223 protein-coding genes and 1 other RNA gene (1 of these 224 cut by a window edge) are annotated in these 204,206 nt (G+C 76.1%); 119 read left to right on the top strand and 105 right to left on the bottom strand.

Features of this window, described 5'->3' with window-relative positions; all coding sequences use genetic code 11:
* The 4 genes from ACFO3M_RS03815 to ACFO3M_RS03800 all read right to left on the bottom strand — a co-directional run.
* On the bottom strand, window positions 1-196 hold a 196-nt coding region (locus tag ACFO3M_RS03815), incomplete at its 3' end, for a hypothetical protein (protein ID WP_387986551.1).
* A 204-nt stretch (window positions 197-400) separates the two neighbouring features.
* Window positions 401-1,510, bottom strand: coding sequence for a DNA recombination protein RmuC (locus ACFO3M_RS03810; protein ID WP_387986549.1), 1,110 nt, complete (start codon window positions 1,508-1,510; stop codon window positions 401-403).
* 116 nt (window positions 1,511-1,626) lie between these two features.
* Window positions 1,627-2,163, bottom strand: coding sequence for a methylated-DNA--[protein]-cysteine S-methyltransferase (locus ACFO3M_RS03805; protein ID WP_387986547.1), 537 nt, complete (start codon window positions 2,161-2,163; stop codon window positions 1,627-1,629).
* On the bottom strand, window positions 2,160-3,644 hold the full coding sequence (locus ACFO3M_RS03800) for an AlkA N-terminal domain-containing protein (protein WP_387986544.1): 1,485 nt from the start codon (window positions 3,642-3,644) through the stop codon (window positions 2,160-2,162). Before ACFO3M_RS03800 ends, ACFO3M_RS03805 begins: the two co-directional genes overlap by 4 nt.
* A 102-nt stretch (window positions 3,645-3,746) precedes the next feature.
* Here ACFO3M_RS03800 and ACFO3M_RS03795 point away from each other — a divergent pair, with 102 nt between their 5' ends.
* The 5 genes from ACFO3M_RS03795 (at window position 3,747) to ACFO3M_RS03775 (ending at window position 8,033) form a co-directional block, all read left to right on the top strand.
* Window positions 3,747-4,346, top strand: coding sequence for a hypothetical protein (locus ACFO3M_RS03795; RefSeq protein WP_387986542.1), 600 nt, complete (start codon window positions 3,747-3,749; stop codon window positions 4,344-4,346).
* A 90-nt stretch (window positions 4,347-4,436) separates the two neighbouring features.
* Window positions 4,437-5,342 carry an ABC transporter ATP-binding protein gene (locus ACFO3M_RS03790; protein ID WP_387986540.1) on the top strand — a complete coding sequence of 302 codons (906 nt, stop codon included), beginning with the start codon at window positions 4,437-4,439 and terminating at the stop codon, window positions 5,340-5,342.
* Entirely contained in the window at window positions 5,339-6,169 is an 831-nt protein-coding gene (locus ACFO3M_RS03785) for an ABC transporter permease (RefSeq protein WP_387986537.1), read from the top strand. Before ACFO3M_RS03790 ends, ACFO3M_RS03785 begins: the two co-directional genes overlap by 4 nt.
* Window positions 6,166-7,401, top strand: coding sequence for a sensor histidine kinase (locus tag ACFO3M_RS03780; RefSeq protein WP_387986534.1), 1,236 nt, complete (start codon window positions 6,166-6,168; stop codon window positions 7,399-7,401). Before ACFO3M_RS03785 ends, ACFO3M_RS03780 begins: the two co-directional genes overlap by 4 nt.
* The gene (locus ACFO3M_RS03775) at window positions 7,398-8,033 is read left to right on the top strand and encodes a response regulator (protein ID WP_387986532.1); all 636 of its coding nucleotides are present in this window, start codon (window positions 7,398-7,400) and stop codon (window positions 8,031-8,033) included. The genes ACFO3M_RS03780 and ACFO3M_RS03775 overlap by 4 nt, the downstream gene beginning before the upstream one ends.
* Window positions 8,034-8,040: 7 nt before the next feature.
* Here the strand turns inward: ACFO3M_RS03775 and ACFO3M_RS03770 are convergent, their stop codons facing one another.
* Window positions 8,041-8,994 carry an ArsR/SmtB family transcription factor gene (locus tag ACFO3M_RS03770; protein WP_387986529.1) on the bottom strand — a complete coding sequence of 318 codons (954 nt, stop codon included), beginning with the start codon at window positions 8,992-8,994 and terminating at the stop codon, window positions 8,041-8,043.
* Window positions 8,995-9,051: 57 nt separating this feature from the next.
* Between ACFO3M_RS03770 and ACFO3M_RS03765 the strand changes: the two genes are divergently transcribed.
* The 3 genes from ACFO3M_RS03765 to ACFO3M_RS03755 all read left to right on the top strand — a co-directional run bounded on the left by ACFO3M_RS03765 (window position 9,052) and on the right by ACFO3M_RS03755 (window position 12,994).
* On the top strand, window positions 9,052-10,251 hold the full coding sequence (locus tag ACFO3M_RS03765; RefSeq protein WP_387986527.1) for an MFS transporter: 1,200 nt from the start codon (window positions 9,052-9,054) through the stop codon (window positions 10,249-10,251).
* Window positions 10,252-10,311: 60 nt separating this feature from the next.
* On the top strand, window positions 10,312-11,487 hold the full coding sequence (locus tag ACFO3M_RS03760) for an HNH endonuclease signature motif containing protein (RefSeq protein WP_387986524.1): 1,176 nt from the start codon (window positions 10,312-10,314) through the stop codon (window positions 11,485-11,487).
* A 109-nt stretch (window positions 11,488-11,596) separates the two neighbouring features.
* Window positions 11,597-12,994 carry a TonB-dependent receptor gene (locus ACFO3M_RS03755; RefSeq protein WP_387986522.1) on the top strand — a complete coding sequence of 466 codons (1,398 nt, stop codon included), beginning with the start codon at window positions 11,597-11,599 and terminating at the stop codon, window positions 12,992-12,994.
* Window positions 12,995-13,001: 7 nt separating this feature from the next.
* Here the strand turns inward: ACFO3M_RS03755 and ACFO3M_RS03750 are convergent, their stop codons facing one another.
* Window positions 13,002-14,042 (bottom strand): alpha/beta fold hydrolase, encoded by a 1,041-nt coding sequence (locus ACFO3M_RS03750; protein WP_387986519.1) that lies wholly within the window; start codon window positions 14,040-14,042, stop codon window positions 13,002-13,004.
* Window positions 14,043-14,078: 36 nt separating this feature from the next.
* Window positions 14,079-15,641 carry a flavin-containing monooxygenase gene (locus ACFO3M_RS03745; RefSeq protein WP_387986516.1) on the bottom strand — a complete coding sequence of 521 codons (1,563 nt, stop codon included), beginning with the start codon at window positions 15,639-15,641 and terminating at the stop codon, window positions 14,079-14,081.
* Window positions 15,642-15,752: 111 nt separating this feature from the next.
* On the opposite strand from ACFO3M_RS03745, the gene ychF reads away from it, so the two are divergent.
* Window positions 15,753-16,826, top strand: coding sequence for a redox-regulated ATPase YchF (gene ychF / locus ACFO3M_RS03740; RefSeq protein WP_387986513.1), 1,074 nt, complete (start codon window positions 15,753-15,755; stop codon window positions 16,824-16,826).
* A 148-nt stretch (window positions 16,827-16,974) separates the two neighbouring features.
* Window positions 16,975-18,336 carry an ammonium transporter gene (locus ACFO3M_RS03735; protein ID WP_387986510.1) on the top strand — a complete coding sequence of 454 codons (1,362 nt, stop codon included), beginning with the start codon at window positions 16,975-16,977 and terminating at the stop codon, window positions 18,334-18,336.
* Between the two features lie 71 nt (window positions 18,337-18,407).
* On the opposite strand, the gene ACFO3M_RS03730 is transcribed toward ACFO3M_RS03735, so the two are convergent.
* The gene (locus ACFO3M_RS03730) at window positions 18,408-19,022 is read right to left on the bottom strand and encodes a helix-turn-helix domain-containing protein (protein WP_387986507.1); all 615 of its coding nucleotides are present in this window, start codon (window positions 19,020-19,022) and stop codon (window positions 18,408-18,410) included.
* Window positions 19,023-19,154: 132 nt separating this feature from the next.
* On the opposite strand from ACFO3M_RS03730, the gene ACFO3M_RS03725 reads away from it, so the two are divergent.
* The 9 genes from ACFO3M_RS03725 to ACFO3M_RS03685 all read left to right on the top strand — a co-directional run bounded on the left by ACFO3M_RS03725 (window position 19,155) and on the right by ACFO3M_RS03685 (window position 27,587).
* Entirely contained in the window at window positions 19,155-19,511 is a 357-nt protein-coding gene (locus ACFO3M_RS03725; protein ID WP_387986505.1) for a cupin domain-containing protein, read from the top strand.
* 57 nt (window positions 19,512-19,568) lie between these two features.
* On the top strand, window positions 19,569-20,030 hold the full coding sequence (locus ACFO3M_RS03720; protein ID WP_387986502.1) for a dimethylamine monooxygenase subunit DmmA family protein: 462 nt from the start codon (window positions 19,569-19,571) through the stop codon (window positions 20,028-20,030).
* On the top strand, window positions 20,027-21,007 hold the full coding sequence (locus ACFO3M_RS03715; protein ID WP_387986499.1) for a PDR/VanB family oxidoreductase: 981 nt from the start codon (window positions 20,027-20,029) through the stop codon (window positions 21,005-21,007). The genes ACFO3M_RS03720 and ACFO3M_RS03715 overlap by 4 nt, the downstream gene beginning before the upstream one ends.
* Window positions 21,004-21,975, top strand: coding sequence for a heme-dependent oxidative N-demethylase family protein (locus ACFO3M_RS03710; RefSeq protein WP_387986496.1), 972 nt, complete (start codon window positions 21,004-21,006; stop codon window positions 21,973-21,975). The genes ACFO3M_RS03715 and ACFO3M_RS03710 overlap by 4 nt, the downstream gene beginning before the upstream one ends.
* 198 nt (window positions 21,976-22,173) lie before the next feature.
* Window positions 22,174-23,532, top strand: coding sequence for a type III glutamate--ammonia ligase (gene glnT, locus ACFO3M_RS03705; RefSeq protein ID WP_387986493.1), 1,359 nt, complete (start codon window positions 22,174-22,176; stop codon window positions 23,530-23,532).
* Between the two features lie 32 nt (window positions 23,533-23,564).
* Window positions 23,565-24,458 carry a class II glutamine amidotransferase domain-containing protein gene (locus tag ACFO3M_RS03700; RefSeq protein WP_387986491.1) on the top strand — a complete coding sequence of 298 codons (894 nt, stop codon included), beginning with the start codon at window positions 23,565-23,567 and terminating at the stop codon, window positions 24,456-24,458.
* Window positions 24,446-25,165 carry a GltB/FmdC/FwdC-like GXGXG domain-containing protein gene (locus ACFO3M_RS03695; protein WP_387986488.1) on the top strand — a complete coding sequence of 240 codons (720 nt, stop codon included), beginning with the start codon at window positions 24,446-24,448 and terminating at the stop codon, window positions 25,163-25,165. The genes ACFO3M_RS03700 and ACFO3M_RS03695 overlap by 13 nt, the downstream gene beginning before the upstream one ends.
* Before the next feature lie 11 nt (window positions 25,166-25,176).
* The gene (locus ACFO3M_RS03690) at window positions 25,177-26,481 is read left to right on the top strand and encodes an FMN-binding glutamate synthase family protein (RefSeq protein WP_387986485.1); all 1,305 of its coding nucleotides are present in this window, start codon (window positions 25,177-25,179) and stop codon (window positions 26,479-26,481) included.
* Window positions 26,478-27,587: an FAD-dependent oxidoreductase gene (locus ACFO3M_RS03685; protein WP_387986483.1), complete on the top strand. Its 1,110-nt coding sequence runs from the start codon at window positions 26,478-26,480 to the stop codon at window positions 27,585-27,587. Before ACFO3M_RS03690 ends, ACFO3M_RS03685 begins: the two co-directional genes overlap by 4 nt.
* A 771-nt stretch (window positions 27,588-28,358) precedes the next feature.
* Here ACFO3M_RS03685 and ACFO3M_RS03680 read toward each other — a convergent pair.
* The 4 genes from ACFO3M_RS03680 to ACFO3M_RS03665 all read right to left on the bottom strand — a co-directional run bounded on the left by ACFO3M_RS03680 (window position 28,359) and on the right by ACFO3M_RS03665 (window position 31,479).
* Window positions 28,359-29,228 carry an RNA polymerase sigma-70 factor gene (locus tag ACFO3M_RS03680; protein WP_387986481.1) on the bottom strand — a complete coding sequence of 290 codons (870 nt, stop codon included), beginning with the start codon at window positions 29,226-29,228 and terminating at the stop codon, window positions 28,359-28,361.
* Window positions 29,225-29,818 carry a carboxymuconolactone decarboxylase family protein gene (locus ACFO3M_RS03675; RefSeq protein ID WP_387986479.1) on the bottom strand — a complete coding sequence of 198 codons (594 nt, stop codon included), beginning with the start codon at window positions 29,816-29,818 and terminating at the stop codon, window positions 29,225-29,227. The genes ACFO3M_RS03680 and ACFO3M_RS03675 overlap by 4 nt, the downstream gene beginning before the upstream one ends.
* A gap of 94 nt (window positions 29,819-29,912) precedes the next feature.
* Window positions 29,913-30,404: a hypothetical protein gene (locus ACFO3M_RS03670; RefSeq protein ID WP_387986476.1), complete on the bottom strand. Its 492-nt coding sequence runs from the start codon at window positions 30,402-30,404 to the stop codon at window positions 29,913-29,915.
* A 76-nt stretch (window positions 30,405-30,480) separates the two neighbouring features.
* Entirely contained in the window at window positions 30,481-31,479 is a 999-nt protein-coding gene (locus ACFO3M_RS03665) for an LLM class flavin-dependent oxidoreductase (protein WP_387986473.1), read from the bottom strand.
* A 111-nt stretch (window positions 31,480-31,590) separates the two neighbouring features.
* Here ACFO3M_RS03665 and ACFO3M_RS03660 point away from each other — a divergent pair, with 111 nt between their 5' ends.
* From ACFO3M_RS03660 to ACFO3M_RS03650, 3 genes are all read left to right on the top strand, one after another.
* Entirely contained in the window at window positions 31,591-34,443 is a 2,853-nt protein-coding gene (locus tag ACFO3M_RS03660) for an AfsR/SARP family transcriptional regulator (RefSeq protein WP_387986471.1), read from the top strand.
* 99 nt (window positions 34,444-34,542) lie between these two features.
* On the top strand, window positions 34,543-35,376 hold the full coding sequence (locus tag ACFO3M_RS03655; RefSeq protein ID WP_387986468.1) for a class I SAM-dependent methyltransferase: 834 nt from the start codon (window positions 34,543-34,545) through the stop codon (window positions 35,374-35,376).
* Between the two features lie 61 nt (window positions 35,377-35,437).
* Window positions 35,438-36,493: a DUF2855 family protein gene (locus ACFO3M_RS03650; RefSeq protein WP_387986466.1), complete on the top strand. Its 1,056-nt coding sequence runs from the start codon at window positions 35,438-35,440 to the stop codon at window positions 36,491-36,493.
* A gap of 22 nt (window positions 36,494-36,515) precedes the next feature.
* Here ACFO3M_RS03650 and ACFO3M_RS03645 read toward each other — a convergent pair whose 3' ends face one another.
* From ACFO3M_RS03645 to ACFO3M_RS03625, 5 genes are all read right to left on the bottom strand, one after another.
* Window positions 36,516-36,842: a hypothetical protein gene (locus ACFO3M_RS03645; RefSeq protein ID WP_387986463.1), complete on the bottom strand. Its 327-nt coding sequence runs from the start codon at window positions 36,840-36,842 to the stop codon at window positions 36,516-36,518.
* Window positions 36,839-37,147 carry a hypothetical protein gene (locus tag ACFO3M_RS03640; RefSeq protein WP_387986462.1) on the bottom strand — a complete coding sequence of 103 codons (309 nt, stop codon included), beginning with the start codon at window positions 37,145-37,147 and terminating at the stop codon, window positions 36,839-36,841. Before ACFO3M_RS03640 ends, ACFO3M_RS03645 begins: the two co-directional genes overlap by 4 nt.
* Before the next feature lie 203 nt (window positions 37,148-37,350).
* On the bottom strand, window positions 37,351-37,797 hold the full coding sequence (locus ACFO3M_RS03635) for a YdeI/OmpD-associated family protein (RefSeq protein WP_387986459.1): 447 nt from the start codon (window positions 37,795-37,797) through the stop codon (window positions 37,351-37,353).
* A gap of 42 nt (window positions 37,798-37,839) precedes the next feature.
* Entirely contained in the window at window positions 37,840-38,343 is a 504-nt protein-coding gene (locus ACFO3M_RS03630; RefSeq protein WP_387986457.1) for an inorganic diphosphatase, read from the bottom strand.
* A gap of 68 nt (window positions 38,344-38,411) precedes the next feature.
* Window positions 38,412-38,624, bottom strand: a complete 213-nt coding sequence (locus ACFO3M_RS03625; protein ID WP_387986454.1) for a response regulator transcription factor — start codon at window positions 38,622-38,624, stop codon at window positions 38,412-38,414.
* A 54-nt stretch (window positions 38,625-38,678) separates the two neighbouring features.
* Here ACFO3M_RS03625 and ACFO3M_RS03620 point away from each other — a divergent pair, with 54 nt between their 5' ends.
* Entirely contained in the window at window positions 38,679-39,539 is an 861-nt protein-coding gene (locus ACFO3M_RS03620) for an SRPBCC family protein (protein ID WP_387986452.1), read from the top strand.
* On the opposite strand, the gene ACFO3M_RS03615 is transcribed toward ACFO3M_RS03620, so the two are convergent.
* From ACFO3M_RS03615 to ACFO3M_RS03585, 7 genes are all read right to left on the bottom strand, one after another.
* Entirely contained in the window at window positions 39,540-40,649 is a 1,110-nt protein-coding gene (locus tag ACFO3M_RS03615) for a winged helix DNA-binding domain-containing protein (protein ID WP_387986450.1), read from the bottom strand.
* 31 nt (window positions 40,650-40,680) lie between these two features.
* The gene (locus ACFO3M_RS03610; protein WP_387986448.1) at window positions 40,681-41,016 is read right to left on the bottom strand and encodes a hypothetical protein; all 336 of its coding nucleotides are present in this window, start codon (window positions 41,014-41,016) and stop codon (window positions 40,681-40,683) included.
* Between the two features lie 61 nt (window positions 41,017-41,077).
* Window positions 41,078-41,485 (bottom strand): dihydroxyacetone kinase phosphoryl donor subunit DhaM, encoded by a 408-nt coding sequence (gene dhaM, locus ACFO3M_RS03605; protein ID WP_387986445.1) that lies wholly within the window; start codon window positions 41,483-41,485, stop codon window positions 41,078-41,080.
* Window positions 41,482-42,114 (bottom strand): dihydroxyacetone kinase subunit DhaL, encoded by a 633-nt coding sequence (gene dhaL / locus ACFO3M_RS03600; protein WP_387986443.1) that lies wholly within the window; start codon window positions 42,112-42,114, stop codon window positions 41,482-41,484. The genes dhaM and dhaL overlap by 4 nt, the downstream gene beginning before the upstream one ends.
* 2 nt (window positions 42,115-42,116) lie before the next feature.
* Window positions 42,117-43,115: a dihydroxyacetone kinase subunit DhaK gene (gene dhaK / locus ACFO3M_RS03595; protein ID WP_387986441.1), complete on the bottom strand. Its 999-nt coding sequence runs from the start codon at window positions 43,113-43,115 to the stop codon at window positions 42,117-42,119.
* Between the two features lie 131 nt (window positions 43,116-43,246).
* Window positions 43,247-44,560, bottom strand: a complete 1,314-nt coding sequence (locus ACFO3M_RS03590; RefSeq protein WP_387986439.1) for a PRC-barrel domain-containing protein — start codon at window positions 44,558-44,560, stop codon at window positions 43,247-43,249.
* A 125-nt stretch (window positions 44,561-44,685) separates the two neighbouring features.
* The gene (locus ACFO3M_RS03585) at window positions 44,686-45,525 is read right to left on the bottom strand and encodes an alpha/beta hydrolase (RefSeq protein WP_387986437.1); all 840 of its coding nucleotides are present in this window, start codon (window positions 45,523-45,525) and stop codon (window positions 44,686-44,688) included.
* A 225-nt stretch (window positions 45,526-45,750) separates the two neighbouring features.
* Here ACFO3M_RS03585 and ACFO3M_RS03580 point away from each other — a divergent pair, with 225 nt between their 5' ends.
* On the top strand, window positions 45,751-46,716 hold the full coding sequence (locus ACFO3M_RS03580; protein WP_387986434.1) for a helix-turn-helix domain-containing protein: 966 nt from the start codon (window positions 45,751-45,753) through the stop codon (window positions 46,714-46,716).
* A 61-nt stretch (window positions 46,717-46,777) separates the two neighbouring features.
* On the opposite strand, the gene ACFO3M_RS03575 is transcribed toward ACFO3M_RS03580, so the two are convergent.
* The 8 genes from ACFO3M_RS03575 to ACFO3M_RS03540 form a co-directional block, all read right to left on the bottom strand.
* Complete coding sequence (locus ACFO3M_RS03575; protein WP_387986432.1) at window positions 46,778-47,170, bottom strand: DUF1761 domain-containing protein; 393 nt, start codon at window positions 47,168-47,170, stop codon at window positions 46,778-46,780.
* A complete protein-coding gene (locus ACFO3M_RS03570; RefSeq protein WP_387986429.1) occupies window positions 47,167-47,361 on the bottom strand; it encodes a DUF1905 domain-containing protein in 195 nt (64 codons plus the stop codon). Before ACFO3M_RS03570 ends, ACFO3M_RS03575 begins: the two co-directional genes overlap by 4 nt.
* Window positions 47,362-47,420: 59 nt before the next feature.
* Window positions 47,421-48,062 carry an SDR family NAD(P)-dependent oxidoreductase gene (locus ACFO3M_RS03565; protein ID WP_387986426.1) on the bottom strand — a complete coding sequence of 214 codons (642 nt, stop codon included), beginning with the start codon at window positions 48,060-48,062 and terminating at the stop codon, window positions 47,421-47,423.
* Entirely contained in the window at window positions 48,059-50,002 is a 1,944-nt protein-coding gene (gene nhaA, locus ACFO3M_RS03560) for a Na+/H+ antiporter NhaA (RefSeq protein WP_387986423.1), read from the bottom strand. The genes ACFO3M_RS03565 and nhaA overlap by 4 nt, the downstream gene beginning before the upstream one ends.
* Entirely contained in the window at window positions 49,999-50,820 is an 822-nt protein-coding gene (locus ACFO3M_RS03555) for an SDR family oxidoreductase (protein WP_387986420.1), read from the bottom strand. Before ACFO3M_RS03555 ends, nhaA begins: the two co-directional genes overlap by 4 nt.
* A 104-nt stretch (window positions 50,821-50,924) precedes the next feature.
* The gene (locus ACFO3M_RS03550) at window positions 50,925-51,749 is read right to left on the bottom strand and encodes a VOC family protein (protein ID WP_387986417.1); all 825 of its coding nucleotides are present in this window, start codon (window positions 51,747-51,749) and stop codon (window positions 50,925-50,927) included.
* Window positions 51,746-52,150 (bottom strand): SRPBCC family protein, encoded by a 405-nt coding sequence (locus tag ACFO3M_RS03545; RefSeq protein ID WP_387986414.1) that lies wholly within the window; start codon window positions 52,148-52,150, stop codon window positions 51,746-51,748. Before ACFO3M_RS03545 ends, ACFO3M_RS03550 begins: the two co-directional genes overlap by 4 nt.
* A 78-nt stretch (window positions 52,151-52,228) precedes the next feature.
* Window positions 52,229-52,483, bottom strand: a complete 255-nt coding sequence (locus ACFO3M_RS03540; RefSeq protein WP_387986411.1) for a glutaredoxin family protein — start codon at window positions 52,481-52,483, stop codon at window positions 52,229-52,231.
* A 266-nt stretch (window positions 52,484-52,749) separates the two neighbouring features.
* Here ACFO3M_RS03540 and ACFO3M_RS03535 point away from each other — a divergent pair, with 266 nt between their 5' ends.
* Complete coding sequence (locus ACFO3M_RS03535; RefSeq protein ID WP_387986409.1) at window positions 52,750-53,028, top strand: DUF1905 domain-containing protein; 279 nt, start codon at window positions 52,750-52,752, stop codon at window positions 53,026-53,028.
* A gap of 79 nt (window positions 53,029-53,107) precedes the next feature.
* Here ACFO3M_RS03535 and ACFO3M_RS03530 read toward each other — a convergent pair whose 3' ends face one another.
* The 9 genes from ACFO3M_RS03530 to ACFO3M_RS03490 are packed head-to-tail and all read right to left on the bottom strand — an operon-like array spanning window position 53,108 to window position 62,443.
* A complete protein-coding gene (locus ACFO3M_RS03530) occupies window positions 53,108-53,830 on the bottom strand; it encodes a PIG-L deacetylase family protein (RefSeq protein WP_387986406.1) in 723 nt (240 codons plus the stop codon).
* 10 nt (window positions 53,831-53,840) lie between these two features.
* On the bottom strand, window positions 53,841-55,049 hold the full coding sequence (locus ACFO3M_RS03525; RefSeq protein WP_387986404.1) for a glycosyltransferase family 4 protein: 1,209 nt from the start codon (window positions 55,047-55,049) through the stop codon (window positions 53,841-53,843).
* Window positions 55,046-55,879 carry a sugar phosphate isomerase/epimerase family protein gene (locus ACFO3M_RS03520; RefSeq protein WP_387986401.1) on the bottom strand — a complete coding sequence of 278 codons (834 nt, stop codon included), beginning with the start codon at window positions 55,877-55,879 and terminating at the stop codon, window positions 55,046-55,048. Before ACFO3M_RS03520 ends, ACFO3M_RS03525 begins: the two co-directional genes overlap by 4 nt.
* Entirely contained in the window at window positions 55,876-57,354 is a 1,479-nt protein-coding gene (locus ACFO3M_RS03515) for a YcaO-like family protein (RefSeq protein ID WP_387986398.1), read from the bottom strand. Before ACFO3M_RS03515 ends, ACFO3M_RS03520 begins: the two co-directional genes overlap by 4 nt.
* Window positions 57,351-58,325 (bottom strand): MBL fold metallo-hydrolase, encoded by a 975-nt coding sequence (locus ACFO3M_RS03510; RefSeq protein ID WP_387986395.1) that lies wholly within the window; start codon window positions 58,323-58,325, stop codon window positions 57,351-57,353. The genes ACFO3M_RS03515 and ACFO3M_RS03510 overlap by 4 nt, the downstream gene beginning before the upstream one ends.
* Complete coding sequence (locus tag ACFO3M_RS03505) at window positions 58,322-59,326, bottom strand: Gfo/Idh/MocA family protein (RefSeq protein ID WP_387986393.1); 1,005 nt, start codon at window positions 59,324-59,326, stop codon at window positions 58,322-58,324. Before ACFO3M_RS03505 ends, ACFO3M_RS03510 begins: the two co-directional genes overlap by 4 nt.
* Entirely contained in the window at window positions 59,323-60,345 is a 1,023-nt protein-coding gene (locus ACFO3M_RS03500) for a class I SAM-dependent methyltransferase (protein WP_387986391.1), read from the bottom strand. The genes ACFO3M_RS03505 and ACFO3M_RS03500 overlap by 4 nt, the downstream gene beginning before the upstream one ends.
* Window positions 60,342-61,256 carry a hypothetical protein gene (locus ACFO3M_RS03495; RefSeq protein ID WP_387986389.1) on the bottom strand — a complete coding sequence of 305 codons (915 nt, stop codon included), beginning with the start codon at window positions 61,254-61,256 and terminating at the stop codon, window positions 60,342-60,344. The genes ACFO3M_RS03500 and ACFO3M_RS03495 overlap by 4 nt, the downstream gene beginning before the upstream one ends.
* Window positions 61,253-62,443 (bottom strand): inositol-3-phosphate synthase, encoded by a 1,191-nt coding sequence (locus tag ACFO3M_RS03490; RefSeq protein ID WP_387986387.1) that lies wholly within the window; start codon window positions 62,441-62,443, stop codon window positions 61,253-61,255. Before ACFO3M_RS03490 ends, ACFO3M_RS03495 begins: the two co-directional genes overlap by 4 nt.
* 208 nt (window positions 62,444-62,651) lie before the next feature.
* Between ACFO3M_RS03490 and ACFO3M_RS03485 the strand changes: the two genes are divergently transcribed.
* The 3 genes from ACFO3M_RS03485 to ACFO3M_RS03475 are packed head-to-tail and all read left to right on the top strand — an operon-like array spanning window position 62,652 to window position 64,417.
* A complete protein-coding gene (locus ACFO3M_RS03485; protein ID WP_387986385.1) occupies window positions 62,652-63,272 on the top strand; it encodes an LURP-one-related family protein in 621 nt (206 codons plus the stop codon).
* Window positions 63,269-64,054 carry a glycoside hydrolase family 16 protein gene (locus ACFO3M_RS03480; RefSeq protein ID WP_387986384.1) on the top strand — a complete coding sequence of 262 codons (786 nt, stop codon included), beginning with the start codon at window positions 63,269-63,271 and terminating at the stop codon, window positions 64,052-64,054. Before ACFO3M_RS03485 ends, ACFO3M_RS03480 begins: the two co-directional genes overlap by 4 nt.
* A gap of 33 nt (window positions 64,055-64,087) precedes the next feature.
* The gene (locus ACFO3M_RS03475; RefSeq protein ID WP_387986381.1) at window positions 64,088-64,417 is read left to right on the top strand and encodes a DUF6204 family protein; all 330 of its coding nucleotides are present in this window, start codon (window positions 64,088-64,090) and stop codon (window positions 64,415-64,417) included.
* A gap of 1 nt (window position 64,418) precedes the next feature.
* On the opposite strand, the gene ACFO3M_RS03470 is transcribed toward ACFO3M_RS03475, so the two are convergent.
* The 5 genes from ACFO3M_RS03470 to ACFO3M_RS03450 form a co-directional block, all read right to left on the bottom strand.
* Complete coding sequence (locus ACFO3M_RS03470) at window positions 64,419-64,970, bottom strand: PaaI family thioesterase (RefSeq protein ID WP_387986379.1); 552 nt, start codon at window positions 64,968-64,970, stop codon at window positions 64,419-64,421.
* Window positions 64,960-65,466, bottom strand: a complete 507-nt coding sequence (locus ACFO3M_RS03465) for a winged helix-turn-helix transcriptional regulator (RefSeq protein WP_387986375.1) — start codon at window positions 65,464-65,466, stop codon at window positions 64,960-64,962. Before ACFO3M_RS03465 ends, ACFO3M_RS03470 begins: the two co-directional genes overlap by 11 nt.
* A 113-nt stretch (window positions 65,467-65,579) precedes the next feature.
* Window positions 65,580-66,353 (bottom strand): succinate dehydrogenase/fumarate reductase iron-sulfur subunit, encoded by a 774-nt coding sequence (locus ACFO3M_RS03460; RefSeq protein WP_387986373.1) that lies wholly within the window; start codon window positions 66,351-66,353, stop codon window positions 65,580-65,582.
* Window positions 66,353-68,299 (bottom strand): fumarate reductase/succinate dehydrogenase flavoprotein subunit, encoded by a 1,947-nt coding sequence (locus tag ACFO3M_RS03455; RefSeq protein WP_387986370.1) that lies wholly within the window; start codon window positions 68,297-68,299, stop codon window positions 66,353-66,355. The genes ACFO3M_RS03460 and ACFO3M_RS03455 overlap by 1 nt, the downstream gene beginning before the upstream one ends.
* An 11-nt stretch (window positions 68,300-68,310) precedes the next feature.
* The gene (locus tag ACFO3M_RS03450; protein WP_387986368.1) at window positions 68,311-69,015 is read right to left on the bottom strand and encodes a succinate dehydrogenase cytochrome b subunit; all 705 of its coding nucleotides are present in this window, start codon (window positions 69,013-69,015) and stop codon (window positions 68,311-68,313) included.
* Window positions 69,016-69,171: 156 nt separating this feature from the next.
* Here ACFO3M_RS03450 and ACFO3M_RS03445 point away from each other — a divergent pair, with 156 nt between their 5' ends.
* Together ACFO3M_RS03445 and ACFO3M_RS03440 are read left to right on the top strand one after the other, a co-directional pair.
* Window positions 69,172-69,780 carry a sulfite oxidase-like oxidoreductase gene (locus tag ACFO3M_RS03445; protein ID WP_387986365.1) on the top strand — a complete coding sequence of 203 codons (609 nt, stop codon included), beginning with the start codon at window positions 69,172-69,174 and terminating at the stop codon, window positions 69,778-69,780.
* Window positions 69,773-70,555 (top strand): FAD-binding oxidoreductase, encoded by a 783-nt coding sequence (locus tag ACFO3M_RS03440; protein ID WP_387986362.1) that lies wholly within the window; start codon window positions 69,773-69,775, stop codon window positions 70,553-70,555. Before ACFO3M_RS03445 ends, ACFO3M_RS03440 begins: the two co-directional genes overlap by 8 nt.
* A 12-nt stretch (window positions 70,556-70,567) precedes the next feature.
* On the opposite strand, the gene ACFO3M_RS03435 is transcribed toward ACFO3M_RS03440, so the two are convergent.
* Complete coding sequence (locus tag ACFO3M_RS03435; RefSeq protein WP_387986359.1) at window positions 70,568-70,720, bottom strand: hypothetical protein; 153 nt, start codon at window positions 70,718-70,720, stop codon at window positions 70,568-70,570.
* Window positions 70,721-70,801: 81 nt separating this feature from the next.
* Here ACFO3M_RS03435 and ACFO3M_RS03430 point away from each other — a divergent pair, with 81 nt between their 5' ends.
* Window positions 70,802-71,332, top strand: coding sequence for a GNAT family N-acetyltransferase (locus ACFO3M_RS03430; RefSeq protein ID WP_387986356.1), 531 nt, complete (start codon window positions 70,802-70,804; stop codon window positions 71,330-71,332).
* On the opposite strand, the gene ACFO3M_RS03425 is transcribed toward ACFO3M_RS03430, so the two are convergent.
* The gene (locus tag ACFO3M_RS03425; protein WP_387986353.1) at window positions 71,317-72,036 is read right to left on the bottom strand and encodes a monooxygenase; all 720 of its coding nucleotides are present in this window, start codon (window positions 72,034-72,036) and stop codon (window positions 71,317-71,319) included. The two genes, ACFO3M_RS03430 and ACFO3M_RS03425, sit on opposite strands and share 16 nt — an antisense overlap.
* Window positions 72,037-72,059: 23 nt before the next feature.
* Between ACFO3M_RS03425 and ACFO3M_RS03420 the strand changes: the two genes are divergently transcribed.
* The 4 genes from ACFO3M_RS03420 to ACFO3M_RS03405 all read left to right on the top strand — a co-directional run bounded on the left by ACFO3M_RS03420 (window position 72,060) and on the right by ACFO3M_RS03405 (window position 74,982).
* A complete protein-coding gene (locus tag ACFO3M_RS03420) occupies window positions 72,060-72,878 on the top strand; it encodes a formate/nitrite transporter family protein (RefSeq protein ID WP_387986351.1) in 819 nt (272 codons plus the stop codon).
* Window positions 72,879-72,918: 40 nt separating this feature from the next.
* Window positions 72,919-73,821, top strand: coding sequence for an ABC transporter ATP-binding protein (locus tag ACFO3M_RS03415; RefSeq protein WP_387986348.1), 903 nt, complete (start codon window positions 72,919-72,921; stop codon window positions 73,819-73,821).
* Entirely contained in the window at window positions 73,818-74,561 is a 744-nt protein-coding gene (locus ACFO3M_RS03410) for an ABC transporter permease (RefSeq protein WP_387986345.1), read from the top strand. Before ACFO3M_RS03415 ends, ACFO3M_RS03410 begins: the two co-directional genes overlap by 4 nt.
* Window positions 74,562-74,634: 73 nt before the next feature.
* Window positions 74,635-74,982 (top strand): iron chaperone, encoded by a 348-nt coding sequence (locus tag ACFO3M_RS03405; protein ID WP_387986342.1) that lies wholly within the window; start codon window positions 74,635-74,637, stop codon window positions 74,980-74,982.
* On the opposite strand, the gene ACFO3M_RS03400 is transcribed toward ACFO3M_RS03405, so the two are convergent.
* Genes ACFO3M_RS03400 through ACFO3M_RS03390 form a run of 3 tightly spaced genes read right to left on the bottom strand, consistent with a single transcriptional unit; the run spans window position 74,979 to window position 78,958 of the window.
* Window positions 74,979-76,133 carry a serine hydrolase domain-containing protein gene (locus ACFO3M_RS03400; protein WP_387986339.1) on the bottom strand — a complete coding sequence of 385 codons (1,155 nt, stop codon included), beginning with the start codon at window positions 76,131-76,133 and terminating at the stop codon, window positions 74,979-74,981. The two genes, ACFO3M_RS03405 and ACFO3M_RS03400, sit on opposite strands and share 4 nt — an antisense overlap.
* A gap of 29 nt (window positions 76,134-76,162) precedes the next feature.
* Window positions 76,163-76,711, bottom strand: coding sequence for a DUF1990 family protein (locus tag ACFO3M_RS03395; protein WP_387986336.1), 549 nt, complete (start codon window positions 76,709-76,711; stop codon window positions 76,163-76,165).
* A gap of 54 nt (window positions 76,712-76,765) precedes the next feature.
* Window positions 76,766-78,958, bottom strand: coding sequence for an MMPL family transporter (locus tag ACFO3M_RS03390; protein ID WP_387986333.1), 2,193 nt, complete (start codon window positions 78,956-78,958; stop codon window positions 76,766-76,768).
* A gap of 501 nt (window positions 78,959-79,459) precedes the next feature.
* Here ACFO3M_RS03390 and ACFO3M_RS03385 point away from each other — a divergent pair.
* A complete protein-coding gene (locus tag ACFO3M_RS03385) occupies window positions 79,460-80,317 on the top strand; it encodes a HipA family kinase (protein WP_387986331.1) in 858 nt (285 codons plus the stop codon).
* Window positions 80,314-80,706 (top strand): DUF3037 domain-containing protein, encoded by a 393-nt coding sequence (locus ACFO3M_RS03380; RefSeq protein WP_387986328.1) that lies wholly within the window; start codon window positions 80,314-80,316, stop codon window positions 80,704-80,706. The genes ACFO3M_RS03385 and ACFO3M_RS03380 overlap by 4 nt, the downstream gene beginning before the upstream one ends.
* Window positions 80,707-80,740: 34 nt before the next feature.
* Here ACFO3M_RS03380 and ACFO3M_RS03375 read toward each other — a convergent pair whose 3' ends face one another.
* The 5 genes from ACFO3M_RS03375 to ACFO3M_RS03355 all read right to left on the bottom strand — a co-directional run bounded on the left by ACFO3M_RS03375 (window position 80,741) and on the right by ACFO3M_RS03355 (window position 84,325).
* Window positions 80,741-81,034, bottom strand: coding sequence for a 4a-hydroxytetrahydrobiopterin dehydratase (locus ACFO3M_RS03375; protein ID WP_387986325.1), 294 nt, complete (start codon window positions 81,032-81,034; stop codon window positions 80,741-80,743).
* A gap of 12 nt (window positions 81,035-81,046) precedes the next feature.
* Entirely contained in the window at window positions 81,047-81,757 is a 711-nt protein-coding gene (locus ACFO3M_RS03370) for a phosphoadenylyl-sulfate reductase (RefSeq protein WP_387986322.1), read from the bottom strand.
* Window positions 81,754-81,927, bottom strand: coding sequence for a hypothetical protein (locus ACFO3M_RS03365; protein ID WP_387986319.1), 174 nt, complete (start codon window positions 81,925-81,927; stop codon window positions 81,754-81,756). The genes ACFO3M_RS03370 and ACFO3M_RS03365 overlap by 4 nt, the downstream gene beginning before the upstream one ends.
* Window positions 81,924-83,597 (bottom strand): nitrite/sulfite reductase, encoded by a 1,674-nt coding sequence (locus ACFO3M_RS03360; protein WP_387986317.1) that lies wholly within the window; start codon window positions 83,595-83,597, stop codon window positions 81,924-81,926. The genes ACFO3M_RS03365 and ACFO3M_RS03360 overlap by 4 nt, the downstream gene beginning before the upstream one ends.
* A gap of 257 nt (window positions 83,598-83,854) precedes the next feature.
* Window positions 83,855-84,325 carry an RrF2 family transcriptional regulator gene (locus tag ACFO3M_RS03355; RefSeq protein WP_387986314.1) on the bottom strand — a complete coding sequence of 157 codons (471 nt, stop codon included), beginning with the start codon at window positions 84,323-84,325 and terminating at the stop codon, window positions 83,855-83,857.
* Between the two features lie 70 nt (window positions 84,326-84,395).
* On the opposite strand from ACFO3M_RS03355, the gene ACFO3M_RS03350 reads away from it, so the two are divergent.
* Window positions 84,396-85,157 carry a (deoxy)nucleoside triphosphate pyrophosphohydrolase gene (locus tag ACFO3M_RS03350; RefSeq protein WP_387986311.1) on the top strand — a complete coding sequence of 254 codons (762 nt, stop codon included), beginning with the start codon at window positions 84,396-84,398 and terminating at the stop codon, window positions 85,155-85,157.
* Window positions 85,158-85,213: 56 nt separating this feature from the next.
* Here ACFO3M_RS03350 and ACFO3M_RS03345 read toward each other — a convergent pair whose 3' ends face one another.
* On the bottom strand, window positions 85,214-85,387 hold the full coding sequence (locus tag ACFO3M_RS03345) for a CsbD family protein (RefSeq protein ID WP_387986309.1): 174 nt from the start codon (window positions 85,385-85,387) through the stop codon (window positions 85,214-85,216).
* Between the two features lie 367 nt (window positions 85,388-85,754).
* On the opposite strand from ACFO3M_RS03345, the gene ACFO3M_RS03340 reads away from it, so the two are divergent.
* The 7 genes from ACFO3M_RS03340 to ACFO3M_RS03310 all read left to right on the top strand — a co-directional run bounded on the left by ACFO3M_RS03340 (window position 85,755) and on the right by ACFO3M_RS03310 (window position 93,009).
* The gene (locus tag ACFO3M_RS03340; RefSeq protein ID WP_387986306.1) at window positions 85,755-87,419 is read left to right on the top strand and encodes a peptide ABC transporter substrate-binding protein; all 1,665 of its coding nucleotides are present in this window, start codon (window positions 85,755-85,757) and stop codon (window positions 87,417-87,419) included.
* Between the two features lie 144 nt (window positions 87,420-87,563).
* Complete coding sequence (locus ACFO3M_RS03335) at window positions 87,564-88,487, top strand: ABC transporter permease (protein ID WP_387986303.1); 924 nt, start codon at window positions 87,564-87,566, stop codon at window positions 88,485-88,487.
* A complete protein-coding gene (locus ACFO3M_RS03330; protein ID WP_387986301.1) occupies window positions 88,480-89,451 on the top strand; it encodes an ABC transporter permease in 972 nt (323 codons plus the stop codon). The genes ACFO3M_RS03335 and ACFO3M_RS03330 overlap by 8 nt, the downstream gene beginning before the upstream one ends.
* Window positions 89,448-90,509, top strand: coding sequence for an ABC transporter ATP-binding protein (locus ACFO3M_RS03325; protein ID WP_387986298.1), 1,062 nt, complete (start codon window positions 89,448-89,450; stop codon window positions 90,507-90,509). The genes ACFO3M_RS03330 and ACFO3M_RS03325 overlap by 4 nt, the downstream gene beginning before the upstream one ends.
* Window positions 90,493-91,629 (top strand): ABC transporter ATP-binding protein, encoded by a 1,137-nt coding sequence (locus ACFO3M_RS03320; RefSeq protein ID WP_458166767.1) that lies wholly within the window; start codon window positions 90,493-90,495, stop codon window positions 91,627-91,629. Before ACFO3M_RS03325 ends, ACFO3M_RS03320 begins: the two co-directional genes overlap by 17 nt.
* Before the next feature lie 91 nt (window positions 91,630-91,720).
* Window positions 91,721-92,617, top strand: coding sequence for an N-acetyl-1-D-myo-inositol-2-amino-2-deoxy-alpha-D-glucopyranoside deacetylase (gene mshB, locus ACFO3M_RS03315; RefSeq protein ID WP_387986296.1), 897 nt, complete (start codon window positions 91,721-91,723; stop codon window positions 92,615-92,617).
* On the top strand, window positions 92,614-93,009 hold the full coding sequence (locus ACFO3M_RS03310; RefSeq protein WP_387986293.1) for a hypothetical protein: 396 nt from the start codon (window positions 92,614-92,616) through the stop codon (window positions 93,007-93,009). The genes mshB and ACFO3M_RS03310 overlap by 4 nt, the downstream gene beginning before the upstream one ends.
* A 41-nt stretch (window positions 93,010-93,050) precedes the next feature.
* Here ACFO3M_RS03310 and ACFO3M_RS03305 read toward each other — a convergent pair whose 3' ends face one another.
* Window positions 93,051-93,800, bottom strand: coding sequence for a GNAT family N-acetyltransferase (locus ACFO3M_RS03305; protein WP_387986290.1), 750 nt, complete (start codon window positions 93,798-93,800; stop codon window positions 93,051-93,053).
* Between the two features lie 159 nt (window positions 93,801-93,959).
* On the opposite strand from ACFO3M_RS03305, the gene fdxA reads away from it, so the two are divergent.
* From fdxA to ACFO3M_RS03290, 3 genes are all read left to right on the top strand, one after another.
* The gene (gene fdxA / locus ACFO3M_RS03300) at window positions 93,960-94,286 is read left to right on the top strand and encodes a ferredoxin (protein ID WP_012947287.1); all 327 of its coding nucleotides are present in this window, start codon (window positions 93,960-93,962) and stop codon (window positions 94,284-94,286) included.
* Window positions 94,283-95,419 (top strand): succinyldiaminopimelate transaminase, encoded by a 1,137-nt coding sequence (gene dapC / locus ACFO3M_RS03295; protein ID WP_387986560.1) that lies wholly within the window; start codon window positions 94,283-94,285, stop codon window positions 95,417-95,419. The genes fdxA and dapC overlap by 4 nt, the downstream gene beginning before the upstream one ends.
* Before the next feature lie 109 nt (window positions 95,420-95,528).
* A complete protein-coding gene (locus ACFO3M_RS03290) occupies window positions 95,529-95,693 on the top strand; it encodes a hypothetical protein (protein ID WP_387986287.1) in 165 nt (54 codons plus the stop codon).
* Window position 95,694: 1 nt separating this feature from the next.
* Here ACFO3M_RS03290 and ACFO3M_RS03285 read toward each other — a convergent pair whose 3' ends face one another.
* Window positions 95,695-96,378 carry a hypothetical protein gene (locus ACFO3M_RS03285; RefSeq protein WP_387986284.1) on the bottom strand — a complete coding sequence of 228 codons (684 nt, stop codon included), beginning with the start codon at window positions 96,376-96,378 and terminating at the stop codon, window positions 95,695-95,697.
* A gap of 134 nt (window positions 96,379-96,512) precedes the next feature.
* Between ACFO3M_RS03285 and ACFO3M_RS03280 the strand changes: the two genes are divergently transcribed.
* The gene (locus tag ACFO3M_RS03280) at window positions 96,513-97,619 is read left to right on the top strand and encodes an alpha/beta fold hydrolase (protein WP_387986281.1); all 1,107 of its coding nucleotides are present in this window, start codon (window positions 96,513-96,515) and stop codon (window positions 97,617-97,619) included.
* Between the two features lie 55 nt (window positions 97,620-97,674).
* On the opposite strand, the gene dapD is transcribed toward ACFO3M_RS03280, so the two are convergent.
* A complete protein-coding gene (gene dapD, locus ACFO3M_RS03275; RefSeq protein ID WP_387986279.1) occupies window positions 97,675-98,649 on the bottom strand; it encodes a 2,3,4,5-tetrahydropyridine-2,6-dicarboxylate N-succinyltransferase in 975 nt (324 codons plus the stop codon).
* 53 nt (window positions 98,650-98,702) lie between these two features.
* On the opposite strand from dapD, the gene dapE reads away from it, so the two are divergent.
* The 4 genes from dapE to ACFO3M_RS03255 are packed head-to-tail and all read left to right on the top strand — an operon-like array spanning window position 98,703 to window position 101,508.
* Window positions 98,703-99,809, top strand: a complete 1,107-nt coding sequence (dapE, locus tag ACFO3M_RS03270) for a succinyl-diaminopimelate desuccinylase (RefSeq protein ID WP_387986276.1) — start codon at window positions 98,703-98,705, stop codon at window positions 99,807-99,809.
* A complete protein-coding gene (locus tag ACFO3M_RS03265; RefSeq protein WP_387986273.1) occupies window positions 99,806-100,648 on the top strand; it encodes an LOG family protein in 843 nt (280 codons plus the stop codon). The genes dapE and ACFO3M_RS03265 overlap by 4 nt, the downstream gene beginning before the upstream one ends.
* A gap of 7 nt (window positions 100,649-100,655) precedes the next feature.
* Window positions 100,656-101,051 (top strand): DivIVA domain-containing protein, encoded by a 396-nt coding sequence (locus tag ACFO3M_RS03260; protein WP_387986270.1) that lies wholly within the window; start codon window positions 100,656-100,658, stop codon window positions 101,049-101,051.
* A complete protein-coding gene (locus ACFO3M_RS03255) occupies window positions 101,044-101,508 on the top strand; it encodes an SRPBCC family protein (RefSeq protein WP_387986267.1) in 465 nt (154 codons plus the stop codon). Before ACFO3M_RS03260 ends, ACFO3M_RS03255 begins: the two co-directional genes overlap by 8 nt.
* On the opposite strand, the gene ACFO3M_RS03250 is transcribed toward ACFO3M_RS03255, so the two are convergent.
* Entirely contained in the window at window positions 101,496-102,221 is a 726-nt protein-coding gene (locus ACFO3M_RS03250) for a cytochrome c oxidase assembly protein (RefSeq protein ID WP_387986265.1), read from the bottom strand. The two genes, ACFO3M_RS03255 and ACFO3M_RS03250, sit on opposite strands and share 13 nt — an antisense overlap.
* Window positions 102,218-102,685: a DUF2243 domain-containing protein gene (locus ACFO3M_RS03245; protein ID WP_387986262.1), complete on the bottom strand. Its 468-nt coding sequence runs from the start codon at window positions 102,683-102,685 to the stop codon at window positions 102,218-102,220. Before ACFO3M_RS03245 ends, ACFO3M_RS03250 begins: the two co-directional genes overlap by 4 nt.
* A 105-nt stretch (window positions 102,686-102,790) precedes the next feature.
* Between ACFO3M_RS03245 and ACFO3M_RS03240 the strand changes: the two genes are divergently transcribed.
* Entirely contained in the window at window positions 102,791-103,600 is an 810-nt protein-coding gene (locus ACFO3M_RS03240) for a MerR family transcriptional regulator (protein ID WP_387986259.1), read from the top strand.
* Between the two features lies 1 nt (window position 103,601).
* On the opposite strand, the gene ACFO3M_RS03235 is transcribed toward ACFO3M_RS03240, so the two are convergent.
* Together ACFO3M_RS03235 and ACFO3M_RS03230 are read right to left on the bottom strand one after the other, a co-directional pair.
* Entirely contained in the window at window positions 103,602-104,231 is a 630-nt protein-coding gene (locus ACFO3M_RS03235) for a LysE family translocator (protein ID WP_387986256.1), read from the bottom strand.
* A 59-nt stretch (window positions 104,232-104,290) separates the two neighbouring features.
* On the bottom strand, window positions 104,291-104,995 hold the full coding sequence (locus ACFO3M_RS03230) for a TetR/AcrR family transcriptional regulator C-terminal domain-containing protein (RefSeq protein ID WP_387986253.1): 705 nt from the start codon (window positions 104,993-104,995) through the stop codon (window positions 104,291-104,293).
* A 36-nt stretch (window positions 104,996-105,031) separates the two neighbouring features.
* On the opposite strand from ACFO3M_RS03230, the gene ACFO3M_RS03225 reads away from it, so the two are divergent.
* Complete coding sequence (locus tag ACFO3M_RS03225) at window positions 105,032-106,057, top strand: ATP-binding cassette domain-containing protein (protein WP_387986251.1); 1,026 nt, start codon at window positions 105,032-105,034, stop codon at window positions 106,055-106,057.
* A complete protein-coding gene (locus ACFO3M_RS03220; protein WP_387986249.1) occupies window positions 106,054-106,902 on the top strand; it encodes an ABC transporter permease in 849 nt (282 codons plus the stop codon). Before ACFO3M_RS03225 ends, ACFO3M_RS03220 begins: the two co-directional genes overlap by 4 nt.
* Window positions 106,903-106,972: 70 nt before the next feature.
* On the opposite strand, the gene ACFO3M_RS03215 is transcribed toward ACFO3M_RS03220, so the two are convergent.
* Window positions 106,973-107,308: a hypothetical protein gene (locus ACFO3M_RS03215; RefSeq protein WP_387986247.1), complete on the bottom strand. Its 336-nt coding sequence runs from the start codon at window positions 107,306-107,308 to the stop codon at window positions 106,973-106,975.
* A 71-nt stretch (window positions 107,309-107,379) separates the two neighbouring features.
* Between ACFO3M_RS03215 and ACFO3M_RS03210 the strand changes: the two genes are divergently transcribed.
* Window positions 107,380-108,276, top strand: coding sequence for a DMT family transporter (locus ACFO3M_RS03210; protein WP_387986245.1), 897 nt, complete (start codon window positions 107,380-107,382; stop codon window positions 108,274-108,276).
* A 69-nt stretch (window positions 108,277-108,345) separates the two neighbouring features.
* Here ACFO3M_RS03210 and ACFO3M_RS03205 read toward each other — a convergent pair whose 3' ends face one another.
* A complete protein-coding gene (locus ACFO3M_RS03205; protein ID WP_387986243.1) occupies window positions 108,346-109,521 on the bottom strand; it encodes an HNH endonuclease signature motif containing protein in 1,176 nt (391 codons plus the stop codon).
* Window positions 109,522-109,638: 117 nt separating this feature from the next.
* On the opposite strand from ACFO3M_RS03205, the gene ACFO3M_RS03200 reads away from it, so the two are divergent.
* The 5 genes from ACFO3M_RS03200 to ACFO3M_RS03180 all read left to right on the top strand — a co-directional run bounded on the left by ACFO3M_RS03200 (window position 109,639) and on the right by ACFO3M_RS03180 (window position 114,259).
* Entirely contained in the window at window positions 109,639-110,292 is a 654-nt protein-coding gene (locus ACFO3M_RS03200) for a DNA-3-methyladenine glycosylase I (protein ID WP_387986240.1), read from the top strand.
* A gap of 75 nt (window positions 110,293-110,367) precedes the next feature.
* Window positions 110,368-110,535, top strand: coding sequence for a DUF3117 domain-containing protein (locus ACFO3M_RS03195; RefSeq protein WP_012947303.1), 168 nt, complete (start codon window positions 110,368-110,370; stop codon window positions 110,533-110,535).
* An 89-nt stretch (window positions 110,536-110,624) separates the two neighbouring features.
* A complete protein-coding gene (locus ACFO3M_RS03190) occupies window positions 110,625-112,151 on the top strand; it encodes a leucyl aminopeptidase family protein (protein WP_387986235.1) in 1,527 nt (508 codons plus the stop codon).
* A 7-nt stretch (window positions 112,152-112,158) separates the two neighbouring features.
* Complete coding sequence (locus tag ACFO3M_RS03185; protein ID WP_387986233.1) at window positions 112,159-113,622, top strand: hypothetical protein; 1,464 nt, start codon at window positions 112,159-112,161, stop codon at window positions 113,620-113,622.
* The gene (locus ACFO3M_RS03180) at window positions 113,606-114,259 is read left to right on the top strand and encodes a DUF4232 domain-containing protein (RefSeq protein WP_387986230.1); all 654 of its coding nucleotides are present in this window, start codon (window positions 113,606-113,608) and stop codon (window positions 114,257-114,259) included. The genes ACFO3M_RS03185 and ACFO3M_RS03180 overlap by 17 nt, the downstream gene beginning before the upstream one ends.
* Window positions 114,260-114,263: 4 nt before the next feature.
* Here ACFO3M_RS03180 and ACFO3M_RS03175 read toward each other — a convergent pair whose 3' ends face one another.
* Complete coding sequence (locus ACFO3M_RS03175) at window positions 114,264-114,773, bottom strand: DinB family protein (RefSeq protein ID WP_387986227.1); 510 nt, start codon at window positions 114,771-114,773, stop codon at window positions 114,264-114,266.
* A 27-nt stretch (window positions 114,774-114,800) separates the two neighbouring features.
* Complete coding sequence (locus tag ACFO3M_RS03170) at window positions 114,801-116,303, bottom strand: phytoene desaturase family protein (protein ID WP_387986224.1); 1,503 nt, start codon at window positions 116,301-116,303, stop codon at window positions 114,801-114,803.
* A gap of 127 nt (window positions 116,304-116,430) precedes the next feature.
* Here ACFO3M_RS03170 and ACFO3M_RS03165 point away from each other — a divergent pair, with 127 nt between their 5' ends.
* Window positions 116,431-116,808 carry a hypothetical protein gene (locus ACFO3M_RS03165; protein WP_387986221.1) on the top strand — a complete coding sequence of 126 codons (378 nt, stop codon included), beginning with the start codon at window positions 116,431-116,433 and terminating at the stop codon, window positions 116,806-116,808.
* Between the two features lie 85 nt (window positions 116,809-116,893).
* Window positions 116,894-117,577 carry a DUF6766 family protein gene (locus tag ACFO3M_RS03160; protein ID WP_387986219.1) on the top strand — a complete coding sequence of 228 codons (684 nt, stop codon included), beginning with the start codon at window positions 116,894-116,896 and terminating at the stop codon, window positions 117,575-117,577.
* A 7-nt stretch (window positions 117,578-117,584) separates the two neighbouring features.
* Here ACFO3M_RS03160 and ACFO3M_RS03155 read toward each other — a convergent pair whose 3' ends face one another.
* From ACFO3M_RS03155 to glgA, 6 genes are all read right to left on the bottom strand, one after another.
* Window positions 117,585-118,559 carry an MsnO8 family LLM class oxidoreductase gene (locus tag ACFO3M_RS03155; RefSeq protein WP_387986216.1) on the bottom strand — a complete coding sequence of 325 codons (975 nt, stop codon included), beginning with the start codon at window positions 118,557-118,559 and terminating at the stop codon, window positions 117,585-117,587.
* The gene (locus ACFO3M_RS03150) at window positions 118,559-119,659 is read right to left on the bottom strand and encodes a spore photoproduct lyase family protein (RefSeq protein ID WP_387986214.1); all 1,101 of its coding nucleotides are present in this window, start codon (window positions 119,657-119,659) and stop codon (window positions 118,559-118,561) included. Before ACFO3M_RS03150 ends, ACFO3M_RS03155 begins: the two co-directional genes overlap by 1 nt.
* 70 nt (window positions 119,660-119,729) lie before the next feature.
* On the bottom strand, window positions 119,730-120,464 hold the full coding sequence (locus ACFO3M_RS03145; protein ID WP_387986211.1) for a GAF domain-containing protein: 735 nt from the start codon (window positions 120,462-120,464) through the stop codon (window positions 119,730-119,732).
* 40 nt (window positions 120,465-120,504) lie between these two features.
* A complete protein-coding gene (locus ACFO3M_RS03140) occupies window positions 120,505-121,590 on the bottom strand; it encodes a hypothetical protein (RefSeq protein WP_387986209.1) in 1,086 nt (361 codons plus the stop codon).
* Complete coding sequence (locus ACFO3M_RS03135; protein ID WP_387986206.1) at window positions 121,587-122,795, bottom strand: PP2C family protein-serine/threonine phosphatase; 1,209 nt, start codon at window positions 122,793-122,795, stop codon at window positions 121,587-121,589. Before ACFO3M_RS03135 ends, ACFO3M_RS03140 begins: the two co-directional genes overlap by 4 nt.
* A 56-nt stretch (window positions 122,796-122,851) precedes the next feature.
* Complete coding sequence (gene glgA / locus ACFO3M_RS03130) at window positions 122,852-124,024, bottom strand: glycogen synthase (protein WP_387986204.1); 1,173 nt, start codon at window positions 124,022-124,024, stop codon at window positions 122,852-122,854.
* A 73-nt stretch (window positions 124,025-124,097) separates the two neighbouring features.
* Between glgA and glgC the strand changes: the two genes are divergently transcribed.
* Both glgC and ACFO3M_RS03120 read left to right on the top strand, forming a co-directional pair.
* Window positions 124,098-125,318: a glucose-1-phosphate adenylyltransferase gene (gene glgC / locus ACFO3M_RS03125; protein WP_387986201.1), complete on the top strand. Its 1,221-nt coding sequence runs from the start codon at window positions 124,098-124,100 to the stop codon at window positions 125,316-125,318.
* 12 nt (window positions 125,319-125,330) lie between these two features.
* Window positions 125,331-125,885: a 2'-5' RNA ligase family protein gene (locus ACFO3M_RS03120; RefSeq protein WP_387986199.1), complete on the top strand. Its 555-nt coding sequence runs from the start codon at window positions 125,331-125,333 to the stop codon at window positions 125,883-125,885.
* A gap of 64 nt (window positions 125,886-125,949) precedes the next feature.
* Here the strand turns inward: ACFO3M_RS03120 and ACFO3M_RS03115 are convergent, their stop codons facing one another.
* Window positions 125,950-126,606: an O-methyltransferase gene (locus ACFO3M_RS03115; protein WP_387986196.1), complete on the bottom strand. Its 657-nt coding sequence runs from the start codon at window positions 126,604-126,606 to the stop codon at window positions 125,950-125,952.
* Between the two features lie 192 nt (window positions 126,607-126,798).
* On the opposite strand from ACFO3M_RS03115, the gene sigE reads away from it, so the two are divergent.
* From sigE to ACFO3M_RS03090, 5 genes are all read left to right on the top strand, one after another.
* Window positions 126,799-127,398, top strand: a complete 600-nt coding sequence (gene sigE / locus ACFO3M_RS03110; RefSeq protein WP_387986193.1) for an RNA polymerase sigma factor SigE — start codon at window positions 126,799-126,801, stop codon at window positions 127,396-127,398.
* Window positions 127,395-127,967 carry a zf-HC2 domain-containing protein gene (locus ACFO3M_RS03105; RefSeq protein WP_387986191.1) on the top strand — a complete coding sequence of 191 codons (573 nt, stop codon included), beginning with the start codon at window positions 127,395-127,397 and terminating at the stop codon, window positions 127,965-127,967. The genes sigE and ACFO3M_RS03105 overlap by 4 nt, the downstream gene beginning before the upstream one ends.
* A 130-nt stretch (window positions 127,968-128,097) precedes the next feature.
* Complete coding sequence (locus tag ACFO3M_RS03100; protein ID WP_387986188.1) at window positions 128,098-129,723, top strand: S1C family serine protease; 1,626 nt, start codon at window positions 128,098-128,100, stop codon at window positions 129,721-129,723.
* A 50-nt stretch (window positions 129,724-129,773) separates the two neighbouring features.
* Window positions 129,774-130,163 carry a twin-arginine translocase TatA/TatE family subunit gene (locus ACFO3M_RS03095; RefSeq protein WP_387986186.1) on the top strand — a complete coding sequence of 130 codons (390 nt, stop codon included), beginning with the start codon at window positions 129,774-129,776 and terminating at the stop codon, window positions 130,161-130,163.
* A gap of 122 nt (window positions 130,164-130,285) precedes the next feature.
* On the top strand, window positions 130,286-130,579 hold the full coding sequence (locus ACFO3M_RS03090; protein WP_387986184.1) for a mycothiol-dependent nitroreductase Rv2466c family protein: 294 nt from the start codon (window positions 130,286-130,288) through the stop codon (window positions 130,577-130,579).
* Between the two features lie 54 nt (window positions 130,580-130,633).
* On the opposite strand, the gene ACFO3M_RS03085 is transcribed toward ACFO3M_RS03090, so the two are convergent.
* Window positions 130,634-131,794: an Mrp/NBP35 family ATP-binding protein gene (locus ACFO3M_RS03085; RefSeq protein ID WP_387986181.1), complete on the bottom strand. Its 1,161-nt coding sequence runs from the start codon at window positions 131,792-131,794 to the stop codon at window positions 130,634-130,636.
* A 157-nt stretch (window positions 131,795-131,951) separates the two neighbouring features.
* Window positions 131,952-132,272 (bottom strand): hypothetical protein, encoded by a 321-nt coding sequence (locus tag ACFO3M_RS03080; RefSeq protein WP_387986179.1) that lies wholly within the window; start codon window positions 132,270-132,272, stop codon window positions 131,952-131,954.
* 40 nt (window positions 132,273-132,312) lie between these two features.
* On the opposite strand from ACFO3M_RS03080, the gene ACFO3M_RS03075 reads away from it, so the two are divergent.
* Together ACFO3M_RS03075 and ACFO3M_RS03070 are read left to right on the top strand one after the other, a co-directional pair.
* On the top strand, window positions 132,313-133,002 hold the full coding sequence (locus tag ACFO3M_RS03075) for an AzlC family ABC transporter permease (RefSeq protein ID WP_387986178.1): 690 nt from the start codon (window positions 132,313-132,315) through the stop codon (window positions 133,000-133,002).
* On the top strand, window positions 132,999-133,316 hold the full coding sequence (locus tag ACFO3M_RS03070) for an AzlD domain-containing protein (protein WP_387986176.1): 318 nt from the start codon (window positions 132,999-133,001) through the stop codon (window positions 133,314-133,316). Before ACFO3M_RS03075 ends, ACFO3M_RS03070 begins: the two co-directional genes overlap by 4 nt.
* Before the next feature lie 103 nt (window positions 133,317-133,419).
* On the opposite strand, the gene ACFO3M_RS03065 is transcribed toward ACFO3M_RS03070, so the two are convergent.
* The 3 genes from ACFO3M_RS03065 to ACFO3M_RS03055 are packed head-to-tail and all read right to left on the bottom strand — an operon-like array spanning window position 133,420 to window position 135,715.
* Window positions 133,420-133,896 (bottom strand): methylated-DNA--[protein]-cysteine S-methyltransferase, encoded by a 477-nt coding sequence (locus tag ACFO3M_RS03065; RefSeq protein ID WP_387986175.1) that lies wholly within the window; start codon window positions 133,894-133,896, stop codon window positions 133,420-133,422.
* 48 nt (window positions 133,897-133,944) lie between these two features.
* Window positions 133,945-134,484, bottom strand: a complete 540-nt coding sequence (locus tag ACFO3M_RS03060) for a DUF1003 domain-containing protein (protein WP_387986174.1) — start codon at window positions 134,482-134,484, stop codon at window positions 133,945-133,947.
* Window positions 134,477-135,715 carry a magnesium transporter MgtE N-terminal domain-containing protein gene (locus ACFO3M_RS03055; protein ID WP_387986171.1) on the bottom strand — a complete coding sequence of 413 codons (1,239 nt, stop codon included), beginning with the start codon at window positions 135,713-135,715 and terminating at the stop codon, window positions 134,477-134,479. Before ACFO3M_RS03055 ends, ACFO3M_RS03060 begins: the two co-directional genes overlap by 8 nt.
* Before the next feature lie 25 nt (window positions 135,716-135,740).
* Here ACFO3M_RS03055 and ACFO3M_RS03050 point away from each other — a divergent pair, with 25 nt between their 5' ends.
* The 4 genes from ACFO3M_RS03050 (at window position 135,741) to ACFO3M_RS03035 (ending at window position 139,909) form a co-directional block, all read left to right on the top strand.
* Window positions 135,741-136,619, top strand: a complete 879-nt coding sequence (locus ACFO3M_RS03050) for a PhzF family phenazine biosynthesis protein (protein WP_387986169.1) — start codon at window positions 135,741-135,743, stop codon at window positions 136,617-136,619.
* Window positions 136,616-137,548, top strand: a complete 933-nt coding sequence (locus tag ACFO3M_RS03045; RefSeq protein WP_387986166.1) for a DMT family transporter — start codon at window positions 136,616-136,618, stop codon at window positions 137,546-137,548. Before ACFO3M_RS03050 ends, ACFO3M_RS03045 begins: the two co-directional genes overlap by 4 nt.
* Window positions 137,549-137,598: 50 nt before the next feature.
* Window positions 137,599-138,552: an HpcH/HpaI aldolase/citrate lyase family protein gene (locus ACFO3M_RS03040; protein ID WP_387986164.1), complete on the top strand. Its 954-nt coding sequence runs from the start codon at window positions 137,599-137,601 to the stop codon at window positions 138,550-138,552.
* 160 nt (window positions 138,553-138,712) lie between these two features.
* The gene (locus ACFO3M_RS03035; RefSeq protein WP_387986161.1) at window positions 138,713-139,909 is read left to right on the top strand and encodes an acyl-CoA dehydrogenase family protein; all 1,197 of its coding nucleotides are present in this window, start codon (window positions 138,713-138,715) and stop codon (window positions 139,907-139,909) included.
* Window positions 139,910-140,018: 109 nt separating this feature from the next.
* On the opposite strand, the gene ACFO3M_RS03030 is transcribed toward ACFO3M_RS03035, so the two are convergent.
* Both ACFO3M_RS03030 and ACFO3M_RS03025 read right to left on the bottom strand, forming a co-directional pair.
* A complete protein-coding gene (locus ACFO3M_RS03030; protein ID WP_387986160.1) occupies window positions 140,019-142,049 on the bottom strand; it encodes an ArnT family glycosyltransferase in 2,031 nt (676 codons plus the stop codon).
* Window positions 142,046-143,332, bottom strand: coding sequence for a bifunctional glycosyltransferase family 2/GtrA family protein (locus ACFO3M_RS03025; protein ID WP_387986158.1), 1,287 nt, complete (start codon window positions 143,330-143,332; stop codon window positions 142,046-142,048). The genes ACFO3M_RS03030 and ACFO3M_RS03025 overlap by 4 nt, the downstream gene beginning before the upstream one ends.
* Before the next feature lie 87 nt (window positions 143,333-143,419).
* Between ACFO3M_RS03025 and ACFO3M_RS03020 the strand changes: the two genes are divergently transcribed.
* From ACFO3M_RS03020 to ACFO3M_RS03005, 4 genes are all read left to right on the top strand, one after another.
* A complete protein-coding gene (locus ACFO3M_RS03020) occupies window positions 143,420-144,355 on the top strand; it encodes an NADP-dependent oxidoreductase (protein ID WP_387986155.1) in 936 nt (311 codons plus the stop codon).
* Between the two features lie 80 nt (window positions 144,356-144,435).
* The gene (locus tag ACFO3M_RS03015; protein ID WP_387986154.1) at window positions 144,436-144,756 is read left to right on the top strand and encodes an EthD family reductase; all 321 of its coding nucleotides are present in this window, start codon (window positions 144,436-144,438) and stop codon (window positions 144,754-144,756) included.
* A complete protein-coding gene (locus ACFO3M_RS03010; RefSeq protein ID WP_387986152.1) occupies window positions 144,753-146,303 on the top strand; it encodes an acetolactate synthase large subunit in 1,551 nt (516 codons plus the stop codon). Before ACFO3M_RS03015 ends, ACFO3M_RS03010 begins: the two co-directional genes overlap by 4 nt.
* A gap of 75 nt (window positions 146,304-146,378) precedes the next feature.
* On the top strand, window positions 146,379-149,093 hold the full coding sequence (locus ACFO3M_RS03005) for a putative bifunctional diguanylate cyclase/phosphodiesterase (protein ID WP_387986149.1): 2,715 nt from the start codon (window positions 146,379-146,381) through the stop codon (window positions 149,091-149,093).
* 12 nt (window positions 149,094-149,105) lie between these two features.
* Here the strand turns inward: ACFO3M_RS03005 and ACFO3M_RS03000 are convergent, their stop codons facing one another.
* Window positions 149,106-149,807 carry a DUF4230 domain-containing protein gene (locus ACFO3M_RS03000; protein ID WP_387986147.1) on the bottom strand — a complete coding sequence of 234 codons (702 nt, stop codon included), beginning with the start codon at window positions 149,805-149,807 and terminating at the stop codon, window positions 149,106-149,108.
* 354 nt (window positions 149,808-150,161) lie between these two features.
* On the opposite strand from ACFO3M_RS03000, the gene ACFO3M_RS02995 reads away from it, so the two are divergent.
* The 10 genes from ACFO3M_RS02995 to ACFO3M_RS02950 all read left to right on the top strand — a co-directional run bounded on the left by ACFO3M_RS02995 (window position 150,162) and on the right by ACFO3M_RS02950 (window position 156,151).
* Entirely contained in the window at window positions 150,162-150,431 is a 270-nt protein-coding gene (locus ACFO3M_RS02995; protein ID WP_387986145.1) for a hypothetical protein, read from the top strand.
* Window positions 150,432-150,671: 240 nt separating this feature from the next.
* On the top strand, window positions 150,672-151,916 hold the full coding sequence (locus tag ACFO3M_RS02990; RefSeq protein WP_387986143.1) for a CpaF family protein: 1,245 nt from the start codon (window positions 150,672-150,674) through the stop codon (window positions 151,914-151,916).
* A complete protein-coding gene (locus ACFO3M_RS02985) occupies window positions 151,907-152,770 on the top strand; it encodes a type II secretion system F family protein (protein WP_387986141.1) in 864 nt (287 codons plus the stop codon). The genes ACFO3M_RS02990 and ACFO3M_RS02985 overlap by 10 nt, the downstream gene beginning before the upstream one ends.
* Window positions 152,771-152,840: 70 nt before the next feature.
* A complete protein-coding gene (locus tag ACFO3M_RS02980) occupies window positions 152,841-153,776 on the top strand; it encodes a type II secretion system F family protein (protein ID WP_387986138.1) in 936 nt (311 codons plus the stop codon).
* A 30-nt stretch (window positions 153,777-153,806) separates the two neighbouring features.
* Window positions 153,807-154,025 carry a hypothetical protein gene (locus ACFO3M_RS02975; RefSeq protein ID WP_387986135.1) on the top strand — a complete coding sequence of 73 codons (219 nt, stop codon included), beginning with the start codon at window positions 153,807-153,809 and terminating at the stop codon, window positions 154,023-154,025.
* Window positions 154,015-154,416, top strand: coding sequence for a TadE/TadG family type IV pilus assembly protein (locus ACFO3M_RS02970; protein WP_387986134.1), 402 nt, complete (start codon window positions 154,015-154,017; stop codon window positions 154,414-154,416). The genes ACFO3M_RS02975 and ACFO3M_RS02970 overlap by 11 nt, the downstream gene beginning before the upstream one ends.
* On the top strand, window positions 154,413-154,871 hold the full coding sequence (locus tag ACFO3M_RS02965) for a hypothetical protein (protein ID WP_387986131.1): 459 nt from the start codon (window positions 154,413-154,415) through the stop codon (window positions 154,869-154,871). The genes ACFO3M_RS02970 and ACFO3M_RS02965 overlap by 4 nt, the downstream gene beginning before the upstream one ends.
* 361 nt (window positions 154,872-155,232) lie before the next feature.
* The gene (locus tag ACFO3M_RS02960; protein WP_387986130.1) at window positions 155,233-155,415 is read left to right on the top strand and encodes a hypothetical protein; all 183 of its coding nucleotides are present in this window, start codon (window positions 155,233-155,235) and stop codon (window positions 155,413-155,415) included.
* A 125-nt stretch (window positions 155,416-155,540) separates the two neighbouring features.
* Window positions 155,541-155,756, top strand: coding sequence for a hypothetical protein (locus ACFO3M_RS02955; protein ID WP_387986128.1), 216 nt, complete (start codon window positions 155,541-155,543; stop codon window positions 155,754-155,756).
* Entirely contained in the window at window positions 155,753-156,151 is a 399-nt protein-coding gene (locus ACFO3M_RS02950) for a hypothetical protein (protein ID WP_387986126.1), read from the top strand. The genes ACFO3M_RS02955 and ACFO3M_RS02950 overlap by 4 nt, the downstream gene beginning before the upstream one ends.
* A gap of 5 nt (window positions 156,152-156,156) precedes the next feature.
* Here the strand turns inward: ACFO3M_RS02950 and ACFO3M_RS02945 are convergent, their stop codons facing one another.
* Complete coding sequence (locus tag ACFO3M_RS02945) at window positions 156,157-156,576, bottom strand: nuclear transport factor 2 family protein (RefSeq protein WP_387986125.1); 420 nt, start codon at window positions 156,574-156,576, stop codon at window positions 156,157-156,159.
* A 28-nt stretch (window positions 156,577-156,604) separates the two neighbouring features.
* On the opposite strand from ACFO3M_RS02945, the gene ACFO3M_RS02940 reads away from it, so the two are divergent.
* Window positions 156,605-157,084, top strand: coding sequence for a MarR family winged helix-turn-helix transcriptional regulator (locus tag ACFO3M_RS02940; RefSeq protein WP_387986124.1), 480 nt, complete (start codon window positions 156,605-156,607; stop codon window positions 157,082-157,084).
* A 6-nt stretch (window positions 157,085-157,090) separates the two neighbouring features.
* Here the strand turns inward: ACFO3M_RS02940 and ACFO3M_RS02935 are convergent, their stop codons facing one another.
* Window positions 157,091-157,345, bottom strand: coding sequence for a hypothetical protein (locus tag ACFO3M_RS02935; protein WP_387986122.1), 255 nt, complete (start codon window positions 157,343-157,345; stop codon window positions 157,091-157,093).
* A gap of 318 nt (window positions 157,346-157,663) precedes the next feature.
* Between ACFO3M_RS02935 and ACFO3M_RS02930 the strand changes: the two genes are divergently transcribed.
* Window positions 157,664-159,826, top strand: a complete 2,163-nt coding sequence (locus ACFO3M_RS02930) for a protein kinase domain-containing protein (RefSeq protein ID WP_387986119.1) — start codon at window positions 157,664-157,666, stop codon at window positions 159,824-159,826.
* A gap of 131 nt (window positions 159,827-159,957) precedes the next feature.
* Here the strand turns inward: ACFO3M_RS02930 and ACFO3M_RS02925 are convergent, their stop codons facing one another.
* Complete coding sequence (locus ACFO3M_RS02925; RefSeq protein ID WP_387986117.1) at window positions 159,958-160,194, bottom strand: hypothetical protein; 237 nt, start codon at window positions 160,192-160,194, stop codon at window positions 159,958-159,960.
* Window positions 160,195-160,237: 43 nt separating this feature from the next.
* Between ACFO3M_RS02925 and cutA the strand changes: the two genes are divergently transcribed.
* Entirely contained in the window at window positions 160,238-160,567 is a 330-nt protein-coding gene (gene cutA, locus ACFO3M_RS02920) for a divalent-cation tolerance protein CutA (protein WP_387986115.1), read from the top strand.
* A 24-nt stretch (window positions 160,568-160,591) separates the two neighbouring features.
* Here the strand turns inward: cutA and ACFO3M_RS02915 are convergent, their stop codons facing one another.
* Both ACFO3M_RS02915 and ACFO3M_RS02910 read right to left on the bottom strand, forming a co-directional pair.
* Window positions 160,592-161,491, bottom strand: a complete 900-nt coding sequence (locus tag ACFO3M_RS02915) for an NADP-dependent oxidoreductase (protein WP_387986112.1) — start codon at window positions 161,489-161,491, stop codon at window positions 160,592-160,594.
* Window positions 161,492-161,560: 69 nt separating this feature from the next.
* Window positions 161,561-161,848, bottom strand: a complete 288-nt coding sequence (locus ACFO3M_RS02910; RefSeq protein ID WP_387986109.1) for a DUF6343 family protein — start codon at window positions 161,846-161,848, stop codon at window positions 161,561-161,563.
* A 60-nt stretch (window positions 161,849-161,908) separates the two neighbouring features.
* Here ACFO3M_RS02910 and ACFO3M_RS02905 point away from each other — a divergent pair, with 60 nt between their 5' ends.
* The 17 genes from ACFO3M_RS02905 to ssrA all read left to right on the top strand — a co-directional run bounded on the left by ACFO3M_RS02905 (window position 161,909) and on the right by ssrA (window position 176,879).
* The gene (locus ACFO3M_RS02905) at window positions 161,909-162,328 is read left to right on the top strand and encodes a hypothetical protein (protein WP_387986107.1); all 420 of its coding nucleotides are present in this window, start codon (window positions 161,909-161,911) and stop codon (window positions 162,326-162,328) included.
* Between the two features lie 48 nt (window positions 162,329-162,376).
* Window positions 162,377-163,489: a peptide chain release factor 2 gene (gene prfB, locus ACFO3M_RS02900; protein ID WP_387986106.1), complete on the top strand. Its 1,113-nt coding sequence runs from the start codon at window positions 162,377-162,379 to the stop codon at window positions 163,487-163,489.
* Window positions 163,490-163,626: 137 nt separating this feature from the next.
* On the top strand, window positions 163,627-164,316 hold the full coding sequence (gene ftsE, locus ACFO3M_RS02895) for a cell division ATP-binding protein FtsE (protein ID WP_387986103.1): 690 nt from the start codon (window positions 163,627-163,629) through the stop codon (window positions 164,314-164,316).
* Between the two features lie 45 nt (window positions 164,317-164,361).
* Window positions 164,362-165,246, top strand: coding sequence for a permease-like cell division protein FtsX (ftsX, locus tag ACFO3M_RS02890; protein WP_387986101.1), 885 nt, complete (start codon window positions 164,362-164,364; stop codon window positions 165,244-165,246).
* 147 nt (window positions 165,247-165,393) lie between these two features.
* Complete coding sequence (locus ACFO3M_RS02885; RefSeq protein WP_387986098.1) at window positions 165,394-166,413, top strand: hypothetical protein; 1,020 nt, start codon at window positions 165,394-165,396, stop codon at window positions 166,411-166,413.
* A 9-nt stretch (window positions 166,414-166,422) separates the two neighbouring features.
* Complete coding sequence (gene smpB / locus ACFO3M_RS02880) at window positions 166,423-166,899, top strand: SsrA-binding protein SmpB (RefSeq protein ID WP_387986096.1); 477 nt, start codon at window positions 166,423-166,425, stop codon at window positions 166,897-166,899.
* A 10-nt stretch (window positions 166,900-166,909) separates the two neighbouring features.
* A complete protein-coding gene (locus ACFO3M_RS02875) occupies window positions 166,910-167,845 on the top strand; it encodes an NADP-dependent oxidoreductase (protein WP_387986094.1) in 936 nt (311 codons plus the stop codon).
* A 74-nt stretch (window positions 167,846-167,919) separates the two neighbouring features.
* Complete coding sequence (locus tag ACFO3M_RS02870) at window positions 167,920-169,083, top strand: serine hydrolase domain-containing protein (protein ID WP_387986092.1); 1,164 nt, start codon at window positions 167,920-167,922, stop codon at window positions 169,081-169,083.
* A 34-nt stretch (window positions 169,084-169,117) separates the two neighbouring features.
* The gene (locus ACFO3M_RS02865; protein WP_387986090.1) at window positions 169,118-170,014 is read left to right on the top strand and encodes an amidohydrolase family protein; all 897 of its coding nucleotides are present in this window, start codon (window positions 169,118-169,120) and stop codon (window positions 170,012-170,014) included.
* A complete protein-coding gene (locus ACFO3M_RS02860; protein WP_387986089.1) occupies window positions 170,011-170,382 on the top strand; it encodes a VOC family protein in 372 nt (123 codons plus the stop codon). The genes ACFO3M_RS02865 and ACFO3M_RS02860 overlap by 4 nt, the downstream gene beginning before the upstream one ends.
* Window positions 170,383-170,426: 44 nt before the next feature.
* Entirely contained in the window at window positions 170,427-171,443 is a 1,017-nt protein-coding gene (locus tag ACFO3M_RS02855) for a GNAT family N-acetyltransferase (RefSeq protein WP_387986087.1), read from the top strand.
* Entirely contained in the window at window positions 171,443-171,883 is a 441-nt protein-coding gene (locus ACFO3M_RS02850; RefSeq protein WP_387986084.1) for a GNAT family N-acetyltransferase, read from the top strand. The genes ACFO3M_RS02855 and ACFO3M_RS02850 overlap by 1 nt, the downstream gene beginning before the upstream one ends.
* Window positions 171,884-171,893: 10 nt before the next feature.
* Window positions 171,894-172,772: an SCO6745 family protein gene (locus ACFO3M_RS02845; RefSeq protein ID WP_387986082.1), complete on the top strand. Its 879-nt coding sequence runs from the start codon at window positions 171,894-171,896 to the stop codon at window positions 172,770-172,772.
* Window positions 172,769-173,302, top strand: a complete 534-nt coding sequence (locus ACFO3M_RS02840) for a carboxymuconolactone decarboxylase family protein (RefSeq protein WP_387986079.1) — start codon at window positions 172,769-172,771, stop codon at window positions 173,300-173,302. Before ACFO3M_RS02845 ends, ACFO3M_RS02840 begins: the two co-directional genes overlap by 4 nt.
* Window positions 173,303-173,349: 47 nt before the next feature.
* Window positions 173,350-174,954, top strand: a complete 1,605-nt coding sequence (locus ACFO3M_RS02835) for an SLC13 family permease (protein WP_387986076.1) — start codon at window positions 173,350-173,352, stop codon at window positions 174,952-174,954.
* 254 nt (window positions 174,955-175,208) lie between these two features.
* Complete coding sequence (locus tag ACFO3M_RS02830) at window positions 175,209-176,351, top strand: magnesium and cobalt transport protein CorA (RefSeq protein WP_387986074.1); 1,143 nt, start codon at window positions 175,209-175,211, stop codon at window positions 176,349-176,351.
* A gap of 152 nt (window positions 176,352-176,503) precedes the next feature.
* Window positions 176,504-176,879: a transfer-messenger RNA gene (gene ssrA, locus ACFO3M_RS02825) on the top strand.
* 90 nt (window positions 176,880-176,969) lie between these two features.
* Here the strand turns inward: ssrA and ACFO3M_RS02820 are convergent.
* Window positions 176,970-177,380, bottom strand: coding sequence for a TIGR03668 family PPOX class F420-dependent oxidoreductase (locus ACFO3M_RS02820; protein WP_387986072.1), 411 nt, complete (start codon window positions 177,378-177,380; stop codon window positions 176,970-176,972).
* A 223-nt stretch (window positions 177,381-177,603) separates the two neighbouring features.
* Between ACFO3M_RS02820 and ACFO3M_RS02815 the strand changes: the two genes are divergently transcribed.
* Window positions 177,604-178,518, top strand: coding sequence for an oxygen-binding di-iron domain-containing protein (locus ACFO3M_RS02815; protein ID WP_387986069.1), 915 nt, complete (start codon window positions 177,604-177,606; stop codon window positions 178,516-178,518).
* Window positions 178,519-178,563: 45 nt separating this feature from the next.
* Here the strand turns inward: ACFO3M_RS02815 and ACFO3M_RS02810 are convergent, their stop codons facing one another.
* The gene (locus ACFO3M_RS02810) at window positions 178,564-179,256 is read right to left on the bottom strand and encodes a DUF4386 domain-containing protein (protein ID WP_387986067.1); all 693 of its coding nucleotides are present in this window, start codon (window positions 179,254-179,256) and stop codon (window positions 178,564-178,566) included.
* A 95-nt stretch (window positions 179,257-179,351) separates the two neighbouring features.
* Here ACFO3M_RS02810 and ACFO3M_RS02805 point away from each other — a divergent pair, with 95 nt between their 5' ends.
* Window positions 179,352-180,038, top strand: coding sequence for a TetR/AcrR family transcriptional regulator C-terminal domain-containing protein (locus ACFO3M_RS02805; RefSeq protein WP_387986064.1), 687 nt, complete (start codon window positions 179,352-179,354; stop codon window positions 180,036-180,038).
* Between the two features lie 15 nt (window positions 180,039-180,053).
* Here the strand turns inward: ACFO3M_RS02805 and ACFO3M_RS02800 are convergent, their stop codons facing one another.
* From ACFO3M_RS02800 to ACFO3M_RS02785, 4 genes are all read right to left on the bottom strand, one after another.
* The gene (locus ACFO3M_RS02800) at window positions 180,054-181,709 is read right to left on the bottom strand and encodes an NAD(P)/FAD-dependent oxidoreductase (protein WP_387986062.1); all 1,656 of its coding nucleotides are present in this window, start codon (window positions 181,707-181,709) and stop codon (window positions 180,054-180,056) included.
* A gap of 65 nt (window positions 181,710-181,774) precedes the next feature.
* The gene (locus ACFO3M_RS02795; RefSeq protein ID WP_387986059.1) at window positions 181,775-182,902 is read right to left on the bottom strand and encodes a VldE C-terminal domain-containing protein; all 1,128 of its coding nucleotides are present in this window, start codon (window positions 182,900-182,902) and stop codon (window positions 181,775-181,777) included.
* A gap of 136 nt (window positions 182,903-183,038) precedes the next feature.
* Window positions 183,039-184,133 (bottom strand): FUSC family protein, encoded by a 1,095-nt coding sequence (locus ACFO3M_RS02790; protein WP_387986058.1) that lies wholly within the window; start codon window positions 184,131-184,133, stop codon window positions 183,039-183,041.
* 10 nt (window positions 184,134-184,143) lie between these two features.
* Window positions 184,144-186,009, bottom strand: a complete 1,866-nt coding sequence (locus ACFO3M_RS02785) for a BCCT family transporter (protein WP_387986056.1) — start codon at window positions 186,007-186,009, stop codon at window positions 184,144-184,146.
* A gap of 235 nt (window positions 186,010-186,244) precedes the next feature.
* Between ACFO3M_RS02785 and ACFO3M_RS02780 the strand changes: the two genes are divergently transcribed.
* Window positions 186,245-187,102, top strand: a complete 858-nt coding sequence (locus ACFO3M_RS02780; RefSeq protein WP_387986054.1) for an NAD(P)H-binding protein — start codon at window positions 186,245-186,247, stop codon at window positions 187,100-187,102.
* 58 nt (window positions 187,103-187,160) lie between these two features.
* On the opposite strand, the gene ACFO3M_RS02775 is transcribed toward ACFO3M_RS02780, so the two are convergent.
* Window positions 187,161-187,538, bottom strand: coding sequence for a YybH family protein (locus ACFO3M_RS02775; protein WP_387986051.1), 378 nt, complete (start codon window positions 187,536-187,538; stop codon window positions 187,161-187,163).
* Between the two features lie 95 nt (window positions 187,539-187,633).
* On the opposite strand from ACFO3M_RS02775, the gene ACFO3M_RS02770 reads away from it, so the two are divergent.
* Window positions 187,634-187,810: a hypothetical protein gene (locus tag ACFO3M_RS02770; RefSeq protein ID WP_387986049.1), complete on the top strand. Its 177-nt coding sequence runs from the start codon at window positions 187,634-187,636 to the stop codon at window positions 187,808-187,810.
* A 36-nt stretch (window positions 187,811-187,846) separates the two neighbouring features.
* Window positions 187,847-189,367, top strand: coding sequence for an adenylate/guanylate cyclase domain-containing protein (locus ACFO3M_RS02765; RefSeq protein WP_387986046.1), 1,521 nt, complete (start codon window positions 187,847-187,849; stop codon window positions 189,365-189,367).
* On the opposite strand, the gene ACFO3M_RS02760 is transcribed toward ACFO3M_RS02765, so the two are convergent.
* The 5 genes from ACFO3M_RS02760 to ACFO3M_RS02740 form a co-directional block, all read right to left on the bottom strand.
* Window positions 189,346-190,398, bottom strand: coding sequence for a potassium channel family protein (locus ACFO3M_RS02760; RefSeq protein ID WP_387986558.1), 1,053 nt, complete (start codon window positions 190,396-190,398; stop codon window positions 189,346-189,348). The genes ACFO3M_RS02765 and ACFO3M_RS02760 overlap by 22 nt on opposite strands.
* 69 nt (window positions 190,399-190,467) lie before the next feature.
* Window positions 190,468-192,225: a class I adenylate-forming enzyme family protein gene (locus tag ACFO3M_RS02755; protein ID WP_387986043.1), complete on the bottom strand. Its 1,758-nt coding sequence runs from the start codon at window positions 192,223-192,225 to the stop codon at window positions 190,468-190,470.
* 107 nt (window positions 192,226-192,332) lie between these two features.
* The gene (locus tag ACFO3M_RS02750; RefSeq protein ID WP_387986042.1) at window positions 192,333-193,901 is read right to left on the bottom strand and encodes a long-chain-fatty-acid--CoA ligase; all 1,569 of its coding nucleotides are present in this window, start codon (window positions 193,899-193,901) and stop codon (window positions 192,333-192,335) included.
* 77 nt (window positions 193,902-193,978) lie between these two features.
* The gene (locus ACFO3M_RS02745) at window positions 193,979-194,815 is read right to left on the bottom strand and encodes a class I SAM-dependent methyltransferase (protein WP_387986039.1); all 837 of its coding nucleotides are present in this window, start codon (window positions 194,813-194,815) and stop codon (window positions 193,979-193,981) included.
* A 34-nt stretch (window positions 194,816-194,849) separates the two neighbouring features.
* The gene (locus ACFO3M_RS02740) at window positions 194,850-195,494 is read right to left on the bottom strand and encodes a TetR/AcrR family transcriptional regulator (RefSeq protein ID WP_387986036.1); all 645 of its coding nucleotides are present in this window, start codon (window positions 195,492-195,494) and stop codon (window positions 194,850-194,852) included.
* Window positions 195,495-195,602: 108 nt separating this feature from the next.
* Between ACFO3M_RS02740 and ACFO3M_RS02735 the strand changes: the two genes are divergently transcribed.
* Genes ACFO3M_RS02735 through ACFO3M_RS02725 form a run of 3 tightly spaced genes read left to right on the top strand, consistent with a single transcriptional unit; the run spans window position 195,603 to window position 198,690 of the window.
* Window positions 195,603-196,820 (top strand): acyl-CoA dehydrogenase family protein, encoded by a 1,218-nt coding sequence (locus ACFO3M_RS02735; protein WP_387986034.1) that lies wholly within the window; start codon window positions 195,603-195,605, stop codon window positions 196,818-196,820.
* Window positions 196,817-197,809, top strand: coding sequence for an acyl-CoA dehydrogenase family protein (locus ACFO3M_RS02730; RefSeq protein ID WP_387986031.1), 993 nt, complete (start codon window positions 196,817-196,819; stop codon window positions 197,807-197,809). The genes ACFO3M_RS02735 and ACFO3M_RS02730 overlap by 4 nt, the downstream gene beginning before the upstream one ends.
* Window positions 197,806-198,690, top strand: a complete 885-nt coding sequence (locus ACFO3M_RS02725) for an enoyl-CoA hydratase-related protein (RefSeq protein ID WP_387986028.1) — start codon at window positions 197,806-197,808, stop codon at window positions 198,688-198,690. Before ACFO3M_RS02730 ends, ACFO3M_RS02725 begins: the two co-directional genes overlap by 4 nt.
* Window positions 198,691-198,761: 71 nt before the next feature.
* Here the strand turns inward: ACFO3M_RS02725 and ACFO3M_RS02720 are convergent, their stop codons facing one another.
* The 5 genes from ACFO3M_RS02720 to ACFO3M_RS02700 all read right to left on the bottom strand — a co-directional run.
* Window positions 198,762-201,236 carry an FtsX-like permease family protein gene (locus ACFO3M_RS02720; protein ID WP_387986025.1) on the bottom strand — a complete coding sequence of 825 codons (2,475 nt, stop codon included), beginning with the start codon at window positions 201,234-201,236 and terminating at the stop codon, window positions 198,762-198,764.
* 3 nt (window positions 201,237-201,239) lie between these two features.
* Window positions 201,240-202,013 carry an ABC transporter ATP-binding protein gene (locus ACFO3M_RS02715; protein ID WP_458166825.1) on the bottom strand — a complete coding sequence of 258 codons (774 nt, stop codon included), beginning with the start codon at window positions 202,011-202,013 and terminating at the stop codon, window positions 201,240-201,242.
* A 189-nt stretch (window positions 202,014-202,202) separates the two neighbouring features.
* The gene (locus ACFO3M_RS02710) at window positions 202,203-202,886 is read right to left on the bottom strand and encodes a response regulator (protein ID WP_387986022.1); all 684 of its coding nucleotides are present in this window, start codon (window positions 202,884-202,886) and stop codon (window positions 202,203-202,205) included.
* Entirely contained in the window at window positions 202,883-204,070 is a 1,188-nt protein-coding gene (locus ACFO3M_RS02705; protein ID WP_387986021.1) for a sensor histidine kinase, read from the bottom strand. Before ACFO3M_RS02705 ends, ACFO3M_RS02710 begins: the two co-directional genes overlap by 4 nt.
* 80 nt (window positions 204,071-204,150) lie before the next feature.
* On the bottom strand, window positions 204,151-204,206 hold the final stretch of the coding sequence (locus tag ACFO3M_RS02700) for a MarR family winged helix-turn-helix transcriptional regulator (RefSeq protein WP_387986018.1). The gene runs 451 nt beyond the window's last position; the window shows 56 of its 507 coding nt (coding positions 452-507); its start codon lies beyond the right edge, outside the window — the gene reads right to left on this strand; the stop codon is at window positions 204,151-204,153.

Raw genomic sequence — 204,206 nt, 5'->3', positions numbered from 1 at the left:
CGACGACGGCGCCGCTGCCGGGGCCTCGGTCGCCGGGGCGGGCGCGCGCCCGGGGCGGCGGCACCGGCGGGAGGCCCATGCGCAGCGAGCGGTCCGGGCCGGTGGCGTCGGGACGCCCCGCGCGCGGGCCGGCGTAGGGGCGCTGCGCACCCACCCCGCTGTCCCGCCAGGTGTCGGCAGTGCTCGCCGAGGCCATGGCGTACCTCCCGGTCCGGACGTCCTGGCCCCTCCGGGCCGCTGTCGGTCCTCACGGTAGCGACGGGGAGCCGCCGGCAGGGGGAGTTGCCGGGCTCGACGCGCGACAGGTCGGCCTGTCGATTTGGCAACTCTGGGTGAGTCGCGGGGTGGGTGTGACGGGCGTGTCGCCCGGGCCGGGCGGGACGACCCGCGGGGAGGACGCTCAGCGCCCCTCGGGCAGCCGCCAGCGCAGCGGGGGAGCGGCGTCGTCGGCGTCGTCGGCGTCGTCGGGGAGGGGCAGGTCCTCCGCGGCCGGCCGCAGCTGCCGGACCACCGCCTCGACCTCCGCCGGGACGGGCACCGGCGTCTCGCCGACGCCGAGGTCGTCGAAGCGGCGCGCGGCGGCGAGCACGGAGCGCTCGTAGGAGCCGACCGTCTCGTTGTAGCGGGTCAGCGTCGAGCCCAGCGCCGAGCCGAGGCGGGTGAGGTGGCCGGAGAGCGTGGTGAGCCGGGCGTGCAGCCGGCGGCCGGTCTCGATGACCTGGTCGGCGTCGCGGGCCAGGCGCTCCTGCCGCCAGGAGTGCGCCACCGTGCGCAGCAGCGCGAGCAGCGTGCTCGGAGTGGCGATGACGACGTCGCGGCCGAAGCCGTACTCGAGCAGGCCGGGCTCGGCCTCCAGGGCGGTGGTGAGGAACCCGTCGGAGGGGACGAACAGCACGGTGAACGGCGCGGCCGGGCGGAACGCGGTGGGGTAGCGGCGCTGGGCGAGGGCGTCGACGTGCGCGCGCAGCTGCCGGGCGTGCGCGGCGACCCGCTGCACCCGCACCGTCTCCTCGGTCGCCTGGGTGGCCTCGATGTAGCCGGTGAAGGGGACCTTCGCGTCGACGACGACCTGCCGGCCGTCGGCGAGGGTGACCACGAGGTCGGGCCGGACGCCGGCGCCCTCGTCGTTGGTCGACGACGGCTGCTCGACGAAGTCGCAGTGCTCGAGCAGGCCGGCCACCTCGACCACCCGGCGCAGCTGGATCTCGCCCCAGCGGCCACGGACGTGCGGCGTGCGCAGCGCGGTGACCAGCGCCGCGGTCTCCTGGCGCAGCATCGCACTGGTCTGCCCGACGGTGCCCATCTGCTCGCGCAGCTCGCCGTGCGCGGTGGCCCGGGCCTGTTCCATGCCGGCGAGCAGCCGGTGCAGGTGGTCCAGCGACTCGTGCAGCGGGTCCAGCCCGGCCTCGGCGGGGCGGCGGCGGGCCAGCAGCGCGACCACCCCGAGGGTCACGGCCGCCCCCAGCAGCACCCCGAGGAGCAGACCGAGCAGGAGGGAGGCAGCGTCCACGGACAGCAGGGTGCAACACCCGGCCGACAACTCCCGGGAGGCGGCCCCGTCCCACCTCCCGTGGCCCCCCTGCAGGGTCCGCCGCGAGCCTGCGGGGGGCAGGGGGGTCCTCCTTTTCAGGCGTCGACGGGGACCGGGGCGTGTGCCGCCTCGTGGTCGAGCAGCCAGCGCTTGACCGGCGTGCCCCAGCGGAAGCCGCCCAGCCCGCCGTCGGAGCCGAGCACCCGGTGGCACGGGACGAACAGCGCGGCGGCGTTGCGGGCGCACGCGTTGGCCGCGGCCCGCACCGCCGAGGGGCGGCCGCAGCGGGCGGCGAACTCGGCGTAGGTGTCCGGCTGCCCCGGCGGCACGGTCCGCAGCACCTCCCAGGCGTCCTCGAGGAACGGCCCGGAGCGCTGCCGGACGGGGACGGTGTCGATCGCGCCGACGTCGCCGGCGGCGTGCGCCTCCACGACGTCGAGGACCGGCAGGTGCTCCACCCGCTCGACCCAGGTGGGCCGCAGCGCGCGGTGCACGACGGGCAGCAGCTCGGCGACGTCGCCGGTCCAGCCGGCGGCCAGGACGACGTCGCCGCCGTCGGGCCCGGGTGCGACGACGACGGTGAAGGGACCGGGCGGGGTGGCCACGGTCGCGTAGCGGGCGGACGGGGTCATGACGCACTCCGATCGGCGGGGGAGCGGGTGAACAGTGTGGGCGCCGCGAGCGCCCAGAGGTGCACCGCGGCGTACGAGCGCCACGGCCGCCAGCGCCCGGCGGCCTCGGCGTCGGAGCTGCCGAGGGCGGCGAGGGCGCGGCGCAGCGCGAGGTCACCGGGCAGCCACACGTCGGGGTCGCCGAGGCCGCGCATCACCACCAGCGCCGCCGTCCACGGCCCGATGCCGGGCAGCGCCAGCAGGTCGCGGGCGGCCGCCTCGCGGTCGCAGCCGGGGTCGAGGACCACCCGCCCGTCGGCGAGCGCGGCGGCCAGGCCGCCCAGCGTGCGGCGGCGGGCCCCGGTCAGGCCGACGGCGGACAGGTCGGCGTCGGCCAGGGCCTCCGGCCGCGGGAAGGCGTGCGTGAGGGTGCCGACCGGCTCGGCCAGCGGCGTCCCGGCCAGCGTCAGCACCCGCGCGGTGAGCGTGCGGGCGCCGGCGACCGACACCTGCTGGCCGAGCACCGCCCGCGCCGCCGCCTCCGGGGCGTCGGGGGAGGCGGGCACCCGGCGGCCGGGCGCGACGGCGACCAGCGGGGCCAGCGCCGGGTCGGCGCCGAGGACCTCGTCGACGGCGGCGGGGTCGGCGTCGAGGTCCAGCAGCCGCCGGCAGCGGGGGACGGCGGCGCGCAGGTCGCGCAGGTCGGTGAGCAGCAGCCGGGCGGTCACCGCGGCGCCGCCGTCGGCGGCGGGGGACAGCCGGACGACGCCGGGACCGGCGGGCAGGTCGAGGACGCGGGAGAACGTCGTCCCGTCCCACTCCTCCAGGCCCGGGACCGCGTGCGCGCCGAGGAAGTGCAGCACCTCGGCGGCGTCGAACGGGGCGCGGGCGGCCAGCCGCAGGGTCAGCCAGCCCGGTGTCCCGCCGACCGTGCCCGGACGGCGGCCGCGCAGCTCGGTCGGGGTGCAGGCGAAGACCTCGCGGACGGTGTCGTTGAACTGCCGGATGCTGGCGAACCCGGCGGCGAAGGCGACGTCGGCCATCGGCAGGTCGGTGGTCTCGACCAGGACCCGGGCGGTCTGCGCTCGCTGGGCGCGGGCCACCGCCAGCGGGCCGACGCCGAGCTCGCCGACCAGCAGGCGGTGCACCTGCCGCTCGGAGTAGCCGAGCCGGGCGGCCAGCCCGGGCACGCCGGTGCGCTCGACCTCGCCGTCGGCGATCAGCCGCATGGCGCGGGCGACGACGTCGGCGCGCACGTCCCACTCGGGCGAGCCGGGGACGGCGTCGGGCCGGCAGCGGCGGCAGGCGCGGTAGCCCGCGGCCTGGGCGCCGGCGGCGGTGCCGAAGAAGGAGACGTTGGCGGCCGCCGGCGTGCGCGCCGGGCACGAGGGGCGGCAGTAGATGCCGGTGGTGCGCACCGCGGTGAAGAACCAGCCGTCGAACCGGGCGTCGCGGCTGGCGACCGCGCGGTAGCAGCGTTCGGCGTCGAGGGGGGAGAGCACGATCCCGAGCATGGCACCGGTCGGAGCCGGGGACCGGCGGTTTCCGGACGCGGCCGTGGACCCTCCGGGGACCTCCGCGGCCCGCCGTCCGTTGACCGGTGTGTGCAGACGCCGGAGGCCGCCCCGCCCCGGCAGCGGCAGGTGGCGGCCCTCGTCGTCGGCGTCCTGGTGCTGCTGGCGGCGTTCCTCGTGGTGCGCCAGGTGACGACGCCGCCGCGGTCGGCGGACTGCGCGGCCGCCGGGCCCGGGGTGCGGGTCGACCCGGCCGCCGTGCCGGGCGGGCCGGTCGCCGGGTACGGCGGGGAGCAGCTGGCCAACGCCGCGGCGATCGTGAACGCGGCCGCGGTGCTGGGCCTGGACACCTGCGCGCAGGTCATCGGGGTCATGACGGCGATGGGGGAGTCCTCGCTGCTGGTGCTGGACCGCGGCGACGCCGCCGGGCCCGACTCCCGGGGGCTGTTCCAGCAGCGCGACAACGGCGCCTGGGGCTCCTACGAGGACCGGATGGACCCCACCACCAGCGCCACCAACTTCTTCCTGGCGCTGCAGGAGGTCCCGGGCTGGCAGGCGCTGCCGCCGACGATCGCCGCGCACCGCACCCAGCGCAACGCCGACCCGTACCACTACGAGCGCTGGTGGGACGACGCCGTCGAGGTGGTCAGCGCCCTGGCCGGGCGGCCGGTGCTCGGCACCGGGACCTGACCGGGGGACCCCGGCCGTCCACCGACCGGTGGACGCAGGACCCACCGCGAGGCCGTCCCGGCTGCCGGTGCGCCGCGACAGGCTCGGGTCGTGACAGCGACCTCCCCCGCCCCGGCCGGCACGGCCGCGGCGCGCGACGACGACACGGCGGTCCGCGTGCGCGGACTGGTCAAGCGGTACGGCGACCGGACGGTGGTCGCCGACCTCGACCTCGAGGTCCGGCGCGGCGAGGTGTTCGCCCTGCTCGGACCCAACGGCGCGGGCAAGACGACGACCGTCGAGATCCTGGAGGGCGTGCGGCGCCGCGACGGCGGCGACGTCAGCGTGCTCGGGCAGGACCCGGCCCGCGCCGGCCGGGCCTGGCGCGACCGGACCGGCGTCGTCGGCCAGAGCACCGGCGGCGGCAACGCGCTCACCGTGCGGGAGACCCTCGAGCACTTCGCCCGCTACCACGCGACGCCGGTGCCGACCGGGGAGCTGCTGGACGACGTCGGGCTGACCGGGGCCGCCCGGACCCGGGTGGACCGGCTCTCCGGCGGCCAGCGGCGCCGGCTGGAGGTGGCGCTCGGCGTGCAGGGGCGCCCGGAGCTGCTGTTCCTCGACGAGCCCACCACCGGGATGGACCCGGTGGCCCGCCGCTCGTTCTGGACGCTGGTCGAGGGTCTGCGGGACCGCGGCACCACCGTGCTGCTCACCACCCACTACCTCGACGAGGCCGCGCACCTCGCCACCCGGGTCGGCGTCATCACCGCCGGCCGGCTGGTCGACGTCGCCCCGCCCGACGAGCTCGGCGCCGAGCTGCGGCGGGTGGCCACCGTCCGCTGGCTGGAGGGCGGTGAGCCCCGCGAGGTCACCACCCCGGAGCCGGCCGCCCTGCTGCGCGACCTGGTCGCGGCCTCGCCGACCGGCGAGGTCCCCGGCCTGACCGTCACCCGTCCCGGCCTGGAGGACGTCTACCTCCGGATGGTCGCCACCCCGGAGGGGCAGGACCGATGACCGCCGTCCGCACCACCCCCGCCACCCGTCCCGCCCCGCCCTCGGCCGCCGCCATCGGGCTGGCCCGCATCGGCCTGGAGCTGCGGCTGTTCGCCCGCGACCCCGGGCAGGTGGTCTTCTCCTTCGCCTACCCGGTGATCATGCTGGTGATCTTCGGGTCGGTCTTCGGCGACGAGGTCGTGGTGCCGGGGGTCGGCTTCCGGCAGTACTTCCTCGCCGGGATCGCCGCGACCGGCGTCATGCTGACCAGCTTCCAGGCCGTGGGCACCGCGGTCACCGAGGAACGCGACCGCGGCGACCTCGCCCGGCTGCAGACGCTCGGGACGCCCGCGCTGGCCTACGCGATCGGCAAGGCCGGCCAGGTCGTGATCACGACCGTCGTCCAGCTGGCCCTGCTGCTGGTGGTGGCCGCCTACGCCTACGACGTCCCGCTGCCCACCGAGGCCTCGCGGTGGCTGACCTTCGGCTGGGTCGTCGTCCTCGGCATCCTGGCCGGCACCGTCCTCGGCCTCGCGGTGGCCTCGTTCATCGGCAGCTCGCGGTCGGCCGGCGCCGGGATCCCCGCCTTCGCCGTCGTCCTGCAGTTCATCTCCGGCGTCTTCTTCATCGGCTCGGACCTGCCGGCCTGGATGGACCAGGTCGCGGCGCTGTTCCCGCTCAAGTGGATGGTGCAGGGCATGCGGTCGGTGTTCCTGCCCGACTCCGCCGCCGTCGCCGAGCAGGCCGGCAGCTGGGAGCACGGGACCACTGCCCTGGTGCTGGCCGCGTGGGTGATCATCGGTGCCGTGGTGTGCGCCCGGACCTTCCGCTGGCGCCGGGCCGCGTGAGCCTGACCCGCCGCCTGGCCGCCGCCGTCGTCCCCCCGCGGGACGACGGCGGCGAGCCGCTGCCCGAGCGCGGCTGGCAGGCCACCGTCACCGGCGTGCACGTGATCTCCACCGTCGTGTGGGGCCTGGCCGTGGTGTCCGCGACCGCCGGGGACGCCGTCGACGACGACCGGCGCGCGGCGGCGCTGGCGGTGCTGGGTGGGCTGGCCGTCGCGTACGCCGTCCTCGGCGTCCCCGCGATCGGCCGGGGAGCGCGGCGGCGGGCGGTGGCCTACCTGCTCGTGCTGGTCACCGCGTTCGCCCTGCTCGGCTGGGTGGCGCCGGGGCTGCTGTTCCTGCTCTTCCTCGCCTACCCCCAGGTCTGGTTCGCCGTCCAGGGCACCCTCACCGGCGTCACCTGGACCCTGCTGCTCGGGCTGGCCAGCGCGGCCGGCCCGGTGCTGGGCGCGGCCTCGGACCGCAGCGCCGCCGACGTGCTGCTCGAGACCGGCATCGGCATCGGCTTCAGCCTGGCGCTGGGCGTCTGGATCAGCCGGGTGCTGCACGAGAGCGCCGAGCGCGCGTCGCTGATCGCGCAGCTGGAGGCGACCCGGTCGGAGCTGGCGGCCGCCGAGCGCGAGCGCGGGGTGCTGGCCGAGCGGGAGCGGCTGGCGCAGGAGGTGCACGACACCCTGGCGCAGGGCTACACGTCGATCGTCGTGCTGTCCCAGACCGCGGCGGCGCTCGTCTCCTCCGACCCCGCCGCCGCCCGCGAGCGGCTGGCGGTGATCGAGGAGGTCGCCCGCGACAACCTGGCCGAGGCGCGGGCGGTGGTCGCGGCGTTCCGGCCGGTGGCGCTGGACGGCTCGACGCTGGTGGAGGCGCTGGAGCACCTCGCGGGCCGGTTCGCCCGCGAGACCGGGCTGCCGGTGCGCGTGGACACGCAGGCGCTGGACGGGGGGACCGGGCTGCGCACCGACGAGGAGGTCGTGCTGCTGCGCGGGGCGCAGGAGGCACTGACCAACGTCCGGCGGCACGCGGACGCCACCGCTGTGGTGCTGCGGCTGGCGCGGGTCGGCGGGCAGGTGTCGGTGAACGTCGAGGACGACGGCGTGGGCTTCGACCCGTCGTCGGTCGCGGTGTCCGGGCTCGACGGCCTGCGCGGGCGGGTGGCGCAGGTCGGGGGCGAGGTCGACGTCGCCTCGGTGCCGGGCGCGGGCACCCGGGTGACCGTGCGGGTGCCCGGCCCGTGATCCGCGTGCTCGTGGTCGACGACCACCCGGTGGTGCGCGGCGGGCTGGTCGGCTGGCTGACCGCGCAGCCCGACCTCGACGTCGTCGGGGAGGCCGGTGACGGGCAGGAGGCCCTGGCGCAGGTCGCCGCGACGCGGCCCGACGTCGTCCTCATGGACCTGCGGATGCCGCGGATGGACGGCGTCACCGCGATCGAGCGGCTGGCCGTCACGCACCCCGGCGTCCGGGTGCTGGTGCTGACCACCTACGACACCGACGCCGACATCGTGCGCGCCGTCGCCGCCGGGGCGACCGGTTACCTGCTCAAGGACGCGCCGCTGCCGCAGCTGGCCGACGCCGTCCGGGCGGCCGCCCGCGGGGAGACCGTGCTCGCGCCGCCGGTGGCCGCCCGGCTGGTCTCCCGCATGCGGGCGCCCGCGGCGGAGGAGCCGACGCCGCGGGAGCTCGAGGTGCTCGCCGGGGTCGCGCGCGGGCTGACCAACGCCGAGATCGGCCGGGAGCTGTACATCGGCGAGGCCACGGTGAAGACCCACCTGCTGCGGGTGTTCGCCAAGCTCGGCGTCGACGACCGCACCCGCGCGGTGATGGTCGCCGTCGAGCGCGGCCTGCTCCCCGGCCCCGGCTCCGGCTGAGCGCGGGTCACCCGGCGGCCTCGAGGAGGGCCTCGCCGGCGTCGCTGCGCCAGTAGAGGACCTCGCGTCCCGACCGGCGGCGCTCGAGCAGGCCGGCGTCGAGCAGCACCCGCAGGTGCCCGCCGACGCTGCCCAGCGGCAGGCCGGTCCCGGCGACCAGCGCGCTGGTGCTGCGCGGCGCGTCGAGCGCGGTGAGGACGCGGGCGCGGTTGCGGCCGAGCAGGCGGACCAGCGGCTCGGGCAGCGGGGCGGGGCCCGACGCCAGGGTGCCGGTGACCGGGTAGACGACGGCGTAGGTGTGCGGCAGCCGCCAGCTCACCCAGCTGCCGCGGCTGTGCGTGGCGATGAACAGCAGGTCGCGGCCGCGGACGTCGCGCGGCGGGTAGGGGTGCGCGTTGACCTGCAGCCGGCCGTCCCGGAGCCAGCGGACCCCGGGCGCGATGCCGTCGAGCGCACCCGACCAGCCCTCGCGGCTCAGCCGGGCGGTCCGCGCGACGACGTCGGCGCGCAGCACCCGGAGCCGCCGCGGCCACTCGTCGCGGATCGTGTGCTCCCACGTCCAGCGCAGCAGGTCCGCGGCGGTGCGGGCGAGGCCGGTGCCGTGCAGCGCGGGCGGCACCGGTCCGGTGGCCACCTCGAGGTCGGCGCGGACGGCGTCGTCGTCGAGCGACTCGAGGGGGGCCAGTTCCTCGTCGAGCGCGAGGTCGGGCGCCGCGGGCGGCACGGTGAGGAAGTCGGCGGTCCAGGTGGCGCCGAACGCGGCGCGGAGCAGGGCGGCGCCGACCGGGTCGGCGTCGAGGCGGTCGCGCAGCGCGGCGGCGTGGGTGTCGCGCCAGGGGCGGTGCCACGGCGGGACCTGCTCGGAGAGCAGCAGCCGCAGCCCGGCCAGGGTCTCGGTGAGCTGCGAGGTGCCGAAGCGGGCGCGCGCCATGACGTCGGCGTCGACGATGAACTCACCCACCTTTCGACCGTAGGCGAAAGTGTGGGCCGGGGGCGTCCCGCGCCGCACGGTCCTGACGTGCTCACCTACCGGGCGCTGTTCTCCCTCCCGGAGTTCCGGGCGCTGTGGACCGGCACCGCGCTGACGACGACGGCCGCGACGACGTCGTCGCTGGCCCTGGCCACGCTGGTGCACCGGCAGACCGGCTCGGCGCTGCTCACGGCGCTGGCGGTGTCCGGCCCGTCGGTGGCGCAGGCCCTCGGCGCGACGACGCTCATGTCGGCGGCGGACGCCGGCCCGCCGCGGCGCACGCTGGTCCTCGTCGGGGCGCTGTCCACCGTGGCGCTGGGTCTGCAGGCGCTGCCCGGCCTGGACCCCGCGGTGCGGCTGCTGCTCGTCGTCGCCACGGCGTACGTGGTCTCGGTGGGGTCGGGGGCGCGCTGGGGGCTGCTGTCGGAGCTCGTGCCCGCCGAGGCGTTCCCGCTGGCCCGGTCGACGGTGAACGTCGCGGGCGGCGCCTTCCAGGTGGTCGGCTTCGCGGCCGGCGGCCTGCTGCTCACCGCCCTGACGACGACGCAGGTGTTCGTGGTGGCCGCGGTCGTGTCCGCCGCCGCCGTGCCGGTGCTCCGGTTCGGGCTGGCCGAGCGGTCGCCGCGCCGGCGCGGGGGGACCGGTCTGGCGGAGACGCTGCGCGGCAACCGCCTGCTGCTGGCACGGCGGGACACGCGCACGCTGCTCGCGGCGCTGTGCGTCCCGAACGGGCTGGTCGTCGGCTGCGAGGCGCTGTTCGTGCCGTACGCGGGGGAGCGGGGCGGCTGGCTGCTGGCGGCCGGCGCCGTCGGCATGACGACCGGCGACCTGGTGGTCGGGCGGTTCCTGACCCCGGCCGGCCGGCGGCGGTCGAACACCGCGCTGCGGCTGCTGCTGGCCGCGCCGTTCCTCGCCTTCGCGCTCGGGCCGTCCGTGCCGGTCGCCGTCGTGCTGGTGGCGCTCGCCTCGGTCGGCTACGCCGCGTCGCTCGCGCAGCAGGAGTGGCTCGTCGTGCTCACGCCGCCCGGCCTGCGCGGCCAGGTGCTCGGTGTCGAGTCCGCGACGCGGATGACCGGGCAGGGGGTGTTCGCGGTGCTGGCCGGGGTGCTGGGCGACGCCGTCCAGCCGGGGGCCGCGATGGCGGTGTTCGCGGCGGCGTCGCTGGCCGTGTCCCTCGCACTGACACCCGGGCTCCGGCGGGTGGCCGGCCGGGCGGCCGACTGTCAATGGCGGGCGCGGATCTGTTGACAGGCGTTTGACCTCGGGGTTCAGGGTGCAGGCGGTCGTCGGACCCCGTAAACTTCGATCATGTGTTCGGGTGGACTGTGCAGTGGTGACGTCCTCGACGACGTCGCCGCGCTGGTCGCCGAGCGCAACCGGATCGACGCCCGCCTCGCCCGTCGGGTCCGGGCGGCGGAGCTGTCCCAGGCGCCGGAGCGCGACGGCCTGACGTCGATGGCCTCGTGGCTGCGCGGCCACTGCCGGCTGTCGACGGCGGAGGCGTCGCGCCTGGTGCGCAACGGCCGGGCGCTGGAGCACCTGCCCGCCCTCGCCGAGGCGCACGACGCCGGACTGGTGTCTGCCGAGCAGGTGGCCGTCGCCGCGCGGGCGGTGACCCCCGAACGCCTCACCGCCGCCGCGGCCGCCGGGGTGGACCTGGCGGTGATCGACGCGGTGCTCACCGGCGTGGCGGTCGAGCAGTCGCACGCCGACCTGGTCCAGGTGGTGCAGCACTACTGCAACGCCCTCGACCCCGACGGGCCCGAGCCCGATCCGACCGAGGGGCGGTCGTTGACGCTGGCCAAGCACGCCGACGGATCGCTGTCCTTCCGCGGGCACCTGGACGCCGTGGGCGGGGAGAGGCTGCAGACCGCGCTGGAGGCGCACGTGCAGGCCGACCGGCCCGCCGGCGACGAGCGCACCCGCGCCCAGCGACTCGGGGACGCGCTGGTGCAGGTGGCCGACAACGCCCTGGCGTCCGGGTCGCTGCCGACGCTGCGCGGGCACAGGCCGCAGATCGCCGTCGCCATCAATGTGGCGGACCTGGCCGATCCGCACGGGCGTCCCAACGCCGGGCGGATGGGCTTCGGCGCCACCATCTCCGCCGCGAGAGCCCGCTGGCTGGCCTGCGACGGGGCAGTGTCCCGGGTGGTGTTCGGTCCCGACGGCGCACCGCTGGACCTCGGCCGCGAGCGGCGGCTGGTGAGCCGCCACATCCGCCGCGCCGCCGAGCTCCGTGACGGGGGGTGCGTGTTCGCCGGGTGCGGTGCACCGACGTGGTGGTGCGACGTGCACCACCTGGTCCACTGGATCGACGGCGGCGACACCAGCCTCGACAACGCAGCCCTGCTGTGCGAGCGCCACCACACCAAGGTCCACCACGGCTTCCGCGTCGAACGACAACCGGACGGCCGATGGCGCACCTGGCGGCCCGACGGCACCGAGATCACCACCCCGGCACCCCTGCTCGCCCCCGCCGCCTGACCGCCTCCCAGGGGATCGACGGCGGTGCCTGCGGCGATGTCGCGGGAGGTGATGTGGGTCACAGGTGGCTACGCTCGCGCAGCACCCGGACCGCACCCGGAGGTGCCCCATGGACGCCGGTGTCGACACGCTGCAGAAGGCCCTGCAGATCAACCTGGACCTGCGCTGGTACGGCACGATCGCCGAGATCGGGGCCGGGCAGGAGGTCGCCCGGTGGTTCTTCCGCGCCGGCGGCGCGGCGGGCACGGTGGCCAAGTCGATGTCGGCCTACGACATGGCGGTCAGCGACGCCGTCTACGGCAAGGCCGACCGCTACGTCTCCAAGGGCCGGCTGCAGGCGATGCTCGACCGCGAGTTCCAGCTCAACGTCGACCGGCTCGGCGACCAGCGCGGCGACGACACGTCGTTCTTCGCCTTCGCCGACACCGTCGTCGCGCGCAGCTACCGCGGCGGCAACGAGTGCCACGGCTGGATGGGTGTGAAGTTCCAGGCCCACCCGCGCGACGAACCCAGCCAGGTCGTCGTCCACGTGCGGATGCTCGACGACGAGGCACCGCAGCAGCAGGAGGCGCTCGGCATCGTCGGCGTGAACCTGCTGCACGCCGCCTTCTTCCAGCACCACGAGCCCGACCGCCTGGTGGAGAGCCTGCTCGACCGGCTGACCACCGGCCGGATCGAGATCGACCTGCTGGAGATGAGCGGCATCGAGTTCCGGATGGTCGACAACCGGGTCATGGCGCTCAAGCTCGTGCAGGTCGGGCTCTCCGGCGCGGCCATGTTCGGGCCCGACCGGAAGGTGCTGCAGCCCAGCGAGGCGCTGCGCAAGAAGGCGATCCTGGTCGAGCGCGGCAGCTTCCGCCCGCCGACGGTGGTCAACCTCGACATGCTCGAGGCGGCCCGCACCGCCTTCGAGCGGGACCCGGCGGTCGCCGAGCGCGAGGTGCTCGTCCTCGCCGAGCTCACCATGGCCAACCTGCGCGCCGGCGGGGACGTCGTCGACCGGCGGGACTTCCTCGCCCGGGCCGACCTGCTCGCCGCCTGCGGCCTGCCGGTGCTGATCTCGGACTACCTGGCCCACCACCGGCTCGCCGCCTACCTGGCCTGGCGCACCGACGGCCGGATCGGCATGGTCATGGGGCTGCCCAGCCTCCTCGAGCTGTTCGACGAGGACCGGCACGCCGGGCTGCCCGGCGGCATCCTCGAGAGCTTCGGCCGGCTGTTCAAGAACGACCTGCGGCTGTTCGTCTACCCCATGCTGCGCGACGGCCAGGTGGTCACCGTCGACACCCTCGAGGTGGCCGAGCAGCTGCGGCCGCTGTTCGACTACCTGAACCGGCGCGGCAGCTTCGTCGGGCTCGACCACAAGCCCGACCACCTGCCGATCCTCAGCCGGGACGTGCTCCGGCGGATCCCGACCGAGGACACCGGCTGGGAGGCGATGGTGCCGCCCGAGGTGGCCGCGCTGATCAAGAAGCGCGGCTTCTTCGGCTACGACCGGTCGCGCTGAGACCTCCTCAGGCGCTGCGCTCCTCGAGCACGGGCGCCGCGGCCGCGGCGAGGGCCCGGTCGAGGAGCGCGAGCAGCCGGCGGCTGACCTCGGGACGGCGCTCCAACTGCACCATGTGCCCGGCGCCCGGGTAGACGGCGAGCTCGGCGGTGGGCAGCGCCGCGGCGAGCGTCCGGCTGTGCTCGACGGGGCACAACCTGTCGGCGTCGCCGACGACGACCAGCGTCGGGACCTCCGCCAGCGCCTCGAGCGCCGTGGCGCGGTCGTGGTCGGAGAAGGTGGGCAGGAAGGCGGCCACCGTCTCGGCCGAGCAGGCGCGGTGCACCTCCATCGCCGCCTGCAGGTCCGCCGGGTCGGCCGCGCCGCTGAAGATCAGCCACATGTCGGCCCTGCCGACCGCGCGCGGCTTGCCGGCCTGCTCGGCCCGGACCGCCCGCTCGTTGAGCACCGGCAGGGCCCGCTTGACGACCTTCGCCACCGGCCCGGGCAACCCCCAGGTGACCGCGTCCAGCCCGCCGGAGCTGGTGCCCACGAACGCGACGCCGGCGACGCGGTCGCCGAACAGCTCGGGCCGCTGCTCGGCCAGCGCCATGAGCGTCATGCCGCCCATCGAGTGGCCGCCGAGCAGGACCGGCCCGTCCGGGGCGACCGCGTCGAGCACCTCGGCCAGGTCGCGGCCGAGCTGGTCGATGGTGGCGCGCTCCCGCGGCGTCGGGCCGGAGGCGCCGTGGCCGCGGTGGTCGTAGGTGACCACCCGCAGGTCCGGGCGGGCCTCCAGCAGGTCGCGGACCTGGCCGGCCCACAGCCGCGAGGACTGCACGTAGCCGTGCGCGAGGACCACGGTCGCCGTCGGCCGCTCGGCGCCGAACTCCTCGACGTGCAGGTCGACGCCGTCCTCGGTGGTCACGGTCCGGACGCGGCCGCGCAGCGGGGGAGCCGGCTCGGGGGCAGGGGCCTGGGCGACGGCGGGACGGGCGGCGCGGCGGCGGGCGACGACGGCCCCGGCGGCGAGGACGGCGAGACCGGCGGCGGCGGTGGAGGTGCGCATGGGGGTCGGGGGCTCCAGGGTCGGGCGGCGGCGAGGTCAGGCGGCGACGAGGTCGGGCGGGGACGAGGTCAGGCGGGGACGGGGACGCGGGGGGGCCGCGCGCAGCTCGTACGCGTCGGCGTCGAACCGCTGCATCTCCCGCCTGAACGTGTACGTGTGCGTCGGCCACAGGGTGAAGTTGCGGCCCTGCTCGTCGCGGTACCAGGAGCGGCAGCCGCCGGCGTTCCACACGGTGTCGGTGAGCTCGGCCTGCATCCGGGCGTCGTAGGCGTCCTGCGCCGAGCGGCGGACCTCCAGCGCGCCGGCGCCGGTCTCCCGCATCCGCTCCAGCGCCGCGACGACGTAGCCGATCTGCGCCTCGATCATCAGGACGACGGAGGTGTGGCCGAGCGCGGTGTTCGGCCCGAGCAGCAGGAACAGGTTGGGGAAGCCGGCGACGGTGGTGCCGCGGTGCGCGCGGACGCCGTCGCGGTCCCACTCCTCGCGCAGGGTCCGACCCTCGCGGCCGACCAGCCGGTGCCCGAGCGGGATGTCCATGGCGCGGAAGCCGGTGCCGTACACGACGACGTCGACCTCGTGCTCGGTGCCGTCGGCGTCGACCACCGCGTGCGGGCGGACCTCCGCCACCGGCGAGGCGACCACCTCGACGTTCGGCTGCGTGAGCGACCGCAGGTAGTCGTCGCTGACGATCACCCGCTTGCAGCCGATGGCGTAGTCGGGCGTCAGCTTGGCGCGCAGCTCGGGGTCGGGCACCTGCTGCTCGAGGAACGCGAGCGCCTGCCTGGTGACGAAGCCGCGCAGCCGGCCGCTGCCGGTCCACATGCCGAGCCGGGCCTCCCGCGCCAGGTACTGCCCGCCCCGGGCCAGCCGGAGCAGCGCCGGGACGCGTGCCCACAGCCGGTGCTCGCGCTCGGTGTAGGGGCGGTCCTGCCGCGGCACCACCCACGGCGGCGTCCGCTGGAACACGACCACCTCGGCCGCCGTCTTCTGCAGCTCCGGCACGAACTGCGCGGCCGAGGCGCCGGTGCCGACGACGGCGACCCGCTTGCCCGCCAGGTCGACCGAGTGGTCCCAGCGGGCGGAGTGGAACGACGGGCCCTGGAACGTCCCGATGCCCGGGACGTCGGGCAGGTGCGGCTCGACCAGGCCGCCGGCGCCGCTCACCAGGACGTCGGCGGTGAGGCGGCCGCGCGAGGTCTCCAGGTGCCAGACCAGCGCGTCGTCGTCCCACCGGCCGGAGACGACGTCCGTGTCGCAGTGCAGGTGCGGCAGCACGCCGTGCCGGGTGGCGACGTCCTCCAGGTAGGCGCGGATCTCCGGCTGCCGCGAGTAGACGTGCGACCAGTCCCGCTTGGGCGCGAACGAGAACGAGTAGAGGTGGCTGGGGACGTCGCAGGCGGCGCCCGGGTACTCGTTGTCGCGCCAGGTGCCGCCCAGGCTGTCGGCGCGCTCGAGGACGACGAAGTCGTCGATGCCGGCGCGTTGCAGGGCGACGGCGGTGCCGATGCCGGAGAAGCCGCTGCCCACGATCGCCACGCGGGTGTGCGCGGGCAGCGGGCCGGTGGCGGTGGCGTGGCGTGACGTCGTCGTCAGGGTCACGGGACCTCCTGGTCTCGGTGGTGTGACGAGCGTCGCACGTGTTCCACCCGAGCCGGCAGGGACCCGCCGCTCGTCGTCCGCGCTCCGGGCGGACCCGTAGGCTGGACTCCCGTGAGTCTCACCATCGGGATCGTCGGGCTGCCCAACGTCGGCAAGTCGACGCTGTTCAACGCGCTGACCAAGAACGACGTCCTGGCGGCCAACTACCCCTTCGCCACCATCGAGCCGAACGTCGGCGTCGTCGGCGTGCCCGACGAGCGGCTGGGGAAGCTGGGCGAGCTGTTCGACTCGCAGAAGGTCGTCCCGGCGACGGTGTCGTTCGTGGACATCGCCGGCATCGTGCGCGGCGCCAGCGAGGGGCAGGGGCTGGGCAACAAGTTCCTCGCCAACATCCGCGAGAGCGACGCGATCTGCCAGGTGATCCGCGTGTTCAGCGACCCCGACGTCGTGCACGTCGAGGGCAAGGTCGACCCGGCCGACGACATCGAGACGATCAACACCGAGCTCGTCCTCGCCGACCTGCAGACGCTGGAGAAGGCCATCCCGCGGCTGGAGAAGGAGTCGCGCAAGGACAAGGAGCGGGCCGCGCTGCTGTCGGCGGCGCAGTCCGCCGTCGAGGTCCTGAACACGGGGAAGACGCTGTTCGCCGCCGGGGTGGACCCCGCGCCGCTGCGCGAGCTGACGCTGCTGACGACCAAGCCCTTCCTCTACGTCTTCAACGTCGACGCCGACGAGCTGGCCAACGAGGAGCTGATCTCCGAGCTGCGGGCGCTGGTCGCGCCGGCCGAGGCGATCCTGCTTGACGCCAAGACCGAGGCCGAGCTCGCCGAGCTCCCCGCCGAGGAGGCCGCCGAGCTGCTGGAGTCGATCGGGCAGAGCGAGCCGGGCCTGGACCAGCTGGCGAAGGTCGGCTTCCGGACGTTGGGCCTGCAGACCTACCTGACGGCGGGCCCGAAGGAGGCACGCGCCTGGACCATCCCGGTCGGCGCCACCGCCCCGCAGGCCGCCGGTGTCATCCACACCGACTTCCAGCGCGGCTTCATCAAGGCCGAGGTCGTCTCCTACGACCAGCTCATGGAGGCGGGCTCCATGACCGAGGCCCGCTCCCGCGGCTGGGTCCGCATCGAGGGCAAGGACTACGTGATGCAGGACGGCGACGTCGTGGAGTTCCGCTTCAACGTCTGACCGGGTACGTCCGCACCCGGTCGCCGCCGGAGCGCTCGAGGCGACCGGGCATGTCACACGGAAGTCACCTGCGGAGAGCGCGGGGGCAACACTCGGACCGTCTACTGCTGCCGAACAGTGACCACTGTCAGTAGACGAAAGGTGTGCCGTGGACGTCGGCAGCACTGCATTCATCCTCGCGGCCACGATGGCGGTCGCGCTCATGGTCCCGGGCCTCGCGCTCTTCTACGGCGGCATGGTCGGGTCCCGCTCGGTCCTGAACATGATCATGATGGTGTTCGGAGCCGTCGCCGTCGTCGGCGTCCTGTGGACCCTCTTCGGCTTCTCCGCGGTCTTCGGGAACAGCTACGGGAGCCTGGGCCTGCTGGGGGACGTCACCGAGTACCTCGGTCTCGGTGACCTCGTGGCCGGAGACGAGGCGGCCGCCCTGCCGCCGGCCCTGGTGGCGGTGTTCCAGGCCCTGTTCGCCGTCATCACGACCGCCCTCATCGCCGGCGCGGTGTCCGACCGCGTCCGGTTCGGCCCGTGGCTGCTGTTCACCGGGCTCTGGGCGGCGCTGGTCTACTTCCCCGTCGCGCACTGGGTGTTCGCCTTCGACTCCGCCGACGGCAGCGTCCAGGGCGGCTGGATCGCCAACACGCTCGGCGCCGTGGACTTCGCCGGCGGCACGGCCGTCCACATCAACGCGGGCGTGGCCGCCCTCGCCCTGGTGCTCGTGGTCGGCAAGCGCACCGGCTGGCCCCGGCAGGCCCGGCCGAACAACCTGCCCTTCGTCGCCCTCGGCGCCGGGATCCTGTGGTTCGGGTGGTTCGGCTTCAACGGCGGGTCGGCCCTGGCCGCGGGCAACAGCGCCTCGGTCGTCATGCTGACGACGTTCAACGCCACCTGCGCGGCGATCCTCGCCTGGCTCCTGGTGGAGCGGCTGCGCGACGGTCACGCCACCACCCTCGGCGGGATGTCCGGCGCCATCGCCGGGCTGGTGGCCATCACCCCGGCCTGCGGCGCCGTCACGCCGCTCGGCGCCCTGGCCGTCGGGGCCATCGCCGGTGCGGTCTGCCCGCTGGCCATCGCGCTGAAGTACCGCTTCGGCTACGACGACGCCCTGGACGTGGTCGGCGTCCACCTCGTCGGCGGCGTCGTCGGCACCCTCCTGGTCGGCCTGTTCGGCTCCGCCGAGGCGCCCAGTGGTCGGGCCGGCCTGTTCTACGGCGGGGGGCTGGGGCTCCTCGGCACGCAGGCCGTCGCCGTCGTGGCGGTCGTCGCCTACTCCTTCGTCGTCAGCCTGCTGATCGCCCTGGTCGTCAAGCACACGGTGGGCCTGCGGGTGTCGAAGGAGGGCGAGCTCGCCGGTCTCGACCTGACCGAGCACGCCGAGGTCGCCTACGACCTCGAGGGCGCCGTGCACACCCCGGGGAGCGGCCCGACCCCCGAGGCCGTCGTCGCCTCGGCCGAGCGGCTGGTCGCGGGCTCCGCGCCGGCCCCGCGCACCGGGAGCGGCACGCCGCACTGACCGTCCACGGACGACGGAGGCCGGTCCCGCGCCGCGGGACCGGCCTCCCGCGTGTCCGGGGTGAGGAGGGATCAGGTCAGGTGGCCGTAGGCCGTGACGCTGAGGAAGCGGACCGGCAGCTCGACGAGCTCGACCGGGCCGTGCGGCCCCTCGCCGTCGAAGACGAGGGAGTCCCCGGCGCGCATCTCGTACCGCGCCTCGCCGTGCCCGTAGACCAGGACCCCCTCCAGCATGTGCAGGAACTCCGTCCCCGGGTGCTGGAACAGGGGGAACACCTCGCTGGCCTCGGTGAGGGTGACCAGGAGCGGCTCCAGCCGCTTGTGCTCGCCCCGCAGGGACCCCAGCAGCTGGTAGAGGTGGCCGACGTTGCTGCCGCGGCGGACGATCTGCGATCCGTGTCCGGCGGGTGTGAAGACGGCCTCCCGCTCGGCGTCGATGCCCCGGAACAGTGCGGTGACCGGCACGGCGAGCGCCTCGGCGAGGCGGGCGAGGCTGGACAGGCTGCAGGAGGTCTGCGCGTTCTCGATCTTGGACAGCATGGCCTTGCTCATGCCGGTCAGTCGGGCCAGTTCCGCCAGCGAGATGCCCTGGGCGAGCCGGAACTCCCGCACGCGCAGCGCGATGACGTCCTCGAGATGACCGCTCGGCGCGTCGTCGTGCGCGCCGGGACCGGGGGAGACCTCCACCCGGCGAGCCTAGGTGGCGTGCGCTCGTCCGAACCGCCCGGCGACGAGAACGTAACGGACGGGTAACCCGAAGGAGGGTCCACCGCTCGTAGCCTCCGTTTCACATCAGTGGACGACTCTTGGGGAGGACCCGTGCCCGTCACCGGCACCATCGGCCACGTCACAGGAGGCTCGCTGGGGCTGCCCAGCATGGAGGTCGAGGGGGTGCGCGCCCACATCGGTGACGTCTTCGCCAACCCCGGCGGGGCGGCGATCTGCAGCGGCTTCTTCGAGCTCTTCGCCGGCGCGCCGCTCGACTACGAGTACACCTACGACGAGATGAAGGTCGTCGTCGAGGGCGAGTTCCACCTCACCGACCTCGACTCCGGTCAGCAGGTCCTCGCGCGGCCGAAGGACGTCCTGTTCTTCCCCGCCGGCTCGCGGATCCGCTTCGAGACGCCGGACCGCGCGCTCGGCTTCTACACCGGCCACCGCTCCTTCGCCCCCTGACCGGCCGTGGGAGCCGAACACACGAGCGTCCCGCGCTGGCCGGCGAGCGTGCCGCCGGTGGACCCCGCCGGCCGCACCGTCTCCGTGCTGGGTTTCGGGGACCGCGGGCGGGAGATCGTCGCGGACTGGCTCGCCGCCACGCCGGCCGGACGGGTGGTCTGGAGCCTCGTCGCCGAGCGGGCCGACGACGCGACGCTGGCGGCCCTCGCCGGCCAGGTGCGCGCAGCCCGGGTCGGCTGGCGGCTCATGCTCTCCGGGCCCGAGGTCGACGTCCTCGCCGCCCGCGCGGTCGCCACCGGCCTCGGGCTCCTCGACGCGGAGATCCGCGCGGCGGTCACCGGCGTGGACCGCAAGCGCGTGCACTGCGCGCACTGTCAGGTCACCACCGAGGCAGAGGTCCCGGTCGGCGCCGAGGTGCCCTGCCGGGGCTGTGCCCGCCGGCTGCACGTGTACGCGCACGTCGCCCGGCGCACCGGCGCCTACCTGGGCTTCATGGCCGACGCGGAGGAGGTCGCGTGACCGCCGTCCTGCCCGCGCCGCCGACGGCGGCACCGGGGGAGGCCCTGCCGCTGCAGCTCGAGGTCGCCGCCGTCGCCGATGCCGCACCCGGCATCCGGACGCTCGTCCTGCGCCACCCGGACGACGCCCTCCTCCCGGGGTATGCGCCCGGGAGCCACGTGGTGCTCACCTGCGGGGAGCGGCGCAACGCCTACTCGCTCACCGGGGACGGCGCGCCGGGCCAGGAGTACCGGATCTCGGTGCTGCTGTGCCCCGACGGCCGGGGCGGCTCCGCGTTCGTGCACGGTCTCGCCGTCGGCGACCGGGTGGCCGTCTCCCGGCCGCGCAGTGCCTTCGCCCCGATCGCCAGCGCGCGGCACCACGTGCTGGTCGCCGGGGGCATCGGGATCACCCCGATGCTGTCCCACGCCCGGGCCGCGGTCCGCTGGGGGCGCTCGTTCGAGCTGGTCTACGGCCACCGGCCGGGTGCGGGTGCGCACCACGAGGAGCTGGCGGCCCTGTGCGGGGACCGCCTCGCCGTGCACGAGTCCACGCCGGCGATGCTCGACGCCGTCGCCGCGGTGCTCGCCGACCGGCCGATCGGCACGCACGTGTACGTGTGCGGCCCCGCGCCGCTCCTCGAGTTCGTCGAGCGGACGGCGACCGAGCTGGGGTGGCCGCCCGCGCGCGTGCACGCCGAGCGGTTCTCCGCCGCCGACCTCGACCCGGGGGAGCCGTTCACCGCGCACCTGGCCCGCTCCGGCGTCCGGGTGCCCGTGCCCGCCGGCGTCAGCCTGCTCGCGGCGCTGGAGGGCTCCGGCGTCGCCGTCCCGAGCATGTGCCGCCAGGGCGTGTGCGGCGAGTGCCGTGTCCCGGTCGTCTCCGGCCGGCCGCTGCACCGCGACCTGTACCTGTCCGAGACCGAGCGCGCCGCCGGCGACGCGGTCGTGTGCTGCGTCTCGCGCAGCCTCGACGACGACCTGGAGCTGGACCTGTGACCACGACGCTGCCGCCACGGGTGTCCCGCTTCCCGTTCCCCTTCCCGGCCGACGCCTACCGCTACGCCACCAACGTCGAGCCGGCCCGCCGCCCGGTGGGGACCGCCGCGGGCACCTGGGGCGAGCACGTGATCGACGTCGACGACGACTACGTGCTCGAGCTCGCGGTCCGCCGGGACGTGCTGGCCGCCGATCCCTCCCGCTGCGCCCAGCTGCCGCACATGCGCGTCGCCGCCTGGGACGCGCTGGCCACGCTGCTGGCGGAGCTCGCGGCCACCCGTCCCGACGTGATGGCGCTGCACCGGCGCGGCGACCGGTGGCACTGGCGCAACGACCTGCTCGGGACGTCGTCGTCCTTCGTCCTCGGTGACGACGACTCGCTGCCCGGCGGTCCGCTGGCCTTCCTCGGCAGCCAGGTGCAGGAGGACGTCGTCCTGCTCGACCAGCGCGAGGGCTCGCTGTGGGCCGACGCCGGGCTGGTCACCTTCGCCGCCGACTGGTCGCTGGGGTTCGACGTCGGCATGCGCTTCCTGGAGGTCCACGGGCCGGTGCCGCGGGTCCACGAGACCGGCGTGGTCGCCCGCGCCGAGCAGTTCCTCATGCGCCTGCAGCCCGGCGACGCCTACCGCCGGACCAACTGGACGATGACCGTGGACCGGCGCCTGGACACCTCCACGGAGACCTACCCGGAGTGGGGCCGGGAGAGGCGACTCGTGGTCGACGACCCAGCGCTGCCCGACCGGCTGCACCTGCGGGTTGAGGTGCAGCACCTGCTGCGCCTGGGCGTCTCGAACGCCGTCTGCTTCCTCATCCGCACCCACCTGCTGTCCCTCCGCGAGCTCGCGGCCGTCCCTGAGTGGCGGCGGAGGACGGCCGCCGTGCTCACCGAGCTGCCCGACGACATGGCCGCCTACAAGGGCATCGAGCGCTACCGGCACGCCGCGGCCGCCTGGCTGGCCGGCGGCTGACCGGCACGGGCACGCCCGGCGGCCCGTCGTCCTCCCCGGGGACGGCGGGCCGCCGCCGTGTGGCCCGGCGCCCGCTGCCCGGGGACAGGAGGAAACAGGGATCTCCCCGGACGGTCACGTCGCGGAAACACGCAGCCTGTTCACTCCGGTGCGACAGAGGTTCACAGCAGTGAACACCTCGACCACCCGGGAGGACCCGTGTCGCTCACCGCCACCCGCCCCGAGGCCCCGCCGGCGCCCGTCGAGCTGCCCACCGGAGGAGAGCTGGCGCGCCGCGCCCGCGCCGACGGGATCGAGTTCGTCATGGCGCTGTTCGTCGACCTCACCGGCAAGCCCTGCGCCAAGCTGGTGCCGGTCGAGGCGGTCGAGGAGCTGGAGACCGAGGGCGTGGGTTTCGCCGGCTACGCGGTCGGCGCGATGGGGCAGGAGCCGAGGGACCCCGACCTGATGGCCGTCCCCGACCCGTCGTCCTACATGCCGGTGCCCTTCATCCGGCCGGGGCTGGCGATCGTGCACTGCGACCCGCACGTGGAGGGCCGGCCCTGGCCGTACGCGCCCCGGGTGCTGCTCAAGGCGCAGCTGGCCCGCGCCGCCGAGCTGGGCCTGGAGCTCAAGGTCGGTGCCGAGGTCGAGTACTTCCTCGTCGAGCGCGGCCCGGACGGCGCCCTGCGGCCGGCCGACCCGAAGGACACCGCGGCCCGGCCCTGCTACGACGCCCGCGGGCTGACCCGCATGTACGACCACCTGACCGAGGTGTCCAAGGCGATCAACTCGCTGGGCTGGGGCAACTACGCCAACGACCACGAGGACGGCAACGGCCAGTTCGAGCAGAACTTCGCCTACTCCGACGCCCTGACCACCGCCGACCGGGTGGTCACCCTGCGCTACCTGCTGTCGGTGCTCGCCGAGCAGCGCGGCATGACCGCGACCTTCATGGGCAAGCCGTTCACCGACCGGACCGGCAGCGGGCTGCACATGCACCTGTCGCTGTGGCGGGACGGTGAGCCGGCCTTCCCGGACCCCGCCGACCCCCGCGGCCTGGGTCTCTCCCCGCTGGCGTACTCCTTCGTGGCCGGTCTGATCGAGCACGCCTGCGGCCTGCAGGCGGTGCTCGCCCCGACGGTGAACGCCTACAAGCGCACCGGCGCCAGCTCCACCCGGTCCGGCGCGACCTGGTCCCCGCGCACGGCGTCCTACGGCGGCAACGACCGCACCCACCTGCTGCGCGTCCCCGACGGCAACCGCGTGGAGCTGCGCGGCGGTGACGGCTCGGCCAACCCCTACCTCGCCGCGGCGGCGGCGCTGGCCGCCGGCCTCGACGGGGTGCGCCGCGGCCTGGACCCCGGCGACCCCGGCGCCACCACCAGCAGCCCGCTGCCGCCGACGCTGCTGCACGCGGTCGAGGCGCTGCAGGCCGACCCGGTGGTCGCCGCGGCCCTGGACGCGGCCGGGCCCGGGGTCTGCGAGTACTTCGCCGGCCTCAAGCGCGAGGAGTTCTTCGAGTGGCACGGGCAGGTGACCCCCTGGGAGGTCGACCGCTACGTGACCGCGTTCTGACCCGACCGACCGACGAGAGGAACCGTCCTGCGATGTGCGGGATCGTCGGGCTCCACCTGCGGGAGCCCTCCCTGTACCCCCGGCTGGGCGAGCTGCTGACCGGCATGCTCTGCCAGGTCACCGAGCGCGGCCCGGACTCCGCCGGCGTCGCCGTCTACGGCGACCCGCGCTGGTCCCCGGTCGGCGAGGCGTCGGTCTCGCTGCTCACCGGCGACCGGACCGCCGACGACGTCGCCACCGCCGTGCGCGCCGCCTTCCCCGAGGCCGGGGTGGTGGGCGCCGGCCAGACGCTGGTCGTCCACGCGGCGACCGACCCCGGCGCGCTCGCCGCCGCCGTCCGCGAGACCGTCCCGGGCGCGGTGGTCATCGGTGCCGGGGAGGAGGTCGCCGTCCTCAAGGGCGTCGGGCACCCGCAGGCCCTGGCCGCCGAGTTCGGCCTGGCGGCCGCGCAGGGCTGGCAGGGCGTGGCGCACACCCGGATGGCCACGGAGTCGGCGGTCACCCCCGCGCACTGCCACCCCTTCTCCGTCGGGACCGACCAGTGCCTGGTGCACAACGGCTCCTTCGCCAACCACGCCACCATCCGCCGCGAGCTGCGGGCCGCCGGCGCGGTCTTCGACAGCGACAACGACTCCGAGGTCGGCGCCCGCTTCGTCGCCGCCCAGCTGGCCGCCGGCTACGACCTGGAGAAGTCGCTGAAGCTGCTGTGCGAGCGCTTCGACGGCTTCTACACGCTGCTGGTCAGCACCCGCGACAGCTTCGCCGTCGTCCGCGACGCCATCGCCTGCAAGCCCGCCGTCGTCGCCGAGACCCCGCAGTGGGTCGCCATGGCGTCGGAGTACCGCGCCCTGGCCGGCCTGCCCGGCGTCGAGGCCGCCCGCATCTTCGAGCCCGAGCCGGAAGAGGTCTACGCATGGCAGCGCTGAGCACGACCGACGTCACGGTGGAGCCCGCCGTCGTCGACCTGTCCCTCACCGGCGTGCGCGAGCTCAACGCGGCCCTGCACGCCCCGGACGTCGCGGACAAGGCGTCCGCGTGGCGGGTCACCTCACCCGCCGGGCGGCACAACATCGCGGTCGGGCTGGACGCGGCGGTCGACGTCCGCATCGAGGGACACGTCGGCTACTACTGCGCCGGGATGAACCAGCTGGCGACGGTGACCGTCGAGGGCAACGCCGGGGTCGGGGTCGCCGAGAACATGATGAGCGGCACGGTGCGGGTCCGCGGCAACGCCTCCCAGTCGGCCGGGGCGACGGCGCACGGCGGTCTGCTGGTCGTCGAGGGCTCCGCGTCGGCCCGCTGCGGGATCTCGATGAAGGGCGTGGACATCGTCGTCGGCGGCGACGTCGGGCACATGAGCGCCTTCATGGGACAGGCCGGTCGGCTGGTCGTGTGCGGCGACGCCGGCGACGCGCTCGGCGACTCCCTCTACGAGGCCCGGATCTACGTCGCCGGATCGGTCAGGAGCCTCGGCGCGGACTGCGTGGAGAAGGAGGTGCGACCCGAGCACCTGGCCGAGCTCACCGGCCTCCTTTCCGCGGCCGGCATCGACGCCGACCCCCGGGACTTCCGGCGCTACGGCTCGGCCCGCCGTCTCTACAACTTCCACGTCGACAACGCCTCGGCGTACTGAGGAGGATCCCCGTGCTCCGCGAGTCCGCGACCTTCGACCGCGCCACCATCGCCGAGATCCAGCGTGCGGCCGAGACCGGCATCTACGACATCCGCGGCGGCGGCGCCAAGCGCCGGGTGCCGCACTTCGACGACCTGCTCTTCCTCGGCGCGAGCATGTCCCGCTACCCGCTGGAGGGGTACCGGGAGCGCTGCGACACCGACGTCGTCCTCGGCGACCGCCACGCCACCTACCCGCTGCACCTGTCCACCCCGGTGACCATCGCCGGGATGAGCTTCGGCGCACTGTCGGGCCGGGCGAAGGAGGCGCTGGGCCGCGGCGCCAGCGAGGTCGGCACGAGCACCACCACCGGCGACGGCGGCATGACCCCGGAGGAGCGCGGCCAGTCCAAGCACCTCGTCTACCAGTACCTGCCCTCCCGCTACGGCATGAACCCCGGCCACCTGCGGGCCGCCGACGCGATCGAGGTCGTCCTGGGCCAGGGCGCCAAGCCCGGCGGCGGCGGGATGCTGCTCGGCCAGAAGATCACCGAGCGGGTCGCCGGGATGCGCACCCTGCCCATGGGCGTCGACCAGCGCAGCGCCTGCCGCCACCCGGACTGGACCGGCCCCGACGACCTCGAGATCAAGATCAGTGAGCTCCGGGAGATCACTGACTGGGAGAAGCCGATCTACGTCAAGATCGGCGCCAGCCGCACCTACTACGACGTCAAGCTCGCGGCCAAGGCCGGCGCCGACGTCATCGTGCTCGACGGCATGCAGGGCGGCACCGCGGCGACGCAGGAGGTGTTCATCGAGCACGTCGGCATCCCGACGCTGGCCGCCCTCCCGCAGGCGGTGCAGGCGCTGCAGGAGGAGGGACTGCACCGGCAGGTCCAGCTGGTCGTGTCCGGCGGGATCCGCAACGGCGCCGACCTCGCCAAGTGCATGGCGCTCGGTGCCGACGCCGTCGCGATCGGGACCGCGGCGCTGGTCGCCCTGGGTGACAACGCCCCGCACCTCGACGCGGAGTACCGGGCGCTGGGCTCGGCGGCCGGCTTCTACGACGACTGGCAGGCCGGCCGCGACCCGGCGGGCATCACCACCCAGGACGAGGAGCTCGCGGCCCGCCTGGACCCGGTCGTCGGCGGCCGGCGGCTGGCCAACCTCATCCGCGTGATGACCATGGAGGCCCAGGTCATCGCCCGCGCCTGCGGCAAGGCGCACCTGCACTCGCTGGAGCCCGAGGACCTGGTGGCGCTCACCATCGAGGCCGCCGCGATGGCCCGCGTGCCGCTGGCCGGCACGTCCTGGATCCCCGGGCAGGGCGGGCTGTGAGCGACCTGCGGGTCGACGTCGCCGTCGTCGGTGCCGGCCTCATGGGCTCGGCGACGGCGTGGCAGCTGGCCCGGCGCGGGGTCTCCGTGGCGCTGGTCGAGGCATTCGGCGCCGGGCACGTCCACGGCAGCTCGCACGGCACCTCCCGCATCGTGCGCCGGGCCTACGCCGACCCGTTCTGGGTCCGGCTGACCGGCCGCGCGTACGACGCCTGGGCCGAGGCCGAGGACGACACCGGGACGGCGCTGCTGCGGACCACCGGCGGCCTCGACACCGGCGCCCGCCGCGACCCCGTGGGGCTGGCCCGGCTGATGGCCGCCGAGGGGGTGCCGCACGAGCTGCTGTCGGCGGGGGAGGCGGAGGCCCGCTGGCCGGGGATGCGCTTCGACGGGCCGGTGCTCTTCCACCCCGAGGGCGCGGTGCTCGACGCCGACGCCGCGGTCGCCGCCTGGGTGCGGCGCGTGCGAGGGCTCGGCGGGACCGTGCTCGAGCGCACCCGTGTCCTCGCCGTCGAACCCGACGGAGGCGGCGCGCGGGTGGTCACCGACGGGCCGGAGCTGACGGCGGGCAGCGTCGTCGTCGCGGCCGGACCGTGGCTGCCCGAGCTGCCGCTCGGCCTCCCGCTCCCGCCGCTCACCGTGACCCAGCAGCAGGTCTTCCACTTCCGTCAGCGCGACCCCGCCGCCGCCTGGCCGACCTTCGTGCACAAGGGGGACCTGCAGTTGTTCGGCCTGCCCTCCGGCGCCGACGGAGGGCCGCGCCCGGCGGTGAAGGTCGCCCAGCACGACGGTGGCCGGCCGACGACGGCGTCCACCCGCGACGGCGTGGTCGACCCGGCCTCGCGCGAGCGGGTGACCGCCTTCGTGCGGGAGTGGCTGCCCGGCCTGGACCCGGAACCGGTCGCCCAGGGCAGCTGCCTCTACACCGTCACCCCGGACGAGGACTTCCTGCTCGACCGGGTCGGCCCCGTCGTCGTGGCCTCGCCCTGCTCCGGACACGGCGCCAAGTTCGCCGCCCTGATCGGGCGGATGGCCGCCGACCTCGCGCTCGGTGCGGCGGAGGTGGAACCGAGGTTCGCGCTGAGCCGGATGGGCTCCCTCGTCTGACGGAGGGGCTCCCGGTGACGCTCCGCCCCCGTGGGCCGGCGACCCGTGGGGGTCCGATGGGTCGCGGGGCAGGGCCGAGGTCCAGGGCCCGGCCCGGAGGGCGCCCTGGCCTCGCCGCCACCCGGTCGAGATGAGGCGTTCCGATGCCGAGGACGACGGGGGCTGTCCGGCTCTCCCCACCTCCGCCGCCTGCTGTCCTGAGGGCGGTGAACGTCGTCGTGCGGCCGCTGCTGGCGTCCCCGCTGGGACGTCGCATCGGGGGTGTCATGCTGCTCGAGTTCACCGGCCGGCGGAGCGGGCGTCGGATCAGGGTCCCGGTGAACCTCCACCTGGTCGACGGCGTCCTCACGGCGTCCACGGACGCGCCCTGGCGGTTCGACTTCGACGGGGGCGCGCCCGTCACCGTCCGGCACCGTGGTCGCGTCCACGAGACCACGGGCACGCTGGTGCCGACGACGCCGGACGAGAGGGGCCGGGCCGTCCGCGAGTCCCTGGACCACGGCGGGTCAGCGCAGCGGATGGGGATCAGGACGCCGCGCGGGCACCGGCCGACGGCCGCCGAGCTCGCGGGCCCGGGACCGGTGTCGGGCACCTCGGTGATCAGGTTCGACTCCACCCCGCTGCCGGGCCGCGGTTGGCCCGGCTCGCGGGCCCGGTGCAGCAGCCTGACCGCCGCCGGGTCGGCCGCCGCGCACCGGGCGGACGGTGCGCCGGGCCGCCCGACGGATCGTCGTCACGCCGGCCGGGCGGCTCGGCCGAGGACGGGCGCCGTCACCGCCGGAGGTCGGCGGGCTCGTCGAGCCGGCCGAGCTTGTGCGGGTTGCGCATCGCGTACAGCCGGCTGATCCGGCCGTCCTCGACGACGACGGTGATCGCCGTGTCGAACTCGCCGCCCGGGTCGATCCGCAGGGCCACCGCGCCGTTGACGAGCGGCGTGGTGATCTCCACGCCGGGCACGAGGTCGGCGAACCGGGACAGCGCCCGGGCCAGCCGTTCCCGGCCCGCGATCGGGCGCAGGACGGCCGGCGCCAGGCCCCCGCCGTCGGCGACCGCGACGACGTCGGGTGCGAGCACGTCCATGAGGCCCTGCAGGTCGCCGGCGGTGAGCGCGGCGAGGAACCGGTCGACGACCCGCTGCTGCTCGGCGCGGCTGACCGTCGTCCGCGGACGGCGCGCGGCCACGTGCTCCCGCGCCCGGTGCGCGATCTGCCGCACCGCGGCGGCCGACCGGCCCACCGCCTCGGCGATCTCGTCGTAGGGCACGTCGAACACCTCGTGCAGCACGAGGACCGCGCGCTCGGTCGGTGCCAGGGTCTCCAGCACGGTGAGCACCGCGATCGACACGCTCTCCGCCAGCTCGACGTCCTCGGCGACGTCCGGGCTGGTCAGCAGCGGCTCGGGCAGCCACTCGCCGACGTACTCCTCGCGGCGGCGGGCCACGGTGCGCAGCCGGTTGAGCGCCTGGCGGGTGACGATCCGCACCAGGTAGGCCCGCGGGTCGCGCACCGCGGCCCGGTCCGCCTCCGCCCACCGCAGCCAGGTCTCCTGCACCACGTCGTCAGCGTCGGCGGCGGAGCCGAGCATCTCGTAGGCGACGGTGAACAGCAGGCCGCGGTGGGCGACGAAGGGGTCCTCGGTCATGCCGTGGCGACGCCGTCCCGCGACGGGGCCGCCAGTGGCGGCAGGCCGCAGGACGCCGAGAACTCCTGCGACCGGATGCCGAGGGCGACGTTGCTGCGCGTGCTGGAGTTCATGAAGGCGATCCTGGCGGTCAGCTCCACCAGCGCGGCCGGTCCCAGCTCGTCCAGCAGGGCGGCCGACAGCTCGTCGGTCACGGCCGGCGGGGTCCGGCTCATCGCCTCGGCGTACTCCATGACCCGCCGCTCCAGCGGGGTGAAGACGGCGGACTCCCGCCAGCGCGGCACCTCCCGCACCCTGGCCTCGTCGAGCCCGCGGTCGTTCGCCAGGAAGTGGTGCAGGTCCAGGCAGAAGCCGCAGCCGATGGTGGCGGCCGCGGACATGGCCGCGAAAGTCGCGAGGTGCGGGTCCAGCCGGTTCCAGGAGTCGACCCTGCGGCCGAAGGCCATCGAGTCCTTGAGCACCGCCGGGTGGTGCCACATGACGCCGGCGCCCTCGGGCACCTGGCCGAGCACCCGGCGGCTCATCGTCTTCAGCAGGGCCCCGTACAGGCCGGTGATCTCGGTCGCGGGGACCCGGGTGCCGCTCGCCATGTCTCCTCCAGGGTGTGCGGTGGCGTCGACATGGAGACACCGGCCGCGCCCCGCGTGTGACACCCCGGAGGAGACGGGGCGAGCAGCCTCCCGGCTACTGGCCCGACTTGGCGGGCGGGATCAGCGGGTCCGGCACCGGGCCGGCCGTCCCCCCGGTGGTCCGCGTGTCCGCGGCCGGGGTGGTCGGCGTCTCGACGTCGGCGTCCTCGAGGACGAACGCCTCCGCGACCGTCGGCGGGGTCGGGGGGACCACCGCGTCGGCGTTGCTGCCCGCGGCCACCGTCCCGGCATCGACGGTGCCACCGACGGTGCCGCCCACCGTGCCACCCACCGTGCCGCTGCCCGTGCCGCCGCCCGTGCCGCCGCCCGTGCCGCCGCCCCCGGACGCCTGCGCGGTGAGCTTGTCGATGCCGCCCTGCAGCGGGGCGGGCGCGGCCTCGCGGGCCCTCTCGAGGGTCTGCTGCACCTCCGGCCGGCCCAGCAGGTCCCGTGCCGTCTTCGCGATCTGCTCGTACCGCTCGCGCCCGGCACGCGCGCCCAGCACGAAGCCGACCCCGAGGCCCAGTCCCAACGACAGCTTGCCCATGTCTCTCCTCCAGTCGCTCGGTGGTTCTGCCGCCGCTACCCAGGAGGAGACGGGCCAACCCGTCCCGGCGGGCCGCTCACGCCGGCACGGGCACCCGCCGCGGGCTGAGTGCCTCGAGCGCGGCGTCCAGCTCGGCCACCGGCCGCCCCGGCGGCAGGACGACGACGGGCAGCTCGGCACCGGCCCCGCGCCAGGCGTCGAGCGTCGCCGCCGCGCTGCCGGCGTCGCCGTGCAGCAGCAGCTCGTCGACCAGCACCTCCGCCCCCGCGGGCACCTCCCCGGGCCGGGCGGCCGGCACCGCGTCGACGGCGGTGCCGAGACCGGCGCGGCGCATCGTCCGCGGGTAGAGGGGGCCCATCGCCGTCAGGTAGGTGGTCAGCCACCACGACGCCGTCGCCCGCGCGACCGCCGGGTCGTCGGCCACCGCCACCGGGATGCCGGGGCTGACCAGCGGCACCGGCCGCCCCGCGCCCGCCGCGCCCTCCCGCAGCAGGGCGCGCCCCGCCGCCAGGCCGGACCGGGGGAGCAGGAACGGGTACCAGGCGTCGGCCACCTCCCCGGCCAGCCGCACGGCCTCCGGCCCGAGCGCGGCCAGGTGCACCGGGAGGCGCGGCCGCGGCGGCACGGCCAGCCGCAGCGGCCGCTGCCCGCCCGGCCGCGACGGCGTCACGCGCTCGCCGGCCAGCAGCGCCCGCACCTGCCGGGTGACCGCGCCGAGGCGGGCGACCGGCGCGGTGAACGGCTCGTCGTGCAGGCCCTCGGCGAGCTGCGGCGAGCCCGCGCCCAGGCCGAGGACGAACCGGCCGCCGGAGAGGGTGTCCAGCGACGACGCGAGCATCGCCAGGTGCGCGGGGCTGCGCCCCCACACGTTCAGGACACCGGTGCCGAGCCGGATCCGCCGGGTCCGCGTGGCGATCGCGGCGAGCAGGACCGGCGCGTCGTGCGCCCAGCCCTCGGCCAGCAGGAACGCCTCGTACCCCAGCTCCTCGGCGCGGTCGGCGAGGTGCAGGACGACGTCGGGACGGGTCTCCATCGGGGTCACGCCGACGGCGAGCCGCCGGGCCGGTGCGGTCATGGTGCTGCCCTCCTCGTGCGGGCCGGGAGCGGGTCCGCGTCTGGTCGCGCTCCCGGGGCCGCCACTAGGGTCGGCCGCGCCCGTTGCAGTCCGCTTGCAGGCGAGGCAGCGATGACCGGTGCGACGCACCTGCACTTCCGGGTCCTGGGCCCGCTGCAGGTCGAGGACGGCTCGGGACCGGTCGCCGTCGGCGGGCACAAGCCGCGCACCCTGCTCGCGGCGCTGCTGGTCGCCCGCGGCGAGGTGGTGCCCGCCGACCGGCTGCTCGCCGCGGTGTGGGGCGACGCGCCGCCCGACGGCGCGGTCACGGCGCTGCGCGCCTACGTCTCCCGGCTGCGCGGCGTCCTCGGCGACGCCGCCCCGCTCCGGCACCGCCCGCCCGGCTACTGCCTGGAGCTCGACGGCGCGACGCTGGACGCCGTCGAGTTCGAGCAGCGCGTCCGCACCGCCCGGGCGGCCGCGGCCGCGGGCGACCCCGCGCGGGCGCTGGCCGACCTCGACACCGCGCTGGCGCTGTGGCGGGGCGACGCGCTCGCCGAGTTCGCCGACGACGACTTCGCCGGCGCGGAGGCCGCCCGGCTGACCGAGCTGCGCACCGGCGCCGCGGCCGACCGCGCCGACGCGCTGGTGGAGCTCGGCCGCGCCGCCGAGGCGGTGCCCGAGCTCGAGGCGCTGGTGCGCCGGCACCCGACGTGGGAGCGGCCGGCGGTGGCGCTCATGCGGGCGCGGTACGCCACCGGGCACCAGGCCGACGCGCTCGCCGCCTTCCACGAGCTGCGCACCCGCCTCGACGACGAGCTGGGGGTGGAGCCCGCCGCGCCGGCCCGGGAGCTGTACCGGCGGATCCTCGTGCACGACCCCGCGCTCGCCGCGCGGCCGCCGCCGGGCAACCTGCCCCGCCGGGCCAGCGGGTTCGTCGGCCGGGAGTCCGAGGTCGCCCGGGTGCTGGAGGCGCTGCGGGCCGGCCCGCTGGTGACGCTGACCGGCGTCGGCGGGACGGGGAAGTCCCGGCTCGCGGTGGAGGTCGCCGCCCGGGACCGCGCGCGGTTCGACGACGGCGTGTGGCTGTGCGAGCTCGCCGCCCTGCCCGACGGCAGCCCGGTCGGGGACGCCGTCGCAGCGGCGCTGCGCATCCGGCAGCGGTCGGGGCTGTCGGTCGAGGAGACCGTGCTCGACTACCTGCGCGGGCGGTCGCTGCTGCTCGTCGTCGACAACTGCGAGCACGTGCTGCCGCACGCCGCGGCGCTCGTCGCCGAGGTCGTCCAGCGCTGCCCGCGCGTGGTGGTGCTCGCGACCAGCCGGGAGCCGCTCGGGGTCGACGGCGAGCAGGTGTGGCCGGTGCCGCCGCTGCCGCTCGCGGACGCCACCGCGCTGTTCGTCCAGCGCGCCCGCGCCGCGACACCGGACTTCCGGCTGGACCCCGCGGCCGCCGACGCCGTCGCCGCCATCTGCAGCCGCGTCGACGGCCTGCCGCTGGGCATCGAGCTGGCCGCGGCCCGGATGCGGGTGATGAGCCCGGGCGAGGTGGCCGCCCGGCTGGAGGACGCCCCGCTGCTCGGTGGCGGGCGCGGGCCGGTGCCCCGGCACCAGAGCCTCGTGGCCGCGATCGAGTGGTCCTACCGGCTGCTGCCCGAGGACGAGCAGCGGCTGTTCCGCGGCATGTCGGCGTTCGCCGGCGGAGCCGACCTGCGCGCCGTCCACGCCGTCGCCGACCCCGCCGCCACCGAGGACGACGTCCTCGACCGGCTGACCCGCCTGGTGGACCGGTCCATGGTGGTGGCCCGCAGCGGGGTGCACAGCCGCTACGGACTGCTGGAGACCCTGCGGGCCTACGGCCGGGCGCAGGCCGGGGCCGCGGGCGAGTCCGCGGAGCTGGCCCGGCGGCACGTCGCCCACCACGTCGACTACGCCGAGCGGGCCGGCGCGGGGCTGCAGGGACCGGACGAGCGGGCGTGGGCGGAGGAGGCCCTCGGCGTCTACGACGACCTGCGCGCCGCGTTCACCCGCGCCGCCGCCGACCGGGAGTGGGACCTCGCCGTGCGGCTGGTCTCGGCCGTGCCCGAGCTGGTGCACCTGCGGGTCGGCTACGAGGCCTACGCCTGGGCCGAGCAGCTGCTGCCCGTCGTGGACCCCGGCCACCCGCTCTACCCGGCCGCCGTCGGCGCCGCCGCCCGGGGCGCGTGGAACCGCGGCGACTTCGCGCGCGCCCGGGCCACGGCCCGCCTGGCCGGAGGGCGGCTGCCGCTGCCCGGCACCGCCCGCATCGCCTACCCGGGCGACGTGCTCGCCGACGTCGCGCTCTACGAGGGCGACGTCGGCACCGCGCTGGCCCACTATGCGGCCGAGGCGGAGCGGGCCCGGGCCGACGGCGACCGGATCCGGCTGGTGTGGACGCTCTACTACGTCGCCGTGTGCCAGGCGGTCCGCCGCCGGCCGGAGGAGGGGCTGGCCGCCGCCCGGGAGAGCCTCGACGTCGCCGAGGCCACCGCCAACCCGACGGCGCAGTCGATGGGCCGCTACGCCCTCGGCCTGGTGCTCAAGAAGTCCGACCCCGACCGGGCGCTGGCGCTGTTCGACGAGGCCGGCGCGCTGGCCGCGGCCGTGCACAACTTCTGGTGGCACGGCATCGCGCTGATGGAGGCGGCCGCGACCCGGGCGGTGCACGGCGACCCGGCGGCGGCCGCCCGCGCGCTGCTCGCCGTCATCGACCACTGGGACCGGGTCGGCGACTCGACGCAGCAGTGGCTGGACCTGCGCTACGTGGCCCGGCTGCTGCAGCGGGTGGGCGCGGAGGCGGACGCCGCGGCCCTGCACGCCTGCCTGGTGGCGGCGGGCAAGCCGTCCCCGCTCGGCCCGCCCGCCGAGGGCGCACCCACCGGCGACCCCCGCGCCGCGGAGGCGGCGGCCGTCGCGCAGGCCCGCGCCGCACTCGGCCGGGTCGCCGCCGGGCAGGCCGGTGCATGACCGCTGCATCCGCGGTGCACGCGGTCTGCAACCCGCCGGCACCAGCGTCGTCGGCACACCGCGGGGACGTCCCCCGCACGACGACGAGGAGCACTCCCGATGACCGACACCATCGACGCGACCGCCGACCGCGCGCTCAAGGCGAAGCACCGGGCGATGTGGGCGCTGGGCGACTACCCCTCCGTGGCCCGGGACCTCATCCCCGAGCTGGGCCGGGTCCTGGTCGCCGCCACCGGCGTGGGCCCCGGGGACCGGGTGCTGGACGTCGCGGCCGGCAGCGGCAACGCCGCCGTGCCCGCGGCGCTGACCGGCGCCGAGGTCGTGGCCTCGGACCTCACGCCGGAGCTGTTCCCGGCCGGCCGCGCGTTCGCCGCGCGCGAGGGCGCCGAGGTGACGTGGGAGGAGGGCGACGCCGAGGCCCTGCCCTACCCGGACGCGAGCTTCGACGTCGTCCTCTCCTGCGTCGGCGTGATGTTCGCGCCGCACCACCGGCAGGCCGCCGACGAGCTGGTGCGGGTGTGCCGCCCCGGCGGGCGGATCGGGCTCGTCAGCTGGACGCCGGAGGGCTTCGTCGGCGAGATGTTCCGGACGATGAAGCCCTACGCGCCCCCGCCGCCGCCCGGCGCGCAGCCGCCGCCACTGTGGGGCGACGAGCGGCACGTCCGCGACCTGCTCGGCGACCGCGTCACCGACGTCGTCGCCCGCCGGCAGACCGTGACGGTCGGCGGCTACCCGTCGCCGGAGGCGTGGCGGGACTCGTGGAAGACGGTCTACGGGCCGACGATCGCGACCTACCGCAACGTCGGCGACGACCCCGAGCGGGTCGCCGCGCTCGACCACGACCTCGCCGCGCTGGCCGCCCGGTACGACCGCGGCACCGACGGGATCGTCCTCGACTGGGAGTACCTGCTGCTCACCGCGCGCCGCGCGTGAGACCACCCGGCCGGCGCCGGGGGATCCCGGCGCCGGCCCGGCACGAGAGGGGAGGGACGACGTGGTCGACGTCCTCGTCCGGCGCGACGACCCGCGGACCGTGCGCTGCGACCCGGGGGAGCCGCCGCGGACCGGGGTGCCGCAGGGCTCGGTGCAGTTCGCCGTCGAGCGCTTCGGGCTGACCGCGAACAACCTCACCTACGCCGTCCTGGGCGACGCCTGGCGGTACTGGGACCACTTCCCCGCGCCGGAGGGCTGGGGCCGGGTCCCGGTCTGGGGCTTCGGCCGGGCCACGGCCTCCGGCGTCGACGGCGTCGCGGCGGGGGACCGCTTCTTCGGCTTCTGGCCGATGTCGAGCCGGGTCACCCTCGAGGTGGCGGCGGGCCCGGGCGGCCTGGCCGACCGCTCGGCCGCCCGCGCCTCCCTCGCCCGGGTCTACGGCCGCTACGCCCGCGCCCTGCCCGAGACGGGCTTCCCGCCCGGGCTCGACGACGTCGCGGCGGTGCTGCGGCCGCTGTTCCAGACCGGGTGGCTGCTCGCCGACCGCGTGGCCCGCGAGGGAGCCGGGGTGGTGGTCCTGACGTCGGCGTCGAGCCGCACCGCCGTGTGCACCGCGGCGGCGGTCCGCGCGCACGGGGACCCGCCGGAGCTGGTCGGGCTGACGTCGTCCCGGCACGCCGCGGCCACGGCGGCGCTCGGCCTCTACGACCGGGTCCTGACCTACGAGGAGGTCGGCGCCCTGCCCGCGGACCGCGGCGCCGTGCTGGTCGACCTCGCCGGCGACCCGGACCTGCGCGCGGCGGTGCACCGCCGCACCGCGGGCGTCCTGCGGGCCTCGGTCGTGGTCGGCGCGACGCACTGGACGCGGGCGTCGTTCGCGAGCAGCGGCCTGCCCGGGCCCGAGCCGGAGGTGTTCTCCGCGCCGGCCGCGGCGGCCGCCCTGGACCCGTCGTCCGCCCGCCGGATCGCGGCCGCGTGGCCGGACTTCGCCGCGACCCGGGCGCCCGGGCTGCTGACCGTCGAGCACCGCACCGGGGCGCAGGCGGTCACCGAGGCGTGGGCGGCGCTGCTGGACGGCGACGTCGACCCGCGCCGCGGGCTGGTCCTCTCGCTCTGAGGCCTCAGCCCGGCTCGGCGCCTCAGCCCGGCTCGGCGCCTCGGCCAGGCTCCTCCGTCGTCCCCGGCTCCGGTGGGCGGGGCGCCGACGCCCGCTGCCCCTGCAGCTGCCGGCCGAGCTCGTCCCGCACGCGGTACAGCTCGGCCAGCACCTGCCCCCGCGCGGTGTCGCCGAGGGCGGCCGCCGCGTTCCGCAGCGCCGGGCCGTGGTCGCGCCAGTAGGCACCGACCGCCCGCGCCACCTCCCCGGGGTCGGCCCGGTCCCGGCCGGCCCGCCGGAGCAGCTCCTGGAGCCGCTCCAGCTCCGCCGCGGCGGCCGCCGCGGGCTCGGGGTCCCGGGGGCCGGTCACGCCGCCGCCTGCTGCGCGACCGGCGCGGTGCCGCCGCCTCCGCCGCCGCCCCCGCCGATGCCCTCGAGCAGGCGGATGAGCGCGTCGATGAGCTCCTGCAGCAGGTTGCCCAGGACGCCGCCGAGGTCGACGCCGTCGAGCAGCCCGGCGATCGCGCACAGCAGGTTGCCCAGCAGGTTGCCCGGGCCGGGGATCGCCTCGACGTCGAGCACCACCTCGTTGAGGTGCACGTGCAGGCCCAGCAGGTTCAGGTCCAGCGGCCCGAGGTTCAGGTCGAGGATCGGGCAGGGGGTGGGTTGCGTCATCGGGAGCACCTCGGCTCTGAGGAACTGCCGCCGGTGCGGCAGGTGCCCGACGCAGGGCGCGCGCACAGTGTGGGAGCGCCCGGGCCGGCCCGGAAGGCACCCGGTCCGCCGCCCGGAGCGGGCCGGGTGTGCCCGTCACCGTGCGCGCTCGACCGCCAGCCCTTGGTGAGACGAGATCGTCCGTAAAGGGGTGCGGCGGGGCCTCAGCCGGAGACGGCGTCCACCACGGCGCTCACCCGGCGGGCGCGGGTCTCGGGCCTCTTCGCGTCGGCCACCGACCGCGCGTGCTCCTTGCGGGAGGTGTACGACAGCCGGTCGAAGGCCTCCCGCACGCCCGCCGCGGCCAGCGCCTCGGCCAGGTCCGGCGGCACCTCGACGGTGCGCTCGGCCCGGTCGAGGGCGACGACGACGTCGACGGTGTCGCCTATGGCCACCCCGAGGGCGGCCCGGCGCTCCTTGCTCAGCCCGATGAGGTTCTCGCCGCCCATCCGCGCGACCCGGCCCTCCACGGTCACCGTGCCGACGGTGACCCGGACGGGGAACGCCTTGGCGCCCCCGCCGAGGCCGGCGACCTGCTCGTCGGTCAGCACGACGGCGGCCGCCGGGCCGCGCGGTGCGAGGGTGGTGGTCAGCCGCAGCTCCTCGGTCACCGGGTCACCCTGGCGTCCCGGCGGTCGCGGCGGAAGCCCCTGTCATCCCCTCGGCCCACCGGCGGCCCGCTCGGCGAACCGCCGCTGCGCGTCCTCCAGCGCCGCGACGGCCTGGGCCCGGCGCTCCCACCCGCGGGTCTCGGCGGACTTCTCCGGCGTCAGCGCCTCGTAGATCTCGAAGAAGTGCCAGATCTCCGCGACCTGGTGGATGGGGACGTCCTCGAGCTCCTGCAGGTGCTCCATCCGCGGGTCGCTCGCCGGCACGCACAGCAGCTTCGCGTCCGGGCCGCGCTCGTCGTGCACCCAGAACACGGCGATGACCCGGGCGCGCACGAGGCAGCCGGGGAAGGTCGGCTCGCCGAGCAGCAGCAGGGCGTCGATCGGCTCGCCGTCCTCGGCGAGGGTGTCCGGGACGAACCCGTAGTCGCCGGGGTAGCCGGTGGCGGTGAACAGCATCCGGAGCAGCCGGATGCGGCCGAGCCGGTGGTCGTACTCGTACCTGTTCCGCGAGCCCTTGGGGATCTCGACGATCACGTCGGCTTCCACGGGCACCCTCCTCCGGCCGGACCGCGAGGAGACACTGGCCCAGGACCCGCTCCCCGGCAACCCGGCGGTCAGCGCAGGGGGACGAGGCCCGACTCGTAGGCGGCGATGACGGCCTGCGTCCGGTCCCGGGCGCCGAGCTTGCGCAGCAGGCTGCTGACGTGGGTCTTCACCGTCTGCAGGCCCAGGTACAGCTCGCCGGCGATCTCGCCGTTGGACCGCCCGCGCGCCACCAGCAGCAGGACCTCCGCCCGCCCGGTGGGACGCGTGACCCGTTTGACCACGGGTGGTCCAGGTCACACCCGTCGGGCAGCGTCCCGAGACGGAGGAGGTCGGCGATGACCACCAGGGTGGAGAAGTCGATCCAGGTCGACGTGCCGGTCCGCACGGCGTACGACCAGTGGACCCAGTTCGAGGACTTCCCGCGCTTCATGGGCGGGGTCGAGGAGGTCCGCCAGCTCGACGACCGGCGCCTGCACTGGGTGGCCGAGATCGCGGGCGTCCGGCGGGAGTGGGAGGCGTCCGTCCTCGAGCAGGAGCCGGACCGGAAGGTCGCCTGGGCCGCCACCAGCGGGGCCACCAACGCCGGCGCGGTCCGCTTCGAGCCCGCCGGGCCCGACTCGACGGTCGTGTACCTGGAGCTGGAGTACGAGCCCGAGGGCGTCGTCGAGCAGGTCGGCGACAAGCTCGGCATCGTGGAGCGGCAGGTCCGGTCCGACCTGGAGCGGTTCAAGGCGCTCGTCGAGAGCCAGGGCCACGCCACCGGGGCCTGGCGCGGCTCGATCGGCGAGGGGCTCGACGTCGGCACGCCCACCGCGGAGACCGCTCACGGGTCGCGCGGGGACAGCGGCAAGGCGGGCGTGTCCGGAACGGCCGTCGCGGCCGGGGTCGCCGCGGTGGCCGGAGCGGCGGCCGCCGGCGTGGCCGCGGCCACCGCGGGCTCGTCGGGCTCGTCGGGCCCGTCGGGCTCGTCGGAGGGCGGGCAGCAGGAGGTCGGGACGGAGACCCCGGAGGGCGTCGTCCAGTCACCGGAGGTCACCCAGGTCGAGCAGCCGCCGCCGGATGCCGTCGTCCGGGACGACGTGCTCGTCCCGGAGTCCCACCCCGAGGGCTACACCGCCGGGCCGTCCACGGAGGGCGTCGAGCGGGGCGTCCGTGACGACGGCGACGACCCGATGATCGGGGGCGGCAGCCGCTGATCACCGGGTCACCTCGGCCGGTCCCGGTACGCCGTCGCCGAGGAAGGCGGCGAGGGCGGTGCCCTCGGCCTCGACGTCGTCCCGCTCGGCCGGCGTGAGCCGCCGCAGCGGCTGCACGGTCACCGCCACGCCGCCGTCGTCCCGGTCGCGGGTCGTCCAGGTGGCGGCCACGGTGCCGTCGACCAGGACGAAGCGGGCTCCGGTCACGCTCAGGCCGCGGTGCTCGTCGGCGATCAGGCGGGACCGGTCGTCGTAGCCGAGGACCGCGTTGTCGAACGCGGGCAGGAAGCGCACCGGCGCGGGCTCGTCGCGGTCGGGGAGGAGGCCGTCGGGGACGTCGAGCAGCTCGCGGCCGCGCTCGTCGCGGGAGGTCCGCAGTCGCGGCCGCAGCCGGGCGACCACCGCCGGGAGGCCGCCCAGTCCGCTCCAGGACCGCAGGTCCGCGGTCGCCGCCGGCCCGTACGCGCGCAGGTAGCGCAGCACCAGGTCGTCGAGGACGTCGTCGGGCGGCCCGTCCTCGACGTCGCGCCCCAGCCAGGCGCGCACCGTGGTGTTCCGGGCGGGGGCGCGCTGCCGCCACAGTCCGCGCGGCGGGACCTGCACCAGCGGCACCAGGCTGGACAGCGCGTCGCCGAGGTCGCGGGCCGCGGCGTCCGGCCAGCGGTCGCCGACCAGCCGGCCGACCTCGGACAGCAGCCGCGGCGCCTCGGCGAACCGCGGTTCCCCGGCCGCGGCGAGCTCGCCGAACTCCACGCCGGGCAGCCGGCGCCCGAGGGTGCCGCGCGCCCGGGCGACGAGCATCGACCGGTGCACCGGCCGCAGGCGCAGGCAGTCCCCGGCGGTGACCAGGTGCAGCGTCCGGCGCATGAGCAGCGTGCGGACGACGCGGCGCGACTCCAGCAGGTCGTCGAGCCCGGCCGGCCGGAACGCCGTCAGCCGCGACCACAGCCCGACGAAGGGCTCCTGCGGCTCCTGCGCCTGCAGGCCGACCAGGTGGCCGACCGCGTCGAGGACGCCGCGCCCGTCCCGCCGGAGCAGCAGCTGCCGGGCGAGCGTGGCGCGGCCGAGCGCGCGCCGGTCGAGCACCTCGGCTCCCCGGCGCGCGCCCACCCCCGCTGTCTACCGCGGGGGACCGACGGGATCAGGCGGCCAGCGGGTGGTGGTGGCAGCGGCCGCCGCTGGTGGCGCGGGCGGCGCAGGGTGCGCCGGCCCTCGTGACGCCGCCGGTGTCGCCGCAGCGGGCCGGCCGGGCGGCGGGCTGCTCGACGACCTGCTCGGCGGGCAGCGCCGGGCGGGGGAAGGGGAGGACGACGGCGTCCCGCGTCCGGGCCGGCGCGGCCGGCTCGACGGCGGTGTCGACCCCGGTGTGGACGAGGGGAGCCGGGACCGGGCGGCCGGCGCGGCGGTGCAGCGCGGACGCGGCGGTCAGGCCGGCGGTGAAGGCGGCGAGTGCGGTGGCGACGTGGCTGGCGCGCATGCCCGGCTCATCGGCCGGCGGCGTCCCCGTGGGAAGGCCGCCGTCCCGTGCGTCCCAGCCGTCACGCCAGGTGCGCCTGCTTGGGCGCCAGCCCCCGCTCGGCCTCGGCGGCGACCTGCTCGCGGGAGGCACCGGTCGACGCCAGCACGACCGCGCCGACCAGCCCCTCCACCAGCGGCGCGGGGGAGAGGGTCACCCGCGACCGGACGTCGTCGTCGAGGAACTCCAGCGCGGTCTCGGCCGAGAGCACCGCGCTGCCGAGGTCCATGAGCACGACGACGCCGTCACCGGAGTCGGCCTGCCCGACCGCGTCGGCCACCGCGGCGGCGTCGGTGCCGAGCCCGCCGTCCTCGGTGCCCGCGGCGACCGCGATCGCCAGCTCCCGCCCGGGCAGCATCTGCCGCGCGAGCTCGACGGCGGCGTCGGCCAGCGCCCGGCTGTGCGAGACGACGACGAGGCCGACGCTCACGAGCGTCCCAGGGTCGCCGCGGCGGCCTCGACCAGCAGCGCCGTCGACGTCGCCCCCGGGTCCTGGTGCCCGGCGCTGCGCTCGCCGAGGTAGCTGGCCCGGCCCTTGCGGGCGACCATCGGCACGGTCGCGTCCCGGCCCTGCGCCGCCGCGTCCGCCGCCGCGGCGAGCGCGTCGGCCAGCGGCTTGCCCGCCTCCACCGCGGCGTCGAGGGCGTCGCAGGCCGGGCCGAGCGCGTCGACCATCGTCTTGTCGCCGGGCTCGGCCCTGCCCCGGGCGACCACGCCGTCCAGGCCCGCGCGCAGCGCCCGCGCGAACGCGGCGTCGTCGAGGTCGCCGTCGCCGGCCGCGCCGGCCATCCGCAGGAACAGCGTGCCGTACAGCGGGCCGCTGGCCCCGCCGACCTTGCTCACCAGGGTGGCGCCGGTCTTCTTGAGCAGCGCCGCGGCGTCGGCCGGCGGCGACTCGTCCAGCGTGGCGACGACGGCGGTCATGCCGCGGTCCATGTTGGCGCCGTGGTCGGCGTCGCCGATGGCCGCGTCGAGCGCGGTCAGCCGGTCCCGCTGCTCGTGCACGGACTCCGCGAACCGGCGCAGCCAGGCGGTGAGGTCCTCCGTGCCCACCGCCATGCTCAGGCCCCCCACCGCAGGCCCGGGGTGACCACCGGCGCGTCCCACAGCCGCAGCATCTCGTCGTCGGCCTGCAGGAGGGTGACCGAGCAGCCGGCCATCTCCAGGCTGGTCATGTACGGCCCGACCAGCGACCGGGCGATCCCGATCCCCGCCTTCTCCAGGATCGCGGCCACCTCGGCGTAGACCACGTACAGCTCGATGAGCGGGGTGCCGCCCATGCCGTTGACGAAGCAGATGACGCCGTCGGTGTACCTCCGGTCGGCGAGGATCGGCTCGACCAGCATCGCGGCGACCTCGCGGGCGGGAGCCAGCGGCACCCGGCGCCGGCCGGGCTCGCCGTGGATGCCGATGCCGATCTCCATCTCGTCCTCGCCGAGGGAGAAGGTCGGCGTCCCGGCGGCGGGCACGGTGCAGGAGGTGAGCGCCATGCCCATGCTGCGGCCGGCGTCGTCGACCCGCTTGGCCAGGTCGGCCACCTCGATCAGCGGCCTGCCCTCCTCGGCGGCGGCGCCGACGATCTTCTCCAGCAGCACCGTGGTGCCCACGCCGCGGCGGCCGGCGGTGTAGAGGCTGTCGGTGACGGCGACGTCGTCGTCGACGACGACGGTGGCCACCTCGATGCCGCTCTCGGCGGCGACCAGCTCGGCGGCCATCTCGAAGTTCATGACGTCGCCGGTGTAGTTCTTCACGATGTGCAGCACGCCGGCGCCGCTGTAGACGCCCGCGGTGGCCGCCTGCATCTGGTCGGGCACCGGCGAGGTGAAGACCTCCCCGGCGCAGGCGGCGTCGAGCATGCCGCGGCCGACGAAGCCGCCGTGCATGGGCTCGTGGCCGGAGCCGCCGCCCGAGACGATGCCGACCTTGCCCTGCACGGGCGCGTCGCGGCGGAACACCACCCGGTTCTCGTGGTCGACCCGGAGCAGGTCCGGGTGCGCCAGCTCCATGCCGCGGAGGGCGTCGGATACGACGTCGGACGGGTCGTTGATGAGCTTCTTCATCGTGCACCTGACCTCGGGGGAGTCGAGCAGGGACCGTCCCGGAGGCTAGGGCTCATGTGATCCGCGGCACAACGAGGCGGTGCCCCCGGGTGCAGGACGGAGCCTGCACCCGGGGGCACCGGGACGACGGGTCAGCCCCGGCCGGTGACGCGCGCGGCGGCCTGCTGGATCTGCCCGTAGTCGCCGTAGCGGGCGCCGACGACGTAGCCGGTGCCCAGGCCGGCCCCGAGCGAGGTGAGGCGGGCGACGCGCCGACCCCGCTTCCGGATGCGGTGGCCGACCTCGGCGACCTCCTCGGGCACCGCCTCGACCGCGCCACCGACCCTGGCGGCCGCGCGGAGGGCGGCCTGCCCGATCTCGGCGCCGGCCTCGGTGGCCCGGGAGACCACCGTGGACGTGAGCTCCGGGAGGGCGTCGAGGGCCTGCTTCGCGGCCTCCGCACCGACGCTGGCGCCGGTCTGCAGCGCCTGGCCCGTGGTGGCCAGCAGGGGAGCGGCCGCCGCGGCGCCGGTCCGGGTCACTTCGCCGACGCGCTGGGCGGCGGTCGCCAGGACGGGCCCGGCCGCGGACGCGCCGCCGCGGGCGGCCTCGCCGACACCGCGGGCGGCCTCGCTGACGAGGTGCGCGGCGTTGGCCAGGACGGGCCCGGCCGCGGACGCGCCGCCGCGGGCGGCCTCCCGCACCGACGAGGCGGCGTCGGTGACCACCGGGACGGCCGCGGCCACGAGGTGCTCCACCCGCGCCCGTCCGACCGCCGGCACCGCCCGGGCCTGCCGGGCGGCCTTCCGCCCGGTCCGCCGGGCGGCCTTGCCCCCGCGGCGGGCGCGGCGGGACACCGTGGCGGCCGGCTGCCGGCGCCGCCGCAGCACCGCGAACAGCAGCCCGCCGAGCGCCCGCAGCGCGGCCAGCCCGCCCGCGGCCCCGCCGGCGCGGGCGGCCAGCGACCGGCCCTGGGGCTCGTCGGCGCGGCCGAAGTCCTCGTCGCCGGGCTGGGCCACCGGTGGCGGGGGCGGGAGCTCCTCGTCGGCGTCCGGGGTGGGCAGGGGCGCCACCTCCTCGCCGGACACCGCCACGGCAGTGGTCGCCGGCGGCTCCGCGTCGGGCGCCGGCAGCAGGGTCTCGGAGGTCTCGGTGCTCGCCTCGATGCCGTAGTGCCGGTACAGCGCGGACTCCTGCTCGGTGGTCAGCTCGCGGCTGTCGCCGAAGCGCGGGGCGCCGTCGACCAGCCCGCGGTCGACCACCACCTGCACCCGGTCGCCCTCGCCGGTGGCGTCGAACAGCGGGACGACGACGGTCGTGCCGGCCATGTCCGCGTACAGCCACTCCGGCCGGCCGGTTCCCTCGTCGGCGAGCAGGTGCGTCACCGTGCCGATCTCCGCGCCGTGCCGGTCGACCACCGTCCTGCCGACCCAGTCGACAACTGAGTCCCGTTCGGGCAGTGCCATGGTCGCCTCCCCACTTCTCGGGGCCGGGCCGGGGTGGCCCGGCGCTGCCGTCCGGGCGGCCCTACCCCGCTGGTCGCGGCCCCACCCGTGCCGATCACGGGAGGTCGCGGAGGCCGGTCCGGACCTCAGCGGACGCCCTCCACCGGCTCGGGGGACGGCGCGCCGACGCCGTGGCGGGCGAGGAAGTCCAGGGCGGCGCCGGCCACCTCCGCCCAGCCGGAGTCGGCGGCGAGGGAGTGGCCGCGGTCGGGGAAGGTGAGCAGCTCGGTGACGCCGGTGCCGTGCCGCCGCTGGATGCGGTACGCGGCGCGGACGCCGGCGGCCGGCACGGTGCGGTCCAGCCCGGCGGCCACGAGCAGCACCGGCCCGCGCTCCCGCCGGGTCTCGACGGCGGCCTCGCTGCGCGGCGTGAACGCGGCGGACCCCGCCTGGAACAGCGGCCGCGCGGGGGAGGGGATCGCGTACGCGTCCCAGAGACGGTCGGCCTCCTCGCGCGGCACCGCGCTGGCGAAGGCGCGCGCCCAGCTGTCCCGCGTGTGCGCCCAGGTGCCCGTCCGCAGACCGGGGCGCGAGAGCACCGGCCAGGCCGTGCGCAGCTGCGCCGGCGGCAGCACCAGGTTGCCGCGGAACTGCGCGGGCGAGAGCGCCACGCAGGCGCGGGTCAGGCCCATCCCGTGCAGCTTCTGCGCGACCAGCCCGCCGAACGAGTGGCCCACCACCACCGGTGCCGCGGGCAGCCCCGCGATGACGTCGGCGTGGTGCTGCGTGACGTCGCCGATGCCCACGCCGGCGACCGCCCCAGGGTGCGCCCGCGCCTCCTCGGCGGTGGCCGGCTCGCCCGGCCAGCCCGGCGCGACTGGGTCGTAGCCGCGGGCGGCGAACAGCTCCAGCCACGGCGCCCAGCTGCTCGCGTGCAGCCAGAGGCCGTGCACGAAGACGACGGGGACGGGGGCGGCAGCGGTCACGGTGGTCCTCCGGGAGCGGGGTGCGGCCACCCGACCGGGCCGCGGACGCCGCGGACGCTAGGGGCGCACCCGCGACGGCGGCTGTGCCCTGCGTGACCGGTGCCGGACCCAGGCTGCCGAGCCCGCCGGGGCGACGGCCTTCCGCCGCCTCCCGCTCCCGGCCAGGATCGGCCCAGGCGACGACGCCGACCTGCCCGCCGACCCGCTGCCGACCCTGGAGGCCCCGTGGCCACCCTCGTCGACACCGACGCCCTCGCCGCCGCCGACCGCCGTCCCGCCCGGGTGGCCGACCTGCTCGAGGCGACGATGTCCTCGCGGATCCGCTTCCCCGACCCCTCGGCGCCCGCCCGTGCCCGCCTCGACGGCTGGGACCTGGCGGGTGTCTCGGTGCTGCGGCTGGACCTGACCGGCGAGGTGACCCTGCTGCGCACCGCCCGCCACGCGCGCGCCGACTCGGAGCCGGTGCTCTCCCTCGCCGTGCAGGAGGCCGGCACCGCCCGGCAGGAGCAGTTCGGCTCCCGCCGGCTGGTGGCCGCCGGCGAGCTGTCGTTCAGCGAGGTGTCGTCGCCCTACGAGTACGCCTGGTCCGGGCGGGGCGTGTGCCGGGCGCTGCGCATCCCGGCCGCCTCCCTCGGCCTGCCGATCGACACCGTCCGGCGGGCCCTGCCGGTCGCCGCGCGCAGCCCTCTCCACGGCCTGGTGCGCGCGCACGTCACCCGGCTGACCCGCGACGTCGCGCTGCTGGCCGCGGAGCCGCTGGTGCACTCGCTGGCGTCGGCGACGGTCGACCTGGCCCGCGCGCTGCTGGCCTCGGCCGCCGACGGCGCCCGCGGTGCCGACGACGTGCTCGGCGAGACACTGCCGGCCCGGGTGCGCGGCTACGTGCGCCGGCACCTGACCGAGCCGGACCTGGACGCCGAGCGCATCGCGCGGGCGCACGCGGTGTCGGTGCGGCAGCTGTACCGGATCTGCGCCGCGGCCGGGTTCAGCCTCGAGCAGGAGGTCATCGCGCAGCGGCTGGAGGGCGCCCGGGCCGAGCTGGCCCGGCCGGGCGACCGCTCGATCGCCGCGGTCGCCCGGCGCTGGGGCTTCACCGACGCCTCCTACTTCGCCCGCCGGTTCCGGGCGGGGTACGGCGTCAGCCCGCGGGAGTGGCGGGACCGCTCACGGGCGGGGGCCGCCGCCGGCTGACCGCGGGCGGGTGCGCCGGCGCCGCACCCCGGGCGCCGGAACGCGGCCCGGGCGCACCCGCTCAGCCGTCGCGGCCGACGACGGCGGAGACCAGCAGCAGCTTGACCAGCCAGTCGCCGGCGTGGATCGCGGCCTGCTGCCAGGGCACCTTCTCGTGGACGACCGAGCCGGTGAGCAGGACCAGCGGGAACGCCGCCCACAGCCCGGCGCCGAGCGTGAGCGCCGAGCGCGGGCCGCGGGCCGGCAGCCGGTCGGCGAGCACCGACACCGCGGCCGCCACCACCCCGCTGCGCGCCAGCTCCACCGGCGCGACCGCCGCCGGGGACGGGCCGGGCTGCGCGTAGGCCTCGTCGAGGCGGGCCAGCCGCTCGCCGAAGGCCGTGTACCAGGCCGAGCTCGCCACGAACGCGGCCGCGGACGCGACCGCGACCCGCCCCGGCGACACCGCGCTCACCGGGTCCCGATCCGCTCGAGCAGGTGCACCTCGACCTCGTCGCCGGCCTGCTTCCCGATGGCCCGCCGGATCGCCGCGGCCACCGGCAGCTCGCGCGTGCCGAACACCCGCACCGACTCTGGCCACACCAGGCAGGTCCACCCGCCGGGTGCCGGGCCCCTCCGCAGGGTCGCCCTGAACCGCTCGTCCACCGTCCGCCTCCTCGCCGTGGGGTGCAGGGGAGACCGCCGCCGGCCCCCGCACTCATCGCTCAGCCGCTGCGGGTCGTCAGCAGCGACACCTCGGCGACGTTCGTCGTCGGCGGCAGGGTGAGGGTGAACAGCACGGTCTGCGCGACGTCCTCGGGGAGCAGCGCGGTCCCGCCGTCGGCCGCGGCGGCGGGGGACACCCAGCCGACGGCGACGTGCCGCACCCGCACCAGGGTGCCGCCGAGCTCCAGCCGCAGCGTGCGGGCGAGCTGGGCGGCGCCGGCGGCCGTGGCGGCGTGCACGGCGAACGCCGGCACCAGCTCCGACGCCGCCGCCGACCCGACCAGCACCAGGTCGGCGGCGGAGTCGTTGGCCGCCGCGGTCAGCAGGTCGTCGAGGAACGCGCGCGCCGCCAGCACCGCGTCGCCGGCGCCCTGCTCGATGACCTCCGCCCACCGCTCGGCCGGTGACAGCCCGAACGGGCCCCCGCCGACGCCGCCCAGCACGGCCACCACCAGGTCGACGCCGCCCAGCCGCTCGCGCACGCCGTCGGCGGCCGCGAGCACCTCCCGCGCGGAGGCCACCTGCTCGACCACCGCTCCCGCCGCGGCCAGCTCGGCGACCACCGCGTCGGCGATCAGCGGCAGCCCGATGACGACGGCGCGGCGGCCGGCGACCGGCCGCACCCTCCCCGGCGCGGTCACGCCACCGGCTCCGCGTCGGCGGTCTCGCGCACCGCCGGCGAGCGCACCGGCAGCGCGTCCTCGGCCGGCGCGTCCGCCGGGGCGGCCGCCCGCACCCGCGACCGCCCGGCGGTCTGCTCCAGCGCCGTCCGCATCGGCCCGACGTCGAGCGGCCCGTCGTAGAGCTGGCCGTTGACGAAGAAGCGCGGCGGCTCGTCCAGGCCCATCGCGCGGGCGTCGTCGTCGTCCTCGCGGACGCGCGCGGCGTGCGCGCCGGAGGCGACGGCGTCGTCGACCCGGGCGAGGTTCAGCCCGGCGTCGACGGCGCAGCGCCGGATCGCCCGGTCGTCCAGCCGCCCGGCCCGGGCGGCCAGCGCGTCGTGCATCGGCCAGAACCGCGACTGGGCGTCGGCGGCCTCGGCCGCCTCGGCGGCACGGGCCGACACCGGGTCGTCGGTGAGCAGGTGGCGGTAGACGAAGACCAGGTCGTCGCCGAGGACCTGCCGCAGCTCGTCGACCACCTCGGCGGTGCGCCCGGCGTTGGTGAACACGAACGAGGCGTGGACGACGAGCTCCATCGGCGCGCCGACGCGGCCGCGGACGTGGTCGCGCGTGGCGCTCACCGGCCGCGCCAGCCGCTGCCGGCCGGGCAGCCGGGACCGGTCCACCGCCCGGACGACGGCGACCGCGCCCAGCGCCAGCAGCGCGGCGAGGACCGACGCGGCCAACACGCCGATCCGGGCCTGCGCGGCCAGCGCCTCGTCGTCGAGGGCCAGGTCGATGATGAACAGCGAGATCGTGAAGCCGATCCCGCTGAGCACGCCGGCGGCGAACACGTGCCGCGGGAACAGCCCCGAGGGCAGCCGGCCGATCCCGAGCCGGACGGCGGCCAGCGACGCGGTGGTCACGCCCAGCACCTTGCCGACGACGAGCCCGATGACGACCGCCCAGGTCAGGCCGGAGGTCGCGGCGGCGGACAGCGTCTCGGCGCTGAGCACGACGCCGGCGTTGGCCAGCGCGAACACCGGGACGACGGCGAGGTTGACCCACGGCCGGAACAGCCGCTGCCCGCGCTCGTTGACCGACACCGACCGGGTCAGGCTGAGCACCGCGCGGTGCGCCCCGCTGGAGGTCGGCGTCCGCCCGTAGTCCCGGGCCGCGGCCTCGGCGGCGTCGACCTCCTCCGCGCTGGGCGGGTACACCGGCAGCAGCAGGCCGATCGCGACGCCGGCCACCGTCGGGTGCACGCCGGACGCGAGCACGCCCAGCCAGACCGGCACCGCGACGAGCAGGTAGGCCGCGCCGCGCCAGACCCGCATCCGCCGCAGCCAGACCACCGCGACCAGCCCGACGGCGGCCACCGCCAGCGGCAGGATCGTGAGGTCCTCGGTGTAGGCGACGGCGATGACGGCCAGCGCGCCGACGTCGTCGACCACCGACAGCGCGAGCACGAACGCGCGCAGGTTGACCGGCACCGCCCGGCCCACGACCGCCAGCAGGCCGAGCACGAACGCGGTGTCGGTGGAGATCACCACGCCCCAGGCGGCGCGCGCCTCGCCGGGCTGGTCGCTGAGCCCGGTCACCGCGAGGAAGACCAGGGCGGGCACGACCAGGCCGGCCAGCGCGGCGACGACCGGGATGCGGATGCGGCGGGTGTCGCGGAACTCGCCGAGCACCAGGTCCCGCTTGACCTCGAGGCTGATCAGGCAGAAGAACAGCGCCATCAGCGCGTCGTTGACCCAGTGCCGCAGGTCCATCTCGAGGACCGTGTCGCCCAGGCTGACGGCGAACGGCGTGTGCCAGGTCTCCTCGTAGGTCGAGCCCGGCACGTTGGCCCACACCAGCGCCACCAGCGTCGCGACCAGCAGCACGGCGGCGGCCGCGGCGTCGGAGTCGGCGAGCCGGAGCACGCGCCCGAGCGCCGAGGGCCGCTCCAGCTCGCCCCGCGGGGTGCCCCTCACCGGACCCCCGTCCCGCGCCGCGTGGGCAGGTAGGGGTCCTGGCGGGTGGGCAGCACGAGCAGCTCGGCGACGTTGACCCGCGGCGGCAGGCCGGCGCCGAACAGCACGGTGCGGGCGACGTCGTCGGGGTCCATCGGGACGACGACCTCGCGGTGCTCGGCCCAGCCGCGCGCGGTGCCGTCGTGGCTGATCTCGGAGCCGAGGTCGGTGTCGGTGAGGCCGGGGGCGACGACGTGCACGCGCACGCCGCGGCGGCCGTACTCGGCGCGCAGCGCCCGGGCCAGCTGGGCGACCGCGGCCTCCACCGCCGAGTAGACGGCGTAGCCGGGGAAGCGCACCTGGCCGGCGAGCGCGCCGATGAGGAACAGGTCGGCCGGGCGGCCGGTCCCGGCGGTGGCCAGCAGGTCGCGGGCGAAGGTCTGCGCGGTCCGGAGGATGCCGCCGAGGTTGACGTCGATCATCTCGATCCACTCGGCGGGCACGCCGTCCTCGAACGGCGCGCCGGTGAGCACACCGGCACCGGCCACGACCAGGTCGGCCGGGCCGAACCGGTCGTGCAGGGCGTCGAGGGCGTCGGCGAGGTCGAGCCCGTCGGAGACGTCGGCGGCGACGGTGAGGGTGCGGGCGGGGTCGGCGGTGCTGTCGGCGACGGCCTGCAGGCGGTCACCGCGGCGGCCCAGGAGCGCGACGCGGCAGCCGGCGGCCACCAGCGAGCGGGCGGTCGCGGCGCCGATGCCGCTGCTGGCGCCGGTGACGACGGCGACCCTGCCGTCGAGCGCGCCCGGGGCCGGCCGGAGGGCCGGGGAGGGTGAGGACACGGTTCCCCTCTCGGAGGTCAGCGGGGGACCCGCCGATCATGCCGTCCCGGGGGCGTCCCGGTCGATGCGCGCGGCGAGGCAGCGCAGCCGGCCGGGCACGGACGTCACCAGTCGCCGTCCGGCGGGGTGAACTGGCTGACGGTGAGCTCGGCGCCCTGCGGGTCGCGCAGCAGGGCGGTGCGGGTCCAGGTGCCCTCGGCGGTGCGCAGCACGGTGGCGCCGAGCCGCTCGGCGGTGGCCGCGCACGCGTCCCGGTCGGCGACGGTGACCACGACGTGCCAGTGCGGCGGCTCGTCGGCGGTGACCAGCAGGCCGCCGATGACGTCGGCGAAGCCGGGCGGCGCGGACGCCTGCCGCTCGCGGATGCCCGGGTCGACGGTCGCGGCCAGGTGGTCGCCGTAGCCGGGGACCTGCAGCATCGTGCCGGCGTCCTGGGCCATGTCGACGTCCCGCCAGCCGAACAGCGGCCGGTAGAAGGCCATCGCGGCCGCGCGGTCGGGGGTGTGCAGGTCCGAGAAGTTCCAGGTGCCCGGCACGTTGGTGAGCTGGGCGCCCGGGCGCCGGCGGGCCTGCCACAGCCGGAACGCCGCCCCCTGCGGGTCCAGGCAGGTCGCCGTCCGCCCGCCGGGCCCGGCGTCCTCGGGGCCGGAGAGCACCGTGCCGCCCAGCCCGGGCACCGCGGCGGCGGTCGCGTCGGCGTCGTCGACCGCGACGTAGGTGTTCCAGGCCGGCGGGCCGTCGCCCGGCGCGACGGCGGCGACGTCCCGCCCGTCCAGCGTCGCGACGAGGTAGGAGCCGGGCGCGCCGGGCGGCACCGCGTCGGTGAACTCCCAGCCGAGGAGGGCGCCGTAGAAGGCGGCCGCGGCGGCCGGGTCGGGCTGCTCGGTGTCGATCCAGCAGGTCACGCCGTGCGGGTACGTGCGGATCACGACGGCCTCCGGTCGATGGCCGCGCGCATCGCGGCGGCGCCGGCCTCCATCGCCCGGTCCAGGCGGTCCCGCACGCCGTGCGGCAGGACGTCGACCACCCACTCGAGCCGGGTGCCGGCGCCGTCGGGGAGGACCTCCACCGAGGCGTTGTGGTGGGTGGCCCCCAGCGGCGAGTCGACGGCGGTGTGGACGAGCCGGCGCCGGTCGTCGTCGACGTCGACCAGCGGCTCGCGCTGCACCGTGCCGTCGGCGAAGGTGACCACCCGCGCGTCGTCCTCGAGCCGGGTGTCGACGACGAAGCCGGGGACCAGGCGCTCGTGCAGCGCCCCGACGCCGCGGACGGCGTCCCACACCCGCTCGGGCGGGGCGTCGAGGTGGACCTGCTTGCGCACCGAGGCCATGCCGCTCCTCCCACCGGGATCGAGGTGGCGCGGAGCGTAGCGGCGCCCGCGGACGGTCCCGGCGCCCCGCGGCCGCCGTCAGCGCCCCGCCATCGCCTCGCGGACCTCGCGCAGGCTCGGGTTGGTCAGGTACCGGCCCCGGACGACGACGGTGGGGGAGACCTCCCAGCCCTCGGGGTGGTGCGCGCGGACCGCGGCGGCCCCCTCCGGGTCGTCGGCGAACCGCACCGCGCGGTGGGGGAGGCGGGTGGCGGCCATCTTCGCCCGCAGCGTGGTGCTGTAGGGGCACCCCGGCTTGTAGTAGACGGTCACGGCCTCGTCGGTCCAGGTCACGGCGGCCTCCGGTCTGGGACGGAGCGGGTCCCCGTGCCGGTCACGGTCGCAGGGCGGCGGCCGTCGGGCAACGGGGATCGTGGACCCCGTGTCGCGGGCGGCACGGCACGTCCCCGCGGGCGGGTGCCGGGTCCCACGGTGGACGGCTCCCGAGCGGACCACCGCCGGCCCGGCGCGGGTCGCCCGCGGCACCGAGGAGGCCGAGGCCGGCTCGGCCGGAGTCCGCCTCGCGATGAGTCCGGGGCGCCGCCGCGGTCAGGACCGGCATGGCTCCCCAGGACCTCGCGACCACGTTCACCGCGCCGATCGAGAAGGACGGCGCCTTCCCCACCTACCTCACCGTCCCCGGCTCGGCTGAGCTGTTCGGCACCCGGAGGGCGGTCAAGGTGGGCGGCACGATCGACGGCCACCCCTTCACCGCCACCTGCATGCCGTCGGGGGAGGGGCCGCACTGGCTGCCGCTGCGCAGGGCGCTGTGCGAGGCGATCGGCAAGGACGCGGCGGGTCAGGAGGTCTCGGTCCACCTGGAGCAGCGGTTCACCTGAGCACGGGCGGACGACAGAGCCCGAGCGGACCCGGGCACGCCCCCGCGCTGGTGCGCTGCCCACACCTGTGGGCAGAGCACTAGCGCGCGGGGGACACCATCCCGAGGGCGAGCTCCCGGGCTCTGTCGTCGGCGAGCAGCACCTCCGGCAGGCCGGCCAGTGCGGCGCGCATCGCGTCCGCGCCGCCGAACTGGAAGCCGAGCTGGGTGGCGTAGCGGGCGCAGGCGTCGGCCCGCCGGCCGAGGTCCTGCGGCAGCTCCATCGGGGTCAGCCCGCCGGGCAGGTCGGGTCCGGGGACGGCGTCCGGGGCGCGCAGCACGTACGGCGAGTCGCGCCACCACAGCACCGGCCGGCCGGTCCCCGAGACGGCGCGCAGCACCTGCAGGTGGTCGACGTGCCCGCCCAGCGCCTGCGGGGCCAGCCACAGGTCGCCGGGCAGGCCGGTCAGCGCGGCCCGCACGTCCAGCCACACGTCGTCGTCCTCGTGCACGCCGGCGAACAGGTCCGCCGCGCTGCCGTAGCCGCGGTGCGGCGCCTCGGCCAGGTCCAGGTGCAGCGGCGCCGCGCCGAGCACGGCCATCGCGGCGGCGTCCTCGTCGCGGCGCAGGGCCATGTAGTCGACGTCGGCCGGCAGGCCCTTGTCCAGCTGGCAGGCCAGCGCGAAGCCCTCGGGGTCGGGCACGCTGCGGGTGAAGCAGGTGACCACGGTGACCTCGTGCCCGGCGTCGGCCAGCGCGGCGAGGGTGCCGCCCACCGAGAACGCGGCGTCGTCGAGGTGCGGGCTGACCGCCAGGACCTGCATCAGCGGACCCTCACAGCAGGTGCGCCGCGCCGCGGAACCGGCAGGAGAGGTCGACCGTCGGCGGCATCGTCCAGTCCGCGCACGGCGTCGACCCGGCCACCGAGCGGTACACGTCGTCGATCGAGGCGGCGAGCACCGGCCACGAGTACAGCCGGCGCACCTCCTCCAGCGCCGTCGTCGCCAGCCGCCGCCGCAGGGCGCCGTCGGACAGCACCCGGTCCAGCGCCGCGCGCAGCCCGGCGACGTCGCCCGGCGCGTGCAGCAGCCCGTTCTCGCCGTCGCGCAGGCAGTCGACGACGCCGACCGAGTCGGTGCTCACCGTGGGCAGCCCGCTGGCCATCGCCTCGAGCAGCGTGTTGGAGAACCCCTCGCTGTAGGTCGGGCTGACGAACACGTCGGCCGAGCGGTACACCGCGGGCGCCTCGTCGGGCGGCACGTAGCCGAGGAACGTCGTCCGCGCGTCGGCGCGGGCGCGGGCCTCGTCGAGGTCGGGGCCGATGCCGGAGACCACCAGGCGGACGCCGTCGGGCAGCGCCTCCAGCAGGTCGAGCACGCCCTTGCGGCGGTCGACGCGGCCGTGGAACAGCAGCACCGGCGGGTCCTGCAGCGCGCCCAGCGGCCGCTCGGCGGGGGTGAAGCGGCGGGTGTCGGTGGCGCCCGGGACGATCGTGAACCGCGCCGGGTCGCTGCCCAGGTTGCCGACCACCTCGTCGCGGAAGCTGGCGCTGCCGATGAGCACCGCGGACGAGGCGTCGACGACCGTGCGCATCGCGTGCGCGTGCGTGGCGCAGCAGGTGCCCACCCAGTGCCCGTCGCCGCCCTGGATGCTCACCACCGCCGGCAGCCCGGTCTCGCGCGCGGCGGCCAGCACCGCCAGCCCCGGCGGGTAGCCGTACTGGGCGTGCAGCACGTCGAACGGGCGCTCGCGGTGCAGGCCGACGACGGTGCGCACGATCTCCTCGACGTCGCCCTCCCAGTCGGCCGGGACGACGGTCTCGCCGCGGCTGGGCAGCGCGTGCACCTCCACCCCGGCGGGGACGCGGTCGGGCGGGGGCGGGCCGCCGCCGTAGACGCGGGTGCCGGCCTCGTCGTCGCGGTACTGGCTGACCAGCACCACCTCGTGGCCCAGCGCGACCAGCTCCCGCAGCAGGTTCTCCGCGTAGACGCTCATCCCGCTGACCGCGGGCCAGTAGCGGCGGCTGACGAAGCAGATCCTCATGCTCCCTCGGCCTCCCGGAGCGTGGCGATCGAGCGCGGCACCATCTCGTGGGCGCGGTGCCCGTCGCGGGACAGCTCCAGCGTCACCAGCCGGTCGAACGACGCCTCGTGCAGCGCACGCAGCACCGCCGGCAGGTCGACGTCGCCCTCGTCGAGCGGCAGGTGGTCGTGCACGCCGCGGCGCATCCCCTCGACGGCGACCGTGCCCAGGTGCGGCGCGAACCGGGCCACCGCCTCCTCCGGCGCGTACGCCCCGGCGACGACGCAGTGCCCGGTGTCCAGAGCCAGCGTGATCCCCGGCGCCTCGGCGGCCAGCCGCGCCCAGCCGTCGCAGTCCTCGACCAGCATCCCGGGCTCCGGCTCGACGGCCAGGGCGTAGGAGCGGCCGCCGTGGCTGTCGACCAGGGCGCGGACGCCGTCGACCACCCAGCCCCACGCGGCGTCGCGGTCGACGCCCGGCTTCGGCACGCCGGCCCAGAAGCTCACCGCCTCCGCGCCGAGCACCTCGGCGAGGTCGCAGGCCAGCCGCAGGTAGGCCAGCCGGCGGGCGCGCCCCTCGGCGGAGGCGGTGACGAGCGTCGGCTCGTGCTTGGCCCGCGGGTCGAGCAGGAACCGGGCGCCGGTCTCCACCACCACGCCCAGCCCGAGCTCGTCGCAGCGCGCCCGCGCCTCCTCCGCCCGGGCGAACGCGTCGGGCGCGAACGGGTCGAGGTGGACGACGTCGAGGGTGAGCGCCACCCCGGCGTAGCCGCAGTCGGCGAGGAAGGGCAGCGCGTCCGACAGCCGGTGCGAGGTCAGCCCGTTGGTGTTGTACGCGTAGCGCAGGCTCACGAGTCGAGGACCTCCGCGACCACGTGCCGGCCCGGCTCCCGGTACAGCGCGTAGAGCGCGCCCACCCGCCGGTCGGCGCCGGCGCGGTCGAACCAGGCCGGCCCGCCCAGTCGCTCCTCGGCGCCGGCGGTCAGGTGCACCCGCGCCCAGCCGCCCGGGTCGGTCCCGACGGCCACCAGCGGGTCGTCGCGCTCCAGCAGCCGGCGCACGCCGCGCTCGCCGATCCGGCCGTAGCTCATCGTCTCCACCTCGAGGCCGGTCACCAGCACCTTGGCCGCGACCGCGTCGCCGAGTGAGGGCTGCAGCTCGACCAGCACGTCGTGCCCGGCCGTCTGCACCGCGCCGGTGACGAGCGAGTGCAGGTCGTCCCCGCGCCCTGCTCCCGGACGCCAGGTGGGGAGGTCGGCCAGCGCCACGGTGGACCGGCGGGACAGCACGGTGTCCTGCAGCAGGTGGACGAGCGCCGAGGTGCCCATCCGGGTCCAGGCCAGCATCGCCTGCAGCGCGCGGTCCTCCTCGACCAGCCGCTCCGGCGGGTGCCCGGTGCGCCAGTGCTCCAGGTAGCCCGGCGGCGTCGCCGGCAGGACGACGTCGAACGGCCCGTGCATGAACGCCTTCCGGCTGCGCGCCGATGCGAACTCGTGCAGCGCCTTGCGGACGGCGGTGTCCCGGTCCGGGTGCGCCGCCTCGCCGCACGCGGTGGCCATCACCGGCACCGGCTCCGAGCCGTCCCGCGAGCAGCCGACGGCGTACACGTCGACGACGCCGAACTCGGTCGAGGCGAGCTTCACCGTCACGTCGACGCCCGCGGCGTCGAGCCGGTCGAGCAGCGCCAGCGCGTCGGGGTCGGTCAGCCCGGCGAGGTCGACGACGACGCCGCGGTCCATCGCGCGGAACGCCGTCGCGTTGCCGTCGCGCTGCAGCACCTCCAGCAGCGCGTGGGTGACCGCGCGGTCCGCGTCGAACGCCGCCCCCTGCCCGTTGGTGATGACCGTGGTCAGCCAGCCGCCGGGCGGCGGGTCGCCGGGCAGGTCGTCGGGCGCGGACGCCACCAGCTCGGCCGGCACCAGCACCCGGTCGCCGTCGCGCAGCCGGGTCGTCGGCAGCCACTGCAGCGGCCGGTCGTCGTCGTACGGACTGCCGGCCTCCAGGCACAGCTCGCGCGGGTCGGCCACCCGGTCGCGGCCGTGCCGCCGCGTCATCTCGGCGTAGGAGCCCTCCTCGCGGGCGGCGCCCCGGTGCGCCCGCAGCGACAGCGCCATCTCCGCCATCTCGCCCATCGCGCCGGTGCGGGCCTCCTCGCGGGTGGCGCCGTAGCCGAGCCCGCTGCCGCCCGGGTGCAGCTCCGAGGGCGGCAGCACCGCGGAGTGCAGCGGCACGTCGAGGACGTCGATGCCCTCGATCGCGAAGTCCTCGACCGGGACCGGGAAGCTGTCCCGGTACCGCTGCGACGGCGTCGTCCCGACCGCCGTCACAGCTCGTCCAGCGGGACGGGCGCGGCGTCCGGCGGCCCGGACAGCAGCCGCTGCACCAGGTGGACGACGTGGTCGGTGGTGACCCCGGGGACCATCTCGAACGGCGTCGCGACCACCTCGAAGTCCAGCTCCGCGACGACGGCGAGCATCTCCCGGAGCTCCCCGTGCGAGAGCGGGATCTGGGCGTGGAACGCCTTGTGCGCGCTCAACGCGACCGGGTCGCCGTCGGGGGAGAGGTCGACCTTGAGGGAGTCGCCGCAGAAGAGGATCCCGCGGCGGGAGTCGTGCAGCACCGAGTGCCCGGGGAAGTGGCCGCCGGTGCGGTGCAGCGTGAGGTCGGGAGCGAGGGCCAGGACGTCGTCGGCCGGCCAGGTGACCCGGAAGGCCTTGGTCCAGACCAGGTCGTGCACGTTGACGCAGACGACCCGCGGCTCGAGCTCCTGCTGCAGCTGCCACAGCGCGCCGTAGCCGTGCACGTGGGACGACGCCAGGACGGGGAACCCGCCCTTCTCCCCGGCCATGCGGCGCAGCTCTGCGAGCATGTCGGCGGTGTACCAGGGCGCGCACTCGAAGCCGACCAGGCCGATGTCGGTCTCGATCACCCAGCCGCGGCTGTCCAGCCCGAAGCGTGGCTCGGTGCCGAACTCGGTGACGCCGTCGACCGGCGCCGGCCGCCAGAAGCCGGTGACCAGCTCGTCGGCCTCCTTGGCGGGGACGAACTCGAAGCCGTGCTCGGGCAGCGCGTTGCGCACGTCGGCGCAGACCGGGCACACGGCCGGCCCGGGCGCCGGCCAGCGCTGCCAGTGCCCGCAGTTGGTGCAGGCGTAGGCGGGCAGGTCGGGCAGCAGGCCGCGGTAGGGGTTGGTGTCGACCTGGCTGGTGCCGTGCCGCGCGCCGGTGCCGTCGGCAGTGAGGTCGGCGGCGGGGTCGGTGGCCCGGTCGATGGCGCCGGGGACGTCGGGCGAGCTCACGGTTTCCCTCCGGAGAGAGCGGTGAGGAGCAGGCGGTGCAGGGCGAGGTCGCGGGCGGGGTCGTACGGCCACCGCGCGCGGCCCGCGACCGCGTCGGTGAAGGCGGCGAACTGCGCGGTGAACGGGTCGCCGGACGGCGGGGTGTCGGCGAACGGCACGTCCACCGGTTCGGGGCGGTACAGCGTGAGCGAGCCTCCCGCCGTCTGGCCCATCGTGTCGACGGCGACCGCCGCGCCGCGGGTGCCGACCACCTCGAGCCGGCGGCGGGGGAGCGCGTCGGGGGTGTTGAACGCGACGTGCAGGCCGACCAGCACGCCGCCGTCGGTGGTCCCGGTGAGCAGCGCGCCGTCGTCGACGCCGTAGTCGTGCACCCGGGTCTGCAGCAGCGCCGACAGCGACGTGACGTCCTCGCCGAGCAGCGTGCCGGTGAGGTCGAGGCCGTGGGGGGCGAGGTCGATGGCGGCGCCGCCGCCGGCGCGGGCCGGGTCGACCCGCCAGTTGTCGTGCGGGCGGCCGTCGGGCGTCCAGTCCCCGGGCAGCCAGCAGCAGTAGACGATCCGCACCGCGGTGACCGTGCCGAGCTCGGGCACCAGCTCGCGCAGCCGCACGTGCGCGGGGTGCCAGCGCTGGTCGTAGGCGGTGCCGAGCAGCACGCCGGCCCGCGCGCACGCGTCGACCAGCGCCTGCGCGTCGCGGACGTCGGCGGCCAGCGGCTTCTCGCACAGCACGGCCTTGCCGGCCGCGGCCGCCGCCTCGACCAGCGCCCGGTGCCCGGCGTTGGGGACGGCGACGTAGACCGCGTCCAGGCCCGGGGTGGCGAGGAACTCCGCGAGGTCGGTGGTCCGCCGGGCGCCCTCCACCGGCATCCGGTCCATCGCGGCGGGGTCGAGGTCGTGCAGCGCCACCACCCGGGCGCCGTCGACGGCGAGCAGCCCGGGCAGCGCGTGGTCGCGGGCCACCCAGCCGCACCCGGCGACGCCCCAGCCGACGGTCGGGGTCACCAGGCCTCCGGCAGGTCGACCAGCAGCCGGCGGCGGGCGGCGTCGGCGGGCAGCGGGTCGGGCCAGCGCGGCGGCAGGTAGCCCGAGCGGGGCCCGTACTCGACGGCGTAGCGCTCGTTCGGCCAGGTCAGCAGGCCGTCGCGGTAGAGCGGGTTGGGCGCCAGCGGCGGCAGCGGCTCGCCGAGGTCGGCCGGTGCGGAGGACAGCGGGTCGCCGGCCACCAGCGCCACCGCCTCGCTGGCGCGCAGGTCCGCGGGCGGCGCCGGCCGCGGCGGGCGGCCCTCGAGCAGCGAGCGGGTCAGCTCGTCGTCGTCGTAGAGCAGGTCGGTGCCGAGCACCCGCGCGTAGCCCTCCGGCGGCAGCGGCTCCCCGTGCGGGTCGGCGACGTGCGCGTGCCCGACGACGACGGTGCCGCCGTCCCCGGCCAGCGCGCGCATGGCCGCGGCCGCGGCCGGCTTGTCGCGGAGGAAGTAGAAGGCGTCGTGGCACATGACGTACGCGGGGGTGCCGACGGCCAGCGACGGCGCGGCGGTGAGGTCGGCGCACACGTAGCGCGCCGACGGGCAGACGAACCGCCGCGCCAGCCACAGCTTGGCCCAGACGACGTCGACGCCGAGCAGGTCGCGCACCCCGCGGCGGGCCAGCTCGCGCAGGTGCGCGCCGATCCCGCAGGCGACGTCGACCACCGGCCGGTCCCCGGGCCAGTGCGCCTGCAGCAGCGCCAGCCCGGCCAGGTGGGTCGGGTCCGACCAGCGGTGCGCGAAGTAGTCGGCGACCCGGCCCATGCCGAGCAGGGCCATCGCCTCGCGCAGCGTGCGCGCGAAGGGCACCAGCGCCAGCTGCTCCGGCGGGGGCGGCGGCGCGGTCCACCAGTCGTCGGCGTCCGCGAGCAGCAGCACCCGCGCCCGGTCGGTCTCCCCGGCGGCCACCAGCCCGGCGACCTCGGCGCGCAGGTCGTCCCGGCCGGCGCGGGCGAACGGGATCCCGTCGACGACGGGGGCATCGACCGCGAGAGTCACAGCCCGGCCGCCGCCAGGACGTCGAGGTGGTAGGCCTGCACCGGCCCGGCGTGCACGAGCTCGAGGTCGTCCAGCGCCTGCGCGGCCGTGAACGCCGCCGCCCGGGCGTGGTGGTGCACCTGCAGCACCCGGTCGAGGACGTCGGCGGCGTGGAAGGCCCGCGCCTCGGGCACGTCGGCGCCCGGCCGCAGCGCCAGCACCCCGCGCACCCGGTCCGCCAGCGCGTCCGGCAGCGCGGCCAGCTCGCGCTCCTCGAGCGTGGCCACGACCCGCTCCAGCGTGTCGCCGAGCAGCACCTCGCCGGCGAACCCGGCGTCGGGCAGGACGACGTTGTGCAGGTGGTGGGCCAGGCCCAGCAGGAACGGCGCGACCGGGTCGGCGCCGACCACCGGCGCCACCAGCACCCCGTAGACGGCGACGGTCAGGCAGTGGTCGCCGTGGCTCTCCGGCGGCTCCACCACGATCCGCGGCCTGCCGGGCGCGGTCGCGCCCGCGCGCGGCTGGGCGTTGAGCGTCCCGGCCAGCGCGGGCGTCGCCGCCGGCGCCGGCAGCGGGCTGAGCGCGGCGCCCAGCCGGTCGCGCAGCCGGTGGTCGAGCGGGCCGGCCACCTCGTCGAAGCCGCGGCGCAGCACCGCGAGCGCCTCGTCGTCGGAGAGCCCGGCGGCGGTCAGCACGCCCGCGTCGATGCCGGCCAGCCGGGCACGGGCGACCGCGGCCGCCGTCTCCGACTCCGCGACGTCGGCGACGTCCTCACCCGCGACCAGCCGCCCCCACGCCCGGGCGAAGGCCTGCTCGGCGAGCGAGCCGGGCGTGCCGGCGACGCGCACCCGCTTGGCGTCGCCGATCTCGGCCAGCAGGGGCCGCAGGCCGGCCAGCGCGGTGAGCGTCCCGGGGGTGTCGAGCGCGGTCACCGGGAGGTGGCGCCGGCGGCCAGCCAGTCGAGCAGCGTCGCCTCCTGCGTGTGGAACGCGTGCTCGGGGACGCTGCCGTCGGCGGTCATGGGGGCCTTGAAGAACCAGCCCAGCTGCCGCTGGATGCCGCCCTCGCCGCGCTGCTGCGCGAGGTCGGTGAGCCGGGCGAGCTCGATGGCCAGCGGGGCGGCGAGGATCGAGTCGCGGCACTGGAAGTCGACCTTGACCTGCATGCGCTGCCCGAGGAAGCCGACCAGGTCGATGGCGTCCCAGGCCTCCTTCTGGTCCCCGCGCGGCCGGTAGTAGTCGATCCGGACGACGTGGTCCTCGACCGGGTAGCCGAGGATCGAGTCCAGCACGCTGCCCTTGGTCTGCAGCTTGCTGCTGAGCGAGTCGGGGTCGTCGAGGGCCAGGCCGTCGCGGTTGCCGAGGATGTTGGTGGAGTACCAGCCCTCGACGGTGAGCGAGCGGGCGCGGAACGCCGGCGCGAGGACGGTCTTCACCATCGTCTGGCCGGTCTTGCCGTCCTTGCCGGCGACCGGGACGCCGCGGGCCTCGGCCAGGGCGACCAGCGCCGGGACGTCGGCGGCCAGCGACGGCGTGAAGTTGACGTAGCCGACGCCCTCGGCGATCGCGGCGTAGGCGTAGACCATCGCCGGGGTGATCGCCCGGTCGTCGGCGTCCAGCCCGGCCTCGAACGCCTCGACCGTCTGCAGCGCGGGCGCCGTCGGGTCGGGCCAGCGCTCGGTCGAGGCGAGGTTGACCAGCACCAGGCCGTCGAGGGACTCCTCCTCGCGGAACCGCCGCAGGTCGGCGCGGACCGCGTCGACCTGGTCGCGGCGGGTCTGGGCGAGCACCACGTTGCCGCCGGTGACGTTGCGGCAGAAGTCGGCGTCGCCGGCCGCGGGCCACGGGGTCCGCGCCGACAGGGCCGGCCCGACCTGCTCCAGCTGCCGGGAGTCGAGGACCGCGTGCTGCTCGGCGGCCTTGCGCAGGTCCGAGCCGTCGAGGTCCCAGCCGCGGACGACGAGGGCGTCGTAGCCGACCAGGCCCGTCGTCTCCTCGACCGGGCCGCCGGCCACCTCCAGCCCGGCGAGCGGCAGCCCGTCGGTGCCCGCGGCCCCGATCCGGAGCAGCTCCAGCCCGGCGACGGCGGTCGTGGCGACCGCCCCTCCGAGTCCGACCACAGCGACGCCGACGCGACGGGACCCTTGCGACACCACGACCTCCGCGACTCCTGTCGGTGGACCCGCTCCACCTGAGGCCGACCCTGGCACAGCGGTTGTGCCCTCGCTGGGTGAGAACGAGATTCTCGTGTTCGACCTGGTTGCGCACGGCGTGTCCTGGACGCGGGGACCACGATGGGGGTCTGGACCCGAGCCCGGAGGTGCCGCTGTGACCGTGCCGTACGCCGACGAACCCCGCGCCGCGATGGTCGTCCCGCGCTTCGCCGTCCGTCAGCGGATCACCGTGATGGTCAACCGCTACGAGGTCCGCGCCGTCGGGCCGGACGGCACCGAGGGCGAGCTGCTGGCCATGGCGCAGCAGAAGCGGCTCAAGCTCAAGGAGGAGGTGGTCTTCACCGCCGACGAGGAGCGCACCCGGCCGGTCTTCTCCTTCCGCGCCCGCCAGCGCCTCGACGTGCACGCCGAGCACGACGTCCTCGACGAGCAGGGCCGCCCGCTCGGCACGTTCAGCAAGCGGTTCGGCGCCAGCCTGCTGCGCTCGACCTGGGACCTGTCGGTGCCGGGACTGACCGCCGTCGGCCGGGAGCGGCGGCCGGTGATCGCCGTGCTGCGGCGGGTGTGGGAGCTCATCCCCTACCTCGGCGACGTCTGGGTGCCGTTCGTCTTCCACTTCGACTTCGTCGACACCGCCACCGGCCGGCCGGTGCTGGTCGTCGAGCGGCGGAAGTCGATCCGCGACCGCTACGACGTCACCGTCCCCGACCCCCGGCTGGACTTCCGCGTCGCCGCCGCCATGGCCGTGGCCCTCGACGCGCTGCAGTCGCGATGACGGATCCCCGCGACGACTTCTGCGACGACTTCTGCGACGACTTCGACGGCGACGACCTCGACCGCGACGTCTGGGTCCCGCACTACCTGCCGCAGTGGAGCTCCCGCGCGGCGACGGCGGCCTGCTACGAGGTCCGCGACTCCTGCCTGCGGCTGCACCTGCCCGACGACACCCCGCTGTGGTGCCCCGGCGACCACCCGCCGCTGCGGGTCTCGGGCATCCAGTCCGGCGTCTTCTCCGGGCCGGTCGGCAGCACGGTCGGGCAGCAGCCGGTGCGGCCCGGGGCGGTCGTCCGCGAGGAGCAGCCGGCGCACTGGGGCTGGACGCCGCGGTACGGGCGGCTGGAGATGCGCGCCCGCGCCACCGTGACGCCGCGGTCGATGGTCGCCTGGTGGCTGGTCGGGCTGGAGGACGTGCCCGAGCGCTCGGGCGAGCTGTGCGTGATGGAGGTGTTCGGCGACGCCGTCGACCCGGTCGAGGGCGCCGCCGTCGGGATGGGCACCCACCCGTTCCGCGACCCGCGGCTGGCCGAGGACTTCGCCGCGCCCCGGCCCGGCATCGACGTCGCCGACTGGCACACCTACGCCGTCGACTGGCGGCCCGACGGGGCGGCGTTCTCCGTGGACGGGCGGGTGGTGCGCGAGGTCGCGGTGACCCCGGACTACCCGCTGCAGTCGATGGTCGCCGTCTTCGACTTCCCGGAGAAGGCGGTGCCGGGGGAGCCCTACGTCGTCCCCGAGCTCGTCGTCGACCGGTTCCGGGGGAGCCGGGAAACCGGGTGACCGCGGCCGGTCGCGCCGCTACCGTCGCCCGCCGTGTCCAGCCGCACCTACCGCGTCGTCGTGCGCGGCGTCTTCGACGGTCTCGACGACGGCCGCCGTGCCTGGCTGCGCGAGCGCGCCGCCGGGCACGACCTGTTCGTCTCCGCCTTCACCGAGGAGGGGACGACGACCTACGACGACCGCCTCGCCGCCTTCAGCCACCGCGTCGTCGTGCGGGTCGAGCCCGGCCCCGGCGAGGAGGCCGAGGCGTGCACGGCCGGGGAGCTCTCGGCGCTGCGGTGGCTCGAGGACGCGGGCCTGGGCTGGCGGCGGCTGCGCTCGACGGCCACCTGCACCGACGACGTGCGGATCCGCCGCCGCTGACTCAGGCCGGCAGCGGGAAGACCAGCAGCGAGCTCGACGCCGTCGCGACCACCTTGCCGGCGGCGTCGGTGACCTGCCCCTCGGCGAAGGCGACCCGCCGGCCGGGCTTGACCACCGTGCCGACGGCGGTCAGCGGCCCGCTGGCGTGCGTGACCGCCCGCAGGTAGGTCACCTTCAGCTCGATCGAGGTGTAGCCGACGCCGTGCGGCAGCGTGGTGTGCACCGCGCAGCCGGCGACGGAGTCCAGCAGCGTGCAGACCAGCCCGCCGTGCACGACGCCGATCGGGTTGTAGACCGACTCGTCGACGGCGCAGGCGAACTCGACCCGGCCCCCCTCGACGGCGACCAGGTCCATCTGCAGCAGCTGGGCGATCGGGGGCGGCGGCAGCACGCCGTCGCGCACCGCCTCCAGCGTCTCCAGCCCCGAGCGCTCCCGGCCGCCGGCCGCGGTGACCAGCGGGTCGAACCAGGTGACCGTCCGGGAGCGCGGCTCGCCCCACCCGGCCGGCGCGCCGGTGGCCGGGTCGGTCCCGGTGCGGGCCTCAGTGCTCATGCGTCTCGTCCGCCGGCAGGCCGGACAGCGCGCGGCCGGCCGGTGTCAGCACCCGCTCGACCCGCGAGGAGCTGACCGGCTCGCCGCAGGTGCGGCACACCCACTCGGCGTCGACGGTGTGCTCCTCGTGCCCGGCCGGTGCGTGGGTCAGCCGCACCGGCGGCTCCTCGGCGGCCCAGCGGTCGCCCCACTGCAGCAGCGCCTGCAGCACCGGCAGCAGGTCGCGGCCGGAGGCGGTGAGGTGGTAGCCCGAGCGGGGCGGCGAGTCGCTGTACTGCCGGCGCTCGAGCACGCCGGCGGCGACCAGCGCGTTGAGCCGCGCGGTCAACCGGTCCCGGGGCGCCCCGGTGCCGCGGGCGATGTCGCTGAAGCGGTGGTTGCCCAGCGAGACCTCCCGGACCACCAGCAGCGACCACCGCTCGCCGACCAGCTCCAGGGCGGCGGCGATGGTGCACGGGCGGCCGGGCAGGTCCGCGAGGTCGTAGAGCGCGGTCACGCCGTCAGTTTGCACCTCGAACCGACCCGGCGCCACCGTCCGGCCCCGGGAACCCCGACGGGCGGGGACCCCGTGAGGGGTCCCCGCCCGTCGGCGGTCGTCAGGTGCCGGGTTCAGCTCTTGGGACGCGCGCCGGCGCGCAGGGCGCCGAGCAGGTCGTGGTTGAGCCGGGAGATGTTCTCCATCGAGATGCCCTTGGGGCAGCTCGCCGAGCACTCGCCGATGTTGGTGCAGCCGCCGAAGCCCTCGAGGTCCTGCTGGTGGACCATGTTGATCACCCGGTCGTTCCGCTCGGGCTGACCCTGCGGCAGCAGCCCCAGGTGCGTGACCTTCGAGGCCGTGAACAGCATCGACGAGGCGTTCGGGCAGGCCGCCACGCAGGCGCCGCAGCCGATGCAGGTGGCGGCGTCGAAGGCGGCGTCGGAGTCCTTCTTGGCGACCAGGATCGAGTGCGCCTCGGGGGCGGTGCCGGTCGGGGCGCTGATGTAGCCGCCCGACTGGATGATCCGGTCGAACGCCGACCGGTCGACGGCGAGGTCCTTGATGACCGGGAACGCCGTCGCCCGCCACGGCTCGACGTCGATCGTGTCGCCGTCCTTGAACGACCGCATGTGCAGCTGGCAGGTGGTGGTCTGCGGGTGGTTGTCGAACAGGCCGTTGCCGTGGGCGCGGCCGTTGATCATGACGCCGCACGACCCGCAGATGCCCTCGCGGCAGTCGTGGTCGAAGGAGACCGGGTCCTCACCGTTCAGGATGAGCTGCTCGTTGAGGACGTCGAGCATCTCGAGGAACGACATGTCCGGGGAGACGTCGGTGACCTCGTAGGTCACCATCTGCCCCTTCTCCGCCGCACTCCGCTGACGCCAGACACGCAGCTTGAGGTTCATTACTTGTAGCTCCGCTGGGCGAGGTGGACGTACTCGAACTCGAGGTCCTCCTTGTGGAGGACCGGCGGGACGCCCTCGGGCGTCCACTCCCAGGCCGCGACGTAGGCGAAGTTCTCGTCGTCGCGCAGGGCCTCCCCGTCGGGGGTCTGGCTCTCGGCCCGGAAGTGACCACCGCAGCTCTCGTTGCGGTGCAGTGCGTCGACGCACATCAGCTCGGCGAGCTCGATGAAGTCGGCGACGCGGCCGGCGTGCTCCAGGCTCTGGTTGAAGCGCCCGGCCTCGCCGGGGACCTTCACGTTGGTCCAGAACTCCTGCCGGATCTCGGGGATCCGGTCGAGCGCCTTGCGCAGGCTCTCCTCCGACCGCTCCATGCCGCAGAGGTCGAACATCAGCCGGCCGAGCTCGCGGTGGAAGGAGGCGGTGGTCCGGTTGCCGTTGATCGACAGCAGCTTCTCGGTCTGCGCGCGGACGCCCTCGAGCGCCTCGACCGCGGCCGGGTGCTGCGGGTCGACCTTGTCGAACGGGCCGGAGGCCAGGTAGTCGTTGATCGTGTTCGGCAGCACGAAGTAACCGTCGGCCAGGCCCTGCATGAGGGCGCTGGCGCCGAGCCGGTTCGCGCCGTGGTCGGAGAAGTTGGCCTCACCGATCACGAACAGGCCGGGGACGTTCGACTGCAGGTCGTAGTCGACCCACAGACCGCCCATCGTGTAGTGCACGGCCGGGTAGATCCGCATGGGGACCTCGTAGGGGTCCTCACCCGTGATCTGGGCGTACATGTCGAAGAGGTTGCCGTACTTGGCCTCGATGGCCGGCCGGCCGAGCCGCTGCATGGCCTCGGCGAAGTCGAGGTACACGCCCAGGCCGTTGGGGCCGACGCCGCGGCCCTCGTCGCAGACGTTCTTGGCCTGCCGCGACGCGATGTCGCGGGGGACCAGGTTGCCGAACGAGGGGTAGATCCGCTCGAGGTAGTAGTCGCGCTCGTCCTCGGGGATCTGCCGCGGGTCGCGGGTGTCGCCGCGCTCCTTGGGCACCCACACGCGGCCGTCGTTGCGCAGCGACTCGCTCATCAGCGTGAGCTTCGACTGGTACTCGCCGTGCACCGGGATGCAGGTCGGGTGGATCTGCGTGTAGCAGGGGTTGGCGAACAGCGCGCCCCGCTTGTGCGCCCGCCAGATCGCCGTGGCGTTGGAGCCCTTGGCGTTCGTGGACAGGTAGAAGACGTTGCTGTAGCCACCGGTGGCGAGCACCACGGCGTCGGCGAAGTGCGTGCTGATCTCGCCGGTGATCAGGTCGCGCGCCACGATGCCGCGGGCCCGGCCGTCGACGACGATCAGGTCGAGCATCTCCGTGCGCGGGAACTGCTCGACGGTGCCGGCCGCCATCTGCCGCTCGAGGGCCTGGTAGGCGCCGTACAGCAGCTGCTGGCCCGTCTGGCCGCGGGCGTAGAACGTCCGCGACACCTGGGTGCCGCCGAAGGAGCGGTTGTCGAGCAGGCCGCCGTACTCGCGGGCGAAGGGCACGCCCTGGGCCACGCACTGGTCGATGATGTTGACGCTGACCTCGGCCAGCCGGTGCACGTTGTCCTCGCGGGCGCGGAAGTCGCCGCCCTTGACCGTGTCGTAGAACAGCCGGTGCACCGAGTCGCCGTCGTTGCGGTAGTTCTTGGCGGCGTTGATGCCGCCCTGCGCGGCGACGCTGTGCGCGCGGCGCGGGCTGTCCTGGTACCAGAACGACTTGACCTTGTAGCCGGCCTCGCCGAGCGTGGCGGCGGCCGAGCCGCCGGCCAGGCCGGTGCCGACGACGATGACGGTCAGCTTGCGGCGGTTGGCCGGGTTGACCAGCTTCGCCCGGAAGCGGCGCTCGCTCCAGCGCTCGCCGATCGGGACGTCCCGAGGGGCCTTGGTGTCGGCGATCGGGTCGCCGACGGTGAACAGGTCGAGGGCCATGGGGAGTGCTCCTACTCGATGATGCCGACGAGGACGCTGAGCGGCGGGATCAGGAACCCGGCGGTCAGGACGACGGCGAAGACGGTGGCGAACGCGTTGACCGTCCGCTCGCGCGTCTTGTTGCTCTGACCCAGCGTCTGGGTGGCACTCCAGATGCCGTGCCGCAGGTGGAAGCCCAGGGCCAGCAGCGCGACGACGTAGACCAGGGTGACGAACGGGTTGGAGAACCCGGCGATCGCGCGGTCGTAGGGCGTGGAGTCGTGGCCCTCGGGGTTCGCGACCCCGAGCGTGAGGTCGAGGATGTGGTAGACGATGAACAGCGCCAGGATCACGCCGCCCCAGCGCATGGTGCGCGAGGCGTAGCTCTGGGCCACCGCCTTGCGGGCCACGTACTGGGTGGGCCGGGCGCGCTTGGCCTGCCGCCACAGGGAGATCGCGGCCCAGATGTGCGCGACCACGGCCGCCAGCAGGACGACGCGGATGATCCACAGCACCGTCTGGCCCGGGACGGCCGGCTCGCCGATGCGGCGGATCCACTCCGAGTAGCCGTTGAAGGTCTCCGCGCCGGCGAAGAGCTTGAGGTTCCCCACCATGTGCGCGACCAGGTACAGGACCAGGATGATCCCGCTGACCGCCATCACGGCCTTCTTCGCGACCGAGCTGGTCTTCGCGACCTTCGGGGTCCTGCGCTGGCCCGAGTTCGTCACCGTCACCACGGCACCAAAGTTAGGCTCCATGCCCCGGTGTCGGCCATGTGAACACGACGTGACTCACCTCTCGTAAGGGAACCCTCAGCGCTGGTCAGGACGTTGGTGTCCGCCTGCCGGGGCGTGGCAGCGTGTCGGCACACCCACCCCATCGGAGGAGGACGCGTGGCAGGACCGACCAGGGGCTTCCTCGGCCGACGTCGCGAGCGCGACCCGCGGCTGCCCCCCGGCCAGTACGACGTCGGCCGCGACTGGCCCGTGCTGACCGCCGAGCCCACCCCGCGCATCGCGCCGGAGACCTGGAGCATCACCGTCGACGGCCGGGTGGAGAACCCGACCACCTGGACCTGGGACGACGTCCACCGGCTCCCGGCCTCGGACTACCGCGGCGACATCCACTGCGTCACCACGTGGTCCAAGTTCGACACGCACTTCGCCGGCGTCAGCGTGGACACCCTGCTGGAGGCCGCCCGTCCCACCGCCGACGCGCACTTCGTCATCGCGACGTCCAAGACCGGCTACACCACCAACCTGCCGCTCGAGGACGTCACCGGCGGCAGGGCGTGGATCGTCTGGGAGTTCGACGGGAAGCCGCTGCCGATCGAGCACGGCGGCCCGGTGCGGCTGCTCGTGCCGCACCTGTACTTCTGGAAGAGCGCGAAGTGGGTCACCCGGCTGACCCTCCTGCAGCGCGACCAGCAGGGGTTCTGGGAGCAGAACGGCTACCACGACCGCGGCGACCCGTGGCGCGAGCAGCGGTACCAGGGTGACTGAGGGAGGACCTCGTCCCGAGGCCGACGGGGAGCCGGCAGCGGGGCCGACCGATCCGCCACCCCGCCTGCGGCGGCGGGCACCGGCCGGGGGCTGGCGCACGGCGACCGTCCGCGAGGTCGACCGCCCCACCCCGCGCACCGTCCGGCTGCGGCTGGAGGTGCCCGACCGCGTCGACCACCTGGCCGGGCAGCACTACGTCGTCCGGCTCACCGCCGAGGACGGCTACCGGGCCCAGCGGTCCTACTCGCTGGCGTCGGCGCCGGGGGACCCGCTGCTCGAGCTGCTGGTCGAGCGGCTCGACGACGGCGAGGTGTCCACCTACCTCGCCGACGTCGTCGAGGTCGGTGACGAGCTGGAGGTCCGCGGGCCGATCGGCGGCTGGTTCGTCTGGGAGGGCGACGGGCCGGCGCTGCTCGTGGGCGGGGGCACCGGCGTCGTCCCGTTCGTGTCGATGCTGCGCACCGCGCGCGAGCTGGGCCGCGAGGACCTGCTGCGGGTCGCCGTCTCCACCCGCACGCTGGCCGAGCTGCCGTACGTCGACGAGCTGCGGGCGGCCGGGGCGCTGGTGGTCACCACCCGGGAGCCGTCGGGGATCCGCCCCGCCGGCCGGCTGACCGCCGCGGATCTCGTGCCGCTGTGGGAGCCGGGCCAGACCGCCTACGTCTGCGGGTCCACGCCGTTCGCTGAGGCGGCCGGCCAGCTGCTGGTCGGCCTGGGCGTGCCGGAGCCGGACGTGCGGGTGGAGCGCTTCGGCCCCAGCGGCTCGTCGGGCTGAGGCCCCGCGGGCTCAGCGGCGGGAGCGCAGCCAGGAGCCGAGGGCCACGCCGGCCAGCGCCCAGAACGCGCCGGCGCCCACGCCGGCGAGCACGATCCAGAACGGGACGCGCATCTCGTCCTCCTCGGAGCGCCGGGTCGGGACGGGGCCGGGAGCGTCGGTCATGACGCCGAGCCTGGCCCCGCGGGTGCACGGGGTCCAGGGGCCGGGCGGTCCGTGACGTGCGTCGCGGACGAGAATCGGGGCATGCCGAGCGCCGTGCCGTCTGCCGTGGCCACCGCCGTCGAGGACGTCGACCCGCAGCTGCGCGAGGCCCTGCTGGCCTGCTGGACCGACGTCTCCAACGCCGGCGGCGCGGTCGGCTTCGTCCCCCCGGTCAGCCGGGACGACGTCGCCCCCGTGCTCGACTCCCTGCTCGAGCGGGTGGCGCAGGGCCGCGAGCGGGTGGTGGTGCTGCGCGCGGACGGCGAGCTCGCCGGCTGGGCGGTGCTGTCGCTGTCGGTCAGCCCGCTGCGCCGGCACTGGGCCACCGTGCTGCGGGTGCAGGTCCACCCGGCCCGGCAGGGGCAGGGGCTGGGCCGGGCGCTCATGAGCGGGGTGCACGACGCCGCCCGCGACCTCGGGCTGGAGATGCTGCACCTCACCGTGCGCGGCGGCTACGGCATCGAGGGCTTCTACCAGGGGCTGGGCTACCGCGAGTTCGGCCGGATGCCCGGCGCGATCCGGCTCGCCCCCGGCGACGACCGCGAGGAGATCCACCTCTACGTGGAGCTGTGACCCGCCGCGGGGTCGGCGCCGTCGACGGTGCCGCGGGTCGACAGCACCGCCAGGCGGGCGAACAGCTCCTCGGCGTACCAGCGCTCCTGCGCCGTCCGCCGGACCACCGCGGCGTGCTCGGGGCGGTCGTAGGCGAAGGCGTTCAGCGCCGCCGCGGAGTCCCAGACGCTGAAGGTGCCCTGCAGGCCCAGCGGCGCCTCGCCGATGCCGACGGCCATGCGCAGCCCCGGCGCCCGGTGCAGGTCCGCCGACACCGGCGGCACCGCGGACCAGAACCGGGCCGCCCGGCGCAGCACCAGCCGCGCCCGGGTCACCGCGGCCACCGGCCCGTCCCAGCGCTGCGGCCGCGGCCGGCCGAACGGCTCGCGGCCCGACCACAGCCCGCGCGCCGCCAGCGGGCGCAGCCGCGCCGACCACTCCTCCTCGGCGATCCGCCGCCAGCTCGCGGCGACGGGGGAGTCGTCGAGGGCGTCCGCGGCGGCGTCGTCGTCCCAGACCGCCAGCAGGCCCCAGCGGCGGGGGTCGGCGTCGCGGGCGGTGAACGTCCGCCCGTCGCCGGTGCCCAGCAGCTTGGCGAACCGCAGCCCCGGCAGGCGCGCGAGCGCCGGGCGGACGGAGGCCATCCGCAGCACCGCCCGCGGCACGGCGCGGCCGGGGACACCCCACAGGTGCAGGGTCACCGGTCCGGGCTCGGATGGACGCACGCGGCCGAGGGTAGGTGCGCACGGTGACCGACCAGCGGCGGATCCAGCTCGGCGACACCGACGCGCCCGCGGAGGACGAGGTCGTCCAGGCCTTCGACCGGGTGGTCAGCCAGGGCGCGCAGCGGCTGCACCGCACCTGGCGGGAGGTGCTCACCACCGGGCTCGCCGGCGGCCTGGAGGTCGCGATCGGCGTCCTCGCGCTGCTCGCGGTCTACGCGGAGACCGGCAGCCACCTGCTGGCCGGGCTGGCGTTCTCGATCGGGTTCATCGCCCTCCTGCTGGCCCGCAGCGAGCTGTTCACCGAGGGCTTCCTGCTGCCGGTGACCGCCGTCGTCGCCGGCCGGGCGAGCTGGTCGCAGCTGGGGAAGCTGTGGGCCGGGACGCTGGTGGGCAACCTCGTCGGCGGCTGGCTGGCGATGTGGGTGGTGGTGCACGGCTTCCCGCAGCTCGGGCCCACCGTCGTCGAGTCGGCGCGGCACTTCGTCGAGTCCCCGCTGGACCTGCGCGCGGTGTGCCTGGCCTTCCTCGGCGGCGTCGGCATCACGCTCATGACCCGCATGCAGAACGGCACCTCCGCCGACGGCGCCAAGATCGTCGCCGCGGTCGCCGGCGCGTTCGTCCTGGCCGGGCTGCAGCTGTTCCACTCGATCCTGGACTCGCTGCTGGCCTTCGGCGCGATCCACACCGGCACCGCGCCGTTCGGCTACGGCGAGTGGCTGGCCTGGTTCTGGTACGTCACGTTGCTCAACATGGCCGGCGGGCTGATCGTGGTCACCCTGCTGCGGCTGGTGCGCAGCAAGGAGCTGATCCAGCGGGAACGCGCCGCGGCCGCCCGGGACTAGCCTGCCGGGCTCCCCGGCCTCCGGTCGCCACACTGTCCGCGTGATCGAGGTCGACGGGCTGACCAAGCACTACCGGACGCGGGTCGCGGTCGACGACGTCGGCTTCACCGTGCACCCGGGCCGGGTGACCGGCTTCCTCGGCCCGAACGGCTCGGGCAAGACGACGACGATGCGCTGCGTGCTCGGCCTGACCCGGCCCACCGCCGGGACGGCGACGGTGCTCGGCGTGCCCTACCGCGACCTCGACGTGCCCATGCGGCGGGTCGGCGCGCTGGTGGACCCGCGGGCGCGCCATCCCGGCCGCACCGCGTACGCGCACCTGCTCGCGCTGGCGCGGGGCAACGGCCTGCCCGCCTCCCGGGTGGACGACGTCGTCGAGCTGGTCGGCCTCGGCGCGGTGGCGCACGAGCGGGTGCGCGGCTTCTCGCTGGGGATGGGCCAGCGGCTCGGCATCGCCGCGGCGCTGCTCGGCGACCCCGAGGTGCTGCTGCTCGACGAGCCGGTCAACGGCCTGGACCCGGAGGGCATCCGCTGGGTGCGCGGCCTGCTGCGCGACCTCGCCGACGAGGGCCGCACGGTGCTGGTGTCCAGCCACCTGATGAGCGAGATGGAGGACACCGCCGACCACCTGGTCGTGCTCGGCCGCGGCCGGCTGCTCGCCGACGTCCCGATGGCCGACCTCCTCGGCCGGCACGCCGCGGTGCGCGTGCGCAGCCCGCAGGCGCCGCTGCTGGCCGCCGCGCTGCGCCGGGCCGGGGCCGGGGTGGCGCTGGAGACCGACGGCGCGCTGCGGGTGGAGGGCCTCGCCCCGGCCGCGGTGGGCGACGTCGCCTTCGCCGCGCGGGTGCCGGTGCACGAGCTGACCCCGGTGGTCGCCTCGCTGGAGGCGGCCTACCTGGAGCTGACCGGCGAGGACGTCGAGTACCGGGCGGGTGCGGCGTGAGGGTCGGCCTGACGGCGGTGCTGCGCGCCGAGTGGACCAAGCTGCGGACGCTGCGCTCCACCTGGTGGTGCAGCGCCGTCTACCTGCTCGTCGTCGGCGCGTTCGGGTGGCTGGCCGCGGCCACCACGCCGACGGCGCCGGACCCGGACGCCGCGGTCGGCGTCGCGCTGATCGGGTTCGCCTTCGGCCAGGTGGTGCTCGTCGTCCTCGGGGTGCTCGCGGTCACCGCCGACCTGGGCAGCGGGATGGCGCTGTCCTCGCTGGTCGCCGTGCCGCGCCGCACCCGGCTGCTGGTGGCCAAGACGGCCGTCGTCGCGGCGTGGGCGGCGCTGCTCACCGCGCTGCTGGTGGCCGCGTGCGCCCTGGCCGCGCGGACGCTGGTCGCGGTGCCCGGCGGCGTGCCCCTCGACGACCCGGACGTGCTGCGGTCGGCCGGCCTGCAGGTGGCCGGCGCGGTGCTGGTGACGGTGCTCGCCGCCGGGCTCGGGGCCGTGCTGCGCTCGACCGCCGGCGCGCTCGGGCTGGGCGTCGCGCTGGTGTTCGTCGCCCCGCCCGCGCTGGCGCTGGCCGGCGGGCGGACCGCCGAGCTGCTGTCGCAGGCGCTGCCGGCGCTGCGGGTGGGCGGGGAGCCCTTCCTCGCCGTCCCGACGAGCTGGCAGGTGGGCCTGGCGGTGTCGGCGGCGTGGGCGGTCGCCGCCTGGGTGCTGGGCGCGGGCCTGGTCGAGCGCCGCGACGCTTAGCGCCGCGCGGTCTGGCGCCCGAGCCGGCCACCCGGCAGCATCCCGGCAGCCGCGCGACCCCGAGGAGCCCGCGATGCCCGTCCCCGCCACCGTCGAGGAGTACCTGGCGGCCCTGCCCGAGGAGGCCCGGACGGCGCTGGAGCAGGTGCGTGCCGCCGTGCTCCGCGGCATGCCCGGGGCCACCGAGACGATCCGCTACGGCATGCCGGCCGCCGTGCTCGGCGGCCGCTACGGCCTGCACTACGCCGCCTGGAAGCGGCACGCGGCGCTCTACCCGGTGCCCGTGTTCGACGGCGACCTGGAGGCCGAGGTCGCGCCGCACCGCTCGGGCAAGGACGCGGTGCACCTGCCCTACCGCCGCCCGGTGCCCGAGGACCTGGTCGAGCGGGTGGCCGCGGCGGTGGCGGCCCGGCGCGCCTAGCGGGGACCGGACGCGACCGCGCGGAAGGCCACCGAACGGAAGGCCTCGAAGACCGCCGGCGGCGCCGGCGAGGACCACATCTGGTTGGTCAGCAGGACCGCGGTGGTGCCGGTGACCGGGTCGGTCCACCAGGTGCTGCCCAGCCCGCCGTCCCAGCCGAAGGAGCCGGCGTGCCGGCCGCCGGGCTCGTCGGTGCGGCGGACGCCGAGGCCCAGGCCCCAGCCGCCGCCCTCGTCGTCGACCGGGCCGGCCTGCTCGGTGAGCATCGCCCGCACCGTCTGCTCGCGCAGCACCGGCTCCCCGCCGGCGAGCAGCACCCGGGCGAGGACGGCGAGGTCGTCGACGGTGGAGACCAGGCCGTCCCCGCCGTCGGGGAAGGGCGGCGGGGACGCCCACTGGCCGTCGGCGGGGTCGTACAGCTGCCGCCGGCCCCGCTCGTCCGGCGGCGTCCAGTGCGGGCCGAACCGGCCGCGGGCCGGCGCCGGCACGCCGAAGCCGGTGTCGGTCATCCCGAGCGGGACCAGCACCCGCTCGGCGAGCACCTCGGGCAGCGGCCGGCCGGCCGCGCGGGCCACGAGGACGCCGAGCACGCTCGCGCCGGTGTGGTAGAGCCAGCGCTCGCCGGGCTGGTGCGCCAGCGGGACGCCGGCCACCCGGCGCAGCCACTCGTCCGGCGGGGGAGCGGCCTGCGGTGCCGGCGGCCCGGCGGGCAGGCCCGCCTCACCGAGCGCGGCGACGGTCGGGGTGGGCCACGGCGCGGTGAAGTCGATGCCCAGGCCGAGCCGGGAGGTGAGGACGTCGCGCACCGTGACCGCCCGCCGCGCCTCGACCGTGCCCGCGCCCGCGTCGGCGGGGTCGGCGAGCACCCGCCGGCCGGCCAGCTCGGGCAGCAGCCGGTCCACCGGCTCGTCGAGGGCCAGCGTGCCGTCGTCGACGAGGGTGAGCGCGGCCGTGGCCACCACCGGCTTGGTCACCGAGGAGATGCGGAAGACGGTGTCCGGGGCGACCGGGTCGTCCCCGCCCGGGGTGTGGGTGCCTGCCGCGCCGCGGACCACCTCGTCCCCGCGCCGCACCAGCCACGCGGCGCCCGGCACCGCCCCGGCCGCCACGGCGCCGGACACCACCTGCTCGATCTCCTCGGCCGGACCCATGCAGGGGTGACCGCCCGGGGAGCCCGGGCTCATCGGTCGCGGGCGGCCCGGCGCAGCGTCGCCCGGTAGCGGGCGGTGGCCAGCCGCTGCAGGGCCCAGCTCGCCGGCGGCACGAGGCGGGCGGCGGGGGAGGCCAGCCGGGAGAACACCCGGATCGAGGCGACGACGTCGCCGCCGGGGTCCAGCCGGACGGTGAAGCACTCCTCGCCGCTCTCGGGGTGGCCGGGCAGCGAGCCGTAGGCGAAGCCGCGCTCGTCGCCGGTCGTCGACGCCCAGACGACCCGGCAGGGGATGTCATAGCCCAGCCGCGGCAGCCCCGCGGTGAGGACGACGACGGTGCCGACCTCGCCGGGCGAGCCGGTCGCGCGCACCCGCAGGCCGGTGCTGCACTGCGGCGCCCAGGCGAACACCGCCGCGGCGACCCGCTCGAACGCCGCGCGGCCGGAGCCGACGACCTCGGTCCACGTGCCGGTGCGGTAGCCGGCGGGGAGCTCGGCGGCGCGCGTGGCGCCGACCTCGGCGTAGGTGAGCGGCGCGTCGCGCAGGTCGGCGGGGGAGACGGCACGGAGGAGACCCATGGGCCGAGTCTGTGCGCCGTGCCACGGCGACGGGCGGTGGCCGGCGCCGCCGGCTCAGCGCACCCCGGCCAGGTGCCGGCCGGCCGCGTGCACGGGCGCGACGTCGGACTCGCGGATGCCGTAGCGGGCGTAGAGCCGGCCCAGCGGTCCCGGCGCCCACCAGTTGGCCCGGCCCAGCAGCCGCATCGTCGCGGGTACCAGCAGGGTCCGCACCACCGTCGCGTCGACCACGATGGCGATGAGCATGGCCACGCCGATCATCTTGATCAGCACGACGCCGGAGACGGAGAACGCGCCGATCACCACGAGCAGCAGCAGTGCCGCGCTGGTGATGATCCCGCCGGTGCGCTGCAGCCCGGTGGCGACGGCGGCGGTGTTGTCGCCGGTCAGGTCGTACTGCTCGCGGATCCGGGACATGAGGAAGACCTCGTAGTCCATCGACAGCCCGAAGACGATGGCCAGCACCAGGATCGGTGAGGTGGCCTCGATGAACCCGGTCGGGGTGAAGCCCAGGACGCCGGAGAGGTTGCCGTCCTGGAAGATCCACACCAGCGCGCCGAAGGAGGCGCCCAGCGACAGGACGTTCACGAGCACGGCCTTGAGCGGCAGCACGACCGACCCGAAGGCCAGGAACAGCAGGACGGACGACGTCACCGCCACCAGCAGCGCCATCCAGGGCAGCAGCGCACCCAGGCTGTCCAGCAGGTCGGCGTACACCGCGCCGGTGCCGCCGACGAGGACCTCGGCGCCGTCCGGCGCGGGCACCTGCCGGACCGCGGCCACCAGGTCCCGGCCCTCGGCCCCCATCGCGTTCACGTCCGCGGCGACCACCACCCGTGCCGTGCTGCCGGCGACCTCGGCGACCGTGGCGCCGTCCACCCGTGGGACGGCCTCGACGGCGGCGACGTAGGACTGCAGCGCAGCGCCGCCCTCCGGGTTGTCGGCAGGAGCGGGGAGGGTGAGGACCGCCTCGACCGGACCGGACGGGCTCGGCGGGAAGTCCCGCTCGATCGTCTCGGCGACCACCCGGCTCTCCGCGCCCTCGGGCATGGCGCGCACGTCGATGCCGCCGAACTCCGCGCGCGTGAACGGCAGGGCCAGCGCGACGAGCAGCGCCCCCACGACCAGCGTGTACAGGACCGGACGGCGCATGACGCTGTGCGCGATGCGGTACCAGACCCCGTTCCGTTCGACGTCCGCGTGCGCCGGGCGCCGCCGTCGACGCACCGGGCGCCGCACCGACAGGGCGTCGACGCGGGGACCGAGCACGGCCAGCAGCGCCGGCAGCAGGGTGAGTGCGGCGAGCATCGCGATGAACACGGCGCTCATGCCGCCGAAGCCCATCGACCGCAGGAACACCTGCGGGAAGATCAGCAGGCCCGCGAGTGAGACCGCCACGGTGATGCCGGAGACGGCGACCGTGCGCCCGGCGGTCGCCATGGTCCGGGCGAGGGCGTCCTCCACCGTCGCCTGCCGGCGCACCTCCTCGCGGAACCGGCTGACCACGAACAGCCCGTAGTCGATGGCCAGCCCGAGGCCGAGCACGGTGACCACGTTGACCGCGAAGATCGACACGTCGGTGACCAGTCCGAAGGCGCGCAGGGCCGCGAACGAGCCGAGGATCGCGGTCACCCCGATCGCCAGGGGCAGGGCGGCCGCGGCGAGGCCACCGAAGACGACGACGAGCAGGACCGCCAGGACCGGCAGCGAGATGGTCTCGGCCGTCGCGATGTCCTCGCTCACCAGGACGTTCATGTCCCGGTTGAGGGTCACCTCGCCGCCGATCCGGGTGGTCAGCCCAGGGGCGGCCAGGTCGCCCTCGATGGCGTCGAGGACGTCCTCGCGCCCGTCCTCGTCGCCGCGCAGGCTGAGGACGGCGTAGGTGCTGCGCCGGTCCTCGCTCACCAGGGAGGACGCGCCCGTGTCGAACCAGGACACCGTGCGCAGCACGTCGTCCTCGGGCAGGGCGCCGAGCGTGGAGGTGACCGCCTCGGCGTAGGCCGGGTCGTCGACCGTCGACGCGTCGCTGGAGTACAGGACCACGACGTCGGCCGCGCTGCGGCCCAGCTCGTGCTCGGCCACCTCCGCGGCCCGGGAACTCTCGCTGTCGGGGTCGAAGAACCCGCCGCCGGTCATCTGGCCGAAGACGCCGGTACCCCAGACGCCGGCGAAGGCGACGAACGCCACCGACAGCGCCAGGACCCACCGGCGCCTCCGGTACACGGCGCGACCCAGTGCCTCGAACACGGTCCCTCCCTCGTCCCGGTGGCCGGGCCGGTCACCCCTCGGCCGGCGGCGGCAGCCCTGCGTCCGCCGAGGGTCGGGGGACGCGGGAGCGGGGGCCGTCGTCCCGGCGACACGGGCGCGGCTCGAGGTCCGGCGTGACACCGGACAGCCGGCACCGGGGGAGCACCCGCACCCGTCCCCGTCCGTCCACAGCGCGCTCCGCCCGTCGCCCCCCGTGGTGCCCCGGGAGCGTGTGACAGCCGTGCACGTCCCCGTGCGGCCGCAGCATGACGGTCGGGTCCGCGTCGGGGAAGGCGGAGCGACGCGGGATCGTCGCCTCGACGCCCCGGCCGGAGGTCGGTGGCGTCACGGGTCCTGACGCCCCGGCCGGGTCGGCGGCGGGGTGGCGGGGGCGCGTGGCCCGCCTGGACGGGTGAGCGGTGTGTCGCGCAGGCCCTCGGGCGACACGGCCCGGAACGGGCCCGTGGTCGGGATCCGGACCGGCGTAGGTTGACCGGCACTGTGCTGCCCGCCGTCACCGCCACCCGCTACGTCACCCCGCTGCGCGAGGGGGGCTCGCTGCCCGGGCTCATGGAGGCCGACGACCTCGGCACCTACGTGGTCAAGTGGCGGGCCGCCGGCCAGGGCGTGCGGGTGCTGGTGGCGGAGGTGGTGTGCGGCGAGCTGGCCCGGGCGCTGGCGCTGCCGGTGCCGGCGCTGGTCACCGTCGACGTCGTCCCGGAGCTGGCCGTGGGCGAGCCCGACCCCGAGGTGCAGGAGCTGCTGCAGCGCTCGGCCGGGCGCAACCTGGGGCTGGACTACCTGCCCGGCGCCCTGGACTTCGAGGCCGGGGTGGGCGAGGTCGAGCCCGAGCTGGCCGGCCGGGTGCTGTGGTTCGACGCGCTGGTGGGCAACGTCGACCGGTCCTGGCGCAACCCCAACATGCTGTTCTGGCACGGCCGGCTGCAGCTGATCGACCACGGCGCCGCGCTCACCTTCCACCACTCGTGGGCGGGGGCGCCGGCCGCCGTCGCCCGCCCCTACGACGCCGCCCAGCACGCGCTGGTGGAGTGCTCGCCGGACCTGCGCGCCGCCGACGCCGACCTCGCGCCGCGGGTCACCCGGCCGCTGCTGGAGCGGGTGCTGGCACAGGTGCCCGACGACTGGCTCGAGGGACCGGAGCCCGGCGAGCCGCCGGCCGCCGTCCGGGAGCGCTACGCGTCCCAGCTGCTGGCCCGCCTGGCCGCCCGCGACGCGTGGCTGCCCGGCGTGGTGGCCGCGGCCGCCGCGGGCGCGGGGGCACGCCGCCGCTCGCCGCGCGGGGAGAACCGGCCGGCCTGGCTGGGCCCGCCCCCGCCGCCGGGGGTGACCCAGCGGTGAGCCGGGAGACCTTCGAGTACGCCGTCCTGCGGGTGGTGCCGCGGGTGGAGCGGGGCGAGGCGCTCAACGCCGGCGTCCTCGTCTACTGCCGGCAGCGCGACTACCTGGGCAGCCGGGTGCACCTCGACGTCGACCGGCTGCGCGCGCTGGACCCGACCGCCGACCCCGCCGCCATCGGCCGCGCGCTGCAGGCCGCCGCCGACGTGTGCGCCGCCGACCCCGCCGCCGGCGCCGCGGGCCGGGAGGCGCTCGGCTCGCGGTTCCGCTGGCTCACCGCGCCGCGCAGCACCGTCGTCCAGCCCGGCCCGGTGCACACCGGGCTCACCGAGGACCCCGACGCCGAGGCCGACCGGCTGCTGCGGCTGCTGGTGCTGCCGGTCGAGGACTGAGCACCGTCCGGCGGGCCGGGACGGGGTCCTCCGCCTAGCCGGGCAGCAGCTCGTCGATGCGGCGGGCGAGCTCGAGGTCGAGCGCGCTCACCCCGTCCTCGGAGTGGCTGACGAGGGTGAGGTGCAGCGTCCGCCAGCGCAGGTCGACGTCGGGGTGGTGGTCCATCTCCTCGGCGACGTCGGCGATGGCGACGATCGCCTCCACCGCGGCGCGGAACGAGGACAGCTGCACGGTCCGGTGCAGGCCGGTGACGTCACCGGACCACAGCGGCAGCGCGCGCAGCCCGGCCGCGACCTCGTCGGGGGACAGGCGCGGCGGCCGGGGCACGTCGGGATGCTCCTACAGGTGCAGGCCGCACTCGGTCTTGCCGCGGCCGGCCCAGCGCCCGGCACGCGGGTCCTCGCCCGGAGCGACCGGGCGGGTGCACGGCGCGCAGCCGATCGAGGCGTACCCGATCTCCTGCAGCGGGTTGACCGGCACCTGGTGCTCGGCGATGTAGGCGTCGACGTCGTCCTGCGTCCAGGCGGCCAGCGGGTTGACCTTCACCATGCCCCGCTTGGCGTCCCAGTCGACGACCCTCGTGCCCGCGCGGGTGGCGGCCTCGTCGCGGCGGACGCCCGAGCCCCACGCGGCGTAGCCGGCCAGCGCGGTGGCCAGCGGCTGCACCTTGCGCAGCGAGCAGCACAGGTCCGGGTCGCGGTCGTGCAGCGCCGGGCCGTGCTCGGCGTCCTGCTCGGCCACCGTCCGCGGCGGCGTCACGTTCACGAGCGTGATGGGCAGGACGCTGCTGATCCAGTCCCGCGTGCCGATCGTCTCGGCGAAGTGGTAGCCGGTGTCGAGGAAGACCACGTTGACCCCCGGCACCGCCCGGGAGGCCAGGTGCGCGAGGAGCCCGTCGGCCATCGACGAGGTGACGGCGAAGTCGTCGCCGAAGGTCTCCCCGGCCCAGCGCAGCACGGCGAGGGCCTGCTCGACGGGGTCGGCGATGCCCTCGAAGCGGGCGTCGGCCTCGGCGGCGAGCTCCGGCGTGGGCCGGACGGCGGTCGTCATGCCTGCACTCCTGTCCCGGTGAGCCGGACGGTGAAGGTCCGCAGGCACGCGGCGCAGTGCCACTCGCCCCCGTCCCCGTGCGGGGTCAGCTCCTCGTCCCCGCAGTACGGGCAGTGGAACACGGGCAGCTGGCGCTGCCTTCCCGACGGGGACGGCTCCTCCTCGCTCACAGCAGCCAGGCCTCCTCGGCGCGGGCCACGTAGGCGGCGAACCGCTCGCCGGGCTCGCGCCGCTCCAGGTAGCCGCGCAGCACCCGCTCGCAGTAGTCCGCCGTCTCGGCCTTGGTCACCTTGTGGCCGCGGAACTTGCGGCCGAAGGCGGCGTCGACGCCGAGGTGGCCGCCCAGGTGCACCTGGAAGCCCTCGACCATCTCGCCGTTCCCGTCGCGGACCATCGAGCCCTTGAACCCGATGTCGGCGGTCTGGAAGCGGGCGCAGCTGTTCGGGCAGCCGTTGACGTTGATGCCGATCGGCTCGTCGAAGCCGGGCAGCCGCTTCTCCAGCTCGGCGTAGAGGTCCTGGGCGTGCTGCTTGGTCTCGACGATGGCGAGCTTGCAGAACTCCAGGCCGGTGCAGGCCATGGTGCCGCGGCGGAAGGCGCTCGGGCGCACCAGCAGGTCGTGCTCGGCGAGCGCGGCGACGAGGTCCTCCACGTGCTCGTCCGGCACGTCCAGGACGACCATCTTCTGCTGGGTCGTCGTCCGGATGCGGCCCGCGCCGTACTCGTCCGCGAGGTCGGCGATCCGGGTGAGCACCGTCCCGCTGATCCGGCCGGTGCGCAGCGCGAAGCCGACGGCGTTGCGGCCGTCCTTCTGCCGCGCGACGCCGACGTGGTCGCGGGACTCGTTCTTCGGCGGCGCGGCCGCGGGGCCGTCGGGCAGCGCGCGGTGCAGGTACTCGTCCTGCAGCACCTGCCGGAACCTCTCGGGACCCCAGTCGGCCATCAGGAACTTGATCCGGGCCCGGTTGCGCTGCCGGCGGTAGCCGTAGTCGCGGAAGACCGAGGTGCAGGCCGCCCACACCTCGGTCACCTCCTCGGGTCGCACGAACACGCCGACGCGCTGGGCGAACATCGGGTTGGTCGACAGGCCGCCGCCGACCCACAGGTCGTAGCCGGGCTCGCCGTCGGGACCGACGACGCCGACGAAGGACACGTCGTCGATCTCGGGCTCGGTGCAGTGGTCGACGCAGCCGGACATCGACGTCTTCCACTTGCGCGGCAGGTTGCTGAACGCGGGGTCGCCCACGTACCGGGCGACCGTCTGGGCCATGACGTCGGTGGCGTCGACGACCTCGTCCTCCAGGACGCCGGCCAGCGGGCAGTTGAGCATGCCGCGCGGGGTGTCCCCGCAGGCCTCGGTCGTGGTCATGCCGACGGCCTCGAGCCGGTCCCAGATCTCGGGGACGTCCTCGATGCGGATCCAGTGGTACTGGATGTTCTGCCGGTCGGTGACGTCGGCGACGTCCCGGCCGAACTCGGTGCTGATGGCGCCGAGGGTGCGCAGCTGCTCGCTGGTCAGCGCCCCGCCGTCGGTGCGCACCCGCATCATGAAGTAGGAGTCCTCGAGCTCCTCGGGCTCCAGCACGGCGGTCTTGCCGCCGGGGATGCCCGGGGCCCGCTGGGTGTAGAGGCCCATCCACCGCATCCGGCCGCGCAGGTCACCGGGGTCGATGCCGTCGAAGCCGGTCCGCGAGTAGATGTCGAGGATCCGCTGACGGACCTCGAGCCCGTCGGAGTCCTTCTTCATCCGCTCGTTGGGGTTCAGCGGCTCCCGGTAGCCCAGCGCCCACTGACCCTGGCCACGCTGGGGCCGGTTGCTCGGACGGGGAGGTGCGGACACGGTGCACTTCTTCCTGCGCCGTCCGCGCCGGTCTGCACCCGCGCGGAGGGCGCTGCCAGGTCGGGGTCGCGGCTGCGGGCCGCGGGGGAGGACTGGTGGTCAGCGCGGGGCGCGACAGACGGCGCTGCTGACGAGGGCGAGGTCGACGTGCAGACGCGCGACGAGGAGGCTGCCGCGGTCCGTCACGCCACCCATGGTCGCACACGTCCGGCTCCGGCCGGTGTGAGCTCGGGAGGCGGCGTCCGCAGGGGGCGTCGTCAGGGGGTCTCGTCGCCGAACGAGCGCCAGGCGCTCTCGACGGCGGCGAGCTCCGCCACGTACCCGGGCAGCTTCCCGGCGACGACGTCGGCGAGGGTGACCTCCTCCAGCACCCGCCGGTAGGCGGCGCGGGCGGCGACCCACACGCTGGCCAGCTCCTCGGCGGCGCCGGGGTAGCTGACGTCCTCGGGCCGCTGCCCGTGCACCTCCGCGAGGAAGCCCTGCTCCACCCGCATGACCCGGGCGATGGAGATCTCCGACGGCGGCAGCGCCAGCCGGTACCCGCCCTCGCGGCCCCGCTGGCTGGTGACCAGCCGGGCGTGCTGGAGGTCGCCGAGGATCCCCTGCAGGAAGCGCGAGGGGAGGCCCTGGTTGGTCGCGATCCGGTCGCAGGTCATCGCGCCCGGCGCCGCGGCGGCCAGCTCGAGGGCCGCGCGGACGGCGTAGTCGACCCGGGCGGTGATGCGCACGGTGCTCCCTCCTGCGGGCCGGCTGCCGGGTCCCGCGGGCCCATCCTGCCCGGTCTGCGAGGGTGACGGCGTGTACCGGCTGCGCTTCACCACGGTCGTGGCGGCGCCGCTGACCGTCGCCTTCGACGTCGCCCGGGCCCTCGGCCGCCCCTGGCCGTTCCCGCTGGAGGAGGTCGAGTCGGTCCGCCCGGTGCGTGACCTGTACGCCGCGGGGCCGGGGCGGGGGTGGCGCAGCCTCACCCACGAGCGCCGGTTCACCGCGACCGGCGCCGGCACCGTCGTCGACGAGCAGGTCGACTGGGACACCGGCCTGCCCGGGGCGCTCGGCGGCCTGGTCGACCAGACCGTCCTGCGCCGGCGGGTGCTGCGGGCGATGCGCCGGCACCTGGACGGCTACGCCGCCGCGGCCGCGCTGCGCGCCCTCGACGTCGTCCAGGTGGTGGGCGCGGCCGTCGTCCGCGGGGACCGGGTGCTGGTCGCCCAGCGCGGGTCGGGGCCGCTCGCGGGGCTGTGGGAGTTCCCCGGCGGCAAGGTGGAGCCGGGGGAGGACGACGTCGCGGCGCTGGTGCGCGAGTGCGCCGAGGAGATGGGGGTCCTCGTGGCGCCCCAGGCGTTCCTCGGCGAGGTGCCGCTGGACGGCCGGGTGGCCGGCGGGGCGCCCGGCGCCTCGACGCTGCGGGTCTGGTGGGCCCGGCTGGCCTCCGGCGAGCCGGTCGCGCACGAGCACCGCGAGCTGCGCTGGGTGGGCGCCGGCGACCTCGACGGCCTGGACTGGATCGCCGCCGACCGTCCCCTGCTGCCCGCGGTCCGGGACCTGCTCGGCCGCCTCTGAACGCACCAGGGGCGCCGTCCCGTGCGGAACGGCGCCCCTGGTACAGTCGTCCGGGCTCAGCCCTTGAAGACGTCCTTGACCTTCTCGCCGGCCTGCTTGAGGTTGCCGGCGGCCTTGTCGTTGGCGCCCTCGGCCTGCAGGTCGCGGTCGCCCGTGGCCTCGCCGACGCGCTCCTTGCCCTCGCCCGCCAGCTCCTGGGCCTTGTTCTGCAGCTTGTCGATGCCGCTCACGGTGGACTCCTCCCTCTCGGATGGCCGTGGAGTACCCGGGAGTAGCCTGAGCACACCCGGTTCGCCTGAACGGCGGAAGTCCTCCGGGGTGAGCAACTGCGGACCGCAAGCCCTGCGGTCCGCGCCCTCGTCGACCGCTGCTGTTGCACTGGTGTGACAGGAGTCGTGAGCCTCGGTCACAAATCGGTTGCGGACGTGGACGGTCCTCGTCGGGGTGCCTAGGGTCGCCCACGGCGTACCGGCTCCGTTCCGCGGTGTTCACCCGGAGGACGCCGACGCCCGGCCAGTGCGCCCGGGTGCGCGGTGTCCCGGCACGCAGAGACCAGTCCGTTCCCCCCGCACACGCGGGACGAGGGAGGCAACACACGTGAAGTTGAGCAAGCGCCGGTCGGCGCTCGTCGCCGTCGGCCTGTCCGGCGCCCTCCTGCTGTCCGCCTGTGGCGGCGGCAGCGACGACAGCGGCTCCGGCGACGGCGGCAGCGGCGGCGCGAGCGGCGGCACCTTCAGCGTCTACATCGGTGAGCCGGAGAACCCGCTCGTCCCGGGCAACACCACCGAGTCCGAGGGTGACCAGGTCGTCAACTCGCTGTGGACCGGCCTGGTGAAGTACGCCGAGGACGGCTCCGTCGAGTACTCGGGTGTCGCCGAGTCGATCGAGTCCGAGGACAACACCACCTGGACCGTCACGCTCAAGGACGGCTGGACCTTCCACGACGGGACCCCGGTCGACGCCGAGTCCTTCGTCAACGCGTGGAACTACACCGCCTACAGCCCCAACGCCCAGGGCGCCGCGTCCTACCTGTCGCGGATCGCGGGCTACGCCGACCTGCAGGCGCCGACCGACGACGCCGGCAACGTGACCGGTGAGCCGGCCGCCCAGCAGATGAGCGGCCTGCAGGTCGTCGACGACCGCACCTTCACGGTGACGCTGTCCGCGCCGTTCTCGAACTTCCCGGCGGTCGTGGGCTACAACTCCTTCTACCCGCTGCCGCAGGCGTTCTTCGACGACCCCGAGGCCTTCGGCACCAAGCCGATCGGCAACGGCCCGTTCAAGGCCGACGAGGACTTCGTCCCGGGCCAGGGCATCACCCTGACCCGCTACGAGGACTACGCCGGCGACGACGCCGCGCAGGCCGACGGCATCGAGTACGTCGTCTACGCCGACGTCAACACCGCCTACACCGACGTGCAGGCCGGCAACCTCGACATCGTCGACGTCATCCCGCCGGACGTCATCGAGTCGGCCCGGTCCGAGTTCGGCGACCGGTTCATCGAGACCGAGTCCTCGCAGATCACCTACCTCGGCTTCCCGACCTACGACGAGCGCTTCGCCGACCCGCGGGTCCGCCAGGCGATCTCCATGGCCGTCGACCGGGACGCCATCTCGGAGGCGATCTTCCAGAGCACCCGCGTCGCGGCCGACTCGTTCATCCCGCCGGTCGTCGACGGCTACCGCGAGGGCAGCTGCACCTACTGCACCTTCGACCCGGACCAGGCCAACCAGCTGCTCGACGAGGCCGGCTTCGACCGCAGCCAGCCGGTCGACCTCTGGTTCAACGCGGGCGCCGGCCACGACGCGTGGATGGAGGCGGTGGGCAACCAGCTGCGCGAGAACCTCGGCGTCGACTACGTCCTGCAGGGCAACCTCGACTTCGCCGAGTACCTGCCCCTGCTGGAGTCGCAGGGCGGGACCGGGCCCTTCCGCTACGGCTGGAGCTTCGACTACCCGGCCCCGGACAGCTACCTGACGCCGCTGTTCACGACCCAGTCGCTCGCCCCGGCCGGCTCGAACTACTCCTTCTGGACCAACCCCGAGGTCGAGAGCCTGATCAGCCAGGGTGACCAGGCCGAGAGCCCCGAGGCCGGTGTGGAGAACTACCAGGCGGCGGAGGACATCATCGCCGAGGAGATGCCGATGGCGCCGATGTTCTTCACGGAGGTCCAGTCCGTGACCTCCGAGAACGTCTCCAACGTCCGCCTGGACCTGTTCCAGCGGATCGTCACCTCCGAGGTCACCGTCAACAACGCCTGACCCCACCCCGCAGGACCCGCACCACCCGCCGGGGGCGCCCGTCCGACCAGGACGGTCGCCCCCGGCGGCGCGTGTGCGGGCCTGCGGGCACGATGGACACCGGCGCCGTCGCGACCCGGCGGCGCACACACCCCGAGGGGGACCATGGGCCGCTACGTCGCGCGCCGCCTGCTGCTCACCATCCCGGTTCTGCTGGGCGCCTCGTTCCTGATCTTCGCGATGGTCTACGCCCTGCCGGGCGACCCCATCCGCGCACTGGGTGGTGACCGTCCGCTCTCGCCCGCCGTGGTCGCCGAGCTGCGCGAGCGGTTCAACCTCAACGACCCCCTGTACGTCCAGTACTGGGAGTACCTGAAGAACCTGTTCCAGGGCGATCTGGGCACCGACTTCCGCGGCCGGCCGGTGTTCGACACCATCGAGCGCGCGCTGCCGGTGACCGTGAAGCTCGCCCTCACCGCGGTCGTCTTCGAGATCCTCATCGGCCTGGTCGCCGGCGTGCTGGCCGGCATCCGGCGCAACAGCTTCTTCGACAACGTGGTGCTGGTCTCGACGACGCTGATCGTCTCGATCCCGATCCTGGTCCTGGCCTTCTTCGCCCAGCTGCTCTTCGGCCTCAAGCTCGGCTGGTTCCCCATCGCCGGGACCAACGAGGGGCTCTACAGCTACCTGCTGCCCGGCCTGGTCCTCGCGTCCGGGTCGCTGGCCTACGTGGCCCGGCTGACCCGCACCAGCCTCGCGGAGAACCTGCGCGCCGACTACGTGCGGACGGCGCGCGCCAAGGGCCTGCCCAAGCGGACGGTCATCGTCCGGCACACGCTGCGCAACAGCCTGATCCCGGTCGTCACGTTCATCGGCGCCGACATCGGCGCGCTGCTGGGCGGGGCGATCGTCACCGAGACGGTGTTCAACCTGCCCGGCATCGGCCGGGAGGTGTTCAACGCGATCCGCTCCCAGGAGGGCGCGGTCGTCGTCGGCATCGTCACCCTGATGGTGTTCTTCTTCATCTTCTTCAACCTGGTCGTGGACGTGCTCTACGCCGTCCTCGACCCGAGGATCCGCTATGACTGACCAGCAGCAGCTGGACCTGCGCAAGGACGAGGTGGAGGCCGGCACCACGACCGGGCTCGCCAGCCCGTCGGTCGACGTCACCGAGGAGCGGCAGAACAGCCTCTGGAGCGACGCCTGGGGCGAGCTGCGGCGCAACCCGCTGTTCTGGATCGGCGCTGTCCTCGGGCTGTTCTTCCTCCTGATGGCGCTGTTCCCGCAGGTGTTGGCGCGCGGCGCCGACCCGCGCTCCTGCGACCTGTCCAACTCCCGGGCCAGGCCCTCGGCGCAGCACTGGTTCGGCTTCGACACCCAGGGCTGCGACTACCTGGCCAACGTGGTCTACGGCGCCCGCAACTCGCTGATCATCGGTGTCATCGCCGTGCTGGTCATCCTGCTGCTCGGCGTCCTCGTCGGCGCGATCGCCGGCTACTACGGCGGCCTGACCGACGGGATCCTCGCGCGGATCGCGGACATCTTCTACGCGCTGCCGCTCATCCTCGGCGCGCTGGTGCTGCTGCGGGTGGGCCCCTCGACCGACATCCCGGTCATCAACAGCCGCGGGCCGGGCGCGGTGGCCATCGCGCTGGCGCTGTTCGGCTGGATGACGGCGATGCGGCTGGTCCGCTCGCAGGTCATCGCGGTCAAGAGCTCCGACTACGTGTCCGCCGCCCGCGCGATGGGGGCGTCCGGCCGGCGCATCCTGCTGCGGCACATCCTGCCCAACGCCGTCGCCCCGGTGCTGGTCTACGCGACGATCACCATCGGCGTGATCATCGCCGCGGAGGCGACGCTGACCTACCTCGGCGTGGGCCTGCAGCGGCCGGCCATCTCCTGGGGCCTGCAGATCGAGGCGGGGCAGGACTCCATCCGCACCGCACCGCACCTGGTGCTGTTCCCCAGCCTGATCCTGACCCTGACCGTGATGGCGTTCGTGATGATGGGTGACGCCCTGCGCGACGCCCTCGACCCGAGGCAGCGCGCATGACCAACCTCGACCTGACCAAGCCGACCGCGGAGCTCGCCGGACAGGGCACGCCCCTGCTCGAGGTCGACGACCTGCACGTGGAGTTCCGCACCCGCGCGGGCACGGTGCACGCCGTCAACGGCGTGAGCTACAGCCTGGCGGCGGGGGAGACCCTGGCCATCCTCGGCGAGTCCGGCTCCGGCAAGTCCGTGTCGGCCCAGGCGATCATGGGGATCCTCGAGACCCCGCCCGCGGTCATCACCGGCGGCGGCATCTGGTTCCAGGGCAGGAACATGCTGGAGATGTCCGCCGAGGACCAGCGGAAGATCCGCGGCCCGGGCATCTCGATGATCTTCCAGGACGCCCTGTCGTCGCTGAACCCCGTGTACAGCGTGGGCTTCCAGATCGGCGAGATGTTCCGGGCGCACCGCGGGACGAGCAAGAAGGAGGCCCGCAAGCGGGCCATCGAGCTCATGGACCGGGTGCGCATCCCGGCGGCGGCCCGCCGGGTCGACGACTACCCGCACCAGTTCTCCGGCGGCATGCGCCAGCGCGTGATGATCGCCATGGCCATCGCCCTGGACCCGCGGATCCTCATCGCCGACGAGCCGACCACCGCCCTCGACGTCACCGTGCAGGCGCAGGTCATGGACCTGCTCAAGGACCTGCAGGAGGAGACGGGGATGGGGCTGATCCTCATCACCCACGACCTCGGCGTCGTCAACGAGGTCGCCGACAACGTCGCGGTCATGTACGCCGGCGAGATCGTCGAGCGGGGTACCGTCGACGACGTCTTCACCCGCCCCGCGCACCCCTACACCGAGGGGCTCATGGGCTCGGTGCCGCAGGTCGAGGCGAAGGGCGGGCGGCTGCAGCCGATCGCCGGCCAGCCCCCGAACCTCGCGCGCATCCCCAGCGGCTGCCCGTTCCACCCGCGGTGCCCGCACCGCCGGCTCGGCGCCGCGGCCGCGCCGGGGCGGGAGTGCGCCACCGACGTCCCGCCGCTGCGGCTGGTCGTGCCGGGACGCGAGGCGGCCTGCCACTACAGCGAGGAGGTCCTCGGTGTCGCAGCCGAGTGAGTCCGGCGCCACCGCGGCGTCGTCCCTGTCGAAGTCGTCGCCGTCCACCGAGGCGGTGCCGGGCGCCCCGACGCTGGCCAAGCCGGCGCCGTCGGGTGCCCGGGGCGCGATGGGGGAGCCGCTGCTGGAGATCCGCGGGCTGCAGAAGCACTTCCCGCTGACCCAGGGCATCGTCTTCAAGCGCACCATCGGCCACGTCCGCGCGGTCGACGGCGTGGACCTCACCCTGCGCCGCGGCGAGACCGTGGGCCTGGTCGGCGAGTCCGGCTGCGGCAAGTCGACGGTGTCGAAGCTGATCGTTGCGCTGGAGCGGCCGACCGCCGGGTCGATCCTCTACAAGGGCAAGGACGTCGCCCGCATGGGCGGCCGGGCGCTGAAGGACTACCGGCGCGAGGTCCAGATCATCTTCCAGGACCCGTACGCGTCGCTGAACCCGCGGATGACCGTCGGGGACATCGTCGCCGAGGGCTGGGCCGTGCACGACGACGTCGCCCCGCGGAAGGGCCGGCTCAAGCGCACGCAGGAGCTGCTCGACCGCGTCGGCCTCAACCCCGACTACGTCAACCGCTACCCGCACCAGTTCTCCGGCGGCCAGCGGCAGCGCATCGGCATCGCCCGGGCGCTGGCGCTGCAGCCGGAGGTCATCGTCTGCGACGAGCCGGTGTCGGCGCTCGACGTCTCGGTGCAGGCGCAGGTGGTCAACCTGCTCGAGGACCTGCAGGACGAGTTCGGCCTGTCCTACCTGTTCATCGCGCACGACCTGTCGGTGGTGCGGCACATCTCCGACCGCGTCGCGGTGATGTACCTCGGCAGCATCGTGGAGGAGGGCACCGACGAGCAGGTCTACGCCTCGCCGTCGCACCCCTACACCCAGGCCCTGCTGTCCTCGGTGCCGCTGCACGAGCCGCACCTGCGCGGGCAGAAGGACCGGATCCTGCTGCAGGGCGACGTCCCCAGCCCCGCGGACCCGCCCTCGGGCTGCCGCTTCCGCACCCGCTGCTGGAAGGCGCAGGACGTCTGCGCGCAGGAGGCCCCGGCGCTGGTCGACCGCGGCCAGGGCCACCCCTCGGCCTGCCACTTCGCCGAGGCCCGGACGGTCGTCCCGGTCGACGCCGAGTAGCGCCTGCCGCACCACGACGGCGCGGTGGCCACCTCCCGGGGTGGTCACCGCGCCGTCGTCGCGTCCGGGCGCGGTGGGAGACTGTGCGCCCGTGACCGCCGCCCGCCGCATCCTCCTGGTCCACGCCCACCCCGACGACGAGACGATCACCAACGGCGCGACGATGGCGCGCTACGTCGCCGAGGGAGCGCAGGTCACGCTGCTCACCTGCACGCTGGGGGAGGAGGGCGAGGTCCTCGTCCCGGAGCTGGCGCAGCTGACCTCCGACCAGGCCGACCAGCTCGGCGGCTACCGGATCGGCGAGCTGGCCGCCGCGATGGCCGCCCTCGGCGTCACCGACAGCCGCTTCCTCGGCGGCGCCGGCCGCTACCGGGACTCCGGGATGGTGGGGACGCCGGCCAACGGGCACCCGCGCGCCTTCTGGAACGCCGACCTCGACGAGGCGGTGGGTGCCGCGGTCGCCGTCGTGCGGGACGTGCGGCCGCAGGTCGTGGTCACCTACGACGAGAACGGCGGCTACGGGCACCCCGACCACATCCAGGCCCACCGGGTCGCGATGGCCGCCGTCGAGCGCGCCGCCGACCCCGCGTGGCGACCCGAGCTGGGCGCGGCGTGGGACGTCGCCAAGGTCTACTGGGCGTGCGTGCCGCGGTCGGTGCTGCGCGAGGGCGCCGAGGCCCTGGCCGCGCTGGGGGAGGCCGCGCCGTTCGAGCAGCTCGGCGAGGTCGACGACGTCCCCTACGCCGTCCCCGACGAGCTGGTGACCGCCGCCGTCGACGGCCGCGCGTACGCCGCCCGCAAGGACGCCGCCATGCGGGCGCACGCCACGCAGATCACCGTCGACGGGCCGTTCTTCGCGCTGTCCAACAACCACGGCCAGGAGGTGCTCGGCGTCGAGCACTACCGGCTGGTGCGCGGCGAGCGCGGCCCCGCGGGGGACGGGCCGCACGGCTGGGAGGACGACCTGTTCGCCGGCCTGGACGCGTGAGCCGGGTCCCCGGGCTGGTCCTCGCCGGGCTCGCGGCGGTGCTGACCGCCGGGTGGCTGGCGCTGGTCGAGGTCTTCTGGCTGCCGCTGCGGGTGGCCGGCGTCCTGCTGCCGCTGTCGGTCCTGACCGCCGTCGCCGGCAACTACCTGCTGGTCACCGGCGCGCACCGGCTCACCGGCTCGCGCGTGGTCGCGCTGCTGCCGGCGGTCACCTGGCTGGTGGTCGCGGTCGCCGCGATGGTGCCGCGGCCCGAGGGCGACCTGGTCGCCGTCGGCACCGGCGGGCTCGGCGCGGTCACCCTCGCGTTCCTCGGCCTCGGGGTGCTCGCCGCGGCGGTCGCCGTGGGCCGGGTGCTGGCGACGCCACGCCGTCCGGCCGGCCCGCCGGCCTGAGGGTCGGCGCGCCGCCCGCTGCTGCGGGGACACCCGGGCGTTCAGTCCGGCGCCCACCGGTAGTGGTAGCGGTGGTGCTCGACGTGGCCGGCCCGGCGGTACAGCGCCCGGGCCGGGGCGTTGGAGGCGGTGACCTGCAGGTACACCCAGCGCGCGCCGTGGTCCGCGCCCCACCGGGTCACCGCCGCCATCACCGCCGTCGCGAGGCCCCGGCGGCGGGCGTCCTCGGCGACGGTGACCGCGCTGACGCCCAGCCAGTCGTCGGTGACCACGCCGCGGGCCACCGCGACCGGCGCCGCGCCCGGCTCCGGCCGCACGGCCGCGAACACGACGACGGGGGCGTTGCCGAGCACGGCGGGCGCGGTGGGCGGCAGCGCGTTCCCGAGGTGCCGGTAGGCGCCCAGCCAGCCGTCGTCGGGGGTGGGGGAGAGCTCGACCGGCACCCCGTCGTCGCTGCCGGGGACCAGCGGGGCGGTGAGCACCAGGACGTCCTCGCCCCGCTCCCACCCCGCGGCGGCGAACGCCGCGTCGGCGGGGCGGGCCTGCGCCCCGGGCAGCGCCGCGCCGGGCCGCAGCCCGCGCCCGCGGTACCAGGCGGCCACCGCGCCGACGGCCTCCGGCAGCGGCCGGCCGGGGTCGCCGGTGACCAGCGCGGTGTTGGCCCGGCCCGTGAACCCGCCCCCGGCGCGCAGCAGCCAGTCGCCGAGCGGCTCCTCCTCGGTGCCCCGCCAGCCGCGCGCGGCCACGCGCTCCAGGTCGGCCACGGCGAGGGGCGATCGGCTCTGTCCCACGCCCCGATCCTGCGGGTGCGCCCCCGGCGTCCCTCCACCGGGGCGGGCGGGGTCCACCCGTCGCGCCCGGCCCCGGGAGCCGGGGCCATACTGGCGGGCGACACGCGGGCCCGGCGGGAGCCGGGGCCGCTGCCCGCACGTCCCCAGGGAGGACCCACCGTGACCTACGTGATCACCCAGGCCTGCGTCGACGTCCTCGACAAGGCGTGCATCGACGAGTGTCCGGTGGACTGCATCTACGAGGGCGACCGGATGCTCTACATCCACCCCGACGAGTGCGTCGACTGCGGCGCCTGCGAGCCGGTCTGCCCCGTCGAGGCCATCTACTACGAGGACGACGTCCCGGACAAGTGGAAGGACTTCTACAACGCCAACGTGGAGTTCTTCTCCGACCTCGGCAGCCCCGGTGGCGCCGCCAAGACCGGGAAGATCGGCAAGGACCACCCGCTGGTGGCGGCCCTCCCGCCGCAGGGCGAGGGGCACTGACGACCACCGCCCCGGGGACGGCGGCCGGCCGGCTGCCCGACTTCCCCTGGGACAGCCTGGAGGCCGCCCGGGCGCGCGCCGCGCAGCACCCGGGCGGCCTCGTCGACCTGTCCATCGGGACGCCGGTCGACGAGACCCCCGAGGTCCTGCGCACGGCGCTCGCCGCGGCAGGCGACTCACCGGGCTACCCGACGGCGCTCGGCACCCGTGAGCTCCGGGCCGCGGCGGCCGGCTGGCTGCGGCGCCGGCTCGGCGTCACCGTGGCCGACCCGTTCGGCGCGGACCCGTCGGTGATCCCGACCGTGGGCTCCAAGGAGCTCGTCGCCCTGCTGCCCACGCTGCTGGGCCTGCACGAGGGCACGGTGCTGATCCCCGAGGTGGCCTACCCGACCTACGAGGTGGGTGCGGTCCTGTCCGGGCTCGCCGTGCGCCGCACCGACACCCCGCCCGACGACCCCGCGGGCGTCGTCCTGGTCTGGCTGAACTCCCCGGGCAACCCGCACGGCCGCGTCCTGTCCGACGACGAGCTGCGCACCTGGGTGGCCTGGGGCCGGGCGCACGGCGTGCCGGTCGTCGCCGACGAGTGCTACGCGACGCTCGGCTGGGACGTGCAGCCGCGCTCGCTGCTGCACCCCGCCGTCGCGGGGGAGGACCACACCGGCCTGCTGGCGGTCCACTCGCTGTCCAAGCAGTCGACGGCGGCCGGCTACCGCGCCGGGCTGCTGTCGGGCGACCCGGCGCTGGTCCGGCAGGTGTGGGAGGTGCGCCGCCACCTCGGGCTGCTCGTGCCCGGGCCCGTCCAGGCCGCCATGGCCGCTGCGCTGGCCGACGACGCACACGTCGACGCGCAGCGCGAGCGCTACGGCGCCCGCCGGGAGCGGCTGGCCGCGGCGGTGCGCGCGACCGGCGCGCGGATCGACCACTCCGAGGCGGGCCTGTACCTGTGGGTCACCCGTGACGAGGACTGCTGGGCGACCGTCGACTGGCTGGCCGGGCTCGGCATCGTCCCCGCGCCCGGCTCGTTCTACGGCCCGGCCGGCGCGCGGCACGTGCGCATGGCGCTGACCGCCACCGACGAGCGGATCGACGCCGCGGTGCAGCGCCTCACCGCCGGGGACCGCGGCCGCCACTAGCGGCCCGCAAGCAGGCGTCAGTCCTCCGCCAGAGCCCCGCAAGGGCGCACCGACACGGTGGTCCACGTCAGCCGGGCAGCCCGCCCGGCCCCGTCGCGGAGGCCCTGCCGTGTTCCTCGTGCTGTTCCTGCTGTTCCCCGTCGCCGTCCTCGTCGCGCTGGTCGCGCTCGAGGCGCACCTGCACCGCAACCGCAGCCTGGCCGGCTCGGCCGGGGTGCCCGTGGCCCTCGACCGCCCCGAGCTCCACGGCAGGAGCCGCGCCCGGCTGAGCTGACCTACCCGCAGTTGCGCTCGCGCTCGTCGGAGCCCAGCGCCGTGGTGAGCGCCTGCGCGAAGCCGTCCCAGCGCTGGTAGGCCTCGGGGAAACCGGAGCGCTGCACCCACTGCGCGGCGTCGGTCAGGCGCATCGTCTCCCAGCCGGGCACCCGGACCAGCCGGTCGTAGAACTGGCCGGCCGCGTACACCGGGTCCTGCACCTGCGCCGGGGTGCCCCAGCCCTGCGAGGGCCGCTGCTGGAACAGGCCGAGGGAGTCGCGGTCGCCGTGGTCGAGGTTGCGCAGCGTCGACTCCTGCATCGCCGTGGCCAGCGCGATGACCACGGCCCGCTCGGGCAGCCCGCGCTGCCGGGCGACGGCCGCGATCGTCTGGGCGTTGCTCCACTGCTCGGCGGACAGCGTCACCGACGTCGAGGGGACGGTGCAGATACCGGTCGCCGCCGGAGTGGGCGGCTCGGACCGGTCGGCCTTCCACGCCAGGGCGAACACCACGACGATCCCGATCAGGTAGGCGGGCCACCACGTGCGCAGGGCGGCCGGGCCCCCGCGCCGCGGGGTCCGGCCGGCGGGACGCCGGGCGGGGGTGCGCTTCGGGGCGGGCCGGCCGCCGGAGGGGCGCTTCGCGGGCGGGCGCCGGGTACCCGTCGCCGGCCGGCGGGGCGGAGCCGTCCGTGCGCTGGTCATCGCCCCCGACTGTAGGTGCGCTCCCCGGCGGGACCCCGGACGTCGCGGTGCGGACGGGTGTCGTGGGACGGGCGTGATCGCTACCGTGACGGCCGCCTCCGCCGTCCTCCCGCCCGCGATCCCCTGGAGCCCGCATGCCCGACGTCCTGCTGCCCGGCATCACCGCCACCCGCGTGCCCACCGCGCGGCTCACCCAGAACGTGCTGCACCCCGAGGGCACCGACCCGGCCGGCCCCGGCGAGGCGGTGCTCCTCGTGCACGGCAACGTGAGCTCCGCGCTGTTCTGGCAGCAGACGCTGCTGGCGGTGCACGGGACCGGGCGGCACCGGGTGCTCGCCGTCGACCTGCGCGGCTACGGCGACACCGACCCGCTGCCGGTCGACGCGCGCCGCGGGGTCGGCGACTGGGCCGACGACCTCGGCGCGCTGCTGGACGCGCTGGGCCTGGACCGGGTGCACCTGGTCGGCTGGAGCATGGGCGGGGGCGTCGTCCTGCAGCACCTGCTCGACGCGCCGGGCCGGGTGGCCTCGGTGACGCTGGTCGCGCCGGTGTCGCCCCACGGTTTCGGCGGCACCACCGGACCGGACGGCCGGCGGCTGGCCGACGACGGCGCCGGCTCCGGCGGGGGACTGGCCAACCCGGAGTTCGTGGCGGCGCTGGCCGCGGGCGACACCTCCGACGCGTCGCCGTCCTCACCGCGGTCGGTGCTGCGCGCCTTCTACGTGGCGCCGGGCTCGCTGCCGCTGGACCCGGAGCTCGAGGACGTCTTCGTCGGCGCGATGCTGTCCACCCGCACCGGCGAGGACCACTACCCGGGCGACGCGGTGCCGAGCGACACCTGGCCGGGGACCGCGCCGGGGACGCGCGGGGTGCTCAACACCATGGCGCCCACGGTGTTCGACGTCTCCGGCGTCGCCGACCTGGCCGACAAGCCGCCGGTGCTGTGGATCCGCGGCGACGCCGACGCGATCGTCTCCGACACCTCGGTCTTCGACCTGGCGTACCTCGGGCAGCTCGGCGCCGTGCCGGGCTGGCCGGGCGCCGAGGTCTGCCCGCCGCAGCCGACGGTCACCCAGACCCGCGCCGTGCTCGACCGCTACGCCGCGTCCGGCGGTGCCTACCGCGAGGTGGTCCTGCCCGGGGTGGGGCACTCGCCGCACGTCGAGCGGCCGCAGGAGTTCGTCGTCGCGCTGCTCGAGCACCTCGACGCCCCCGCCGAGGAGCCCGCCGGCCTCACCTGAGGTGCATCTCCGCGGGAGTGCACGGGGCACTCCCGCGGAGATGCCCACGGAGTCCCTAGTCGTTGGCGTGCAGGGCGGCGTTGAGGGCGCCCCACTGGCCCGAGCGCGGCAGCGCCTCCAGGGCACCGGAGACGCTGTTGCGGCGGAACAGCAGCCCGTCGCGGCCGGACAGCTCGCGGCCCTTGACCACCGACCCGTCGGGCAGGGTGATCCGCGAGCCCGCGGTGATGTAGCAGCCGGCCTCGACGACGCAGTCGTCGCCGAGGGAGATGCCGATGCCGGAGTTGGCGCCGAGCAGGCAGCCGGTGCCGATCGAGACGACCTCCTTGCCGCCGCCGGACAGCGTCCCCATGATCGACGCGCTGCCGCCGATGTCGCTGTCGGCGCCGACGACGACGCCCGCGCTGATCCGGCCCTCGACCATCGAGGGGCCGAGCGTGCCGGCGTTGTAGTTGACGAAGCCCTCGTGCATGACCGTCGTCCCCTCGGCCAGGTGCGCACCGAGCCGCACCCGGTCGGCGTCGGCGACCCGCACGCCCGACGGGACCACGTAGTCGACCATCCGCGGGAACTTGTCCACCGACAGCACGGTCACGTGCCCGTGCGCCGCGCGCAGGGTCGCGCGGCGGGCGGGGGTGAGGTCGGTGGCGAGCACCGGGCCGGCGCTGGTCCAGGCCACGTTGGCCAGCAGGCCGAAGACGCCGTCGAGGTTGATGCCGTGCGGGCGCACCAGCCGGTGCGAGAGCAGGTGCAGCCGCAGGTAGACGTCGTGGGCGTCGGCCGGCGGGGCGTCGAGGTCGGCGATGACCGTCCGGACGCCGACCACGCGCACGCCGCGGGCGTCGTCGGTGCGCACCAGGCCGGAGAACTCGTGCCCGAGCTCGCCCTCCAGCTCCAGGGTGCCGAGCTGGTGGGTCCCGGCCGGCCCGTCGCCGCCGAGGGCGGGTGAGGGGTACCAGGTGTCCAGGACGGTGCCGGAGGCGGTGATGGTCGCGATGCCGGCCGCGGCGGCGGAGCGGGGAGCGGTCACGGTCCCGACGCTACCCAGCGACGCCGTGCCGCCCGCCCGTAGGCTCGGGCACCGTGACCGGCGCGCTCGACCTGGACCTGTCCGCCGACGTCCTCACCCTCACCCGGGCGCTGGTCGACACCCCGTCGGTCTCCGGCGACGAGCGGGTGCTCGCCGACGCCGTCGAGGCCGCGCTGCGGGCGCTCGGCGGGCTGGAGGTCGAGCGGGTCGGTGACACCGTGCTGGCCCGCACCACGCTCGGCCGCGACACCCGGATCGTGCTGGCCGGGCACCTGGACACCGTGCCGATCGCGGACAACGTCCCCAGCCGGCTCGAGGACGGGCGCGTCTACGGCTGCGGCACCAGCGACATGAAGTCCGGTGACGCCGTCATGCTGCGGCTGGCCGGCCGCTTCGGCGTCCCGGGGGCGGGACTCGCGCACGACGTCACGTTCGTCTTCTACGACAACGAGGAGGTCGAGTCCGCGAAGAGCGGCCTCGGCCGGGTGGCCCGCGAGCGGCGCGGCTGGCTCTACGGCGACCTCGCCGTCCTCCTGGAGCCCACCGACGGCGAGATCGAGGCCGGCTGCCAGGGCACGCTGCGGGCGGTGCTGGAGGTGACCGGCCGCCGGGCGCACTCGGCGCGCAGCTGGCTCGGGGTGAACGCGATCCACGGCGCCGCGGGGATCCTCGGCACGCTGGCGGCCTACGAGGCGCGGCAGGTCGAGATCGACGGCTGCACCTACCGCGAGGGGCTCAACGCCGTCCGCGTCGAGGGCGGGGTCGCGGGGAACGTCGTCCCGGACCAGTGCCGGGTGACGGTCAACCTCCGCTACGCCCCCGACCGGGACGAGGACGCCGCGGAGGCCCACGTCCGCGAGGTGTTCGCCGACGCGCTGGCCGCCGGCGCCACGCTGACCGTCGTCGACAACGCCGGCGGCGCGCTGCCCGGGCTGACCGAGCCCGCCGCCGCGGCCTTCGTCGCCGCCGTCGGCCGGCCGGCGCGGGCCAAGCTCGGCTGGACCGACGTCGCCCGGTTCGCCGCCCTCGGCATCCCGGCGGTCAACTACGGCCCCGGGGACCCCCAGCTCGCGCACACCCGCGAGGAGTCCGTGCTCGTGGACCGGCTGCAGCCGGCCGAGGACGCCCTGACCGCCTACCTGTCCGGAGGCAGCGCATGACGACCACCCCGCCGCCCGACGGGGCGCGGAGGCCGCGCCCGACCCGTCACCGGGGCCCGATCATGCTGCGCGGCGGCGAGCCGGACCCGCAGGCGGTCGGGACGACGACCGACCAGCGGCTGCTCGACCGCCGCGGGCCGACCGACTGGGTGCACACCGACCCGTGGCGCGTGCTGCGCATCCAGAGCGAGTTCGTCGAGGGTTTCGGCCTGCTCGCCGAGCTGCCGCGGGCGGTCAGCGTGTTCGGCAGCGCCCGCACCAAGCCCGACCACCCGCACTACGCGGCCGGCGTGGAGATCGGCGCGGCGCTGGCGCGGGCCGGCTACGCGGTCATCACCGGCGGCGGGCCGGGCGCGATGGAGGCGGCCAACCGCGGCGCCTCGGAGGCCGGCGGGCTGTCGGTGGGCCTGGGCATCGAGCTGCCGTTCGAGCAGGAGCTCAACGAGTGGGTCGACCTCGGCATCAGCTTCCGCTACTTCTTCGTCCGCAAGACGATGTTCGTGAAGTACGCGCAGGCCTTCGTCATCCTCCCCGGCGGCTTCGGCACCCTCGACGAGCTGTTCGAGGCGCTGACGCTGGTGCAGACCCGCAAGGTCACCCGCTTCCCGGTGGTGCTGTTCGGCAGCGCGTACTGGTCGGGCCTGGTCGACTGGATCCGCGGCACGCTGGTCGAGGCGGGCACGATCAACGCCGGCGACCTGGACCTGTTCACCGTCACCGACGACGTCGACGAGGTGCTCGCGCTGGTCCGCGAGGCGGAGACCGCCCGGCAGAACGGGGACGGCGGCGGGGGCATGCGGGCGCCGCTGGCCCCGCCGGTCGAGCCGGTCGAGGGCTGAGGCGGCCGTGCTGTCCCTGCTGGTCGGGACCGCCGCGGTCGCCGTCGTGGGGGCGCTGCTGTTCCTCGGCGGGTCGCTGCTGCTCGGCCGCGGCGAGACCCAGCCGCCGGCCGATCTGGACCGCTCGCCGGTCGAGCTGCCCGACGACCGGCCGGTGACCGGCGAGGACGTGCGCGGCCTGCAGGTGTCGGTGGCCGTCCGCGGCTACCGGATGAGCGAGGTGGACTGGTTGCTCGAGCAGCTGGCCCTGGCGCTGGACGAGCGGGACGAGGCGATCGCGGCGCTGCGCGCGGTGCCGCCGCCGCGGGCCGCCGACGCCGACACCGACCCCGACCTGCCCCTGCCGGACGGCGACGGGGCGGGTGGGGCACCGACCGGGGACGGGGCGCGCCGCGATGCCTGAGCTGGTCCTGCCGGTGCACGTGGCGGCGCACCCGGAGCAGGTGTGGGCGGCGCTCACCGACTGGCGCGGCCAGGGGCGGTGGATGCCGGCGACCGACGTCGAGGTGGTCACCGCCGCGGAGGAGGGGGTCGGCGTGCGGCTGGCCGCGCGGACGGGCGTCCCGCTGCCGTGGCGGCGCGGCCGGCACCTCGGCGTGCTGGACACGATGGTGGTCACCGAGTGGGACCCGCCGCGGCGGGTGGTCGTCCAGCACACCGGCCGGATCGTGCGCGGGCCGGGCGTCTTCGAGCTGACGCCCGCCGGGGGCGGCACCGACCTGGTCCTGACCGAACGGTGGTACCCGCCGTTCGGGCTGCTCGGCCGGGCCGGCTGGCCGCTGGCGCGCCCGTTCGTCGTCGTGGGCTTCCGGGTCGCGCTGCGCCGGTTCGCCCGCTTCGCCCGCACCTATCCCGGCTGAGCGGCCGCCCGGACCGCGTCGCGGCTGACGTACCAGCGCCGCCACAGCAGCGCCGCCGTCAGCACGGTGACCACCGTGCCGCCGTCGTACATGAGCCGCGCGCCCTCCTCGGCGCCGACGGTGCCCGCGGGCGGGGAGGCGTAGAGGGCCTTGGCCAGGACGTCGTGCGCGGCCGCCCCGCCGGCCAGCGCCAGCGCGCGCACGGCGACCGGCCGGCGGTGCGGCGCCGGGTCGACGGCGAGCACCGCGGCGGTGGCGAGGTACCCGCTGACCAGCACGTGCAGCCAGACGAGCGCGGCCGGGACCGGCCGGTGCGCGACGGCGGTGTGCAGCCCCGTGCCGTAGAGCAGCCACAGCGCGGCGGCGTTGAGCGGGACGGCGACCAGCGGGTCGGCCAGCCACCGGGCGGGGGCGGTGCGCAGCAGCCGGGCCAGCCGGCGCGCGGCCGGCGGCGGCAGGGCGCGCAGCGCGAGGGTGACCGGGGCGGCGAGCACGAGCAGCAGCGGGGCGACCATGCCCACCAGCAGGTGCGCGGCCATGTGCGCGTGCAGGTCCGTGTGGGCGGTGCCCGGGCCGGCGACCGCCCCCGCCGCGGCGGCCAGCCCGGCGAGCCACGCGGTGGTGCGGGCCAGCGGCCACGGACGGCGGCAGCGCCAGGTGGCGGCGACGTAGGCGGCGGCCGCGGCGAGCAGCAGCGCGAGGACGGCGGTCACGGGCGCGGGACCGGGCGTCCCCGCGCGCGCAGGAGCAGCAGGACCCCGGCGGCCAGCAGCGCCACGCCGGGCAGCACCCACGCGACGTCGTAGCCGGTGAGGTCGACGCCGTAGCGGACCTGGTGCAGCCGCAGCAGCTTGTGGTGCACCAGGCCGTCCCACACCTGGAAGGCGCCGGCGCCGGTGAGCACCGCGCCCCACCACAGGACGGCGGTGAACGGGCCGCGGCGGCGGGCGTCGGCCAGCAGCGCCAGCCCCGCGACCGCGGCGGAGAACGTGCCGGCGTGCAGCAGCCCGTCGGAGACCAGGCCGGCCGCGCCGCTGGCCCGGTCGTAGAAGTGGTGCCAGTGCAGCAGCTGGTGGAAGACGATCTCGTCCACCGCGCCCGCGGTGCCGGCGCCGAGCAGCAGGCCGGAGACCAGCAGCCGGCGCCGGGGCGCGGGCCGGGGGAGTGCGTCGGGCACGGGGCCCTCCCGTCGTCGCGTGTCCCCGGGCGCTGCCCGGCCGGTGCCGCCGGGAAACGGGCCCGGCTGGACCGTGCCCCTGGGGCATGCCGCACGCTCGTCGGCGTGAGCGGAGACCTGCTGCGGGCCGGCGAGTTCCTGCGGCGCACCCGGCTGTCGGCCAAGGCGCTGCGGCTGTACGCCGAGCAGGGGCTGCTCGTGCCCGACGCGGTGGACCCGTGGAGCGGCTACCGCGGCTACGCGGCCGGGCAGGTCGAGCGGGCCCGGCTGATCGCCGCGCTGCGCCGCGCGGGCATGCCCCTGGCCCGCGTGCGCGACGTCGTCGACCTCGGCCCGCGGGAGCGGTGCGCCGCCGTCGCCCGCTGGTGGGCCGGCGTCGAGGACGACGTCCGGCGCCGCCGCGCGCTGGTCGACGCGCTGACCGCGGAACCGGCGGAGGAGGACGACGTGTACGAGGTGTCCCTGCGCGCGGTGCCCGAGCGGACCGTGCTGACCGCCGAGCGGCGGCTGACCGTGGACGAGCTGGACGGGTTCGTCACCGGCGCGTCCGGCGAGATCGCCGCCCACCTGGAGCGCTCCGGCGCCGCCCCCGCCGGCCCCCTGCGGGTCGTCTACCACGGCATGGTCACCGAGGACGGCGACGGGCCGGTCGAGGTCGTGCGGCCGTTCACCGGCTGGGTGGGGCCGGCGGGGGAGCTGCGGATCCGGCTGCAGCAGGCCGGGCGCGAGGCGGTCACCTGCCTGTCCCGCCGGCGAGCGGAGTTCCCCGGGATCCTGGGGGCCTACGACGCGGTCGGCGCCTGGGTGGACGCCCGCGGGCTCGAGCGCGCGGGCAGCCCGGCGGAGGTCTACCCGAGCCCGCGGGACGCCGACCCGGACGCCCCGCACGTCGAGGTGGCCTGGCCGGTGGCCTGAGTCAGGCGCGCGAGACCGCCAGCCGCGCGCCGAACGCGAGCAGCGCGCAGCCGGTGAACGCGTCGAGGGCCCGGCGGACCGGGCGGCGCGCCAGCACCCGCCGCGCCCGGGACAGCCCCGCCACGAGCAGGAGCAGCCAGGCCAGCCCGACCGCCGCGTGGGTGAGCGCGTAGGCCAGCAGCACCGGCACGGCGGTGCCCGGCGCGAGGAACTGCGGCAGGACGGCGAGGTAGAAGGCGAGCACCTTCGGGTTGGTCACGTTGCTGAGGAAGCCCTGGCGCAGGCCGGTGAGCGCGGCCCGCCCGGCGTCGGGCCCGCCGTCGCCGAGGTCGGGGTAGCGGCCGCGCACCGCCGAGCGGAACGCCTGCAGCGCGAGGAACGTCAGGTAGGCGACCCCCGCCCAGCGGATCGCCTGGAACAGCGGCTCCACGCGGACGACCAGCGCGGCCAGGCCGGTCGCGGCCGCCGCGCCCTGCAGGACGTTGGAGACGGTGATGCCGACCGCGCTCCACGAGCCGCGCACCCGGCCGCCGCCGAGGGTGTTGCGCATGACGACGGCGACGTCCGGCCCCGGCACGAGGACCAGCACGACGGCGAGGACGACGAAGGTCCCGTATCCCGACCACTCCACGCGGCCGACGGTACGCACCGGGCCACCGCGTGCCGGTGCGTACTGAGGGGGCGCCGGGGTCAGTCCCGTGCGGTGACCGGCGCCCCCGGGCCCAGGCGCTCCACCTCCGGAGCCGGGCAGTCGAGGGCCGCCTCGCGCCGGGCGCGGTCGCGGCGCTCCAGGCGGGCGCGCAGCCCGTCGAGGAACAGCGCCAGACCCTCCTCGAACCGCTCCTCGTCGCCGCCGGCCGTGGGGACCGCGGCCGCGAGGGTGGGGAAGCGGTCCGGGTCGCCGAGCGGTCCGCCGTCCGGCTCGCCCGTCGGCCGGTCCAGCGCCGTCTGCGTCTCCAGCGCGTCCCCGAGGACGAACGAGCCCAGCGCGGTGACCACGCGCACCGCCTCGCCCGGCTCCAGCCCCGCCTCCACGAGGACGCGCAGCGTGCGCTCGATGCCGGGCAGCGCCACCTCGGTGGGCCGGTTGCCGGCCACCACCTGGACGCTGTCGCGGTGGGCGAGCAGCAGTGCCCGGCGCACCCGGCTCGCCTCCGCCAGCCACTCCCAGACCGGCTCGCCCGGGCGCGGCGCCCGCGTGCTCTCCGGCACCTCCGCCAGGACGGAGTCGGCCACCAGGTCCAGGAGGTGCCGCTTGTCCCTGACGTGCCAGTAGAGCGTCGGCGCGCTCACACCCAGCCGCGCGGCGACCCCGCGGAGGGTCAGCCCCGCCAGGCCCTCCTCGTCGAGCACCTCGACGGCGGCGCGGACGACGTCGTCCCTCGAGATCGGCACCTTGACACTCTAACGGTGTTCGAGGACGCTGCCAGAGTGACTCTAACGGCGTTAGGGACCCCCTCGGGGGAGGCCGCTGCCGACCGTCCGCCCGCGGTCGAGGTCACCGGTCTGGTCAAGACGTTCGACGAGGTCGAGGCCGTGCGCGGCATCGACCTGTCGGTGCGCGGGGGAGAGCTGTTCGGCTTCCTCGGCCCGAACGGTGCGGGCAAGTCCACGACCATCAAGATCCTGTGCACGCTGCTGCGGCCCACCGCCGGCACCGCGCGCGTGGCCGGCTTCGACGTCGTCCGCGACCGCACCGAGGTGCGCCGGCACATCGGCCTGGTGTTCCAGGAGACGACCCTCGACGACCACCTGACCGCCGAGCAGAACCTCCGCTTCCACGCCGACATCTACGGGATGCCCAGGGCCGAGGTCAGGCCGCGGATCGACGTCGTCCTCGAGATGGTCGGCCTGACCGACCGCCGCGCCTCGCTCGTGCGCACCTTCTCCGGCGGCATGAAGCGCCGGCTGGAGATCGCCCGTGGGCTGCTGCACTCCCCGCGCGTGCTGTTCCTCGACGAGCCGACCATCGGGCTGGACCCGGAGTCGCGGGCGTCGTTGTGGCGCTACGTCGACCGGCTGCGCGCCGAGGAGGACATCACCGTCTTCCTCACCACGCACTACATGGACGAGGCCGAGCGCTGCGACCGCATCGCGATCGTCGACGCCGGCCGGATCGGCGCGCTGGACACGCCCTCGGCGCTCAAGGCCAGCGTGGGGCACGACCGGGTGCGGGTCGTGACCACGGACGACGATGCCGCCGAGGCGCTCGTGCGCGAGCGGCTGGGCGTTGAGACGGAGCGGGAGGGCGGCGCGCTGGTCGTCCTCACCCCCGACGGCGAGCAGTTCGTGCCGCGGCTGTTCGAGCTCGGCCTCACGGTGCGCTCGGTGAGCGTGTCCCGGCCGACGCTGGACGACGTGTTCCTGGCCTACACCGGCGCGCGCATGGCCGACCGCCAGGCCGCGGCCGGCCGCAGCCCGATGGTGGCGGCGATGTCCCGGGGAGGCCGGCGATGACGGCGACCACCGCCCCCGTCCGGCTCGCCGGCCGCGGGCTGCGGCACGAGCTGCGCGCGGTGAAGGTCGTCTGGCACCGCGACATCCTGCGGTTCCGCACCGACCGCGGCCGGATCCTGTCGTCGTTCGCCCAGCCGCTGCTGTTCCTGTTCGTGCTGGGCGAGGGCCTGGGCGCCACGATCCCGGTCGACGCCTTCGGCGACGCCGACTACTCGACGTTCCTGTTCCCCGGCGTGCTGGCCACCTCGGTCATGTTCACCGCCGTCTTCTCGGCGATCTCCATCGTCTGGGACCGCGAGCTCGGCTTCCTGCGGGAGATGCTCGTCGCGCCGGTCAGCCGGACCAGCATCGTGCTGGGCAAGGCGCTGGGCGGGGCGACCGTGGCGACGCTGCAGTCGGTCGTGCTGCTGGCGCTCGCCAGGCTGGTCGGCGTCCCGTACGCGCCGCTGATGATCGTGGGCACGGTCGCGCTGCTGTTCCTCGTCGCGTTCTCGATCACCGCGCTCGGCCTGGTCATCGCCGTCCGCGTCGACCAGATCCAGACCGTGATGCCCAGGGTGCAGCTGCTGCTCGCGCCGCTGATGTTCCTGTCCGGCGCCTTCTTCCCGGTCAGCGGCGCGCTGCCGGGGTGGCTGCACGTGCTGGCGCTGGCCAACCCGATCACCTACGGCGTCGACGCCGTGCGGCGGCTGGTCCTCCGGTACGTCGACCCCGCCGCGGCCGACGCCGTCGCGCTGCACTGGGGCGACTGGCCGGTGCCGGTCTGGCTCGACGTCGTCGTCGTGGCCGGGGTGGGCGCCGCGCTGCTCGCCGTCGCCGCCTGGCTGTTCAGCCGCCCCGAGTAGGGGAAGGACCGCCCTTCCCCCACGCCTCGCGAGCTCGGCGCGGGCCCTGGAGGGTGGCCGTTCCAGCGCCTCACCTGCGCCGGCGGGCGGCCACGAAGGCCATGGCCTCCTCGGCGAGGGCGAGGTCGGACTCGGGTGTGCCGTGGTCGAGGGCGACCCACTCGCGCATCGGGGTGCCGTTGGCCGCGGCGAAGGGCAGCCCGGTGCCGGCGGTGACCAGGCCCTCCACGCGGTGACGCGGCAGCTTCAGCACCAGCGCGCCGCCGACGACCATCGCGAAGATCGACCCGTCGACGGTGAGCGCGGCCGAACCGAAGCCCCGCCCCCCGCCCGCGCCGGGTGGACCGACGCCGGGCCGGGTGGCGAGGGCCTCCACCAGGAGGTCGAAGCGCCGGCCGGGGTCCACGACGAGGAGTCCAACGCCGGTCAGCGGGGATGCGCAACGGGAACGCGCACCGGATCGGTGAGGATGTCGCGGTGAGTCGTCGCGGATGGGCGCTGTTCCTGGCCATGTCGGTCATCTGGGGAGTGCCCTACCTGCTGATCAAGGTGGCGGTCGAGGAGACGTCGCCGGTGGTCGTCGTCTTCGCCCGGTGCGTGATCGGGGCGGCGCTGCTGCTGCCGTGGACGCTCGCCCGCGGGCAGGTGCGGCCGGCGCTGCGGCACTGGCGGGCGCTGCTGGTGTTCACGGTCCTGGAGATGACCGGGCCCTGGCTGCTGCTGTCCTACGCCGAGGTGTCGCTGTCGAGCTCGCTGACCGGGCTGCTGGTGGCGTCGGTGCCGTTCGTCGCCGCGCTGGCCGCGCGGCTGCTGGGCGGTGAGGAGCGGTTGACGCCGGTGCGGCTCGCGGGCATGGGGCTGGGCGTCGTCGGCATCGCCGCGCTGCTCGGGCTCGACGTGGAGGGCATCGCGCTGCTGCCGGTGCTCGCCGTGGTGCTGGTGGTCGTCGGCTACGGCACCGCGCCGCTGGTGGCCAGCCGGTCGCTGGCCGACGTCCCGGGTGTGGCGGTCAGCGCGCTCGCGCTGACGATCACCGCCCTGGTGTACGCGCCGTTCGCGCTGCCGCGGGTCGGGGAGGTGGCCGACGCGTCGGTGCCCGCGCTGGCGTCGCTGGTCGCGCTCGGGGTGGTGTGCACGGCGGTGGCGCTGGTGCTGTTCTTCGCGCTCATCCGCGAGGTCGGGCCGCAGCGGGCGCTGGTGATCACGTTCGTGAACCCGGCGGTCGCCGTGGTCGCCGGCGTCCTGCTGCTCGGGGAGCCGTTCACCCTCGGCCTCGCCGTCGGGCTGCCCCTGGTGCTCGTCGGCTGCGTGCTCGCCACCCAGCGCAACGCCCCGGCTCCGGCTCCCGCCGCGGTGGACGCCGCGGTCCCCTGAGGCCCGCGGTCACGGCCGGACGGTCCGTGCTCCGACGCCGCGCACGCTCGCCCCTGGTCCGGGAGGCGGTCAGGCGGCGGGAGCGAGCAGGGGTGCCGGGGTGGTGATCTCGGTGCCGTCGGGTCGGTGGGTGCGCCAGGTGCCGCTCGGTTGTCGCTCGACGCGGAACCCGTGGTGGACCTTGGTGTGGTGGCGCTCGCACAGCAGCGCTGCGTTGTCGAGGCTGGTGTCGCCGCCGTCGATCCAGTGGACCAGGTGGTGGACGTCGCACCACCACGTCGGTGCGCCGCAGCCGGCGAACACGCACCCCCCGTCGCGCAGTTCCGCTGCGCGACGGATGTGGCGGCTCATCAGCCGCCGCTCCCGGCCGAGGTCCAGTGGTGCGCCGTCGGGGCCGAACACCACGCGGGACACCGCGCCGTCGCAGGCCAGCCAGCGGGCCCTCGCGGCGGAGATGGTGGCGCCGAAGCCCATCCGCCCGGCGTTCGGCCGCCCGGCCGGATCGACCAGGTCGTCGAGGTCGATGACGACGGCGATCTGCGGCTTGTGCCCGCGCAGCGTGGGCAGCGAGCCGGCGGCGAGGGCGTTGTCGGCGAGCTGCACCAGCGCGTCCCCGAGGCGCTGGGCGCGGGTGCGCTCGTCGCCGGCGGGCCGGTCGGCCTGCACGTGCGCCTCGAGTGCGGCCTGCAGCTTCTCGCCGCCGACCGCGTCCAGGTGGCCGCGGATGGTGAGGGAGCCGTCGGCGTGCCGGGTCAGCGTCAGCGACCGCCCCTCGGTCGGGTCGGGCTTCCGCCCGTCCGGGTCGAGGGCGTTGCAGTAGTGCTGCACCACCTGAGCCAGGTCGGCGTGCGGCTGCTCGACCGCCACGCCGGTGAAGACCGCGTCGATGACGGCCAGGTCCACCCCGGCGGCCGCGGCGGCGGTGAGGCGTTCGGGTGTCACCGCCCGCGCGGCGACGGCGACCTGCTCGGCGGTGACCAGTCCGGCGTCGTGGGCCTCGGCCAGCGCAGGCAGGTGCTCCAGCGCCCGGCCGGTGCGCACCAGCCGGGAGGCGTCGGCGGTCGACAGCCGGCAGTGCCCGCGCAGCCACGAGGCCATCGACCTCAACCCGTCCCGCTCCGGCGCCCGGGACAGCTCCGCGGCACGGACCGCACGGGCCAGGCGGGCGTCGATCCGGTTGCGCTCGGCGACCAGCGCGGCGACGTCGTCGAGGACGTCACCGCTTCCCGGCTCACCCGAACACATGATCGAAGTCTAGTGGGTCCGACGACCGCCTGCACCCTGAATCCCCAGGTCAGCGGTCCGTCCACAGATCTCCGATCGCCGTCGTGCAGCCGGGCCGGACGGCCGTAGGAGGTGTCCATGACGACCGACCTGTCGGACGGCGGCACTAGCGTCGCCGTCGTGGAGCCCGTGCCGACCACCGACCGCGTGCGCTGCGCCTGGGGCGACAGCGCCCCCGAGTACGTCGCCTACCACGACGAGGAGTGGGGCACCCCGCTGCACGGCGACGACGCCCTGTTCGAGCGGCTCTGCCTCGAGGCGTTCCAGTCCGGCCTGTCCTGGATCACCATCCTGCGCAAGCGCCCCGCGTTCCGGGCCGCCTTCGCCGGCTTCTCCATCGACGCCGTCGCGGCCTTCACCGCCGACGACGAGGCCCGCCTGATGGCCGACGCCGGCATCGTCCGCAACCGCGCCAAGATCGCCGCCGCGATCCGGAACGCCCGTGCCGCGCAGGAGGTCCCGGAGGGCCTCTCGGCGCTGCTGTGGTCGTTCGCGCCGACGGGAGAGCGTCCGCGACCGGCCACCCTCGCCGACGTCCCGGCCACCAGTCCGGAGTCCACCGCGATGGCCAGGGAGCTCAAGCGGCGGGGCTTCGCGTTCGTCGGACCGACCACCGCCTACGCCCTCATGCAGGCCACCGGCATGGTCGACGACCACGTCGCGACGTGCTTCCGCGCCACCCGGGAGGGGGCTCCGGTTGGTTCCGTGGCGGTCATACGGGATCATGGGTAGCGGAGCTCACTGCACCGAGACACAGCCACACCGCAGCCGCACAGGGGCGACGGGTGGCCGGCGAAGGAGGCACGCATGGCGGCCATGAAGCCGCGCACGGGTGAAGGTCCCCTGGAGGTCACCAAGGAGGGGCGCGGCCTGGTCATGCGGGTGCCGCTCGAGGGCGGCGGCCGCCTGGTCGTCGAGTTGTCCCCCGACGAGGCCGCGGCGCTGTCCGAGGCGTTGAAGGGCGCGACCAGCTGAACGTCCCCGCGAGCTCGCCCTCGGGCAGCACCGCGCAGGACGACGCGGCCCCGGCCGCCGGCAGCACGCCGGCGACCGGGGCCGCACCCTTGCCGCGGGTCGAACTGCTGGCCCGCCTGCCGCGCCTCACCGAGGACGACGTCCTCGCCGTCCCGGTCGGCTCCGGCGGCACGCTGCCGACCTGGCTGACCTCGCCCGCCCCCGGCACCGCCCCGCCGGTCCCGGCCGGCCTGCTCGCCGGCGCGCTGCAGGACACCGGCAACACCGGCCGGCCCGGCAAGGTCACCGACCTGCCCGTCCCCGGCCGCTCCCCGCGCAGCGTCGTCGCCGCCGGCCTCGGCGACGGGACGCTGCCGCACCTGCGCGGCTACGTCGCCACCGCGGTGCGCCGCGCGCAGACCCTCGCCGAGCACGGCGCCACCCGGCTGGTCCTGCCCCTCGACGGCGCTGCCGCCCCTGCCGGCGCCGACGAGGTCCGCGCCGCCGTCGAGGCCGCGCTGCTGGCCGGCTACCGGTTCCGCCAGACCTCCCGGCCGCACCCGCCGCGGCTGGCCACCGTCACCGTGGTCGCCACCGACGCCGACGACCCGGCCGTCGTCGCGGCCGCCCGCGCCGGGGAGGTCACCGGCTCCGCCGTCGCCTGGGCCCGCGACCTGGTCAACACCCCGCCGAACACCGAGGACCCGGCCTGGCTGGCGGCGCAGGCCGTCGAGCGGCTCTCCGGCCTGCCGCACGTGACCGTCACCGTGCTCGGCCCCGAGGAGCTCGCCGCGGGCGGCTTCGGCGGCGTGCTCGCCGTCGGCGGCGGCTCGGCGTCCCCGCCGCGGGTCGTCGTCGCCGCGTACGAGCCGCCCGGCGCCGGGCCCGGCCGGCCGGTTCTGGTCGGCAAGGGCATCACGTTCGACACCGGCGGCCTGCAGATCAAGCGCGGCCCCGGCATGCGCGAGATGAAGACCGACATGGCCGGGGGAGCGGCGGTGCTCGCCGCGGTCGACGCCGCCGCGCGGCTGGAGCTGCCGGTCGCGGTCACCGCCGTCGTCCCGGCCGCGGAGAACGCGGTGTCCGGGTCGTCCTACCGGCCCTCCGACGTCGTCCGGCACGTCGGCGGGCGCACCACCGAGGTCAGGAACACCGACGCCGAGGGCCGGATGGTGCTCGCCGACGGCCTCGCCCACGCCCGGCTGCACCTCGGCGCCACCGCGCTGGTCGACGTCGCCACGCTCACCGGCGCGATGCGCACCGCGCTCGGGGCCCGCACGGCCGGGCTGTACGCCACCACCGACGGGCTGGCCGGCGCGCTGTCCACCGCCGCGCTGCACGCCGGCGAGCGGGTCTGGCGGATGCCGCTGGCCGAGGAGTACGCCGACCTGCTCGACAGCGACGTCGCCGACGCCAACAACGCCCCCGGCAACCCCGGCGGCACCACCGCCGCGCTGTTCCTGCGCCCGTTCGCCGGCGACCTGCCGTGGGCGCACCTCGACATCGCGGGCCCGGCCCGGGCCGGCTCCGACGACGCCGAGGTGGTCAAGGGCGGCACCGGGTTCGGCGTCCGCACGCTGCTGCGCTGGCTGGAGGCCGGCGCCCCGCTCGACCCGCCGCCGACCGTGACGGACTGAGGAGCCCATGAGCACCGACGACACCGGAGTCGTCTTCCCCGCCGGCCCCGACGGGCGGCGCAGCACCGCGGCGGTCGGGCGCGCCGTCGTCGCCGACGCGCTGCGCCCGGTCGACCCGACCGGCGCCCGCGCCGCCGAGTCCGAGACCAACTGGCGGGCGGGCTACCTGGTGCACTTCCGCCGCCTGGTCGAGGCGGGGCTGGCCTCCCCGGACGCGGCCCGGGCCATCGCCGCGGCCGGCCTGGACGCCGTGCACGCCCGGCTGCGGGTGGCCGCCGACGACGGCGAGCAGCCGCTGGCCGCGCTGCCCGCGGCGCCGGCCGGCCGGGTGCTGCGGGCCCGCGAGGTGGCCGGCACCGCCGAGCCCGAGCGCGAGTTCACGCTGCCCTTCCACGGCCGGCGGCTGCGCGGCGACGACCTGCTGCGCCAGGTGGACACCTGGGTCGAGGGCGGCATCGCCGAACCCAGCCTCGGCGAGGCGGTGCGCACCGTGGCCGCGCACCCGGAGTGGCTGTCGCTGCCCGGCCGGACCGTCGTCGTGCTCGGCGCGGGCGCGGAGATGGGCCCGCTGACAGCACTGCTGCGGTGGGGCGCCACCGTGGCCGGGGTCGACCTGCCGCGGCCGGACCTGTGGCGGCGGGTGCTCGACACCGCCCGCCGCGGCGCCGGACGGCTGCTGCTGCCCGCCACCGCCGACGACGGCGACCTCGCCGGCACCGCGGGCGCCGACCTCGTGCGCGAGGTGCCCGCCGTCGGCGACTGGGTGGCCGGCCTGCCCGGCGACCCGGTGCTCGGCGACTACGTCTACGCCGACGGCGCCACCAACGTGCGGGTGTCGGCGGCGGTCGACGCGCTCACCCTCCGCCTGCAGCGCGACCGTCCCGACCTCGCGCTGGCCTTCCTCGCCACGCCCACCGACGTCTTCGCCGTCCCCGGCGACGCCGTCGAGCAGTCGGCGCGCGCCTACGCCGGCCGCTCCCGCGCCGGCAAGCTCCTCGGCCGGCCGCTGCGCACCCTCTCGGCCGGGCGGCTGCTGCAGCGGGCGTACGTGCCGGGCACCGACCCGGGCATCAGCGACAGCCTGGTCGCGCAGCAGGGCCCGAACTACGCGCTGGCCAAGCGGCTGCAGCGGTGGCGGGCGACCGTCGCGCGGGCGGCCGGGACGACGGTGTCGATGAACGTCGCGCCGCCCACCCGCACCCGCTCGGTGGTGAAGAACCGCGCGCTGGCCGCCGCCTACGCGGGGGCGCACCGCTTCGGCGTCGAGGTGTTCGAGCCGGCGACGTCGAACGTGCTCATGGCCGCGCTGCTGGTGCACGACCTGCACACCGGAGGCGGGCCGCGGCACGAGCAGCCGTGGCAGGACGAGGCGTACGCCGCCGTCCACGGCGGGCTGTGGCGGGCGGCCTACGCCCCGCGCAGCGCGCTCGGGCTCGCCGCGGTGCTGGGCCTCGGTGCCGCGCGGGGCTGACACCCCGCGCGGGGCTGGGACGCCGCGGGCCCGGTGGCTCGTCCCGCTGCTGGTGGCCCTGGCCGTCGTCGCGGTGACGGCCGGGGTGCTGGCGGCCCGCGTCCCGGGTGGCGCCGAGGCCGCGGGCACCGGCGTGCCGGGCGGACCCACCCCGGCCGCGGAGCCGACCGGGCCCACCCCGGCACCCGGCGCGCCGGAGGTGCCGCAGCCGGTGACGCCGACATGCTCGCCGCTGGGCCTGCTCGTCACCGCCGGCCCGGTCGACGCCGGGCTCGGCCACCGCGGCGTCGTCGTCACCGTGACCAACTGCGGGGACGCGCCGCGGGACGTCACCGGCTACGCCGGAGTCGAGGTGCTCGACGGGACGGGCCGGCCGATGCCGTTCACCGTGGCGCACGAGTCGAGCTACACGGTCATCGACCCGGGGCCGGCCCCGCTGGTGCTGCAGCCGGGCCAGAGCGCGGTCACCGGCGTCTCCTGGTCGGCCACGGTCACCGACGGCGGGCTCACCGAGGGGCAGGCGCTGCGCGTCGTCCCGGTGCCCGGTGACCCGGGTCAAGTCCTGCCGGTGTGGGTCGACGCCGGCACCACCGGGGAGATCGCCGTCGCCGCCTGGGCGACGGAGCTCGCGCGGTAGCGCCTCACTCGCCGGTGACGCCGTCCACCGCCTCGCGCAGCAGGTCGGCGTGGCCGTTGTGCCGGGCGGTCTCCTCGACCAGGTGCAGCAGCATCCAGCGCAGGCTGAACCGGTTGCCGTTGCGCAGCGGCACCACCGACAGCGCGTCCAGCGACCCGGCCGCCGCGACCACCGCGTCGGTGCGCCGGCCGGCCTCCCGGTAGCGCTCGCGCAGCACCTCCGGCTCGAGGTCCACGGCGGCGTCGAACTCCCAGTCGGGGGTCGCGTCCCAGTCGACGCCGTCCCACGGCGCGGGCTCCGGCTCCCCGGCGAACCGCTCCACCGCCCAGGTCTCCTCCACCAGCGCGAGGTGGTACAGCAGCCCGGCCAGGGTGAGCGACGACGGCGGGTGCGCCCGGGCCAGCTGCTCGCGCCTGAGCCCCTCGGTCTTCAGCAGCAGCGTCTCGCGCTGGTAGGAGAGGTAGCCGGTCAGCGTGGTGGTCTCGTCGGCGGTCTCCGGCGGGTCGGTGCGCACCGGGGGACCCTCGCACGCCGGGGCGCGTCAGGCCGGGCCGACCAGCCCCGCGACGATCTCCGCCGACAGGGTGACCAGCGGCAGCCCGCCGCCCGGGTGCGACGAGCCGCCGACCAGGTACAGCCCGCGCACCGGGGCGGCGTTGCCCGGGCGCAGGAACGCCGCGCGGGCGCCGTTGCTCGAGGTGCCGTAGATCGAGCCGCCGACGCTGCCGGTCTCGCGGGCGAGGTCGGCCGGCGTGCGGGTCACCGACCAGCGCAGCCGGGACCGGACGTCGAGCCCGCGCGCGGCCATCACCTCCAGCACCCGGGTGGCGTAGCGGTCGGCGAGGCCCGGGGTGTCCCAGTCGACGCCGCACTCGGGGTCGTGCCGCGGCGCGTTGACCAGGACGAACCACGACTCGCTGTCGTCGTCGGGCCGGGTGGCGGGGTCGTCGGGAGCGCTGATGTAGACGGTCGGGTCGGGCACCGGGCAGGGCAGGCCGCGGTGGCGTCCGGTGCCGAAGACCGCGTCGAACTCGGCGTCGTAGTCGGCGGGGAAGGCGACGGTGTGGTGCGCCAGGCCCGGCGTGCGGCCACGCAGCGCGAGCAGCAGCACGAACCCCGACAGCGACGGCGTCGCCCGGGTCAGGCCGCGCCGCACCGCGCGGGTGCGCCGGTCCGGCGGCAGCAGCCCGGCGTACAGGGCGGTGGCGTCGGCGCCGGAGACGACGACGTCGGCGGTCACCTCGCCGCCCTCGGCGAGCTCCACCCCGGCCACCCGGCCGCCGTCGCGCAGCACCCGCCGGACCGGCGTGCCGGTGCGGACGTCGGCGCCGTGCTCGCGGGCCCGCTCGGCCACCGCCTCGGCCAGCCGGTGCAGCCCGCCGCGCACGTACCAGGAGCCGAACGCCTGCTCGACGTAGGGCACGGTGGCCAGCACGGCGGGCGCGCGCCGCGGGTCGGAGCCGGAGTAGGTGGCGTAGCGGTCGAGCAGCACGCGCAGCCGCGGGTCGCGCAGGTAGCGGGCGCCCAGGCCGCGCAGCGTCTGCCAGGGCGCGACGGCGGCGACGTCGGCCGGGTCGCGGGCCAGCCGGGCCAGGGTGGCCGCGCCGCGCAGCGGCGAGCGGAGGAACGGCTGCTCGGTGATCGCCCACATCGCGCCGGCGCGCTCGAGCAGCGCCTGCCACTGCGTGCCGGCGTCGTCGCCGAGGGCGGCGTCGAGCGCGCCGGGGACCGCCTCGAGGTGCCCGGGGACGGCCAGCCGGGTGCCGTCGGCGAACCGGTAGTCGACGGCGGGGTCGAGCCGGACGAGGTCGACGGACTCCTCCAGCGGGCCGCCGGTGGCGTCGAACAGGTCGCGCAGCACCTGCGGCAGCGTGACCAGGCTCGGGCCGGTGTCGAAGGCGTGGCCGTCGCGGGCGTACCAGCCGAGTTTGCCGCCGACGGCGCCGGACTGCTCCAGCACGGTCACCCGGTGCCCGAGCGCGCCGAGCCGCGCCGCGGCGGCGAGGCCGCCCAGCCCGGCGCCGACGACCACCACCCGTGCCACAGCGTCACCGTAGTGCCGCGGCTCACCGCCCGATCGGGTGATCACCCGAGGTGGCGGGGCCCGGCTCCCCGGCCCACGATCGGCACACCTGCGGAGCCGACGCGGGAGCACGACAGGAGGACGACCCGTGCGGACGGCGGTGTGCTCGACGGCGGTGCTGGTGGTGGTGCTGACCGGGTGCTCGGACGTGCACCTGCCCGACGTCGAGCAGGTGGCCGGGGACTTCGCGACGGCCGATCCCGCCACCCGCTGCGACCTGCTCACCGACGCGGCGGTGCAGGCGCTGGAGCACGAGGAGCCGACCGGCTGCCCCGTGGCGCTCGAGGAGCTCCCGCTCGGCACCGGCGGCGTCGTCACCGCGCAGGTCTGGGGTCAGGAGGCCCAGGTGCGGCTCACCGACGACACGCTCTTCCTCTCCCGCGCGCCCGACGGCTGGGAGGTGGCCGCGGCCGGCTGCCGGCCCTCCGGCGAGGGGCGCTACGACTGCCTGGTGGAGGGCTCGTGAGATCCGTGCGCGGGGTGTTCCTGGCCTACCTGCTGGTCGTCTTCGGCGGCGTGGCCTACTGCCTGGTCCTCGCCCTGCTCGGGCGGTGAGCGGAGTGCGGCGGTTCGTCCGGGAGAACTCGCTGAGCCTGGGCTTCGGACTGCTGTTCCTGCTCAGCCTGGCCGGGCAGGCGGTGGCCGGGGCGGCCCAGACGAGCGAGGACCGCCAGGCCGAGGGCCTCGCCCCGGTCACCCTGGCGCACTACGTGACCTCGTCGTCGTTCGCCGTCGACGTCATGGAGAACTGGCAGTCGGAGTACCTGCAGTTCTTCCTCTACGTGTTCGCCACCGTCTGGCTGGTGCAGCGGGGGTCGCCGGAGTCCAAGGAGCTGGACGACGCCGGGACCGAGAGCGACGAGGACCAGCTGACGGGCGCCCACGCCCGCGACGACTCGCCGGCGTGGGCGCGGCCGGGCGGCTGGCGCAGCGCGCTGTTCTCCCGGTCCCTGGGGCTGCTGTTCGCCGGGATCTTCCTGCTGACCTGGGCGGCGACCTCGGTCGCCGGCTGGGCGGCGTACAACACCGGGCAGCTGCAGTCGCACGCGGACCCGGTGAGCTGGGTGGCCTACCTCGGCCACGCCGACTTCTGGAACCGCAGCTTCCAGAACTGGCAGTCGGAGATGCTGGCAGTCGGCTCGATGGCGGTGTTCGCCGTCTACCTGCGCCAGCGGGGGTCGCCGGAGTCCAAGCCGGTCGGCGCGTCCCACTCCGACACCGGCGCCACGGGGTGAGGACCGCTCAGGCGAGCAGCCCGGCCAGCGCCGCGTCGGAGGCGGCCAGCGCCGTCCGGTCGTGCGTGCTGCCCGCGGCGACGAGCTCGGTCGCGCCCGTGCGCTCGGCCAGCTCCGCCAGCCGCGCGGCCACCTGCGAGGCGGTGCCGGCGACCGCCGTGGCCGCCGTCCGCTCCGCGTGCCGCCGCTGCACGGCCGTCATCGGCGCTGCCTCCACCGCGGCCACCGGCTCCAGCGGCGGGAAGACGCCGGTGGTGCGCGCCTGCGCCATCGCCCACGCCTCGGGCAGCAGCAGGTCGGCGGCCTCGGCCGCGGTGTCGGCGACGAGCACGTCCAGGCTGATCGCGACCTCCGGCTCCGGCGCCTGCTCCGAGGGCCGGTAGGCGCGGCGGTAGCGGGCCAGCGCCTGCCGCCCCGGCTCCGGGTCGCCGGCCACCCCCAGCAGCGGCCCGCCGACGACGACCGGCAGGCCGAGTGCCGCGGCGACCTCCAGGCCGCGCCCGGTGGCCAGCACCCACATCGGCACGTCGCCGGCCGGGCGCGGGTGCATCGTGATCTCCGCGGTGCCGTCGAGGTGGGCGCGCAGCTCGGCGAGGTCGGCGGCGAAGTCGCGCTCGGCCTCCCGCAGCGCCCGGCGCACGGGCGGGGTGAAGCCCGGTGAGCGGCCCAGGCCCAGGTCGACGCGGCCGGGCGCGAAGGCGGTGAGGGTGGCGAACTGCTCGGCGACGACGAGCGGCTGGTGGTGCGGCAGCATGACGCCGGCCGAGCCCAGCCGGATCGTCGTCGTCCGGCCGGCGACCGCGGCCAGCAGCACGGCGGGCGCGGCCCCGGCGATGCCGGGCACGCCGTGGTGCTCGGCGACCCAGAACCGCCCGTAGCCCAGCCGCTCGGCCGCCACGGCCCGCTCGACGGTGCCGCGCAGCGCCGCCGCGTCCGGCTCGCCGGCGCGGGTGCGCGAGCGGTCGAGCAGCGAGAGGCGCATCAGAACGCGTACCGCACGCGCAGCCAGGGCGCGTGGGAGGCGATGAGCTCCCGCAGCCGCTCGACGCCGGCCCGCTTGACGTCGTTGCGGTAGCGCACGTTCCACTGGCCGTTCTGGCTGCGCTTGGGCTGCTGCAGGTCCGGCCGCCACAGCAGGTCCTCGGCCTTCGGGTGCCAGCCGAGGTTGACCTCGTGCAGGTCCCGGTTGTGGGTCAGCATGATCACCTCGGCGGCCGCCTGGGCCTTGGCCGCGGGGGAGAGGGTGTCGTCGAGCTGCCGCAGCAGCTGCGCCCAGTCGGCCTCCCACCCGTCGCGCAGCACCACCGGCGAGAGGTTGAGGTGCACCTCGTACCCCGCCTCGACGAAGTCGTCGACGGCGGCGACGCGCTCGGCGATCCGGCTGGTCCGCACGTCGACGACCCTCGAGTCGGCGTCGGGCATGAGCGAGAAGCGGATGCGGGTGCGGCCCTGCGGGTCGAGGTCGAGCAGCTGCCGGTTGACGTACTTGGTGGCGAACGACGCCTTGGCGGTGGGCAGCCCGCGGAAGGTGGCGACCAGGTCGGCGACGTTGTCGCTGACCAGCGCGTCGACCGAGCAGTCGCTGTTCTCGCCGATGTCGTAGACCCAGCTGACCGGGTCCACCTGGTCGGGCTCGGTCTTGAGCCCCTGCCGGGCGACGTGCCGGCGCAGGTAGCCGGTGATCTGCTCGATGTTGGTGAAGACGGTGATCGGGTTGGCGTAGCCCTTCTGCCGCGGCACGTAGCAGTAGGCGCAGGCCATCGCGCAGCCGTTCGCCGTCGAGGGGGCGATCCAGTCGGCCGAGCGGCCGTTCGGGCGGGCGGTGAGCGACTTCTTCACGCCGAGCACCAGCGTCTCGGTCTTCACCCGCACCCAGCGGTCCACGTTGCCCTCGTTGCCGTGCAGCTCGGGGATCTTCCAGTGCGAGGGCACCTCGACGACCTCCGCGCCGGGAAAGCGGGCGAGCACCTCGCGGCCGCGGGCGGAGTCCAGGGCGGCCGGCTCGGCGTAGACCGTGCGGACGTCGAGCAGGCGGGTGGGGGAGGGGACGGGCGCGGCGGACGGCGGAGGCGCTGCGGTCACGCGGGGTACAGCGCCCGCGCGCGAGCCCGGATTCCGCCCCTGACCTGCGGGGACGGTCACACGGTGCGGATCAGCGGTGCCGGTCCGGGGCGAGCTCGTGGACGTCGAGGCGGCCCTGCTCGATGTCCTCGGCGACGTCCTCCACGGCGCGTCCGCCGGCGTAGGCCTCGGCGCGCAGCAGGTCCAGGGCGGTGGCCGGGTCGGTCTCCAGCGCCATCGCCGCCCGCCCCGCGGCCCGCACCACCGCGGCCCGCCGGCGCGCCTCGGGGCCGTGCAGCCAGTCGGGGCCGCGCTCGGCCGGCCAGTCCGACCAGACGGCGGCGTCGCTGAGCGCCGCGGTGACCAGCTCGCCGACGGCCATCGCCGCGAAGACGTCCAGGCTCGGCACGGCGGCCTCGTCGGTGAAGTACAGGTCGAGCGCCCCGGCGCCGGCGAGGTCCTCGCGCAGCGGGAGGGCGACCACCGCGCGGAACGGCGTCTGCGCGGTGAGCAGGTCGGCGAAGGGCATCCAGCGCCGCCGCAGGTCGGCCAGCAGCGCGAAGACCGGCTGCCGGGTCTCCTGGGCTTCCCAGCAGGGCCCCGCGCCGACGGTGAACTGCAGGCGCTCGGCGCAGGCGGCCACGGTGGTGCTCGCCCCGATCGGGATGCGCAGGCCGGACGCGTCGACGACCGACAGTCCCGCCGCGTCGACCCCGAGGGTGGTGACGCACGCCCGGGAGAGGCGGACCGGCAGCAGCTCGGCCGACCCGGGGCCCCGGGTGGCTTCCGCGTCCAGCGCCGCGGCGAACCGTGTGGCGATGGTCACACGTCATCCTCACCCGCTGCGGCCCCCGCGGCCATCCCGGTCACCCCGTCGCGTCCGGCCGGTGCGTGTACGCCGCCTCGCGGACCGCGTCGTCGTCCTCCAGGCCCGCGCCCAGCGCCCCGCCGACCGTCGCCAGCGAGCTGGTCAGCCACGCCAGCTCCAGGTAGTCGCCGATCGCGGCCGGGTGGCCCAGCCCCTCGGCGAACAGCGCGGACGGCACCAGCAGCAGCGAGCCGACCAGCGCGAGGGTGAACAGCGCGGCGTAGAGGGTGAGCACCCCGATGACCACGGTCGCGACGGTGGCCAGGTTGAACAGCGCCACCTGCTTGCGCACCCGGCGCGACCGGGCCCGCTCCCACAGCCCCGCCCCGACGACCAGCGTCGCGCAGATGGCCACCACCGACCCCAGCCCGACGGTGGACAGCCGCAGCCAGCCGAACCGGTCGGCCAGCCGCCAGATGTCGGCGGTCACCAGGGCGAAGACGCCGGCCGCGACCGCCGCCGTCAGCGCGCGGGACAGCCGGATGGTCAGCCGCCACGGCCGGTTGGCGCGCACCATGCCGACCAGCAGCCGCAGGTTGCCCGACAGCACCCGGGCGGTGAACCGGACGCCCTCGGCGGTGTCGGCCGGGTCGGTGGCCAGCTCGCGCACCCGGCGGCGCAGCGCGGCCGGGTCGTCGTCGCCCTCGGCGTCACCGAGCAGCGTGCGGACCAGCCCGACCGTCGTCTGCAGCGCGCGGCGGCGCCGGCCGACCGCGCCCAGGGCCGGCAGGGACAGCACCGCGACGCCGTGCACCGGGCTCGCGTGCGCGACGACGGTGCGCCGGTCGACCGCCAGCGGCAGGTCGGTGACGACGACGGCGAGGTCCCACTCCTCCGACAGGAGCCGGTCGCGCGCCGCGGCGACGATCTCCGCGTCGTCGGCCGGTGGCTGGACCAGCCCGTCCTCGACCACGCGGACGTCCCACGCGACGTCGGGGTGCCGCTCGCGCAGCGCGCCGGCCAGGTCGCCGGCCAGCTCGTCGGCCACCTCCACCGGCGCGCCGGGCGCGGCGACTAGCCCCACGACGACGTCGGCCGGCCCCGCCGCCTCGCCGGTCAGGGGGCTCTCCGGTGCCGTGCTCACAGCCTCAACTGCTCCTCGCGTCCGGTCTGCCACTCGACCATGACGATGCTCGCGTCGTCCTGCAGCCGGCCGTCCTGGTGCTGCATGACGCTGCCCATGAGCCGGCGCATCGTCTCCGGCGGCGGGTCGCCGGCGAGCTCGGCGCGCACCACCAGGTCCGCGAGCCGGTCCTCGCCGAAGAACGCGCCCTCGGGCGAGCGCGCCTCGACGACCCCGTCGGTGTAGAGCAGGACGCGGTCCCCGGGGCGCAGCTGCATCCGGCACACCGCGGGCGCCGCCGCCAGCAGCCCCAGCGGGCGCGCCGGCGGGCAGGCCGGCGGCCGGATCAGGGCGCCGTCGCGCACGACGATCGGGTCGGGGTGCCCGCAGTTCACCCAGGTCACCAGTCCGGTGTCGAGGTCGAGCCGGGCGACGGCCGCGGTGGCGAACCGGCTGCCGGCGAACTGGCCGGCGACGACGGCGTCCATCGCGGCCGCGATCGCCGGGAGGTCGAGGCCCGTGCGCCGGGCGTGCCGGTAGGCACCGACGGCCGCGGTGGCCAGGAGGGCGGCGGGCAGGCCGTGGCCGACGGCGTCGAGCACGGCCAGGTCCACCAGCGCGCCGTTGACCGCGTAGTCGAAGGTGTCCCCGCCGATCTCGTAGCTGGGCTCGAGCGCGCCGGTGATGACGACGCGGTCGCTGGCGTAGGTCAGCGGCGGCAGGAGCTCCCACTGGATCTCCGCGGCCAGCGTGAGCTCCCGCCGCCGCCGCAGCCGGGCGAACAGGTCGCTGTAGGCGTCGCGCGTGACGACCAGCTCGGCGACCAGCGAGGCGAAGGACCGCGCGTCGTCCTCGAGCTCCGGCGTGGGGTCGCCGTCGAGGACGTACTCGACCACGCCGATCCGCTCGGCGCCGTCGAGCAGCGGCACCCACAGGCTGGCCGGGCCGTCGCCGGCCGGCGCGGGGACCGGCTCGACCCGCCGGAACGCGCGCCCGGCCACCGACCCGTCGATGGTCACCTCGTGCCGGAGGGGCACGCCCTCGCCGCCCAGCGGCAGCAGGACGTGCTGGGCGTAGTCGGCGAGGTAGACGACCGCCCCCCGGACGCCCAGCCGCCGCGCCTGCTCCGCGACCACGGCGCCGAGGTCGTCGGCGGACAGGTGGTGCGACGCACGGACGAGCGCCCGGACGGGGTCCCGGTCGGACGGGCGCGGATCGGTGGCCACGAGGGGTCAGGATCGCATCCCGGCCCGCGGCGGGCGCGGGGAGCGGGTCGCGGGGATCAGCCCCGGGCGTCGAGGACGGCCCGGTAGACGCCGACCGTCTGCTGGGCGATCGCCGGCCAGCCGAACTCCGACAGCACGCGCTCCCGGCCCGCGGCGCCCATCGCCGCGGCCCGGGTCGGGTCGGCGAGCAGCTCGGCGATGCGCGCGGCCAGCCCGGCCTCGAAGGCGGCGACGTCGTCGGGGTCGTAGGGGACCAGCAGCCCGGTGACGCCGTCGGCCACGACCTCGGGGATCCCGCCGACGGCGCTGGCGACCACGGCCGTGCCGCAGGCGGCGGCCTCGAGGTTGACGATGCCCAGCGGCTCGTAGACCGAGGGGACGACGAACACCGTCGCCCCGGTGATCAGCGGCACCAGCTGCTCGCGCGGCAGCATCGCCTCGATCCAGACGACGCCCGGCCGGCGGGCCTGCAGCTCGGCCACGGCGTCGGCGACCTGCTGCCGCTCGGCCGGGGTGTCGGCGGCGCCGGCGCACAGCACCAGGCCGGCGTCGGCCGGCAGCTGCTCGGCCGCCCGCAGCAGGTGGACGACGCCCTTCTGCCGGGTGATCCGGCCGACGAACAGCGCGTAGGGCCGGTCGGGGTCGACCCCGAGCGAGCGGACGACGTCGGGCGCGGGGGTGGGCCGGTAGGCCTCGGCGTCCACGCCGTTGCCGACGACGTGCACGCGGGCCGGGTCGAGGTCGGGATAGGCGTCGAGGACGTCGGCGCGCATGCCGTGGCTCACCGCGATGACGGCGTCCGCGGCGAGGTAGGCGGTGCGCTCCACCCACGACGACAGCCGGTAGCCGCCGCCGAGCTGGTCGGCCTTCCACGGCCGCCGCGGCTCCAGCGAGTGCGCGGTCACCACGTGCGGCACCCCGTGCACGAGCCCGGCGAGCAGCCCGGCGCCGTTGGCGTACCAGGTGTGGCTGTGCACGAGGTCCACCCCGGCCAGGGCCGCGGCGATCTCGACGTCGGTGCCCAGCGCCTGCAGCGCGCCGTTGGCCTCGGCCAGGCCCGGCGGCACCGCCCAGCCGCGGGCGTCGGTCCGGGGGCCGCCGAACGCGTGCACCTCCAGGTCCGGGCCCGCGGGCAGCGAGCGCAGGGCCGCGACGAGGTGCTCGACGTGCACGCCGGCCCCGCCGTAGACGTCTGGTGGCCACTCACGGGTGACGATGCCGATCCGCACGGCGGTCACCCTAGGGGGCGGGGAGTGCGGAGGCGGGGCGACGGCGGACGCGTGGAGCGGCTAGGTTCCCTCCATGCGTGGCGGTCCTCGAGTTCTCGGCATCGTCCTGGCCGGTGGCGAGGGCAAGCGGCTCGCGCCCCTGACCCAGGACCGCGCCAAGCCGGCGGTGCCGTTCGGCGGCAACTACCGGCTCATCGACTTCGTGCTGTCCAACCTGGTGAACGCCGACATCCGGCAGATCGCCGTCCTCACCCAGTACAAGAGCCACAGCCTCGACCGGCACATCACCACGACGTGGCGGCTGTCGCAGATGCTCGGCAACTTCATCACCCCGGTGCCGGCGCAGCAGCGGCTCGGGCCGCGCTGGTACACCGGCAGCGCCGACGCGATCTTCCAGAGCCTCAACCTCATCTACGACGCGCGCCCCGACGTCGTCGTGGTGTTCGGCGCCGACCACGTCTACCGCATGGACCCGGCGCAGATGATCGACCAGCACGTGAGGACCGGCGCGGGGGTCACCATCGCGGGGCTGCGCGTGCCGCGGCGCGAGGCCACCGGGTTCGGCGTCATCGACGCCGGCGCCGACGGCAAGGTCCGCGGCTTCCTCGAGAAGCCGGCCGACCCGCCGGGCCTGCCCGACAGCCCGGAGGAGTCCTTCGCCTCCATGGGCAACTACGTCTTCACCACCGACGCGCTGCTCGAGGCGCTGCGCGCGGACGCCGAGGACGCCGACTCGGCGCACGACATGGGCGGCTCGATCATGCCGATGCTCGCCGAGACCGGGGACGCGTACGTCTACGACTTCTCCACCAACATCGTCCCCGGGGCCACCGAGCGCGACCACGGCTACTGGCGCGACGTCGGGACGATCGACTCCTACTTCGACGCCCACATGGACCTGGTGTCGGTCACCCCGGTCTTCAACCTCTACAACGACCGCTGGCCGATCCTCACCCTGCCCCCGCAGCAGCCGCCGGCGAAGTTCGTGCTCGGCGGGCGGGCCGAGGAGTCGATGGTCAGCGCCGGCGCGATCATCGGCGGCGGGTCGGTGCACAGCTCGGTCGTCTCGCCCGGCGTGCGGGTCGAGCGCGGCGCGCGGGTCGAGGACAGCGTGCTCATGGACGGCGTCCAGATCGGCGAGGGCGCCTACGTCCGGCGGGCGATCCTCGACAAGAACGTCGTCGTCCCGGCCTGGGCGCGGATCGGGGTGGACTCCGACGCCGACCGCGAGCGCTACCACGTGAGTGCCGGCGGCGTGACCGTCCTCGGCAAGGGCGCCCGGGCGATCGTCTGACGAAGGACCCTCGTGCCCCCCACCCCTCGCTCCGCTCGGGTCGGGCCCCTGCACGAGGGCGGTTCCAGCACCTCCCCACTGGTCGTCACGCTGCTGCTGGGGGCGGAGGCGCAGGCGCGGTTCGACCGGCTGCGCGCCGAGCACTTCCCGGCCGACCGCAACCACCTGGCCGCGCACGTCACGCTGTTCCACGCCCTCCCGGGCGACCGGCGCGACGACGTCGACGCCGCCCTGGCCGCGGCCGCCGCCCGGCCGCCGTTCGCCGTCGCGGTGACCGGGCTGCAGCTGCTCGGCCGCGGGGTCGCCTACCGGCTGGCGGCGCCGGAGCTGTCGGCCCTGCACGCGGGGCTGGCCGCGGAGTTCGACCCCTGGCTCACCCGGCAGGACCGCCAGCGGCTGTCGGCGCACGTCACCGTGCAGAACAAGGTGGAGCCCGCCGTCGCCCGGACGCTGCGCGACCGGCTGACCGCGGAGTTCGTCCCCGGGGAGGTGCCCGCCCGCGGGCTGGGGCTGTGGCGCTACCTCGGCGGCCCGTGGGAGCCGCTCGTGGAGCACCTCTTCCGCTGACCGGCCTCCCTGCAGGGGCCCGCCGCGAGCGTGCGAGCGGTGGGGGGGCAGGGAGGTCCTTCCCCTAGGGCCGGCGGGTCGCCACCAGCAGGCCCGCGCCGATCGGCAGGACGGCGGAGGTCAGCCCCTCGTCCTCGCGGACGTTGTGGGCGAGGTCGCGCCAGGCGACGGTGTCGGGGTCGCGGGCGGCGCGGTCGCCGATGCGGTCCCCCTCGAGCAGGCCGTGGCAGGCCAGCGTCCCGCCGGTGCGCACCAGCCCGAGCAGCGCGGCCAGGTGCGGGGCGTACTCGGTCGGCGGGCCGGCGCAGACCACCAGGTCGTAGGCGCCGGGGGACAGGCGGGGCAGCACCTCGGCCGGGGTGCCGAAGATCAGCCGGGTCCGGGACTGCGGCACGCCGGCCTCGGCGAACGCCCGCCGCGCGCCGCGCAGCTGCTCGGGGTCGGCGTCCAGGGCGGTGAGGACGCCGTCGGGCCGCATGCCGCGCAGCAGCCACAGGCCGACCACCCCGCCGCCGCTGCCGATCGACACGACCGCGCGGGCGCCGGCACCCGCCGCCAGCACGGCGAGCGTGGCGCCGGCGGCCGGGCCCGGCGGGGGCGGGCCGCCGAGCGCCACGGCCCGGGCGCGCGCCGCGGCGACGGCGGGGTCCTCGGCGGCGTAGCGGTCGGACCAGGCGGCAGCGCCGGTCCCGCCGGCGCGCGACGGTTCCTCGGCGCTCATCACCGGCCGAGGGTAAGGGGACCGCGGCCCGCGTTCCGGGAGGCGTTCCTGTGAGGAACCTGGCAAGAACTGACGACGGGAACACGGAATGGCGTCAGGGCCGTTGGTCCGGACGTGACACCCGAGCGTGCCGCCGTCCCCGTCCATCCCGCGGGGGAGGTCGGCAGCGTGCGCGTCCGCGATACTGAGGACGTGCCCGAGGCCGCCGTCCCCCCTGCCGCCGACCAGCAGTCGGCCGCGTCCGGCGCCGGCGAGGTGTGGGTGGCGCCGACCTGGGAGCAGGTCGTGCGGGACCACTCGGCGCGCGTCTACCGGCTGGCCTACCGCCTGTCGGGCAACGCCCAGGACGCCGAGGACCTCACCCAGGAGACGTTCGTCCGGGTCTTCCGCTCGCTGGCCGACTTCTCACCGGGCACCTTCGAGGGCTGGCTGCACCGCATCACCACGAACCTGTTCCTCGACATGGTCCGCCGCCGCCAGCGGATCCGGTTCGACGCGCTGCCCGAGGACACCGAGCGGCTGCCCGGCACCGCGCCGAGCCCCGAGCAGGTCTACGCCGACACCCACCTCGACCCGCAGGTGCAGGCGGCGCTGGACGCGCTGCCGCCGGAGTTCCGCGTGGCCGTCGTCCTCTGCGACATCGAGGGCCTGACCTACGAGGAGATCGCGGCGACCCTCGGCATCAAGCTCGGCACCGTGCGCAGCCGCATCCACCGCGGCCGCGTGCAGCTGCGCCAGGCCCTCGCGCACCTCGCCCCGCGCAGCGTCCCGGCCCCGGGGGCTCCCGCATGAGCCTGCCGGAGAGCCACCTGGCGCAGGAGGCGATCGCCGCGCTGGTCGACGGCGAGCTGGCCAGCGGCCCGGCCGCGCGCGCCGCCCGGCACCTGGCCGGCTGCTCCGAGTGCCGGATGCTCGTGCAGGCCCAGCGCGAGGCTAAGGACGCGCTGCACGCCGCCGCCGACGTCGCCGTCCCCGGCGACCTGCTCTCCCGGCTGTGCGCCATCCCGTTCACCGCCGACGTCCCCGGCGGCGGCGGGCTCGGCACCGTCACCGCGTCGGCGGGGGAGCTGACCGTCACCGGGTCCTCCGGCCGCTGGACCGTGTCGCTCGACGACCCGCCGGCCCGTCCCGCGTCGCCGCACCACGCGCGGTGGCTGCGCCGCAGCGTCGCCGGCACGCTGGCCGGGCTGGGCCTCGGCGTCGCCGTCCTGGCGCTCAACCTGCCGGACCCGGGGGAGCGGGTGACCCGGACGCCGTCGTCGGTGGCCGGCCCCTCCTCGCCCGACGAGCGCACCGAGGTCGTGCCGCCGGTGGTCCGCACGCTGAGCGGCCCGTCGGCCGCGCCGGGCGCCACGCCGTGACGACCGGGCCCTGATCCCGGGGCCGTGACTCCGGGGGCCTGACCCCGGACCCCCGCGCCCGCGGGCGGGTACCGTCGCGCCGGCACCCGTAGTCCACGTCCGCCGCCAGGTCCGGGAGGACCCTGAACCCGTGACCGCACCCGACGACGCCCGCGAGACCGGTCCCTCGGAGCCCGCTCCCCGCGACGGCGAGCGCACGGTGGAGGCGGTCGTCCGCCCGCCGGCCGCCGCCGGCACGGGGGGCGACGACGTGGTCTTCGCCCGTCCCGCCGGGGCGACCGGCTCCTTCGCGCCGCCGGAGCGGCCACGCCCCGCCGCGGTGCCGGCGCAGCCGCCGGCCAGTCCCGCCCAGGCCGCCGCGTTCGGCCGCCCGCCGGCCGTCCCGGGCAGCTTCGCCGGCGACCGCCCGACCCCGCCGCCGCGGCCGGTGGCGCCGCCGCCGCCGGAGGCCGTGCTGCGCGCCTTCCGCGCCCGGGCCGGGCAGGCCGGGCTGCAGGAGCCGCCCGGCGGCCGCCCCGGGCGCCGCCGCACCTCGGCCGGGCCGTGGTGGAAGCCGGACGCGAAGAGCGACCCCTGGCGCGACCCGCACGCCCCGGCCGGCCTCACCGGCCCGGCGGTGTTCGAGGAGGAGTCCGAGCAGGAGGGCCCGGTCGTCGTCGACCGGAAGGGCCGGAAGAAGCTGCGGCTGCGCGACCTGTCGGTGCGGGTGGCGTTCCTGGTCGTCCTCGCCGTGCTGCTCGCCGGCGCGCTCGGCGGCGGCGTGGGCTACCTGCTGACCCGCGAGGCCAGCGAGACCCCGCTGCTGGCGCCGGGCACCACCCTGTCCGAGACCGACGAGGGCATCAGCCGCGAGCCGGGGTCGGTGTCGGACATCGCCGGCCGGGTGACGCCGGCGGTCGTGTCGATCGAGGTGCGCATCGGCGACGCCGGCGCGACCGGCTCCGGCGTCGTCATCGACGGCGAGGGCGGCTACATCGTCACCAACAACCACGTCATCTCCGGCGCCGACGGCGTGGACGGCGCGGAGATCCGGGCGGTGTTCAGCGACGGCAGCGGCTCGGCCGCGCGCATCGTCGGCCGCGACCCGGCGAGCGACATCGCCGTCGTCAAGGTGGAGAGGCCGGGGCTGGTCACCGCCTCGCTGGGCAACTCCGACGACGTCGTGGTCGGCGACCCGGTGGTGGCGATCGGCTCGCCGCTGGGCCTGGCCGGCACGGTCACCAGCGGCATCGTCTCCGCCCTCGACCGGCCGGTGCGGCTGGCGGGGGAGGGCAGCGACACCAACGCCGTGATCAGCGCGGTGCAGACCGACGCGCCGATCAACCCGGGCAACTCCGGCGGCGCGCTGGTCGACGCCACCGGCGCGGTCATCGGCATCAACACCGCGATCGCCTCGCTGGGCGGCGGCAGCGTCGGCCTGGGCTTCGCCATCCCCATCGACACCGCCCGCGACGTCGCCGAGCAGCTGATCGCCACCGGCAGCGCGGTGCACGCGACCCTCGGGGTGAACACCCGGTCGGTCACCGACGGCACCCGCGACGGCGCGCTGGTCCTCAACGTGGAGCCGGGCAGCCCCGCGGCCCAGGCCGGGATCCGCGAGCAGGACGTCGTCATCGCCGTCGACGACCAGGCCGTGGGCAGCTCCGAGGAGCTCGTCGTCGCCGTCGACGCCCACGACCCCGGGGACGTGGTGACCATCGAGCTGGTCCGCAACGGGTCGTCGACGACGGTCCAGGCCACCCTCGCCGAGGCCTGACCCGGCCCGGGCACCGAATACCCTGGGACCCGCGGAGGAGGGAGCGGCGCGTGTTCGACTCGATCGGCTGGGGCGAGATCGTCGTCCTGGCGCTGGCCGCGCTGTTCATCTTCGGGCCCGAGCGACTGCCGACCCTGGCGCGGGACGCCGCGGCCGGGCTGAAGAAGGTCAAGCAGGCGATCACCGGGGTGCGCGCCCAGGTCGACGAGTCCCTCGGCGAGGACCTCGCCGGCCTGCGTGACCTGGACCTGCGCAAGTACCACCCGAAGACGTTCATCCGCGCCCAGCTGTTCGAGGACGACGACGCCCCGCCGGTGCGCCGCGGCGCCGCCGCTGCCGCGGGCGCGACCGCGGCGAGCCGGGTGAAGCCCGCGACGCGCCCCGCCGTCGTCGAGCACGACCGGAGCGCCCCGCCGCCGTTCGACGTCGACGCGACCTAGCGGGTCCCGCCACGGCGGCGGTCGCGGCAGGCTCCGCGGGGTCACCCGAGCCCTGGCTGCGCTCCACCGGGCCCACGGCGAGGCCGTGCACGGGCGCGGCGAGTGGCCGGACACGCGGGACCTTGCTGCGCGCGGTCGGCCTGCCGGAGGCCCTGGCCGGGGCCGCGCACACGTCCGCCCACGACGACCTCGTGCGGGCCTCGCACCGGCTGGGCGTCGAGCCGGTGGGCCCGCACGTCGGCACCCCGACCGTGGCCACGGGGTCCGGGACGCCGTCGGCCTGGTTCGGTCCCGTGCTCTCCCGCGTGCCCGTCGGCGAGGAGGCGGGCCGGCTGTGGGACGGCGTCGTGCTCATCTCCGGGACCGGCGGCTCCCACGGGCTCGAGGGGCGCCCGCACGAGCCGCCGCGCGGCTGAGACGCGCCGAGGCCCGGCCCCCGCGCGGGGGCCGGGCCTCGGTCCGAGCGGGTCCTAGCGGCGGACGGGGGTGAGCCCCAGCGACATGCCCGACAGCCCGCGCTGGCGGACGGCGAGGGAGTCGGCGACCTTCGTCAGCGCCTTGGCGGCCGGGGTCTCGGGGTCGGCGAGCACGATCGGCGCACCGGCGTCCCCGGCCTCCCGCAGCCGGGTGTCGAGCGGGACCTGGCCGAGCAGCGGCACGGTGGCGCCGAGCAGCCGGGTGAGCGCGTCGGAGACCGCCTGGCCGCCGCCGGAGCCGAAGACCTCCATGCGGGAGCCGTCGGGCAGCTCGAGCCACGACATGTTCTCGATGACGCCGACGACCTGCTGGTGGGTCTGGGTGGCGATCGCGCCGGCCCGCTCGGCCACCTCGGCGGCGGCCTGCTGCGGCGTGGTCACCACGAGGATCTCGGCGTTGGGCAGCAGCTGGGCGATGGAGATCGCGACGTCGCCGGTGCCGGGCGGCAGGTCGAGCAGCAGGACGTCGAGGTCGCCCCACCACACGTCGGCGAGGAACTGCTGCAGCGCGCGGTGCAGCATCGGGCCGCGCCACACGACCGGGGTGTTGCCCGGGGTGAACATGCCGATCGAGATGACCTTCACGCCCATCGACTGCGGCGGCATGATCATGTTGTCGACCTGGGTCGGCTTGTCGTCGACGCCCAGCATGCGCGGCACCGAGTGGCCGTAGATGTCGGCGTCCACGACGCCGACCGACAGGCCCCGCTTGGCCAGCGCCGCGGCGAGGTTGACCGTGACGCTGGACTTGCCGACGCCGCCCTTGCCGGAGGCGACCGCGTAGACGCGGGTCAGCGAGCCGGGCTGGGCGAAGGGGATGACGGGGTCGGCCGCGTCGGTGCCGCGGACGGTGCGGCGCAGCTCGGCGCGCTGCTCGTCGCTCATCACGTCCAGGCCGACCTGCACCGACGTCACGCCGGGGACGGCGGAGACGGCGGCGGTCACCCGGTTGGTGATCGTCTCGCGCATCGGGCAGCCGGCCACGGTGAGGTAGACCTCGACGCGCACGGCGCCCGGGTCGCCGCCGACGCCGATCTGCACGTCCTTGACCATCCCGAGGTCGGTCAGCGGACGGTTGATCTCCGGGTCCTGGACGGTGGCCAGAGCGGCGTTGACGGCGTCGAGCGCCGGCGAGCCGGTCAGCGTGTCGGACATGGGGGGATGTGTCTCCTTCGACGGGGGACCCGGTCCGCGGCACCACACGTCGGCGACCTGCACTCCGGTCCACCTGCCACTGTACGGCGGCGGGCACCCGGTGCCGCCGGCTGCGGAGGTGATGTGCTGCGCACCCGGCCGGCGCCGTACCGGGCGGTCAGCCGCCCACGCGGTTCCAGCGGCGGTGCTCCACGCCGGCGTCCCGCAGGAGCCGGGTCAACCCGCGGCCGCCACCCCGCGAGTACGCGACGAGCGCGTCGAGGACGTCGGCGGCCGCGGGCGCACCGAGGGCGGCGAGCAGGGCGGGGACCTGCCCGGGGGCGACGTCGACGGCGAACTCGTACTCGTCGTCCCCGCTCAGGCTCTGGCCCTCGACGCGCAGGCCGGCGCCGGACAGCGTGGCCCACTCGGACCAGGTGCCCCGCGGCCCCCGGTCGTCGCGCAGCACCACCCGGCGGTCGCCCGCGGCTCCGGTCACGCGCCCGACCGTACGCAGCCGGGCCGTAGGCTGCGGCGACGTGTCCGCTCCCGCGCGTGCCGCCGTCCTCCGCGACGCGATCGGGCTCGGGGTGGCCGTCGGCCTCTACGGCGTCGCCTTCGGCGCGGCCGCCGACGCCGCCGGCCTGGACCCCTGGCAGGCGCTGACCATGTCGCTGCTCATGTTCACCGGCGCCTCGCAGTTCGCGCTGGTCGGCGTCCTCGGAGCCGGCGGCGGGGGCGCGGCCGCGATCGGCAGCGCGCTGCTGCTGGGCACCCGCAACACCGTCTACGGCGTCCGCCTGGCGCCGCTGCTGGCCCCGCGCGGGCTGCTGCGCAGGCTGGTCCTGGCGCACTGGGTGATCGACGAGACGACGGCGCTGGCCGTGGCCGCCCCCGACCGCGACCTGTCCCGGCTGGCCTTCCTCGCCGGCGGGGCGTCGATCTTCACGGTGTGGAACGCCACCACCCTGGCCGGCGCGCTCGGTGCCGGGGCGCTGGGGGAGACCGCCGAGGCGGCGCTGGACGCCGTCGTCCCGGCCGCCTTCCTCGCGCTGCTGTGGCCGCGGCTGCGCGCCGGCGCCGAGGAGCCGGCCGTCGCCCGCCGGGTGGCGCTGGGCGGCGCGGCCGTGGCGCTGGCGCTGACCCCGTTCGTGCCGCCGGGCGTGCAGGTGGTGGCCGCCGTCGTCGCGGTGGTGCTGGCCGGCCGGCCGCGGGAGGAGGCGGCGTGAGCAGCGGGACGCTGTGGACGGTGGTCGTCGTCGGGTCGCTGGGCTGCTACCTGCTGAAGCTGGCCGGGCTGTCGGTGCCCGCGGCCTGGGTCGAGCGGCCGTGGGTGACCCGGCTGGTCACCTTCGTGCCCGCGGCGCTGCTGGCCGCCCTGGTCGCGGTGCAGGCGCTGACCTCCGGACAGGCCCTCGTGGTCGACGGCCGGCTGGCCGGGGTCGCGGTCGCGGCGGTCGCCCTCGCGCTGCGCGCGCCGTTCATCGTGGTGCTCGTGCTGGCCGGCGCCACCGGTGCGCTGGTGCACGTCCTGACCGCGTGACGCCGCTGCGGGCCGCGCCCCGTGCAGGCGGCCGCCGCCGGGCTGCACGTGCTGCGCGCGGTGCTGGGCTGAGCCCCCGGCCGCCGGGCCCTCCGGCGCAGGCTCAGAACAGCCGGGCGTCCCGCTGCTCCAGGTCGAGCAGGAAGCGCTTGCGGGACAGCCCGCCGCCGAAACCGACCAGGCTGCCGTCGGCGCCGACCACCCGGTGGCACGGGACGACGATCGCCAGCGGGTTCCTCCCGCACGCCAGGCCGACGGCCTGCGCGCCGCCCGGCTCGCCGACGGCTCTCGCCACCGCCCCGTAGGTGGTCGTCCGGCCGTAGGGGATGCGGGTGAGCTGCTCCCAGACGGCCAGCTCGAAGTCGCTGCCGCGCGGGCGCAGCGGCAGGTCGAACGCCTCCCGCTCCCCGGCGAGGTACTCGCCGAGCTGGCCCGCCACGTCCGCGAGCGCGGCGTCGTCCCGCGCGCCCAGATCGGCCTGCGGGTCCGGTGGTGAGAGGTACAGCCGGACGAGCACGCCGTCGTCGGCGACGACGGTCAGCGGCCCGATGGGCGAGGCCACCACTGCGTGCGCGCGCATGCCCGGCAGTGTGCCGCGGGGGGACGACAGCCCGGGCGGCCCGGTGCGCTACGCCGTCGGGTCCGCGAGCGCCGGCTGGACGGGGTCCTTCTGCTTCTTCTTGGGCTTCTTCTCCCGCTCCTCGGGCGAGCGGCTCTCGGCGAGGCGGCCCAGCTCGCCGCGGATGAAGTCGCGGGTGGCCAGCTCGCCGATGGCCACCCGCAGCGCGGCGAGCTCGCGGGCCAGGTACTCGGTGTCCGCGCGGGTCTGCGCGGCGCGGGCGCGGTCCTCCTCGGCCTGCACGCGGTCGCGGTCGGCCTGCCGGTTCTGCGCCAGCAGGATCAGCGGCGCGGCGTAGGCGGCCTGGGTGGAGAAGGCCAGGTTGAGCAGGATGAAGGGATAGGGGTCCCAGCGCAGCCGGACGGCGAAGACGTTGAGGGCGATCCAGAGCACCACGATCACCGTCTGGACGGCGAGGAAGCGCCCCGTGCCGAGGAAGCGGGCGATCCCCTCGGCGAACCGGCCGATCGCGTCGGGGTCCAGCCGCAGGTAGCCGGTGATCCCGCGGGACGAGCCGCGGGGGACGTCGAGCCGGCGGCCGTCAGCCACGGCGGGCCCGCTCGCGCCAGTCCTCCGGCAGCAGGTGGTCGAGGACGTCGTCGACGCTCACCGCGCCCACCAGCCGGCCCTGCTCGTCGACCACCGGCGCGGCCACCAGGTTGTAGGTGGCGAAGTACCGGGTGACCTCGGCCAGCGGCGCCTCCGGGCGCAGCGGGTCCAGGTCGTCGAGCACCCCGCTCACCAGGCCGGACGGCGGCTCGCGCAGCAGCCGCTGGATGTGCGCCAGGCCCAGGTAGCGCCCGGTCGGCGTGGCCGACGGCGGCCGGCAGACGTACACCTGGCTGGCCAGCGCGGGCGTGAGCTCGGGCTCGCGGACCCGGGCCAGCGCCTCGGCGATGGTCGCGTCCGGCGCGAGGATCACCGGCTCGCTGGTCATGATCCCGCCGGCGGTGTCCTCGGAGTACTGCAGCAGCTGGCGCACCGGCTCGGCCTCGTCGGGCTCCATCAGCTCGAGCAGCCGGTTGCGGTCGACGTTGGACAGCTCGGCGAGCACGTCGGCGGCGTCGTCGGGGTCCATGACCTCGAGCACGTCGGCGGCCCGGGACTCGTCCAGCGTGCCGAGGATGACGACCTGCTCGGCCTCGGGCAGCTCGCCGAGGACGTCGGCCAGCCGCTCGTCGTCGAGGGCCTCGGCGACCTCGTGCCGCCGCTTGATCGGCAGGTCCTGCAGGGCGTGCGCGAGGTCGGCGGCGTTGAGCTCGCGGTAGGTGGCGATCAGCGTCTCGGCGCCCTGCCCGCTCTCCGGCAGCGCGAGCCCGGCGACCTCGTCCCACGCCAGCTGGTGCAGCTGCCCGCGGCGGCCGAGCCGGCCGGGCTCCTGCACGGCCAGGCGGGTGACCTGCCACTCGCCGGTGCGGGTCTGCTCGATCCCGGCGTCGACGACGGTGGCCCGCCGGCCCGACTCGCGGACGGTCACGGTCCGGTCCAGCAGCTCGCCGAGGACCAGCGTCTCGCCGCGCCGCTGCTCGAAGCGCTTGAGGTTGAGCGTGCCCGAGGCGAGCACCACCGCGCCCGGGTCGATGCTGGTCACCCGGCCCATCGGCACGAAGATGCGGCGGCGGGCCACGACCTCCACGACCAGCCCCAGCACCCGCGGGGAGGCGGTGTCCACGCGCAGCGCCACGACGACGTCGCGCAGCCGCCCGACCCGGTCCCCGTTGGGGTCGAAGACGGGCAGGCCGGCGAGCCGCGAGACGTACGCCCTGGTCACCGTGCTCACACTCGGTGAGGCTACCGTCGGGGTCGTGGCGAGCCCTGTGTCCGTCGGATCGGCGTCCGTCGAGTACGAGGTCGTCGACGTGTTCGCCCCCCGGGCGTTCGCGGGCAACCCGCTCGCGGTCGTGTTCGACGCCGACGCGCTGACCACCGGGCAGTGCCAGGCGCTGGCCAACGAGTTCGCGCTGTCGGAGACCTCGTTCCTCTGCGCGCCGACCGAGCCGGGCGCCTCCTACCGGGTGCGGATCTTCACCCCCTTCGCCGAGCTGCCCTTCGCCGGGCACCCGAGCGTCGGTGCCGCGCACACGCTGGTGCGCACCGGCCGGCTGGCCGCGGGCACGCTGCACCAGGAGTGCGGCGCCGGCGTCCTGCCGATCGAGGTGACCGGCGACGGGGCGACGCTCACCGGCGGGCGGCCGACGCTGGAGGACGGCCCCGACCCGGCGGCGCTGGCCGAGGCGCTGGGACTGTCGGCGGCCGACGTCGTCGGGCTGCCCGCGCACGTCGCCGGCTGCGGCCTGCCCTTCGCCTTCCTCGCGGTGCACCCGGACGTCGTCGACCGCGCCGCCCCCGACCCCGCCGCGCTGGCCGCCTTCGGGGTGGGGGAGGGCGTCTCGGTGCTGTCGTGGGACGGCTCCACCGCGTACGCCCGCGTGTTCGCGAACGACCTGCGCTGGGGCGAGGACCCGGCCACCGGCTCGGCGGCGCTGGGCGCCGGCGTCTGGCTGGTCGCCACCGGACTGGTCGCCCCGGACGGGACGTCGTCGTACACGGTGCGGCAGGGCGAGGCGATGGGCCGGCCGTCGGTGCTGTCGTGCACGGTCACCGCCGACGGCGGCCGGGCGACGGCGGCCACGGTGTCCGGAGCGGTGGTGCCGGTGGCCTCCGGGCGCATCCGCGTGCCGTGAGCGCCGGCTCGACGGCGGCCGTCTCCCCGTGGGCGGTCCACCGGCCCGGCTCCCGCGACGTCGCGCTGATGGCGGTCGCCGTCGTCGGGGTCTCCTTCTCCGGCCCGCTGACCGCGCTGGTCGGCGCCTCGTTCCTGGCGCTGGCGTTCTGGCGCAACGCCGCCGGTGCCGCGCTGCTGGTGCCGGTGCTGCTGGGCCGCGAGCGCGCCACCCTCACCGGGCTGCGGCCGCGGGACCTGGGCAGTTCTGTCGTGGCCGGGCTGTTCCTCGCCGCGCACTTCGCCGCGTGGCTGCCCAGCCTGTCGATGACCACGGTCGCCGCGTCGACGGCGCTGGTCACCACCACGCCGATCTGGACCGCGCTGGCCGCGCGGGTGTCCGGCGTCCGGCTGCCCGCGCAGGTGTGGACCGGGCTCGCGCTGGCCGTCGTCGGCGCCGCGCTGATCGCCGGGGTCGACGTGGCGGTCAGCCTCGAGGCGCTGGCCGGGGACGGGCTGGCGCTGCTCGGGGCGATCTGCGCCGGCGGCTACATGCTCGCCGGGGCCCGCGCCCGCGCCCGCCTGGCGACGTCGGCGTACTCGGTCGTCTGCTACTCCACCTGCGCGGCCGTGCTGGCCGTCGCCGCGCTGGTCACCACCACCCCGCTCGCCGGCTTCCCCGCCCGCGACTGGTGGCTGATCCTGGCGATCACCGTGTGCGCGCAGATCCTCGGGCACACGCTGCTCAACCTGGTGCTGTCCACCGTGGGGCCCACCGTCGTCGGGCTGGCGGTGCTGCTCGAGGTGCCCGGCGCGCTGCTGGTCGCGCTGGTGCTGCTCGGCCAGACCCCGCCGCTGCTCGCGCTGCCGGGGATGGTCGCCGTGGTCGCGGGAGTGGCGCTGGTGGTCCGGGCCGGCCGGCCGCAGGTGCCGGTCGAGCCGGTCACCTGACCGTCGTTACCCTCCGGTAGCCGAAGATCCCGATCACCAGCGGAGGCACCGTGGCCGAGCTCCGATCCCGTCGTTCCAACCTCGCCGTGCCGGGCAGCAACCCGCGCTTCCTGGAGAAGGCCAAGGGCCTGCCGGCCGACCAGGTGTTCCTGGACCTCGAGGACGCCTGCGCGCCGCTGGCCAAGCCGGGTGCCCGCAAGAACATCGTCGCGGCGCTCAACGAGGGCGGCTGGGGCGAGAAGATCCGCACGGTCCGGGTCAACGACTGGACGACGGAGTGGACCTACCGCGACGTCATCGAGGTGGTCGAGGGCGCCGGCGCGAACCTCGACTGCATCATGCTGCCGAAGGTCGTCGACGCCTCCCAGGTCGCGGCGCTGGACTTCCTGCTGACCCAGATCGAGAAGGCCAACGGCCTGGAGGTCGGGCGGATCGGCATCGAGGCGCAGATCGAGACCGCGCAGGGCCTGATCAACGTCAACGACATCGCGTTCGCCAGCCCGCGGATCGAGACGATCATCTTCGGCCCGGCCGACTTCATGGCCAGCATCAACATGAAGTCGCTGGTGGTGGGCGCCCTGCACCCCGACTACCCGGGCGACCCGTTCCACTACATCCTCATGCAGATCCTCATGGCCGCCCGCGCCCGCGGCGTGCAGGCCATCGACGGCCCCTTCCTGCAGGTCCGCGACGTCGACGCCTTCCGCGAGGTCGCCAAGCGCTCGGCCGTGCTCGGCTTCGACGGCAAGTGGGTGCTGCACCCCGGCCAGATCGACGCCGCCAACGAGATCTACGCGCCGTCGCAGGAGGACTACGACCACGCCGAGCTCATCCTCGACGCCTACGACTGGTACACGTCCGAGGCCGGCGGCAAGAAGGGCTCGGCGATGCTCGGCGACGAGATGATCGACGAGGCCAGCCGCAAGATGGCGCTGGTCATCGCGGGCAAGGGCCGCGCCGCGGGGATGTCCCGGACGTCGTCCTTCACCCCGCCCGACGCCTGATCCACCCCGACCCACAGGCGGCCCGCCCGGGACTCCCGGGCGGGCCGTCGTCGTTCCCGGGGCGACCGGGCCCGAGTGACCGGGGACACGGCGACCGGTGCGGGGAGGTCGCCCATACTCCCCGGTAGCAAACGGACACCGGAGTCCCGGAGGAGTGAGCGTGGCCCGACTGGCGCAGACCGCCGACCTGACCGACATCCAGCAGGAGATCCTGTCGACGGTCAGGAGCTTCGTGGACAAGGAGATCATCCCGCACGCGCAGGAGCTCGAGCACGCCGACGAGTACCCGCAGGAGATCGTCGACGGGCTCAAGGAGCTCGGCATCTTCGGGCTGATGATCCCCGAGGAGTACGGCGGCCTGGGGGAGTCGCTGCTGACCTACGCGCTGGTGGTCGAGGAGATCGCCCGTGGCTGGATGAGCGTCTCCGGCGTCATCAACACCCACTTCATCGTCGCCTACATGATCCGCCAGCACGGCACGCAGGAGCAGAAGGACCACTTCCTCCCGCGCATGGCCACCGGCGAGGTCCGCGGCGCCTTCTCGATGTCCGAGCCGGGCCTGGGCTCCGACGTCGCCGGCATCCGCACCAAGGCCGTCAGGGACGGCGACGAGTACGTCATCGACGGCCAGAAGATGTGGCTGACCAACGGCGGCTCCTCGACGCTGGTGGCGGCGCTGGTGCGCACCGACCTGGGGGCGGACAAGCCGCACCAGAACCTGACGACGTTCCTGGTCGAGAAGCCGGCCGGCTTCGGCACCGTGGCCCCGGGCCTGACCATCCCCGGCAAGATCGACAAGATGGGCTACAAGGGCGTCGACACCACCGAGCTGGTGTTCGACGGCTACCGCATCGGCGCGGACATGATCCTGGGCGGGGAGCCCGGCCGGGGCTTCGCGCAGATGATGGACGGCGTCGAGGTCGGCCGGGTGAACGTCGCCGCCCGCGCCTGCGGCATCTCCATCCGCGCGTTCGAGCTGGCCGTGGAGTACGCCCAGCAGCGGGAGACCTTCGGCAAGCCGATCGTGCAGCACCAGGCGATCGCGTTCCAGCTCGCCGAGATGGCCACCAAGGTCGAGGCCGCGCACCTGATGATGGTCAACGCCGCCCGGCTCAAGGACGCCGGCAAGCGCAACGACGTCGAGGCCGGCATGGCCAAGCTGATCGCCAGCGAGTACTGCGCCGAGGTCACCACGCAGTCCTTCCGCATCCACGGCGGCTACGGCTATTCCAAGGAGTACGAGATCGAGCGGCTCATGCGCGAGGCGCCGTTCCTGCTCATCGGCGAGGGCACCAGCGAGATCCAGAAGACGATCATCAGCCGCGGCCTGCTCAAGGAGTACGGCCTCAAGCGCTGACGGACCGCACGCGAGCGGCCCGGGACCGGCACGGGTCCCGGGCCGCTCGTCGTCTCCGGCTCGCTCGTGCTCTGCACACACCGGTGTCCGGAGCACGAGCGGGCGGGACTCAGCTCGCCGGCCGGCTCAGGTCGTAGACGGTCACGCCGTCGACGGTCCGGGCGGTGTAGTTCTCCGCCACCCAGGCCGCGATCTCCGCCGACGCCGAGCTGCCGCCGTCGCTGACCATCCCCGTCCCGCCGCCGATGAACCAGTGGATCTCGCCGTCGGCGACGTACTGCTGGAACTGCTCGAGGGTGGGCGAGGGGTCGCTGCCGTTGAACCCGCCGATCGCCATGACGGGCAGCCCGGTGGCCAGCTGGTAGCCGGCGGCGCTGTTGGAGCCGACCGTGGCCGCCGCCCAGGTGTAGCCGGCGGCGTCCTCGGTCAGCGCGGCGACCATCTCCTCGCCGACGTCGGCCGTGCCCAGCAGGCCGCCCGTGCCGCCGCCCGCACCGCGGGTGACGTTGCCGGGGGTGGTGGTGCCGCCGGGAGCGGGGAGCGTGCCGGCCGCGGGTCCGCCCGCCGGCGGCCGGCCGCCGAGGAACTCGCCCCGGCCGCCGGTCCCGCCCGGGCCGCCGAAGCCGGCGCCGGTGACCGTCGGGCCGGCGCTCGGGATCGACCCGGTGTGCGCGGTGCCCACGGTCTGCACCGCGTACGCGGCGGGCCCCGCGACGCCGGCCAGCAGGCCGACGGCGAGGACGGCGGCGGCCACGGCGCGGCCGAGCCGGCCGACGGCGAGCAGGGCGACCGCGGCGGCCAGGCCGGCGACCAGCACGACCCACCGCAGCCAGGGGAGGAACTCCGCCGAGCGGCCCAGCAGCACCCACGCCCACAGCACGGTGCCGGCGAGCGTTCCCGCGAGCACCAGCCGCGCCCACGCCCGGCCGCGCCGCTGCCACAGCAGCGCGCCGCCGATCGCGACCAGCGCGGCGACCGCCGGGGCCAGCGCCACCGTGTAGTACGCGTGGAAGATGCCGGCCATCAGGCTGAAGGTCAGCCCGGTGACGCCCAGCCAGGTGCCCCAGGTCAGCAGCGCGGCGCGGCGCGGGTCGGTGCGCGGTGCCCGGCCGACGGCGACCAGCCCGGCGACCAGCAGCGCCAGCGCCGCGGGCAGCAGCCAGGCGATCTGACCGCCGATCTCGGAGTCGAACAGCCGGGTCAGGCCGGTCTCGCCCCAGCCGCCGCCGGCGCCGCCGCCGACGCTGCCGGTCTCCTCGCCGGTGAGCCGGCCCAGGCCGTTGTAGCCCCAGATCAGCTCCCAGACGGAGTTCGTCTGGGAGCCGCCGACGTAGGGCCGCCAGGACTCCGGCACCAGCTCCACGACGGCGACCCACCAGCCGCCCGCCACGACCATCGCGGCGCCGGCGCCGAGCAGCTGCAGGACCCGGCGGCGCAGCGTCGTGGGCGCGGCCACCAGCCACACGAGCGCGAAGCCGGGGACCACCAGCACCGCCTGCAGCGTCTTGGTGAGGAACGCGAAGCCGACGAGCACGCCGACGCCGACGAGGCCGCGGGTGGAGGCCCGCTCCAGCGACCGGGTGAGCACGTACGCGGCCGCGGTCATCAGCAGCACGAGCAGCGCGTCGGGGTTGTCGAAGCGGAACATCAGCGCCGCGACGGGGGTGAGCGCGAGCGCCGCGCCGGCGACCAGCCCGGCACCCGGGCCGCTCACCCGGCGCACCGCCAGGTACAGCAGCCCGACGGTGGCCACGCCCATGAGCGCCTGCGGCACCAGCAGCGACCACGAGTCCAGCCCGAACAGCCGCACCGACAGCGCCATCACCCACAGCGAGGCCGGCGGCTTGTCCACGGTGATCGAGTTGGCGGCGTCGGAGGAGCCGTAGAAGAACGCCTCCCAGCTCTGCGAGCCCGCCTGCGCGGCCGCGGCGTAGAAGGCGTTGGCCCAGCCCGACGCCGAGAGGTCCCACAGGTACAGCACGCCGGTGGCGGCGAGCAGCCCGAGCAGCGCGGGGCGGACCCAGCGCGGGTCGGCGGGGCGGCCCCGCAGCAGGCGCGCGGCCCGCCCGGACCGGGCCGGGGCGGGGAGTGCGGCCCCGGGCGCGGCGGGCGCCGCCGGGGGCGTCGCGGTGGCGGTCATCGGGCGGTCTCCGTCTCGGGGGCGGTCACGGCCTCGGGAGCCGGCCGGGCAAAGGTGGGGGAGGTGCGGAAGACCCAGCCGCGCAGCAGCACGAAGCGCAGCAGCGTGGCGACGGCGTTGGCGCCGACGAGCACGGTGAGCTCGAGGCCGCGGGCCGGGGTGGGGTCGGCGAGGTGCAGCAGGCCCAGCGACCCGCTGGTCAGCGCCAGGGCGAGGCCGAACACGACCAGGCCCTGCAGCTGGTGGCGGCCGGCGCCCGGACCGCCGCGGATGCCGAAGGTGACCCGCCGGTTGGCCGCGGTGTTGGCCACCGCGGTCACCAGCAGGGCGAGCAGGTTCGCCGGCTGGGCGGCCACGACGCCGCGCAGCAGGACGAACAGCAGCAGGTAGGCCAGCGTCGACAGCACGCCGACGACGGCGAAGCGCACGAGCTGGCCGGCCAGTGACGACGAGACACCGGGCAGCGGGTCGGGCAGCGGCTGCCGGCCGATGGTGGCGCGCAGCTGCGCCAGCGGCAGCCGCCCGGTGGCCAGCGCGCGCAGCATCCGCACGATGCCGGCGACGTCGGCGCGCGCCGTCCTCACGATGTCGACGCGGCTGTCGGGGTCGTCGACCCAGTCGACGGGCACCTCGTGGATGCGCAGCCCGGCGCGCTCGGCGAGCACCAGCAGCTCGGTGTCGAAGAACCAGCCGGTGTCCTCGACCAGCGGCAGCAGCCGCGCGGCGACGTCGGCCCGGATGGCCTTGAAGCCGCACTGGGCGTCGGACAGCGAGGTGGCCAGCGTGCGGCGCAGCAGCAGGTTGTAGCCGCGGGAGACGACCTCGCGCTTGAGGCCGCGCACCACCCGCGAGGAGCGGGAGAGCCGGGTGCCGACGGCGAGGTCGGAGTGGCCGCTGATCAGCGGGGCGACCAGGGGCAGCAGGGCGTTGAGGTCGGTGGAGAGGTCGACGTCCGTGTAGACGAGGACCGGCGCGTCCGACCCCAGCCAGGCGGTGCGCAGCGCCCCGCCGCGGCCGGGCTCGGGGATCTGCAGGACCGTCACCCCGGGCAGCTCGGCGGCGACCCGGTGCGCGACCTCCAGGGTGCGGTCGGTGCTGGCGTTCTCCGCGACCGTGATGCGGAACGGGTAGGGCAGGGACTCGGTCAGGTGGGCGTGCAGGCGGCGCAGGCACGGCTCGAGGTCGGTCTCCTCGTCGTGCACCGGGACGACCACGTCGAGGACGGGGCGCCCGCGGCCGGCGGCACCGGCGCGGTCGTGCGCGCCGAGCAGGAGCGGTGGCATGGGGAGGACGGTCCGGCCCGCTCCTGGGGTGCTCCGGTGCGGGCGCTGGAGATCGACTGTGAGTGGCAGGTCACTACATTCGGTCGCGTGCGAGCCGTGGGAGTGACCGAGTTCGGCGGGCCCGATGCCCTCACCGTCGTCGACGTGCCCGACGAGCCCCTCGGGCCGGGGCAGGTGCGGCTGCGGGTGCGGGCCGCGGCGGTGAGCCCGACCGACACCCACCTGCGCGAGGGCGCCTACGCCGGCCGCGACCCGGTGAAGACCCCGCCGTGGGTGCCCGGCATGGACGCCGCCGGCGAGGTCGTCGAGGTGGGCGAGGGCGTCGACCGGGTGGCCGCCGGCGACGCGGTCATGGCGATCGTCGTCCCCACCGGCGCGCACGGCGGCTACCGAGAGGACCTCGTGCTGCCCGCCGGATCGGTGGCCCGGGTGCCCGCGGGCGCCGACGCCGTCGCCGCCTGCACCCTGCCGATGAACGCGCTCACCGCCCGGCTGGCGCTGGACCAGATGGCCCTGCCGCCCGGCTCGGTGGTCGCGGTGACCGGCGCGGCCGGTGCCTTCGGCGGCTACGTCGTCCAGCTCGCGAAGGCCGACGGGCACACCGTCGTCGCCGACGCCTCCGAGGCCGACGAGCAGCTGGTGCGCGACCTCGGCGCCGACGTCGTCGTGCGGCGGGGCGACGACGTCGCCGGGCGGATCCGCGCGGAGTTCCCCGACGGCGTCGACGGGCTGGCCGACGGCTCGGTGCAGGACGCGCTGGTGCTGCCCGCGGTCCGCGACGGCGGGAAGGTGGCCACCGTGCGCGGCTACCGCGGCGACGGGACCGGCCGGGTCGAGGTGCTGCCCACGATGGTGCGCCGCTACGCCGAGAACGGCGCCGCGCTCGACCGGCTGCGCGAGCAGGTGGAGTCGGGTGCGGCGACGCTGCGGGTGGCCCGCACCTTCGCGCCGGAGGAGGCGCCCGAGGCGCACCGGGTGCTGGCCGCCGGCGGCGTCCGCGGCCGGCTGGTGATCACCTTCTGAGGTCGCGCGCCCGGGCCCGTGTGCCAGGGTGGGGGAGCCCCCGGCAACGGTGCCCGGGGAGGAGCGCGGAGGAGCGGCAGATGGTGCACAGGCTGGTGGTCAGCTACGGGCAGCCGGAGGACCCGGCGGCGTTCGACGCCCACTACCGCGACACGCACGTCCCGCTGACCGTGCAGATGCCCGGCCTGGTCCGGTTCACCACCGGCAGCCCGCAGGCGCTCGACCCGCGCCAGCCCGCGCCGTACCTGGTCGCCCACCTCGACTTCGACTCCGAGCAGGCGATGGGGGCCGCGTTCGCCTCCGAGGCGGGCAGGGCCGGCGCCGCCGACCTCCGCAACTTCGCCAGCGGAGGCGTGACCATGGCCCACTACGAGGTGAACGAGGTGCACGTCTCCCGGTGAATGGCGCCCAGGCACTGATCCGCACGCTCGTCGACGCCGGGGTCGACGTCTGCTTCGCCAACCCCGGCACGTCCGAGATGCACTTCGTCGCCGCCCTCGACGACGTCCCCGAGATGCGCGGCGTCCTCACCCTGTTCGAGGGCGTGGCCACCGGCGCCGCCGACGGCTTCGCGCGGATGGCCGGCCGGCCCGCCGCCACGCTGCTGCACCTGGGCCCGGGCATGGGCAACGGCCTGGCCAACCTGCACAACGCCCGGCGCGGCCGGACGCCGGTGGTCAACGTCGTCGGCGACCACGGCCGCTCGCACAAGCGGCTGGACGCGCCGCTGGAGTCCGACATCGACGCGCTGGCCGGCACGGTGTCCGGCTGGGTGCGCCGGTCGCTGGCCCCCGAGGACCTCGCCGCCGACGCCGCGGACGCCGTCGCCGCAGCCGCGCGCGGGCAGATCGCCACGCTGGTGCTGCCGGCCGACGTGTCCTGGTCCGAGGGGGCGGCCGTCGCCGAGCCCCGGCCGGTGCGGCCGCGGCCGCAGGTGCCGCCGGCGGTGGTGGACGACACCGCCGCGGTGGTGCGGGCCGGGGAGGCCACCGTGCTGCTGCTCGGCGACGACGTCGTCGCCTCGGAGGCGGGGCTCGTGGCCGCGGCGCGGGTGGCCGCCGGCACCGGCGTCCGGCTGATGGCCGAGACGTTCCCGGCGCGGATGGTGCGCGGCGCAGGGCTGCCCGCCGTCGGCAAGCTGCCCTACCCGCCGGAGGTGGCGATCAAGGCGCTGGCCGGCACCCGGCACCTGGTGCTGGCCGGGGCGACCTCGCCGGTGCACTTCTTCGCCTACCCCGGCACGCCGGGCACCCCGGTGCCCGAGGACTGCACCGTGCACGTGCTGTCCGCGCCCGGTGAGGACGGCGTCGCGGCGCTCGAGGAGCTGGCCGCGAAGGTGGCCGCCGGCGCCGAGCCGGAGCTGCGCGAGGCCTCCCGCCCGGAGCTGCCGACCGGGCGCCTCACGCCGCGGGGGATCTCGGCGGTGGTGGGCGCGCTGCTGCCCGAGCGGGCGATCGTGGTCGACGAGGCGATCACCTCCGGGATCGGCGTCGTCGAGCAGACCGCCGGCGCACCGCAGCACGACTGGCTGGCCCTGACCGGCGGCGCGATCGGCGACGGCCTGCCGATGGCGGTCGGCGCGGCGGTGGCCTGCCCCGACCGGCCGGTCGTCGTCCTCCAGGCCGACGGCAGCGCGATGTACACGCTGCAGGCGCTGTGGACGATGGCCCGCGAGCAGCTCGACGTCACCGTCGTCCTCTACGACAACGCGTCCTACGCGATCCTCCAGGGGGAGTTGGCGCGGGTCGGGGCCGCCGGCGGCGGGGAGCGGGCCGGGCAGCTGCTCGACCTGGGCGGCCCCGCGCTGGACTTCGTCGCGCTGGCCACCGGGATGGGCGTGCCGGCCACCCGGGCCGAGACCGCGGAGGAGCTGGCCGAGCAGCTGCGCACGGCGCTGCACGAGCCGGGTCCGCACCTGGTGCAGGCGGTGCTGCGGCCCGGGGAGTAGGCCCGGCTCACCCTCGCGGGGGAACACTCGCTGTCCCTGTTCCAGACGCATTCGTTTCGCGTCGATGTCCGGCGTGTGTCGAAGGGGACCGGGGGCGTCGGCGTGGACGCCGGCGTCGTGGGCAGGCGGCCGGGGGCCGTCGTCGCGTGCACCCTCCTGCTCGCGGTGGTCGCGCTGCAGGGGCTGCTGTACGGGACGGCCGCCGGCACCGCGCTCTACTTCACCGTCGTCGGGCTGGCCGTCGTCGCCGCGTGGGCCTGGATGCAGCGCGCGGGGCGGCGGCCGGTCGCCGTCCTGCTCGCCCTGGGCGTCAGCCTGTCCGCGCTCGCGGACGTCGTCTGGCAGGTGCAGGTGTCGCTGACCGGGTCCGGCACGGACGTCGGGATCGCCGACGCCGTGTACCTGGGCAGCTACGTCTCCCTCCTCGCCTCGCTCGCGCTACTGGCCCGCGACCGGCACCCCGACCGCGACCAGCGCCTGGCCGGCTGGATCGACGCGCTGGTCGTGTTCGTGGCCGCGCTGCTCGTCGTGTGGGAGCTGTCGATCGCCACCACGGTCGCCGACGCCGGCCTCCCCCTGCTCGACCGCGTCGTCCTCGCGCTCTACCCGGCGCTGGACGCGGCGCTGATCGGCCTGGTCGTGCGGCTGCTGGTCACCCGCCGGCAGGGGGAGCGGACGTCGCTGGCGGTGGCCGCCGCGTGCGCCTGCTGGCTGGTCTCCGACGTCGCCTACCTGCTCGACGCCGACGCCGAGGGCTTCGGCGGATGGCTGGACTCCGGCTGGCTGCTGGGCAGCGCACTGCTCGCGCTCGCCGTCCGGCACTGCGCCGCCGGCGTCGCCGTCGCCGGCCCCCGCGAGGACGACCGGACGGGCCTGGCGCGGCTGGCCGTGTGCCTGGGTGCGCTGCTGGTGCCGCCGGGTGTGGACGCGGTCCTGCACGTCCGCGGGCACGGTCACGACTCGGGCGTGGTGTTCCTGGCCGTGGTCTCGCTGACCGCACTGGTCTTCGTCCGCGCCGCGCTGCTGCTGCGCGGCGAGGCCGCCGCCCGGGCGCTGGTGCGCTCGCGGGAGCGGTTCGCCGCCAAGCTCACCGCGCACTCCTCCGACGCGGTCCTCGTCGTCTCCCGTGACGGGCGGCTGCTCAGCGACCCGGCGCCGCTGGCCGCACTGCTCGGGACCGTGGCCGGCGGCGTCACCTCCGCCGCGGACGCCGTCCGCCTGGCCGGGGTGGACCCCGAGCTGACGGGCGAGCTGTTCGCGCGGGCCCTGGCCGCCGGCGGTGGCGTCGTCGACGCCGAGCTGCCCGCGCGCCACCGCGGCGGGGACCGCTGGATCGGCATCCGGCTGGTCGACCTCGGGGACGACCCCGACGTCGGCGGCGTCGTCGTCCACGTGACCGACGTGACCGGACGCCGCCGCGCCGAGGAGGCGCTGGCCCACTCGACGCTGCACGACGGGCTGACCGGCCTGGCCAACCGCGCGCTGTTCAGCGACCGCGTGGGACAGGCGCTGCGCCGCACCGTGCGCGGCGGCGGCTCGGCCGCCGTGCTCTCCCTCGACCTCGACGGCTTCAAGGCCGTCAACGACTCCCTCGGCCACGCCGCCGGCGACGCGCTGCTGCGCGAGGTGGCGGCGCGGCTGCGCGGCGCCGTCCGCGCCGACGACACCGTGGCCCGCCTGGGCGGCGACGAGTTCGCCGTGCTGGTCGAGCAGGCCGGCGTCGGCGACGACGAGGCCCTGGTGACCGCCTCCCGCGTGCTCGAGGTGCTCTCCCGGCCGGTGGCGCTGCCCGGCGGCACGGTGACCGTGTCGGCCAGCATCGGCGTGGCCGTCGGCCGCGGGGCCGTGGCCGGTGACGCGCTGGTCCGCGACGCCGACCTCGCGCTGTACGCGGCCGAGCTCGACGGGCGCAACCGCGTGCGGCGGTTCGAGCCCGGCATGCGCGCGGCGGCGCAGGCCGCCCGCGAGCTGGAGCAGGAGCTGCACGGCGCGGTGGCGCGCGGCGAGTTCCGGCTGGTCTACCAGCCGGTGGTCGCCCTGGCCGACCGGCGGCTGACCGGCTTCGAGGCCCTGCTGCGCTGGGACAGCCCGCGGCTGGGCCCGGTGGGCCCCGACCGGTTCGTGCCGGTGGCCGAGGCGGCGGGCCTCATCGACGAGATCACCGGCTGGGTGCTGCGCGAGGCGTGCGCGACCGCGGCGGCCTGGCGGCACCTCGGCGACACCACGATGGCGGTCAACGTGTCGGCCTCGCAGCTGACCTCGCCGGACCTGGTCGGCTGCGTCGCCGCGGCGCTGGCCGGGAGCGGGCTGCCGGCCGGTGCGCTGGTGCTCGAGGTGACCGAGACGGCGCTGGTGGGCGACCCGGAGCGGGCGGCCGCGTGCCTCGGCGCGCTGCGGGCGCTGGGCGTGCGGCTGGCGCTGGACGACTTCGGCACCGGCTACTCGTCGCTGGCCCACCTGCGGCAGTTCACCGTGGACGTGCTCAAGGTCGACCGCTCGTTCGTCGGCGCGATCGCCGAGGGCGAGCCGCTGCCGGCGATCGTGCGCGGCACCATCGACCTGGGCCGCACGCTGGGCCTGGAGGTCCTCGCCGAGGGCGTCGAGCACGAGCACCAGGCGCGGCTGCTGGCCGAGGGCCGCTGCGACACCGCGCAGGGCTACCTGTTCGCGAGGCCGCTGGAGCGCTGCGACGCCGAGGCGCTGCTCCTCGAGCAGGCCACGGCCCGCGGCGGGGTGCCCGCGATCGTGCCGCTGCCCCGCGCGCCGCGGGCGCTCAGGTCCCCGGTCTGACGCCGGGGGAGGTCAGCCGGCCGCCCCGGGCGCGGGCTCGAAGGTGACCGTGACGTCGTCGACGCCGAGGGACCGGGCCAGCGTGGTGAGCATGTCGCGGGTGCCGTCCTCGGCGCGGTCGAGCAGGTCGCTGTCCGCGGCGGCGGACTCCAGCCGGCGCTCGGCGAGCGCGAACAGCTCGCTCTCGTCGGTCGGGTCGTCGGCGAACGCGTCGCCCAGCCGCTCCACGAGGCCGCGGTCGCGGTCGAGCACCCGGCTCTCGTCCGGGTCGATCCGCGCCTCGGCCAGCTGCGGGGCGGGGAGGGTGATGGTGGCCGCCGTGCCGTCGGGGGAGAGGTCGACGCTCTCCTCCCCGAGGGCGCCGAAGTCCACGTAGGCGTCGACGTCGCCGGTGGCGAGGAACTGCACCCGCTCGCCGCTGATCGCCGACGGCACCCAGGCGGTGTCGGTCTCCTGGTCGACGACGACCTGGAAGGTGCCGGTTGCGGCGTGGTACTCGTCGAGGTCGGCCATGGCCAGCAGCAGCGGCCTCGTGCTGCGGTCGACGGTCTCCTGCTCGAACGGCGGCGTCCAGTCACCCACCCTGTCGGCCACGACCACCCCGACCGGGACGACGACGGCGGCGGCGATGCCCGCCCTGAGCCATCCGCGGCGGCGCCGGCGCACCGGCGCGGCGGAGGGAGCGGGGACACGGGACTGGAGCAGGACCGGCATGCGCGCGATCTCCTCGCGGTCGTGGGGGTGTGCCGTACAGCACCCCGCCCGCCGGTTCTGTTCCCGCCGAGCGTGTGCGCTCGCGCCGCACCCGGGGCGCCGGAACGCTGTGTCGGCGCACCCGCTCGGCGGCGCCGCCGTCAGGAGCGGCTGTGCCGGCCGTCACGGCTGAGGTCCCTGGGACCTGATCGAACGACTGTGGACAGCGATACCGCGTCGTTCCGGAAATCCCACGCGCGGCTGACCTGCCGACCTAGCGTTCCGGCGCTCGCCGACGACGGCGGGTGACCGGCGACCGTGCCTCGGTCCCGGTGTGCGTGTCTCGCACCGAGACGTCCCGAACGGAGAGAGTCGATGTCCCAGACGGCCCCTGCCCCGGTCAAGAAGAAGCGCCACGTCTTCCGCTGGGTCTTCCTCGCCATCCAGGCGCTGTTCCTCATCTGGATCATCGGGGGCGCCTCCAGCGCCGCCGACAACTGCGACGGCCAGGTGGGCGACGCCCTCACGGCCTGCCAGGCCGGCACGGCGGTGGGCGCCGGCATCGGCGTCATGGTGATCGTCTTCCTCTGGGTCGCCGTCGACGTGATCCTCGGTATCGGTTACCTGATCTTCCGCAAGCGCTGAGTTCCCGCCGGGCGGAGCCCGGCATCCCGGAGGTCTGGCGACGGAGGGCATCCGCCCTCTCGGCGGTTCGATCCTGCCGCTCCGACGAGCCCTGACGGGTGTCACCTGGCCGGGTGGCGTGCGACCGCGGCCGCGCACGCGCTGTCCACAGATCGGCTGATCGCCCTCCCGCGGAACGCCTCCGTCTCCCTATCGTCCCGACGTCCCGAACGGGGTCGGGACAGGGAAGACGGGGGTGCGGTGCCGACTGCGACGAGTGCCCTGGACGTCGTCGACGGCGAGGTGCGCGAGCTCATCCGGCGCCGCGGGCTCGACCCGTTCACCGATCCCGCGCCGGTCCGCGTGCTGGTGCGCGACGTCGTCGCCGACTACTCCGAGCGGTCGCTGACCTCGGCGCTGCCGCCGATCGGGGACCCCGAGTCGGTGGTGCGCGACGTGCTCGACCGGGTGGCCGGGTTCGGTCCCCTGCAGCGGCACCTGGACGACCCCGAGGTCGAGGAGATCTGGGTCAACGAGCCGGGCCGGGTGTTCGTCGCCCGCCGCGGCCGCAGCGAGCTGACGACGACGATCCTCGGCGCCGGCGAGCTGGCCGACCTGGTCGAGCGGATGCTGCGCAGCTCCGGGCGGCGCATCGACATGAGCCAGCCCTTCGTCGACGCGGTGCTGCCCGACGGCTCGCGGCTGCACGTGGTCATCCCGGACATCACCCGGCGGCACATGGCGGTCAACATCCGCAAGTTCGTGCTGCGCGCGCACGGCCTCGACGAGCTGGTCGCCACCGGGACGGTGACGACGCAGGCCGCCCGCTTCCTCGAGGCCGCCGTCGCCGCGGGCCTGAACGTGCTGGTCTCCGGCGGCACCCAGGCCGGCAAGACCACCCTGCTCAACTGCCTGTGCGCGGCGATCCCGGCGAGGGAACGGGTGATCACCTGCGAGGAGGTCTTCGAGCTCCGCGTGCCGCTGCCCGACGTCGTCGCGATGCAGACCCGCCAGCCCAACCTCGAGGGCGCCGGGGAGATCCCGCTGCGCCGGCTGGTCAAGGAGGCGCTGCGGATGCGGCCCTCGCGGATCGTCGTCGGCGAGGTGCGGCAGGAGGAGTGCCTGGACCTGCTCATCGCGCTGAACAGCGGGTTGCCCGGGATGTGCACGCTGCACGCCAACAGCGCCCGCGAGGCCGTGGTGAAGATGTGCACGCTGCCGCTGCTGGCCGGCGACAACATCGGGCACGCCTTCGTCGTCCCGACGGTCGCGGCCAGCGTCGACCTGGTGGTGCACGTGGCCACCGAGGCCTCCGGCCAGCGCCGGGTGCAGGAGGTCGTGGCGGTGCCCGGCCGCGCCGAGGACGGCGTCATCGAGCTGGCCGACGTCTTCACCACCCGGGACGGGCGGCTGGTCCGCGCCGAGGGCTTCCCGCCGCACGCCGAGCGCTTCGCCGCCGCCGGGTACGACCTGGCCGCGCTCCTCGGGACGCCGGCGTGGAGCTGACCGGCGCGCTGCTCGGGCTGCTGCTCGGCGTCGGCCTGCTGCTCGTCTGGCGCAGCGGGCCGCGGGCACCGCAGCGGCGCGCCGTCCCGCGCCGGCCCGGCCGCCGGGCGCGGCTGCTGGCCGAGGCGGGCCTGACCGGGATCAACCCGGCGCAGCTGGTCGCGCTGCAGGCCGGCCTCGGGCTGCTGGCCCTCGTCGTCGTCCTGCTGACCACCGGCACGGTGACGGTCAGCCTCGCCTTCGGCGTGTTCGCCGCCGCCCTGCCGCCCGTGCAGGTGCGCCGGCTGGCCGCCCGTCGCCGGGCCGACCTGCGCGAGGTGTGGCCCGAGGTGGTCGACAACCTCGCCTCAGCCGTCCGCGCGGGGCTGTCGCTGCCGGAGTCGCTGGCCGCGCTGGCCACGCGCGGGCCGGAGGTGCTGCGCCCGCCGTTCGCCCGGTTCGCCGCCGACCACCGCTCCACCGGCCGCTTCGGCGAGAGCCTCGACCGGCTCAAGGCCGACCTCGCCGACCCGGTGGGGGACCGGATCGTCGAGACGCTGCGGGTGGCCCGGGAGGTCGGCGGCAGCGACCTCGGCCGGGTCCTGCGCACACTGGCCGGCTTCCTCCGCGAGGACGCCCGCGCCCGCGCCGAGCTGGAGACGCGGCAGGGCTGGGTCGTGCAGGCCGCGCGGCTCGCCGTCGCCGCGCCGTGGGCGGTGCTCCTGCTGCTGGCCACCCAGTCGACGACACTGGCCGCCTACGACTCACCGCTGGGCACCGCGCTGCTCCTCGGCGGAGGCGTGGTCTGTCTCGTGGCCTACCGGCTGATGATGCGGATCGGGCGGCTGCCGCAGGACGTGCGGGTGCTCCAGTGAGCGAGCACCGCGGCGAGCGCCGGCGAGCGAGGAGCGGAGCGAACGGGCCGCGGAGCGGCGGGGTGTCGCGGTGACGCTGCTCGGGATGCTGCTGGGCGGTGCGGCCGCGGCCGGTCTGCTGCTCGTCGTCACGTTCGCGCCGCCGTTCCGCTCCGTGCGGCTGGTCGACCGCCTGGCGCCCTACGTGCACGACACCCCGCCGCCGTCGCGACTGCTCGGGACGGCGACCGAGCCGGGCCTGCTCACCGCCGCGCGCCGCGTGTTCGGCCCGGTCGTGACCGACGGCGCCCGCTTCGTCGACCGCGTGCTCGGGGGGCGCTCCGCCGTCCGGCGCCGGCTCGACGCGCTCGGCAGCGACCAGACGGTGGAGGACCTGCGCGTCGAGCAGGTCGTCTGGGGCGGGCTCGGCCTGCTCGGTGCGGCGCTGCTCGCGGCACTCGGTGCGCTGCTGGCCGGCAGCGTCAACGTGCTGTCGGTGGCGCTGCTGTGCCTGGCCGGCCTGCTCGGCGGGGTGCTCGGGCGCGACTGGTGGCTGACCCAGCAGGTGCGCCGCCGCGAGGACCTGCTGCTCGCGGAGTTCCCCGTCGTCGCCGAGCTGCTCGCGCTGGCCGTGACGGCGGGGGAGGGGCCCGCCGCGGCGATCGCCCGGGTCACCCGGCTCTCGGGCGGCGAGCTGGCCCGCGAGCTCGGCGGCGCGCTCGGGCGGGCGCGGACCGGCGTCCCGCTGACGGCGGCGCTGCAGCAGGTGGCCGACCGGACCTCGGTGGACGCGCTCGCCCGCTTCGTCGACGGCCTGCTGGTGGCCATCGAGCGCGGCACCCCGCTCGCCGAGGTGTTGCGCGCGCAGGCGGCCGACGTCCGCGAGGCCGGCAAGCGCCGGCTGCTCGAGGCCGGCGGCCGCAAGGAGATCGCCATGATGGTGCCGGTCGTCTTCCTGGTGCTTCCGGTCACCGTCCTGTTCGCCCTGTTCCCGGGGCTGATCAGCATCGTCTCGCTGGCGCGGTGAGCGCCGGTGCACAACGGAGGAGGACGACGGATGCGGGCGCTGACCTGGCTGCTCACCCTGACCACGGCCCTGAGCAGGGCGGCTGCCGCGCGGTTGCGGGACGAGGATCCCGAGCGGGGCGACGTCCCCGGCTGGGTGATGATCACCGTGATGACGGCGGCCCTCGTGCTGGCCATCCTCGTGCCGTTCCGCGAGGCGATCGTGTCGGCGGTGCAGAACGCACTGGCCTCCGTCACGAATGGCGGCTGAACCGGTCGACGGGGAGCGGGGCAGCGCCGTCGTCGACTTCGTGCTGGTGTCGGTGCTCGTCGTCGTGCTGCTGCTGGCGGTGCTGCAGGTCGCCGTCTACGTGCACGTCCGCAACGTGGTGACGGCGAGCGCGCAGGAGGGCGCCCGGTACGCGGCCAACGCCGACGTGCCCGCCGACGCGGCGACCGGCCGGGCGCTGGAGGCGGTGGCGCGGGCGACGACGGCCGGCACCGCCGAGGGGCTGGTGTGCACCGCCGCCGAGGAGGTCGACGACACCGGGCTGGCGCTGGTGAGCGTGCGCTGCAGCGGCGCGGTGCCGACGCTGCTGGCCGGTCTCGGCGACCTGCTGCCGCTGGACGTCACCGGCCGCGCGGTGGAGGAGGCCGCGTGAGGTGGCTGCGCGCCCGGCTGGGGTCGGGGGAGCGCGGGTCGGCGGTCGTGGAGTTCGTCTTCGTCGCGCTGGTGGTCTTCGTGCCGCTGGTCTACGTCGTCGCCGGGTTCTCCGCCGTGCAGCGCGGGGTGTTCGCCGCGACCGCCGCCGCGCGGGAGGCCGGCCGCGCGCTGGCCACCGCTCCCGATGTCGGCACCGGGCTGGCGCGGGCGGAGCGGGCGGCGCAGCTGGCGGTGGCCGACCAGTCGGTCGACGCCACCGACGTGCGGCTGTCCTTCGCCCCCGCGGGCGCCGAGTGCGGGGCGGCGGCGTACGCGCCCACCCTCGCGCCGGGGGAGGAGTTCTCCGTCTGCGCCACGGTGACCGTGCGAATCCCGCTGCTGCCGGAGTTCGTCGACGCCAACACCGCCACCGGCCGGTTCGTCGTCGAGACCGACCGCTACGTCGACCGCTGAGGACCGGCCCCGGTCGTCCCGACGGAGGGCAGGTCAGCCGATCGCCTTCCGGCCGTCGATCGACTCCCGCAGGACGTCGGCGTGGCCGGTGTGCTGCGCGGTCCCGCACCTCCTCGTGACCCGCCGGCACGCTCCCCGACGACTCCCCGCGCTCGGGGTGCCAGTGGATCGGCCCGCTCGCGCGTGAGGGGGGTCGGTCACGGGACCGCCGTCCGTCGTCCTCCGGTGGGTCGGTGGCGACGCCGGTGAGGAGGAGGTGCCGGACGGGACGGATCGGCATCCGCCGGCGTCCTCGGGGCAACGGAACCGTCACACCCGCGGCCTAACGTGCAGCTCACAGGCACGGATCGCGGAGGTCGTGATGAGCCCGTCCATCACCAGCATCGACCAACTCGACTACGACATCTCGGTCGCCTACATCGCGCTCGGCGTCGCCCGCACCTCGTGGGACCGGTGCCCCAGCGGGGAGAACGCCCGCGCCGTCGACGAGGCGGAGGCCTGCGTGAACCGTCTGCTCGAGGAGCGGTTCGCGGCCCAGCAGTGACCCGCCGCGAGGGGCGCCTCGCCCGACGAGGGCGGCGCGGGCCCCGCAGCCCGGGACGTCCGGCTCCGGCTCGCCGTCGGGTGTCTACTCGTGCGCAGGGACTGCCGTCCGGCCGAGGGGGACCCGTGGCGATCGTCCGGTTCACGGATCGGGACCGTCAGGACACGGCCGACGCCCGCGAGGAGCGCCGCGTGCTGGACGAGTTGACCGAGAAGCACACGGTGTACCGAGAGGCCGACCGAGACCAGGAGCCGTTGACGGAGGGACAGCTGCGGATCCTCGACGGCGAGCTCAGGATCGACCCGTCACGCCGCACGAGCGCGGAGGGCGAGGAGCGGTGACCACGACGCGCGGCGCCGTCCGCCTGGGCGCCGTCGCCCTCGGCGCCGTCCTCCTCTACGTGCTCGGCGTCGTCGCCCCGTACGTCGCCAACGGCCTGCACCACCTGCCGCTCGCCGAGCTGGCCTCCGGATCCCACGACCCGAAGGACCTGTGGCCGGCGACGATCCCCCACCTCGGCGGGTGGCTCCGCCTGGCCGCGGTGCTGTCCATCGCCCTCGCGCCGCTGACGCTGGTGTTCGTGCTGGTGGCGTGCGGCTTCAGCGTCGGGCGGACGCTCCGCCCGGCACCGCGCACGGCGCTCGCGTACGCCGCCGTCGCCGTGGCGTGCGTCCTCGTCCTGGCGTGGTTCCTCGGACCGACGTCCCAGGCGCTGATCGGCTGGCAGATGGACTGACCGGCCTAGGGCAGGGGCTCGTAGCAGTCGAAGGTCTCGTGGTGGACGACGCGGCCGTCCCGGACGGTGAGCAGCGCGGCGACGTGCGCGAGGAGCTCCTGGCCGGCGCGGTAGGGGCCGGCGTCGACGCCGACGGTGCCGCGCCAGGTGGCCCGGACGGCGGCGCGGTCGCCGGAGGTGAGCACCTCGTGGACCTCGAACGACTGCTCGCCCAGCAGTGCCTTCCCGGCGCGGAACCCGGCGAGCGTCCCCGCGAGGTCGCGGGTGGCGCCGCGCGGCGTCACGGCGTTCGGGTGCTCCACCACCCGCAGCCGCGCGTCGAGCAGCGGGCGCAGGTCGTCCTCGCTCGCGGCGAGGTCGGCGACGGTGGCGTAGTAGCGGCGGACGACCGTGGCGACGTCCGTGTCCGGTGTCGTGGTTGTCATGGACGCAAAGTTGCACAACCATGGTTGTGTGTCCAGGCCTCCGGAGCTCGACCTCGCCTCCGTCTTCTCCCTGCTCGGCACGGCCGTCGACGACACCGTCCTGCAGGCGCTCGCCGGCACCGGGCTGCGCCGCGGGCACGGCTACCTCGTGCAGCGCCTGCTGGCCGGGCCGGCCACCGCGACGGAGATCGCCGTCGAACTCGGCGTCAGCCAGCAGGCGGTGTCGAAGGCGCTCGGGGAGCTGGCCGCCCTCGGCTACGTCGGTCCGGCCGGCGACGCCGACGACCGGCGGCGGCGCCCGGTGGCGCTCACGCAGGCCGGGCGGCGGGTGGTCCGGGTGGCCCGCGAGACCCGCGCCGACGTCGACGCGCGGGTGCGCGCCGCGGTCGGCGACGAGCGGTTCGAGGCGTGCCGGGACGTGCTGCTCGACGCGCTCGACGTCCTCGGCCTGGGCGAGCAGGTGCGCCGGCGGGCGGTGCGGCCGCCCGACGGCGCGCTGTCGGGGTGAGGGCGGTCAGCCGTTCCAGGGCACGTAGGTCGTGCCGCCACCCAGCGCGGTGAGCACGATCATCCCGGCGAAGGCGAGCACGATGAAGGTGACCACGATCGCGAACAGCAGCCAGCCGCGTTCCTCGATGCCGCGCTTCTCCGGGGTGAGCGGGGTGGCCGCGTCGTCGGCGGGCCGCTGGGACTGCTCGGCCGCGGCGGGCGGTCCGGCGGCGGCGGGCTGCTCGACCGCGGTGGGCGGCCGTTCGGTGGAGGTGGTCATGGCGACTCCCCGGGGTGGCGCCTCGGGCGCCGCGTGATCGGCGTCCGGGGCCGACGCTAGGACCGCCGCGCGACGCCGCGGAGGGTCGAAGGGCCCTGCCGGACCGGGGCTCCCGGCGGGGGCGTCGTCGCTCCGCGCCGGTGACGGAGCGCCCTCGAGGCGGCCGCGAGGGTCACGCCACGCACGGGCCCCGCGCCGGCCGCGCGGAGCCGGCGGGAACGGGTCCCGGCCGGGGCGGCGGGCGGGCCTACGGTCCGCCTCCTCGGGTCGCCTCCGAGGCGGACGGCGGGGACCGGGGCGGGGCGACGGGGGGCGGGGATGGAACTCGCGCCAGGGGACGTCTTCGCGGGGTACCGCGTCATCCGGCCGCTCGGGTCGGGCGGCATGGGGTCGGTCCTGCTCGTGCAGCACCCGCGGCTGCCGCGGCAGGACGCCATGAAGGTCATCCACGCCCACCTCTCCGCCGACCCGTCCTTCGCCGCGCGCTTCGAGCGCGAGGCCGAGCTGGCCTGCCGGCTCGACCACCCGGCGCTCGTGCGGGTCCACGACCGCGGCTGCGACGAGGGCCGGCTGTGGCTGACCATGCAGTTCGTCGACGGCCCCGACCTCGACGCGGTGCTGCGGCAGGAGGGCCCGCTGGCGCCGCAACGCGTGGTCCGGGTCCTCGAGGCCGTGGGCAGCGGCCTGGACCACGCCCACGAGATGGGGCTGGTGCACCGGGACGTCAAGCCCGCCAACATCCTGCTGGCCCGGGGCGGCACCGGCGGGGAGCGGGCGATCCTCACCGACTTCGGCATCGCCCGCGACAGCAGTTCCTCCCGCCCGCTGACCGACACCGGCGCCCTGCTGGCCAGCCTCCCGTACGCCGCGCCCGAGCAGCTGCTCGACCGCCCGATCACCGGCGCGGTCGACGTCTACGCCCTCGGTTGTGTCGCCTACGAGCTCCTCACCGGGCGGCGGCTGTTCGACCAGCAGTCCTCGCTGGCCGTCATGGGCGCGGTCCTCGCCGGGCCGCGGCCGGAGGCGTGGGACGCCCTCCCGCCCGGCCGGCCGGCGCTGCGGGACGTGCTGCGGCGGGCCCTGGCGCCCGACCCGGACGACCGCCCCGCGTCCTGCGCCGCCCTCGCCGCCGCCGTCCGGGACGTGTTCGCCCCGGCGCCCACGACCGTGTCCTCGGGCCGCGCACCGGTCGCGGCGTACCCGGGACCGCCACCGCCCGGGCCGGGACCGGTCCCGCCGCGCCCGGGGCAGGCCGGGGTCCCGGCGTGGACGGCGCCCACCGTCGCCGGGGTCCCGGGCCCGCGGAGCGCGCCGGCCGGGCCGTACGACACCGGCCCCCCGAGCGGGCCGTACGACACCGGCCTCCCGAGCGGGCCGTACGGCGCCGGCCCGTCGACCGGTCCCCAGGGCCCGCCGCCGACCGGCCCGCAGGGCCCGCCTCCCCTCCCGCCGCCCGCCGGCGGGTCCCGTTCCCGGCCGCGCCGCCGGTGGCTGTGGCCGGTGGCGGCCGCCGTCGTGCTGCTGCTCGCCGCGGCGGCGGTCGGCGTCGTGCTCTGGCGTCCGTGGGCGCTGGACCGCCCGGCCTCCGTGACGGCCGACGTCCGGGCCGGCGGCGTCGAGCTCCGCTGGCAGCAGGTCGAGGGTGCCGCCGGCTACGAGGTGCACCGCGACGGCGTCCCGCTCGGCCGGTCCGACGGGACGTCGTACCTCGACACCGACGTGGGCAGCGGCGTCCGCGCCGAGTACTCGGTGGCCGCCGTCGCCGACGACGGCGAACGCTCCGACCTGACGACGGCGGCACCGGTGGTCAGCGCGCTGCACCCCGTCGGCGACCTGTCCGCCGAGGTGCTGATCTCGGGCGTGGAGCTGTCGTGGACGCCGGTCGACAACGCCGGCCACTACGAGGTCCGCCGCGACGACGAGGTGCTCGACGCGCAGGCCGCGGGCACGACCTTCCTGGACGAGGACCCGCCGCCGGGGCGCCACGACTACACGGTCGTGGCCGTCGACGACTCCGGCGACGCCCCGTCGTCCAGCGCCACCGTCCCCCTCGAGGTCAGCCCCTGGCTGGCGGCCGCGGACCTGGCAGCCGCGTTCAACGCCCTGGTGCCACCCGCGCCCGGTCCCGGGGGCTGGGGGGACGCCACGTGCGACCTCTCGGAGCCGCGCAGCACGGTGCAAGCGGTCGCGGTGATCGTCTGCACGCTCCCCTCGGGCATCTACGCCACGTTCGTCCAGTACCCCGACCAGGCGGCGCTGGACGCGCGGATCGCCGAGCTCGACGGGCTCGCCGACCCGGCGCTCACCACCACGGCGGAGGGCGGGTGGTACCGGCAGAGCCCACCCGGCGTCGACCCGGCCTGGGAGGCGTGGGGTCCCGTCGAGCCCGAGCGCCGGCTGATGGAGATCCACATCGAGTGGGCCGGCCACACGGTCGCCGACCTGGACGCCGCCTGGTACTACGCGGCGCCCTGGGGGTGAGCGGCGCCTCGGACACCGGGCGGCACCCACGTCCCCGGGGACGCGCGCCCGTCGCGCGGGCGCTCGCGCCGTACGCGTACCGCTGACCGGGACGGCCGCCGGGGGGACCGGGCGGCCGTCCCGGGCGGAGGTCAGCCGCCGCGCTCGACCTCGGCCTGGACGATGCCGCCGAGCGCGGTGCGCAGCGCCTCGTTGGAGGTGTCGCCCTCGGCGAGCGCCGCGCGGGCGTCCTCGGGCAGCAGGGCCGGGTCGACGTCGTCGAGCCAGCTCACGTCGCCGCCGTTGCGGCGGCCCACCTGCAGCCCCTCGGCGCCCTGCCGCACCACGTACGTCTCACCGTCGATCTCGAGTGTCAGGTCGTCGCTCATGGGCGGCCCCTACCCGGCGCGGGGCGGCGCACGCACCCGGAGGATGACCGCCGTGGACGTCGTCGAGGTGGTGGTCACCGGGCCGGACGCCGACTGGCTGGCCGGCTACACGCGGACCCTGGTGGAGGAGCGGCTGGCCGCCTGCGGGCACCAGCTCGCCGCGATCCGGTCGGTGTACCGGTGGGCGGGGGAGGTGCACGACGACCCGGAGGCCCGCGTCGCGCTGCACACCCGCGCCGCGCTGGTGCCGGCGATCGTCGCCCGCACCGCCGAGCTGCACCCCTACGACGTCCCGTGCGTCATCGCGCTGCCGCTGGTCGGCGGCGGCCCCGACTACCTGCGCTGGGTGGTGGCCGAGACGCGCGAGCCCTAGTCGGGGGCCCGGGCGGGGGCCCGGTCAGGGCACGAGCACGAGCTTGCCGCGGACGTGGCCCTCGCGGCTGCGCCGGTACGCCTCGGCCGCCCGCTCGAACGGGTAGCTGCCGGCGACCGGGAGCCGCAGCCGGCCCTGCCGCGCCAGCCCGGCGACCTCGGCCAGCCGGGGCGCGGCGCCGGCGCTGGACGTCGTCACGTGCACGCCGAGCCCGCCGGCGCCGAAGTCGGCGATGGTGACCACCCTCCCCGGGTCGCCGGTGAGCGCGACCAGGTCGCGCACCGACCCCCGCCCGGCGGTGTCGACCGCGCCGTCCACGCCGTCGGGGGCGAGCTCGCGCACGCGGTCGGCCAGGCCCTCGCCGTAGGCGGTCGGCAGCGCGCCGAGCGAGCGGACGAAGTCGGCGTTGGCCGGCGACGACGTCCCGATCACGCCGAGCCCGCGGCTGACGGCGACCTGCACGGTCGTCGCGCCGACCCCGCCGCTCGCGCCGTCGACGACGACCGTGCGGCCGGCGTCCAGCCCGAGCAGGTCGAGCACCCGGACGGCGGTCTCCCCGGCCACGCCCAACCCGGCGGCGACCTCGAACGACACCTCCGGCGGCCTCGGCGCCCACGCGGTGAGGACGGCGTGCTCGGCGGCGGTCCGCCGGCCCAGGCCGAACACCGCGTCGCCGACCTGCACCCCGGTCACGCCCTCGCCGACCTCGTCCACCACCCCGGCGGCGTCCGCGCCGGGCACGGTCGGCCCGGCCGGCCGGTCGCCGCGGGCCACCAGGCCGGTGACCTGCTTCCAGTCGAACGGGTTCACGCTCGCCGCGCGGACGGCGACCCGGACCTGCCCCGGCCCGGCGTGCGGCTCCGCCACCTCGGCGACGTTCAGGACCTCGGGCTCCCCGTACTCCTCGTACACGACGGCGCGCATGCCGCGCTCCTCCCGCTCGGCGGTCGACGTCGCGCTGCAACCGCCGTCACCGCGCGCGCGTTCCCGCCGTCAGCCCGGCTCGCCGCGGAGCTTGCGCCGGGCGACGACCACCAGGTCGACCAGCGCGACCGCGGCGAGGACGAACAGCACCACCGCGGGCCACGTCGGCAGGTCGGTGCGCCACCACAGGACACCGAACACCGTGCAGACGACCAGCCCGAAGGCGGCCAGCACCAGCCGGAGGGTGAGCGCCGACTGCGCCGGCGCCGCGCCGCCGATGCCCGCCGTCGGGTCGTGGTGGTCGGGGAGGCCCCGCGCGTACTCCTCGCGGGTGCGCCGGCGCCGCGGCTCGCTCATGGGGGAGGGGTACCCGGTGCCGGCCCGGTCACCCGGGCGGCCGCTGCGAGGATGGCGGGCGTGACCCCGCCCGCCCGCGACACGACCGCCGTCCTCCGCGACCTCGGCGCCGCCCTGCTCGCCGCCGTCCCGGCCGACGCGGCCCGCGTCCGCTACCGCGCCACGGTGGTCGGCGACGTCCGGCGCGACCTGCTCACCGCCGGGCCCGCCGACGGCGAGCCGGTCCCGGTGCCGGCGACCGCCGCCGTCCGGACCGCCGTCGAGGAGCTCAAGCGGGTCATGTGGACGCCGGAGCGCGGCACCTGGCTGCAGACGGACATGACCCTCGACCGGGCCACGAGCCGGCTGCTGCCGATCTTCAACGCCGACGCCGAGCCCGACGGCCCGCCGCTGCCGCGGGAGGCGCTGGTCGCCGAGCTGCGCGACCACCCGCGGCCGCCGGACGCCGTCCCCCGCTGGATGGCCGAGCGGATCGGCTGACCGCACGCCCGGCGCTCCCGGACGGGCGGCGCACTACCCTGGATCGACGTGGCCGCAGACTTCTCCGTCGTCCTCGACGAACTCGACACGACCCTCTCGAGCATCGAGTCCGTCCTCGACGTCGACCGGCTCCGCCGCGAGGTGGCCGAGCTCGAGGAGCAGGCCGCCGCGCCGGACCTCTGGAACGACGTCGAGGCCGCCCAGGCGCTGACCTCCCGGCTGTCCTACCTGCAGGGCGACCTGCGCCGGGTCGAGGAGCTGCGCCGCCGGCTCGACGACGTCGGCGTGCTGCACGAGATGGCCGAGGAGGAGTCCGACGAGGCCACCGCGGCCGAGGCCGAGCGCGAGCTGGCCGCGCTGCGCAAGGAGATCGACGAGCTCGAGGTCCGCACGCTGCTCAACGGGGAGTACGACGCCCGCGAGGCGCTGGTGACCATCCGCTCGGAGGCCGGCGGCGTCGACGCCGCGGACTTCGCCGAGATGCTCATGCGGATGTACCTGCGCTGGGCGGAGCGGCACCGCTACCCGGTCGAGGTCTACGACACCTCCTACGCCGAGGAGGCCGGGATCAAGTCGGCCACCTTCGCGGTCAAGCAGCCCTACGCCTACGGCACGCTCTCGGTGGAGCAGGGCACCCACCGGCTGGTGCGGATCTCGCCGTTCGACAACCAGGGCCGCCGCCAGACGTCGTTCGCCGGCGTCGAGGTGCTGCCGGTCGTCGAGCAGACCGACCACGTCGAGATCCCGGAGAACGAGATCCGCATCGACGTCTTCCGGTCGTCGGGCCCCGGCGGGCAGAGCGTGAACACCACCGACTCCGCCGTCCGGATCACCCACCTGCCCACCGGCATCGTGGTGTCCTGCCAGAACGAGAAGTCGCAGATCCAGAACCGGGCCGCGGCGATGCGCGTGCTCCAGGCGCGGCTGCTGGCCAAGCGGCAGGAGGAGCAGCGCGCCGCCATGGACGCGCTCAAGGGCGAGGGCTCCAGCTGGGGCAACCAGATGCGCTCCTACGTGCTGCACCCGTACCAGATGGTCAAGGACCTGCGGACCGAGCAGGAGACCGGCAACACCTCGGCGGTCCTCGACGGCGACATCGACTCGTTCATCGAGGCCGGCATCCGGTGGCGCCGTCAGCAGGAGGCCGTCGCCGCGAACTGAGACGTCGGGTCGGTCACACCGCGGCGCGGTTCGCCGGGCGATCCCGCTGGGTAGGCCCACAGGCCGGGAAAGTGCTCCCGGTGCGTCTCCGCGCGAACCGACCATGGTGGGTCGCCGGGCAGGTACCGTGGCGCCTCGTGATCGAATTGCAACACGTCACCAAGCTCTACCCGGCCAGCTCCCGGCCGGCCCTCGATGACGTGTCGACGGAGATCGACAAGGGCGAGTTCGTGTTCCTCATCGGCTCGTCCGGCTCCGGCAAGTCGACGTTCCTCCGGCTGCTGCTCAAGGAGGACGACCCCACCCGCGGCACGGTCACCGTCAACGGCAAGACCCTCAACGGCATGAGCAAGTGGCAGGTGCCCAAGCTCCGCCGCACCATGGGCTGCGTCTTCCAGGACTTCCGGCTGCTGCGCAACCGCACCGTGGCCGAGAACGTGGCCTTCGCCCTCGAGGTCATCAACAAGCCGCACCGCACGATCAAGCGGGTCGTGCCCGAGGTGCTGGAGATGGTCGGCCTCGACGGCAAGGCCAACCGGCTGCCGCACGAGCTCTCCGGTGGTGAGCAGCAGCGGGTCGCGATCGCCCGCGCGTTCGTCAACCGGCCGCTGGTGCTGCTCGCCGACGAGCCCACCGGCAACCTCGACCCGGAGACCAGCGAGGGGATCATGCTGCTGCTGGAGCGGATCAACCGCACCGGCACCACCGTGATCATGGCGACGCACGACTACCACATCGTGGACTCCATGCGCCGCCGCGTCATCGAGCTCAACGGGGGCGTGATCACCCGCGACCAGTCGCGCGGCGTCTACGGCGTCGGCCGCTGACGGTCCTCCGCCCCGCTACGACCTGCACCTCACGACAGGGAACCCATGCGCGTCAACTTCGTCCTCTCCGAGGTGGCCACCGGGCTGCGTCGCAACCTGACCATGACGGTCGCGATGATCCTGACCACGGCCATCTCGCTCGGTCTCATGGGCACCGGCCTGCTCATCGCCGGGATGATCTCCGACATGAAGGAGATCTACTACGACAAGGTGCAGGTCTCCATCTTCCTGGCCGACGGCGTCACCGACGAGCAGCGCAGCGCGATCGAGCAGCAGCTGTCGGACTCGTCGGAGGTGCAGAGCTTCATCTACGAGTCCAAGGAGGAGGCCTACGAGCGCTTCCGGCAGCAGTTCTCCCAGCAGCCCGAGCTGGTCGAGAACACCCCGCCGGACGCGCTGCCGGAGAGCTTCCGGGTGGAGCTGGTCAACCCCGAGCGCTACGAGGTCATCGCCGCGGAGTTCCCGAACGGGCAGAACGGCGTCGACCAGGTGCGCGACGAGGGCGACTTCCTCGACCGCCTCTTCAGCCTGCTCAACGGCGCCCGCAACGCGACGATCGCCGTCGCGGTGGTGCAGGCCCTCGCGGCGTTGCTGCTGATCTCCAACACGATCCAGCTGGCCGCGTTCAACCGCCGCAACGAGACGAACATCATGCGGCTGGTCGGCGCCTCCCGCTGGTACACCCAGCTGCCGTTCATCCTCGAGGCGGCGCTCGCCGGGCTCATCGGTGCGCTGCTCGCCGTCGGCGGCCTGGTGCTGACCAAGGTGCTGTTCGTCGACAAGACGCTGGCCGGCCCGATCAAGGCCGGGATCATCCCGCCGGTCGACTGGGGCGCGATCGCCACGATCAGCCCGGTCATCGCCGCCGCCGGAGTCGGCCTGGCCGCGGTCGCCGCCTACGTGACGCTGCGCCTGTACGTCCGGCTGTGACGCCGTCGGCCCACCGGCCGACGGCGTGACCACGTGCCCTCCCCGGTCGCGCACAGCCTCACCGCCGGACCCGGCGGGAGCCCTCCGGGCCCCGCACCGGGTCCGACATCCGCGCGCGAAAGGCGGATCCCGGGGTAGGGACGGGGCATGACGACGACGAGCGAGGCGCTGGGGCGGGCCGCCGACGTCGACGCGGGGCGGGCCGACGTGCGGCCGGCGCTGCGGCGGCTGGGCGCGATCGGTGCGTTCGAGCGGGACGACGACGACCCGACCGAGGCGCTGCTGGCCTCGGTGCGGATGGTCCGGGAGCTCGCGTCGGTGTCGCTGGCCACCGCGTTCGCCGCCTGGTCGCAGCGGATGGTGCTCGAGTACCTGCGCTGCTGCCCGCCGCCGCAGCCGCAGCCCGACCTGGTCGCGGGGCTGCGGGCGGGCACCGTCCCGGGCGCCACCGCGCTCGCCCCGGCGGTCGCCGACCTCGCCGGCACCGGGACGCTGCCGGTCACCGCCACCCGCGACGGCGCCGGCTGGCGGCTGTCGGGCACCGTCGGCTGGGCGTCGAACCTCTTCGACGACGCCGTCGTCGTGGCCCCCGCGCGCACCCCGGACGAGGGCCGCGTCGTCGTGCTGTTCCGGCTGACCGACCCCGGCGTGACGCCGACCGGGCACTTCGACCTGCTCGGCCTCAACGGCACCGGCACCGGCGGGCTGCACCTCGACGGCGTCGCCGTCGGGCCGGGGCGGGTGCTCAGCGACGACCTCGCCTCCTTCATGGCGGTGTGCCGGCCGGCGATGCTGCTGCTGCAGACCGCGCTCGCCCTCGGCGTCGCCGACGCCGCGCTGGACGCGGCGGCCGAGCACGTCCCCGGCGTCCTGCGGGCCGACGCCGACGCGCTGTCCGAGCGCCGCGACGACGCCGCCCGGCGGCTGGAGGACCTCGCCGGCGACCGGGTGGGCGTGGGCCCCGGCGACCTCGCGCGGCTGCGGCTGGCCGCCCTCGACGTCGCCGCCGAGGCCGTGCGGCTGGAGTCGGCGGTCAGCGGCGGGCCGGGCTACCTCGCCGCCAGCGACACCGCCCGGCGGGTGCGCGAGGTGGCGTTCCTGCCGGTGCAGGCGCCCACGTACGCGCAGCTCCGCCGCGAGATCACCGCGGCCGGGCACCGGCAGTAACCTGGGGACATGCCGCGTGAACAGGGGCGCAAGCTCATCGCCCAGAACAAGAAGGCGCGGCACGACTACTCGATCCTCGACACGTACGAGGTCGGCCTGGTGCTCACCGGCACCGAGGTGAAGAGCCTCCGCGCCGGCCGGGCGTCGCTGGTCGACGGCTTCGCCACCGTCGACGACGGCGAGGTGTGGCTCCAGCACGTGCACATCCCCGAGTACACGCAGGGGACCTGGACCAACCACGCCCCGCGCCGCAAGCGCAAGGTGCTCATGCACCGCGAGGAGATCGACAAGCTGATCGGCAAGACCCGCGAGGGCGGCCTGACGCTCGTGCCGCTGGACCTGTACTTCAAGGACGGGAAGGTCAAGGCCACGCTCGCGCTGGCCAAGGGCAAGAAGTCCTACGACAAGCGCCAGGACCTCGCCGAGCGGGACTCCCGCCGCGAGATCCAGAAGGCGTTCGGCCGCTACGTGAAGGGGCGTCGTTGAGGGGCACGCGGTGAGGGGGATCGCCTACGACCGGTTCGGCGGTCCCGACGTCCTGGAGCTGCGCGACGACCTGCCCGAGCCGCCGGTCGGCCCGGACACCGTGCTCGTCCGCACGCACGCCGCGGGGGTCAACCCGGTCGACGTCGGCATCCGCGAGGGCCACCTGGCCGGGGCCTTCCCGCACCACTTCCCGATCGTGCCGGGCTGGGACCTCGCCGGGACCGTCGAGGCGGTCGGGCCCGCGGTGCACGACCTCGCCCCCGGCGACGAGGTGTTCGGCTACCTGCGCCGCGACGACGTCCAGTGGGGGACCGCCGCCGAGCTGGTGCCCGCGCCGCAGCGCTGCGTGGCGCGCAAGCCGGAGTCGCTGTCGTTCGCCGAGGCCGGGGCGCTGCCGCTGGCCGGGCTGACCGCCTACCAGGCGCTCACCGAGGCGCTCGACGTCGGCGAGGGGGACCGCGTCCTGGTGCACCGCGCGGCGGGCGGGGTCGGCTTCTTCGCCGTGCAGATCGCCGTCGCGCTCGGCGCGCACGTCATCGGCACCGCCAGCCCGCGCAACCACGGCTTCCTCCGCGACGCGGGCGCCGCCGAGGTGCTCGACTACTCGGCCGGGCCGATCAGCGCGCAGCTGTCCGAGCCGGTCGACGCCGTCCTCGACCTCAACGGCGGCGACGCGCTCACCGACGCCCCGAAGCAGGTGCGCGACAGCCCGGGGGGCGTCGCCCGGGTCACCAGCGTCGTCGACCCCGCGGTCAACGAGATGGGCGGGCGGTACGTGTTCGTGCGGCCCGAGCGGCACGACCTCGAGGAGCTCGGCCGGATGGCCGACGCCGGCCAGCTCCGGGTCTCCATCGCCCGGGCGTTCCCGCTCGAGCGCACCGCCGAGGCCCACGACCTGGTGGCCGGCGGGCACGTGCGCGGGAAGGTCGTCGTCACGCTCCGCTGAGCGCACCCGGCGTGGCGGCCGGCGCTCCGGGTCGCGGCCTTCCGGGGTGCGCGGGCGCGGAGCAGCCTGCCCGCATGCCCGGGCCACGGCGTGCGCTGTCCCTGCTGGTCCCGCTGGTCACGGCGGTGGCGCTGGCCGGTGTCCCGGCGACGGCGGTCGCCGACACCGCGCCGGCGCGGGACACCGCGGCGCTGCAGGCCGCGCTGACCGACCTCGTCCAGCAGCCCGGCGGCCCGCCCGGGGCGGTGGTGACGCTGGGGCGCGACGGGGACCTCGACGTCCTCCCCGCCGGCGTGGCCGACCTCGCCACCGGGCGCCCGCCCGCGGCCGGGGACGCCGTGCGGGTCGCCAGCGTGGCCAAGGCGTTCAACGCCGCCACGGTGCTGGCCCTGGTGTCCCGCGGCGTCCTCTCCCTGGACGAGCCCGTCGGCACCTGGCGGCCGGACCTGCCGCCGGCCTGGCAGCCGGTCACCCTGCGCCAGCTGCTCGGGCACACCAGCGGCATCCCCGACTTCAGCCGGAGCGAGGCCTTCGCGGACGCGCTGCTGTCGTCGCTGCAGGACCCGCCGCCGCCGCGGGAGCTGCTGTCCTACGCCGAGGACGAGCCCCTGCTGTTCGCGCCGGGCTCGGAGTACCGGTACTCCAACTCCGACAACGTGGTGGCCGGCCTGGTGGTCGAGGCGGTCACCGGCCGTCCCTACGCCGAGGTGCTGGCCGCGCTGGTGCTGCGGCCCGCCGGCCTGACCGCCACGGGCCTCCCCGCCGGGCCGGACCTCCCGACCCCGTACCTGCACGGCTACGACGTCTCCGAGCAGCCGCCCGAGGACGTGAGCACGGCGATCGCCGCCGGCTGGTCGTGGGCCTCGGGCGGGGTCGTGTCCACCCCGGCCGACCTCGCCCGGTTCGTCGGCGTCCACGTCCGCGGCGACCTCACCGACCCGGCGACCCGGGCCGAGCAGTCCACCTTCCGGCCGGGGTCGTCGGAGCCGCCCGGCCCGGGGGAGAACTCCGCCGGCCTCGGGGTGTTCCGGTACGACACCCGCTGCGGCACCGTCTTCGGGCACACCGGCAACACCGCGGGCTACACCCAGTTCGCCGCCGCGACCGCCGACGGCGCGAGGACGGTCACCGTCTCGGTCACCGGGCAGCTCACGCCGGGCAGCGCGCCGGAGCTGTTCCCGCGGCTGCGCGCCGTGTTCGAGCTGGCCACCTGCGCGGCCGTCGCCGGACACCGGTGAGCCCGGTCCCCGGGCCGGCGCTACGTTCGCTCGGGTGAGCTGCGATCCACCGGTCGACGACGACGACGTCCCGCGGTTCTGGCGCGAGCTGGGCCTGCCCGGCCTGGTCGACGTGCACGTGCACTTCCTGCCGCCGCGGGTGCAGGCGAAGGTGTGGTCGTACTTCGAGGCGGCGGAGACGCACTACGGCACCGGGTGGCCGGTGCACTACGCGCTGCCCGAGGACGAGCGGCTCGCCGTCCTCGACCGGCTCGGCGTCCGTGCCTTCCCGACCCTGCCCTACCCGCACAAGCCGGGGATGGCCGCCTGGCTCAACGACTGGTCGTCGGGGTTCGCCGACGCGCACCCGCAGGTGCTGCGGTCGGCCACGTTCTTCCCGGAGCCGGAGGCGCCGCACTACGTCGCCGAGGCGCTCGACCGCGGGGTGCGGGTGTTCAAGGTGCACGTGCAGGTGGGCGCCTTCGATCCGCGCGACCCGCTGCTGGACCCGGTGTGGGCCCGGCTGGAGGAGACCGGCACCCCGGTCGTCGTCCACTGCGGCTCCGGCCCGCTGCGCGGCGAGCACACCGGCCCCGGGCCCGCCGCCGGCCTGCTCGAGCGGCACCCGCGGCTGCAGCTGGTGATCGCGCACCTGGGCATGCCCGAGTACCGGGACTTCCTCGACCTCGCCGAGCGGTACGAGCGGGTGCACCTGGACACCACGATGTTCGCCACCGACTTCACCGAGCGGCTCATGCCCTTCGACCGCGCCGACCTGCCGCGGCTGGCCGCGCTGCGGGAGAAGGTGCTGCTCGGCAGCGACTTCCCGTCCATCCCGTACCCCTACGCCGAGCAGCTGGCCGCGCTGTCCCGCCTCGACCTCGGCGACGACTGGCTGCGCGCGGTGCTGCACGACAACGGCGCCCGGCTGTTCGGGATCGGTGCCCGGTGATCCGGCTGACCGCCCCCGTCCTCGGCACGCCGGACCCGCGCGGGCTGGCCCGCTTCTACCAGCGGCTGCTCGGCTGGCCGGTCCGCGACGACGGGCCCGAGTGGGCCACGCTGCGCCCCGACGACGGCGGCACCGGCCTGTCCTTCCAGCTCGAGCGCGACCACGTGCCGCCGGTGTGGCCGCCGGAGCCGGGCACCCAGCAGGTGCAGGTCCACCTCGACCTGGAGGTCGACGACCTCGACGCGGCCTGCGCGCTCGCCGAGGAGGCCGGCGCCCGGCGGATCGGCGGCTACGACGACCCGCACGAGCTCGTGCGGATCTACGCCGACCCCGTCGGCCACCCGTTCTGCCTGTTCGTGCGGGTCTGAAACCGGTCGCCCGCGCCCGCGGAGCCCGCCTAGCCTGACCGCCCGTGACCGACGTGCTCCCCGCCGACGTGACCGGCCTGCCCGGCGGGCTGACCGCCCGCCCGCTCACCCTCGACGACGCCCCCGCCGCGGCCGACCTGCTCGCGGCCGCCGAGGCCGTCGACGACACCGGCGAGCACGAGGACGCCGGCGACCTGGCCGAGTGGTGGGGCCGCGAGCTGGTCGACCTGCCGTCCGACGGCCGGGCCGTGGTGACCGGGGACGGGCGGCTGGTGGCCTGGGCGACGTCGATCTCCCAGCGCGGCGGCCGCGAGGCGCTGCGCGTCTGGGCCGAGGGCCGGGTGCACCCGGACTGGCGCGGGCGCGGCATCGGCCGGGCGCTGGTCGACTGGCAGGTGCGCCGCGGCACCGCGCAGCACGCGGCGTTCGCCCCGCCCGGGCTGCCCGGCCGGCTCGTCGCCAGCGCCTGGCCCGCGATGACCTCGCTGGAGCGGCTGCTGCGGCGCCGGGGCTTCGCGGTCGAGCGGCTGTTCGCCGCGATGGAGCGCCCGCTGGACGAGCTGCCCGCCGTCGTCGTGCCCGCCGGGATCGAGCTGGCGCCCTTCACCTGGGACCGCGACGACGAGGTGCGCCGCGCGCACAACGCCGCGTTCACCGAGCACCACGGCTCCACCGAGCGCGACGAGACCGCCTGGCGCACCTGGTTCACCGGCGTGCGGGCGTTCCGGCCCGACCTGTCGGTGCTGGCGCTGGACGGCGACGGTGCCGTCGCCGGGTACGTCCTCGCCTACGTGTACGAGGCCGACACCCGCGCCACCGGGATCCCCACCGTCCACTTCGGCCAGATCGGCGTGCTGCCCGGCTCCCGCGGGCGCGGCGTGGCGGGCACGGCCATCGCCGCCGCGCTGGCCCGCGCCGCGGCCGACGGGTGCCGCGCGGCCCGCCTCGACGTCGACACCGAGAACACCACCGGCGCGTTCGCCCTCTACGAGCGCGTCGGCTTCCGGGTCGCCCGCACCCACCACGCCTGGGCGTTCCCGGTCCCGCCGGTCGCCGGCTGATGCGCCCGGCGCGGGAGGCGGACCTGCCGCTGGTCGAGGCGGCCGAGCGGGCCTACATCCGGGACGTCGAGCCCGCGCAGGAGGCGGCCTGGACCGCGGCGCTGGACCGCAACCGGGCGCTGTGGCGGGACGACCTGGCCCGCACCACCGTGCTCGAGGTGGACGGGGACCCCGCCGGGTTCGTGATGTGGACGCCCGACGACGGGGCCGGGCTGGTGGTGACCGTGCAGGTGCTGCCGCCGTACCGCCGGCGGGGCCACGGGCGGCGGCTGCTCGAGGCGTGCGCCGCCGACGCCGCGGCCGCCGGCCACGCCGAGGTCCGGCTCGGCGTGCACCGGGACAACCCGGCCCGCGCCCTCTACGAGACCGCGGGTTTCGTGCCGGCGGGGGAGGACGGCGAGTACCTGCTGTACCGCCGGGTGGCCCGGGCCGCTCGCTAGGGTCGCCGGCATGGTCACCGCCGATCAGCCCGTCCTCGACCCCGCCCTCGTCGGCCGCGCGCACCGCGCCGTCGAGCCGCTGCACAACCACGTGTACTTCGTGCCGGAGACCGATCAGCACCTGACGGCGATCGGCCTGCGGCCCGGGCGGATGGTCTACTTCGCCGGCCGCGCGGCCCCGATGGGCGCGGTCGGCCCGGGCGTGGTGACGGCGACCTTCTCCAACTTCTCCCCGAAGCTCGTGGCGCGGCACGTCCCGCGGGCGTGGACGCTGGCCTCGCCCGCGCAGGTCGTGGAGGCGCGCTCCGCCTCCGCCCGCGCCTCGCTGACCCGGCTGCTCGGCGGTGAGGAGGCCGCCGCCGCACCGGAGGTCACCGAGCTCGGCGACCTGCTCGCCGACGCGTGCTCGGTGCTCCCCGCCGAGGGACGTCCGCTGTACGCCGGCCACGCCGACCTGCCCTGGCCGGAGGACCCGGTCACCCGGCTCTGGCACGCCGCGACGCTGCTGCGCGAGTGGCGCGGCGACGGGCACGTCGCCGTCCTGGTCCACCACGGCCTGTCGGGCCTGGAGGCACTGGTCACCCACACCGCCACCGGCCGCGGGTTCCTGCCCGCGTCGGCGAAGGCCACCCGCGGCTGGAGCGACGAGGACTGGGCTGCCGCCGCCGCGCGCCTGGCCGACCGCGGCCTGCTCGACGGCGACCGGCTCACCGAGGCCGGTCAGCGGCTGCGCGCCGACCTCGAGGCCGAGACCGACGCCCTGGGGACCACGCCGTGGGCGCACCTGGGCCCGGAGCGCACCGCCCGGGTGGTCGAGCTGGGCAAGCGGATGTCGGCCACGCTCGTCGCCAACGGCGCCTACCCCTCCGGCGTCTTCGCCGGCCGGTGACCCCGCGGCTGCCCGAGGCGCCCGGCGAGGGGCCGACGGCGGACCTGCTGCGCGCCCGGCGCGGCGGCGTCCTCTCCACCCTCGACCGGCTGCTGCTGCACAGCCCGCCGGTGGCCGAGGGCTGGAACGCGCTGCTCGGCGCGCTGCGCGGCGGCACCACGCTCCCCGCCGACCTGCGGGAGCTGGTCGTCCTGCGGGTCGCCGTCCTCGCCGGCGCGGAGTTCGAGTGGGCCGCGCACGAGCCGATCGCCCGCCGCGCCGGGCTCACCGACCTGCACCTGCGCGTGCTGCGCGCCGACGACGCCACCGCCGAGCCGGTGTGGACGCCGGCGCAGGCCGCCGTGCTGGCGTTCACCGACGCCTCGGCCGGCGCTGTCACCGTCCCCGACCCGGTGTTCGCCGCGGTGCGTGAGCACCTCGACGACCGCGGGGTCGTCGAGCTCGCCGTGCTCGTGGGCGGCTACGCGATGGTCGCCCGGTTCCTCGTGGCTCTGGAGATCCCCCCGCCGGAGGGAGAGGTTCCGGGCTGACCCGGTTCTCCCTATCGTGTGCTGCAGGTCACACCCGGGGAGCTGCCATGACCACGACCGACCGTCCTCCGCAGCGCACCGACGTCGACGCCGCCTTCCGCGGCTCGGCCACCTACCGGAGCCTGGGGGAGCAGCAGCTCAGCCCCGCCGAGGAGCGCTTCGAGAAGGGCCGCCGGACCGTCGGGCTGTTCCTCGCCCCGGTCGTGACGATCGTCTTCGCGCTGCTCCCGCTGGACCTGCCCCGTGACCAGCACCTGCTCGCCGCGGTCCTGCTGGGCGTCATCGTCCTGTGGATCACCGAGCCGGTGCCGATCCCGGTGGGCGGCCTCATCGGCGTGGGCGCGATCGTCGTCCTCGGGGTGGTGCCGGCGGACGACGCGGTGGGGCCGCTCGGCTCGACGACGGTGTTCACCTTCATCGGCGCGTTCATCCTGGCCGCGGCCATGCTCAAGCACGGTGTCGCGCGGCGGTTCGCGATGGCGATCCTGTCGATGCAGTGGGTCGGCGCGTCGACGGCGCGGGTCGTCATCGCGTTCGGGCTGATCACGGCGGTGCTGTCGGCGTTCGTCTCCAACACCGCCACCGTGGCGATGCTGCTGCCCACGGCGATCGGCATCCTCTCGGTGATCGCCAAGCTGATGCAGGACAAGGAGCTGGTCCGGCCGGACTTCGACCCGTTGCGGCTGCGGGTCGGCGTCGCGCTGATGCTGATGCTGGCCTACGGCGCGAGCGTCGGCGGGCTGATCACCCCCGTCGGCACGCCGCCGAACCTGATCGGCCGCGGGCTGATCGAGGAGGCGACGGGGGAGCGGATCGGGTTCCTCGACTGGATGCTCATGGCGCTGCCGATCTGCGCGCTGATGTTCGTGGCGCTGGCCGCGGTCCTGCTGCTGCTCAACCGGCCGGAGATCAAGCGGATCGAGGGCGTGCACGAGTACGTGCGGCAGGAGCGCGCCCAGCTCGGTCCCGTCTCGCGGGCGGAGAAGAACACGCTGATCGCCTTCGGCATCACCGTCGCGTGCTGGATCTTCCCCGGCGTCATCGCGCTCGTCGCGGGCACCGACTCCGACGTCTACACGACGATCAGCGACCGCATGGACGAGGGCATCATCGCCGTCCTCGGGGCGTCGCTGCTGTTCCTGCTGCCCACCGACTGGAAGCGGCGGGAGTTCACCCTCAACTGGTCCGACGCCGCCAAGATCGACTGGGGCACGATCCTGCTGTTCGGCACCGGGATCATCTTCGGCTCGCTGCTCGCCGACACCGGCCTGGCCGAGACGATCGGCAACAGCTCCGCCGACTGGCTCGGCCTGACCAGCACCTTCGCGATTACGGTCTTCGCGGTGATCCTGGCGATCATCATCAGCGAGACGACGTCGAACACCGCCTCCGCCGCGGTCGTCGTGCCGATCATCATCCCGGTGGCCGTGGCCGCGAGCATCAACCCGTTCGTGCCCGCCCTGGCGGCGACCTTCGCGGCGTCCTTCGGGTTCATGCTGCCGGTGTCGACGCCGCAGAACGCGATCGTCTACGGCTCCGGCGTCGTGCCGATCACCAAGATGATCCGCTCGGGGATCTCCTTCGACGTCCTGGGCGCACTGCTGATCGTGGTCCTGCTGCCGGTGATGGTGGACCTGGTGCTCTCGGTCTGACGAGTGAACGGAGAGGGAACTCTCCCTCTCCGGGGAGCCCTCCCGCGCGGGGACGTGTCACGATGGACGACGGCCCGCGGGATGCCGGGCGCCGGTCGACGGGGAGGAGGGCGAGCCATGCGCAGCGAGCCCCCCAGTCCCAGTCCCGAGGCCCTCCCCGCCTAGGTCCCGGTCGCGCCACGCGCGCCGGGGCAGCGCTCGCGTGGAGGGCCTCCGCTGAGTCCCGCCACCCAGCGTCCCCCCGGAGCCCCGTCATGGCCGACCGTCGCCTCGCGCCCCTCACCGCCCTGTCCACCCTCGGCCGCCGCCCGCGGCCGCAGGTCCTGCGGCCGGTGCCGCCCCCGCAGCCGGCGCCACCGCAGCCCGAGCGCCAGTCGCGCCTGGTCGACAACGCCGTCTACGCGAGCGGCCGGCGCATCGCCACCCCGCCGTCGGCGGAGGAGAGCCACGACTGGCTGACCGAGGGCTTCGACGACCGGCTGGTGTGGCTGGGCCTCTACCGGCCCGAGCCCGCGGAGCTGGGGGAGCTGGCCGAGCAGTACGACCTGCCCGACCTCGCCGTCGAGGACGCGATCCAGGCCCACCAGCGGCCCAAGTTCGAGCGCTACGGCGACACGCTGTTCGTCGTCCTCAAGGCCGCGCGCTACCTGGACGCGGCCGAGGAGGTCGAGTTCGGCGAGCTGCACCTGTTCCTCGGCCGGCAGTTCGCGATCACCGTCCGGCACGCCGAGTCGCCGGACCTGGCCCGCGTGCGGCGGCGGCTGGAGAGCGAGCCGGCGCTGCTGGCCAAGGGCAGCGAGGCGGTGCTGTACGCGATCCTCGACGCCGTCGTCGACGGGTACTCGCCGGTGGTCGCGGGCCTGGCCAACGACATCGACGAGATCGAGACCGAGGTCTTCCGCGGGGACCCCGGCGTCTCGCGGCGCATCTACGAGCTGTCGCAGGAGGTCCTGGAGTTCCAGCGGGCCGCCCAGCCGCTGACCGGGATCCTCGCCGCCATCACCGCGGGGTTCGACAAGTACGGCGTCGACGAGGAGCTGCGCAGCTACCTGCGGGACGTCGCCGACCACGTCACCCAGGTCAACGAGCGCATCGAGGCCTTCCGGCTGCAGCTGCGCGACATCCTCACGGTGAACGCGACCCTGGTGGCGCAGCGGCAGAACGACGAGATCCGCGAGCTGACCGAGGCCTCGATCGCGCAGGGCGAGGAGGTCAAGAAGATCTCCGCCTGGGCGGCCATCCTGTTCGCCCCGACGCTGGTGGGCACGGTCTACGGGATGAACTTCGACGACATGCCCGAGCTGTCGTGGCACCTCGGCTACCCGTTCGCGCTGGTGCTGATGCTGGGCGTGAGCCTGACGCTGTACGCCGTGTTCAAGCGCCGCGACTGGATCTGACGACCGTCACCGCCTGTTGATCATCGGCCGCGTGCACGACGACACGCCGTCGCCCGGCGTGTCGGGCGGCAGTCATCCGATGATCAACGCGCCGGGACGCCGAGGGAACAACCCGGTGGCCGACCCGGTTACGATGGGTGCACAACTACACAGGGGGTGAATGGTCTCGACTGCGGTCGGGTGACCAGGGGAAGCGAGCCGAGGAAGCCGACGATGAGCTCGTTAACCACGCGTCGGAAACAACACAAGCGCCGACAAGAGTCAGCGCGCGTACGCCCTCGCTGCCTGATCAGCGAAGGTGACGCTGTCAGCCCGGGTTCCGTCATCGGCCCGGAGTCTGGCATCAGCTAGATGACTCACCGTGCGTGCCGGTCGCGGGCGTGCACGGGACACCTCACAGCGACTGGGCCCGTCATCCCGACGTGTTCGTGCGATCGGGAGGGTCGAGCAGAGGCAGAGCGGACTGCGCTCGGAGAAGCCCTGGTGATGCGTCGCAGGACGCGGGTTCGATTCCCGCCACCTCCACCCACCCCGAGGCCCTGGCGAAGAGCCGGGACCCGCTCGGCGAAGAGGCCGGGGCCACCGCCACGGCGGTGGCCCCGGCCTCTTCGCCTGCACTCACGTACTCGACCACCCGCTCCAGCGTTCGACGCTGACGACGACCAGCGGCCCGCACGGCGGCTGGTCGCGGTACTGGGGATGCCGATCGACGAGCGCGGCCAGGCCCGGGTGGCCGGTGCCCGGATCGTCGATGACGACGCCGATGCCGTCGGCGCGCACCCACCAGAGCCGGCTCCAGTCCTCCTCGTAGTGGTCGACCAGCAGGGCACACCGGGGCTCGTGGCGCAGGTCGGTCAACCGCTGCAGCTGTGTCGTCCGCTTGGGTTTGGCGTCGACGGCCAGCCAGACGGTGTCGGCGGACGCCGCGAACACGACCGGGACGAGGTGCGGAGCGCCGTCCGGGCGGACGGTGGCCAGGCGAGCGACGGCGGCGGAGGCGAAACGCTCGCGCAGCTCCGCTGTCCGCACCGGTCGGTCAGCCGCTGACGGCAGTCGTCGAGCGACCGGCGACCGCCTCCGGTACGGCGTCCCGCCCGACGGGCGGTGCCGGCGGTGCGAGCTGCTGCCGGACCACCACGGGTCCGGCCGGCGGCCCCCCGAGGACGAGGGGCCCTGGTGGGTGCCGGGGAGCCGCCCTACGTTCGAGGCGGCCGAGGAGGCGGCCACCGAGCGCGACCACCGGAGGCGTCCCGTGGACAGCCCCTACCGAGGTCAGGACGACGTCCACGTCCTGCCCACCAACATCTCCCTGCCGGGGGTCGGCGTCCTCCCGATCAACGCCTACCTGATCACGTCCGAGGAGCCGGTCCTCATCGACAGCGGCATCGCCGTCGACGCGGACCAGTTCCTCGACGCGGTCGGCTCGATCATCGACCTGCGGACCCTGAAGTGGGTGTGGCTCACCCACGACGACGCCGACCACACCGGCAACATCCAGCGGATCATGGAGGCGGCGCCGAACGCCCGGCTGGTCACGCACGGGTTCGCCGCCCTGCGCATGTCGACGTGGTGGCCGGTCCCCATGGAGCGGGTGCACGCCATCCGGGCCGGTGACGAGATCCACGTGGGGGACCGCACGCTCACCGCGGTCGCCCCGCCGCTGTTCGACAACCCGATGTCCCTCGGCGTCCTGGACCGGTCCACCGGGGCGCTGTTCACCGTCGACGCCTTCGGGGCGCTGCTCCCGGAGCCCACGCAGGACGCGTCGGACGTGTCCCCGGAGGCCCTCGCCGGCGGCATGATCGGCTGGGCCACGTCGGACTCGCCCTGGGTGCACCTCACGGACGAGGTCCAGTTCGGCCGGGTCCTCGACCGCGTCCGGCAGATCCAGCCCCGGCGGATCTTCTCCTCGCACCTCCCCGTCGCGAGCGGGACGGAGTTGGAGGAGTTCCTCCGTGTGCTGGCGCAGGTCCCCACCGCCGAGAGGTTCGTGCCACCGGACTCCGAGCAGTTCGCCGACATGATCAAGGCCATGGCGGAGATGCAGCGCGCCGGCGAGCAGGTCCCCGCGACCCCGACGGTGGCCGGCCCGCCGGCGCCGGGCGTGACCCCGCCGGCGCCGCGACGACCGAGCTCACCGGCGGGCGAGACCGTCCGGAGCCCGTAGCGGCACCCCCGGGGGTCCCGCGGCCGCGGGACCCCCGGTGACACCTCAGGCGGTGACCAGGTCACGCCGCCCGGGCGCCTGCGCCGGGGCCGTGCGGAAGCCGCGGGCGATGAGGTAGACCGCCAGGCCCATCTCCCACACGGTGACCGGGACGGCGCAGAGGAAGCCCCACACCGAGACCTGCTCGTAGACGCCGAACAGCACGGCGGTGGACGAGAGGAACACCAGCGGCCCGCCGACCAGGCCGGTCACCGCGATCCACCGGGGCGCCAGGCGGCCCCGGTGCACCAGCGCGGCCAGCAGCAGCGTGTTGACGCCGATGACCAGGCCGGGGCCGACGAGGAACGTCGCGTCGTGCAGGGCCACCAGCCCGCGGGCGACGGCGACGGACGACGCGTCGTCCCCGGCCGACCGGAGCGCGACCACCGCGAGCACGCTGACGATCCCCACGACGATCACCGCCGCCTCGAGCAGCCGCCCGCACACGTAGCCGAGGGCCAGGGCCCGGCCGTGCCGCTCGATGACCGGGTACGCCGCGACCGCGGTGCCGATGCAGGCCGCGGCCAGCACGACCTCCAGCAGCGCGCCCCAGCGCACCTGCGTGTCCGCGCCCGCACCCAGCACGTAGGCCGGGTCGCCGAGCAGCGGCTGGTACAGCGCCAGCGCCGCGATCGCGCTGACCGCGGCGACCAGGAAGAACACGCCCGTGACGACGGCGGCTCCGCGGGACTCCCTCATGACTCTGTCTCCTCCGAGATGGTGGTGTACGGCGTACACCGACGGCGTGGACGTTAAGGTGTACGCCGTACACCCGTCAAGCAGGGAGGGGTCGGATGGCACGGGAGCCCCTGAACCGGGCGCGGGTCCTCGCGGCCGCGGTGGCGCTCGCCGACGAGGCGGGCCTGGGTGCGGTGAGCATGCGGCGGCTGGCCCAGGAGCTCGGCGTCGTCCCCATGGCGCTGTACAAGCACGTCGCCGACAAGGACGAGCTGCTCGACGGGATGGTCGACGTCGTCATCGGGGAGTTCGAGGAGCCCGCCCCCGGGGCGGACTGGCGCGCCGCGGTCCGGCAGCGGCTGCTCTCCGCCCGCCGGGCGGTGCTGCGGCACGCCTGGGCGCGGAAGGCGATCGAGTCGCGCACCCACCGGACGCCCGCCGTCCTCGGCCACATGGACGCCGTCGCCGGCACCTTCCGGGCCGGGGGGTTCTCCGTCGACCTCACCCACCACCTCATGCACGCCCTCGGCAACCGCATCTGGGGCTTCAGTCCCGAGCTGTTCGAGGAGCCGCGCGACGACGACGCGCCCGAGCCCACGCCGGAGGAGCGGCAGGCGGTGGCCGCGGAGTTCGCGCGGCGGTTCCCGCACGTGCTGGAGATCGCCACGGCGGCCACCGGTGGCGACCTGTCCGCGGTCGGGCAGGGCTGCGACGAGGACTTCGAGTTCGCCTTCGCCCTCGACCTGCTGCTCGACGGCGCCGAGCGGCTGCGCGCGCGGGGCTGGCGCAGCTCCCCGTCCTGACGGGCGCGCGGCGGCTCAGACGGCGAGGAGCTGGTGGACCAGCCGGATCGCGATCGAGCCCTCGCCGACGGCGGAGGCCACGCGCTTGACCGACCCGTGCCGGGCGTCGCCGGCCGCGAGGACGCCCGGGAGGCTGGTCTCCAGCGGCAGCGGGGGACGGCCGAGGGCGCGGACGGCGCCGGCGCTCACGTCCGGCCCGGTCACGACGAAGCCCGCGGGATCGCGCTCGACGGCCGGGGGCAGCCACTCGGTGTGCGGCCGGGCGCCGATCATGAGGAAGAGCGCCTGGGCGCTCACCGTCTCCTCCGCGCCGCTCGCGCGGTCCCGCAGCACGAGGTGGTCGAGCCGGCCGTCGCCGCCCCCGCCGACGACCTCGGTGCCGGTCCGCACCTCGACGCCGGGCGTCCCCTCGACCTGGCGCGCGAGGTAGTGCGACATCCCGGCGTCGAGCGACGCGGCCCGCACCACGAGCGTGACCCGCTCCGCGAAGCGGGCCAGGTGCAGCGCCGCCTGCCCGGCGGAGTTGGCGCCCCCGACGACGTAGACCTCCTCGCCCGCCACCAGCGGGGCCTCCGACGCCGCGGCGCCGTAGGAGACGCCGGCCCCGCGCAGCGCCTCCAGCGACTCCACCCCGAGGCGCCGGTAGCTGGCGCCGGGCGCGAGGACCACCGCGCGGGCCACCACGACCCCGCCGGTGTCGAGCGAGACGACGATGCCGTCGGGCTCGTGCGCGAGGTCGGTGACCTCCTGCATGAAGGCGAACCGGGCGCCGAACAGCCACGCCTGCTCGTAGGCGCGGCGCGCCAGCTCCCCGCCGGTCACGCCGCGGGGGAAGCCCAGGTAGTTGCGGATCGCCGAGCTGGAGGTCGCCTGGCCGCCGATGCTGCCGGAGTCGACGACGATCGTGCGCAACCCCTCGGAGGCGCCGTAGACGCCGGCGGACAGGCCGGCCGGCCCGCACCCGACGATGACCAGGTCGTAGCGGTCACCGGACGGGTCGATCGCCGTCCCCGCCGACCGCGCGATGTCGAGGTCGGTGGGGTCCTCGAGCACCGTCCCGTCGGGCATGACCAGCAGCGGCAGCCTCCGCCGCTCCCGGTCGGCCAGCAGGGCGCGGCCCTCGGCGGAGTCGGCCAGGCAGAAGCGGTGCGGCATCGCGCAGCGGCCGAGCACCTCCCGCAGCTCGTAGGCCCGGCCGCTCCAGGTCTCGCCGACGACGTCGATCGTGTGCGGCGCGCGGCGCCGCGTCTGCGCCCACGCCAGCAGGAAGCCCGACACGGCCTGGTGGAACTGCTCGTCCGGCGGCGGCGCGGGGCGCACCAGGTAGTGGTCGATGCGGCCGCGGGCGATCGCCTCGAGGACCGCGTCCCCGGTGCCCGGGGTCCCGACGTGCGCCCACGGGACGAGCAGGGCCCGCTCGGCGTGCGGGAACCGGCCGCGCACCTCCGCCAGCAGCTCCGTTCCCGGGGCACCGGACACCGTCTCGCCCGCGAGCACCAGGGCGACCTCCTCGCCGGCCCCCGCGAGCTCGTCCAGCAGGGCGAGCGCCTCGTCCGCCGACCCCCGGCACTGCACGCGGTAGTCCCGCTCGTACCGGCTGCGCAGTTCCCGCCCGACGGCCTCCAGCAGGGCCGGGTCGTCGTCGACGGCGATCAGCACCGGACCGCTCATGCGCGCGCAGCGTAGGGAGCCGGCACCACCCGGCCCAGGGTCGAGGGACCCGGGACCGGCCCGGGTCACCCGTGCGGCGGGGTGAGCCGGCGCGGCAGGCAGGCGTTGGTCAGCCCCGCGCCGTGCAGCTGGGGGTAGGTGGCCGCGCACCAGGCCTCGACGTCGGCCCGGCCGCCGAACGCGGCGTCGACCACGGTGATCCAGTACGGGTCGCCGTCGGGTGCGGTGGAGCGCCGGCCGAAGTCGGTGCCCTGCAGCACGTACAGCGCCGACGGGTCGGTCACCGTCGCGAGCCCCGCCCGGCTCTCGGCGAGGACGTCGACGGCGGAGAAGGTGTGCGAGCCGTCCTGCGCGGTCTGCAGCGGGTCGGTGATGCCGACGTCCTTGGACGCGAGCTGGGCGACCCACCGGCCGTCCAGCGGGACCCGGGCCAGCGACTCCTCGCGCAGCGCCGCGAGCTCGGCCAGCGCGCGGGCCTCGGCGTCGGGCTCCCCGGCGTCCTCCCGCGGCTCGGCGGCCGCGGCGGTGCTCGGCGCGGGCTGCTCCGCGCCGGCCGCGCACGGCGGCAGGTCGCCGGGCGCCGGGTCGGGCGTGCACGGGCCGGTGTCGACGCGGGCGGCGACGCCGGTCCACCACGAGGTGGTGCCCATCGCGCCGGCCCACGACAGGGAGACGTGCACGTGGTCGGTGTGCGGGCTGGCCCCGTCGTACGGCTGCCACCCCCGGGCCGGCGACCAGATCTCGCGGTCCCAGATGACGTACATGACGCCGAGCCGCCGCGCCGCCCACGCGGACTCGCCGGAGGGTCCGGGCGCGGTCAGCCACGCCAGGAACTCCTCGGCGACCGCCCGCTGCGCCGGCACGCCCGCGTCGAGCATCCAGTCGAGCGCGCGGCCCTCCTTGTGCTCGCTCGGCCCACCGACGGCGCACTCGCGGGAGATGCCGACGCTGCCGGTGCCGTAGTGGGCCAGCAGCGCGTCGGCCAGGTCGCGCGCGCCCGGCTTGGGCGCGGGGTCGCAGACCGCCTGGGCGACGTAGGGGGCCGGCGCCTCGACCGCCGGTGGCGCGGCCGCCGGGGGCGTCGGTCCCGTCGCGGCGGCGGAGGCGGGGGACGCGGGCAGCAGCGCCGCCAGGCCGGAGGCGAGGACGGTGCCGACCAGCGTGCGGCGGCGGGGCAGCGGGGTCGGGCGCACGGCGTCCTCCGCGGTCTCGGGAGTCCGGCGCGGCTCATCCCAGGGGGACGACGCGGCGGCGGTCCAGCCCCCGAGCCGCCCCGGTTCCGGCTCCGCGGCGTGGCGGCACGCGCCGCGAGCGCCACGCCCGGCGGGCTCAGGCGTCGACGGTGGGCGACCGGCCGCGCAGCGTGTCCAGCGACCGGTACATGCCGACGGCGACCGCGCCGAGCGCGACGAACCCCTCGTCGTCGGCCGCCGCCGACTCGCGGAGCAGCGCGGTGAGCCGCCGCAGCGCGGCACCGGCCTCGCGGACCGCGTCGTCCCCGCCGTCGGTGGACCCGGCGGCGCGCAGCACCCGGGCGAGGCCGTCGAGCGCGTCGGCGAGCAGCCAGCCGGTGCCGCCGTCGACGCGGTCGATGCCGCGGCGGTCCGGGGGGAGGTGGGCCACGAGCGTGGTCAGGTCGTCGACGAGGACGGCGACCCGGTCGAGCGCCCGCGACTCCTGCCGGACCCGCGCGGCGGTGCCGCCCCAGCGCCGCGCCCGCGGGTTGGCCAGCCGGGCGCGCTCGACCACGGCCTCGGCCGCGCGCATCCGGTCCAGCGCGGCGTCCAGGTCCCGCCGGGGCCGCACCCACTCGCCCGGCGCCGGGAGCGCGCCGCCCCGCAGCCCGCCGGCGATGCCGTGCAGGTGCCGGGCCAGCAGCGCCCGCGTGGTCGCGATCGCCCGGACGGCCGCGGTGAGCTGCATCGGCGGGAACAGCACGGTGGTGACCATGACGCCGATCGCCGCCCCGAGCAGGGTCAGCCCGGCGTAGGCGGCGGCGTAGCGCGCGGGGTCGGCCGCCGTCCCGACGGTGAGCATGAGGACGGCGGCGAAGCTCACCCAGCTCGCGTGCTCCTGCAGCACCCGCCACTGCTCGACGCCGATCGCCAGCGCGACGATCAGCGCGATGGTGAGCGCGCCGGGCAGCGCCTGCTCGGTGAGCCGGTGGACCGTGACGCCGAGGCCGAAGCCCAGGAGGATGGCCAGCACCGTCCGCCAGGCCGCGGCGGCGGAGTCGGCCACCGTCGGGTGCACGGCGATGACCGCGCCGAGCGGCGCGTAGTACGCGTACTGGGTGAACGGCGGCGGCAGCAGGACCGCCACCTGCCAGGCGAGCGCGGCGGCCAGCGCCGCCCGCACCGCACGCTGCACCCAGGGCCGGCGCAGCAGCTCACGCGTCCGGGCCCCCGCCCCCGGCGTCCGCACCGCGGTGCGGCTACCCGCCCGGCCGCGCCCGGGCGGCGGGCTCGGCGCCGTCGCCCGCGGGCGCGTGCCCGGCCGTGTCGCCCACGGGCGCGTGCCCGGCCGTGTCCTCGACCGTGTTCCCGGTGACCCGCACCGACGGGACTCCCGGCGCCCCCTCCCCGCCGGCCTCCACGACCAGCGCGAAGTCCTCGCCGTGCCGGCTGATGCCGTCGACGACGGCCTGCTCGACCGCCTCCGCGGCGTAGGTGCGGCGCAGCACCATGGGGTCGGTGCGCACGTCCTTGGCGAGCGCGACGGCCAACCCGACCATGACCAGCGCGAAGGGCAGCGCCGCGATGATCGTCAGGTTCTGCAGGCCGGTGAGCGCCTCGCCGCCGCCCACCAGCAGCATCACCGCCGCGACGGCGCCCATGACCACGCCCCAGAACACCACCGTCCCGCGGCGGGGCCTGAGCGTGCCGCGCTCGGACAGCGAGCCCATGACGATCGAGGCGGCGTCGGCCCCGGAGACGAAGAAGATCGCCACCAGCACCACGACCAGCACCGTCGTGGCGGTGACCAGCGGGTACTGCTCCAGCACCCCGAACAACTGCCCCTCCGAGGTGGCCTGCCCGGCGACGTCCGCGCCGGACCGCTGCGCGGCGATGCCGGCCCCGCCGAAGACGGCGAACCACACCAGGCTCACGCCGCTGGGCACCAGCAGGACGCCGGTGACGAACTGGCGGATGGTGCGGCCGCGGCTGATCCGGGCGAGGAACAGCCCGACGAACGGCGTCCACGAGATCCACCACGCCCAGTAGAAGACCGTCCAGCCGCGCAGCCACTCCGCCGTCGCCGGGCCGCCGCTGGCCTCGGTGCGGGCGGCCATCTGCGCGAGGTCGGCGACGTAGCTGCCGACCGCTCCGGGGACCAGGTTGAGGATCAGCACGGTCGGTCCGGCCACGAAGACGAACAGCGCCAGGACGACGGCGAGCACCATGTTGACGTTGGACAGCCACTGGATGCCCCGGGCGACGCCGGAGACCGCGGACGCGACGAACGCCGCGGTCAGCACCGCGATGATCCCGACCAGGACGCCGTTGCCCACGTCGCCGGCCCAGCCCAGGATCTCCACGCCGCTGCCGATCTGCAGCGCGCCCAGGCCGAGGGAGGCCGCCGAGCCGAACAGCGTGGCGAAGATGGCCAGGACGTCCACGACCCGGCCCGCCCAGCCCTCGGTGCGGCGCCGGCCGAACAGCGGCTCGAACGCCGCGCTGACCAGCGTCCGGCGGCCGCGGCGGAACGTGCCGTAGGCGATGGCCAGCCCCACCACGGCGTAGATCGCCCAGGGGTGCAGGGTCCAGTGGAACAGGGTCGTGGCCATGGCGGTCTGCACGGCCTCGGGGGTCTCGCCGGCCACCGTGCGCGGTGGCGGGGTGACGTAGTGCGCGAGCGGCTCGGCGACGCCGTAGAACATCAGCCCGATGCCCATCCCCGCGCTGAACATCATCGCGACCCACGAGACGGTGCGGAACTCCGGCGCCTCGTCGTCGCGGCCGAGCGGGATGCGGCCGTACCGGCTGGCCGCCAGCCACAGCACGAAGACGACGAACGCCGAGGCCAGCGTCACGAACAGCCAGCCGAGGTTGGACTCGATCCAGACCAGCGCGCTGCTGCTGGCCGAGCCCAGGCCGCTCGGGCTCACGAACCCCCAGGCGACGAACGCCAGGGCCAGCACCGCGGCGACGGTGAAGACGACGCGGTCGAGCCGGGCGCGCGCGTCGGCCGCCGGGAGAGGCGGCTCGGCGATGGCGGGGTGCGGGTCGGTGGGGAGCGGGGCGACGGCCGGTGCGGCCGCCCCTCCGTCGGGGTGTCCGGGCGGTGCGGTGGGGCTCACTGGTCTGCGTCCGCGCACGCGCGGACGACCCTCCGTTCGGTCGACTGCTGGGGGACCGCGTCCCCGGCGGGCAGGAGTGCGCGCACGGTCAGCACGCAGGCCCGCGCTCCCAGCCTCGGTGCACCCCGCCGGAGCCGCAATCCGGGACCGGCGCCGCCGGGCGGGATGACACGACCGGGGTGCCGGGTTGTTGAACCCGCAAGCACATCGGCCCCTGCACGAGGAGAGCGCCCGCATGACCACCTACGCCGTCACCGGAGCCACCGGCCACCTCGGCCGCCGCGCCGTCGACGAGCTGCTCGACCGCGGCGTCCCGGCGTCCGACGTCGTCGCCGTCGTCCGCCGTCCCGAGGCCGCCGCCGAGCTGGCCGGCCGCGGCGTGCAGGTCCGCCACGGCGACTACTCGCGGCCGGACACCCTACCCGCGGCCCTGGCCGGCGTCGACCGGCTGCTGCTGGTCTCCGGCAGCGAGCCGGGGCAGCGGGTCGCCCAGCACCAGGCCGTCGTCGAGGCGGCGGTGGCCGCCGGGGTGCAGCGGATCGTCTACACGTCGATCGCGCACGCCGACACCTCGGCCAACCCGCTCGCCCCCGAGCACCGCGGGACCGAGGAGGTGCTGCTCAAGGCGGACGTCCCGGCGACCGTCCTGCGCAACAGCTGGTACCTCGAGAACTACACCGCGCAGCTCGACCGGTACCTCGCCACCGGCGAGATCGTCGGCGCCGCGGGGGAGGGCCGGGTGTCGATCGCCCCGCGCGCGGACTACGCCGTCGCCGCCGCGGCCGCGCTGCTGGCCGACGAGGAGGGCACCGTCGTCCTCGAGGTCGGCGGACCCGGCGTGACCCTCGCCGAGCTCGCCGCCGCCGTCACCGAGGCCACCGGGACGACGGTCCGCTACCGCGACCTCCCGGCCGACGAGCTCGTCGCGACCCTGCAGGGCGCCGGCCTCGACGCCGGCACCGCCGGGTTCGTCGCCGCCATCGACACCTCCATCGCGAACGGCGATCTCGACACCGGCGACGCCGACCTCGCCGCCCTGCTCGGCCGGCCGGTGACCCCGCTCGCCGACGCCGTCCGCGCCGCCCGCGCCTGAGCCGCGCGGCCGCCCGGGTCACTCCCCGGGCGGCCGCGGGCGTGTCCGCGTGTCCCGGTCATTCCGCGGGCACCGAGTGGTGCTCGTGGGTGACCAGCCAGCGCCCGTCCACCCGGCGCAGGCCCACGGTCAGCCGCACCTCGAAGCCCTCGGTGCCCGCCGCGCCGATCCGGAGCAGGCCGTGCGCGAACGCGACGCCGTCCCCGGCCACCACGGTCAGCCCGGAGACGTCGAACAGGCCCTCGCCCTGGGCCTCCCAGAACAGCCGCCACTGCCGCAGGTAGCTGTCGATCCCGGTCACCACCATCGGCGGCGGGACGTCGAACAGCACGACGTCGCCGGTGTGCACGGCCACGACCGCGTCGACGTCGGCGCGCCGCACGGCCCGTGCCCACGCCTCCAGCACCCGGCGGACCTGCAGCTCGTCGGAGTCCATGCGGGGCAGACCGGGCCGGGCCCCCGGTCTCATCCCCCGGGGTGAGGTCCGCCGCCCGGCTGCACACGGCCTGCGCCGGTGCCGAAGACCGGGACGTGAACCCGATCGCGTGCCGCGCCGTGGCGCAGGCCGGCCTGGTCGCGGCCACCGCCTCGGCCGACGACGAGCGCCCCTGGCCGCTGTTGCTGGTGGCCGGCTGGCACACCACCGCCACCGACCTCGTGCTGTCCGACGCCCGGCTGGCCGAGGAACTCGCCGCCCTGCCGGCCTGACCGTGTCCCGGCCCCGCCGGGGTCGTTGAGCCTCCCGTGATCCCGGACAGCGCCCGCACGGCCGCCCGCCGCGCCGAGGACGTGCTGGCCTGGGCCCCGAGCGGCCGGATCGCCGTCCCGCTCATCGTCGCGCTGGTCGTCGTCGCCGACCTGGTCGGCGTCGGCACCGTCACCCTGCTGCTGCTCGGCGTCTCCGACGACGGGGACGACGCCGGCCGCGGTCCCACCCTGCTCGCCGCGCTGGCCTACCTGCTCGTCGCGCTGCCCGTGGCCACCCTCGCCGGACTGCGCCGGCAGCGGGCCACCACCGCCTGGCTGCTCGCCGGCCGCGACCCCACCCCGGCCGAGGCCGCCCGCGCGCTGCGGCTGCCGGTGGACGCCGCGCTCATCGCCGCCGTCGTGTGGCTGGCGGGGGCGGTCCTCGCCGGCGCCGTCGCGGCGGTCACCTTCCCCGACCCGCTGGTCGGCCTGCGGGTCGGCGTCGTCGCGCTGCTCGGCGGCGCCGTCACCGCCGGTGTGGTGTACCTGCTCGTCGCCCGCGCCGCCCGCGCGCTGACCACCCGCGCGCTGGCCGCGCACCCGCCCGCCGGCCGGCTCGCCCTCGGCGTCCGCCCGCGCCTGCTGCTCACCTGGGGGCTGACCAGCGCGGTCCCGCTGCTCGGCGTGGTGCTGCTGTTCGCCGACCCGAGCAACCCCGGCGGGCCCGGCCGCACCGCCGTCGTCTTCCTCGCCGTCGTCGCCGTGCTGGTCGGCGGGCTGGCCACCCTGCTCACCGCCCGCGCGGTCGGGCAGCCGCTGCGCGACCTGCGGCAGGTGGTGCAGCGGGTCGGCGCCGGGGACTACACCGCGAGCGTCACCGTCGACGACGCCGGCGAGATCGGCCTGCTGCAGGAGGGCGTCAACACGATGGCCGCCGGCCTCGCCGAGCGGGAGCGGCTGCGCGACCTGTTCGGCCGGCACGTCGGGACGACGGTCGCCGCGCGGGCGCTGGCCGAGGGCGCCTCGCTGGGCGGGGAGCTGCGGCCGGTGGCGGCGCTGTTCGTCGACGTCGTCGGGTCGACCGCGCTGGTGCGGCGCACCGGCCCGGAGGGGATGGTCGGCCTGCTCAACCGGTTCTTCGCCGTCGTCGTCGACGCGGTCGAGGCCGAGGGCGGGCTGGTGGACAAGTTCGAGGGCGACGCCGCGCTGTGCGTCTTCGGCGCGCCCACCGGGCACCCCGACGCCTCCGGCGCCGCGCTGCGCGCCGCCCGCCGGATCTGCGACGACGTCGCGCGCGCCGGGGAGGTCGACGTCGGCGTCGGCGTGGCCTGCGGGCCGGCGTGGGCCGGGCAGGTGGGCACCGCCAGCCGGCTGGAGTACACCGTCATCGGCGACCCGGTGAACGAGGCCGCCCGGCTCACCGAGCTGGCCAAGGACCGGCCGGGGCGGGCGGTGGCCAGCGAGGCCGCGGTCCGGGCCGCCGGCGGCGGCGAGGCCGCCCACTGGGTGCCCGACGCGGAGGTGGAGCTGCGCGGCCGCGGCGAGCCGACCCGCACCTACGTCCGCGCGAACACCTGACCGTCGGGGCCGTGCGAGCGGACGACGACGAGCACGTCCTCGCTCTGCAGCGTGCCGATCAGCGGGTCGTCGAAGCGCAGCGTGCGCCCGCCGCGGGTCACCGACAGCACGATGTCGCGCAGGTCGCGCGGGCCCAGGCCGACCTCGCCGGAGGTCACCGTGCGCTGGGAGAGGTCCAGCCCCTGCCCGCCGGTGAGCAGGTCCTCGACGACGGACACGACCCGCGGGCTGTCGGTGGACAGGCCCAGCAGCCGGCCCGACGTCGCCGAGGTGGTGATGACGGTGTCGGCGCCGGACTGGCGCAGCAGCTGCGCGTTCTCCTCCTCGCGCACGGAGGTGGTAATCGGCACGCTCGGGTTGAGCTGCCGGACGGTGAGGGTGATCAGCACCGAGGCGTCGTCCCGGTTGGCCGCCACGATCACCGCACGGGCCCGCTCGACGTGCGCGCGGCGCAGCACGTCGGTGCGCCCGGCGTCGCCGACGATGCCGGTGAGGCCGATCGAGTTGGCCTCGTCGATGGCCCGCTGGTCGCCGTCGACGATGACGATGTTCTCCAGCGGAGTGCCGGTGGCCCGCAGCGAGCGGACGGCGCTGCGGCCCTTGGTGCCGTAGCCGCACACGATGACGTGCTGACGCACGCGGGACCTCCAGCGTCGGATCCGGAACTCCTCGCGCGAGCGCGCGGTGAGCGCCTCGAGCGTGGTGCCGATGAGGACGATCAGGAACATGACGCGCAGCGGCGTGATGAACAGGATGTTCACCAGCCGCGCGCCCTCGGTGATCGGCGTGATGTCGCCGTAGCCCGTGGTCGAGAGCGTGACCGTGGAGTAGTAGACGGCGTCGAGCAGCGAGATGCCGACCTCGTCGCCGTCGCGGTAGGAGTCGCGGTCCAGCCAGACGATGAACACGGTCAGCGCGAGGAAGAACGCCGCCAGGACGACCCGCTGCCACACCTGGCGCACGGGGGACTGCTCGACGTGCGCGATCTGCACCCCGGTGTGCGGGTCGTCGCCCGGCCCGTGTCCGCCCATCACGTCCGGCGACGATAGCGAGCGGGGGCGGTGCGCACCGGGATGCCGGCGCGCACCGCCCCGATCGGGTCAGCCGCCGGCCACCGCCTCGCGCTCGCGGGCGGCCAGCTCCCGCTTGAGCACCTTGCCCGCCGCCGACACGGGGATGGCGTCGATGAAGACGACGTCGCGCAGCCGCTTGTAGTGGGTGACCCGGTCGTTGACCGCGGCCATCACCGACTCGGCGGTCAGCGCCGCCCCGGCGTCGTCGGCCCTGCGGACCACGTAGGCCACCGGCAGCTCCCCGGCCGCCTCGTCGGGCCGGCCGACGACGGCGGCGCCGGCCACGCCCGGCACGCCGAAGAGGATCTCCTCCAGCTCGCGCGGGAACACGTTGTAGCCCTTGTAGAGCAGCATGTCCTTGGTGCGGTCGACGATCGACAGGTAGCCGTCCTCGTCGAGGATCCCGACGTCGCCGGTGTGGAACCAGCCGTCGGCGTCGATCGCCTCCGCGGTGGCCTCGGGGCGGTGCGCGTAGCCGCGCATGACCTGCGGGCCGCGGATGCACACCTCGCCGCGCTCGCCGGTGGGCAGCGGGTCGCCGCCGCCGAGCGGCCGGACGGTGATCTCGGTGTCGAAGATCGGCACGCCGACCGTGCCGGCCTTGCGGGTGCCGGAGCGGAACGTCGGGTTGCCGGTGGCCATCATGGTGACCTCGGTCAGCCCGTAGCCCTCGCCGATGACGGCGTTGGGCAGCAGCGCCTGCAGCCGCTCGATGAGCGACACCGGCAGCGGCGCCGCGCCGCTGGAGACGCCGCGGACGTGCGACCAGTCCTGCTCGGCGAACCCGGGCACCTGCAGCAGCGCCACGAACACCGGCGGGGCGCCGCCGATGCTGGTGACCCGGTGGCGCTTCGCGTCCTCGACGTACCTCACCGGGTCGAAGCGCATGTGGATCACGGTGGTGGTGCCGCCCATGACCATGCCGTTGAGGTAGCCGATCGCGCCCATGGCGTGGAACCACGGCGTGAGGTTGATCAGCGTGGCCTCGCCCAGCCGGGTCGGGCACTCGTCCTCGCCGAGCACCTGGCGGATCGTGACGTCCCCGGCCTCGTCGAGCTCCGGCAGCGAGCCCGAGGTCCAGCACGAGGACTGCAGCACGTTGGTGACCACGTTGCGGTGCGGCAGCTCGACGCCCTTGCTGACCCCGGTCGTGCCGCCGGTGTAGGCCAGGTGCGCCAGGTCGGCGGCGGGGTCGAGCCCGGCGTCGAGGTGCCGGTCGGTGGGGTCGGCGGCCAGCAGGTCGGCCAGGTCGACGTCGGTCGCCTCCAGGCCCTCGAGCCGCGCGGCGAAGTCGAGGGTGTGCGCCTCCCCGGTGACGACGACGGTCTGCACCGGCGTGGCCTCGAGCGCGCTGCGGACGAAGGGCAGCACCTGGTCCCAGGTGACCAGGACCTTGGCGCCGGCGTCGGTGAGCTGGGCGGCGAGGTCGGCCGCGGGCAGCAGCGGGTTGGTGGGGGAGAAGACGGCGCCGGCCATCACCACGCCGTAGTAGACCGCCGGGTACTGGCGGCAGTTCGGGACGTGCACCGCGACGACGTCACCGCGGCCCACGCCGTGGTCGGCCAGCCAGTTGGCGACCGCGGCGGCCCGCGCGCCGAGCTCCTCGAAGGTCAGCTCGACGTCGTGGTCGACGAACGCCGTCCGCGCGCCCCAGCGGCGCACCGCGGCGCGCAGGATCGACCCGACCGGCACCAGCGGGTACTCCAGCGAGCGCGGCAGGCCCGGCGGCCAGCTGGCGGCGGGCTCCTGCGCGGCGTCGGCGGGCGCAGGGTGCGTGGCGGTCATGCGTGTCCTTCCGTCCGGAACAGGGCTCCGTCAGCGTGGTACAGCTCACACCCGCTGTCACGCAGCGCTGTGCACACCCGCGGATGTGCTGACCGCACAGCGCGGAGCTAGACGGCCGGGTCGGAGACCAGCGAGCCGGCGCGGTGCTCCTCGCGCAGCGCGGTCTTGAGCACCTTGCCGCTGGGGTTGCGGGGCAGCGCGGACACCACCGAGTACTCCCGCGGGTGCTTGTAGCGGGCCAGCCGCTCGCCGCACCAGGCCGACAGCTCGGCGGGCGTGGGCGGGTTCTCCGGGTCCCGCGGCGCGATCACCGCCAGCGGAGCCTCGCCCCAGCGCGGGTCGGGCACCCCGATGAGCGCCACCTCGGCGACGCCGGGGTGCGCGGCGAGCGCGTCCTCCACCTCGGCGCAGTACACGTTCTCGCCGCCGGTGATGATCATGTCCTTCTTGCGGTCGACGACGTAGAGGTAGCCGTCCTCGTCCTCGCGCACCAGGTCGCCGGAGTGGAACCAGCCGCCGGCGAACGCCTCCGCCGTCGCCTCCGGCCTGCCCCAGTACTCCTTCATGACCATCGGGCTGCGGTAGACGATCTCGCCCACCTCGCCGCGCGGCACGTCCTGCATGGCGTCGTCGACGACGCGGACCTCGACGTTGAGCATCGGCGTCCCGACCGAGCCGATCTTGCGGATCGAGTCCTCGCCGCGGAGCAGGCAGGTGACCGGGCTGCACTCGGTCTGGCCGAACGCGGTGACCACCTCGGCCTGCGGGAACGTGTCGATCATCGCCCGCAGCAGGGTGGTCGACGCCGGCGCCGCGCCCCAGGAGATCCGCTTGAGGCAGGACAGGTCGCGCTCGGCGATCCCCGGCACCGCCACCACCGCCGCCCACATCGCCGGCACGAGGAAGAGGTTGGAGATCCGCTCGCGCTCGACGAGGTCGAGCACGGCCACGGGGTCGAAGCCGCCCGAGGCGAGGATGACGTGGGTGCCGCCGAGCAGCAGCGGCGGCAGCCCGCCGGCCAGCCCGGCGATGTGGAACAGCGGCGCCCCCGGCGCGCCGACCCGGTCGTCCGGGCCCACCCCGAGGGTGGCCACCTGGCTGAACACGTGCATCAGCAGGTTGTGGTGGGTGAGGACGGCGCCCTTGGGCCGGCCGGTGGTGCCCGACGTGTACATGATGAACGCCGGCGCCGACTCGTCGACCTCGACGTCGAGCGGCTCGGCCGACGCCGCGAGCGCGTCCTCGTAGTCCTGGCCGACGGTCAGGACGGTGTGCACGCCCGGCGCCTGCTCCCGCGCCTCGGCCGCGACGCCGGCCAGCGCGGCGTCGACCACCAGGGCGGCCGCCCCGCTGTCGGTGAGCACGTAGGCCACCTCGTCGGCGACCAGCCGGAAGTTGACCGGGACGACGATCGCGCCCAGCCGCACGCCGGCGAGGTAGGACTCCCAGACCTCGATCCCGTTGAGCCCCAGCACCGCCACCCGGTCGCCCGCGGTCACGCCCCGGTCGGCCAGCGCGCGCGCCAGGCGGGTGACCCGCTCGTCGAGCTCGGCGTAGGTGCGGCCGGTGCCCGAGAAGCGCACGGCGACCGCGTCGGGGGTGCGCCGGGCCCAGCGGGCGAGCTGGTCGGCCGTCGTCATGCCGCGCCCCTGCAGCCGGGGGGTCGGGTCGTCCACGGGTTCCTCCTGCGCCGCCACCGGGTGTGACCCGCGTCATGCTGTCGGGGCGGCGGGGAGGCGGTCAACCCTGACCGTCAGGGCACCCGGGCGACCGCGCCGACCAGCATCGGGTTGACCAGGACGGCGTCCGCGGCGGCGGCCTCGGCGCGCAGCCGCCGCTCGAAGTCCTCCGGTCCGATCTCCGCGGCGGTGGCCGTGCCGGTGCGCTCGAAGGCCGGCAGCAGGCTGGTGACGTCGCCCGCCACGACCGCCCACCCGGCCGCGTCGCCGCCCCGCTCCAGCGGCTGGGCGGACGTGAGCACGGGGTCGGGCAGCCCCGCGGCGCGGAAGACGCCGGTCAGCCGGAGGCCCGCGTCGAGGGGGACGCCGAGCCGGCCGAGCGCGGTGCGCAGCCACCGGTCGTAGGCGGTCAGCAGCGGCAGCGGCGGGTGCGCGGCCCGGCTGGTGAGGACGACGTCCTGGAAGGCGACCACCCCGCCGGGGCGCACCAGCGCGGCCGAGCGGGCGACCAGCGCGACCGGATCGGGCAGGTGCAGCAGCACCAGCCGCCCGAGGACGGCGTCCACGGGGCCGGCCGGGGACCACGTGGTGACGTCGGCCCGCACGAACTCGACGTGGGCGTGCCCCGCCTCCGCCGCCCGCCGCCGGGCCACCGCCAGGTGGCGGTCCGAGGCGTCGACGCCGACCACCCGGCCCGTGGGTCCGACCCGCTCCGCGGCGGCCAGCGCGGCCGCGCCGGGGCCGCAGCCGAGGTCGACCACCGACGCGCCCGGCGCCAGGCCCGCGCTGTCCAGCCAGGCGGCGGTCGCCGGGCCGTAGAGGCGGGCGAGCACGTCCAGCCGGGCCAGCTCGGGGTCGGTGTCGCCGAGGACGTAGCCGGTGCCGGGACCGTCGCGGGTGCCGCTCGTCATGCACCCGCATGGTGGCCCGGCGGCGGCCGTGCCGTCAGCCCTCCGCGGACGGCGTCAGCATCCGCGCGGCGAGCCCCTTCCAGAGCGGGAGGTGCGGGTCGGTGGCGGCGGGCCGCTCCTCGAAGGCGTACACGCAGGCCACCCCGCGCATGCTGGTGAACAGCAGCTCGCACACCTCGGCGTAGCGGGGGGCCGAGGCGATCCGCGGGCCCCAGATCCCGTCGGCGACCCGGCGGATCGCCGCGCGCAGCCGGCGCTCCTCGACCCGCAGCGCCGCCCGCAGCTGCGGGTCGGTGCGGGCGGCCACCCACAGCTCCATCGCCGCCCAGAACGGCGGCTCCTGGAACGTCGCCCACATGAGGTCGATCGCCCGGTCGATCCGCTCCGGCCCGGCCGGCTCGTCGGCCATGACCGCCGCCGCGCGCTCCTCCACCCCGGCCAGCAGGGTGCTCGACAGGTGCCCGGCGGCGGCGACCAGCAGCTCGGCGCGGGACGGGAAGTGGTGCAGCAGCCGGCCGCGGGACACCCCGGCCCGGGCCTGCACGGCCAGTGTGGACGCGCCGGCGTACCCGGACTCGACCAGGCAGGCGACGGCGGCGTCGAGGATCAGCGCCCGGCTGTCGGCCGTGCGGGTCGACCGGCTGCGCGGGCCGTCGTCCGGGAGGGGGTCGGCGCTCACCCGCCGCAGGCTAGGGCCCCGGCGGGCCGCTGAACAGTCACCGTTGACCGTCGAGGGTGACCGCTGTCACGCTGCGGCGCGTACTGCTCGACGACGAGGAGGTACCGGGTGGACTTCGACGACACCCCCGAGGAGGCGTCCTACCGGGCGCACGTCCGCACCGTGCTCGACGAGCACGCGTCCGAGCTGCTGCACGTCTCACCGGGGGAGCCGGTCGACGCGCGCTCCCGCGAGGCGGAGCTGCGGGCCACCCAGCGGGTGCTGGCCGAGGCGGGGCTGGTCGGCGTCACGTGGCCGCGGGAGTACGGCGGGCAGGGCGGCACGCTGGTGCAGCAGGCGATCGTGGCCCAGGAGCTGGCCCGCGCCCGGGTGCCCACGCTGATCAACCACATCGGCATCGGCATGTGCGGGCCCACGGTCATCGCGCACGGCAGCGACGACCAGCGCTCCCGCTACCTGGCCCGGCTGCTGCGCGCCGACGACGTCTGGTGCCAGCTGTTCAGCGAGCCCGGCTCCGGCTCGGACCTCGCCGCGCTGCGCACCTCGGCCGTCCGCGACGGCGAGGACTGGGTCGTCAACGGCCAGAAGGTCTGGACGACGCTCGCGCACGTCGCCGACCACGGCATCCTGCTCACCCGCACCGACCCGGCCCGGCCCAAGCACGCCGGGCTGACGATGTTCGTCGTCGACATGCACGCGCCGGGCGTCACCGTCCGGCCGCTGCGCCAGATGAGCGGCGGCGCGGACTTCAACGAGGTCTTCTTCGACGACGTCCGCATCCCCGACGCCGAGCGGCTCGGCGAGCCCGGCGAGGGCTGGCGGGTCGCGCTCACCACGCTGATGAACGAGCGGGTCGCGATCGGCGGCGCCGGCAGCGACATCGGCCCGGCGCCGGAGTCGCTGGCCGCGCACGCCCGCGCCCGGCTGCCCGCGCTCGACCCGGAGCGGCAGGCGCTGGCCCGGCAGGCGGTCGGGCGGGCGCTGGTCGCCTCGCTGGCCGCCCGCTACACCGGCTACCGGCGGTTCACCACGCTGTCCCAGGGCGGCGTGCCCGGCCCGGAGGCCAGCGCCGGCAAGCTCGGCGGCACCGCCGCGGCCCGGCTGGTCGCCGACGCCGGCGTCCGGCTGCTCGGCGACGACGCCGTGTACGGCGCCACCGCCGACGGCGACGACACCTGGCAGCGCGCGCAGGCCTACGTGCCCGGCATCGCGATCGCCGGCGGCACCGACCAGGTGCTGCGGAACATCCTCGGCGAGCGGGTGCTCGGCCTGCCGCCGGAACCCCGCACCGACAAGACCGCGCCGTTCTCCGGAGGTGCCCGGTGAACTTCGACCTGTCCGACGACCAGCGCGCGGCCGCCGCCGGCGCGCGCGAGTTCTTCACCGGCTCGGTCACCCCGGCCGCCGCCCGCGCGGCGCTCGAGGGCGCCGGCGTCCCGGGCCCGGGACGCAAGGCACTGGCCGACATCGGCTTCCTCGGCATCACGGTGCCGGAGTCCGCGGGCGGCGCCGGCGGCAGCGTGCTCGACCTCGCCGTCGTCGCCGAGCAGGCCGGCGCCGTGCTGGCCGGGCCCTCCCTGGTCACCGCCGCGCGCGCCGCGGTGCTGCTGGAGTCCGCGCCCGACCTCGCCGCGCAGCTGGCCGACGGGTCGGCCGCTCTCGCCGTCCTCGACGGGCCGGTCACCGGCTCCGCGCCGTCGCTGGACGCCGCCGACGCCACGCTGTTCCTCGGCCTCGACGACGGCGCGCTCGTCGCCGGCGAGGGCGAGGTGACCCCCGGCCGGCCGATGGACGCCACCCGCGGGCTCGCCTCGGTGCGGATGACCTCCCACCGGGTGCTCGCCGAGGACGCCGGGCAGCTGTGGGCGCGGGCCCGCCAGGTGGGCGCGGTGGTCCTGGCCGCCGAGGACCTCGGCGCCGCCGACCGCGCGGTGCTGATGGCCGTGGAGTACGCCCGCCAGCGCGAGGCGTTCGGCCGGGTCATCGGCTCCTACCAGGCGGTGAAGCACATGCTGGTCGACGCCTGGGTGGGCGTGGACCAGCTGCGCTCGCTGGTGTGGTGGGCGGCGTGGGCGGCCGACTCCTCGCCGGCCGAGCTCCCGCTGGCCGCGGCCGCCGCCAAGGCCTACGCCGCCGAGGTCGCCGAGCGGGCCACCGAGACGGCGATCCAGGTCCACGGCGGCATCGGGTTCACCTGGGAGCACGACGCGCACCTGTACTGGCGCCGCGCCAAGGTGGACCGGCTGCTGCTCGGGGACGCCGCCGAGCACCTGGACACCGTCGCCCGGCTCGCCGAGGCCGGCGCCCTGGGATGACGTTCGAGCAGCTCCGGTACGAGGTCGCCGGCCGCGTCGCCACGATCACCCTGTCCCGGCCCGACCGGCTCAACGCCTTCACGCCGGTGATGGCCGCCGAGCTGGCCCGGGCCGCGGCCGCCGCGGACGCCGACGAGGGGGTGCGGGTCGTCGTCGTCACCGGGGAGGGGCGGGCCTTCTGCGCCGGCGCCGACCTGGGCGCGGGCTCGGGGACCTTCGCCGACCGCGACCGCGGCGGGGACCCGCCGGTGCAGGGGACCGTCGACGGCGTCGCGCGGGACTGGGGCGGCGTCGCGTCGCTGCCGTTCGCCGCGCTGCGCAAGCCGGTGATCGCCGCGGTCAACGGCCCGGCGGTCGGCATCGGCGCGACGATGGTGCTGCCGATGGACGTGCGGATCGCGGCGGGGTCGGCCCGCTTCGGCTTCGTCTTCGCCCGCCGCGGCATCACGCCGGAGGCGGCGTCGACGTGGTTCCTGCCGCGGGTGGTCGGCATCAGCCGGGCGGTGGAGTGGGTGGCCACCGGCCGGGTGTTCGGCGCCGACGAGGCGCTGCGCGGCGGGCTCGTCAGCCGGGTGGTCCCCGACGCCGACCTGCTGCCCGCCGCGCTCGACCTGGCCCGGGAGATCGCCGACAACACCTCCGGGGTGGCGGTCGCCGCGGCCCGGCAGATGCTGTGGTCGATGCTCGGGGCGCCCTCGCCCTGGGACGCCCACCGGGTCGAGTCGCGCGCGCTGGCCGAGCTCGGCCGCGGGCCCGACGCCGCCGAGGGCGTGGCCGCCTTCCTCGCCAAGCGCGCGCCGGCGTTCACCACGCCGCTGGGGGAGGGGCCGGTGGCCGGCGTCCCGCCCTGGCCGCAGCCGCCGGACGACGTCGCCCCCTGAGCTCCACCGCGATCACGGCGCCGGAACCACCTCCGCACCCTCGCGGGCGGTCACGGCGCCGTGATCGCGGGCTACACCGCGGCGATGGCGGCCACGGGGGCGGTGCGGGCCGCGCGGCGGGCCGGCAGCACCGAGGACAGCAGCCCGGCGACGGTCGCGACGACGACGATCGCGCCCACCTGCAGCCAGGGGACGTCGACCACGACCTCGCCGGCCGTGCCGAGCACCGAGGCGGTCCCGGTCACCCCGTAGACCCCGCCGAGGACGACGCCGAGCACCGCGGCCACCCCCGACACCAGCACCGCCTCCCAGGCGAGCAGCCCGCGCAGCTGGCCGCGGGTCAGCCCCATCGCCCGCAGCAGGCCGTTCTCCTGCCGGCGCTCCACCACAGACAGCGCCAGGGTGTTGCCCACGCCGATCAGCGCGATGACCACCGCGACGCCCAGCAGGCCGGTGACCACGAGCAGCAGCACGTCGAGCACCTCGTCCAGCTGCTGGCGCAGGCTCACCACCCCGGTCACCTGGGCGTCGGTCGCGGCCGCGCCGACGGTGTCGGTGACCGTGTCGACGACGGCGGACTGCGCGTCGGCGTCGGCGTCGTCCAGCCGCAGCCAGAGCTGGCCGACCGCGGCGTCCGGGGCGAGGGCGGCGAGGTCGGCGCCGGCGAGCAGCAGCGGGGCGTCCCCGTCCACGACCTCCGCGCGCAGCGTCACCGTCCGCCCGTCGAGGGAGAGCTCCACCGGGTCGCCCGTGCCGACCGACCAGGAATCGGCCTGCCACTGCGGGACGAGCGCCTCGCCCGGCCGGGGCAGCCGCAGGTCGGCCGTCGACCGCAGCGCCGGGACGGCGGTCGCGGTGTCCACGCCGTAGGCCTCCCACGGCTCGCCGTCGGGACCGGCCGGCCGGGCGAGGGTGAGCGCCGTGCCGGTGGTGACGCCGTCGAGGGCCTCGAGCCGGTCCAGCAGGGACGCCGGCAGCTCCCCGCCGAGCCCCTCGACGACGACGTCGGCGGGATAGGCGGCGGCCAGCCCGGCGGTCGCCGTCGCCCGGGTGGACGCGGTGCCCACCACCATCGCGGTGGTCAGCGTGACGCCGATGAGCAGCGCGGTGACCGTCGCCGCGGTGCGCCGGGGGTTGCGGGTGGCGTTGCCCGCGGCCAGGCGGGCCGGCACCCCGCCCACGCGGGACACCAGGCGGCCCGCCGCGCGGACCACCGGCGGCACCCCGCGCTGGGCGAGCAGGACGACGCCGAGGAAGCTCGCCACGCCGCCGGGCAGCGCGACGAACACCGTGGACAGCACCACGCCCAGCGCGAGCAGCGCCGCCCCGGGCACGAGCAGCGACAGTCCGATCACCAGGCGCAGCACGCCCGGGCGGGAGCGCAGGGGCGCGGGGTCGAGCGGGCGCAGCGCGGCCAGCGGCGCCACCCGGGTCGCCGCGCGGGCCGGGGCGAGCGCGGCCAGCAGGGTGGTCAGCGTGCCGACGGCGGGCCCCGCGAGGACCGCCGTGAGCGGGACCGCGAGCCCGGACAGCGGCACGGGGGAGTCCACGCCGCCGGCGAGCGCCGAGACGACGGCGGCGAGCCCGACACCGGCCGCGACCCCGACCGCCGAGGCGGCGAGCCCGGTGACCGCGGCCTCGGCCAGCACGCCGCGGCGCACCTGCCGGGCGGTGGCGCCGACGCAGCGCAGCAGGGCGAGCTCCCGGGTCCGCTGGGCGAGCAGGACGGCGAAGGTGTTGGCGATGACCAGCCCCGCCACGACGACCGCCACGGTGCCGAACACCAGGAGCACGGCGGCCAGCGCGGTGGCGTTGCCGAGCATCGACGCCGCGCGGTGCTCGGCCTGCTCGGTGCCGGTGCGCACGGTCAGCGGCTGCCCGGCGAGCGCGTCGCGCACCGCGGCGGCCAGGACCTCCTCGTCGGCGCCCGGGACGCCGGCGACCCGCAGCTCGGCCGGGTCGACCGCGCCCCAGGCCCGCGCCTGCGCGGGGGTGGCCCAGGCCCGCCCGTACAGGCCGGCCTCCGGGTCGCCGCCGAGGTCGACCACCCCGGTGACCGTCACGGGGGTGGAGGTCTGCGTGCCGTCCGGCGCGGTCCCGGCCACCTGCAGCACGTCGCCGACGCCCGCGCCGGCGCGCTCGCTGACCGCGACCTCGCCCGGCCGGTCGGGCAGCGCGCCGTCGGCCAGCCGCTGCCAGCGCAGCGCGGGGTCGTCGGCGACCGTCCCGACCAGCAGGTACTGCGCCCCGGTGCGGCCGGGGGTGACCGCCTGCACCGAGGTCTCCCACTCCGGCGCCACGGCGAGGACGCCGTCCAGGCCGGTGACGGTGGGCACGTCGTCGAGCAGGGAGCTGCCGTCGTCGGAGGTGACGACGGCGTCGGCGCCGAGGTGGCGGGCGCCGGCGGCGGTGAGCCCGGTGCTGCGGGTGGTCTCGTTGAGCACGAGCGTGGCGACGACGAACGCCACCGCGAGCACGACGGCCAGGCAGGAGGCGACCAGCCGCGGCAGGTGGGCGCGCAGGCCGGCGAGGGTGGTGGACAGCACCGGTCAGCCCCCGAGCCCGCGCAGCGCCTCGAGCACCGACGCGGCGGTGGGCCGCTCGACCTCCCCGGCGAGCCGCCCGTCGGCCAGCAGCACGACCCGGTCGGCGTAGGAGGCCGCGGTCGGGTCGTGGGTGACCATGACGACGGTCTGCCCGGTCTCGCGGACGCTGCTGCGCAGCAGGTCGAGCACCTCCGCGCCGGCGCGGGAGTCGAGGTTGCCGGTCGGCTCGTCGGCGAACACGACGTCGGGGCGGGGGAGCAGCGCCCGGGCGATGGCCACCCGCTGTTGCTGGCCGCCGGACAGCTCCGAGGGCCGGTGCCGCAGCCGCTCGCGCAGGCCGAGGCGGGCCATCACGGCGTCGAACCAGGCCGGGTCGGGACGGCGGCCGGCCAGCTGCATCGGCAGCACGACGTTCTCGCGCGCGTCGAGCACCGGCAGCAGGTTGAACGCCTGGAAGACGAAGCCGATCCGCTCGCGGCGCAGCCGGGTCAGCTCGTCGTCGCGCAGCCGGGTCAGCTCGGTGTCGCCGAGGAAGACCCGTCCCGAGGTGGCGGTGTCCAGGCCGGCCAGGCAGTGCATGAGCGTGGACTTGCCCGACCCGGACGGCCCCATGATCGCGGTGAACTCCCCGCGGCCGAAGGCGACGTCGACGCCGGCCAGCGCGCGCACGGCCGTCTCGCCGGTGCCGTGCACCTTGGTCAGGCCGGTGGCGCGCACGGCGGCGGACGACACCGACGCCGGCGGCTCGCCGGGGACGGTCATGACGGGGACGGACACGGGAGACCTCCGCGGATCGCTTCTGGGACGACGACGACCCTCGCGGCCGCGGCCGTCCTCCCGCGTCGGAGCGGAGGGCGGTTCCCGCCGTCGCGCCGCTGCGTCCGTGGGCGGACCCCGGCGTCATCCCCCGGTCGTACGCGCACCTCCGCGGAGGTGCCCCGTGCGGTTCCGCGGAGGTGCCCGGCCTCAGGCGTCGCGGAGCAGGTCGGCAGGGGAGACCAGCCCGGTCCGGTAGGCGAGGACGACGGCCTGCACGCGGTCGCGCGAGCCGGTCTTCGCCAGCACCCGCCCGACGTGCGTCTTCACCGTCGCCTCGCTGACGAACAGCCGCTGCGCGATCTCGGTGTTGGTGGCGCCGAGCGCCATCTGCACGAGCACCTCGCGCTCGCGCGGGGTCAGCTCGGCCAGCTCGGTCGCCGGCGCGGGCGCCGACCCGGCCCCGCGCAGCATCGGCGCCACGTGCCGCAGCAGCCGGCGGGTGGAGCTGGCCGCGATCACCGAGTCGCCGGCGTGCACGGTGCGGACGGCGGCGAGCATCTCCTCCGGCGGCGCGTCCTTGAGCAGGAAGCCGCTGGCCCCGGCGCCGATCGCGGACACCACGTACTCGTCGAGGTCGAAGGTGGTCAGCACGACCACGCGCGGGGCCTCGGGCAGCGCGGTCACCTGCCGGGTGGCCTCGATGCCGTCGGTGCCGGGCATGCGGACGTCCATCAGCACGACGTCGGCCCGGGTGGACCGCAGCAGGTCGACGGCCGCGGCGCCGTCGCCGGCCTCCCCGACGACGGTCAGGTCGGGCTGGGAGTCGATGACCATCCGGAACCCGGCGCGGACCATCTGCTGGTCGTCGACCAGCACAACCCGGACGGTCACCGCGCGCCGCCCAGCGGCAGGACCGCGTGCACCCGCCAGCCGCCACCCGCGCGGGGGCCGGCCTCCAGCCGCCCGCGGTGCAGCTGGGCCCGCTCGTGCATGCCGCGCAGCCCCTGGCCGTGCCCGTCCCCCTCGGCCAGGGCCGCCGCCGCGCCGCGGCCGTCGTCGAGCACCGACAGCTCGAGGGAGTCCGGGCGCCAGTGCAGCCGCACCCACGCCCGGCCGCTGGGCCCGGCGTGCTTGAGCACGTTGGTCAGCGACTCCTGCACGATCCGGTAGGCGGCCAGCTGCGGGCCGGCCGCCATGGGCCGCGGCTCGCCCTCCACCAGCAGGTCGACGTCGAGCCCGCTGGCCCGGACGTCGTCGACGAGGGCCGGGACGGCGGTGACGTCGGGCTGCGGGGCGTACTGCTCGGCAGCGCCGTCGCGCAGGACGCCGAGCAGGGCGCGCATGTCGGTCAGCGCCTGCCGGCCGGTGGCGGCGATCGCCTCCAGCGCGCCGGTGGCCACCTCCGGATCGGTCCTCCCGGCGTAGCGGCCGCCGTCGGCCTGCGCGATGACCACCGACAGGGAGTGCGCGACGACGTCGTGCATCTCGCGGGCGATCCGGGCCCGCTCGGCGGTGGCGGCCAGCCGCATCTCCTGGTCGCGCTCGATCTCCAGCAGCCGGGCGCGCTCGGCCAGGCCGGCGAGCTCACCGAGCCGGGAGCGGCGCACCCGGCCCAGGGCCCAGGCCGCGACGACGGACACGCTGACCGAGCCGGCGCTGACCACCAGGGAGTCGGGCAGGTCCGAGGAGTACCAGCGCAGCGCCACGAGGACGGCGCCGGTGAACCCGAGGACCAGCCCCGCCCGCGAGGCCCACGGCGGCGCGTAGGCGGCCAGCGCGTAGACCATCAGCAGCGCGGAGACGTTGGCGGCGAGGAAGTCGGTGCCCGCGACCAGCTCGAGCAGCCCCACGGCGGTGACGGCGGCGGCCGCGGGGACCGGGGCGCGACGGCGCCAGGCCAGCGGGGCGACCAGCAGCACGCCGAGGACGGACGCGACGCCCTCGGACGGCCAGTACGCCCGCGCGGGCGCGACGACGGTGACCAGCCCGACGAGTGCGGCGAGCGCGGCGTCGACCTCGAAGGGGTGCGCGCGCAGCCGCGCCACCAGGCGCTCGAGGAGGGGCCGCTCGTCCATCGCGCCGAATCTAGGCAGCGCGGCGCGCGCCGTCGTCCACCCGGGGGAGGACCCGCCCGTCGGACCGGGGGCGGAGGTGCTCAGTCCTCGTTCAGGTGGCGCAGCAGCGTCTCGCCGATGTCCCGCATCGCCGCGA

It is taken from the genome of Geodermatophilus arenarius, assembly GCF_042654585.1.
In the GTDB taxonomy this organism is placed as follows: Bacteria; Actinomycetota; Actinomycetes; order Mycobacteriales; family Geodermatophilaceae; genus Geodermatophilus; species Geodermatophilus arenarius.
The sequence above is the reverse complement of the archived record's forward strand: the minus strand, read 5'-3'. Positions and strand labels throughout refer to the sequence as shown.

Excerpts from the sequence above, each read along its gene's own strand:
- ACFO3M_RS03670 (WP_387986476.1), bottom strand. The coding sequence starts at position 30,404 with ATGGGCAAGCTGTCGTTGGGACTGGGCCTCGGGGTCGGCTTCGTGCTG.
- ACFO3M_RS02745 (WP_387986039.1), bottom strand. The coding sequence starts at position 194,815 with ATGACGAGCGGCACCCGCGACGGTCCCGGCACCGGCTACGTCCTCGGC.
- ACFO3M_RS02755 (WP_387986043.1), bottom strand. The coding sequence starts at position 192,225 with ATGACCGCCACGCACCCTGCGCCCGCCGACGCCGCGCAGGAGCCCGCC.
- ACFO3M_RS02915 (WP_387986112.1), bottom strand. The coding sequence starts at position 161,491 with ATGCGCGCCGTCGTGTACGAGGAGTACGGGGAGCCCGAGGTCCTGAAC.
- ACFO3M_RS03025 (WP_387986158.1), bottom strand. The coding sequence starts at position 143,332 with ATGCCACCGCTCCTGCTCGGCGCGCACGACCGCGCCGGTGCCGCCGGC.
- ACFO3M_RS02975 (WP_387986135.1), top strand. The coding sequence starts at position 153,807 with ATGCGGGCGCTGACCTGGCTGCTCACCCTGACCACGGCCCTGAGCAGG.
- ACFO3M_RS02830 (WP_387986074.1), top strand. The coding sequence starts at position 175,209 with ATGGCCGACCGTCGCCTCGCGCCCCTCACCGCCCTGTCCACCCTCGGC.
- ACFO3M_RS03460 (WP_387986373.1), bottom strand. The coding sequence starts at position 66,353 with ATGAACCTCAAGCTGCGTGTCTGGCGTCAGCGGAGTGCGGCGGAGAAG.
- ACFO3M_RS03280 (WP_387986281.1), top strand. The coding sequence starts at position 96,513 with ATGCCCGACGTCCTGCTGCCCGGCATCACCGCCACCCGCGTGCCCACC.
- ACFO3M_RS03620 (WP_387986452.1), top strand. The coding sequence starts at position 38,679 with ATGACCACCAGGGTGGAGAAGTCGATCCAGGTCGACGTGCCGGTCCGC.
- ACFO3M_RS03105 (WP_387986191.1), top strand. The coding sequence starts at position 127,395 with ATGAGCCTGCCGGAGAGCCACCTGGCGCAGGAGGCGATCGCCGCGCTG.
- ACFO3M_RS03400 (WP_387986339.1), bottom strand. The coding sequence starts at position 76,133 with ATGGGTCCGGCCGAGGAGATCGAGCAGGTGGTGTCCGGCGCCGTGGCG.
- ACFO3M_RS03675 (WP_387986479.1), bottom strand. The coding sequence starts at position 29,818 with ATGGCGAGCGGCACCCGGGTCCCCGCGACCGAGATCACCGGCCTGTAC.
- cutA (WP_387986115.1), top strand. The coding sequence starts at position 160,238 with ATGACCGCCGTGGACGTCGTCGAGGTGGTGGTCACCGGGCCGGACGCC.
- ACFO3M_RS03470 (WP_387986379.1), bottom strand. The coding sequence starts at position 64,970 with ATGAGCACTGAGGCCCGCACCGGGACCGACCCGGCCACCGGCGCGCCG.
- ACFO3M_RS03030 (WP_387986160.1), bottom strand. The coding sequence starts at position 142,049 with ATGACCGCCACCGCGACGCCCCCGGCGGCGCCCGCCGCGCCCGGGGCC.
- ACFO3M_RS03785 (WP_387986537.1), top strand. The coding sequence starts at position 5,339 with ATGACCGCCGTCCGCACCACCCCCGCCACCCGTCCCGCCCCGCCCTCG.
- ACFO3M_RS03015 (WP_387986154.1), top strand. The coding sequence starts at position 144,436 with ATGGTGCACAGGCTGGTGGTCAGCTACGGGCAGCCGGAGGACCCGGCG.
- ACFO3M_RS02930 (WP_387986119.1), top strand. The coding sequence starts at position 157,664 with ATGGAACTCGCGCCAGGGGACGTCTTCGCGGGGTACCGCGTCATCCGG.
- ACFO3M_RS02805 (WP_387986064.1), top strand. The coding sequence starts at position 179,352 with ATGGCACGGGAGCCCCTGAACCGGGCGCGGGTCCTCGCGGCCGCGGTG.
- ACFO3M_RS03700 (WP_387986491.1), top strand. The coding sequence starts at position 23,565 with ATGTGCGGGATCGTCGGGCTCCACCTGCGGGAGCCCTCCCTGTACCCC.
- ACFO3M_RS02910 (WP_387986109.1), bottom strand. The coding sequence starts at position 161,848 with ATGAGCGAGCCGCGGCGCCGGCGCACCCGCGAGGAGTACGCGCGGGGC.
- ACFO3M_RS02800 (WP_387986062.1), bottom strand. The coding sequence starts at position 181,709 with ATGAGCGGTCCGGTGCTGATCGCCGTCGACGACGACCCGGCCCTGCTG.
- ACFO3M_RS03430 (WP_387986356.1), top strand. The coding sequence starts at position 70,802 with ATGCCGAGCGCCGTGCCGTCTGCCGTGGCCACCGCCGTCGAGGACGTC.
- ACFO3M_RS03665 (WP_387986473.1), bottom strand. The coding sequence starts at position 31,479 with ATGACCGCACCGGCCCGGCGGCTCGCCGTCGGCGTGACCCCGATGGAG.
- dhaL (WP_387986443.1), bottom strand. The coding sequence starts at position 42,114 with ATGGCGGTGGGCACGGAGGACCTCACCGCCTGGCTGCGCCGGTTCGCG.
- ACFO3M_RS02845 (WP_387986082.1), top strand. The coding sequence starts at position 171,894 with ATGGTCACCGCCGATCAGCCCGTCCTCGACCCCGCCCTCGTCGGCCGC.
- ACFO3M_RS03455 (WP_387986370.1), bottom strand. The coding sequence starts at position 68,299 with ATGGCCCTCGACCTGTTCACCGTCGGCGACCCGATCGCCGACACCAAG.
- ACFO3M_RS03185 (WP_387986233.1), top strand. The coding sequence starts at position 112,159 with ATGAGCACCGACGACACCGGAGTCGTCTTCCCCGCCGGCCCCGACGGG.
- ACFO3M_RS02970 (WP_387986134.1), top strand. The coding sequence starts at position 154,015 with ATGGCGGCTGAACCGGTCGACGGGGAGCGGGGCAGCGCCGTCGTCGAC.
- ACFO3M_RS02935 (WP_387986122.1), bottom strand. The coding sequence starts at position 157,345 with ATGACCACCTCCACCGAACGGCCGCCCACCGCGGTCGAGCAGCCCGCC.
- ACFO3M_RS03115 (WP_387986196.1), bottom strand. The coding sequence starts at position 126,606 with ATGAGCGCCGAGGAACCGTCGCGCGCCGGCGGGACCGGCGCTGCCGCC.
- ACFO3M_RS03325 (WP_387986298.1), top strand. The coding sequence starts at position 89,448 with ATGACCAACCTCGACCTGACCAAGCCGACCGCGGAGCTCGCCGGACAG.
- ACFO3M_RS03265 (WP_387986273.1), top strand. The coding sequence starts at position 99,806 with ATGACGACCACCCCGCCGCCCGACGGGGCGCGGAGGCCGCGCCCGACC.
- ACFO3M_RS03155 (WP_387986216.1), bottom strand. The coding sequence starts at position 118,559 with ATGCGCCTCTCGCTGCTCGACCGCTCGCGCACCCGCGCCGGCGAGCCG.
- ACFO3M_RS03370 (WP_387986322.1), bottom strand. The coding sequence starts at position 81,757 with ATGACGACCGCCGTCCGGCCCACGCCGGAGCTCGCCGCCGAGGCCGAC.
- ACFO3M_RS02760 (WP_387986558.1), bottom strand. The coding sequence starts at position 190,398 with ATGGGCGGACACGGGCCGGGCGACGACCCGCACACCGGGGTGCAGATC.
- ACFO3M_RS03330 (WP_387986301.1), top strand. The coding sequence starts at position 88,480 with ATGACTGACCAGCAGCAGCTGGACCTGCGCAAGGACGAGGTGGAGGCC.
- ACFO3M_RS02780 (WP_387986054.1), top strand. The coding sequence starts at position 186,245 with ATGACCACCTACGCCGTCACCGGAGCCACCGGCCACCTCGGCCGCCGC.
- ACFO3M_RS02870 (WP_387986092.1), top strand. The coding sequence starts at position 167,920 with ATGCCCGGGCCACGGCGTGCGCTGTCCCTGCTGGTCCCGCTGGTCACG.
- ACFO3M_RS03755 (WP_387986522.1), top strand. The coding sequence starts at position 11,597 with ATGGACGCCGGTGTCGACACGCTGCAGAAGGCCCTGCAGATCAACCTG.
- ACFO3M_RS03435 (WP_387986359.1), bottom strand. The coding sequence starts at position 70,720 with ATGACCGACGCTCCCGGCCCCGTCCCGACCCGGCGCTCCGAGGAGGAC.
- ACFO3M_RS03000 (WP_387986147.1), bottom strand. The coding sequence starts at position 149,807 with ATGCCGGTCCTGCTCCAGTCCCGTGTCCCCGCTCCCTCCGCCGCGCCG.
- ACFO3M_RS03285 (WP_387986284.1), bottom strand. The coding sequence starts at position 96,378 with ATGACCAGCGCACGGACGGCTCCGCCCCGCCGGCCGGCGACGGGTACC.
- ACFO3M_RS02925 (WP_387986117.1), bottom strand. The coding sequence starts at position 160,194 with ATGAGCGACGACCTGACACTCGAGATCGACGGTGAGACGTACGTGGTG.
- ACFO3M_RS02835 (WP_387986076.1), top strand. The coding sequence starts at position 173,350 with ATGACCACGACCGACCGTCCTCCGCAGCGCACCGACGTCGACGCCGCC.
- ACFO3M_RS03805 (WP_387986547.1), bottom strand. The coding sequence starts at position 2,163 with ATGACCCCGTCCGCCCGCTACGCGACCGTGGCCACCCCGCCCGGTCCC.
- ACFO3M_RS03395 (WP_387986336.1), bottom strand. The coding sequence starts at position 76,711 with ATGGGTCTCCTCCGTGCCGTCTCCCCCGCCGACCTGCGCGACGCGCCG.
- ACFO3M_RS03405 (WP_387986342.1), top strand. The coding sequence starts at position 74,635 with ATGCCCGTCCCCGCCACCGTCGAGGAGTACCTGGCGGCCCTGCCCGAG.
- ACFO3M_RS03085 (WP_387986181.1), bottom strand. The coding sequence starts at position 131,794 with ATGTCCGACACGCTGACCGGCTCGCCGGCGCTCGACGCCGTCAACGCC.
- ACFO3M_RS02885 (WP_387986098.1), top strand. The coding sequence starts at position 165,394 with ATGACGACGACGAGCGAGGCGCTGGGGCGGGCCGCCGACGTCGACGCG.
- ACFO3M_RS02945 (WP_387986125.1), bottom strand. The coding sequence starts at position 156,576 with ATGACAACCACGACACCGGACACGGACGTCGCCACGGTCGTCCGCCGC.
- ACFO3M_RS02775 (WP_387986051.1), bottom strand. The coding sequence starts at position 187,538 with ATGGACTCCGACGAGCTGCAGGTCCGCCGGGTGCTGGAGGCGTGGGCA.
- ACFO3M_RS03335 (WP_387986303.1), top strand. The coding sequence starts at position 87,564 with ATGGGCCGCTACGTCGCGCGCCGCCTGCTGCTCACCATCCCGGTTCTG.
- ACFO3M_RS02995 (WP_387986145.1), top strand. The coding sequence starts at position 150,162 with ATGTCCCAGACGGCCCCTGCCCCGGTCAAGAAGAAGCGCCACGTCTTC.
- ACFO3M_RS03255 (WP_387986267.1), top strand. The coding sequence starts at position 101,044 with ATGCCTGAGCTGGTCCTGCCGGTGCACGTGGCGGCGCACCCGGAGCAG.
- ACFO3M_RS03695 (WP_387986488.1), top strand. The coding sequence starts at position 24,446 with ATGGCAGCGCTGAGCACGACCGACGTCACGGTGGAGCCCGCCGTCGTC.
- ACFO3M_RS03750 (WP_387986519.1), bottom strand. The coding sequence starts at position 14,042 with ATGCGCACCTCCACCGCCGCCGCCGGTCTCGCCGTCCTCGCCGCCGGG.
- ACFO3M_RS03545 (WP_387986414.1), bottom strand. The coding sequence starts at position 52,150 with ATGGCCTCGGTGCGCAAGCAGGTCCACCTCGACGCCCCGCCCGAGCGG.
- glgC (WP_387986201.1), top strand. The coding sequence starts at position 124,098 with ATGCGTGGCGGTCCTCGAGTTCTCGGCATCGTCCTGGCCGGTGGCGAG.
- ACFO3M_RS03220 (WP_387986249.1), top strand. The coding sequence starts at position 106,054 with ATGACGGCGACCACCGCCCCCGTCCGGCTCGCCGGCCGCGGGCTGCGG.
- ACFO3M_RS03525 (WP_387986404.1), bottom strand. The coding sequence starts at position 55,049 with ATGAGGATCTGCTTCGTCAGCCGCCGCTACTGGCCCGCGGTCAGCGGG.
- ACFO3M_RS03655 (WP_387986468.1), top strand. The coding sequence starts at position 34,543 with ATGACCGACACCATCGACGCGACCGCCGACCGCGCGCTCAAGGCGAAG.
- ACFO3M_RS02725 (WP_387986028.1), top strand. The coding sequence starts at position 197,806 with ATGACGTTCGAGCAGCTCCGGTACGAGGTCGCCGGCCGCGTCGCCACG.
- ACFO3M_RS03200 (WP_387986240.1), top strand. The coding sequence starts at position 109,639 with ATGACGACCGACCTGTCGGACGGCGGCACTAGCGTCGCCGTCGTGGAG.
- ACFO3M_RS03590 (WP_387986439.1), bottom strand. The coding sequence starts at position 44,560 with ATGGCACTGCCCGAACGGGACTCAGTTGTCGACTGGGTCGGCAGGACG.
- ACFO3M_RS02705 (WP_387986021.1), bottom strand. The coding sequence starts at position 204,070 with ATGGACGAGCGGCCCCTCCTCGAGCGCCTGGTGGCGCGGCTGCGCGCG.
- ACFO3M_RS03680 (WP_387986481.1), bottom strand. The coding sequence starts at position 29,228 with ATGACCGAGGACCCCTTCGTCGCCCACCGCGGCCTGCTGTTCACCGTC.
- smpB (WP_387986096.1), top strand. The coding sequence starts at position 166,423 with ATGCCGCGTGAACAGGGGCGCAAGCTCATCGCCCAGAACAAGAAGGCG.
- ACFO3M_RS03660 (WP_387986471.1), top strand. The coding sequence starts at position 31,591 with ATGACCGGTGCGACGCACCTGCACTTCCGGGTCCTGGGCCCGCTGCAG.
- ACFO3M_RS03535 (WP_387986409.1), top strand. The coding sequence starts at position 52,750 with ATGGCTCCCCAGGACCTCGCGACCACGTTCACCGCGCCGATCGAGAAG.
- ACFO3M_RS03610 (WP_387986448.1), bottom strand. The coding sequence starts at position 41,016 with ATGCGCGCCAGCCACGTCGCCACCGCACTCGCCGCCTTCACCGCCGGC.
- ACFO3M_RS02850 (WP_387986084.1), top strand. The coding sequence starts at position 171,443 with ATGCGCCCGGCGCGGGAGGCGGACCTGCCGCTGGTCGAGGCGGCCGAG.
- ACFO3M_RS03065 (WP_387986175.1), bottom strand. The coding sequence starts at position 133,896 with ATGCGCGCGCACGCAGTGGTGGCCTCGCCCATCGGGCCGCTGACCGTC.
- ACFO3M_RS02810 (WP_387986067.1), bottom strand. The coding sequence starts at position 179,256 with ATGAGGGAGTCCCGCGGAGCCGCCGTCGTCACGGGCGTGTTCTTCCTG.
- ACFO3M_RS02960 (WP_387986130.1), top strand. The coding sequence starts at position 155,233 with ATGAGCCCGTCCATCACCAGCATCGACCAACTCGACTACGACATCTCG.
- ACFO3M_RS03480 (WP_387986384.1), top strand. The coding sequence starts at position 63,269 with ATGACGGATCCCCGCGACGACTTCTGCGACGACTTCTGCGACGACTTC.
- ACFO3M_RS03530 (WP_387986406.1), bottom strand. The coding sequence starts at position 53,830 with ATGCAGGTCCTGGCGGTCAGCCCGCACCTCGACGACGCCGCGTTCTCG.
- ACFO3M_RS03205 (WP_387986243.1), bottom strand. The coding sequence starts at position 109,521 with ATGTGTTCGGGTGAGCCGGGAAGCGGTGACGTCCTCGACGACGTCGCC.
- ftsX (WP_387986101.1), top strand. The coding sequence starts at position 164,362 with ATGCGCGTCAACTTCGTCCTCTCCGAGGTGGCCACCGGGCTGCGTCGC.
- dhaK (WP_387986441.1), bottom strand. The coding sequence starts at position 43,115 with ATGAAGAAGCTCATCAACGACCCGTCCGACGTCGTATCCGACGCCCTC.
- ACFO3M_RS03195 (WP_012947303.1), top strand. The coding sequence starts at position 110,368 with ATGGCGGCCATGAAGCCGCGCACGGGTGAAGGTCCCCTGGAGGTCACC.
- ACFO3M_RS03760 (WP_387986524.1), top strand. The coding sequence starts at position 10,312 with ATGTGTTCGGGTGGACTGTGCAGTGGTGACGTCCTCGACGACGTCGCC.
- ACFO3M_RS03640 (WP_387986462.1), bottom strand. The coding sequence starts at position 37,147 with ATGACGCAACCCACCCCCTGCCCGATCCTCGACCTGAACCTCGGGCCG.